Raw genomic sequence first — 207,167 nt, 5'->3', positions numbered from 1 at the left:
TGGCCGCCGGTGGTGGAGACGGCATCGATCGTCTCGGAGCGCAGTTCATCCGCCAGCTGCCTGAGCTGCTCCACCGAAAGGTTGCGCAGGTCATGGGGGCCCCGCACACGGTCAAGCTGCGGGTAGCGACCAAGGGTGGGAATCGCGGGTCTGGTCTGGTCCATGATGTTCGCGTCCATTTTCTGCGCAGGCCCTTGCCCCGCCTGCGGGGAGGAACCGGCCCGGGTTTCGGTTTGGCCGGTCGGCCCCGGGATCGGGACCGGATACCAGGCTGCTCCGGCGGTGATGAATGGCGGCTCATGGCACGAAAACCATGGCGACCGTAGCGTAATCGCGATGTGTTACTCCGGTTAAGCGTGTAAATACAGTCTCTAATTCCCTGACTGTTGTTAATCGGCCACACCGAAGCCAATAGCAATTGAATACAGGATGGTTTCTGTCCTATACCCTCCCGAAAGGCTTCATGTGTCGTACAAGTCCGCAACCTCGGCATGCTCTATGTGCACGGCTGGGCGATGTTGGGCTTGTTTTCTTGTAGGTGGATGTGACCATAGTCCAGCCTACCAGACTTGAAATATGAGACCGGCGGTTGGGCCGGTGCAGGAGCAGAGGTTTCATGGCCGTTCCTATTATGCAGGCAGTCCGCGTTGGCGCCTATGTTGTCAAGCAGCATGTCACGCGGCGCAAACGTTATCCGCTCGTGCTGATGCTCGAGCCGTTGTTCCGCTGTAACCTGGCCTGCGCCGGGTGCGGCAAGATCGACTATCCTGCGCAGATCCTCAATCAGCGCATGACCGTGCAGGAATGCCTTGATGCGGATACCGAGGCCGGCGCGCCCGTGATTGCCGTGGCGGGCGGCGAGCCGCTCCTGCATAAGGAAATGCCGGAAATCGTCCGCGGGCTGATCGGTCGCAAGAAATACGTCTACCTGTGCACGAACGCCCTTCTTCTGGAAAAGAAGATGGACGATTACGAACCGAACCCGTTCTTCTCGTGGGATGTGCATCTTGATGGCGATCCGGCCATGCATGACGCATCGGTCTGCCAGGACGGCGTGTACGAACGTGCCGTCGCCGCGATCAAGAAGGCAAAGGCGCGCGGGTTCCGCGTATCGATCAACTGCACCCTGTTTGACGGGGCCGACCCCAAGCGCGTCGCCGCCTTCTTTGACGAAGTGATGGCCATGGGCGTCGATGGCATCATGACCGCGCCGGGCTATGCCTACGAGCGCGCGCCGGATCAGGAACACTTCCTGAACCGCCAGAAGACGAAGCAGCTGTTCCGTGACATCTTCCGTCTGGGCAAGGGCAAGAAGTGGCGCTTTACGCAGTCGCCGCTGTTCCTGAACTTCCTGGCGGGCAACGAACAGTACCACTGCACCCCGTGGGGCAAGCCGCTGCGCAACGTGTTTGGCTGGCAGCGCCCGTGCTACCTGCTGGGTGAAGGCTATGCCAAGAGCTTTGAGGAGCTCATGAACGACACCGACTGGGCGGCTTACGGCACCGGCAACTATGAAAAATGCGCCGACTGTATGGTCCATTCGGGTTACGAGTCCACGGCGGTGATGGATGCGGTCCGCCGCCCCTGGCACATTGCCAAGGTGGCGCTGTTCGGGCCGGAGACGGAAAAGCCGATGGCCCCGGAAATCTCGCTGGCGCACCAGCGCCCGGCCGAATACGTGTTCACCCAGCATGTGGATGCGAAGATGGCGGAACTGGCGGCCCGCAAGAAGCCTGCGGCCCCCCCGCGCGTGAACCGGGTTTCGGCGCCGGCGGAAACGGCCGACGCTGCCGACTGACTGCGTTCAGGCCATCTCATATCGTGACGACTGGAAAGGCGGGGCATTTGTCCCGCCTTTTCTGTTATGGCCCCCCATGCGGGGCCTGTGCCCGCGCGGGCAATTATGCTGTAGGATGGCGGGATCATGGTTGTCTCACTGATTGTCATATTGTGCCTGGTCCTGCTCAACGGACTGTTTGCCATGGGCGAACTGGCGCTGATTTCCGCCCGGCGGGCACGGCTTGCCATTCTGGCCCGCAACGGCACCAAGGGGGCTGACCGCGCGCTGAGGCTTGCGGCCGACCCGCAGAGTTTCCTGCCCACCGTCCAGATCGGCATGACCCTTGTCTCGATTCTGGAAGGCACGTTTGGCGGCAACAGCATCGAGGCCGGGGTCAGTCACTGGCTGTCCCATGTACCGGCCCTGCGTTCCATTGCCGATGAACTGGCCATGTTCCTTGTGGTCAGCGCCATAACCGCCGTCATGCTGGTGCTGGGGGAACTGGTGCCCAAGCAGATTGCCCTGCAGCAGCCCGAACTGATCGCGGCGCGCCTGTCGCTGCTGCTGGAATGGATGGCGTGGGTTACCCGCCCGGTGGTGTGGCTGCTGGGCCGCTCATCCGAACTGGTGCTGCGGCTTGTGGGGATTGGCGGCTCGATTCGTCAGTCGGTCTCGGTAGAGGAACTGCGCGCCTATATTGCCGAAGGCGCGCAGGCGGGCGTGCTGGAGCAGGAGGAGCGCGACATGATCGAGCGCCTGCTGCGGCTGGCCGAACGCCCGGTACGCGCCATCATGACACCGCGCAACGAACTGTGCTGGGTCGAACGTCATGTCCCGCGTGCGCAACTGCTGCAGGTCCTGCGTTCGACCACCTATTCACGTATCGTGGTGTGTGAGGGGGGGGTGGATAATCCCGTTGGCATCATCCTGGCCAAGGACATGCTGGACCGCTTCCTGGATGGCAAGAGTCCCTCGGTCGAGATCGGGCTGCGTCATCCCATCTCGGTGCCCGATACGCTGTCCGCCTTCGACATGCTTGAGCGCATGCGGGCCTCGCCGCTGGGGCTGGCGCTGGTGCTGGATGAATACGGGTCGTTCGAGGGGATCGTGACCTCATCCGACCTGTTTGGCGCCATCGTGGGCGAACAGCATGAGCCGGGCAGCACGCCGCCCCAGCGGCTGGGGCACGACAACGTGCTGGTACTGGATGGCGCCATGCCCGCCGATGAGGTCAAGGACCGGCTCGGCCTGTCGGACCTGCCGGCGGAAGGCAGCTATCATACGCTGGCGGGACTGATACTGGCTCTGCTGCGCCGCGTGCCGGCCAGGGGGGACAAGGTTGTGTTCTCCGGCTGGCTGTTCGAAGTGCTGGAAATGGAAGGCCGCCGGGTCGTGCGCGTGCAGGCCAGCCGTCAGCTCCTGGCTGAAAACTGAAAACCAACTTAAGTAACGCATTGATAAAAAAGAAAAGTTTTTGGTGAGGCTTTTTCAAAAAGCTTCAGGAAATGCTGCCTTTCTGAAAGAAGGCGGCACCCACAAACTTTTTCCCATGCTGTGCGGGCTGTCCCAAAAAAAGGGGCGCATCCCGGCAAGGATGCGCCCCTTTTTCGTAGGTGTCCGGTGCCATGGCCCGGTCAGTGGAGGGTGTGGCCCCCATGCCCCGCCATGGCCACCTCGGCCCCGAAGCCGGGCCATTCATTGCGGGCCAGTGTCTCAAGCGAGGGGGCGGCAACGCCCAGCCGGTCGGCATAGATCCACAGATAGGTAAAGGCCCGGCGCACGTAGTCCCGCGTCTCGGCATTGGGCAGGCTTTCTATGTACAGCAGGGGGTCTTCATCTTCCGCCATGGTGGCGCTGCGGCGCGAGATGGCCGAAGGCCCGGCATTGTAGCTGGCCAGCATGCGGATCATGTCACCACCGGGCGGCACATGCGCGCCATCGGCCTGCGTGGAAAGCTGGGCCAGATACAGCACGTAGCGCTGCCCGATATCCAGATTGGTGGCCGGGTCATGCAGCGCAACCGGGCGGCGGGTGAAGTGTTCCTTGTCATGGATGACAAAGTCCGCCGTGACCGGCATTACCTGCATCAGGCCATGTGCGCCGGAGCCGGACACGGCATTGCTGTCGAAATTGGATTCCAGCCGGGTCAGGGCATAGACCAGTGCCGGGTCCATGCGGAAGCCATGCTCGGGCTGCAGCGGCGGCAGCGGGAAGCGGGCGGTGTGGGTATTGTGCTCGCTCTCGTTGGTGTCGATCAGCATGAGCATCTGGGCGGACAGCGCCTTCATGCCCATGGCATCCGCCACCATCTGGGTAGAGTGGCACAGTGCCGCGTCATTCTGGATGTCGGGCCACATGCGGCGCAGTGCGGCTTCCGCCCGGTCGCGCTCGCCTACCTGCAGCAGGGCGAAGGCACGCCGGCCGACAGGGGTGGCCGCCACGGCCTCAATGTCGATTTCACCCAGGACCGGGCTGCCGGCATGGATGTCCTGCCGTTCCGTGGCAAGCGTTACATCACGGCTCGCGGCAATGGTGTCGGGCGTATGGCCAGCCCTGCCGCCGGGCGTGCGCCGCAGGCCAAGGATCTGTGAGGCCAGCTGGCCATAGAAGGTGTGGGGTGCCGCCGCCGCCCGGTGCAGCCATGGCTGGTAGGCCGCCACATCGCCCATGGCCTGATGGGCGCGGGCGGCCCAGTAGGCGGCGCCCGCGCGGATGCTTCCCGGTGTCAGGCTGGCGCGGGAGGCGGCTTCGAACAGCGGTTCGGCTATGTCGGGACGGGCCTGCCGCCACGCGGCCAGTCCCGCCACGTAACCGGCAAGGCCCAGCCGCTGGCCGGATTTTTCAAATGCTTCGCGCGCCATGGACAGGGCCAGCCGGTTTTCGCCGCTGCTGAACATGCTCATGGCTATTTCGGCCTGCAGGTGGGCGGCATACAGGTCATTCATGCCCGGTGTCATGGCAATCAGGCGCAGGGCGCTGCGTGCCCCCTTCACCCCCTGTGCCGCGCGCTCGCGCACGGTGTGGTCAAGCAGGCTGTTGCGGGTAAAGACGCGCAGGGAGGGATCATCCTCCTCCGGCAGGCGGATATGCTGGGGCGGGTGTGCGCTGTCCAGCGCGTTGTTGGTGGGGGCCGGCGGCAGTGGCCCCCCCCTGTTGGGCATGGCGGACAGCAGCGCATAGATGGCCGGTGAATCCGCCAGTCCCGAAAAGGTACGCAGCCACAGCCGCAGCTGTCCCGCGCTGGGATGGTAGGCGGGGTTGAGGTAACGCGCGGCCAGGATGTCACCCAGCAGGGTATCGTCATGGATGGCGGCCGTCTCGCGGATGGCATCATCGAAGCGGCCATCGGCCTGCAGGCGGAACACCCGGCGGATATGGCTGACATCTTCCGGTGAGAGCGGCCGGGGCAGCCCGGCGTTACCGTGCGCGGGCAGGCGTGGAAGGGCGAGTGCCGTTTCCTCGTTATGGTCACCGGCGGGGGTTGGATCCTGATCCATCCTGCCGGCTTCCACTGTTTGGGCACGCAGCGGCGCGAACGCGGCTCCTGCCAGAAAAGCGGCGCCAGCCAGAAAGGCCGTCACCGCGTGATGGGGGGTATTGATTGTCCCTCGCATGGCGAAGCGGATTTAATCCCTGCGCAGACAGAAAGCAATAGCTAATGCGGATCGCGCAGGTAAATAAGTTTTCAGAACAGATACTGCAACTATTATGTACAGCTATGAAACGCCTGCCGGAACTGGAACGAATATCATCCTTTGCGCATGCTAATAGCCGGGAATGATTATGTTAATACCCTTTATGATTTTGCAGCCATGTTCCCAAGTGTTTCACGTATTGACAGCATGTCCCGCCATGTGTCGCGGCGCGCGGTTGCGCTGGCGCGCAACTGCTGGGGGTGACGCATGGCCAGCACCGGCACGCTGGGCGCGCTGGCCGTGGGGGGCAGGCCGTGTGCGGGCAGGGTCAGGCTGCGCCACCGGCCCCGCATGCGGGCCGCGGTAGCCCCCCCTTCCAGCAGGAGGGAGACCGGCAGGTTGCCCATCACGATGACATGCGCCGGACGGGCAAGGATGATGGCGCGCTGGATGAAGGGCAGGCAGATCCGGGTTTCGGCCTCGTAGGGGGGGCGCCCGCCGGGCGGGCGCCAGGGAATGACGGGCGCCCGCAGCAGGCTGTCCCACGCAATGCCGATACTGGCGAACATGGCCCCGACCAGTGCCCCGCTTTCCCCCGCGAAGGGGTGGCCACTGCGGTCCTCATCGGCATCGGGGGCTTCGCCTATCAGCATGAGCGGCGCGCCCTGCGGCCCTTCCACGCCAACGCTGTGGGTTGCCGTCTCCCGCAGCGGGCAGGCGCTGAAATCACGCATGGCCGCATGCAGTTCCGCCAGCGTGCCCGCGGCCTGCGCCGCCGCCTGGGCCGCGGCCACGGCCTGTTCCACCACCGGGGCGGCCGGACGTGGCGTGGCGGGACGCGCGGGGGGGGGCGCAGGGGGCGGGGGGTGGTTATTTCTGTGTCCATTCCCCCTGTCTGACTGTATGGGGGGGGACTGTGGCACGGGCGCGCGGTTGTGTATCGTGGCTGCCTGCGCCATCCAGTCATGTGGGTGGCTGTCCAGTGCCTCATCGGCACCCCATTCCACATACAGGCGCAACAGGGACAGGGAATCAGTCATCGGATGGATATACCCCGCACCGGCACAGGCAATGCAGGCGTGCGCCGTCCCGCCTTCATGCGCAGGGTTTGGCAGCGGACGCCGCACGCGGTAGATTCTGGCGTCATGCTCTTACCTCGTCTGTCACGCATGGTCGTGGCCTCCCTTGTTGTACCGCTCCTGGCCGGGATTCCCAACCGGGAAATGCGGGCGGCCACGCCCGATGACGCCATCGTCCATGCCGGGCAGCAGGATCTGGCCACCAACCTGCTGGTGGGCACCGTTGCCGCCAGCGAGGGGGATAACGCCGAAGCCGCGCGGGCGTTTGCCGCCGCCGCCCGCCTTGCACCGACGTTCCGCCTGTTCGGGGAACGGGCCTTCTTCTACAGCATCATGGCGGGCAGCCCCGAAGCGGCGGCGCTGGCCAGTGTCCAGCCCGGCGGGGTCATGCCCGACCTGGTCATGGGCAATGCCGCGGCACTGGCGGGCCGGTGGGACAGCGCGCTGGCCAATTACCAGAACGCGCCCGACGACCCGATCATGACCCTGGTGCGCCCGCTGCTGCGCGGCTGGGCGCTGCAGGGGGCGGGGCGGACGGATGAAGCGCTGGCCGCCCTGGAGCCGGTGCGTACGGATCGTACGCTGGGGGGGTACTACACCGTGCATGCCGCCCTGATTGCCCGGATGGGGGGCCAGCAGATGAAGGCGGATACGCTTTTCCGCCAGTCCATCGGCATGTCGGGGGGGGACCTGTTTACCGCGCTGGTGCTGGCGCACTGGCTTGTGGCGCAGGGGCATGAAGCGGATGCGCAGGCGCTGGTCAACCAGCGTATTGCCGCCATGCCGGTGCTGGAAGCGGCGCGTCCCGGCATCATGGCCATGATCAGGCGCCCGATCGTGACCCATGCGGCACAGGGGCTGGCGCAGGCCTATGGTCTGGTAGCCCTGCTGATTGACCAGCAGCTTTACGCCCATGATGGCGCGGATGATGACCGCCAGCCCGACATGGCGGCTGAAATCGGCACCCTGCGCGGTACCGAGCAGATGATGCTGCGCATGGCGCTGATGCTGGACCCGGCGGATTCGGAGGCGCGTCTCCTGCTGTCTTCCACGCTGCATAACCGCAAGCAGGACCGTCAGGCGCGTGCGGCGCTGGACGGCGCCCCGGCGGATGATCCGTTCCTGCCCGTCTACCGTACCGAACAGGCGGATCTGGATCTGGTGATGGGCCACAAGGAACAGGCGGCGCAGGAACTGCGCGACCTGCTGCATGACGCGCCCGCCGACCGGATGCTGTGGAGCAGCCTGGGTGATGCCCTGCTGGACCAGCAGAAATGGCCCGAGGCGCTGGATGCCTACCGGCACGCCACCGCCCTGACCCCGCACCGGCTGGAAGGTGACGACTGGCGGCTGCTGTTCGGGCAGGCCATCGCACAGGAGCGCCAGAACCACTGGCCGCAGGCGCGTGCCCTGATCCAGCAGGCGCTCCAGCTTGCCCCCAACGAGGCGGACCTGCTGAACTATCTTGGCTATTCCATGGTCGAGCATGGTGAGAATCCAGCCATGGCCGAAAACTACCTGCGCCGCGCGCTGGCGCTGGCCCCGTCCGATAACCAGATCCGCGACAGTGTGGGCTGGGTGCTCATGCGTCTGGGCCATGTGGCCGAAGGGCTGCCGCTGCTGGAACAGGCGGCCGAGCAGATGCCACAGGACCCGGCCATCAATTACCATCTTGGCGTTGCGTACTGGATGGCGGGCCGCCGGCTGGAGGCGGTGAATGAATGGCAGAACGCCATCCAGTTCCAGCCCGACCCCATGGACCGCCGCAAGATCATGGCGGCCCTGGCCTATGCCAGGGCATGGAAGGCCGGCCCGGCGGCTCCCGGCGTGGCGCTTCCGTCCGATCTCAGGCCGGTCATGGCCACTTCTTCCCATTCACAGTCAAACGGAACCCATCGCTGATGTCACCCCTGCACGAACTGGCCCATGCAAAGATCAACCTGTACCTGCATGTCACGGGCCGGCGGCCGGCGGATGGCTATCACCTGCTGGACAGTCTTGCCGTTTTCGCGGGAGCCGCGGACAGGCTGGAACTGACGGCGGGAAGCGGGCGGGGCGGCCGTGTGACGCTGGACATCAGGGGCCGGTTTGCCGCCGGGCTGGGGGGGGATGACCGTGCCGACAACCTGATCGTACGCGCGGGGGCCGTGCTGCGTGAACTGGTGGGGGCGGACGCCGCGCGCCACCTGCCCGATGTGGCGGTCGTGCTGCACAAGGAGCTGCCCGTGGCCTCGGGCATCGGGGGGGGCTCGGCCGATGCCGCCGCCGCCCTGCGGCTGCTGCTCAGGGTATGGAAGCTGGACGTGCCACGGGCGGCCCTTATGGCGCTGGCCACGCGGCTGGGCGCGGATGTGCCGGTCTGCCTGGACCAGCGTGCCGCCCGGATGGAAGGAATCGGGGAGGAACTGACCCCCGCACCCATCCTGCCACCGTGTGGCATGATGCTGGTCAATTGCGGGGAGAGTGTCTCCACCCCGCAGGTCTTCAGGACACGCGCGCCGGTCTTTACGCCGCGCGCGGTCCTGCCGCCGCAATGGCATGCGCTGGCGGACATGGTGCGTGACCTGTCGGCCCAGACCAACGACCTGCAGGACGCGGCCTGCGCCCTGTGCCCCGAAATCACTACCGTGCTGTCGGCCCTGCGTGCCGCGCCCGGCTGCCGCCTTGCACGGATGAGCGGGTCGGGTGCCACCTGCTTTGCCCTGTTTGACAGCCCGGCGGCGGCACGGGCGGCGCAGGATGCGGTCCAGCGTGCGGGATGGTGGGTCTGGGCGGGGGATCTGTGCCGCAATGGTGGCAACCCGGCCGTTGGCGCGGATTCGATACCGGCCTGACAAAGTGGCGTATCCAGGCCCGTCGGGCATGGCGCGCCATATTGCGGCCACATCGGTATCGGTTATCGGCACCCGGTGGCGGTACGGACCGCTGGCGCGGGCGCATCGCCGCCGGGCTGCCGTCGGCCCCCTGCCCATGGGCGGGGGGGGGATGCGCTCAGGCTACGTGTGCGATGCCTGTTTCCACCGTTCCGGCGGGCGCCATCCAGCGCCGCATCGTATAGGTGCAGTCAATGCGCAGCATCACATCCGTGGCGCATTCCGCCCACAGGCTGGGGGACAGCGTCAGGGTGCCCCGTGTCCAGCGCCAGTGCACGCCGTCATCCGCTTCCTCGGAATGGAAGCCGGGGGCAAGCGCGGCGTGATCAAGGTCAATCCGTGTTTCAGCATGCAGGCCGTCATGGACATACAGGCCGCTGACCGAAAGGCCCAGCGTGCGGTGATCATGACAGTCCGACCCGTTGGCGGGGACGAAGGTCTCTGAAACCAGGCAGGCGCTGCGCGCCGTGGCGGGAAAGCGGAACTGCACGCCACCCTCCACACGGGTGGCATCGATCCGCCGGCCGTCAACCACCAGATGCGGGTCCATGTCGTGCTCCGCCCATTTCCAGCCCATGGCCTGCGCCCGCGCGGTCAGGCGGCTGCGGATGGCGTCAATGACCGGGCCACCGTCAATGAAGGGGCGGGCATAGTCCGCAAGCGTTGCGGGCGTGCGTTCGGGGTCAACCCGCCCGAAGCCGATGGCAAAGGCGGCGCGATTGCCGACATCCATATAGCTTTCGCTGGGCAGGCCATTGGAAATCAGCAGGTCATGACTGTCCAGTTCGATATGGCGGTAACTGACCCTGTCGCACGGTACCTGTGTAATGGTTGTGCCATTGACCAGCTGGAAAGCGGGTACCAGCACTTCATCCATGACCGTGACGGCAATGCCATGACCGGGCGAGACCAGCAGGTCGCGTTCGGGCCGGCCGGGCGCGAAGGCGTGGGCCGCGATGCGCACGGGCCAGCTTTCATGGGTGCCGCTGGCGCGCGCGGCACAGTGGAGCAGGCTCTGCCCAACCCAGCGGACAGGCCGGACGGCGCCCGATGCGGTCACAACCCTGTCGCCCGCCATCAGCGTTTCCACCGGAACGTCACCTGCGGGTGTACGGATGAGGGTCCCGTCCACAAAGCAGGCGGTGGTGCCCCCGACAAAATTGCCCTGTGTTCCGTTCGCGCCCAGCGTTACGCTGTTATAGGAACCATCGGCATTGGGGGTAAGGGGTGTTGCGGACAGCAGGTAGCATGCGCCGGTTGAGCCGTCTGACAGCCACATGGCATCGGTGTTGGAAAAGCCGATCTGCTGGTAGATGCCCATATCGGTCATGGTACCGTTGATATCGGCAGTGACCTGCAGGCCGCCCTGGTTGTCAACGCTCTGGAAGGTATAGCTGCTGGGTGTTGGTCCTGTGCTGGTACTGGTGCCCTGTGAATCAGGTGTTACTGAAATGGTATTGTGATCTATTCCCTGTTCCGTGCTGGCAGAAACAAAATGGTTGCTTCCAGATACCGTATAGTTATTCAGGGTTGAATAGCTTGTCTCTATCTTGTTACCAGAAGAATCGCCGATGCTTGCATAGTCAGTCATTTATCCTGCCTTTAAATTGCAATTTATATCAAAACATTTCGATCGGTAACATATGTAACAATTCATCGCAATGCTGCTCGCAAAATGCGGGCATGCATTCTCCAGCGGCATGATCGATGCTGTTTTTTGGGGAAAAGTACCGGCCATAATCCGGTGGCCGGTTCCGGCCGCCGCGCCGATACTGTGTCGGCGGGCTGTCTTCCGCCCCCTGAAGCCGGGGGGCGGGATGCTGCCTGCTGGCAGGTAAAATGTCAGCTTATATAAGGGAAATCAGGAGACCGGGACCGGACGGGCGCGCGCCGCCCCATGACGGGGCGGGCCATGATGTGGGCAACCGGCAGGGCCGGTCCGGGCCTGTCGCCGCGGGGTTATCCCCGCCTGCGGCGCAGCGCCAGCAGGAGCACGCCCACGAACCCCATCAGCGTGGCAAGCTGGGCATGGCGTGTGGTCAGCAGCAGCGGCATGGCCTTGCGTGTGACCATGTCAAAGCGGCCGTGGGCGGCATAGGCACCGGGTACGGTTTCGTACAGGTCATCGGGTTCATTCCCCTCAACCGGCGTCTTTTCCATCTGCCGTGCATAGCCCCTGCCCGCCAGCCAGCTATCCGACAGGCCGGGCAGGAAGGTGGCCAGCATCCAGTTGCGTACGCCAGACAGGCCAACCCAGATGTCACCCTGCTGGCTGAAGGCGGCGCGGCAGATGGCTTCGGCCGCGATTTCAGGCTCGTAGACCGGCCCCGTCGGTTTCAGGCGCTTGCCGGTATGGTTGCGCGTCCATGAAAAGCGGGGGGTGTTGATGGCGGGCAGGTGCACCAGCGCGATATGGATCCGGTCGCCATCATGCAGGATTTCGGGGCGGATGCTTTCGGAAAAGGCCCGGACTGCCGCGCGGGCGCCATTTTCCACCGCCTGCAGTGGCGGCGGCCGCAGGCTGGCCAGCCGGTCCAGGTTGACAATCGTGCCATGGCCACGCCGGCGCATGCGGGTCAGGGCGGCCCGCGTGCCGTTGACCGTGCCAAGATAGGTGACATCCGTGGCGCGGCGGATCTCATCGGCTTCCAATGCTGCGACCTGTCCGGTCACGCTTGCCCCGGCACAGTTGACCCATAGCGTGATGGGGCCGAGTTTTTCCTCGATGTCCTCCGCCGCCTGGTCCATGGCGGCGGCGTCGGCCACGTCCACGCACACGATATGGGTGCGTACATTCAGCTCGCGCAGTTCCGCCGCCGCATCCCCCAGCCGGTCACGGTTGCGGCCGACAAGGGCGACATCGCACCCGGCGCGGGCAAGTGTGCGTGCGGTGGCGCGGCCGATCCCCGCGCCCGCTCCGGTAATGACGGCAACCTGCTGCGGCATGAACTGTGCTCTCCCACCCATTGGCATCCCGGCCCTGCCGGGCCATGGGGCGCGCGCAGGACAAACTTACGACAGGACCCGTCATATCACGCCCGGTCCCGCCCGAATACTGCCGCATGCCCCGCCTCCGGGCGCGGGAACCCTGTCAGATGTATCTGAGCGCCACGATCCCGACAATGATGGCCACGGCCACCATGCCCGCCACCAGGGGCAGCCTGCGTTCGATAAAGGCCTGGATTGGCGCGCCGAAGCGGCGCAGCAGCGCGGCCAGCAGGAAGAACCGCGCCCCGCGCGTAATGGCGCAGGCCATAAGGAACGGCATCAGCGGCAGATGCGCGGCCCCGCTGGCGATGGTGACGAATTTGAACGGGATGGGGGTCAGCCCCTTGATCAGGATGATCCAGATGCCCCATTCGCGAAAGCGGTCCTGCAATGTCAGCAATGTATGTTCGGCATGATAGAACCGCACTATGGGCATGGCGGCATATTCCAGCAGGAATGCGCCGATGCACCACCCCAGAACCGCCCCGCACACGCTGGCCAGTGTGCAGATGGCGGCAAGGCGGAACGCGCGCGCCCTGCATGTCAGCACCATGGGCACCAGCATGATGTCGGGCGGCAGGGGGAAGACGCTGGCTTCCGCAAAGGCGATGACCGCCAGCCAGATGACGGCATGCGGGCTGGCGGCCAGGCCAATGATGCGGGCGTACAGGCGATCAAGCATTATCGGGCAATGCCACTGTCACCTGCTGGCGGCAAGCGCTTATTGCGCGCCTGTTACCCGTGGCTCGCACAGCACGGGAAAGCTGACCGAGCGCGCGATGCAGCTGCGCATGGCCGCATCCTGATGCAGGTCGATCACCTGCTGGATGTCGTGCGCGGTGGAAAGGGCGGCGTGGGGCCGCAGGATGACCTGGGTGAAGGAGAAGGAACCATCCTCGAATTCCTCCAGAAGGGCCTCCGCATGGTCGGCATAGGAAAGGATGCCGATTCCCATCGCCGTGCACAGATGGATGAACCAGAGTTGATGGTCGGCGCACAGCGCGCCAAGCAGCAGTTTTTCGGGATTCCATTTCTGTGCGTCCCCGCGGAAGGCTGGCGCCGCCGAGCCGTCGATGACCGGCCTGCCGGGGCAGTGCAGTTCGTAGCTGCGTTGGGGGGCCTGCCGGGAAGCCTCGTCGTTGCCGCCGTTTCCGGTCCATAGAAGCGAGACCTGATAGCGGTGTGTTCTGTCCGGCATTGAGCGCTATATCCTGAATTGTCCGTACTGGAATCGGACCTTAGCAGACAAGTGTGACAGTCACACGTAGTCCATGCGGATGGCGGTTGCCTAGCCGGATATCGCCACCCAGTCCCCATATGATGTTGCGCGAGATCGACAGTCCCAGCCCCGTGCCCCCCGTTTCGCGGTTGCGGCTCTGTTCGGCGCGGACAAACGGGTCGAACATGCGCTCCAGGTCCTCGGTCGGCAGGCCGGGGCCTTCATCCTCGATCAGGATGGTGACCCTGTATTCATCCGCGTCATCGCCCGCGCCACGATGGGGGGGGAGCAGGATGATCCTGGCCCCCCCGGCATATTTGACCGCATTGCTCACCAGATTGCCCAATGCGCGCTTCAGCGCCACCGGCCGGGCGCGCACCAGCACGTCAGGCATTTCGGATGAGAACGTGACCTTGCCTTCCAGCGCGGGGCAGGTCTCGGTGGTTTCATCGGCAATGGTCTGCAGCAGGGCGGTCAGGTTGACCTGGCCCATCGGTTCACGCTGGGAGGCATCGCGGCCAAAGGCGAGTGTGGCCGCCACCATGGCTTCCAGTTCATCCAGGTCGCTGAGCATCCTGGCCCGCATCTCGTCATCCTCGACGAATTCCGCCCGCAGCTTCAGCCGCGTGATGGGCGTGCGCAGGTCATGGCCGATCGCGGTGAGCATGAGCGTGCGATCGGTCAGGTAGCGGCGGATGCGGTGCGCCATGGTGTTGAAGGCATGGGCGGCGCGGGCGACTTCACGCGGCCCGTCTTCGGGCATGGGCGGTGCGTTGACGTTGCGGCCCAGTTCCTCGGCAGCGGCGGCAAGGGTGCTGACGGGGGCGATCAGCCGGCGCACGCCCCACAGGATCAGGACCCCGCCCGCGTATGTCATGATCAGGAAGGCTATGGGAAAGGTGGGGGAACGGAACAGGCTGGGCCGGGGCAGGATGTAATGGATCGTGACCCAGCGCCGTTCATCGGGCAGCAGGAAGGCGACCGTGCGGTGCCGCCCCGTACCGGGTGAGACCATGACCTGCTCGGGCCGCAGCGACTGGGGCAGTGGCCCCATGCCGCCATCGCCCTCGCCGGGGCCGTCCGGTCCACCGGGCCTGCCCCCCCAGCGGAAGCCCCTGGGGCCGGGGCCGCCCTCTTCGCCAAAGTGGTGTCCCTCGGGGCCGAATCCGCCGCCCATGCCCCCGTTCGGGCGGCCATTCCAGTCATCGGGGCCGTGCATGTGGGGCTGGGGGTGGGGGGCAAGCGCCAGGCCATTGACCATGTCCGGTTCGGGGCCGGGGGTCAGGGTAATGCTGACCCCTTCGGGCAGATGCAGGGCCGCCAGTTCGCGTGCCCGGTCCTCGGGCGCGGTTTCAACAATGGCGCGGTAATAGGTGAAAACCTTGCTGCGGGCCTGTTCATGGATCATGCGCTGGTCAAAGTCGAAGCGGTCCATGGCATGGATGGTCAGCCCGACCACCTGTATCACGCCCAGCCCCCCCATGAGCAGCAGCGTGGTACGCGCCGCCAGGGACTGGGGCAGCAGGCGCCGCATCAGGCGCTGCCACCAGCCCGGTGGGGCCTCGGCTGCCTGCGGGGCGGGCGTGAACAGGAAGGAGGGCCGGGATTCGGAGGGCATGGCGCGCTCAGAGACGCTCGACTTCCGCCGCCAGTACATAGCCACCGCCACGTACGGTCTTGATCAGCTGGGCATTGCGCCCGTTATCTTCCAGCTTGCGGCGCAGGCGGCTTATCGCCACGTCGATCGCACGGTCGAAGGGGCCGGCCTGCCGTCCGCGCAGCAGGTCGAACAGCATGTCGCGCGTCATCACGCGGTTCGCACGTTCCAGAAGGGCCAGCAGCAGGTCGTATTCGCCGCCGGTCAGCGGGACCTCGACCCCGTCGGGGTTGAGCAGCCGCCGCCGCCCGGTATCGAGCATCCACCCCGCGAAGCGCAGCGTATGCAACACCGGCACGCTGCGCGGGTCGGGCGTGTCGCTGGCCCGGCGCAGCACGGCGCGGATGCGCGCCAGAAGTTCACGCGGGTTGAAGGGTTTGGGCACGTAATCATCCGCCCCCAGCTCCAGGCCGATGATCCGGTCCGTGTCATCGCCCATCGCGGTCAGCATCACGATGGGTACGTTGGCCTGCGTGCGCAGCCAGCGCGAGATGTCCAGCCCGCTCTCGCCGGGCAGCATGAGGTCAAGGATGACCAGCTGGTAATGCCCTTCCGACCAGCGGCGGCGGGCTTCGTGTCCGTCACGCGCCGTGGTGACCCGCAATTCGTTGCGTTCCAGGAACCGTGCCAGCAGGTCACGGATCTCACGGTCATCATCAATGATCAGGATATGCGGCAGTGGGTTCATTCCACCACTCTACACCACTGCACGGCGTGAAACAGCAGGTGTTTCACTCCGTTGCAATCCGGTCGCATCCGGCGTGTGGCGTCAGGCCAGCCAGCGGGGAACCGGCAGGTTCCGTTCCCGCAGGAAGGCGGGGTTGAACAGCTTGGACTGATAGCGCGCCCCGCCATCGCACAGGATGGTGACAATGCGGTGCCCCGGCCCCATGGCGCGGGCAACCCGGATGGCGGCGGCAATGTTGATGCCCGCCGACCCGCCAACGGACAGCCCTTCGTCAATCAGCAGGCTGTAGATCTGCTCCAGCGCCTCCGCATCGGGGATGCGCACGGCATCATCGAAATGCAGTCCCTCCAGGTTGCCGGTCACGCGGGACTGGCCGATGCCTTCGGTGATGGAGGACCCGCTGACCGACAGGTCGCCCGACTTGACCCAGCCATACAGGCCCGACCCTTCCGGATCGGCCAGCACGATGCGCGGGCGGGCGACACCGGCCCTGCGGGCTGCATCCTCCAGCCCCAGTGTCACGCCCGCCAGCGTCCCGCCCGTGCCGCATGAACAGGTGAAGGCATCGATTTTCCCGCCCGTCTGTTCCCAGATTTCGGGGGCGGTGGTGTGGCGGTGGCCTTCGCGGTTGGCGGTGTTGTCGAACTGGTTGGCCCATACGCCGCCCGTCTCTTCCGCCAGGCGGCGCGAGACATGCACGTAGTTGCCCGGATCACGGAACGGCTTTGCCGGCACCAGGCGCAGGTCCGCGCCGATCATGCGCAGGAAGTCGATCTTCTCCCGGCTCTGGGTCTCGGGCATGACGATGATGGAGCGGTAGCCGCGTGCATTGGCCACCAGTGTCAGGCCGATTCCGGTATTGCCCGCCGTGCCTTCCACGATCGTGCCGCCGGGCCTGAGCGTGCCCCGCCGCTCGGCGTCGTCGATGATGGCAAGCGCCGCGCGGTCCTTGACCGAGCCGCCGGGGTTCATGAATTCCGCCTTGCCGTAAATATCGCATCCCGTTGCTTCCGATGCCCGTCGCAGGCGGATCAGGGGCGTATGGCCGATCGCGGCCGGCATGTCCGGTGAGAGGGAGGAGGCGGGATTTGCACTTTCGGCCATAAGGCAGCACCTTCGCTGGTCTGGATCAGAAGTAGGCGGCATGGGGCCATGCCGGGTGTGTTGCATTCCCTACTATCAGGAATGCGCATTGCTTGGCATATCCCTAAACCGGTTTTCCCGATGAAAGGAACCAGTGATGATTGACGATATTTCGCCCACCGCCACATGGGAGGCCGTCAGCAGCCGCCCCAATGCCTGGCTGGTTGATGTGCGTACCCCCATGGAATGGGAACATATCGGCGTGCCCGACCTGTCGGGTGCGGGCAGGGCGCTGGTGCTGGACAGCTGGCAGCTGCCGCCGGCGGGCCAGGTCAACCCCGATTTCGTGAAGACGCTGGAGCAGGCGGGCATTGGCAAGACGGATGAGGTCTATTTCATCTGCCGTTCCGGCGCGCGCAGCATGGCCGCGGCACACGCGGCCTATGACGCGGGCTATCACAACGTCTTCAATGTGGCTGACGGGTTTGAAGGCCCGCCGGATGCCGCCGGTGGCCGGGGCAGGCTGGCGGGCTGGCAGGCATCCGGGCTGCCCTGCACGCGCGGCTGACGCCAGCGTGTGGGAATGCCCCGCGGGCGGCTAGCGGTCCGTCTGCGGTTCACTGTCCGCATCGTAGCGCACCTGGAGCACCGCGCACCACGGATAGCGGGAATCCAGGCTGTTGCCCCTGCGGTCGGACAGGCGCCCGTCCGGCCCCACCGGCACATGGGTCAGGGCCACCGCGTCATCTATGTTGCCGCCGATGATGCTGATTTCGTGGCCGAAAGGCGCATCATCATGCGGGCCGGCCACCACGAAGCCGCAATGGGCGGGAAAGCCCTGCGCCGTTGGCAGGTCACGGAAGCGCACGGCCTTGCTGGCCCCGCGCCCCACGCAGATCAGGTCGCCCAGCTTTGGCGCGTACCGGGCGGGATTGCGTGCCTTTACCCCCTTTTCCTTCCCGCTTGCCGCGGCATTGATGTAGGTGGCGTGGTTGGGGGAATAGGCAAAGCGGTCATTCGCCCCGGCCACCCGCATGACATAGGAAATGAACGCCGCCGACCATGCATAGCGGCCATCATGGACAAAATCGGTTATGTGGCCATCCGCGTCATGCTTGCCGTCCCACGAGGACTCGCTCTCCTGCGGGTCCTGACCGATCCACCAGTATTCCCCCACGCGCTGCCACAGGCCGGGCGTGCGCTCGGGCTTGGTTACGGGGGTGGTGGGCTCAAGGCGCAGTTCAGGGTCGTCATCATTGACCGGCTGGCCGAACAGCCGCCATTCGCGCAGCGCTATGGCCACGACATCCTGCCGGGTAAAGGGTTCGTAATTACGGGTGGCGAAATCCGGCACATGGGTGTTGACTGCCAGCGGCCCCGCCCCCGTGGCGTACTGCGCCACCGGGGTGGTGGCGCGGGATGCATGGTTGTCCGGCCCGTGGGCACAGGCGGCAAGGCAGGCCAGGGGAACGAGAAGGGCTATCTTGCGCAAAATCGGCACTCCATTGCAGGCGGCGTGTTCCCTCCATACGGCGCGTACCGGCCGTAAGGAAGGGGGCGGCGCCCGGTTCGGGCAGAAAAAACGCAACGCCTGCACGGGGTTCGTGTTGGAGGGCGGGGGTTGAGCCGCATGCAGGCCAGCAGCCAGGCCAGCGCGGGTGGTCATGCGCGCGGGGCGTGGCAGCATGTCCCCCGGCGTGGCCCGCACCATGCCCGCGTACCGGTTACGAAATTAAGGGGAGAAGTCATGACACAGCCATCCGTTACGGAAACCACCACCATCCGTGGCCTCCGGCATCCCGTCTCGCGTATCGCCCTTGGCACATGGGCCATTGGCGGGTGGATGTGGGGCGGGCCGGATGACCGGCAGGCCGTTGCCACCATTCATGAAGCGCTGGATCTTGGCATCACGCTGATCGATACGGCGCCCGTGTACGGTTTTGGCCATTCGGAGGAAATCGTGGGCCAGGCCGTGGCCGGCCGGCGCGACAGGGTGGCGATTGCCACCAAGGTCGGGCTGGACTGGAATGCGGACCACAAGCCTTTCCGCAATACGTCGGCGGCGCGCATCCGCCGGGAAATCGAGGATTCACTGCGCCGCCTGCGCACCGATTACATCGACCTGTATCAGGTGCACTGGCCCGATTCCGCCATCCCGATGGAGGAAACCGCCCGCACGCTGGAAGACCTGGTGCGTGAGGGCAAGGTGCTGGCGCTGGGGGTAAGCAACTTCACCATCGCGCAGATGGAGGCGTTCCGGGAATTCGCCCCCCTGTCCACCGTGCAGCCGCCCTACAACCTGTTCGAACGCGCGATGGAGCACGACATCCTGCCCTATGCCCGCCAGCACGACCTGGCCATCCTGGCCTACGGGCCGCTGTGCCGGGGGCTGCTGTCGGGCAAGATGACGGCGGAGACGAAATTCGGCCCCGATGACCTGCGCAGCGCCGACCCCAAATTCCAGCCGCCCCGCTTTGCGCATTACCTGCAGGCGGTGCGGGAACTGCAGGACTTCGCGCGCGAACGGCATGGCAAGTCGCTGCTGGCGCTGGCGATTCGCTGGGTGCTGGACCAGGGGCCGACCATTGCCCTGTGGGGTGCGCGCCGCCCGGACCAGATCGCGGCGGTGGCGGATGCCACCGGCTGGCAGCTCAGTGCGGAAGACCGGCGTGAGATCGATGCCATCCTGACCCGCTGCATCCCTGACCCCGTCGGGCCGGAATTCATGGCGCCACCGGGCCACTGAACGCATGGGCCGGAAAGGAACCGGCGCGGACGGTAAAAAACTTCGGGATGCCGCCTTTTTGAAAAAAGGTGGTGTTCCCCCGGTTCCTTGTGGGCGGACCGGCGCATGGGCGGCTTTCGCGGCAGGGGGCTACTGGTTCAGGCTGCCGCCCACAGTGCTGCTGTAACGGGTCTGCCAGGCGCCCAGTTCCACCATGCACTGGCTGAAGAACTGCACATGGCTGCCCCCGGCCGAGATCTGCGCGCTGCCCCCGTTGGCGCTGGTGATCGCGCCCATGGCGCCTTTTGTCTCGCATTTCTGCTCGGCTGCCACGTAGCGGGGGTCGTGTTCGTCCATCGTGGCCTCGTAATTGCGGACATGCCCGTAGGGTGAATTGGCATGGGGGCGGTGCTCGGGCACATTGAAATGGTGGGAGCGGGCCTGGGCGCCGGTGGCCGCGAGCATGGCCAGACCCAGCCCGGCCAGCAGGGTGCGGATGGGGGGCATGGGAATCCTCCTTCATGGTGCCCGGATACATGTGGCCCATGTTGGGGCCACCGCCCCTTTGTGTCAGCCTGTTACAGCTTCAGCCATGCATTCGGCGCGGGACTGGGTGGCGGGGCCGGGCGCGGGCTGTGGCGGACTGTCGGGACGGGGCAGGGCGCGCGCCTCGATCTGGAGTTCCTGCTCGATGAAGTCCAGTTCCTGGTTGATGGTCCATTCGGTCTCGTCATTGATGTGCTTCTGGACCACCCGCATGTGCAGCCGTTCGCGCATATGGCGGATGATACGGAAGCGCAGCGCCAGTTCCGTGCGTTTTTCGCGTATGGCGGCGGCGCGGATGCTGGCTTCTGCCGCGCGGGAATTGTCCAGCCTGTGCACCGTGTCCTGGTATTCGTGCAGCAGGCGGGCAACGGCTTCCTGCTTCAGGTCCAGCGTTTCCTCATTGCCGGGCCGGGCCTCCATTTCCTGATGCGCCAGGGCCGCCTGTTCGGCATGCAGCGCCTCTATGGCGGTCTGCGCCAGTTCGATGCGCATCATGTCCAGTTCATGCAGGGAGGGATCGTCCTCGCCCGTGCTCATGCCGTGCAGCAGGGGCGGAATGGCAAGGCTTGCCAGCAGCAGCGAGCTTATGATCACCCCCGTCGCCAGCGTGACCAGCAGGTCGCGCCCCGGAAACCCCGGCCCCGCCAGTGTCGCCACCGGCAGCGAGAGCACGGCCGCCAGCGTAATCGCCCCGCGCGTGCCCGCCACCGTCATGAGCAGGATGGTGCGCACGGAAGGGATGACCGTCTTGCGGTGGCGGAAACGGGCGAACAGCCGCCGCGCGGAAATCGAGACCCAGATCCACACGAAGCGGATCAGGCTCATCATGAACTGGATGCCCAGAATTGCCAGGATCAGGAACCATGGCGAAATCCCGCCCGCCCGCGCGATCGCCGCCCCCCCGCTGACCAGCTGCGGCAATTGCAGCCCCAGTAGCAGGAAAATCACGGCATTGAAGGTGAAGTTCACCATGTCCCACACGGTGGTGGCCTTGAGCCGGGTTTCGGTGCGGGCCTCGTGCATCACCCCGGTGAACTTCACGGTCATGCCGCCCGCCACGGCGGCCAGGATGCCCGAGCACTCCACCGCGTCCGCGATCAGGTAGATGCCGAAGGGCAGCATCATGGCCAGGATGATCTGGGTGGGCGGGTCGTCATAGCCGCGCGTCAGCAGCACATGCTCCGCCCGGCAGGCCGCCCACGCGCAGAGGATGCCGATCACGATGCCGCCCGCCGACATGAAGATGAAGCTGCCCAGCGCCTGCTGGAACGAGAACAGCCCCGTCATGGCCGCCGCTACCGCGAATTTGAAGCACACCAGCCCCGATGCGTCGTTCAGCAGCGCTTCGCCATGCAGGATGTGCACCACGCGCGCGGGGGCCCGCCCGCCCTCGATCATGCTGCCGACCGAGACCGCATCGGTGGGCGACATGACGGCAGCCAGCGCGAAGGCCGCGGGCAGCATGATGGGCGGGATCAGCCAGTGGATGAAATACCCGCATGCCAGCGTGGTAAAGACCACCAGCCCCAGCGCCATCATGATGATGACGTTGCGCAGTTCGCCAAACTCGCGCATCGGCATGCGGTAGGCATCGGCATAGAGCAGTGGCGGGATGAACAGCAGCAGGAACATGTCGGGGTCAAAGCCGATATCCAGCCCCGCCAGGGCCGCGATCGCCCCCACGCCGATCTGGATCAGCGGCAGCGGCACGGGAATGCGCCCAATGCGGGAGATCAGGCTGCTGATTCCCGTTACGGTCAGTAATGCAAGGGTGATGAAAACGGCATGCATCAGGAATGTGTCTTTTTGTATTTCTATTGATTTGGGGGAATACTTCATTTTCCAATCAAATAAAAATACAAAAAATGTTATTCCGAAGTCTCCGTTTTGTTATTTCCACCTGCCTGCCATGCGTGGGCTGAAGATTTCAGGCCCCTTCATTGACCCTGCCCTTCCCACTTCCCATTATTGAGGAAAGAGTGGCCACCGGGCCGTATTCATGGTGTTAAGGGCAGGGCGGGCATGGCAAGAGCGGGCCGGCCATTCCTGACGGAGGAACGATTTTCAAGTGAGCAAGGATCCATACGAAGTACTCGGCCTGAAGCGCACGGCCAGTCAGGATGAGATACGCAAGGCCTACCGCAAGCTGGCCAAGAAGTACCATCCCGACCTTAACCCGGGTGACAAGGTGGCGGAGGAGAATTTCAAGGCCGTGGGTGCCGCCAACGCCCTGCTGTCCGACGAGGCGCAGCGCGCCCGCTATGACCGGGGCGAGATCGACGCCAGCGGGCAGGAAAAGGGGTTCTATGGCGGCGGGCACGGTTACCGTGACCATGCCGAGGGGCCGCAGGGTTTCAATTACGGTGGCGGCCAGTTTTCGGAAGATGACCTGGGCGACATCTTCGGCACCATGTTCGGTCAGGGCGGCGGCGGCGCGGGTTTTGGCGGTGGCTTCCGCCGCCGGCCGCAGGGGCCGCAGAAGGGGGCCGACCGGCAGTACGCGCTGACCGTGAGCTTCCTTGAATCCGTCAATGGGGGCACCTCGCGCATCACGCTGCCCGGCGGCGCGCAGCTGGATGTAAAGATTCCGCCGGGTATCGAGAACGATCAGGTCATGCGCCTGCGTGGCAAGGGTGATCCCGGCCATCAGGGCGGCCCGGCGGGTGACGCGCTGATCACCATTACCGTGGCGCCGGACGAGACCTATACCCGCGAGGGCAATGACATCCGCATGTCGCTGCCGGTGGACCTGAAGACGGCGGTGCTGGGTGGCAGCATAACCATTCCCACGCCGGCCGGCTCGGTCAAGATGAATGTCCCGCCCCATTCCGACAGTGGCAGCGTGCTGCGCCTGCGCGGGCGCGGGGTCAAGGCCCATGGCAAGCATGAGGCGGGCAACCTGTATGTCAGGCTGGTGGTGACCATTGGCACCGTGGACCCGGCGCTTGAGGCCTTCCTGAAGGACTGGACCCCGGGCGCCACCACGGAGCAGGGGGGGAAGAAGGCATGATCACGCTCGAGACCCTGTGCATCCGCATCGGCAACGTGCCGGTGGAGGACGTGCAGGGCTGGATCGACAGTGAATGGCTTCGGCCCGAGGGCACGCGCGGACACTACCTGTTCCGCGAGATTGACGAGGCGCGGGCCCGGCTGATCCGTGAACTGCGCGAGGACATGGGCGTCAATGACGAAGGGATGCCCGTTGTCCTCTCGCTGCTGGACCAGCTTTACGCCGCCCGCCGCCAGATGCGCCGCCTGCGGGAGGCGATCAGCGTGCCGCGTGAGAACGAACTGCGCAGCCGGGTGCGCGCCCTGCTGGCCAGCATGCACGACTGAGCCGCCCGACGGGAAGGGGCATGGCGCGCATGACCGTACCATGCCCTTCATGCCGGCTGGCCGGCGCGTCGTGCGTGTTCAGTCCGCGCGGCTGAGGGGCAGGTCCAGCTTCTGGCCCGGCTTCTCGCCCTGCATCTGCAGGTCGGCGGCGTTGGGGGAAGTCAGGCGGAAGACGGTGCGCGGGCTGTCATTGACCGAGCGCAGCGATGTCCCGTCCTGTACCTTCAATTCGATGGTCCGCCCGGTCAGGCCGGTGATCTTGCCCAGTGAATCCGGCAGCTGCAGGTAAAGCCGGGCTGCGGGGCCAAGGGCCTTGTTGGCGGTAATGGTGACGGGCTTCAGGCCAAGCGCCGTCCATGCGCCGGTATAGGCGCCGGGGCCGTAGGGTGGCTTCGGGTCGCTTTCGGCACGGGCGGCGCTGCTGCCCGCGACAAGCCCGCCCAGGCTGATGGCGGCAAGCGCCATGTGGAATGGTTTCATATCCGGTCATCCTGAATTGTCGTGTGGTGGGCACAATGGCAGTCCCGTGCGCCCGAGGGCAAGCACCAGCCCTGCACGCCTGTCCTGATGGGGGTTGATTCCATATATTTTCAATATGGAAATACGCCTTAATATATATTGGACGTACGGACACCGCTGCCGCACCATCGGCCTGCAATCACAAATAAGCGGGTGAGACGGTGCGGCCAAGGCCATCGCCACCCGATGCAGGAGACTGAGGTCGTGAAGCTGAAATGCTACTCGGTAGGGGATGTCGACACCCGGTCCAGCGCTGCGGATTCGACTGGCGTGCGCCCACGCATGAACCGCCTGTACCAGACATCCACCATGGCCGCGCTGCTGGACGCGGTCTATGATGGCGAGACCACGCTTGATGAACTGCTGATGCACGGCAATTTCGGACTGGGCACGTTCAACGGCCTGGATGGCGAGATGATCGTCAATGACAGCGTGATCCACCAGTTCCGTGCCGACGGGCAGGCGGGCCGCGTGCCGGGCGATCTCAGGACCCCGTTCGCCTGCGTCACCTTCTTCAACCCGGAGAAGGAATACATGATCGACACCGCGCAGGACAAGGAAGGCTTCGAGGCGATTGTCGACCGTCTGGTCAACAATCCCAACCTGTTCGCCGCCGTGCGGTTTACCGGCATGTTCGAACGGGTCGAGACGCGTACCGTGTTCTGCCAGTGCAAGCCCTACCCCCCCATGCTGGAAGTGGTGGCCCGCCAGCCCACCATGCAGCTTGGCGCCGCCACCGGCACCATGCTGGGCTTCCGTACGCCGGGCTACATGCAGGGCGTGAACGTGGCGGGCTACCACCTGCACTTCCTGACCGAGGACGGGCGCCGTGGCGGCCATGTGACTGATTATGGCGTGCTGCGTGGCAGGCTGGAGGTCGGCGTGATCTCGGATGTGGAAATCCAGCTTCCGCGTACCGAGCAGTTCGCGCGTGCCAACCTGTCCCCCGAAAACATTCATGAGGCCATTCGCGTGGCCGAGGGCGGCTGAGGGTCTTCCCTTCCCGCCTGACCAACCGCCCGCCCGGCCACCGGCTGCGGCGCCAACCGTTCAGGACACCTGAAACATGACTGACAAGACCAAATCCGCCGCGCCGGAGTGCGGGGCGGACATGATCGTCCGCAACCTGGTGGCACACGGCACCACCCATGTGTTCGGTATTCCGGGCGCCAAGGTGGACCGCCTGTTCGACGCCCTGGTGGACAGCCCGATCGAGACGGTGGTGACCCGTCACGAGCAGAATGCCGCCTTCATTGCCGGTGGCATCGGCCGCCTGACCGGCAAGGCGGGTGTTGCCATTGCAACCTCCGGCCCCGGTGCGTCGAATTTCGTGACCGGGCTTGCCACCGCCAATTCCGAAGGGGACCCGGTGCTGGCCATTGGTGGCGCGGTCAAGCTGGCCGACCGGCTGAAGCTGACCCACCAGAGCATGGACACGGTTGCCCTGTTCCAGCCGATCACCAAATACAGCGCGGAAATCACGTCCCCCGCCGCCGTATCCGAAGCGATTGCCAACGCCCTGCGCTTTGCCGAAAGCGGCCGCCCCGGTGCCGCCTTTGTCAGCACGCCCATGGATATCCTGTCCATGCCGGCGGAAGGCAAGGTGCTGGCGGGCCGCCCCCAGCCCACACCAGGTGCCGCCCCCGTCGAGGCCGTGAACGAGGCGCTGGGCCTGATCCGCAAGGCGCAGCGTCCGGTCATCCTGCTGGGCCTGCTGGCCAGCCGCCCCGACGTGTCGGATGCAGTGCGTGCCCTGGTGGCCACCACCGGCGTGCCGGTCATTGGCACCTACCAGGCGGCCGGTGCCGTCTCGCAGGAACTGTCCGACCGCTTTGGCGGCCGCGTGGGCCTGTTCCGCAACCAGCCGGGCGACCAGCTGCTGCATGAGGCGGATCTGGTGATCTCGGTCGGCTACAACCCCATTGAATATGATCCGTGGCTGTGGAATGTCGATAATGGCCGCAAGATCATCCATGTCGATGTGGTGCCTGCCGAACTGGATACGCATTACGACCCGGCGGTGGAACTGATTGGCGATATCGCGGCATCCGTCCGCGCGCTTGCGGCCCAGGCCGGCAAGCTGCCGCGCGCGCCGCAGCTTGAGGAAATCCTGAGCCAGTACCACGCCACCCGCCTGTCCGCGCTGTCGGGCGCGCGCAGCACATCCAATACGGCGGTGCACCCGCTGCAGATCGTGCGCGAGCTGGAGCAGTTCGTCACCCCCGATGTCACGATGTGCCTGGACATGGGCACCTTCCACATCTGGCTGGCGCGTTACCTGCTGTCCTTCCGCGCGCGCCAGATGCTGATCAGCAACGGCCAGCAGACCATGGGCGTCGGCCTGCCGTGGGGCATTGCCGCAAGCCTGGTCAACCCGGCGCAGAAGGTCATCTCCATTTCCGGTGACGGCGGCTTCATGATGTCGTGCATGGAACTGGAAACGGCGGTGCGGCTGAAATGCAACCTCATCCACATGGTCTGGGTCGATCAGGCCTACAACATGGTCGAGATGCAGGAGAAGAAGAAATACGGCCGTGGTTCGGGTGTGGATTTCGGGCCGATCGACTTCGCCATGTTCGCCCGTTCCTGCGGTGCGCATGGCATTGCCGTCCATTCCGCCGACGGCGTGGCGGGCGCGCTGCGTGAAGCCATGGAGGTCGAGGGCCCGGTCGTGATCTCGGTGCCGGTCGACTACTCCCAGAATCACCTGCTCATGAAGCCGCTGGCCAGCCTTGGCGAGACCTCGGCGGCGGCGTAAACCAGCCCTGGCGTGATGAAAACGGCCCGCCATGCCCTGACCGGCTGGTGGGCCGTTCCGTTTGGACATGTGACATCGGCATTTTATGCGCACGTCGTCCGATGCGAAACATGCCAGATTACAACAGACCATTTCGGAAATAGGGCCATCTGGATGGTCGGGTTGTCCGTGAATGGAACCGATAAACAACAGAATGCTGAAAGCGGCACAGGACATGTCATCTACTGCGGGCGCACAACTGGTTACGGAACTCCGGCACATCGTGGGCAACCACCATGTGCTGACCGAGGACGGGGCGACCCTGCCCTATCGCCGTGGCTTCCGTTTTGGTGAGGGGCGTGCGCTGGCGGTGGTCATGCCCGGCTCGCTGGTGGAACAGTGGCGCGTACTGCAGGCCTGCGTGAAGGCGGGCGTGATCGTGATCATGCAGGCGGCCAATACCGGGCTGACCGGCGGTTCCACGCCTGATGGCGATACGTATGACCGCGATATCGTGATCGTGCACAGCATGCGCATGCGCACGATCCACCTGATCGGTGGCGGCAGGCAGGTTGTCTGCCTGCCCGGTGCGACCCTGGACCAGCTGGAGGGCATGCTGGCCCCCATCGGGCGGGAACCGCATTCGGTTATCGGCTCCTCATGCATCGGGGCGTCGGTGTTTGGCGGGGTCAGCAACAATTCGGGCGGCGCGCTGGTGCGCCGTGGTCCGGCCTATACCGACATGGCGCTGTTCGCACAGGTTTCGGACAGGGGCGAACTGCAACTGGTCAACCATCTGGGCATCGAGCTCGGTTCCGATCCCGAGGCGATCCTGAAGCAGGTGGAAGCCGGCAACTTCCCTGACGCCAGCATCAACTGGAATGCCGGTCGCGGGCATGATGATGATTATGCCACCCATGTGCGCGACGTGAATGCCGATACCCCGGCCCGCTACAATGCCGACCTGCGCCGCCTGCACGAAGGGGCCGGCTGCGCGGGCAAGCTCGGGCTGTTCGCGGTCCGCCTGGATACGTTCGAGGCGGAAAAGAACCCCGTCGTCTTCTATATCGGCACCAACAAGACCGATGTGCTGGAAGATGTGCGCCGCCATATCCTGTCATCCTTCAAGGAACTGCCGATCGCGGGTGAATACCTGCACCGTGATGCGTTCAACATCGCGGAGAAATACGGCAAGGACACGTTCGTCATCATCCGCATGATCGGCACCCGGCGCCTGCCCGCCCTGTTCGCCATGAAGAATGCGTTCGATCGTCTGGCGGACAGGATCGGCTTCCTGCCCAGGCATTTCAGTGACCGGTTCATGCAGTTCATGAGCCATTTCTTCCCCAGGCACCTGCCCGCACGCATGCGCGATTATCGTGACCGTTTCGAGCACCATCTCATGCTCAAGGTCAGCGCGTCGGGTGCACAGGAAGCGCGTGAGTTCCTGAAAAGCCACTTCGCGACGCATGAGGGGGATTTCTTCGAATGCACCCCCGATGAGGGATCGAAGGCCTTCCTGCACCGCTTTGCCGCCGCTGGCGCCGCCGTGCGCTACCGTAACGTGCACACCGACACGACCGAGAACATCGTGGCGCTGGACGTGGCCCTGCGCCGTAACGACCAGGACTGGTTCGAGGTGCTGCCGAAGGACATCGAGGACGAGATTATCGTCAAGCTGTATTACGGCCATTTCCTGTGCCATGTGATGCATCAGGATTATGTGGTCCGCAAAGGCTATGACTGCATGGCGCTGGAACACCGTATGCTGCCGGGGCTGGACAAACGTGGCGCGCGTTACCCGGCGGAGCATAATTTCGGTCATCTCTATGCCGCACCCGACGACGTGCTGGCCCATTACCGCCAGCTTGATCCGTGCAACTGTTTCAATCCGGGCATTGGGCAGGCCACCAAGCGCCGGAACTGGATTGCCGAAAGTGTAGGCTGACGCTGCCGGGTTTACCGGCAGGCCTCCTGTCCTTTCGGCATGACGGCCCGGATACGGGCCGTCCATGTGGTCCCCCCATGGGGGGAGGGCGCGCGGGCGCCACCACACAAGGGAAGGAAAGTCGAAATAATGACGTATACTGTTGGCCATTATCTTGGTGAACGCCTGGCACAGATCGGGCTGAAGGATCATTTCGCGGTCGCGGGCGATTACAACCTTGTCCTGCTGGACCAGCTTCTGGAAATCGAGGGCCTGCGGCAGGTCTACTGCTGCAACGAACTCAACTGCGGCTTCAGCGCCGAAGGCTATGCGCGCGCCAATGGGGCGGGTGCCGCCGTGGTGACGTTCAGCGTCGGCGCGCTGTCCGCGCTCAATGCCATTGGCGGTGCCTATGCGGAAAACCTGCCGGTCATCCTGATCTCGGGCGCGCCCAATTCCAACGACCACGGCAGCGGGCATATCCTGCACCACACCATTGGCACGCCGGATTACGGCTACCAGCTTGAAATTGCAAAACGCCTGACCTGTGCGGCGGTGTCCATCACGTCGGCAGACGACGCGCCGGTGCTGATCGACCACGCCATCCGCACGGCATTGCGGGAAAAGAAGCCCGCCTATATCGAGATTGCCTGCAATGTTTCCGCCCAGCCCTGCCCGCGTCCCGGCCCGGTTGGCGCGATCCTGGCCGATGCGCCGTCCGATGCCCAGACGCTGAAGCTGGCGGTGGACGAACTGGCCAGCTTCATTGGCGCGCGCAAGAAGCCGATGCTACTGCTGGGCAGCCGCCTGCGTGCCGCAGGGTGTGAGGACGCCGCCATCCGCCTGGCGGACGCGCTGGGCTGCGCCGTGGCTACCATGGCAGCGGCCAAGAGCTTCTTCCCCGAGGACCACCCGGCCTATATTGGCACCTACTGGGGCGATGTCAGCAGCCCCAAGGCGCAGCAGATATTCGACTGGTCGGACGGTGTGCTGTGCCTGACCCCGGTCTTCAATGATTATTCCACCGTTGGCTGGACCGCATGGCCCAAGGGGGACAACGTGGCCCTGCTGGACGGGCGGCATATTGCAGCCGGTGGCAAGGCTTTTGATGGCATCCACCTGCGCGACGTGATTGATGCGCTGATCGAACGGGTGAAGGGCCAGCCCAGAAAGGATGCGACGCTGGTCGAGTACCGCCGCATCAGCGCGCCGCACGCGCCCGCAGCCGTAGCCAGCCCGGATGCGCCACTGGTGCGGGCCGAGATGGCACGCCAGATCCAGAACCTGCTGACATCGAACACCACGGTCCTGGCCGAGACGGGGGATTCCTGGTTCAACGTCATGCAGATGAAGCTGCCACGGGGTGCCCGCGTGGAGCTGGAAATGCAGTGGGGCCATATCGGCTGGTCCGTACCCGCCACCTTTGGCTACGCCGTGGCCGAGCCGGAGCGCCGGATCGTGACCATGGTGGGCGACGGTTCGTTCCAGCTGACGGCGCAGGAAGTGGCCCAGATGGTGCGGCTCAAGCTGCCGGTGATCATCTTCCTGATCAACAACCGTGGCTACACCATTGAAGTGCAGATTCATGACGGGCCGTACAACAACGTCAAGAACTGGGATTATGCGGGGCTGATGAGCGTGTTCAACGCGGAAGACGGCCACGGCAAGGGGTTCCGGGCCACCACGGGCGCCGAAATGGAAAAGGCCATTGCCGCAGCCGTGGCGAATCGGGAAGGGCCGACCCTGATCGAATGCGTGATTGACCGTGATGACTGCACCAGCGACCTGATCTCGTGGGGGCGGCGCGTGGCAACGGCCAATGCCCGGCCGCCTGCCGCGCGCTAAGAGGCTGTTTGATAAATAATGAAAGTTTTCGGACGCCGCCTTTTTTGAAAAAGGCGGCATTCTCCGAAGCTTTTTGAAGAAAGCTTCACCAGAGGCTTTTTTATGAACAGTCCCTGAGACAGGGAATGCGGGGGTGCCGTCGGGCACCCCCGTGCTGTATGGAGCACGGAGTCAGGAAAAGGATGCGAACATGACCGACATGACCGGCCCGCGCGTGGGCTGTGGTGCCGCCATCATCGACCGTGAGGGACGGATCCTGCTGCTGCGCCGCCTACGGGCACCCGAAGCGGGCTGCTGGGGACTGCCCGGCGGCAAGGTTGAGCCGTACGAGACAACGGCCCATGCGACGGAGCGCGAAATTCAAGAAGAGCTTGGCGTCACCATACAGGCGCATGACCTGCTGTGTCTGGTGGAGCAGATGGACGCGATAGGCGGGCATCACTGGATTGCCCCGGTCTACCTGGTCACATCATGGCAGGGCGAGCCGACCCTGATGGAGCCGGAAAAGCATGAAGGCCCGCGATGGTATGCCTTTGATGAACTGCCCGACCAGCTGACAGTCCCGACCCGGCAGGCAATCGCGGCGCTACAGGCGCGTCAGACCGGAAAAGCAGCGGAATAATGTCAAAGTTTGATTTTTGTCGTGGCCGGTCCGGCTGGTTCCGGGCCAGATAGGCAGGTCAGGACGGCTCGGTCGGGGTGCTGAGGGTGCGGGCATAATCACGCAGCGCCCGGCGATGACGGGAATAGATCATCCGCGTGGTCTGGGACCGGGTCGGAATGTCGTCAGTCACCAGTGGCAGGCCAGCAGCCACAGCGGGTGACGTGGCGGGGCTGGCAATCGTCTCAACTGCAGGGGTCATTGCTGTTTTTCCGTTATGTGCCAAGGACAGGGTTCGCTCCGGTGACTCGGGTTGTTAACCGAACGACACATTACCTAAACTTCATACATGTCAGCATTGAGGCATAAAAGCCATAGCCTGTCCGTAAAACCGATTCTAATTATCACATTTAATTTACCTCATTAAACCGGATCCCTTCCGTGCCGTTACGCGCAAAAACTTTCCAAAAAGTAACCTGCGCGCATCAGGGCGGTGGAAAAATTAAAAAATTATCTAATGGACCGCGCCGCAAAGAGTGTGCGGGACGCGGTTTTTTATGAAAAAGGACTGCCCCTGAAAGGGTTTATCACTTTCTGGCAACAGGTTGTCTGCGGATGGGGGCCATACGCCCGCAACCGCTTCGTTCCGAATCGAAGCGGGCTGCCGGTCAGCCTACGTCGCGCAGCAGTTGCCCCCTGTCCCATGCGCGGCATAAGTCCAGCGTGCGTGCCAGCCAGTCCGGTCCCAGGCTGCTGACCTGGCGTGTATGCCGGTGGGTACCGGTCCATGCCAGAAGCTGGATGCGACGCTGGATGACAAGGGCAGGCAGGATGTTCAGCTCCGCGGCGCTGACCTGCGCACAGGTGGCGTAGCCCGCCAGCCAGTGGTCAACCCAGCGCGGCACCTGCGGATGGTCTTCATGAAAGCTCAGCGCCGCCGCCAGATCCTGCATGAACCAGCTCAGCCCGCAGTCATCAAAATCGATCAGGCGGGTATGCGACCCGCTGACCAGCAGGTTGGCCAGCCGCAAATCGGCATGGATCAGCCCGAAGCGGTGCGGCGGCGTGCCATAGGCCGCCAGTTCAGCATCAATGCGCTCCAGACAGTGCGTGATCAGGTCGCACGCGGCCGCGTTGACGCCGGGGGCGGCCTGCCACTGGCCCCATAAGGCACGGGGGCCGGTCATGGTGGCGGGTATCCATGCCTTGCGGGTAAAGCCCGCGGGGCGGACCCATGTCCGGCTCTGCGCGTGCAGGCGGGCCGTAATATGCCCCAGCCGGTTGAAGGCGACCGGGTCAATATCGGTTGTGGGTTCGGTGCCCTCCATCCATGCAAACAGCACGGCATGGCGGGGCTGGCCATCGGGGCCGGGCAGGGTGCGGATGCATGCGCCATCAAGGCCCGCCACCGGATGCGGCACTTCCAGCCCGGTTGCACGTAGTGCATCCAGCCATGCCAGTTCGCTGCTGATTTCGGCCCTGTCATGATATCCCGGCCGGTGCAGGCGCAGTGCATGGCGCGCACCATCCGGGGTATCGATACGGAAAATCACGTTTTCGGAAATTGAAAGCAGATGGCACCGCGCATCATGCAGCGGGTAGGCGGCCAGTGCCTGGCGGGCCAGATGGTGCAGGGAAGCGTGATCGGTCATGATCCGCCTCCCATATCGTGGAAGCCCGCCCGGATGAAGGGTGGATTACAGGATGCAGTTGAACTGCAGGCCCATGACCGCCGCATCATGGTAGGTGGTGGTGCCGCCGGGGCGGTTGATGTACTGGAAGTCCGGCTGGAAGCTCATGCCGCGTGCGGTATGGATGTTGTAGAACACTTCGTACACGTTCTCATGCGTCTGGATGCCCCACACCTTGCCCCACTGGTTGTTCAGGAAGGGGGTCCCGGCCAGTACCGAGGATTCCTGCTGCAGGATGGAAGCACGGCTCATTTCATAATAATGGAACATGGCACCCACCGTATCCAGCGGGCGGCCCCATTTCGCACCGGTTTCCACAATGCCGGCCCAGGTATGGTCCTTCATGGCCGAGACCTTGCCCGACGTATACATGTAGCCCGCCAGCAGGATCAGCCCGTTGGTCGGTCCCGCGCCATTGCGCATGATCATCTGGTCGGCCTGGAACCAGGCGGTGCTGACGCCGGACTGCTTGCGGAAGGGCTGGCCCGTCAGTACGGCGGAGTTGCCGTTGATGTCCGAATACAGGTCATTGTACTGGGAATTGTCGTAGCCGTAACCCGCCTTGTAATGACCGGCCAGATGGTTGCGGCCGAATTCGGGCAGCCAGCCGATTTCCACCGGGGTGGAGAACTTGCCAAGGCCGCTCTGTGCCCATGACCAGCCGGAAATGCCGCCGTTATAGGAATGGGGCGATACGGCAAACATGCTGGCCATGATGTAGGTATCGACCGTGGGCATGACGCGCATCACCACGCCCAGATTGCCCGAAGGCCAGTCACGCCCGCCCGGCACGTATTTCCCCGGTGCGGGGTTGCCGCAGATCGACACGTTCATGAAGTCACAGAACAGGGGGGAGGCGGCAAAGAAGCTGCCCACCGGAATCCACCCGGCACTGATGTCCAGCCGGTTATGGAACAGGGACTGCTCGGCATACATGTACACCAGATGCGCGACCACGTTACCACGGGCACCGTAGATTTGCTGCACGCCCGCAAGGGAATCGTGGATGTAATCCGTGCTGGCGTTCCGGCCATGACCGTTCACGATCATGGTATGGGTCCAGAAGTTCTTGGGAGCGCCCGCCAGCTTGTGCCAGTCGATGTCGATTTCCACGCCAACCTGACCCGCATCGGTCACGCCCTGCTTGGCACCACCGCGAAAATTGCCTGCCAGTTCTTCATGCACGTCGGCTTCGATATGCACGCCGTGTTTGAGCAGGAAGGGCTGCAGCCCGGCCCAGTCACCAAAAAAATGCTGGTTGCCGTAGGGTGCGCTGAAAAACGAACCGGGATCATTCACGCTGACATTACGGCGTGAATTGACATTCAGGCTGGGCTGCGCGCCGACAACCCCCTGTCCTTCGCCGGGAATGGCCTGGGCCGATGCGCTTTCGCACAGAGCGAAAAGTGCAAGAAAAAACAGGGGGAGCGATACAAAAAGGCGGGGGAATGGTCTGGTCATTCGCGTATCGATAGCATATTTCATGCTGATTATAAACCTTGGACGGAAATTTATATAAAAACTAATGTTTTGTAAAATAATGGTAAAGAGGTTTTTTTTGTTATATCAATAGATTTATGTAGAGTTCTACTATTCCTTGGCATAATTTTTTGTGCAATGCACAAATACATCAGAATTTCGTGTTTGTTCTCCTGTATTACTCATTCCGCGGGCATGCGCCACACCATGCCGCACCGGCCCGAAGGCAACCGTTGACGCCACGGCGCGGGAATGGTGAACATGGCGCCATGTCACGCCTTGATATGAAAAAGCCCTTCCTGCCCGTGCGCATTGCCGTGCTCACGGTGTCCGACACCCGCACGCCGGAAACGGACAGGTCCGGTGATATACTGGCCGCGCGCATAACGGCGGCAGGTCACATCGTGGCCGCCCGCGCCATCGTGCCCGATGACGTGCCGCGCCTTGTCGCCACCCTGTCGGGCTGGATTGCGGATAGCCAGGTGGATGTGGTCATTTCCACCGGTGGCACCGGGGTGACGGGACGGGACATCACGCCGGAAGCGTTCGGACAGGTGATCGAGAAGCGGATCGAGGGTTTTGGCGAACTGTTCCGCATGCTGTCGTACCAGAAGATCGGTACCTCCACCATCCAGTCCCGTGCCCTGGCGGGGGTGGCGGACGGGACCTACCTTTTTGCCCTGCCCGGCTCGACCGGCGCGGTGAAGGACGGGTGGGATGATATTCTGGTCTGGCAGCTCGACAGCCGCCATGTGCCCTGCAACTTTGTCGAACTCATGCCCCGCCTGCGCGAGCACCTTCCCCCCGCCGCACATGACTGACCAATAACGGTAAGGATATGGACAGATGAGCGCACCCCGGCTTCTGCTGCTGGCAGGCGATTATGTGGAAGATTACGAGATCATGGTGCCGTACCAGGCCCTGACCATGCTGGGCTACCGGGTGGACACGGTCTGCCCCGGCCGCGGAAAGGGCGAGCATGTCCTGACCGCCATCCATGATTTTGAGGGGGCGCAGACCTATAGCGAGAAACCGGGCCACCGTTTTGTGCTCAACGCGGATTTTGACACCATCAATTACGCCGATTACGCGGGCCTGATCCTTCCCGGTGGCCGGGCACCGGAATATCTGCGGCTTGATCCGCGCGTGATCGAACTGGTCCGCGCCTTTGCCCACCGCCCGCTGGCCGCGATCTGCCATGCCGGGCAACTGCTGGCCGCCGCCCGCGTCATTGAAGGGCGCCGGGTTTCGGCCTATCCCGCCTGTCGTCCGGATGTGGAACTGGCCGGGGGCGTCTATGCGGATATCGCACTTGATGCGGCTGTGACCGATGGCACGCTGGTCACCGCGCCCGCATGGCCCGCGCACCCGGCATGGCTGGCGCAGTTCATTGCCGTGCTGGGGGCCAGGATCGCGCTGTAAAAAGTCATTTCAAAACAACTGGCCTGATAAAGGAGATAAAAGTCCCTGGGTGCAGCCTTTTTTAAAAGGCTGCATTTTTAAAGCTTTTTGCAAAAATCTTTACCAGGAACCTGCTGCTGGCTGCCTGACGTCCGCTGGCCTGCCGCGTTCAGAGTCCGGTGCTGTTCATGGCCGGGCGGTTCAGGATTGACAGGAATTCCCGCCGCGTATCGGAATTGGTGCGGAATGTGCCCAGCATGCGGCTGGTCACCATGGACACACCGGGGCGGTGCACGCCGCGCGTGGTCATGCACTGGTGGGCGGCCTCGATCACCACGCCCACGCCATAGGGTTGCAGTTCTTCATTGATGGTATTGGCAATCTGTGCCGTCAGCCGTTCCTGGATCTGGAAGCGACGCGCATAGGCGTCCACCACGCGGGCCAGCTTGGAAATGCCCACAACCCGCCTGCGCGGCAGGTAGGCCACATGCGCCACGCCAATGATGGGCACCATGTGGTGTTCGCAGTGGCTTTCCAGGCGGATGTCGCGCAGCAGGACCATCTCGTCATAATCCGCCACTTCCGAGAAGGTACGGCGCAGCATCTCGGCCGGGTCTTCCGCATAGCCGCAGAAGAATTCGTCATAGGACTTGACCACGCGCGCGGGCGTATCAAGCAGGCCTTCCCGGCCGGGGTCTTCGCCAGCCCAGCGCAGCAGGGTCCGCACGGCGTCTTCGGCTTCCGCGCGGGTGGGGCGGGTATCAATGGGGGTCATGCTGTAGGTTCTTGTTGCAGGGGCCTGTCCGGTCGGGACAGGCCGCAGGAAGGAATCCGGGCCGGAACTAGTGCAGGATGGCCGGATGGTGCGGGCTGTCCAGACTGAAGACGGGGATGTCGACATCAAAATGCTGGCGGCTGGCCGGGCGGATCATGTGGTACATGCCGCCCATGAAGCCGGTCGGTGTTTCCAGTGCGGCACCCGACATGTATTCAAAACTGCCGCTGGCGTCGATCAGTGGCTGTTCGCCTACCACGCCATCCCCATCCACGCGGTCGATCCGGCCCTGCCCGTCCACGATGCGCCAGCTGCGGCGCAGGAGCTGGATCTGTTCGCTGCCGTGGTTCTCGATCCGGACGCGGTAGGCCCACACATAGCGGTGCTCATCGGGCTCGGACTGGTCATCCAGCCAGAAGGTCTGGACAACCACACGGACATCGTCCGTCACGGCCTCGAAACAGGGGACGTTATCCATCGCCTCGCCCGGCGGGGAGTCCGTCCCTTCCCCGGTGGGGGGAGGGAAAGGCCTGTTCTTGCTCATGGCAGGCGGTGCTCCTGTATTGGCCGGTTGGCCAGCGCCGCAAGGCCGCGCCGGAGGTCATCGATCAGGTCGTCGGCATCTTCCAGCCCGACCGAGAAACGGATCGCCCCGTCATTGATGCCAAGCCGCGCCCGGTCTTCGGGTGTGAGCTTCATGTGGGTGGTGGTGGCCGGATGCGTGACAAGGGAGCGCGCATCGCCAAGGTTGTTGGAAATCGAGATCAGCCGCAATGCGTTCATGAAGGCGAAGGCCCCCGCCTTGCCGCCCTCGACTTCAAAGGCAACCAGCGTGGAACCGGCCGACATCTGCTTTTTTGCTATCTCGTATTGCGGGTGGTCCTTGCGCCCCGGATAGAACACACGTTTGATGCCCGGTGCGTCGGCCAGGAAGTCCGCCACCTTCGCTGCGTTCTGCGTCATGGCGTTGACGCGCAGGGCCAGTGTTTCAAGGCTTTTCAGCATGACCCAGGCATTGAAGGGCGAGATGGAATTGCCGGTATTGCGGGCAAAGGGGCGCAGGACCTCGTCAATCCACCTGGCCGTACCCAGCACGGCGCCACCCAGCACGCGGCCCTGGCCATCAATATGCTTGGTGCAGGAATAGACCACCACATCCGCGCCCAGTTCCAGCGGCTTCTGGTACAGCGGCGTTGCAAAGACATTGTCCACCACCACGGTCGCACCCGCCTTGTGGGCCAGGTCGCAGATCATGCGGATGTCGAGTACATCCAGCATCGGGTTGGACGGGCTTTCCAGCAGGACGGCGCGCGTGGGCCTGTCCAGCGCTTCCTGCCATGCCGCCATGTCGCCCCCATCGACGAAGACCGTCTCCACCCCGTAGCGCGGCAGCAGTTCGGCCACGATCCAGTGGCATGAGCCGAACAGCGCGCGCGAAGCCACGACCCGGTCGCCCGCGCGCACCTGTGCCAGCAGCGCGCAGGAGACCGCGCCCATGCCGGTAGAGGTCAGGACACAGGATTCCGCCCCTTCCACATCACACAGGCGGCGCTCCAGGTTCGATACGGTGGGGTTGCCGAAACGGCTGTACTGGTAGTGCGACACATCGCCGGTAAAGGTGCCTTCCGCCTGCTCCGCGCTGTCGTACACAAAGCCGGAGGTCAGGAACATCGCCTCGCTGGTTTCGCCATACGGCGTGCGCTCAAGTCCCGCATTGATCAGGCGCGTGGCGGGGCGGAAGGATTTGGGATCGGGCTGGTCAGTCATGGCTGGTGGTCATTCCTGTGTACAGGGTGGACGGGACAAGGCAGGCGGTGGCCAGCGGCCGGTTCATGCCCGGCAGTCCGGTCCGCCCGGGGCGGTTCATGACCGTGGAAACCAGATGCCCGCGCCCTGACAGAGCGGTAGCGGTATCGGGCCTCTTTAGCGCGTATGTTTTACCTCGCCGCAAGCCGGCCATATCAAATCACGAGGGTCGGAAGGCGGATGCCCCCGGACATGCATGCTTATTGCGGATCAGGGCGGGGTGCGTCAACTGCCGCCCTGCTGGCGGGGGTGATTGCATAAGCCGCGCTTGTGCAGTATAGAGGGCGGGCATGCGGGTGTAGTTCAATGGTAGAACGGCAGCTTCCCAAGCTGCATACGAGGGTTCGATTCCCTTCACCCGCTCCACTTTCCCTGACAATATACCCGGTCTGGCAGGCGCATGCCCCGGCAGAATACGGGGCTGTTCCCACGTTGCGCCAGGCAGGCGGCAACCATATGGGTTTGCCAGTCACCGATGCCATCATGCCGGGGCAGGTGTGCTCAGGGCCGTTCTGGCGGCTGCGGCTGGGTGGTGGCCTGTGTGTCGGTATAGGTGGTGCCGTTCCATATCCAGCGGTCGGTGCTGTCGACCAGCAGGTCATGCATGCCGCCATGCACCTGGGGCGTAATGGTGACCGGCCCGCTTACGGAATCCAGCACCCGTGTCCAAGTGTGGCCATTACGCAGGTAGACCGAAGTGGAACACCCCGCCGAGCCACACAGGCTGGCGGACTGCAGCTGCACGAACAGCGCCATGCGCCGTGGGTCACTGGATACCGGCCCCGATCCGGTCAGCAGGACCGGGCGCTCCTGGCTACCTGCCGCGTCCGCCAGGTCGCGGGCCACCAGTGCGCGTGCCTGCCGGTCCAGTTCGGTGCCGGGATGCTGGGCCAGGATGACCGGCCCGGTCTGCGCGCCCGCCGGGATGGCCGTGATGGCAAGCAGGGCCGCCAGGATCAGGCCATGGACGCGGAAAGGGGAAGGGGGCATGACAGCTTGCTCCGGCAGGTTGCACATCTGCGCAACCAATGCCTGCCTGTCCCGATGGTTCCCCCGCCGGGATGGAAGCCCGGCCTAGCTGTGGCCGTGATGGCGCGGGCTGGTGGCTTCCGGCTGGGTGGGGTTGGGCCAGCTGGTCTCGATCCGGCTGGTCAGTTCATTGAGCAGGTTTTCCGTGACACTGGCGATATTGGCGTTATTGGCCGTATTGCCGTTCATGACGATGCTGGTGCGGTTGCGCAGGATGGCGGCGCGCGGGTCCTGCGGAATGATGGCCCAGTCCGCGTTCAGTGCCGACTGGCCATTGCGGCTGACATCAAGCCGGCTGATGTTGAGCTGCAGCCGCCAGGTGGGGCGGTCGGGCTGCGGCTGGTCGGTCACGAACAGATCCGGCCATTTCTGGGCCAGGCGCGCGGTGATCAGGTCCGTGGCCCCCACTGACAGGCGGCTGGCCCAGCGGCCCAGCCCGCTGCGTTCGATCTCATGCCCGTTGCGGACCATGATGTCCTGGCTGTCCAGGTAATCGGGCAGGCGGGTGCGTTCGACCTCGATCACCGGCGTGCTGTCGGTAATGGCCGTGGTGCCGGTGCCCTGCGCACCCACGGCCACGGCGGGCGCGCCCAGCGTGTAGAAGCGCACCGGCGCCGAGGAGCACGCCGAGAGCATGGCGGCACAGAGCAGCAGTCCGCCCGCCGCCCGCAGGGACGGATTCAGGCGGGAAGGGAAGGCGGGCTGGCGCGTTTTCATTGGTTGTGTCCCATCAGCAGAAGTTGCGGATTACTTTCGACTTCAGTGGCGAATCCGCGCAGCCCGTAGCCGGCTTCCATAACATCACGCATCGTAGCGTCCAGATTCAGCCTGTCACGCGATTGCGGGTCGGTCAGGGCGCGCAGGCTGGCCAGGGTTTCACGCGCCTGCGCCATGGTCTGGCGGGTATTGCCGATCAGGGCCTGCAGTTCCGCGCGGCGGGCCACGAATTCGCGGCTGTTGGCGCTGATCAGCTGGTCCAGGCGGTTGATGGTCACGCTGGCATGGTCCGTCACATCGGTAATGGCGGCGCGGATCTGGCTGGCCGCGGTATCGGCGTGGCCCGACGTGGTGCGGATGCTGGCGATCATGCCGGGCATGTCACGGTCCATGTCCGCCGCCAGCCGGCGTATGCTGGCCAGCGCGGTAATCAGGTCATTGTGGAGCTGCTGCACGGAAGTGGAGATCAGCGTTGCCTCCAGCTGCTGGAGCGCTGTCTGGCCCATGGGTATTTCGGGCATGTCCGTCAGATCGGGGTGCAGGCGTTGCGGTGTTTTGGGGTCCAGGTCCAGGTCCAGTTCGGTCTGGCCGGTTACCAGGCTGTGCAGCACCATATCCGCCCGCAGCCCGTTGGCCAGCAGCGTGGACAGGGGTGGCAGGTCGCCATGGCCGGGCGCATGGGCGGGATCGAACAGGATGTAGACCGGCATGTAGGTATGATGGTCGGCCGGGTCCACCCGTACCGTAATCCGCTCGACAGCGCCCACCGGCACGCCACGGAAATTGACGGGGGAGCCGATGTCCAGCCCGTTGGTCGGGCTTTCAAACACCACGACCGCCTCGGTGCTGCGCCCCGGTATGGGCAACCAGCCCGTCATGCCCAGCACGGCAAGCGCAATGGCCCCCACACCCAGTACGGCCGCGCCGATAAGCGTCTGCCTGTCGGCCATCGGGCTTACCCGTCTCCGTGGGGGCTGGAACTGTCCAGCTGTTCACGGTGCATGAAGGCATGGACCACGGGGTCGGTGCAGTGGTCGCGCAGCCATACGGGGGAACCGTGGGCGATGGCGGTCTTCTGCCCGGCATCAAGGAATATGCCGTCATCGGCAATATGGAACAGGCTGGACAGTTCGTGGCTGACGATGATGATCGTGGCCCCCAGCCCGTCGCGCAGGTTCAGGATCAGTTCATCCAGCCGGGCCGAGGTGATCGGGTCCAGCCCGGCCGAGGGTTCATCAAAGAACAGGATGTCAGGGTCCAGCGACATGGCGCGCGCCAGCCCCGCGCGCTTGCGCATGCCGCCGCTGAGTTCGGAGGGATACTGGTCAATGGCATGCAGCATGCCCACCAGCCCCAGCTTGAGTTCCACCATCTGGCGGATGACGGGTGGCTCCAGCCTGGTGAACATCTGCATGGGCAGGGCCACGTTCTCGCCCACGGTCATGGAACTCCACAGCGCCCCGCTCTGGAACAGCACGCCAAAGCGCCGGCCGATATGCACGCGGCTTGCGTCGTCACCCGCCCAGTAATTGTCCTGCCCCACCAGGTAGCGGCCCTGTGTGGGGCGCAGCAGGCCGATCATGCTCTTGAGCAGGGTGCTCTTGCCGCAGCCCGATCCCCCCATCACGGCGAAGATGCTGCCGCGCTTCACCTCAAAGGACACGTCGTGCTGGATCACCTTGGGGCCGAAGGCCAGTGTCACGCCGTTGACCGAAATCATGACCGGGCGGGTATCATCGGGGGCGGAGGGCATCTGGTTATGAAGGTCGTTCATGGCGGTCAGATCCCGATCACGTTGGCGATAACCGCAAAGACCGCGTCCAGCGCGATCACGCCCACAATGCCCACCACCACGGCCTTGGTCGCGGCAATGCCCACATCGGCGGCGCTGCGTCCCGCCTTCAGCCCGATCCGGCAGCTTGTCAGCCCCACGAACGTGCCGAACACCAGGCTCTTGATGAAGCCGAAGGTGAACTGGTCCAGCGGCAGGGCCTGGAGCGTTTCATGGAAATAGCCCAGCGGCGAGACATGCAGCATGATGAACGAGACGACAAAGCCCCCCAGCATGCCGATCAGGCAGCCGTACAGGTAGAGCAGCGGCATGGTGAAGCCCAGCGCCAGCACCGAAGGCAGGATCAGGTAGCTGGCGACGGGAATGCCAAAGACCTGAAGCGCGTCGATTTCCTCATTCGCCTGCATGGTGGAAATGCGCGCGGCATAGGCGCCACCCGTGCGGCCCGCCATGATGATGGCGGTCATGACGGCCGACATCTCACGCACCATGGCAATGGCCACAAGGCTTGCGACATAGATGTCGGCTGCGAATTTGTGCAGTTCCACCGAGCCGACAAAGGCCAGGATCGCGCCGACCAGAAAGTTCACCACGCCTACGATCAGCAGCGCCGCAGGCCCGGCGGCGGCAAGATCGGACATGAGATCGACGGTCCGCATCATCCCCCGCCCCACCAGGGCGGCAATGCCCCCGCGCGCGGCGGCGGCCCCCATTTCGCTTACGCAGCCGATCTCGTTGAGTGTATCGAGCGTGAACTGCCCCACCGCCGCCACCGGGGCGAAATGGTGCGGCGTGGGGGGGGCGGGTTCCGGCGGGATTTCGGGCAGCAGGTCAAGCAGCTTGTGCGCCGATTCCGGCAGGGTGTCGATGTGGACATCCACATGCGCCTCACGCGCGCTGCGCTTGAGTTCCCACAGGAAGCTGATCAGCGATGTATCCCACCGGCCAAGCCGCCCGGTATCGAATTCCAGCGCGGCCCCCCGTGGCACGTCCTTCAGGCCGGTTTCGGGAAAGGCGGGAATGCGTCCTTCCTGCGCGATCCAGTTACCCGACAGGGTAACAAGGGTCCGGTTCGCCTCGGGCTGCAGATGCCATTGTGGCGCACCATTGACGGACGTATTCACCAGCCTCTCCAACCTCAGTGCCGCAATCTGGCCGCCCGGTCGCGGGGTGGCCTGCACAAGACGATTCCGTACCCTGGCCCCATGCCTGCGGCGTGCCTGTACCGGGCGGGTATTTCACGGTGTCCTGTTTTCCATACCAGATGACCCGCCCCGCACAAGCCCCGCCGCTGGGGAGGCTCCGCGATGGCAGCGCATGGCTTTGGACCCGCCGGGCGGTTTTTACCCTGCCGGTGGCACGGGGCGGTACAGGATGTCCAGCGCCGGATCGGCCGGGGGGGGGCCATGCAGGGCGGCGGCGATGGCGGCGACCAGCCGGTGGGCGACGGGAATGCGGTAGTGCAGCGGGTCCCAGAAATTGTTCCGCTCCGTGGTCAGCGCGCTGTCATGGTTGAAGTCAAGGGCGATGGCATCGGGGGTACGGGCGGCCAGTGCCGCCACCCCCAGCCTGCAGGCCTGCAGGCGGGCCGCGGCAATGCTGCCCGTCATGCCGTGCAGGGTGGCGGAAGCGGGTGGGAACCACAGGATCTTCAGCGTGCCGGCGGGCAGGCGGGCCAGCATGGTGGCCAGAAGGCGCATGCTGGCGGGGGGCGTCTGCGCCATGCCCGGCGGGGCCTGTGTGTTGTCGGGCGGCGCCCAGTGCGCGAAGGCGGCCTGTACGCGGGCAGGGTCGTACGTGCCGTCCGGCGGAACGAAACTGGCATAGCCGTCGGTGCCGAAGCGCTGGGCCTTGTGCCCGGTCATCCACAGGAATTCGTTGGCGGCTTCCTGTAGCGCGTACAGGCTGGCCATGTGCAGGTAGCCCTGCCAGGCGGGGTGGCCGTACATCCATTCCGGCCAGGGGCGGTTGGGGGATGTCAGGCTGCCGGGGCGTTCATGGCACCATGCGGCATCCACCCCGATCATGACGGTGCGCGGAGCGGGATGGCTGCGCAGGAAGGCATCAAGCACGCGCCCCTGTTCCCACGGGCTTGCACTGTTCATGGCCATGCTGAGGAAATGCCCCCCCAGTGCCCGGTCCAGCAGGGCGGGCTGCATCAGCCTGCTGGTGGACGTGCCCAGCACCACGGAATCGAACCGCGGGTCCCGTGCCAGGGCGGGCATGGTGTAGCGGGCGTTTGACGTAACGGGTATGCGCGCAAGCGGGGGAGAAAACGGCAGGATGTTCCACGGGTCCACCGTCACGATGAACAGGTAGAGGCCGCATCCCGCCACCAGCATGGTGGCCAGGGCGCAGGCACAGAAATGCCGCCATGCCCCGGGCCGCCGCCCCGGCGGGACGGTGTCATTCATTGGTGGCGGAAGGTCACGACCAGTACGTCACGATAGGCTGGCCGCGTGGGGTCGAGCGACCGCACCGCCGTAACCCCGTGATAGACACGGTTGTCATTGACCACCGCCGTATCCAGCGGCTGGTCAAGCATGAAACCACCGACCATGGTGCGCTGCAGGTCATGGATCGTGGTCTCGCCGGACATCACGTTCTCGCGCCGGACCATGACCACCATCACCCAGTCCACGCCATCGCGGTGCAGCCCTTCGGGGGTGGGCTGGCCCGGCGTGCTGTCCAGCGCCTCGATACGGAACTGGTGGACTTCGGTATGCCATACGTCCGGGACATGGGCCGGATCGCTCATGTCGGTCACGATCCGGTGCATGAGCCGCAGGATGGCGCGTAGCGCCGGGTGTTCCCCCATCTCGGGTTCAACGGCGCGGAACCAGCGTTCGATCCCGCCATTGAGTTCATTGTAGTCCCGGCTCTGGTAATGGGGCTGGTGCTTCTTGCGCTGGATGCCCCGCGCGCTGATGGCGAAGGTGGCATGGCGGCGGCGGCGGTAGCGCCCGCCATCGGCCATGTAGCGGTCCAGCCCCAGCCGGTTCCAGCTGCCTGCAAAACTGGCCCAGTCGCGCAGGCCGTACTGCTCCAGCCGGGGCAGCATCTCCCCCCGTGGCACGAAGGCAAAGCCATCCCTGCGCAGGGAGGCTTCCAGCCGCCCCGGCAGCATCGGCGTCCCGTCAGTCATGGGTGGGGGCATCCCCCCCGGCCGGGGCATCCGCCTGTCCGTTGCCTGCCTTCGGGGCGGGAGCGGCCTCAGCGGGCTGCGCGGCGTGGGCCGCCATGATGGCACCGGGGTTTTCCTCCATGTTCATGCGCAGCGTGCCCGTCGGGCCATTGGCCAGCAGGTTGAGGGAGGTCGGGATCGGGAACTTCACCTGCTCGCGCACCATGCGCGCGCTCAGGCGGCTGTAATATTCACGGTAGACCTTCCATTTCGCACCTGCCGCCGTGCGGATGGAGCCAAGGAACTTGGCGCCGTTGCCATCGGCCTGCTCCACGCCCAGATAGGAGAAATCCGACTTGATCAGCGGGCCGAATACGGGGTCCCTGCGCATGGTCGAGAGTTCATCCTTCAGGATGGCCGCCACACGGTGCTGGTCTTCCGTCAGGTCCAGCATGAAGCTGACCACCACAAGATTGTAGTCGCGCGACGTATTGGCGATCGAGGTGACGGAGGAGAAGGGGATGATGTGCAGGTCCCCGTTGATCGCGCGCAGCCGCAGGGTACGGATGGACAGGTGCTCCACCGTGCCGGCAACGCTGCCCGCCGTGACCCAGTCACCCACCTGCATCGCGTTTTCCACCAGCATGAAGAAGCCGGTGATGAAGTCCTTCACCAGGCTTTGCGAACCGAAGGCGATGGCCGCACCCATGATGCCCGCACCGGTCAGCAGCGGGGCCACGTTGATGCCGATCTGCGACAGTGTCGTCACCGTGACGATGATGATGATGAAGGTCAGCAGCACCGTGCGGATGATCGGCAGCACCGTGCGCAGGCGGGTGGCGCGGGAGGCCTGTTCCGATGTCTCGAAGCGCGAGATCTGGTTCTGCAGGATGGCGTTGGCCACTTCCCACACCACGATCGCGATGGTGTAGGCGATCATGATCGTCAGCATCGCGCCCACGATCTTGGGGCCGAGCGAGCCATGCACGAAGAACCGGATCGCCGGCAGCCCCCAGGACTGGGCCAGCAGCACGATCGTGACGAATGTCAGCAGCACGGACAGTGTCCGGCGCGCGATCGGGTAATAGTAGTCCACCCGTCCCTGCAGGCCGGGATAGCGCTTTTCCGTGGCTTCGGGCACATGGAAAAGCCTGTTCTGCAGGCTGAACGCCAGCACCGACAGCAGGCGCGCGCCCAGGATGACCACGATGGTCAGGGACAGCGTGCGCAGGATCCACGCATAGCCGCCACGGATCTGGGTGGCCCAGACCAGCCACAGCGCCAGGTCGAAGAACATGGCCGGAATCCACCAGAACCGGACCATCTTGCCCACGAACATCCAGAACGGCTTCTGCTGCAACCGTGTTGAGGGCTGCAGCGCCGCGCCCACATGGTGGCGGATGCGCCAGATGAAGATCGCGATCAGGACGTGCTCGATCAGCACCACGGCACGGATGATGGCTTCCGTCCCGCGCGCGGGCATGGCGAACACGCCGCCCAGCGTGGACAGGCACACCACGATGGAGGGTGCCGCCACCAGGAAGTTCCACCACCGCGTGACCATGCGCGCCGTCGCATCCGATGCGCTGCACAGGCGGATGGTGGGGGAATGCGGCACGAACACCGTCTCGAGCAGCAGGTAGATCACACGGGCGATCACATAGGCATTGGTCAGCGTGATCGTGACCATCTCCGCCTGGTGGGTGGAGGTCAGCAGCACGGAACCGCCATAACCCAGCCCGAAGAACAGGGCCACCGGCAGCAGCTTGATCAGGAAATGCAGCAGCGAATAGGGAATGCGCGTGATGATGCGCAGTGTCTCGTGCTTGTGGCGGTCATCCTGCTGGCGGGCCTGTTCGGTCTGCTGTTCCGCCGCGGCATCGGCCGAGGAAGCAGGCGGCGGCGCGGGCTGGTCGTCTTCGTGTTCCTCATTGATGATGCGGCGGTTCAGCCGGGCCTCGGTCGCCACCGCGCGCGCGGTGACACCGGCCAGCGGCTTGCGCATGGCAATCGACAGCCCGCGCTCGGCCACAAGGGCAAGGATGAAGATCAGGCTGGCGCGTGTCAGCGCATCAAGCAGGATCTGGCGCGAATCGGTATTGGCCAGCATGGAGTGGACCCAGCGCCCCACAAAGGCCAGGTCCTTGAACAGCGCCATGAAGTTTTCGCCCTGCCGCAGCGCAAGGTCGCGCATATGGGTCAGTTCGTTCATGGTTTCACTGCTGATGCTGTCCGGTTCCAGTTCCACATCGGCGGTGGCGGCCGGTTTCTTGGCGGCAGTGGGCGCAGGGGCCGGTGCCGGGGCAATCTGCTGCGCGGGCAGGCCCCTGGCTATGGCATCGAGCGTGCGGGTGAATTCCTCACGCTTCTGCGGGTCGTTCAGGACGGACAGGACCTGCTGGGCCTGCTGGGCGGTGATGACCTGGCCCGAGGCCTGGGCGGGTGTCGCATCCGCCGCATGCGCGGGCGCGATCCAGGGCAGGAGCACAAGCATGAAGGCTGCCAGTATGCGTACGATGCCGGTCCGTCCACCCTGTGTGGGGACGGGTCGGGCGGTAGTCATGGAATGGGCCGACATGCCGATGTTCACCTCCTTTAAATGGCGCGATGCCCGGGTGGTGTGTCCGGGCTCCCCCCATGGCTGCGGCAAAACGCCCGCGCGCAGTCCTGCGGGGGGCTGTCCTGACGTGGCCGGGGAATATGCAATATCATGCAATATCAGGGTAAAAGATTACAAAAGACGGCAGGGTTGCATTCATCAAGGGCCTTTTTTGTCACGTCAGCCCCACTGGGGCGGCGGCTGGGGGGCCGGGGCGCGCGGCTGGCGGCGGATCACGCATGTGCCTGCCAGGATGTCGTGCAGGGCCTGCTTGCGCTGGGTCCACAGGACCATGAGGAAGCCGATGCCCAGAATGAACAGGGAAAGATATTTGCCAAAATACCGTCCCATGGCGCGGGCCACGGTAATGCGGTTGCCGTACAGGTCGGTCACCCGCATGCCGCACAGCAGCTTGCCCGGCGTGGCCTGCGCGCGGGATGCTTCGCACAGGATGTAATAGGCGGCGGGGATGAGCAGGGAAAGGATCTCGAACACGCCATTGCCATTCCAGTGCATGTGGGGCGTGGTGGAGGCGATGGTGTAATCGACGGGATGGATATAGGAGATGCGGTAATCCCCCCCGCTGCCCCCCGTCGATTGCGGATCAAAGATCGTGACCGAAAGGCTGGGCGGCACAAGCAGCAGCCCGAGCAGGGCCAGCACCCCCCACAGCACGATGGAATCGATCAGGTAGGCCACGACCCGCATCCAGAACCCGGCATAGGTCCAGATGGCCTGCGGGTTTGGCTCGGGTCGGAAAAACGGGTTCGTCATGCAGGGCGTTCCTGTCTGGCTGGCATGGATTCAACAGCACAGCAATGCCATTGCTCCAGCCGGAACGGAACAGCAAAAAACGCGGGGGCCGCCGGTGGCCCCGTGCCGACTAGCTGCGGTAGGCGCCGTTGATGTTGATATAGCCGTGCGTCAGGTCACAGCCCCAGGCCTGGGCGGTGCCGTTGGCCAGGCCGATATCGATCGCGATCTCGATTTCCCGGCCCCTCATGTGGGCGACAACGGGGGTTTCGTCATAATCGGGCACCACCGTGCCGTTCTGCGCGATGCAGGTGCCCCCGATGCTGACCGAAAGCGTGTCACGGTTGGCGGGTTCACCACATTTGCCCACCGCCATGACCACGCGGCCCCAGTTGGCGTCTTCCCCCGCAACGGCGGTCTTGACCAGCGGCGAATTGGCAACGGCCATGGCGATGTTGTGGGCGGACTGGTCGGATACGGCGCCGGTGACGGTAATGTGCATCATCTTGGTCACGCCCTCCCCGTCGCGGATGACCAGCAGCGCCAGCTCCAGCAGCAGGGAATCGAGGGCGGTGCGGAATTCCGCCAGTTCCGGCGCGTCCGCCCGCGTCACTTCGGCATTGCCCGCCTGGCCGGTTGCGAACAGCAGCAGCATGTCGGACGTGGAGGTGTCGGAATCCACCGTGATGCAGTTGAAGCTGCGCCTGACGCCATCATCCAGCAGCGCCTGGATCACGCTGGCGGGCAGCTTCGCGTCGGTTGCGACAAAGGCAAGCATGGTGGCCATGTCGGGTGCGATCATGCCGCTGCCCTTGGCAATGCCCTGGATGCGTACGGTGGTCGCCCCGATGCGCGCGACGCGGGTCGCGGCCTTGGGAAAGGTGTCCGTGGTCATGATGCCACGCGCGGCATCGGCCCACCCATGCTCGGACAGGGTGGCGTACAGCCCCGGCAGGGCCACCGAGATCTTTCTGTAGGGCAGGACCTCGCCAATCACGCCGGTGGAGGCGAGGAACACCTCGCTGGCCGCGCAGCCCACCAGGCGGGCGGCATCGGCCGCGTTGGCCTGCGTTGCCTCAAAGCCCGCGCGGCCGGTAAAGACATTGGCGTTGCCCGCATTGACCACCAGCGCGCGCGCCCGGCCATCGGCCATGGCGGCACGGCACCAGTCCACCGGCGCGCCGGGGCATTTGCTGCGGGTATAGACACCCGCCACCGTCGTGCCCGGCGCGAATTCCGCCATGACCAGGTCAGTGCGCCCCCTGTAGCGGATGCCGGCTTCGGTCGCGCCAAAGCGCACGCCCGCCAGCGGCGGCAGTTCGGGCAGGGGCCGGGAAAGGGGGGAGACGGGCAGGGCATTGGCCATGGTCGGTCACGATCCTGTGGTAAGGCGGCGGCAGGGCAGGCGGGGAAAACAATGCCGCCGGGCAACCCGTGGGGCTGACCCGGCGGCGGCCCGGATCAGTGGGCGGCACCCGGCTGGGTTTCGGGCAGCGGCTTGCCATCGGGGCCGAAGCGGACAACCTTGACCTGTGACAGGGCGTTGCTCACGGCCTTCTGCACGCCTTCCTGGATCAGCTTCTGGCGGATCTGGTCGCGCATGGCGTCAAGCGTGGGGGTGGGGGCGGTACGCTTGCCCAGCACCTGGATCACATGCCAGCCGTACTGGGTGTGTACCGGGGTCTGGCTGAAGCTGTTGGGCTGCATGGCCGATGCCGCATCCCAGAAGGTGGGCAGCATGTCACCCTTCTTGAACCAGCCCAGGTCGCCGCCATTCTGCTTGGCCGAACCGGGATCGGTGGACAGCTTGGTGGCCAGCTGGCCGAAATCGGCACCAGCCTTGAGCTGCCTGATGATGTCGTTGGCTTCCGCCTCGCTCTTGACCAGGATGTGGCGGGCGTGGACTTCCTCCGCGCCGGGCTTGTTGGCGTAATTCTGGTCGTAATAGGTCTTTACGGCCTCATCCGTCAGCGTGGGGGCCACCTGGGCGGACAGGTAGGCATTCTGCAGCGCGTTCTGCGCGGCCTGCTGCATCTGCTGCTGCACGTCGGGCTGCTTGTCCAGCCCGGCCTTGGCGGCGGCGATCTGGATGGCGCGCTGGTCAACCAGCTGGTTGAGCAGGATCGGCACGATGATGTTGTCGGGCAGCTTGCGCAGCTGCTCGGGCATGCTGGCCATGGCCTGGCGCACGTCATTGAGGCGGATGTCCTGCCCGTTCACGCTGGCCAGCACCGGATTCTGGTCCGCCGTGCCGGCAGCGGCCGGCTTGGCCGCCACAGGCGCGGGGCCAGCTGCGAGTGCGGGAGGAATAATGAAGGAGGAAGCAAGCAGGGCCATCGTTGCGACAGCCTTTGCCGGACTGATAGTCCGCATGTGCAAAAAACCCTAGTTATGAACGCGTTCGGCGGGCATCATGGCGAAGGGTGGCCCGGCCTGCAAGGCCCGGATGTCAGATGGCGGCTTCCCCCGCTTCTTTCGTGGCCCTGCTGTCCATCGGTTGACCCGTGGCGGCGTGGGTCCTATCTCATGGTTCCGCGCGAGAATTTTATCCGCCAAGCCTGCCTCCGCGCCCGCCGGTCCGTCGCGGGCGGGCGGGACTGTCATTCCGGGAAGGTCTTCATGTTCGCCAGTATTGCCCGCGCCCTGTTCGGAACCGCCAATGACCGGGCACTGAAATCCTATCAGCGGCGCGTACCCGCGATCAACGCGCTGGAGCCGCAGATCCAGGCGCTGGATGACGCCGCCCTTGCCGCCAGGACGCCCGAATTCCGTGCCCGCCTGGCAAAGGGCGAAACGCTGGATGCCCTGCTGCCCGAAGCCTTTGCCGTCTGCCGCGAGGCGGCAAGGCGCGTGCTGGGCATGCGCCATTTCGATGTGCAGCTGATTGGCGGCATGGTCCTGCATGATGGCAAGATTGCGGAAATGCGCACCGGTGAGGGCAAGACCCTTGTCGCCACGCTTGCCGTCTATCTCAGCGCGCTGGCGGGGCAGGGCGTGCATGTGGTGACCGTGAACGACTATCTGGCCAGCCGCGATGCCGAGCAGATGGGCAGGCTTTACGCCTTCCTTGGCCTGAGCGTGGGCGTGGTCGTGCCCAACATGCCCGAGGATGAGCGCCGCGCCGCCTACCGGGCCGATATAACCTACGGCACCAACAACGAATTCGGCTTCGACTACCTGCGCGACAACATGAAGTACCGCGTGGAGGACATGGTCCAGCGTCCCTTCCACCACGCCATTGTCGATGAAGTCGATTCGATCCTGATTGACGAGGCGCGCACCCCGCTCATCATCTCCGGCCCGGCCGAGGACAGTTCCAGCCTGTACCGCGCGGTGGACGAGGTGATGGTTGCACTGGTGGCGGACCCGGAAGCGTATGAAAAGGACGAAAAATTCCGCTCCGTCATCCTGACGGAAAAGGGTGCCGAGCAGGTGGAGGACCTGCTGCGCGGCGCGGGCGTGCTGCATGACGGCGGCCTGTACGACAGCCAGAACGTGGCGGTGATCCATCACGTCCAGCAGTCGCTGCGCGCCCATACGCTGTTCACGCGCGACGTGGACTACATCGTGCGCGGTGGCAAGGTGATCATCATCGACGAGTTCACCGGCCGCATGATGGAAGGCCGCCGCTATTCCGACGGCCTGCACCAGGCGCTGGAAGCCAAGGAACATGTCGAGGTCCAGCAGGAAAACCAGACCCTGGCCTCCATCACCTTCCAGAACTATTTCCGCATGTATCCCCGCCTGTCGGGCATGACCGGCACGGCCATGACCGAGGCGGACGAGTTCGCCGATATCTACAAGCTCGAAGTCATCGAGATCCCGACCAACCTGCCCGTCGCCCGCAAGGACGATGATGACGAGGTCTACCTGACCGCGCGCGAGAAATACGAGGCGGTGGCCGCCCTGATCAAGGAGATCAGCGCCACGTCCGGCCAGCCGGTTCTGGTGGGCACGACCTCGATCGAGAAGAGCGAGTACCTGTCCTCCCTGCTGCGCCGCAACGGCATCCAGCACAACGTGCTCAATGCCCGCTTCCATGAGCTGGAGGCCGAGATCGTGGCCCAGGCGGGCGCGCCGGGTGCCATCACGATCGCCACCAACATGGCCGGCCGCGGCACCGACATCAAGCTGGGTGGCAATGTGGACATGCTGATCCACCAGCGCCTGGCCGGGATCGAGGACCCTGAAGAGCGCGCCCGGCGCGAACAGGAACTGCGCGAGACGGTGGCCCGCGATCACGATATCGTGCGCAAGGCGGGTGGCCTGTACGTGATCGGCACCGAACGCCATGAAAGCCGCCGCATCGACAACCAGCTGCGCGGGCGTGCCGGGCGGCAGGGCGATCCGGGCAATTCGCGCTTCTTCATTTCGCTTGAGGACGACCTCATGCGTATCTTCGGCACCGACCGCATGGGCAACATGCTGCAGAAGCTGGGGCTGAAGGAAGGCGAGGCCATTGTCCACCCGTGGATCAACAAGGCCCTGGAGCGCGCGCAGAAGAAAGTCGAGGCCCGCAACTTCGACATGCGCAAGAACACGCTCAAATATGACGACGTGATGAATGACCAGCGCAAGGAGGTCTATGCCCAGCGCCGGGAATACATGGCGGCCGAGGACCTTTCGCCCATCATCACCGAAATGCGCGAGGACGTGATCCATGACATGGTCACCCGTCGCATCCCCGAGAAATCCTTTCCTGAGCAGTGGCTGAAGGATGAACTGGCGCAGGACGTGCAGACCACGCTCAACCTGAGCCTGCCCATTGCGGAATGGGCGAAGGAAGATGGCGTGGACGCAGGCGTCGTGACCGAACGGATCGAGCAGGCGGCCGCCCAGTCACAGGCCAGCCGGGCCGCCAATTTCGGCCCTTCCGTCATGCGTTATGTTGAAAAGCAGGTACTGCTCACCACCTTTGACGCGGTATGGAAGGAACACCTGCTGGCGCTGGACCAGCTGCGTCAGGGCATCGGCCTGCGCGCCTATGGCCAGAAGGACCCGCTGAACGAGTTCAAGCACGAGGCGTTCGAACTGTTCCACGCCATGCTCGATCACCTGCGGGTGCGTGTCACCTCCACCATGGCGCGGGTGGAAATGGCGCCGCCGCCCATCGACAACCCGTTTGCCGGTGTGGCCGAAATCCATTCCGACCCCGAGGTGCCGGGGCTGGAAAACGAGCCGGGCCCCGGTCTCATGCCCGATGCCACGGGCCGCCAGCCGGACCCGGCCATGGCGACCCCCATCGGCGGGGCCGCGATCATGCCCGATGATCCGTCAAGCTGGGGCGAGGTCTCGCGCAATGCGGTCTGTCCCTGCGGGTCGGGCAGGAAATACAAGCACTGCCACGGGCGGCTGGTCTGACCGGACCGCCCATGGCGGACAGGCAGGAACAAGAAACAAGACAGGATTCAGGGACGAACGATGGCGGGTCATTCCCAGTTCAAGAACATCATGCACCGCAAGGGCGCGCAGGACGCCAAGCGGGCCAAGCAGTTTGCCAAGGTCATTCGTGAAATTACCGTGGCCGCGCGCGAAGGCATGCCGGACCCGGCCATGAACCCGCGCCTGCGCGCGGCCATTTCGGCCGCGCGTGAAGTCAACATGCCCAAGGATACGGTCGAGCGCGCGATCAAGAAGGCATCGGGTGCCGGTGGCGGTGACGACTACATGGAAGTCCGGTACGAAGGCTACGGCCCCGCCGGCGTGGCCGTGATCGTGGAGGGGCTGACCGACAACCGCAACCGCACGGCATCCGACGTGCGTGCCGCGTTCTCCAAGCATGGCGGCTCGCTGGGGGAGACAAACTCGGTCTCCTTCATGTTCACCCGTCTGGGCGTGATCACCTATCCGCTGGATGCGGCGAGCGAGGACGACCTGATCGAGGCGGGGCTTGAGGCCGGGGCCGAGAATGTCGAGACCGTGGACGGCATGCACGAGGTGACCTGCCCGGTCGAATCGTTCTTTGCCGTGCGCGACGCGCTGGAAACCCGCTTTGGCGAACCCGCTTCGGCCAAGCTGGACTGGCGGCCGGGCAACACGGTGGAACTGGACGAGGACAAGGCGCGCAGCGTGTTCAAGCTGATCGACACGCTGGAGGACCATGACGACGTGCAGGCCGTGTACGCCAATTTCGACCTGCCGGACGACGTGGCCGAAAAGCTTTCGGCCTGAGCGGGCCTGTGGTCCGTATCCTGGGCATCGACCCCGGCCTGCGTTTTACCGGCTGGGGGGTGATCACGGCGCAGGGCAACCGGCTGACCCATGTGGCCGATGGGGTGATCGCCACCGACTCGGCACTGGGTGTGCCGGAGCGGCTGCGCCACCTGCATGATGCCCTGCTGGAACTGGCCCGCAGCTTTGCCCCCGATGAAGCGGCGGTGGAGGAAACCTACGTCAACCGCAACGGGTCTGCTACGCTGAAGCTGGGCTATGCCCGTGGCGTGGGGCTGCTGGTGCCGATGCTGCTGGATATTCCCGTGGCCGAATACGGGGCGAAAACGGTCAAGCGCGCGGTTGTGGGCACCGGGGCCGCAACCAAGGAACAGGTCAGCATGATGGTACGCCGTATCCTGCCCACTGCCCTGCTCAAACGCGCGGATGCGGCGGATGCGCTGGCCGTGGCGATCTGCCATGCCCATCACCGCACCAGTGCGGCCCAGATTGCCCGCGCCACGAGGATGGCATGATCGCGCAGCTGCGTGGCCTGCTGGCGCAGGTGGAGGCCGATCGCTGCGTGATTGACGTAGGCGGTGTCGGCTATCTGGTGCAGGCATCCAGCCGCACGCTGGCGGTGCTGCCCCAGCCGCCGGAACTGGCGCTGGTGCTGGTGGAGACCGTGGTGCGGGAGGACGCGATCCTGCTGTATGGCTTTGCCGAGGCCTCCGAACGCGCATGGTTCCGGCTGCTGACCACGGTGCAGGGGGTGGGGGCCAAGGTGGCGCTGGCCATCCTGTCGGTCCTGCCGCCGTCCGAACTCATGATGGCGATCGGATCAGGTGACAGGACCATGCTCACCCGCGCAGGCGGTGTGGGTGCCCGGCTGGCCCAGCGCATCGTGACCGAACTGCGCGACAAGTGCGAGGGCATGCCCACCGGCATGGTCGCCACCGGGGGCGGGGTGCCGGGTGTTACCATCACGCGGCCCACCGCGCACAGCGTTGCGGCGGATGCGGTCCTGGCGCTGTCCGGCCTTGGCTTCAGGCGTGGGGAGGCGCAGCCGGTGGTGGAACGGGTGATCGAACGGCATGAAGGCCAGGTGGACCTTGATATCGTGATCCGTGACGCGCTGAAGGAACTGGCCCGATGAGCGACCGGCCGGAGCGCGAGATCGACGCCCGCCGGGGCGAGGAAGATGGCGGCGAAGGCACGCTGCGCCCCCAGACGCTGGATGATTTTACCGGCCAGAAGGCCAGCCGTGAAAACCTTGCCATCTTCATCGCCGCCGCTCGCCAGCGCGGTGATGCGCTGGACCATGTGCTGCTGCACGGCCCGCCGGGACTGGGCAAGACCACGCTGGCCCAGATCGTGGCGCGTGAACTGGGTGTGGGGTTTCGCGCCACATCCGGCCCGGTCATCCAGCGCGCGGGGGATCTGGCGGCGATCCTGACCAACCTCCAGCCGCGCGACGTGCTGTTCATCGACGAGATCCACCGCCTGCATCCCGCCATCGAGGAAGTGCTCTATCCGGCGATGGAGGATTTCCAGCTTGACCTGATCATTGGCGAGGGACCGGCCGCGCGCTCCGTGCGGATCGACCTTGCCCCCTTCACGCTGGTGGCGGCCACCACGCGCGCCGGCCTGCTGGCCACCCCCCTGCGGGACCGTTTCGGCATCCCGCTGCGGCTGGTGTTCTACACGCCCGAGGAACTGTGCCAGATCGTGACACGGGGCGCGCGCAAGCTGGAATTCGACCTGACACCGGAAGGGGCGGAGGAAATTGCCCGCCGCTCCCGCGGGACGCCGCGTATCGCGGGCAGGCTCCTGCGCCGGGTACGTGACTTTGCCGCCGTGGCACGGGCCGGGCGGGGACCCGTGGACCGGGCGCTGGCCGATGCCGCCCTGTCGCGCCTGGAAGTTGATTCGATGGGGCTGGACGGCATGGACCGCCGTTACCTGCGCCGCATTGCCGAATATCATCATGGTGGCCCGGTGGGGGTGGAGACACTGGCCGCGGCCCTGGCCGAGGCCCGTGATACGCTGGAGGACGTGATCGAGCCTTACCTGATACAGGAAGGGCTTGTGCTGCGGACAAGCCGCGGGCGCATGCTGGGTGAGCGGGGCTGGCGGCATCTGGGCCTGCAGCCGCCCGCCCGCACGCCCGGACAGGGTGACCTGCTGGGGGATGGAATCGATGGTGGAACATAAGATCGACTTCCGTATCTACTACGAGGATACGGACGCGGGTGGCGTGGTCTATCACGCCCGCTACCTTGGCCTGGCGGAACGCGCCCGGACCGAGGCCATCCGCGCGCAGGGGCGTTCGGCGTCCGATCTGCTGGGTGAATACGGGCTGGCCTTCGTGGTCCGCCATGCCGCCATCGATTACCGCGCGCCGCTGCGGCTTGATGATGTGGTGCGCATCACGACTCGCCTGACCGAACTGGGGGCGGCAAGCTGCCGGCTGTGGCAGGACTTCCACCGCGTCGGGAACGAAGGGGGGCCGGGTTGCGGCACGCTTGATGTCCGTCTGGCCTGCGTGCGGGCGGCAGACGGGCGCGCTGCCCGATTTCCGCCGCCTTGGCGTGATCTGCTGCGCGCACTGGTCGCCTGAACACCATCAAGTCATGCATTGAGCATGGTCTTTTCGTGTCATGGGTTGACCGTGATGCAAGGCTGTGCGGAAAGCGGGTTGGCCGTGACTTGCTAAACGGGCAATCTTCGTGTTTGTGCGAACGGTCAAGGTGGGCAGGAGGCATATTTGGACCAAGCGGTTAGTGCGGCGAATCTGGGGGCTGCAGCAGGCGATCTGTCGATGTGGGCATTGTTCATGCACGCATCCATTGTCGTGAAGCTGGTAATGATCGGCCTGGTAAGCTGCAGTGTGATTGTCTGGGCAATCATTTTCGACAAATTCACGACCGTCCGCCGGGTCAACCGGCAGGCCAATGATTTCGAGGAACGGTTCTGGGCTGGCGGCAGCCTGGAGGATCTGTACGAATCCGATGGCGCGAAGCCCGTCCACCCCATGGCGGCGGTTTTCGGCGCGGCCATGGGGGAATGGCGGCGGTCGTCGCGCATATCCGGCATCGACCTGGTGCATGGCGGCGTGCAGGACCGCGTCAACCGCGCCATGGCCATCACCATAACGCGGGAGATGGACCGGCTGAACCGCTGGATCATCTTCCTGGCCACCATCGGGCCGGTGGCGCCGTTTATCGGCCTGTTCGGCACGGTGTGGGGCATCATGCATGCCTTTGGCTCGATCGCGGCCATGCACAACACCAACCTCTCGGTCGTGGCCCCCGGTATTTCGGAAGCGCTGTTCGCAACCGCCATTGGCCTGGTCACGGCCATTCCGGCCGTGATCGCCTATAACGTGATCAGCAACAGCATGAGCGTGTTCGAGGACCGGCTGGATGCCTTCGGTACCGAATTCGCCGCCATCCTGTCGCGTCAGTCCGAAGAGAGGGGGGCGTAAGCATGGGGGCAAGCCTGGGCGACCTGCGTGGGCGGCGGCGCAAGCGGCGGCCCATGGCGGATATCAACGTCACGCCGCTGGTTGACGTGATGCTGGTGCTGCTCATCATTTTCATGGTGACGGCACCGATGATGACAAGCGGCGTGAACGTGGACCTGCCCAAGACGGATGCGGCGCCGGTCAATACCGACACCAAGCCCATTACCGTCTCGATCCGGTCCAATGGCGACCTGTACCTGGGGGATGATCCCGTCTCCCAGGACCAGCTGGTGGACCAGCTGAAGGCCGCGTCCCAGAACGACCGTGAGCACCGTATTTTCGTGCGTGGTGATTCGCACATCGATTATGGCCGGGTGATGCAGATCATGGGCCAGATCACGGCGGGCGGATTCACGCATGTGGCCCTTCTTGCCCAGCAGCCGCCCGGCGGCGGCCACTGACCTGAACCGGATATCGGGAGCCGTCTGACCGTGGTGCCACCGCGTCGCTCTGAACGCATCCTCATGCGGCGTTCCGTCCTGGTTTCGGGCGGGCTGCATGTGGCCCTGCTGCTGACCGTTCTGCTCAGGCTGCCGGTGCCGGTTCCCCCCGAACCGCCACCGCCGCCCACGATCGAGATGGAATTCGCCGCCGATACCGGCACGTCCACCCCGCACAAGGGCGATAAACCGGCCCCCAAGCCCGCACCGGCCCCGGCACCGGTCAGGCAGGAAGCGCCCCCCGCGCCGACACCGCCCGAAAAGGCACCGAATGAGGAAGCGGCCCCCCCGCCGCCTCCGCCGCCGCCCATGCCGCCACCGCAGCAGGCGCCAAGGCCCGTGCCCGACGCACCGACCCCGCCGCGTGAGCAGCAGCCTTCGCCCGATGCGGTCAGGCTGCCGCCCACGCCAGCCAAGGCCGCGCCCGCGCAGGCGCATGCGCCCGTGCCCCCATCCGCCCAGCCGGACCCGACAGCGGCGCCAAAGGTGCAGGAACAGTCACGCACGACCCAGCCCAACGAGGCGAAGAAGCATGTGCCGGACACGCATTCCCTGCTGGCAACGCTTGATTCCTTCCGCGCGGACCAGAAGCAGACCCACCCGCCCAAGGCCCGCGCCAACCCGCTGCAGGGTGGCGCGCCCGATGGGGGGGGCACGCCGGATGGGGATATTACCAGTGCCCTGACCTCTACCGAGCAGAAGGCGATCGGCAGTGCCGTGCGCCGCTGTTATTCGGAGGATACGGCCGCGCGTAACTATGCCCAGTTCGTGGCGCATCTGGTCGTGACCGTGGATGAGACCGGCACGGCGCGGCTGGTGGAATTCGCACCGCAGACACAGGCCCAGATGGCATCGGACCCGTCATACCGCGCCCTGGCGGAACGCGCGCGTGATGCGGTGCTCAGCCCCACCTGTGCCAAGCTGCCGATTCCGCAGAACCTGCTGGGCCAGACCAGACAACTGAAATTCGTATTCCGTCCCTGACATGCAGCGGACGAAGGCGAGGAGAGGAAGATGACGTCAAGAAGCGTAAAGCCACTGATCCCCGATGAGGATGCAGCCCGGCTGGCAGCCGCATTCAGCCGGCGTGGTTTCATGGGCGCGGGTGTGGCGGGGGGGCTTATGGCCACGCCCCTGTTCACGGCGGGTGCGGCCCACGCGCAGGCCGCGGGGGAGGCCGAGATTACGGTGGACCAGGCCCGTACGGCGCCGATTCCCATTGTCCTGCCCTCGCTTGGCAGTGGGGTGGCCCAGCAGGTTACCGATGTGATTTCGGCCGATCTTGGCAATTGCGGGCTGTTCCGCCCCATCAGCGCCAGCATGCCGCAGGGCACGCCGGATTTTGCATCCTATAAATCCATGGGCGCGCGTGCCGCCGTGACTGGCAAGGTCGTGGAGCAGGGCAGCTCCCTGCGGGTGGAGTTCCGCCTGTGGGATGTGCTGGTGGGCAAGCAGATCCAGGGCACGGCCTATACCGCCGCAGCCCAGGACTGGCGTCGCATCGCGCATGTGATTGCTGATGTGATCTATAACCGCATGCTGGGCGAGCAGGGCTATTTCAACACCCGCATCGCCTATATCGCGCGTTCCGGCCCGCGTGCGCACCAGACCACGCGGCTGGCCATCATGGATCAGGATGGCGCCGACAGCCGTTACCTGACCAGCGGCCAGTGGCTGACCCTGACGCCGCGCTTCAATCCGGCCAATAGTGAGCTGGCGTTCATGTCATACGCCAACTACAGGCCGCGCGTTTACCTGTTCAACCTCAATACCGGGCAGCAGCGCCTGCTTGGTGACTTCTCCGGTATTTCATTCGCACCCCGCTTCGCGCCCGATGGCCGCTCCGTCATCCTGTCGGTCACGCGTGGCGGCGGGTCCGATATCTATCTGGTGGACCTTGCCAATATGTCGCGGCGGCAGCTGACCGCCTCTGGCGCGATTGACACCAGTCCCTCGTTCAGTCCCGACGGGTCACAGATCGTGTTCAACTCCGACCGCGGCGGTTCCCCGCAGCTTTATATCATGAGTGCATCGGGCGGGGATGCGAAGCGCATTTCCTATGGTCACGGCCAGTATGGTTCGCCCGTCTGGTCGCCGCGTGGCGATCTGATCGCGTTCTCGCGTATTGCCAATGGCAGTTTTTCACTTGGTGTAATGGCGCCTGATGGCACGGGGGAGCGGATTCTGACCCAGGGCTTTACCGTGGAAAGCCCGGCTTTCTGCCCCAATGGCCGTGTCCTGGCCTTCTGCCGGCAGAGCGCGGCGGGCAGTGGTGGTGCCGGATTTGCAACAGGTATCAGCACAATCGACATTACCGGCTTCCATGAACGCGCGCTTCCGGCGGGCAGCGCGTCCGACCCCACATGGTCGCCGCTAAATAAATAATAAATATCAATGTGTTGGACAAATAACGGATCGTGATCCCCGCCTTGGGCGGGTGGCCGGTATGTGTTTGTCCAACATTGACGAAGGCGCGGTTTCCCGTCTATGCTGATGCCGGTTTCCAGCGATCGCGAGTTTCTGTTTTACAGTTTGTTTGGCAGGGCGCAACGAGACTCGGGACCGTTCCATATTTAAATCCGGAAATTCAACAACTGGTTTCGAACAAAGAAACCGATCCAGGATCAAAAGTAATGAAACTGAAGCTTCTTGGTGCGGCCGGCATGGCCCTTTTCCTCGCTGCCTGTTCCGATCACGCGGACAAGAACGTGAACACGGGCGCAGCCACGCAGCAGGTCGGCCCGGCGCCGGGCAGCGAGGCTGATCTGGTCGCGACGGCGGGTGACCGCGTGCTGTTCGCGCTGAACCAGAGCACGCTGTCCAGCGATGCGAAGGCGGAACTCGACAAGCAGGCCGCATGGCTGGCCAAGTACCCGCAGGTGCATGTGCAGATTGCCGGTAACTGCGATGATCGCGGCACCGAAGAATACAACATCGCCCTGGGTGAGCGCCGCGCGAACGCCGCACACGACTATCTGGTGGCGAAGGGTGTCGATGCCTCGCGCATGACCACCATCTCCTACGGCAAGGACCGTCCGACCGCTGTTGGTGACGACGAGGCTTCCTGGGCCCAGAACCGTAACGCCATCACGGCGGTACAGTAACGCTCTGCTCCCGCTTTCTCTGGCGTGGCAGTATGGAACCGGCCGGGCGCTTATCGCTCGGCCGGTTTTGTTTCAGGCAGGCATGCATAGTTGTCAGAAGGGGTTTGGTTCATGCGATCTGTAATGTCAGGTTTCCTTTCAGTGGCTTCCCGTTCCCGGCTGTGGGGCAGGATGGGCATGCTGGCAGGGGGTATGGCGCTGCTGGCCGGTACGGGCGTGGCATGGGCCGGTGACAACGGCAACCTGACCTTGCAGCTTCTGGACCGGGTCAACACGCTGGAGCAGGAAACGCGCGACATGCGTGGCCAGATCGACCAGCTGACCAATCAGGTCCAGCAGCAGAACGCGGCCATGAGCAAGCAGATCGAGGACATGAATTTCGCCATGCAGCATGGCCATGGCGGCACGGGTGGGGCGGGACTTGCGGCACCCGTGGCAGCGGACACGGCCGCGCCCGTAGCGGCTGCCCCCGCGGCGAAGCGCAGCGCGGATGATCTGCTCAAGGCTGGCAATGACGCGCTGATGCAGCAGGATTATGCGGCCGCCCAGACCGATGCGCAGCAGGTGCTTTCCGGTCCCAGGTCACCCAGGCAGGTGGATGCGCAGTACCTGCTGGCCCAGTCGCTGGCGGGGCAGAAGCAGTACCGCCAGTCGGCCCTTGCCTATTACGATGCGTATAACCGTGCCCCCCACGGCGCGCGCGCGCCCAGCGCCCTGCTGGGGGTTGCGGCAACGCTGGTGGCGTTGAACGACAGGGCATCGGCCTGTCAGGCGCTGGACAAGCTGGCCAGTGAATTTCCCGAACCCGCGCCGCGCATCAAGTCGGCGGAACAGGTCTATCGCAAGCGCGCCAAGTGCAGCAGCTGAATGCCCGGCCAGCCGCATGGCCCGGCTGAACCGCTGGGGCTGAGGCAGTTCGCCCCGGTCATGGCGGCCCTTGGCCCCTGGCCGGGCCATGGCGTGCCGGTTGCGGTTGCGGTATCGGGCGGGGCGGACAGCATGGCGCTGGCGGTACTGGCCCGGCAGTGGCGGCCCGATGTGGTCGGGCTTGTGGTTGATCATGGCCTGCGCGCCGAATCCCGTCGGGAAGCGGAGCAGACCATAGGCCGCCTGTCCGCCCTTGGCCTGTCCGCGCGCCTGCTGGTGCTGGAGGGGCTGGAACGCGGCCCCCGCATGGCCGAGCGTGCGCGGCGGATGCGCTATGCGGCGCTGTCTTCTGCCTGTCGCGAAATCGGGGCGCTGGACCTGCTGGTGGCGCACCATGCGGGCGATCAGGCCGAAACGGTCATGATGCGCCAGCATGCCGCAAGCGGGGATGACGGGCTGGCTGGCATGGCGCTGGTAACCCCCATGCATGATGTCCGGCTTGTCCGGCCCCTGCTGTCCTTTGCCAAGCCTGCCCTGTACGCCACGGTGCGCGCGGCGGGTCTGGCATGGGTGGAGGACCCGTCCAATGCCGACCTGCGCACCGGGCGGGCCCGGGCGCGGCAGGCTCTGGCACAGGATGCGGGGCAGGATGCGGCACTGAAGGCGCAGGCCCTGCAGGCGGGACAGGCCCGCATGGAGCGTGACCGGGCGGATGCGTGCTGGCTGGCCAGCCATGCCCGCTTTCACCCTGGCGGCTGGGTGGTGCTGCCCGCGGGTCTTGCGCCGCCACGTATCCTGTCCGGCCTGGTCCGGGTGGTGGGCGGCCATGACTATCCCCCCGACCGCACGCGTATCAATTTACTGGCACAGGCCCCACAACCCGCGACGCTGGCAGGCGTTGCCATCATGCCATGGCGGGACGGGCAGTGGCTTGTCGCGCGTGAGGAAGCGGCCATGGCGCCACGGATGCCCGCGCGGACGGAATGCGTATGGGACCGGCGTTTCGTGCTGCGTGCGGGCAGCCTGCCGCCGGATTGCGCCATGGGGGCGGCCGGTGCCGTGGCATCATGGTGGCCTGCCGGGCGTGGCCGGCCGGTCTGGCCCGCGCGCGTGCTGCGCACGCTTCCCGCGCTGTGGCACGGGGGGCGGGTTGTGGCCGTGCCCCATATGGGCGTGTGCACGCAGGGTGGCATGGCGGATGCGGTTTTTGTGAACCATCCCCCCCAGCCGGTTCTGCCGGGCGCGCGGTTTGGGGGCGGGACGGGGAATGCTGTATAAAAGGTAATGGATTGGGGGTGTGAATATCCCTTGATCGTCCTATGTATGATAGAACGTAGTGAACGTGGCGTCTGCTCGTCCGCCTGATCCGGGGCGATGGTGGAGGGGCCAGCGGATGGAACAGTAGGCAAGATGAACAATTTTGGCCGTAACTTGGCCCTGTGGGTTATCATCATCGTCCTGTTGCTGCTGCTGTTTAACGTTTTCCAGCCGGGAAGCGTGCAGCATGCATCGCAGCAACTGGCATATTCCGATTTCATCGGGGACGTGAACAGCGGCCATGTGCGCTCCGTGGTGGTGCAGGAACATAATATTACCGGCACCCTGACCGATGGCACATCGTTCGATACCTATGCGCCGCAGGACCCGACCCTGATCCCCCGCCTGACGGAAAAGGGGGTTGAGGTCGCGGCCAAGCCGCTGGAGAACGATACCAATCCCTTCCTGCGCTACCTGATCAACTATGCGCCGCTGCTGCTGATGGTGGGGGCATGGATCTTCATCATGCGCCAGATGCAGTCCGGCGGTGGCCGTGCCATGGGCTTTGGCAAGTCGCGCGCCCGGATGCTGACCGAAAAGCAGGGGCGCGTTACGTTTGATGACGTGGCGGGCATTGATGAAGCCAAGGGTGAACTGCAGGAGATTGTAGACTTCCTGCGCGATCCGCAGAAATTCACCCGCCTGGGCGGCAAGATCCCCAAGGGCGTGCTGCTGGTCGGCCCCCCCGGCACCGGCAAGACGCTGCTGGCCCGTGCCATCGCGGGTGAGGCGAACGTGCCGTTCTTCACCATTTCCGGTTCCGACTTCGTGGAAATGTTTGTCGGTGTCGGTGCATCGCGTGTCCGTGACATGTTCGAGCAGGGCAAGAAGGCAGCCCCCTGCATCATCTTCATTGATGAAATCGACGCCGTTGGCCGCCATCGTGGCGCGGGCCTGGGCGGTGGCAATGACGAGCGCGAGCAGACGCTGAACCAGATGCTGGTCGAAATGGACGGGTTTGACAGCAATGAGGGCGTGATCCTGATTGCCGCGACCAACCGCCCCGACGTGCTGGACCCCGCCTTGCTGCGGCCCGGCCGCTTTGACCGGCAGGTGGTGGTGCCCAATCCCGATGTGGCGGGGCGCGAGAAGATCCTGCGCGTGCACATGCGCAAGGTGCCGCTGGCCTCTGACGTTGACCCCAAGGTCATTGCCCGTGGCACGCCCGGCTTCTCCGGTGCGGATCTGGCCAATCTTGTGAACGAAGCGGCCCTGATGGCTGCCCGTCTGGGCAAGCGCACCGTTGCCATGCTGGAGTTCGAGAATGCCAAGGACAAGGTGATGATGGGGGCCGAGCGCCGGTCCCTGGTCATGACCGAGGACGAGAAGAAGATGACCGCCTATCACGAGGGTGGCCATGCGCTGGTCGGTATCCTGACCCCCGGCTCCGACCCCGTGCACAAGGCGACCATCATACCGCGCGGCCGGGCGCTGGGCATGGTGATGAGCCTGCCGGAAAAGGACCGCTATTCTGAAAGCCGGTCGTGGTGCATCGGCAAGCTGACGCTGGCCATGGGCGGCCGCGCGGCCGAGGAAATCATCTTTGGTCCCGACAATGTCTCCACGGGTGCATCGGGTGATATCAAGATGGCGACCGACGTGGCGCGCCGCATGGTGACCGAATGGGGCATGAGTGAAAAGCTGGGCATGGTCGCCTATGGCGGCAACGGGCAGGAAGTCTTCCTGGGCCATAGTGTCACGCAGAACAAGAATGTGTCCGAGGAGACGGCGCGCGAGATCGACAACGAAGTGCGCAAGCTGATTGATGCCGCCTATGACCGCGCCCGCACCCTGCTGCTTGATCACATTGACCAGCTGCACATGCTGGGTTCCGCGCTGCTGGAATATGAAACCCTGACGGGTGAGGAAATCCGGCAGGTGCTGCGTGGCGAGAAGATCGAGCGCGTGGTGGTGGATGACCCGATGCCTGAAAACCGGCGTCCGTCCGTGCCGCCTTCGGCTCCCTCGGCTCCCGTCGCACCACTGCCCGCCTCCAAGGCTGATGATGGCGTGGGTGCGGCGCCAGCAGGCTAGTCCGTCGGGTCATGGGGTGGAAAACATGGCGGGGTGGCCAATGGCTATCCCGCCATGTCTGTCTGTACCACATCACGACCCGACCGGCAGGATGAAGGCATGGATGACCGGCTGATCGAACCCCTTGCGCTGCTGCATGGCCGTGCCGCGGCGCAGGCCGTGGCGGGACGGCAGGCGCGCTGGCTGGCGGGCGGCCCGCATGCCTACGCGCTGGCCCGGCTGCTGGGGGGCGAGGGTGCGGGGCGGATCGTGCCTGCCAGCGCCATTCCCTCCCCATGGGCGCAGGCTGCCCTGCGGGTCAGCCTGCCCGCGCCCGATGCGGGCCTGCCATCGGGGCCACAGGTCATGGGGATCATCAACGTGACCCCTGACAGCTTCAGTGATGGGGGCAGGCATTACCATGCGGGCCCGGCGCTTGAATCCATACAGGCCATGCATGCGGCCGGTTGCCGGATTGTTGATATCGGCGGCGAGAGCACCCGCCCCGGTGCGCCCGCCGTGGCGGCGGATGAGGAATGGCGGCGGATCGGCCCGGTCATCCAGGCGGTCAGGGCCAGTTCCGCGCTGTCGGGCCTGCTGCTGTCCATCGACACGCGGCAGGCGTCGGTCATGGACCGTGCGCTGGATGCCGGGGCCGATGTGATCAATGACGTTTCCGCCCTGACCCATGACCCGGCGGCCCGTGCGGTGGTGGCGCGGCATGGTTGTCCGGTCATGCTCATGCACATGCGTGGCACGCCCGCCACCATGGCGCACCATACGGCTTATGATGACGTGGCGGTGGATGTGCTGCGTGAACTTTCAGCCCGTGTGGAGGAGGCGGTGGCGGCAGGTATTGCGCGCACGCGGATCCTGATTGACCCCGGCATCGGGTTTGCCAAGACGGTGGCGGGCAACCTGGACCTGCTGGCGCGCCTGCCGCTTCTGGCCAACCTGGGGTGCCGGGTGGTGGTGGGCGTTTCACGCAAGCGGATGCTGGGCGAGATCTGCCACGAACCCGATGCGCTGCTGCGTGATCCGGCCACGGTGGCGGCCAGCCTGCCCGCCATGGTTTTTCCCGATCCCGTGCTGCGTGTGCATAATGTGGGCGCGATGATGCAGGCCATGCGGATCAGCCAGGGGCTGGATCGCCCCTGACAGGTAAGGTAGGTCGATGTACGACACGAACGCAGCTGGAGGCCCCCGGTAAATGGTAAAGACACGCAAGCTTTTCGGCACGGATGGAATTCGGGGTACCGCCAACCGTTTTCCCATGACGGTCGAAGTGGCGCAGAAGCTGGGCCAGGCTGCCGGGCTGCGGTTCATACAGGGCACGCACCGCCATAGCGTGCTGCTGGGCAAGGATACGCGCCTGTCGGGCTACATGATCGAATGCGCGCTGGTGTCGGGTTTCCTGTCGGCCGGCATGGATGTGACGCTGGTAGGCCCCATGCCCACCCCGGCCATCGCCATGCTCACCCGTTCGCTGCGGGCTGACCTGGGGGTCATGATCTCGGCCTCCCATAATCCGTATGGCGATAACGGCATCAAGCTGTTCGGGCCGGATGGCTTCAAGCTGTCGGACGAGACGGAAGCCGGCATCGAGGAAGACATGGGCATGGACCTGACCGACAGGCTGGCCGCCCCCGACCAGATCGGTCGTGCCTCGCGGCTCAATGACGCAGCGGGCCGGTATGTCGAGAATGCCAAGTCCTCCTTCCCGCGCGGGTTGCGGCTGGACGGCCTGCGCATCGTGATCGACTGCGCCAATGGCGCCGCCTATCGTGTTGCCCCCACCGCCCTGTGGGAACTGGGGGCGGAAGTCGTGCGCATCGGCTGCGACCCCGATGGCATCAACATCAATGAAGGCTGCGGCTCCACCCGGCCCGAGGCGCTGTGTGCCGCCGTGCTGCGCCATCGTGCCGATATCGGCATAGCACTGGACGGGGATGCGGACCGGGTGCTGATTTCCGATGAAAAGGGGCGGCTGATCGATGGCGACCAGATCCTGGCGCTGATCTCCACCTCCTGGGCGCGGCAGGGGCGGCTTTCGGGCCGGCATATCGTGGCGACCGTCATGTCCAACATGGGGCTGGAGCGCTATCTGCAGACACAGGGGCTGGAACTGGTGCGCACGGCGGTGGGGGACCGCTACGTGGTGGAGAAGATGCGCGAACTGGGCGCCAATATTGGCGGCGAACAGTCCGGGCACATGGTGCTGTCCGATTTCGCCACCACGGGGGACGGGCTGGTCGCGGCCCTGCAGGTACTGGCCGAGGTGGTGGAAACGGGCCGCCCCGCCAGTGCGGTGTGCCGCATGTTCCGGCCCTATCCGCAGATGCTGCGCAACATCCGCTTCGTAGGCAGGAGTCCGCTGAATGACCCGCAGGTGCACGAAGCCCGCAAGGCGGCTGAAAAGCGGCTGGGTGAACACGGGCGCCTGCTCCTGCGCGAGAGCGGGACCGAGCCCCTGGTGCGTGTCATGGTGGAAGCCGAGGATGAGGCGCTGGTGAAGGACGTGGTGGAGGACATGTGCGAATCCATCAATGCCGTGCAGATGGCGGGCTGAGGCCATGCGCGGGCGCATTCTGATCATGGCGGGAAGCGATAGTGGCGGTGGCGCCGGTATCCAGGCCGATATCAAGACCGTGACGGTACTGGGCGGCTTTGCCATGACCGCCATCACCGCCCTTACGGCACAGGATACGCTGGGGGTGCATGATGTCATGCCGGTCTCCCCTGAATTCATCGTGGCGCAGATGCGCTGCGTGATGGATGACCTGGGGGTGGATGCCTTCAAGAGCGGCATGCTGGACCGGCCGGAAGTGATCGGGGCGATTGCCGCCGTGCTGGTGACATCCGCCGACATACCCTACGTGCTGGACCCGGTCATGGTGGCAAAGGGTGGTGCGCCCCTGCTGCGTGACGATGCGCTGGCAAGCCTGCGCGAGCGGCTGGTACCGCTGGCCACGGTGCTGACCCCCAACCTGCCCGAAGCCGAGGCCCTGCTGGGCCGCCCCATTGCCGGGCGGGGGGAGATGGTGGACGCGGCGCACGACCTGCTGGCCCTTGGCCCGCGCGCCGTGCTGCTGAAGGGGGGGCACATGGAAGGGAATGAACTGGTCGATGTGCTGGTGGAGCAGGGCGGCCGGATGGAGGCGTTTACCGGGTCGCGCATTCCCACCCGCCATACCCATGGCACCGGCTGCACCCTTGCCAGCGCCATCGCCACCGGGCTGGGGCAGGGCATGGAACTGCGTGATGCGGTGGTGCGGGCGCGCGATTATGTCCGGCGGGCCATTGCTGCCGCTCCGGGTTATGGGGCGGGGGCTGGCCCGCTGAATCATGCGGCAGGATGTGAAAAAAGATATAATTAACTATTTATTAGCTGAATTTTGATTTTTTAATACGATAAACGAATAGAATGCCGCTAACATATCATCAACTTTAGGTTGTTCAAAATATGGCATACATCTATAGGTAGATGTAGAACAAATATCTACTGGATGGTCGATATGCGGATTTTGCTAGTTGAGCCCAATGCCCGGAAAGTCGAAGAGACCACGCGGCATATGGAGAAGGCTGGATTTACGGTCGATCATGTCGACACCGGCCACGATGCCCTGGGGATGTTAAAATCCTATAACTATGATCTGGCGGTCATGAACGTGGACCTGCCCGATGTGGACGGTTTTGAAGTGATCCGCATAAGCCGCGCCGCGCGGGTACCCACGCCGGTCATGGTCTTGGCAGAGGAAAAGAGCGCGACCGCAAAGGTCAGGGCATTTTCCACCGGCGCGGATGATTACGTGACCCGCCCCTACGAATCCATGGAACTGACGGCACGGATGCAGGCGGTCATCCGGCGCTCGAAGGGATATAGCGAGCCGACGCTGCGCGCGGGCCATCTGGAACTGTGCCTTGGCAGCCGGGAGGTCAGCGTGCACGGGCAGGGCGTGCACCTGACGGGCAAGGAATACATGATCCTGGAACTGCTTCTGCTCGCAAGGGCATGGTCCTGACCAAGGATGCCTTCCTCAACCACCTGTATGGCGGCATGGACGAGCCGGAGATGAAGATCATCGATGTCTTCATCTGCAAGCTGCGCAAGAAACTGCAGGGCGCCGGCGCGGGCCAGCTGATCGCCACCGTGTGGGGGCAGGGCTATGTGCTGCGTGATGAAGCCGGCGCCATGCCCACGCCACGCGACAGGATGATGGCGCAGGCCACGACGGCCTGAAAACGGCCAGGCCCCTGAACCACCCGGTCCGCCCACCCCGCAGCCTGCCTGCGTCCCCGATCCGCACAAAGAAAAATGGCAGGTTCCCATAACGGGAACCTGCCAAGGTTTTTAAGTGATGATTCGATATGCGATGCCCCTATCGCCCCTATGGTATGGCATTGGTGTTACCGTTCGAGACATGAGATAAATCAAACTCTGCGGGAATAATGCATATGTTTTTTCCGTCACATCTTTATTCCGCGCGTCGCATGGGACAGGATGCACGCATCAACCAGGATGGAAACAGGCAGCATGTCGATGGGAACAAAAAGGGCGCTGAGACATCTTTATGCAGGCGGCGCATTGCTGCTTGTCGCGTCCACCGGGCTTACAGCGTGCGAAAGCGTGCATGACCAGATTGCGGACAAGGAAAACAGCCTTGCCGCCGCCGGTTTTGTTGCCAGGCCCGCCAATAATCCCGAACGGCAGATAATGCTGCAGAAGCTGCCGCCCAACCGGTTCCTGCAGAAATCCTTCGGGGACCATATGCTCTACATCTATTCCGACCCCAAGGTCTGCAACTGCCTGTATGTTGGCAACCAGGCTGCCTATGGCCGTTACATGTCCTATGTGCAGGCGCAGAATCTGGCTGACCAGCAGCAGATGACGGCGGATATGTACCAAGATGCCTCATGGAACTGGGGCATGTGGGGCTGGGGTGGTGGCTGGGGCGGCCCGTGGGGCGGTGGCTGGTGGTAACAGCCGTCCGAAGCTGCTGCGTGTCACGGAACGGGTGAACGGTCAGCCCGGTTTCTGGCGGTGGTCGGCATAGACGATCATCTGCCATGCCTCCTTCGTGCCAAGCCGGTGCGGATGGGCATGGATGGGGGGCAGCAGGTGCCCTTCGGCTACCGCGATTTCCACCCCGCAGCCCACGCAGCGGTAAATGCCGGAATGGGGCGCGACGGTACGGGGGGGATGGATCTTGTCGAATTCAGGGTCGGTCCACAGGTCGATAAACTGTGCGGACTGGTAGAGCGCCATCCCTTTCTCCATAGTTCCCGTCGGTTGTCCGGACTGCCATGCATATGTCAGGCTCCATAAAATTACCTTTAACATACATGTTATGTTTCGCCATGCCGGACTGCCGTGCACTGGCTCCAACGGTTGTATACGCAGCCGGGCAGCGGGGCCATGGCTGAAAGGGACCGGCACCATTAAAGTAGCATGGCCCCGGCCCGTGCCGGGGCGTTGATTTACGGCAGGTCAGGGGAATGCAGGCTAAGCGCCTGATCGACCGTCTGGGTCACAATGGCGTTTATGCCACCGCGCGCGGCAATCCGCTGGAACGGGTCGGAATCATTATTGAATGTCGGGTCCAGCTGGCCATCGCGCACGGTGCCATAGACCTGGAAATACATGTCGGGACGGGCGGGGATCGTATCCATCGTCCACGTCCAGTCAACCGACAGTAGCGCGCTGGCCCCCATGCGGGCGCAGGGACGGGCGGGTGACAGTGTAGCGGCCCCCGTGGTCATAAGAGCGGCCTGCGGGCGGTGATAGGTACCATCCCCCCCGATGTCTTCCATCTGAAGGGTGCGCCGCCGGGTCTCTTCCGCAGCCGGGATGCCGCGCCATCCATCCCCGTCCGGATTGGCATGCGCGCGATCAAGCGGGTCATCGGCCGGGCCAAAGGCATGGCCGGCGTAATTGAATACCGTGCCAGCAGGGACCCGTACCGATGAGGGTTCGGGCAGGGCCTGCACGAAGCTGTTCTGGACCGGATGGCGCTCCAGGCACAGCTGGACCTCACCCGCGGCCCGCGCGGTATGGAGGGATAGTACCGCCGCCCCCCATCCCATCCCGATCCCCAGGGCGCAGGCGACGATGCGCGGATGGAGTCGGGCGGGGAGGGTCCTGCCGCCCCCCTGCCGGAGGGTGCGGCATGACGGACCCGTGCGGGGCATGGGCGGGAGCGCAGTCAATCCGAAGGATCAGTTGCCGGCGGCTTTCTTGCCCTTGCCGGCCCCCTGGGGCTGCTGGCCATCGGGGGTGCCGACCATGTCTTCCGATACGAAGCGGATGCTGTTCTGGGCTTCCTGCAGGGCATTGTCGGCCCCCTTGGTGTCCTTGCCCGCCAGCAGGTTGGTGGCGCGGTAGACATCGCTGGCGCTGGCGTCAAGCGGGGCAATGGCCAGCACGAAGTCAACATCCACGGCCGCGACCTGCAGGTTCTGCGCTGCCTGGGCGGGCTGGTTCTTGTTCAGGCTGGTATTGGCCGCGCTGACGGCGGTAGCCTTGGTCGAGCTGGGTTCTAGGTCCTCGGTCACGATATATTCGCCATCAACCGGCAGCCAGGCGACCGGCTTGGTGGATGGTGCTGCGGCGGGCGCGGGCGCACCCGTCGGGGCCTTCCTGGGCGGGGTCAGCTGGGCTTCCGCCTTCATGAACACCTTGTTGTCGCTCTTGGCGCGCTTCAGGGCGTTGTTGGCGTCGGTCAGCAGCTTGACGGCACCGGCGGTGTCGTTGTTGGCCAGTGCGGTACGCGCCATGGCGATATCGTCAAACGCGCGGCTGCCATCGGCCGACAGCTTGGCGAAGTCACGGTTGACCGCGCGGCCGGCGGATGGCGTGGCGTGGGCGGCGCCGACGGCCGTTCCAAGCATGAGCAGGGCGGCGGGCAGCAGGGCAATCTTCTTCATGGTTCACACTCCGGTCTCTTGTCCGTCCATCATTGCCTGCCGCCTCACGTAACAAAAGATGGCACAACGCAATGCGGCTGCCCTGTCATCGCATGTCAGGGCGGCATGGGAACATGGCGATAAAATGCGGTATGGTCATGCTTCGGGCATGGGGTAGTATGGGGCGCGCCACTCCGGTCCGGAGTGGCCCTGTTTATCAAGGAATGAACCATGTCTGACTGTACGACCAAGTGCCCCTCCAAGTCCCCCTGCCTGAAGGGTATCCTGGTTTTCGGCGCGATTGCCGGCGTTATCGCGTTTTTCCTCAAGAAAAAGAAGTGCAACGGCTGATCTGGCCTGAATGCCTGCCGGTCATGCCTTCCGTGGGCATGGCCGCGCATGGCCGCCGCCGGGATGCGGCATGACGCGCGCCTGCCGCCGCATCATCCATGTGGACATGGATGCGTTCTACGCCTCGGTCGAGCAGCGTGACAATCCGGCCCTGCGCGGGCGCCCGGTTGCCGTGGGCAGTGCCGGACGCCGTGGCGTCGTGGCCGCCGCCAGTTATGAAGCCCGGCGCTTCGGCGTCCGTTCGGCCATGCCATCGGTTACCGCGCTGCGCCAGTGTCCCGATCTGGTGTTCGTGCCGCCCCGGTTTGATGTGTACCGCGCGGTTTCGGCGCAGGTACAGGCCATATTTTCCCGTTTTACCAGCCTGATCCAGCCGCTCTCGCTGGATGAAGCCTATCTGGATGTCACGCAGCCACTGCTGCCCTGTCCATCGGCGACCGGCATCGCCACCATGATCCGCGAACAGATATACGCCGAGACCGGGCTGACCGCATCGGCAGGCGTGTCCTACAACAAGTTTCTGGCCAAGCTGGCATCGGACTATCGCAAGCCCGATGGCCAGTTTGTCATTACACCGGCCATGGGGGCGGATTTCGTGGCGGGCCTGCCGGTGGAAGCCTTTCATGGCATCGGCCCTGCCACCGCCGCGCGCATGAACGCGCTGGGCATCCGCACCGGGCTGGATCTGCGCGGCCAGCCGCTTTCGCGCCTGCTGCGGCATTTCGGCAAGGCGGCCGGTTTCTATCACGGCATCGCGCGCGGGATCGATGAACGCCCGGTGGAGGTCAACCGCCCCCGCCGGTCCGTTGGCGCGGAACAGACCTTCGATACCGATATCCATGACTGGGCGGCGGCACGGGTCAGCATCCGCGCGCTTGCGCACCGGGTCTGGAGCCGCTGCCAGGCCCGTGACCTGACTGGCGTGACCGTAACGGTCAAGGTCCGGTACAATGATTTCAGGCAGATCGTGCGGGGGCGCACCGGGCTGGATGCGGTGCGCGATGATGCCGATCTGGAGCAGCGTGCCTGTGGCCTGTTCATGCCGTGCTTTCCACCCGCGCGGGGCATAAGGCTCATGGGCATTACGGTATCGGGGCTGAGGCCAGCCGGTGGCACGCCTGCCCCGCAGCAGCTGGCTTTATTTGGCTGAAGGAATGGTAAAAGTTTCTGGGTGCCGCCTTTTTTCAAAAAGGCGGCGGTCTTTGCAGCTTTCTGAAAAAAGCTGCACTCAAAGACTTCTGCATGGTTTCCGGGTCAGAGCGGGGGCAGCGGCGTGGGCCGCAGCGTGGCCGGCAGGTAAAGCGGATGCTCGGGCCGGCCCGACCTGCTGCTCAGGCGCATGGCGCTGACGGTAATCCCGTGCTGCTGCAGCATGCGGACCACCTCCGGCCCACGCGGCAGCAGGCTTTTTATCTGGGGCGAGCCATAGGCCGCCACCACCAGGTCGGCCCTGCGCGCCATGGCCAGCAGGTTGCTGTCATTTTCGGGGCCGACCGGATCGGGCACCTCGGTCAGGCGCTTCTGGTCGGTGCAGCGATAGGCGAAGGTATTGCCCACAAGCAGCGTACCATAGCCCCATTCGCGGGCATAACGCTGGCACTTGGCTACGGTGCGGTCATCGCCCTCTTCCGTGGCGACGGACGGGTTCATCATGAGCCACATCACGGCGGGACGTGTGGCATCCCACGTCCGCGTCAGGGCATAGCGGTAGCATTTGCCGGGGCCGCCATAGATGGCGTGGCTGACAACATCACCGGCCAGCCGAAGCGGACGCGAGGACCCCACATGGTGGGTGGAAGGCGGCTTGGTATCCATGCCCGTATTCATACGCATGGCCGCGCGGAGGTCCACCCCGCGCGGCCATGTCCCGTGCCGGTTCGCGTCCCGCTCAGCGCGGCGTGCCGATCCTGTGGGGGGCGACCATCAGTTCGCGGCCCTTGAGCATGCCATCCCAGTACAGCACCGGCATCACCCATTCCTTGAGGAACCAGGCCAGATGGGTGGGCTTGCGGCCATCCAGCAGCCATGTCGGCAGGGTAGGCTCCAGCTTGCCACCATAGCCGAATTCGGCCAGCACGATCCTGCCACGTTCCACCGTAAGCGGGCAGGCGCCATAACCGTCATAATCGGCGGCCATGGGCTTGTGGTCCAGCGTGGCCAGCACGTTGACCGCAACCACCGGGGCCTGCACGCGCACGGCGGCGGCTGTCTTGGCATTGGACGTGCCCGCCACATCACCCAGCGCAAAGACGTTCTCGAATCTGGTGTGGCGCAGGGTGGCGGGGTCCACCGACACCCAGCCGCCCTCGCCCGCCAGGGGGCTGTTGCGGATCACTTCGGGCGCGCACTGGGGCGGGACGACATGCAGCATGTCGAATTCCGTCTCGGTGGTGGTCTTGCTCCCGTCCTCGGCCACGTTCTCGAACGTGGCGATACGGTTCTTGCCGTCCACCTTCTTCAGGTTGGACTTCAGGCACAGGTCAATGTGGTAGCGGTGGATGTATTCCATAAGCGGCGGCACGAATTCCTTCACCCCGAACAGCCCCGGTGTCGCGGTGTGGAAGGAGACGTTGATGTTGTCGGCAAGCCCGCGCCTGCGCCATGCGTCACAGGCCAGGTACATCGCCTTCTGCGGCGCGCCCGCGCATTTGATGGGCATGGGGGGCTGGGTGAACACCGCGTTGCCGCGCCCCAGTGTCTGCACCAGCTGCCACGTATAGGGGGCCAGGTCGTAGCGGTAGTTGGAGGTTACGCCATTGCGGCCCAGCGTCTCGCCCAAGCCCTCGATCCCGTCCCAGTTCAGGGTCAGCCCGGTGGCCACGACCAGCACGCTGTAGCGGATGGAGGACCCGCTGGACAGGTGCACCAGATTGGATTCGGGCTCGAACCCGGTGGCCGCCGCCTGCACCCAGTCGGCGCCTGCCGGGATCAGCCTTTTTTCCGACCGTCGCGTCTGGGACTGCTTGAACACCCCGCCACCGACCAGCGTCCAGCCCGGCTGGTAGAAATGGGACGCCGAGGGTTCGATGATGGCAACCGTAATGCCGCCCCGGCGCTTGAGGATGCTGGCGGCGGTGGACAGGCCCGCGGCCCCTCCACCCACCACCACGACATCATAGGTCAGCCCCCGTGCCGCACTGGACAGGCTGGGGGCGGAGGGCGCGGTGTCTGTCATGAATGGTCTCCATAAGCACAGTAGGAAATGAAAGCGGGACAGGGCACGGGGTCTGTCAGGAACCGCTGACCGGTATCTTGATGTAGCTTACACCATTGTCTTCCGGCTCGGGCAGATGGCCGCCCCGCATGTTGACCTGCACGGATGGCATGATCAGGTTGGGTAGCGACAGCGTGGCATCGCGCGTGGTGCGCATCGTGACGAATGTTTCTTCATCCACACCGTCATGAACGTGGACATTGTGGGCCCGTTCCGCGCCGATGGTGGTTTCCCACGCATAGGTATCGCGCCCCGGGGCCTTGTAATCGTGGCACAGGAAGACCCGCGTCTCGTCCGGCAGGGACAGCAGCCTGCGGATGGAGCGGTACAGCGTGCGTGCATTCCCGCCGGGAAAATCGGCCCGTGCCGTGCCGTAATCGGGCATGAACAGCGTATCGCCGATAAAGGCGGCATCCCCGATCACATAGGCCATGTCCGCCGGGGTGTGGCCGGGCACATGCAGGGCGATGGCGGGCAGGGTGCCAAGTGTGAAGGTCTCGCCATCATGGAACAGGTGGTCGAACTGCGAGCCGTCGCGCGCGAAGCGCGTTCCGGCATTGAACAGCCTGCCGAAGATGTCCTGCACGCGAAGGATGTCCGCCCCGATGGCCAGCCGCCCGCCCAGCCGTTCCTGCAGCCAGGGGGCGGCGGACAGATGGTCGGCGTGGACATGCGTTTCCAGCAGCCATTCCACCTTCAGCTTTCCGGCCGTGACGTAGTCCGCCACCTCCTGCGCCATGGCATGGTCGGTTTTGCCCGATGCGGGGTCGTAGTCCATCACGCTGTCCACCACCGCGCAGGCGCGTGTGGCCGGGTCCTGCACGACATGGGTGGCGGTAAAGGTCGGGGTGTCGAAAAACGTCCTGACAACAGGCACCCTGCCTGTTTCACGGCATGTGATGATCTGGCGCGTGGCGGCCTGGATGGCAGGGTCTGGCATGGAATATTTTCCATAGTTTGTGAATTACATAATAAATGTATGTTATGAGATGGGTTGCGTCAAGGCGCGGCAGATGCAAAAGGGCAGAGAATGAATACTGAGGGCAGCATATCCACGGACGCCGGTATGGTTGCGGCGCGTCCGTTGCGTATTGGCGACGTGGCGCCGGATTTCGTGGCCCGTACCACGAAGGGCGAAATGCGCCTGTCGGATTTCCGCGGGCGCTGGCTTCTGTTTTTCTCGCACCCGGCTGATTTCACGCCCGTCTGCACCAGCGAGTTCATGGCGCTGGCCAAGGCGGTCGATCGTTTTGAAAAGCTGGACTGCGCCCTGCTGGGCCTGTCGGTTGACAGTCTGTACGCCCATCTGGCGTGGCTGGAGACGATACAGGAGCGTTTTGGCGTCGAGATCCCGTTCCCGCTGGTGGAGGACCCTTCCATGGCGGTCTGCCGCGCCTATGGCATGCTGGACCAGACCGCGCAGAACAGCGCCACGGTCCGCGCCAGTTACGTGATTGACCCGGTGGGCGTGATCCGTGCGCTGGTATGGTATCCGATGTCGGTTGGCCGGTCGGTGGAGGAACTGCTCCGCCTGGTCGAGGCCCTGCGCCGCAGCGACGGCAATACCGTCATGACACCGGAAGGCTGGACACCGGGCTGCGACGTGGTCAGGCCCGTGCCCACCACGCAGGCCGCCATGCGCAAGGTGACCGGCCCATGCTGGTTCTATGACACGATGCCCGATACGGACCGTACGCGTTAGCGCCATGCCTGCCAGCGGGAGTACGCAGCATGCCCGACCCTAAGCCCGTCCCGGATGGGGGCCGTGGCATGCCCGGGCAGACCATGGTGGACGCGGACATGCAGTCCGCCGGGTTCCGTCAGGCCCGTCTGGCGCGCAAGACGGCGCTGGTCGAGGATTATGTCGAACTGATCGATGACCTGCTCAATGACGGGCAGGAGGCGCGTCAGGTCGATATTGCCGCGCGCCTTGGCGTATCGCAGCCCACGGTGGCCAAGATGCTGGTGCGGCTGGAGGCGGAAGGACTGGTCACGCGCCGTCGCTATCGTGGTATCTTCCTGACCGGTGCCGGGCATGACATGGCGCGCGAGAGCCGGGAGCGCCATCTGCTGGTCGAGCAGTTCCTGCGCGCGCTGGGCGTGAGCGAGGCCAGCGCGCGGGTCGATGCCGAGGGGATGGAGCATTATGTGGGCAAGGAGACGCTGGCGGCACTCCGTCGCGCGCTGGATGTGGGACTGGCCGCCTTCATGCGGGCGGCGGAATCCCGTCACGACTGACCCCGCCCGCCGGAAGGGGCGGGACACGCCCCCACCGAAAGGAACCCCATGACCCGACGCGCGGGCGCTGCCGACCTGCCCCTCCATACCGGGCGTGTGCCAGCGTGGCTGGGCCAGCGCATGGCCCGGCTGGGGGGTGTGATCGCGCAGGCGGTCATCCATCATTACGGGCGTGACGAATTCCTGCGCCGCCTGGCCCATCCGTTCTGGTTCCAGTCCTTTGGCGCGGTGATGGGCATGGACTGGCATTCATCAGGCATGACCACATCGGTGATCGGGGCACTCAAGCGCGGGCTGGCCCCGTTATCGGGCGAACTGGGGCTGTATGTGTGTGGCGGGCGGGGCCGCCATTCCCGCCGCACGCCTGATGAACTGCGGGTGGTGGGGGACAGGACCGGACTCGATGCTACACCGCTGGTGGCGACCAGCCGCATGGTGGCCAAGGTGGACAGTGCCGCCGTGCAGGACGGATTCGACCTGTACCTGCATGGCTTCGTGGTGGCGGCGGATGGCAGGTGGACGGTCATCCAGCAGGGCATGCATACGGGCCGGCGCATGGCGCGACGCTATCACTGGCTTTCCGAAGGGCTGGAGAGTTTTGTCGATGCCCCGCATGCGGCCATCGAGGGGCGCATGGCGCAGGACGCGATCGTGAACCTGACGGACCGGCGCGCGGCCCCGTCGCGCCGGGGGCAGCTGGACCTGCTGCATGCCATGGGGCCAGACGGGCTGACCCGCGAGGTCACGCGGATCGAGGGCCGGGTACCCCCCGCGCCCGCGCAGGGGAACCTGCCGCACCTGTTCCTGCCCGCCCATCATGACGTAAGGCCCGTGGATGTGAACATGCGCCGCCTGCATGGCGCGCTGGCGGCGGCGGCCGAGGCGGGACCACGCGATTTTGCCGACCTGCTGCGCGTGCCCGGCGTGGGGGCGCGGACCGTGCGCGCCCTGGCGCTGGTGGCCGAGGTGGTGCACGGCGCGCCCTGCCGCTTTTCCGACCCGGCGCGCTTCTCCCTTGCCCATGGTGGCAAGGACCGGCACCCCTATCCCGTGCCGGTGGCGGTGTATGACCGCACGCTGTCGGTCATGAAGGCGGCGGTCTCGGCCGCCCGGCTGGGGCGTGAGGAACGGCTGGATGCCATCCGCAGGCTGGACCGCGCCACAAGGCGGCTGGAGCGTGAGGCGACGGGACCGTCCTTTTCCGCCATCATGGCGGAAGAATACGACCGCTCGCATGAATATGGCGGCCGGTCGGTATTCGGCCATGAACCCCCGCCGCCGCGGCGGGTTTCAGAAGGGCAGGTGGACGGGGTCATGCGCCATGATGGCCAGCCACACGATCAGTAGCGATACGAAGGTGATGCGTCCCGCCAGGCGGGAGAGGGGTGCGTCCGTCATGCAGGCATGATACCGGGCGAAATGCGGCAGAACTGCGGACCTTACCGCCCGCCATGCACAGGGGCAGCACCATTACATGACCACACCCGTCAATAATCCGGCCGCCGCGACAGCGCCGCCAGACCCGGCCGCCACCCCGTTCCGGCCCGGGGCGGAGCATGCGGATCTGGCCATCCTGCAGCGCTACCGCCATCGCCCGCTGGCCTTCATCGGGCATTACGTGCGGCTGCATGCGCGCTGGCATGCCATCATCATCACCGCCATCGCCATTGCGGTTGCGTGCAATGTGGGCATGTCCGCCATCATCCGCCATCTGGTCAACGGCATGACGCAGGGCGGGCAGGACATGCGGGCGGTGTGGGTGTCCATCATCCTGTTCTGCCTGACCATCATGTGTGACAACGCGGCCTGGCGCGTGGCGGGGTGGATGGCGTCGGGCGTGTTCGTGCGCGTGGGCAGCGATGTGCGCCAGGATCTGTTCCGCTACCTGACCGGGCATGCCGCCACCTATTTTGCCGACCGGCTGTCCGGTGCGCTGGCCGCCCGTGTCTCGGCCGCCGCTTCCGCCGTGGTGGCGCTGGAAAACATGGCGGCGTGGAACCTGCTGCCCTCTGCCCTGAACATGGTGCTGGCCATTGCCACGCTTGGCACGGTCAGCCCGCTCATGGTGGTGGTGCTGGTGGCCATGACCGTGCTGCTGGGGCTTGGGATATACCGGCTGGCGGGGCGGGGGCAGGGGCTGCATCTGGCTTACGCGGCGGAAGCGGCGGAGGTGGATGGCGAGATGCTGGACGTCATGCAGAACCTGCCGCTGGTGCGCGCCTATGGCATGATCGGCGCCGAGCACGGGCGCATGCGCGCACGCATTGGTGATGAGACCGCGCTGCACACGCGCTCGCTGCGGTACATGGAAAAGCTGCGCATGATCCATTCCATCGTCACCGCCGTGATGACCACGGGGCTGCTGCTGTGGGCGGTGCTGCTGTGGCGATGGCACAGGGCCACCACGGGCGATGTGGTGATGGTGACCACGCTGGGCTTCCTGATCCTCAACTGCACGCGCGACCTTGCCTTTTCCATGGTGGAGGCGATGAAGCACGTCACCCGCCTGGCGGAAACGCTGGACCACCTGCTGGTGGCGCATGAGCGCAGCGGCGTGCCCGAGACGGTGCGCCTGCACCATACCAATTGCCAGGGGCATGTCAGGCTGCGCGACGTGACGTTCGCCTATCCCGGCGGCCGTCCCGTCCTGTCGCATTTTGATCTGGACATTCCGGCAGGCAGCCGGGTCGGGCTGGTGGGGGTATCGGGTTCGGGCAAGAGCACGGTGCTGGCCCTGCTGCAGCGCCAGCGTTTTGTGCAGGAAGGGGCGGTGGAGATTGATGGCGTCAACATCCTGGAACTGGATGAGGCCAGCCTGCGTGCCAGCATGGCGGTGGTGCCGCAGGATGTGTACCTGCTGCGCCGTTCGGTGCTGGAAAATATCCGCTATGGCTGTCCCGATGCGACGGATGCGGCCGTGCAGGCGGCGGCCGAGGCCGCGGGCTGTGCCGGTTTCATCGCCGCCATGCCTCGCGGGTTCGATACGGTGGTGGGGGAGCGGGGGGTCATGCTGTCCGGCGGCCAGCGCCAGCGCCTTGCCATTGCACGCGCCTTCCTGCGCAATGCGCCGATCCTGATACTGGATGAGGCGACAAGCGCGCTTGATGGGGAAAGCGAGCGCCATGTGCATGCCGCCCTTGAACTGCTGATGGTGGGGCGCACCGTCATCGCGGTGGCGCACCGGCTGTCCACCCTGCGCGGGTTCGACCGGATTGTGGTGATGGAGCATGGCCACATTGCCCAGCAGGGCAGCATGGCGGAACTGGAGCGCGTGCCCGGCCCCTACCGGGACCGGCTGCTGGCCGTGGGGCTGGCATAGACCCTGAAACCATAAAGAAGTTTCTGGTGAAGCTTTTTTCAGACAGCTTCAGGGACCGCCGCCTTTTTGGAAAAAGGCGGCCCCTAAAAACTTCTGTTTTTTATCAAATTTGTATTCAGGTGCTCAATGGGCAGCGGGCTGCGTGCCTGTCGTGGATGCGGGTGTATCGGGCTGGAGCACGGTGTGGCTGTCTGCCGCCCCTGGCGCGGGTGGCGGTGTGTCGACCATGCGGGCAATGGCGGTGCGGGTGCTGAGGATGCCATGCGTGGCCTGCCCCCGGTCGTTGGGCACGTCCTGCTGCGGGGTCAGGAACAGCATGTCCTGCGGGAAGGCCAGCAAGACGCGCCTGCGGCGCAGGAAGTTCATGGCCAGGATGCTGTAGCTTGTCTTTTCCACATTCACGTCCAGCGGCAGGTCCTGCCATGCGCCCAGTGTCACATGGTCAAAATGGTGCCGCCGCCCGTTGAGGATCCTTCCCGCATTGGTGCGGACATGCATGTCATCGTGCAGGACGGCGCTGGTCAGGCCCAGTGTCCTCGCGTCCCGTCGGGACAGGGAGGACATGTCCGCCCCCGGCTCGATTTCCATCCGCACCGCCTGCCCGCCCACCTTCATGACGATGCCGGTCATGCGCCCTGTCGAATCGGGCAGCAGGGGCACACCCATGCTGTCCGCCCCCAGCCAGTCACGCAGCGGCGGGCAGGCCGGGGTGCTGACGGGCATGAACAGGACCATCCGCCGGTCCTGAAAATCCAGCAGCACGTCGTAATTGCTCAGCACATCGTAGCCGATCACCCCCAGTACCGGCTGGGTGCCGATATGGGGCATGCTGGCCCCGATGACCAGCGCCGGCACGTCGCTGGCCAGGCCGTTGCTTATGCGCAGGCTGTGCAGCACGGTGGTATAGGTGGTGTCCATGCCGGCTATGGTGCGGATGCTGACGACGGACTGGATGGGAAATTCCTTTTCCGTTGTGGCATAGACGCCCACCTGGTCCTGGGTCACGCTCAGATACGCAAGGCCCGTGGTGTCATTGAACGTGGCCGGTACAAGGGGGCTGCCGCTGTTGGTCTGCAGCGGGGCCGTGATGACATGGCTCAGGCACGGCGCGGACAGGCCGTACAGCATGGCGGGTGGCGGCGGGGACTGTGGCGCGGGTGCGGCGGCGTGGCGGGCATGCGTGGCCGCATGGGCCAGCCCGGGGGGGCAGGTCCCGGCCAGCATGGCCAGCACGAACGCACGCAGGCGGCGGGCGGCGCCGTGGCCCGCCCATCGCTCAGTCGGGCTGGTCGGACAGGTATTCCGCCCTGAGGGCGTTTTCATCCTGTGGGGATTCGGTATGGTCAAAGCGGGTATAGTCAACGGTGATCCGCCCATCCGGCCCGGCGTTTATGATGTCAACGAAACGATGGTTATACAGCATCCGGTCAAATCCGTAAGCCGAACGTGCGAAAACGGTCTGCCCTGATGCCTCGTCCGTTCCGGTCAGGCTGACGATGATTTCCGCTTCCTGTGCCGACAGGTCGGCCTCCGTCAGGCCATGGAGCGGACTCCGCGCATCAATCACATGGGTGGGCGTGCAGGCGAAGCGCAGCACGGGCACATGGGACTGCTGCAGCAGCAGCGGGTCGAACTGGCGGACCACCCGCCCCGTGGGCATGCGGATCAGCCGGGCCAGCGCGAATTCCACATCAACCGACAGGATCGGGCTGCGCCTGCAGTTGGCAATGCGGATATCAAGGTGCATCTGTCCGTTTTCGGGCAGGATGAGCGCCTTGTCGCTGAACATGACCCGCGCGCGCGGGCGGGAGAACCGGGCAAAGATCAGGCCCGTGGCCAGGGCGTTGATCATCATGCCGCCCAGTACCTCCACCGTTGCGATCAGGTTGGCGGTGCGGCTGACCGGCACCATGCCGCCATAGCCGACGGTGGACAGTGTCTGCACGCTGAAGAAGAAGAAATCGGCAAAGCTGCCCGGATGCGCGCCGTTCACCCCGCCGCTGTCGGCCATGTAGAGCAGGGCAAAGACAAGGTTGACCGCCACATAGACCAGCAGCGAGCCCCAGAAGAACGTGCTCCACGGCGCGGTCAGGGCATGGTGGTAGAAATCCGACCAGATGCGGTCCACCTGCCCCACGCGGATGATCCTGTCATGGCCATGATCTTCCAGCCGGTGGGGGCGGGACGGGGTGGCATGCCCGTCGGCCTGCCCGCCGCCGGGGGGTGGGGTCGGCCCGGCGGTCTGTGCCATGGCGTATCCTGTATGCGCGTAAGGTGTGCCGGGTCAGTACCGGATGGCCTGACAATATTTGTAATATTACAGCGGATGTCCTCCCGCAACGTCACTTCCGTCTGGACAGGTGTGCAGCCGGTTCGCATATCCATGGAACCCCACCAGTCAGGAGATGCGACCCAATGGATGATCCCGTCATGACCGATCCCGACCCCATGCAGATGGAACGGCTGGCCCGCACGCTGGAGGGAAGTGGCCGCTACCGGGTCCTGCGCCCGCTCACGCCGCGGGTGCTGGCGCAGTATCCCGCTGGCGGCGATGCGCAGGGCGGCGGCACGCGGCTTGGCATGTTTCTGGATCTTGAGACCACGGGGCTGAGTGCCGCAAAGGACGAGATTATCGAATTCGGCATCGTACCCTTCGTCTATACGCTGGAGGGGAAAATTCTGGGCACGCTGGAACCGTTCAGCCGCCTGCGGGAACCATCCTGCCCCATTCCACCCCAGATCACCGCGCTGACCGGCATCACGCCCGACATGGTGGCCGGGCAGCGTGTCTCGGCGGATGAAGTGGCGGGGTTTGTCGCGCCCGCTTCGCTTATTATCGCTCATAATGCAAATTTTGACCGTAAATTCGCTGAAGCCTTCAGTCCCGTTTTCACCACCAAGCCGTGGGCCTGCTCCATGCGGGACGTGGACTGGGCGGCGGAAGGGTATGAAGGGCGCAAGCTGTCCTATCTTGGCATGCAGGCGGGGTTCTGGTTTGACGGGCACCGCGCGGTGGATGACTGCCAGGCGGGCATTGCCATCCTGGACCGGGTGCTGCCGGTGTCGGAGCGCCCGGCACTGGCGGCACTGCTGGACAATGCACGTCAGATCCGCTGCCGGATCTGGGCCGAGAACGCGCCCTATGAATACAAGGACACGCTGCGCCAGCGCGGCTATCGCTGGAATGACGGCACGGATGGCAACCCGCGCGCATGGTCCATCACCCTGGCCGAAGGCGCGGTGGAGGCGGAACTGGCCTATCTGTCAGCCGAGGTGTTCAGTCGCCCGGTGGACCTGCCGGTAACCCGCATCACCCCGTGGGACCGTTTTTCCACCCGCTGCTAAGGGGCTGTTTCAGCCAGTTAGTCCGTCATGGCGATCGCGCCGCGCTAGCGCATGAACTCGTCACCCAGATAGGCGGGTGGGCCGCCATCCAGCCCTTCGGCTTCAAACCCGTCATCATAGGGGCCGGAATAATAGCCCATGCCGTAATTATGCTCGTTCCAGTCATTGTTGGCGATCATCGGGCCATCCGGGCCTGACAGCTGTGGTCCCGTGGGGCCGGCACAGGCGGCAAGGGGGGCGGCCAGCAGCATGGCAAGCAGGGCAGCCGGGTGCAGGGCGGTCCGGGTCTTTTTTCCGGGCATGGACGTATCTCCTGTCATGGGGTGGCGGGGGCCTGCCCGGTCTGGAACTGGCCGGGCAGTGGCCCGGCCACCAGCCGCCCACGGTGCCAGACCTGCTGGAGGCGGTCGAGCGCGCGCGGATCGGCCAGCGGGTCCCCCTGCACCACCAGCAGGTCCGCCAGTTGTCCCGGTGCGATCGTGCCCCGGTCGGACAGTTTCATGAGCCGCGCTGCATCACCCGTTGCCAGGGTTATGGCCTGGAGCGGTGTCAGCCCGGCCATGATGGACAGGCGCAGTTCCCGATGTTCCGCAAAGCCGGGAATACGGGTGGGGGTGGCCCCGGAATCCGTGCCAAAGCCGATGGCGATGCCCGCGCGGTACAGGGCCAGCAGGTTGCGCATGTTCACCGCCAGCGCCTTGTGCGAGGCAACGGTAAGGGGGGCCGCCAGTATTTTCCGCCGCCATGCCGGGTCGGCAAACTGCTGGCGCAGCGCGGGTGACAGCCCGTAGGAGAGGAACGGGTCCTCCAGCCATTCAGGGTGTTCGGCAAAGATGTAATTGGCCTCGTCCAGGTCCAGTGTGGCGATGTAGCCGGTGCCCTGCTGGGTCATGGCGCTGATCAGGGTGGCATCAACCGGCCTGTCACGCACGCCATGCGCCAGGATGTCCACCCCCGCAGCCACCAGCGCCCGGGCATCGGACAGGTCATGGATATGGGCGGCCACCCGCCTGCCGCGCAGATGCGCCTGTTCAATGACGGCGCGGTAGATGGCGGGCTTCATCTTGGGCAGCGGATGCGCGCCGGGCACTCCGTTGCGGAAATCATCCACCCACAGCTTGATCAGGTCCGTGCCTTCATCGGCCATCCGGTCAACGGCGGCCCGTGCCTCATCCGGTGTGGTGGGGCGGAAGACCTGGTCGGCGCCCAGATGGAACATGTTCTGCGGTGGCACGCCATCGGGTGTGCCAATGCCCTGGTCCACGCCATACAGGTCGGCACCGGGGTTGAGCGCGGCATGCTGCTCGCGCCGCAGGTCATCAAACAGCGGCGAGCGGTTCAGGCCCAGGGCGGTGATGGTCAGGACGCCGTAATGCTCGTACTGCGCCAGCGCCGCCAGAATGTTGGCGCGGGTGTAATTCACCGCGCCATTCTGGATGCCGCTGACCTGTCCCACATGGCTGTGGTCGGAAATCAGCCCCGGCAGTACGGTCTGGCCATGCAGGGCAATGATGCGGGCATGGGCCGGGACGGGCAGGGCATGGCCGATGCGCGCGATATGTCCCTGCTGGATCAGGATGTCCGTATCGGGCTGCGCCGGACTGCCGGTCCCGTCAATGACGGTGGCGTGGCGCAGCAGGACCGGCCGGTCATCGGCCCGCGCGGGGGCCGCCCGCGCGGGTGTGATGGCATGGGCGGCCAGCAGGCCGGTCACAAGGGCGATCAGGACAGGGCGGCAGGGGGGCATGGCGGGGAACTCCATCCGGCTGGGACAGGCAGTGTTGAACGCACGCCCCGCCCGCGTCCAGTCACGTCTGTGCCGGTGGGACGGGAAGGCGTTATGCGGACAGGGCCTGCGCCCCGCCAGCGGTCAGGTCCGCCAGCGCATCGGCCACATCCCCGCTTTCAGGAAAGCAGACCAGCACGTCATCGCTTTCCGCCTTGGCCTTGCGCGCGGGGGTGATCACGCTGTCCCATTCCCCCGCCAGTGACGTGACGGTGCCGATCTCGGGCTCCACGAACTGCCATGACCCGCCATTGGCTGTTGATCCCATGACGGTCGTCAGCAGGAAGACGGCCGCCTGCGCCGGCCGTGGCGTGGGTACGCGCCGGAACTGGTAGATCGTGCCGGATTTTCCAAACAGCGTGAATGAAGTCCACGGTTCCATAAGCCTGTTACCTCCTTGGGTGGGGGCGCAGTATGCCACGGACTGCCTGCCAAAGGGGATGGGGGACAAGCGTTCACCTGCCATGCGGGCAGGGGCGGCGGGCAGCCTGACACCCGGTGTAAATATAAATCCGGGTTCATTTCCATGTTCAGTTAAATATGAGAGCGACTGGTCTATTATATTCAATATTTTAATGAATTTTTTAGGGTTCCGGTTTCAAAAAAAGACATAATTATTTTCAAGCTGTGGGGTTTTACAGGATGTGCCGCATGGCTGATCTGCCCCTGCTTCGTGAACTTGGCCGCCCGGATTCACCGCTGCTCGACCGGCTGGCGCGGGATTATGCGACCGCGCGGCCTTTCCCGTATCTGGTCATGGATGATCTTTTCCCGGCTGCCCTGCTCGAAGGGGCATTGCGGGAATTCGACCTGTCGGCGCTGAATGATGTGAACGTCTTTCGCAACCAGATGCAGACCCGGCGGTCTACCAGCATGACCACTGTCCTGCCTTCCGCCGTGCAGCGGTTTTTCGATATCGTGCATGCGGCCCCTTTCCTGCGGCTGCTTACCCGCCTGACCGGTATTACGGGACTGGTGCCCGATCCCTACCTGTATGGTGGCGGCATGCATGAAGTGGGGGGACAGGGGCATTTTCAGGTACATCTCGATTTCGGCCATCATCCCGTCACCCACCTGGAAAACCGGCTGGCGCTCATTACCTATCTCAATTCCGGCTGGCGGGGGGAAGATGGGGGTGCCCTGGAACTGTGGCATGACCGGCCCCGGCGACGGGGCGTGGAAATATGCCCGTCCTTCGCCCGCACGGTACTGATGGAACAGTCGGTCCGGGCATGGCATGGACACCCCACGGCGGTGCGGCCCGGCCGGGTACGCCGGTCGCTGATTGCCTATTTCTATACCGCGCCCCGCCCGCAGGCGCGGGACCGGCGCGGGGACACGCTCTATCTGGCCACGTACAGCCAGTCGGCTTCGCAGCGGCTGGAGGTGTACCTGCGTGGGCTGCTGCCCCCGCTGGTCATGGATGTGGCGCGTGCATGCCGGCGGCGGCGCATCCGGCATGCGCGGCGCGGGGATGGTGGCGGGTCCGTGTAATTCGCGCCCGTCCGGGGTCTGGTATGGCAACGCATCCCGGTATCCTGCGGTGTGGCCGACTGCACGTTCAGTACGGGGCATTTCCGGATATGGGGCAAGGGGATGTGGTACCGTTTCTGCCAATGCCGGTATGGCGGGCGTTCATGCCCGGGCCAGTTCGTGCCATATCCAGTGCAGTCCCTGTGCATCGGTCAGGGCGCGGTGGCGGACGCGCCTGCGCATCTGTTCACGCCGTTCGGTCTCTTTTACCCATTCCAGTGCCCTTTCCGCCTGCGCTGCATATGGCAGGGTCGCATCCAGCCGGGGCCTGAATGCCCTGGCATAGGCAACCTGCACGGGCAGAACGGGGGGCGTGTCCAGACCCGCGCTCTGGCATAATGCCCCCAGCCATGCGGTATCGAACGCAACGGCATCACTGACGACCTGCCGGCCCCGTGCGGCCCGTGCAAATCGGGCAGCCACGTCTCCCGCCGCCATGCCATCGCGTGACAGCAGGGCAGGGGTCAGGCCATGCAACCGCTGTGCCGCCACCGACCAGTCCGTCCAGTGCGGTTGTGGCCGGATCAGGTAACTTTCCGCATCGCCTTCTTCCGTAACCCATGCGATTTCTATGGGTGTACTGTCGGGGTGTAGTGAAGTCGCCTCGATATCAATAAACAGGAAGGGGAGCGCGGCAGCGGACGGCATCGTGGCTCATATACAGCTATGGGCAGTGCGGAATGCCTGCCGGATTACCGCATATAGGCCCATGCGCTCAGGTTCCGGTAGCCTGATGCCTGGAATATCCTTCCATCATGACCGCCCGTGAAGGCCGGCGGGCGCGTCGGGTCCCTCTCCCTGCATGCCCTCACCCCTCGACGATTGAACCCTGATCAGGCAGATTGTAACGTGCTGTCCTGTTATCGTGAAAGCCTGTTTCCATGCCTCGTGGCCGCCCCCGCAAGAACCCGGACGCTGCTCCGGCCCCCAAAAAAACAACACGGAGGAAGGCGAAGGCAACCGCCGCCAATCTCGGTTTTGAGCAGCAGATGTTCCTTGCCGCTGACAAGCTGCGCAAGAACCTTGAGCCCTCGGACTACAAGCATGTTACACTTGGGCTGATCTTCCTGCGCTATATCTCCACCGCCTTCGAGGCGCATCACGAAGCCCTTCTGCATGATGATCGGGAAGCGGCGGAAGATCCGGACGAATATCTGGCCGAGAACATTTTCTGGGTGCCGGAAGCCGCCCGCTGGTCGCATCTTCAGGCCAATGCCCGCTCGTCCGCCATCGGCACAATGATCGATGATGCCATGCTGGCAATCGAACAGGCCAATCCCGATCAGCTGAAAAATGTCCTGCCCAAGGATTATGGACGCCGCGAACTTGATAGCGTGATGCTGGGTGAACTGGTCGATCTCATTTCCGAAATCGGCATGGGCGGTAGCGAAGATCAGGCCCGTGATGTTCTGGGGCGTGTCTATGAATATTTCCTCGGCGGTTTTGCCGGCGCTGAAGGCAGGCGCGGGGGAGAGTTCTACACGCCGTCCAGCGTCGTACGCACGCTGGTTTCCATGCTCGAACCTTATAAGGGCCGCGTTTACGATCCCTGTTGCGGTTCTGGTGGCATGTTCGTGCAGTCCGAACAGTTCGTGGAAAGCCATGGCGGCAAGCTGGGTGATATCGCCATTTACGGGCAGGAGAGCAATTACACCACCTGGCGTCTGGCGAAAATGAACCTTGCCGTACGGGGTATTGGCGCGGATATTCGCTGGAACAACGAAGGCAGCTTCCTGCGTGATGCCCTGAAGGATCTGCGCTTCGATACCATCCTTGCCAATCCGCCATTCAACGTTTCGGAGTGGTGGAACGCCTCGCTGGAGGAGGACCCGCGATGGCAGTATGGCAAACCCTCCGCGGGCAATGCCAATTATGCATGGCTCCAGCATATTCTATGGCATCTGGCTCCCGATGGAATGGCAGGCGTGGTCCTGGCCAATGGTTCCATGTCGTCGGACCAGAATGGTGAAGGCGACATCCGCCGCCGCATGGTCGGGGCCGACGTTGTTGACTGCATGGTGGCACTGCCCGGCCAGCTTTTTTATTCGACACAGATCCGCGCCTGCCTGTGGTTCCTTGCCCGCAACAAGAATCCGAAAGGCTGGCGGGACCGGCGTGGGGAAATACTGTTCATCGATGCCCGCAAACTCGGCATCATGGTCGATCGCACCCGTCGTGAGCTGACGGATGCGGATGTTGCCCTTATTGCCGGTACCTATCATGCCTGGCGCGGCGAAAAGGGGGCCGGGCCTTATGGGGACATCCCGGGCTTCTGCAAATCCGTTACACTGGAAGATGTGGAACGCCACGGCTTTGTCCTGACACCAGGGCGTTATGTGGGTAAGAAAAAGACCGTAGAGGACAGCGTTCCATTTGCCGAACGTTTTGCGGTACTTGAAAAAACCCTGCAGGCGCAGTTCCGTCAGGGCGCGGAACTGAATGCGAAGATTACGGCTGCCCTGAAGCTGATTGTGCCGGAACGCGCGGCATGATGCCGCCCCTTACCCCGCAGGCGGGGATAACGGACCCTCTGGGGCCGGGCGCGACACGCCACCCATCCGGATTTTTACCGGGTATTGAACCATAAATCATGATTACAGGTAATTACTTTCAATGAAACTTATATTATATACAAGGCAAAAATCAATATGAAGCTTGCTGACGTTATTGACATCAGGCACGGATTTGCGTTCAGGGGTGAATTTTTTTCTGACTCGCCTACCGGGTTCATACTTGCAACACCGGGAAATTTCGCCATTGGCGGAGGGTTTAGATCAGGCAAGGCCAAATATTATAACGGTCCCGTGCCGGATGAATATTGTCTGTCAGAAGGCGATATTATTGTTACAATGACAGATCTGAGTAAAGACGCGGATACCCTCGGCTATTCAGCCTCGGTGCCGGCGTCCGCCAATACGTTCCTTCATAACCAGCGCATTGGGAAAATTGTTCCGAAGGGGAACATCAACCTTAGATTTATTTACTGGTTGATGCGGACATCTGCCTACAGAGATGAAATTCTGGCAAGTTATACAGGATCGACAGTAAAGCATACGTCACCTTCCCGCATTCTTTCTTTTCAGTTTGACTGCCCATCCCTCGAAGATCAGGGGCGTATTGCCTCGATACTCGATATTCTGGACAATAAAATCGATCTCAACTGTCGGACAAACGAAACCCTTGAAGCCATGGCACGGGCATTATTTCAAGACTGGTTTGTCGGGTTTGGTCCGACACGGGCGAAGATGGCCGGGCAGGCCGCCTATCTCGCTCCCGAAATCTGGAAGCTTTTTCCTGACCGGCTGGATGATGAGGAAAAGCCGGAGGGGTGGACGGTCGAACCAGTGGATAATGTGGCCTCGTTCCTGAATGGCCTCGCTCTCCAGAAATACCCGGCCGGGGAAGGCGCGTTCCTTCCCGCCATCAAAATCGCGCAACTGCGCTCTGAAAGTACCCATTCGGCGGATCGGGTTTCCGTCGGGATTCCTTGTGAATATGTTGTAGAGGAAGGAGACATCCTGTTTTCCTGGTCAGGCAGCCTGCTCTGTAAATTTTGGAATGGCGAAAGGGGCGCCTTGAATCAACATCTGTTCAAGGTCACATCAGGGCGGTTTCCAGACTGGTTTATTTTTGAATGGATCCAGCACTACATGCCGGATTTCCAGGCCATTGCCGAAAGCAAGGCAACAACAATGGGCCATATCCAGCGGCACCATCTGACGGAAAGCCTGGTTACCATACCTTCATCCTGTGTAATGAAGCAGGCTGATTTGATCATTGGCAGTCATATAAGAAAAATAAAAGAAAATCATAAGGAGTCCCGTAACCTTTCTGAACTTCGCGATCTCCTTCTTCCCAGACTGATGTCGGGTGAAATCCGTATCCGTGACGCCGGGAAGATGGTTGAAGACGCGCTATGAGTTTCCTGTCCGAAAACGAGATCGAGGACTGGGCGTGCGACATCCTGCGCGAATGCGGATACGCAATCACAACCGGGTCCGATATCTCCCCCGGTGGCGCCCATGCCGAGCGTGACTCGTTATCGGATGTCATTCTGAATAAAAGACTTCAGGCCGCCATTGATCGCCTGAATCCGCATCTGTCACAGGTCGCACGGGATGAGGCGCTGCGGGCGCTGAAGCGCGACGGCATGCCTGATGTCGTGGATGAAAACCGCCGCCTGCATGGTTATCTGGTCGATGGCGTGCCGGTGGACGTGGTGCGTGAGGACGGCACGCAGTCCGGGGACCGGGCGCGGTTGATCGATTTTGATCATCCAGAACGCAATGACTTCCTCGCCGTGCGCCAGTTCGTGGTGGAAAAGGACGAGGCCAGCCGACGGCCCGATATCGTGCTGTTCGTCAACGGATTGCCTGTAGGCATGATCGAACTGAAAAGCCCGAGTTCCGAACAGGCCACGCTGGACGCTGCCTGGAACCAGTTCCAGAGCTACCGTTCGTTCATGCCTTCCCTGTTCCGCTTTAACGAAGTGCTGGTGATCTCCGACGGCACCGAGGCACGGGTTGGCTCGCTTACGGCAGACCGTGAGCGTTTCATGCCCTGGCGCACGGTGGATGGCGAGGAACTGGTGGCCAAGAACCATCAGGAAATGGAAACAGTGCTACGCGGCGTGTTCACCCCGCGCTGGCTGCTGGCACTGATACGGGATTTCGTGCTGTTTACGGAAAAAGACGGCAGCCCCATCAAGATTCTGGCCGCCTATCATCAGTTCCATGCCTGCCGTAAGGCCGTGGCACAGACAGTCCGGGCGACGGCGCGGGGCGGCAACCGGAAAGCGGGTGTCATCTGGCATACGCAGGGATCGGGCAAAAGCCTGCTGATGACGTTCTATGCCGGGGTCATTGCCCGCCACCCGGCAATGGAAAACCCGACGATCGTTGTGCTGACTGACCGCAATGACCTGGATGACCAATTGTTTGCAACCTTTTCAGGGGCGCAGGCGCTCCTGCGCCAGACACCGGAACAGGCGGGCAGCCGGGATGAACTGCGAACGCTGCTCCGGCGGGCCTCCGGCGGTGTGATCTTCACCACGCTTCAGAAGTTCCAGCCCGAAGGCGAGGGGACAGGCGTGCCGCTGCTGACGGACCGCCGTAACGTCGTGGTCATGGCCGATGAGGCGCATCGCAGCCAGTACGGGCTGGAGGCGAAGTTCAATAGTCAGACGGGCAGGATCTCCTACGGCTTTGCAAAATACCTGCGCGATGCCCTGCCCAATGCGTCCTTCATCGGCTTTACCGGCACGCCGATCGAGACGGCGGACGTGAATACCCGTGCGATCTTTGGTGATTACATCGACATTTACGACATCGCGCAGGCAGTGGAAGATGGCGCGACGGTGCCCATCTATTACGAAAGCCGTCTGGTACGCGTCGAACTGGATGATGATGTCAGGGAGGGGCTTGACGACGAACTGGCGGAGATTGTCGAGGGGCTGCCGGAGAGTGAAGAGCAAAAGCTTAGCCGGAAATATTCGCGTCTCGAAGCGCTGGTCGGTGCGGAACAACGCCTGCGGCGGGTTGCCGGTGATCTGGTCCGGCATTTCGAAAACCGGCTTGAGGCCCTTGATGGCAAGGGCATGATCGTCGGCATGAGCCGCGCCATCTGCGTGGCACTTTATGACGAGATCATCCGTATCCGTCCGGACTGGCACAGCGATGATGACAACGCCGGCGCCATAAAGGTTGTGATGACCGGCTGTGCCGCCGATCCCGCGGGGTTCCAGCCGCATATCGGCAGGCGCGCCAGGGCCCGCCGCGACTTGCTGGCCAGGCGCATGAAGGACAATGCCGACCCGCTGAAACTGGTGATCGTGCGCGACATGTGGCTGACGGGCTTTGATGCGCCTGCCCTGCACACGATGTATGTGGACAAGCCCATGCGGGGGCATGGGCTGATGCAGGCCATTGCCCGCGTGAACCGTGTGTTCAGGGGCAAACCCGGTGGTCTGGTCGTGGATTACATTGGCCTGGCCCGGAACCTGAAAGCGGCTTTGGGTGAATACTCTGCCGGGGACCGGCAACAGGTCGGGATTGATGAAGCCGAGGCCGTTCGTGCCCTGCAGGAACGCTACGAGATTGTCCGGGCCATGTTCAGTCCGGAACAGGCCGGTGGTTTCGATTACCGTCCCGCCCTTGTCCCGGGTACCGCACCCGGGGTTAAACTGGCGATCATGGCCGGAGCACTGGACCGTATCCTGGGCCAGCAGCAGTACGAGACCGCGCAGGCGACGACTGACGAAGGGCGCAAGGCCGCGCAGAGGCGCTTTCCCGATGCGGTCAGGGCGCTTTCGGTCGCCTTTGCACTTGCATCCGCCAGTGATCAGGCTGCCGTGCTGCGTGATGAAGTCGGTTTTTTCGAGGCGGTCCGTGCGGTCCTGGTAAAGAGGAGCGGTGATGACGCGGACGGCAGAAGCCCGCAGGAGCGCGAACTGGCGATCAGGCAACTGGTCAGTCGGGCTGTAGTGTCCACGGACATTATCGATATCATGGAAGCCGCCGGCATCGGGCGTCCGGACATTTCCATCCTTTCGGATGCCTTCCTGCAGGAAGTGCGGGAGATGCCGCACCGTAACCTGGCGATCGAGGCCCTGCGCAAGCTGCTGGAAGATCAGATTCGCAGCCGCCGCCGTTCAAACCTGACGGAAGCGGAAACGTTTTCGATCCGCCTTGAGCAGGCGGTCAGCCGTTATCATGCCAATGCCCTGACCTCAGCCCAGATCCTGGACGAACTGATCCGTCTGGCCCATGAAATGGCGGCCGCACGGGTGCGTGGCGAGGAACTCGGCCTGACGCCGGAAGAAATGGCTTTCTATGATGCCCTTGCGCGCAATGAAAGCGCACGGATGGCGATGGGAGACCCTGGCCTGCGCGCGATTGCCACGGCTCTGGTCAGGACCATTCGGGCGAATGCCACGGTGGACTGGACCGTCATGGCGTCGGCACGCGCACGGATGCGCACGGCGGTCAGACGCCTGCTGCGGAAATATGGCTATCCGCCCGACATGCAGGGTGAGGCCGTGCAAAATATCCTGCATCAGGCCGAAGAGTTTGCACCGGTATGGGCGGACAGTGCGGGATAGGCGACATCGCCACGCGGACGTGGCGACATGCCTGCCTGTGCCTTCCGGGTCTGGGTTTTCCGCGCAGCCGTTCTTTCAACCAGACCGTCAGATGCCTTGCGGCGGTCTGCCCGTGATGGGATGGACCGTGTCTTCCGCGTGATTCATTCATGGGAAGCCCTGATATCACTGAGCCATCCGTGAGCGACGGAAACCCGTCTGGCGCAAGGCCGGGCATACTGGAAATCAGGAAAGTGCCTGTAATCAGCCAAGACCTGCAGGAAACTGCGGTAAAGTCGCTGGCGTTCCGTACGGGACTTTCTGGCAATCAATATACAACATGCTGATTTTTCAAGCAGAAAAACCACCATATCTAGGGTTTTCAACCATGTGACACACATATGTATCACACGGGCAGAATCATGGGTCAACAGTGAGTTTGTAGCAACTAGAGGGGAGAAACAGTGTTCCTCAGTTTTTTCTGCATGAAATAGCGCGGATAGACGGGTGCAGGGCCATCTATCTGCCCGAATATTTCAAATCCCATTTTCTGGTAGAAAGCCTTGGCCTGAAATTCATAGGTATCAAGCCATATATGGTGGCAGTTACGGCGTCGGGCTTCTTCTTCCGCAATGGTAATCAGTTGTTTGCCTGTTCCATGTCCCTGAAGTTTCGGGTCAAGGGCAAGCAGGATAATGTGGAAGCCACCCCAGCGTGACTGGGCAATCAACCCCCCCAATACAGTGCCGTCCTGTGTGGCGCGTACAACGATCGAGAAATCACGATTATCTATACTGCCAATCTTGTCACGCGCATCCTGGACCAGGATATCAAGAATGGCCTTATCCTGCCCGCCTGACAGGTTGGAGGAGATGGCGAGTTCAACAGCTAAACGCGACTGGCACATAATATGGCGCTCATTCATGGTGCGCGGGCATCATGACAACATAATATGACATGTGCAATCACTTTGCGGACGACCATATTTTATTTATTTCATTCATTGATATTTATATTATAAATCATAAAGTTAATATGATATTTATGTAAATATCTGTCTTTATGGTCAGGATTTAAAAATTAAATTCGTCAAAAAGGTATAATGACACCTTTTAAGATCATTTCTTTCATGACATGATCCTGATGCTGGCGCCCAGAAGGTCGGTGCGCTCTATACGGCATAGCTGCAAAGGCAGGTATATGATCAAGAGCATACAGGCAGATGTAACGTCTCGGGTGCCCAAGTATAATGCAGTAGACCGGGTGCTGATACCGTTTATCGTGGCGATCAGCTTTATGATGGAGCAGCTGGATACGACAATTGTCATTACAGCGCTGCCAAAAATGGCGGATAATTTTCACACCACAGCTGTTAGCCTGAATATTGCCGTTACGTCCTATCTGCTTAGTCTTGCCGTTTTCATGCCAATGAGCGGATGGGCGGCAGAGCGCTGGGGCAAGCGCGAGGTCTATATGGCGGCGCTGCTTGTTTTTACGGTCGGATCGATCCTGTGCGCCTGTAGTAACGGCCCCCTCAGCCTCAGCCTGATGCGTATGGTGCAGGGGTTCGGGGGCGCGCTGATGACACCTGTGGGCCGCCTTATCCTGCTCAGCTCCTTTGAGCGTAGTGAACTGGTCAAGACAATGACCTACATGTCCGTACCGGTCGTGATCGGACCGTTGATGGGGCCTGTGCTGGGTGGTTTTCTGGTGCAGTACACAAATTGGCGCTGGATCTTCCTGGTCAACGTGCCTATCGGGGTTGGCGGCATCCTGCTTACGTTGTGGCGTGTCCGTCCCGAGATGCGCAGGATGCCTGCACCGTTTGACTGGATCGGCTTCATCATCTGTGCCGCGGGCATGCTTCTGCTGCAGATTGGTACCGAACTGCTGGGGCGGCGCAGTAGCATGGCCTGGGGGGGGATGCTACTTGCAGGTGGTCTGGCAGTCACTTTTTTGTACAGCCGGCGGTCGATCGGGGCCCGTTTCCCTGCGCTGGACATGGGGTTGATGTCCATCCGCACATTCCGCATCGGTGTGCTGGCCGGTAGCCTGAGCCGTATGGGGTTCAGTAGTATTCCGTTTCTGCTTGCACTTCTTCTTCAGCTGCAATTCGGCTTTACACCATTCCGGACAGGCCTGCTGGTCTTTGCCGCAAGTTTTGGGGCCGTTATTGTCCGTCCTCTCTCAAGCTGGCTGCTGCGGCTTCTGGGGTTCAGGACGGTACTGGCCTTTAACAGCCTGGTCGGTGCCATGACGATCCTGCCTTTTACCTTGATGGATGGTATCGGGGCACAATGGAAGTTTGTGCTGGCTGTTATCATATTTGGTATATCGCGCGCCCTGCAGTTTACCAATCTTAATACCATTTCCTTTGTTGATATCCCGGCTGACCGGCTGAGCCGCAGCACGGGGCTCATTGGCATGGCCCAGCAGCTGTCAACCGGTCTGGGCGTTGCCCTGAGTGCGGCCATGCTCAACCTGATGGCCCGTGGCGCGCACCCGGACATGAGTGATTTCAGGACCGCCCTGTACGGCAGTGCCTCTCTGGTGCTGCTTGGTATGGCAGGCTTCCTGCAGCTCAGGCAGGAAGACGGGGCCCATACGAGTGGATGGCGTCCCCGTGGCAGGGTGCTGAGCAGGACCGTCGAAGGGAAAAAGTAAATCCATATTGTTGCTATATAGTAACAAAAAATCGGGTTTTTTATTGATAATATATGGCCGTGATGCACGCCATCCTGAACAGGAGATGAAAGACAGTGACACCTTCTTCATGCGATCTGCCGCTGGCACGCCAGAGCATCATGACACTGACCACCGGCCCGGTGGATGCGTACCCCGAAGTGCTGCGCGCCCTGTCGCGTACGGTACTTTATGATTACGATCCGGCATTCCAGCATTTTTACGAGAACGTGTGCCTCAAGCTGCAGAAAGCGCTGGAGACAAAGACGGTTCCCGTCATCCTGCAGGGCGAACCGGTGCTGGGCCTGCAGGCTGTTGCGGCCTCTTTCTTCAACAAGGCGGATATCGTTCTCAATTTGGTTTCGGGCGCATATGGTGACGGGTTCGGTGAATGGGTCCGCCCCCATTGTGGCGAACTGCTTGAACTGCGCACGCCGTTCAATGAAGTCATTGATGTCGAAAAAGTAAGGCAGATGCTTGCTAGCCGTCCTGACATATCGGTCGTGTCGATCTGTCATCACGATACCCCTTCGGGCACCATAAACCCGGTCGCCGCGATCGGGCAGGCCGTGCGCGAACATGGCGCCCTGTTTGTAGTGGATGCGGTTTCTTCCTTTGCGGGCATGGACATCATGCCAGAGCCCTGCTGTGTCGATATGTTCGTGACCGGACCCAATAAATGCATGGGCTGTCCCCCGGGCCTGACCATTCTGGGGGTGAGTGAACGGGCATGGAAAAAGATGCATGCCAACCCCACCGCCCCGCGTGATTCCGTACTCAGCATTCTGGACTGGGAGCACGCATGGAAGGCCGGTCAGCCTTTTCCATACACGCCGTCCGTCTCTGAAATCAACGCGCTGGACGCAGGTCTTGACCGTTATCTGGAAGAAGGGCCGCAGGCGGTATGGGCGCGTCACGACCTGACCGCACGGGCATGCCGCGCGGGGATCAAGGCGGCCGGTCTGGAAATCTGGGCGGCGCATGATTCCATTGCCTCTCCCACCACTACGGTCGTGCGCCTGCCGCAAACGGTAACGGATACCGATGTGCTGGAAGTGGCGCGCAGGCGGTACGGGGTCATTTTCTCCATCGGTCGGGGAGAGACGAAGGGCCGGGTCATCCGTATCGGTCACATGGGGCCAACGGCACAGCCCATCTATGCTGTGGCAGGTCTGGCCGCATTATGCGGGGCGCTGGGCGAACTTGGAGTGGATGTCGATGCAGGTGCCGCCTGTGCCGCCGCACTTTCCGTAATCAGGCAGTAAAAAACCCGATTGCATCATGACCTGACAGGAACATTCTCGATACGGAAGCGAAGAAGCCGCCATGAACAATAAAGAGACGACTTTCCTACTGGGGGGCGACCTTCCCGTGCGTAGGATGGGTTATGGTGCAATGCGCCTGTGCGGACCCGGCGTATGGGGGGAACCTGCGGATCGGGGCAATGCGGTAAAGGTGCTGCGGGAGGCTGTGGATCTGGGTGTCAATCATATTGATACCAGTGATTTCTACGGTCCGCATGTCGTAAACGAAATCATTCGCGAAGCCCTCTATCCCTACCCGGATGACCTGGTGATCGTAACCAAGGTGGGTGCACGGCGTGGGGCGGACAAGTCCTGGCCTTCCGCCCTTTCCGCTGCGGAACTGGAACAGGCTGTCCATGATAACCTGCGTCGGTTGAAGCTGGATTGCCTTGACCTGGTCAACCTGCGGATCGTGAATGATGCCGATCCGCACCGCCCAGGCGGCGTGCCCATCGAAGCCCCGCTTACCGCGCTCATGCGCCTGCGTGAGAAGGGGCTTATCAGGCATCTGGGCCTGAGCCACGTAACGCTGGATATGGTGGAACAGGCAATGGCGCTTACGCCAATTGCCTGTGTGCAGAACCATTATGGCATCCTGCACCGTGAGGATGATGCGCTGGTTGCCCTGTGTGCGCGGCATGACATGGGGTTTGTGCCGTTCTTCCCCCTGGGGGGCGGGATCCATCCCCATTCCTCCCGGGAGCTTGAGTCGTGTGCGGCAGAGATGGGCATCTCGGTCCACCAACTCAGCCTGGCCTGGCTACTCCAGTTTTCACGCTGCATCCTGCCCATTCCCGGCACGGCATCGCTTGGGCACCTGCGGGAGAACATGGATGCCGCGCGCATTACACTACCTGATGGGATCATGAACCGACTCAATAATCTGGTTCAGTCCTGATACGGCTTATTAAAAATAAAGACATGGTCAGGCTCATGTCCGTTTTCAGGCGGACATGAAGCAGCACCAAATAAAAATAATTATGTTTCGATAAAGAAACTTTGACAAAGTTATCATAACACCTTTAGTGTGATCGCATCATCCTGATAAGACATCGCCAAGTGATTTTGGCCTTGTGGGAGATTGACCATGACGGCGGCAAACTGGGCGGCAACAGATGGTATCGGCCACATCGAAACGCATGGTGCGGCCCCCATTCCTGAAAATGAACGCCACGGTCGCCCAAGCGAACTGGCACTGATCTTTTTTGGCAGCCAGATGAATTATGCTTCCCTGCTGGTCGGCGCCATGCCGATTGCCATGGGGCTGTCAGTTCTGGGCGCATTCTCGGCCATTCTGGTCGGGACCGTGCTGGGGGCCTGTGCCGTTGGTGGCATGGCCATGATGGGGCAGAAAACAGGCGCCAACTCCGTCATGACCAGCATGGCCTTTTTTGGGGCGCGCGGGCGCTATGTCGGGTCAGTCATCATACAGATGATCGATCTGGGTTATTTCGCCATGGGGTTATGGGTTGGCGCGCCCCAGTTCCTGAAAATACTCAATATTATGATGCATGTGCCTGAAACCCCGGGCTGGATGGTCTTTTCAATCCTGACATGTGGAATACTTGTTGTTGTCGTGGCCCTTCTTGGCCATGCGACAATCGTATTTTATGAAAAGCTCGTCTCCTTTTCAGGTATCGCGATCATCGCCCTGATTCTGGTCTGTGTGATCATGCATCCTACAGGTCATTTTGATCCCGCTGGTGTGCACAAGACAGCCAACCCGGCAGCATTGTGGGTTCTCTCGGCATCCTATTTCCTGGCCAATGCCATATCCTATGCACCGTTTGCAGGGGATTATACCCGGTACATGCCTGCCAGTACGCCATCGTTCAAACTGTTCATGTGGACGGCGTTTGGCATGATAGCGGGTTGTATGCTTGCCCTGTCATCAGGGATGGTGATCGGGTTGCGTGTGACCGATCCCTTTGACGTGACACAGCAGATGGTGGGCAGTCTTCCTTCCATCCTTATTCTGCCTGTCACCATTATTGCGGTTGCGGCCAATACATGTAACGGGGCAATGGTGGTCTATAATGGTGTCCTGAATCTCAATGCCATTCTTCATAAATGGCGCCGGGTCAATGTCGCGTATCTGTTCGGCACGCTTGGCATAGCCCTGGGATATGTCGGTCTGGTCATCATGAAGATGTCAGACAGTATCATGGCCTTGTGTTCCATCGTGACAATGCTTGTAACACCGTGGATTACCATAAACATTATTGGGTATTTCCATGCGCGCGGCTGGTTTGACGTGCCTGCCATCCGTTCACCCGGACCGGTCAGCGGCCGATCGTACTGGTATGTCAATGGTTACAATTTACCTGCGGTATTTGCATGGGCACTTGGAATACTGTTTGGCATACCTTTTTCGAATAACAGTATTTTTGTTGGTTACTTCTCAAAGTTCACAAATAATATTGACATTAGTTTTATAGTTTCGGCATTATCTGGTGGTATTATATATTTATTTTCAAGTATATTTATTAAAAGAAATTCCATAGTAAAAAATTACTGATAAAAACCAAACAAACGGAGCCAGTTTCTCATGAATGACATGAAATCTCCCAACCCGCCGGCACTGCGCACGGGTGAAGCCTTCAAGAAATCCCTGGATGACGGGCGCAAGGTATGGGTCAATGGCCGCCTGCTGGACAAGGTAACGGATGAGCCGGCCCTGAACGCCGGCATCGACCTGATGGCCAGCATGTTCGATGACCAGTTCCGCCCGGAAACACAGGAAGATACCACCTATTTCGATGTATCCGCCAACCGGCAGGCCAGCCGCGCGTGGCAGGTGCCCCGCACGAAAGAGGACCTGGCCGACCGTCGGCGGATGATCGAATATACCAGCCGCAAGACTGTTGGCACCTTTGGCCGTCCGCCCGATCTGGCGCCGACCATTGCTGTTGGCCTGCTGGCCTATCTGCCGATGTTCCGCGACAAGAAGTCCAGCTTTGACGTCTGCCAGCCCGACTTTGCTGAAAATATCGAACGCTTTGTCGAGTTGGGGCGCAATACCAACCTGACGGCAGCCGAAAGCCTAACTGGCCCGCAGAATGACCGGTCTTCGGGTTATGCTGCCGCGGTTTCCCTGTTGAAGGTGGTCAGTGTCGAGCGTGATGGCGTGCGTGTCAGTGGTGCGAAATCCGTTGGCTCCATCGCCGCGCAGTCCAACGAGATTTTCTTTACCAACCTCGCCTACGGTGGCACCCCGCCGGAAGCCTGCATCTGGGGTTCGGTGCCTGTCGCATCGGACGGGATCCGGATGGTCTCGCGTGAGATGCTGTCCAACCCCGGCGCCAATCCGTTCGATCACCCGATCACCTGCCATGGCGAGGAAGCCGATCAGCTGATCATGTTCGACAACGTGTTCGTGCCCAAGGATCGTATCTTCAACCTGGGCGATCCCACCCTGGTCAATTATTACGGGCCTGTCTGTAACTGGGCACACTGGCATGTCCTGACCCGCCTGGCGGTCAAGGCCGAGATTTTTGTCGGGTGTGGTCATCTGGTGCTCGATGTGCTGGGCACGGGCCATATTCCCGCCGTGCAGGGCATGCTGGGCGAACTGATTGAATATGCCCAGACGCTGCGGGCCTTCATTTACGCCGCAGAAGCGCGCGGCAAGCCGACCATAGGCGAAGTGATGGGCCCCGATGTGTGCCTGCTTACGGCGGGGCGGCTGTATTCCATCCAGAACTACCCCCGCATCATCCATGTGCTGCAGGAACTGTGCGGCCAGGGGCTTGTCATGCGCTTTGGTAAGGCGGCGTTTGACAATCCCGATATCGGCCACCGTCTGGCCGAACTGCTGCCCGGCCATGGCGTGAGCGGTGAAGTAAAGGAAATGCTCATGAACTTCATCTGGGATCTGACGTCCAGTTCCCTTGCCGGTCGTGTCGCCCTGTTTGAAAATGTCAATTCCAGCCCCGCACCCCGTCTGCGTGACCGCCTGTATCGCGAGTTCGACCGTGAAGGCCTGGCTGACATGGTCAAGAAAATGGTCGGAATGCCCTAAGGGCGGCAGCTGAAGGAAGGGGATGTGCAATGAGCCTGAACGCTGACGATTATGTACGCGCGGATGCCGTGCAGCTGGCGGAATGGGTCCGTCGCAAGGAAGTGTCGCCTGCCGAGATTGTGGAATGCGCCATTGCACGGATTGATGCACTCGATCCGGTCCTGAACACGGTTGCACATCGCCTTGACGACATGGCCCGGCAGACCGTGGCCCACGGTGTCCCGGCCGAGGGCATGCTGGTTGGGGTGCCGCTGCTGGTCAAGGATACCGGCGTTACCGTTGCCGGTGCGCCAATGACCAGTGGCAGTGCGCTGTTCCGCGGCAATATCTCGATTGCGGACAGTACGCTGATCACGCGTTATCGGGAGGCTGGTCTTGTCCTGCTGGGCAAGACCAATACCCCCGAACTGGGGCTGAGTTTTACAACCGAACCCCTGGCACAGGGGGCAACACACAACCCGTGGAATCCCGACTACAGTCCCGGCGGGTCAAGCGGTGGTGCCGCCGCGGCCGTCGCGGCGGGTATCGTACCCATTGCCCATGCATCCGACGGGGCGGGTTCCATCCGGCTGCCCTCGGCGCATTGCGGTGTATTCGGCTTCAAGCCCAGCCGCATGCGCGTACCGATGGGCCCAGTCATTGGCGAGGCCCTGGCCGGCATGTCCGCCCCGCACTGCATTACCCGTTCCGTGCGTGACAGTGCGGCCATGCTCGATGCCTGCGCCTGGCCCGAACCGGGTGATCCTTATGCCGTGAAGGCGTCTGAGCGGCCTTACATGCAGGAAGTGGCCCGTGACCCCAGACGGCTGCGCATAGGCGTCAGCACCCGCTCCCCGCTGGGCGGGGCGGTCCATGCCGACTGTCGCGATGCGGTTGCGCGCGCTGCGGCCCTGTGCGCGGAACTCGGGCATGAGGTGGAAGAAGCCGAAATGGCGTATGACGCCGTGGCGGTAAAGGACGCTTGGCGGGTTATTGTGGGTATAGCCGCACTGACAGGTGTCCAGGCACAGGAAAAGAAAATCGGGCTCAGGGACCGTTTTTCAATGCTGGAGCCGGTTAATGCCGCATGGATGCGCTGGGCCAGCGGCCTTTCGGCAGTCGATTACGCCCTTGCACTGAACACGATACGCGCGGCCGGGCGGAGTTGTGGCCGCAGTTTCGAGATGTATGACGTCTTCCTCACGCCCGCTGCCGCAACGCCCCCGCCACGGCTGGGGGAACTGGCATGCCATGATGAGGATGCCGAAGCCTTCTATGACCGTTTCTGCGCACATGGGCCGTTTACCGCCGTGCATAATGCAACGGGCTGCCCGGGGATGAGCATTCCCATGGGGCTGCAGGGGCAGGGTTTGCCGGTTGGCGTACATTTCGGGGCTGCTCTGGGCAATGATGGAGTTTTGATGGCGCTGGCGGGCCAGATCGAGCGGGCCGCGCCATGGCATTATACCTGTATCGGGTGGAAGGGCGTGTCATGAAGGAACGGCTTCTTGCATTGCGTCAGATGGTCCGGCAGGTACAGGCTGGCACAGGCATGGTGGCGGCCCTGGCTGAAGCCCTGATCGAGGCCATCGACCTGACCGAGCCCACCCTTGGCGCATGGCACTGCTTTGATCCTGAATACCTGCGCCTTCAGGCCCGGCAACTCGATGCACGGCCGCATAAGGGCAGGCTGCACGGCCTGCCGGTGGGCATAAAGGATGTGATCGATACGCATGACCTGCCCACAGGGTATGGCTCTCGGCATTACGAAGGCACCCGACCCGCATCGGATGCCGGTTGCGTGGCGATGCTGCGCGCGGAAGGGGCGCTGATTGTAGGCAAGACGGTATCGACCGAATTCGCCTTTGTGGCGCCCGGCAAGACCCGGAACCCTTATGACCCGGCGCATACGCCCGGTGGTTCCTCCAGCGGGTCGGCTGCGGCGGTGGGGGCCGGGGTGGTGCCGGTGGCCCTTGGCACCCAGACATCGGGTTCCACAATCCGCCCTGCCGCCTTCTGTGGTATTGTTGGCTATAAGCCCAGCTATGGCCTGATCGACCGCACGGGCATCAAGGTCCTGTGCGAGACGCTGGACACGGTCGGCCTGCTGGGGTGGCGTGTGGCGGATGTTGCCCTTGTCGCGTCCGTTCTGGCCCAGCGCCCGCTGGAAGCCCAGGCGGGAACGGCAGCGCAAAAGTTCCGTCTTGGTGTGTTCCGTCCCGTGTTCTGGCATGAGGCGACACCTGCGGCACTTGCGGTTTTCGAGCGTGCGCTGGACCGGTTCCGTGCGGCCGGGCATGAGATTGTGGAACTGCCCGACCCCGGTGACTTTGGCGCGCTTATGGCAGCCCATACCGCAATCATGTCGTGGGAAGTGCCCCGGGCCCTGGCGTATGAGCGGTTGGGAGATGGCGCAGGGCTGCAACCGCGCACTTATGAAAATATCCAGATTTCTCCTGTCACGACAGCGCAGGTTTATGATGCCGCGCAGGCTGTGGCCTGCCGCGAACGCGCTTTGTGGAAAGAGGCCATGACGGGCCTGGATGCGGTGCTGACGCTACCCGCGCCGGGGGAAGCCCCGCTGGGGCTGTCCAGCACCGGGAACCCGGTTTTCAATCGGGGCTGGACCCAGCTTGGCCTGCCATGCGTCTCCCTGCCCGCGGGGCATGGTGCGGGGGGTATGCCGCTGGGCGTGCAATGTGTTGGCGCCATGGGTGCGGATGCATCACTGCTGGCGGTAGCGACGGCGCTGGAGACAGTTCTGGGTGCTGAATGACTGAACCTGATGCTGCTGCACTGACATAAGGGAATTCATGAAATGGCGACCGATATCGAACTCCTTGAACTGTTCAGGGAAGAACTGAAGCTTTGCAAGGTATCGACGGGACAGGTACTGATCGTGCTGAGCGAAGGGACGACGCGCGCTGATTACGCCCGCGCGTTCCTGGGTGCTGCGACCCTTCTGGGGGCGGAAGCGTTTCAGATCAATCTGCCCCCGCGCACGAAAATGGGTATTGCGGGCGAGGTGGGGCGCACGCCGCTGGCAGGCAACCGCCCAGCGATCGAAGCGCTGAAAGCGGCCGACATTGTCATTGATCTGGTGGGCCTGCTGTTCTCGCACGAGCAGAACGAGATCACCGCCAGCGGCACGCGCATGCTGTTTGTACACGAACCTTTTGACGTGCTGAAAAAGATGTTCCCCACACAGCAGTTGCGCCAGCGTGTGGAATATGGCGAGGCGTTGCTGGGACGGGCCAGGACCCTGCGCGTGACATCGCCCCATGGTACGGATGTCCGTTATGAAATGGGGCAGTATCCCGTCATGACGGAATATGGCTTTACGGATACGCCGGGGCGCTGGGACCATTTTCCCTCGGGGTTCCTGCTCTCGCAGGGGAATGACGGTGCCGTAAATGGCAAGGTTGTCCTGGCACCGGGCGATATTGTCGTGGCCCTGCGCCGTTACGTGGCCAGTCCCATAACCCTGACCATTGAGCGGGGGATGGTGACCCATATTGCAGGCGATGGCCTGGATGCCGAACTGTTCCGTGGGTATATTGAAAGCTACAACGACCCCCGGGCCTATGCGGTATCACATATTGGCTGGGGGCTTAACCATCTTGCGCGCTGGACCCACCTGTCCACAACGCGGCAGGGCGATAGCGAAATCGGTGTGAATGGCCTTGCCTATTACGGCAATGTCCTGTTCTCGCTCGGGCCCAATACGGAACTGGGTGGCACGAATGATACCGCCTGCCACATGGATATCCCGATGCGGGGATGCAGTCTTTATCTTGATGACACGCTGATTGTTGAAAACGGCGTTGTCGTTGATCCGGCCATGCAGCCGGCGTGACGGGAAGAGGATCGCATGGAACTTTCCAATGATACAGCACGCCAGATGTTCACGCGCCTGCGCGAACAGACGGCCCATATGCGTTACGGTTTTGGCAGGCGGCCGATGCTGGTCAATGTTGACCTACAGAATGCCTATACCCAGGTCGGCAAATACGTAACCGCGTATGAGACGGACCCCCGGCAGACGGAGTATGTCAACACCCTAGCCGCACTGGCCCGCGCAAAGGGGCTGCCGGTGTACTGGACCTATGTCGCCTTTCGCGATGATGGCCTGGATTGCGGTGTTTTCGGTACACGTGACGACACGCCTGATTCCCTGCAGAACATCAAGCGCGGCTCGGACCGTGCAGCACTTGATGCGCGCCTGAAGATCATGCCGGGTGACCATGTGGTCAACAAGCTCATGCCATCCGCATTCCACGAAACCAACCTGCAGTCGCTCATGACGTTCCTCAAATGCGACACCCTGATCGTGACCGGTGGTTCCACGTCGGGCTGCGTGCGGGCCACGGTGGTCGATGGCCTGTCCCGTGGCTACCGGGTGATCGTGCCGGAGGAATGTGTGGCCGACCTGCATGAAAGCCCGCATTTCGCCAATTTGTATGACATGCATAAAAAATATGCGGATGTCCTGCCTGTCCAGAAAGTTAAGGAGTATTATGAGAAGTTGAGCGACACATAATCCCAACGTACGATGGCAGGACATGACAGCACAGACACCAAAGGTGCCTAACCGGGTCAAGCAACCTTTATATCAGGAAGTATTTCAGGCCCTGAGAGATGAGATCCTGGGTGGGCGCTACGATAAACAGGGAGCACTCCCGAGTGAACTCCTGCTTGAAAAGCGCTTCAAGGTCTCGCGGATTACAATCCGCCGGGCCTGTGACGAGCTGGAAAAGGCGGCCCTGATCGAACGGAGCAAGGGCCGTAGCGCCCGCGTGCTGGCGCGCCTGCCACCCATTGTGGCGGACGTGGAAGACGAGATCGAGACGCTCCATTCGATCGGTGCGAATATGCGCCCCGAAGTGCTGCATTTTGCATGGGTTTCGGCAGGCGAGGTACTGGCGGACCTGCTGGAAGTAAACCCGGAGGAAAAGGTACTGTGGAGCACCCGCCTGCGGCGGCGGCGCAATGACCCGATCAACCACACATCCGTTCATATCGCACCTGATTTTGCCGTGGGTATCAACGAGGAGTTGCTGGGACAGAAGCAGTTGATCGATATATGGCGCGCCCAGGGGCATGTTGTGGCCAGCGCGGACCAGATCATGAGTGCGGCACCGTGCAACAAGGCCATAGCGCGGCATCTGGACATTGCCATCGGTGCCCCGGTGTTCTGCATACGGCGCCTTATGCGCAATGCCGAAGGTCGCCCGATGGGCCTGCTTGTTGCATCACTGCGCTGGGACCGCTTCAGCTACCGTATGTCGCTCAAGCGGGTAGGGAATGAAATGCAACTGGCTGCAAACACCAGGCGCAGCCTGTTCGATATGGAAGACACGACATGGGAACTGTGAACATGTCGCTTTACCCAACACATAAACAAGGGAAATAACGGCAATGGAAATGAAAGCCATGCGCGATGCATTCATCAGCGCCATGGGGCACGCAGCCCATTCCGTATCTGTCGTGGTTACGGATGGCGATGCAGGCAGGATGGGGGTGACGGTCAGTGCCGTTTCCTCAGTTTCGGCTGATCCGCCAATGATCCTGGCCTGCATCAATCGCAAAAGCCCGGCCGTGGCGGCGATCTGTGCAAATGGCAGCATGACCATCAACATGCTTGCGGCAACACAGCATGATATTTCCGATGTGTTTTCAGGGCGTTCTCAAAAATTCCGCCCATATGATTTTGCCTGTGCGCAGTGGATACGGGGCAGGGAACACGGCAGCCTGTTCCTGAATGGTGCATCCACATCCTTTCATGCCGTTGTGGAAACAAAGGTAGAGGCCGGGACGCACATGGTCATTATCGGCCGTGTTATGGAAGTAAACATGGGCGGACATGATGTTCTTGTGCACTGCCGGCGCAATTATGGACAGTTTTCGCTTATTCCGGCCTGATGGCGGAGAAAATGATCCCAGGTTTTGCAGTGTCTGTTCCAACACAGTAAAAACCTTAAGTGACTGAATAATATTCGGAATACTTCCTCGTAAAAATTGGTTCCGCCAGTGTGGCGGGAATTATAGTAATAAATTTGCAACACATGCGTTGCCTCCCGTCCTGACAGGGACAATTAACTTGATATGACACCTATGGTGTGGTGTATAAGAATATAGTTTCGTTATCGAAATGCATGAGCATTCTTCATGGAATAATTCGTGTATAAACGAATGCTATGAGCAGGTTATTACATGTATTTTTCTATCTGTATCAATACCTATGAGAGTTCCCTGGCACGGATGAATTGGGGAACGTGTTATGACAATTGGTGGTTCAGTTGATTGAAATCACGAACGAAATCTTACAGTAGTCAATTCTGTCACAACGTTTTGCAGCGTTAATTTATAACAGTAAAATATTTTTATTATGAAGTAATGAGGCGTTCTTAAATATATAATGTTTTGTGAGGCAAGAAATGCGAATCCAGATTCCCCCTTTCCGCAAGAATGATCCTCGCCTTCTTTTGCTGCTGTGGTCCACTACGGCTCTGTTCGTAACTGAAACATGCGCCCATGCGGCCGTGCCAGTAGAAAAAAGCCCCGTAGCCAGCCAGAAAAAGCAGGGCAGCCCACACGATGTAAAGCACCCGGCACCTGTGGGGCAGAAAGATACGCCCCTTATGGCCACGCAGAAAGAAACCATCAATGTAAAGATGGATCGTGATGCGCGTAACGGGGGGGGTGGAATGATGCGTCTGGAAACCGCCTCCCATGCCGTACAGAGTGTTGGCAAAGAATATATCGCAGCCCAGAGTCCGCAGAGCTCGGTGGTCGATCTTGTCAGAAACCTGCCCAGCATGAATGTCGCGACGGAAAACACATCGGGTGTGACCGGTTCAGCGACCGGTTCGGCTGAAATCCGTGGTCTGACCGATAGTGACATGACCATCATGGTCAATGGTGGGCCTGTTGCCGGCTTTGGCTACGTAAACGAAGCCATTGATTCCGAGGATATGGAGGCCGTCAATGTAACGCCAGGCAGTTCCAGCATTGATCTTCCCGTAACATCATCTGCTGCGGGTGTCATGAATGTGGTAACGCATACGCCATCGCACAAATTCGGTGGCATGGTGGATTTCTCTTACGGCAGCAACAATCTCTCCCGTGAGTTCATCCGCCTTGAATCGGGTGACATACTGAATAGTGGCGTAAGGTCCTATATTTCCTTTTCCAATACACATGCGCGTTCATGGATGGGAGCAGGCATCAACGAACGGAAGAATGTTGATATCGGGATCCAGAAGGACTTTGATAACGGATCCAACATCAAACTGTTCGCCTCCTATGATCGGACGGACGCGATGATGTCCAACTATCCGACAGCGGATGAATTCTACGAATATAAACATACCGGCAACGGATATGGCCGTTCGGCCTCGTTTGATCCGTCCAATAATGATTATTGGCGTAACAATACGACCCACTGGAATGAGTTCACCATGTCGGCGCCCATGCATTTTGTGGCAACCCGGCGTATCAGCTTTGATTTCAAGCCTTACCTGAACGCGGCCACAGGGTCGACTTCTGATGGGGCCGGGACGGCAGATTATACTGGAGAATACTTTGCAGGTAATGGCGCATCGGTCAGTGGTGGGCAGCCACTAACGTATTTTTTCAACCAGAATAATATGCTCCAGATTGGTGCAGTTGCCAGTGTTACGGCCAAACTGAGTCGCCACAATCATCTGACTTTTGGATACTGGTATGAACACAATGACCAGACATACTCCATGCCGCTGTCCGTTACGGATGGGAACGGTGCTTCACCCAGTGTAAGTGATAAATCGGCGCAACTGTTCTATGCCAGCGGCCAGCCCGTCAGTTACGGGATGCTGCATTCAGGATACGAACTGAACGCCCTGTTTATTGAGGATACCGAAAAGTATTTCCGTGACCGGCTTATTGTCAGTGCGGGCCTGAAATACGCCATGATCGATTACTGGGCAAAAAACACATACTATGATGAAACCGGGAAGAGCTATTTCAACCTGGGTCGCAATTCAAATGTGCCGATGCCGCATTTTTCGGTCAGTTACAGGTTTAACCCGCATCATCAGATATACATCAATGCTGAAGGCGATTTCCGCCAGCCCGCACCACAGAGCCTGTATGTTGCCAGTAACGTAAACCAGCTTCCCAAGAACCAGTATTCGATCAAGGAAGAACTGGGTTACCGGTATAACGACAAGCATATCATTGTTGACCTCTCCTTCTTCAATTACAACATCACGGACCGCCTGCTGAATGTGTATGAAGGGGCAGGACAGACAGCCACCATCAATGGTGGTAACCAGACATCCCGCGGCTTTGACCTGATGGTGGGGGCACGCCCCATTCACGGTTTCAGCCCTTATGCATCCATTGAATACCTGAATGCGACCATGGATTCCAATATCCCGCTGGATGGATCGTATATGCCCACCAAGGGACATAATGCGGTCATGGCCCCGCATGTGCTGGCAAACTTTGGCCTGACATATACTTACAAGGGGTTCTTCTCCAATTTCGGTCTTCACTATGCCAGTTCGCAGTCCACTTCACTGGCAGGGGACGAAAGAATGCCAGGCTATGTTTCCGATACACTGGCGCTGGGCTATCATTTCCATTCATACAGCTTCATGCAGACGCCCACGTTCCGGCTCAACTTTACCAACCTGACCGGATCTATTGTCAGGACCGGAACGACGGGTGTGACAACCAATGCAAATTCCGTTCGCCTCATGAATGGCATGATGTCAGATCCTGATTACAACTCCCCCAATACCTATATCGTTGAACCGCGTTTTTCCATGACGGGTTCGATCTCCACTTCTTTTTAAAACAACACAGGGGGGGGCTATGTCAGCCCTCCTGATACCATGAAGGCCAGTGCGGTGGCATCTGGCACGGCCGGTACTCCCTTCTGCATGCAACGTAGCCTGATGGCACGGTATTCCAGCCAGACCTGACACATCGCCGTTCAGATCGGCAGGTCGCGGTTGGCGGCAATTGTTTCCATTGCAATACAGGACGTTACCGTATCCAGATCCACCCGGCTTATGAGCGTACGATATATCCGGTCGAACGTTTCCATGTCCTGTGTCAGGATCTTGAGCATATAATCGTAATCACCGGCAATGCGGTAAAAATCTATTACATTGGGAATGTCATTGACCGCCTTGTGAAACCGTTCCAGCCATTCATGCGAATGGCTGCGTGTGCGGATCATGACAAAAACCGTAAGCCCCAGACCCAATTTTGCCGGATCAAGCCGCAGGGTGTGCGTACCCGCAAGTCCTGCTGCTCGCAGGGCATTAAGCCGCCGCCAGCAGGCATTTTGTGACAGACCGACACGCGCGGCCAGGTCGCGCTGTGACAGGCCGGCATCCTTTTGCAGGGTGCGTAGGATGGCACGATCAAAAGAATCAGGTTTCTTGTTCATGCCAGATCATATGACAACATGATCTTTGATTTATAGTATTAAATAGGGAAAAATATTGCCCATAATCCAATTAAAATCCTTCTGTAACACGCTTTTTTGGGGATAGGCCATGCAGATGGATGAGACGTTTTTTGCGGATTTTATGGCAGGCCTACGGCTCGGTGGTCATGACAGCCTCAGCAATGGCCTGATCGGGGAGGGCGCACCCTTGCCTGGCCCATTTGGTATAAAGCCCCTTGTTTATGCCGATTATGTTGCCTCAGGCCGGGCGCTGAAGCAGGTCGAGGATTTCGTGCTGGCGCGTGTGCTGCCCTATTATGCCAATTCCCATACCGAGGCTTCTTTCTGCGGCAGTTACATGACCCGCATACGCCAGGCCGCGCGTGCACATATTGCCCGGCTGTGCGGTGCGGGAGAGGGGTTCTCCACTGTGTTTTGCGGTGCAGGTGCAACAGCGGGGCTTAACCGACTGGTCCATCTGCTGGGGGTACCCGAAGCGACGGCAGCCAGCAGGCGGCCCGTAGTGTTCATCGGTCCGTATGAACATCATTCCAACATCCTGCCGTGGCGCGAAAGCGGGGCAGAGGTCATCACCATTGGCGAGGCTTCATGTGGTGGCCCGGACCTGGAGCAACTCGACAGGGCGCTGGCCGAAGCCGATCCCGCGCGCCTGCGACTTGGCGCCTTCTCGGCCGCATCCAACGTAACAGGCATTATTACGGATGTGGATGCGGTAACGAAAGTTCTCAAATCCCATGGCGCGCTGGCCGTGTGGGATTACGCGGGCGGCGGCCCGTATCTGCCCATCAACATGCGGGCGGGCACGTTGTACGAGAAGGACGCGGTTGTTATCTCGGCGCATAAATTCGTGGGCGGGCCGGCAGCATCAGGGATCATGATTATCCGTAATGCGGCGGTCGCACGCACGCGACCGGTCCTTACCGGGGGTGGCACGGTGCGGTTTGTCTCACCCTGGGGGCATGATTATACCGCCAGCCTTGAAAGCCGGGAAGAAGCGGGCACGCCTGATGTTATTGGCGATATTCGTGCGGCGCTGGCCTTTCTTGTCAAGGATGCCATGGGGGAGCACTGGCTTGATGCGCGCCACAACGGCCTGCGCACCCGGGCGGAGCAGGTCTGGCGGCAGAACCCGCATATCGAAATTGTGGGTAATGCACGGGCACAGCACTATCTGCCCATCTTCTCCTTCCGCGTGCATACGGACAGGGCAGGCAATGTGGTGCACCAGCAACTGTTTACCCGCATGTTATCCGATCTGTATGGAATTCAGGCCCGTGGCGGGTGTGCCTGTGCCGGCCCCTATGCCCACAGCCTGCTTGCCATCAGCAAGGCACAGTCCGATGCGCTGCGTCAGGCTGTCCTGAACGGTAATGAAATCAGAAAACCGGGCTGGACGCGCCTGAATTTCTGTGCGTTGATGAATGATGACAAGGCAGATTTTATCATCCGCTCAGTCGATGAACTTGCCCGGAATCCGACAGCCCCGATGCAGGCGTATATGTGTGATACCGGAACCGCCCGGTTCCGGGTTGAACGGGCATCTTTGGATCTGAATAGCCTCTAGATTTCTGGACGCCCAGGCTCCTAGGCTCAGGACCCATTGATTTGATTGCGGAAATCTGGTTCAGGCTCTGTGAGGAGACTGGAGATGAGCGACCTGTTCTGGCTGACGGACGAACAAATGGAGCGGCTGCGGCCCTTTTTCCCAATCGGACTTTGACGATCATGATATGAATGCCGCTACCGTCATCCGTGAAGGCCTGTCAGTGGCGATGACGCAAGTGGCGCAGGCCATACAGAGGCAGGAATGCAAGAAGCATCGGGAATGGGAACGGCATCCCGATGTCCAGGCGTATGGGGCTTTCAGGGCTGATCTTTGCCTGCTTCAAGACAGCTTCCGTGACGTTCCCGATAGCCGCCTTATGGAGATGGCGCTGAAAGACCCATCCGCCGCTATACGGGAAATGAAGCGGCAAGGCGTCACTGGGGCATAAAAATCGGATTACGGGGAACGAATATCTACCAGTCCAGCCCCGCGAACGTCGCCTAAACGGTCAAGGAAACCAAAGAACGGGATTTCGGACATTGAAATATGAAAGCCATGCAAGCACAGCTTTCATATCCGTTTTCAGCGGGTCTGTTTTGCGGCTCGATCAGCCAGATCGGAAAGGTCTCAGGCTGGTAATACCGATCCAATGATTTCAGGTCGCGGTGGCCCGTGATCCGCTTGAGGTCCATCGGGTTGGGAAACAGTTTTGCGAGGCGGGATGTCGCTTCATGGCGGAGGTCATGGAACGTCAGGTCATGAACTCCGAATTTTTTTATCTGTCGTCCGAACCGAAGGGAAAATGAGTCTTCTGATCCTACGTCAAATACATGCGCCCCAGGATCAGGAACGGATGACCGCATCGCCAGCTTTTCCAGCAGGATCGATTTTGCACCGGGCATGAGGGGACGGGTTTCCGGTCCCTGTATCTTGGCGGTTCGCATGTTCTTCGTTTACAGCAGGCTGAGCAGGTTGCGCTTCATGTCAACATCATGCCAGCGCAAAGCCATGGCCTCTCCCCGACGTGTGCCCTGTTCGATTGCAAAGCGCACAATCAGGACATCATCGGGATATTCCGTCTTGGACATGGCTTTCAGGATCAGGTCATATTCTTTCCCGATCAGGCGGCGATTGCGTTTTTTATCTGCGCCTTCCGGACGTTTGATGACCGTGCCTTTCGCAAAGCCCGTCTCAATCATCCGGTCACGAAATCCACGTACGTCAGCAGGTTTCCATTTGCCCGCCATGCAGGATGCCACAGGATCGTCAAGCAGGGCAGGAATATGACCGATGCGGTCATTCTCCCTGTGGGCATGCACTCATCCCGATAGCGCTCGATCAACTGACGGATCGGGATGCGGTCGATGGCGCAGGTATCACGAAACGGGCCCAGATTGATCTCGACCCGTTTTTCATTAAGCCAGCGTCGAGCCAAAGCGGCTGAGGCGAATGTTTTGCGGATACGTTTGCCGTCCACCATCTTCCGGGCTTGGTACTGGCTGGGGCTATGATACCAGACACCTTTTGGCAGCGCTCTGCCCGTAGTGGGGTCGATATTCGTCTTTTGTGATTCGCTCATGAGAATCCCTGATATCACTGAGCCATCCCTGAGTGACGGAAACCCGTTTGGCTCAGGATTGGCTCAAAGTCCAACTAATTGGAAATCAGGAAAGTGCCTGTAATCAGCCAAGACCCGCAGTAAACTGCGGTAAAGTAGCTGGCGTCCCGTACGGGATTCGAACCCGTGTTGCCGCCGTGAAAGGGCGGTGTCCTAGGCCTCTAGACGAACGGGACTAAAGGCGTGAGCGGTAAGTATCCCGACGGGCGGGGGCGGTCAAGCCCCTGTTGCAGAAATATTGAAATTATTGGGCGATCGCTACGTCACGGATGAAGAAAGTGGCGGATGTCCGCCCTTTCCAGCTTTCCGCGCGCAGCCAGCCCGCCAGGTGCAGGGGCGGCCCATCGCGGTCTTCCAGCACGGTGGCCAGCGGGCTTTCATTGGCACGGAACACCAGTGCCTTCAGCCTTGGGCCACGACCTTCCCCCTCCAGTGTCAGGCGCAGGGTATTGCCCTCGCTGCCAATGCGCTCGGCATAGGCCACGCGCACGCGGGGCAGGGCGATCAGGGGTTCGTCATTGCCGGTGCCAAAGGGGGCCAGGCGATCCATGTCGGCTGCCAGTTCCACAGTGGCGGCGGCGACATTCACCACCGCGTCAATGGTCAGGTCCACCGCATCCGGCAGGTCCGCGGCGGTGGCCAGATGGTGGTTGAGGAATTCCTGCAGCGCGGGCACGCCCGCGGCCGGCAGGCCAAAGCCCGCCGCCATGGCGTGCCCCCCGCCGGTGGACAGCAGCCCCGCCTGCCGCGCGGCAATGATGGCGCCCCCAAGGTCCTGCCCCGGGACCGAACGGGCGGAACCCTTGACGCTGCCATCTTCCATTTCCGCGCCGACCAGTACGGGACGGTTGAATTTTTCCTTGATGCGCCCGGCCACGATTCCGACCACGCCGGGGTGCCAGTCCCGTCCGCTCAGCACCAGTACGGCATTGCCCTGCGCGCGCTGGGCGGCGGCCAGTTCCATTGCACGGTCCAGAATGCCGGATTCAACACTCTGGCGGTTATGATTGACGGAATTGAGACGTTCGGCCAGCACGCGGGCTTCCGCCGGGTCGGTGCACAGCAGCAGGCGCAGCCCCAGCCCGGAATCCGCAATGCGTCCGCCCGCATTGATACGCGGTCCCACCGCGAAGCCACAGGTAAAGGCGGAAAGCGGGTCGCGCGCGCCCGCGACTTCCAGCAGTGCCGCCAGCCCCACGCGCTTTCGCCTGCCCATGATTCTCAGCCCCTGTGTCACAAAGGCCCGGTTCAGCCCGCGCAGCGGCATCACGTCGCACACGGTGGCCAGCGCCACCAGGTCCATGCAGGCCCACAGATCGGGCATGGGCCGGGTGTCGAACCAGCCCGCCGCACGCAGGGCGCGGCGGGTTGCGACAATGGTCATGAACGTCACCGCCGCCGCACACAGCCCGTGCAGGCGGGACGGGCAGTCTGGCCGGTTGGGATTGACGGTTGCCACCACCTCTGGCAGCGTGCCCTGCACCTGATGATGGTCAAGAATGATGATGTCACTGCGCTGGCCGGCATGCTCCAGCACGTCCACCGCCGCCGTGCCGCAGTCCAGGCATACGATCAGGCTGGCGCCCTTGTCCTGCATGGCGGCAATGGCGGGGGTATTGGGGCCGTAGCCTTCCGTCATGCGGTCGGGAATATGGGTCAGGACCGTGCAGCCCTGCTCCTGCAGGAAGGTTGCCAGAAGGGCCGTGGAGCAGGCGCCATCCACGTCATAATCGCCAAACAGCCCCACGGTCTCGCCACTGCTGACGGCCCTGGCCAGACGGTCGGCGGCCGCATCCATGTCCACCAGGGTGGAGGGATTGGGCATGAGGTCGTTGAGGGTGGGGGTAAGATAGGTACCGACCTGTTCGGGTGCGATCCCGCGCAGGGCCAGCATGCGGCCTACGATTTCGGGCAGGTTGGCCTGCTGGGCAATGGCCATGCCCATGCGGTCGGTATGGCTGGCCTGCCCGCCCGCGCGCCAGTGCCACTGGCGGCCGGTGACACTGCATGTCACGCCCAGTACGACCGGCGCCTGTCCGTCCTCCCCGGACAGTGTGGCGCTAGGGAAGGACAGCAGGTCAGCGGACATGGAATGGATCCCTTTATATGGTCACCGGATGGGGGCTGCCTGAAAGGAGCGCCGTTCTGGTGATGCTTTTTTTCCGGACGTTCCGGGGCATGCCGCCTTCTGGCAGGCGGGGCGGCCGCCGGAAGCCTTTATTGTCCCAGGCAGCGCACAGGACGGGGCGGCAGGACCGCCCGCGGCCCGTCATTCACCCCGCGTCAATGCGGATCAGGGCCGGTTCGTCCAGCACCGCTTCCAGTTCGGCAATGTGGTGCAGGGCATGCTGCATGGCGGCTTCGTTGGTTTTGTGCGTCAGCAGCACCAGTGGCACGGCCTGCGTTCCATCGGGCCGGATTTCGTGCGCATCGGCATGCTGGAGCATGCTGCGCAGCGAGACGCCATTGTCACGCAGCACCGCCGTGATATCGGCAATCACCCCCGGGCGGTCACACACGTTCAGCCGCAGGTAGTATTCGCCCGTGAATTCCCTGGCGGGCAGGGCGACCGCCTGCGTCAGGCTGTCGGCATCGCAGCCCCATACCGGAATGGCGGAGCCTCGGGCAATGTCGATCAGGTCGGCACAGACGGCGGTGGCCGTCGGTCCTTCACCTGCCCCCCGGCCTTCCAGCATCAGCCGGCCGACGAAGGCACCTTCCGCCACCACGGCGTTGAACACGCCATTGACCTGTGCCAGCGAGGCATCCTGTGGCACCAGGCAGGGGTGCACGCGGGCCTCGATCCCGTTTTCATGCTGGCGGGCAATGCCCAGCAGCTTGATGCGGTAGCCCATCTTGCGCGCGAACTGCAGGTCGAGCGCACCGATCCGGCGGATGCCCTCGATATAGAGCGAGGCGAACACCACCGGCCGCCCGAAGGCCAGCCCCGCCAGGATGGCCAGCTTGTGGGCGGTGTCGACGCCGTCCACGTCGGTCGAGGGATCGGCCTCGGCATAGCCCAGCTTCTGCGCATCGGCGAGGATCTCGGCAAAGTCACGCCCGGTCTCGTGCATGACGCTGAGGATATAGTTGCAGGTGCCGTTCAGGATGCCGCCGATCTTGAGAATCCGGTCAGCGGCCAGCCCCTCGCGCACGGTCTTGATGGCGGGGATGCCACCGGCCACCGCCGCTTCGAACATGAGCGGCACGCCCGCCTGTTGTGCCGTGCAGGCCAGTTCCGCGCCGTGAATGGCAATCAGCGCCTTGTTGGCGGTCACGACCGGCCTGTGGTTTTCCAGCGCGCGGCTGACGGTCAGCCGTGCCGGACCTTCCGCCCCCCCGATCAGTTCGGCCACAACGTCCACATCGGGATGGGTGGCCAGGTCCTCGGGGGTGTCGCACCACGCCACGCCGGACAGGTCGATTCCGCGGTCACGCGTGCGGTCACGCGCGCTGACGGCGGTGACAACCAGCTCACGGCCCGCGCGGGCGCGGATCAGGCCCGCGTTCTCACGCAGCAGCCTGACAACGCCGGCGCCAACCGTGCCAAGCCCCGCAATACCGATACGCAGGGGCGGGGGGGCGGACGTGGAGGGGGAAGATGTCATTTCTTTTCCGTCAACCGATTGGGCAGTCATGAATGGGCGGGCTGTTCATCAGGCAGGGGGGCCGCCTGCTGCGTGGTGGGGGCGATACCGCCATGTTCGGCCATGAAATGGCGGATGGAGCGCGTGGCCTGACGCAGGCGCTGGGTGTTTTCCACCAGCCCGATCCGCACGAAGCCCTCGCCATGCTCGCCAAAGCCAAGGCCGGGGGCCACGGCAACCCCGGCCTTTTCCAGCAGCAGCTTGGAAAAACCGACACTGCCCAGTTCACGGAACCGCTGCGGGATCGGCGCCCACGCGAACATGGACCCGTCGGGTGATGGCACGTCCCACCCCGCCGCATGCAGGCCCTGGATCAGCACGTCGCGGCGCTTGCGGTAGATGTCGCGAATCTCGGCAACACAGTCCTGCGGACCGCTGAGTGCCGCGACGGCTGCGACCTGGATGGGGGTGAACGCGCCATAGTCCAGATAGGACTTGATGCGCGTCAGGGCCGCGATCAGCTTCGGGTTGCCCGCGGCAAACCCCATGCGCCAGCCTGCCATGGAATAGGTCTTGGACAGCGATGTGAACTCCACCGCGATGTCCTTCGCCCCCGGTACCGCCAGGATGGAGGGCGGCACGTTGTCGCTAAAATAGATTTCGGCATATGCCAGGTCCGACAGGATCCAGATTTCGTGCCTGCGGGCAAAGGCCACCAGCTTGCGGTAGAAATCGATGTCCGCCAGATACGCGGTGGGGTTGGAGGGGAAGTTGACGATCAGCGCCGTGGGCTTGGGCACGGAATGGCGCACCGCGCGTTCCAGCGCCTCCAGCATCTCGTCATCGGGCGTTGCCGGAATGGAGCGCACGGACGCACCGGCGATGATGAAGCCGAACTGGTGGATGGGATAGGACGGGTTGGGCACCAGAATGGTATCACCGGGGCTGGTGATGGCGGACGCAAGGTTGGCCAGCCCTTCCTTGGAACCAAGGGTGGCGATCACTTCCGTCTCGGGGTCAAGCTTCACGTTGAAGCGGCGTTCGTAATACCCCGCCAGTGCCCGCCGCAGGCCGGGAATGCCACGGCTTACGGAATAGCGGTGCGCGCGCGGGTCGGCCACCGTTTCCACCAGCTTCTGCACGATATGCGGCGGGGTGGGGGTGTCGGGATTGCCCATGCCCAGATCGATAATATCCTCCCCCCGCGCTCGGGCCTGGGCCTTGGCCTTGTTGACTTCGGCGAAGACATAGGGCGGCAGGCGGCGGATACGATGGAATTCTTCGGTCATGGGACGCTCTGTTGAGGGCACGCGGCGGCGTGCCGGGTTGGAGATGAATAAGGCCCGGGCTGCCTGCTGGGGCAGCCATGGCACCACTCTAGCGCACGATGGCCAGTCTTGCACCATTGCCAAAGGCATGGGCGCGCACCGTAATGCGACTGGCTGGTACCCCGCGCGCCAGCAGCAGGCGTGTCAGCGTGCGTGCGCGCAGGATGGCAAGGTTCAGCGCCGCCGTCTGCCCTTCCGCTGTGGCGGTGGCGGCATTGCCGTAGCCGTTCACGATCACGAACCTGTTGCCCCGCTGCCTGACGGTGGCGTCCACCACGTCTTCCTCACCCGGTTCGATCTGGTCCGATCCGGGCAGGAAATGGACCGGATCACCGTCATCGGGACTGGCAAGGTGGTAAGTGGGCAGGTCCATCCCGTCGCGCTGCGCGTTGTCGGGCAGGCTGATCCCGCCCACGCCGGGCAGGGCGGGGGGGGCCGCTGCAATGGCGGGCAGGTTGGCGGGTATTGCCTCGGGGTGATCGGGCACCGTGGTGGTGACGTCCGGCATGAGCAGCTGCCCGTTGCCATCACGCGCGGGCGCGGGCTGGGTGGACATGCCGCGCGCGCCCTTCGGGGTGGCCGGTCCATGGCCGGTGGCGCCTCCGGCTGCCGCGGGCGGACTGTCGGCCGCCTGAAGCGAGGCGGACTGGCTGCCCGCCACCGGATGGCCGGGAACGGGCGGGATGTCGGCGGCCGTGGGCATGGTGCCCATGATCGCGTCCTGGCGCTGGTTGAGTTCGCGCTGGGCCTCAAGGTCGGCGGTAATGTCCTCGCGCAGGTCGGGTGAGGGCAGTTCCGGCGGCCTGGTCGGTCCCAGGCCGATCTTTGGATAGGGCTGGTGCGTGCCCGGCGGCGGGGGGCGCTGCTGGCTGATCACGCCGCCCTGATAGTGATGGTACCAGTCGGACAGGCTGTCGACCGTGTCCTGATGGTGCGCGCAGCCCCCCATGCCCGTGGCCAGCAGGGCAAGGAATGCGGCCCGTACGGGGGCGACGCACCCGGCTGGCGGAAAAAAAAATCTGCCGGGACTTGGCGATGCTGCCCGCTTTCCCAATCTCTAGCTCCCGTGGCCTGTTTCGGCCTGTACACGACACAATGCGGACAAACTAGCCTGCAATGCCGATCTTAGCGAGAGGGGTTGCGCCCCGCATCCCCTCCCGGTCGCCCTTTGCGGCCCGGGGGACTTGGCACCGGGCGCAAGGCGGCGCAGGATAGGGGCATGACCAGGACAGTCCCGGAGAATAGGGAGAACCCGATGAACGGCATGCAGCCGAAAGACCGCATCCGCATGGATGATGAAGACCCGAGAGATCCCGATATTCCCGAACCCCAGGGCCCGGAAACCGAGGAACCCGACAAGAACCGCACCCTTTCCTCGCCTATTGGCGAACTGGAAAGTCGTCTGTTCGACCAGCGCAAGGTTCTGGTGTTCGGCCCGATCAACGACAAGATCGCGCGCGATGTGACCGGCCGCCTGCTGGCGCTGGCCGGCGCGTCGGACAAGCCGATCGATGTGTACGTCAACTCCCCCGGTGGCCATGTGGAGAGTGGGGACACCATTCACGACATGATCCGCTTTGTCGATTCGGTGGCCCCCATCAACATGATCGGCACGGGATGGGTGGCTTCCGCCGGCGCCCTGATCTTTGCCGCGGGCAATAAGGAGCGGCGCTTCTGCCTGCCCAATACGCGTTTCCTGCTGCACCAGCCCATGGGCGGCGTGCGCGGACCGGCCACCGATATCGACATCGAGGCGCGCGAGATCGTCAAGATGCGGGCGCGGCTCAACCACCTGTTCGCGCGTGAAACCGGGCAGCCGTACGAAAAGGTGTGCAAGGATACCGACCGCAATTACTGGATGTCCGCGCCGGAAGCGATTGAATATGGGCTGGTCACGCGCGTGATCGACAAGATCTCCGACCTGCATTGATCCAGAACAAGGCGGATCCTCCCGGCCGCCCATAATGGTGGCTGTGCGTGCTGCAGGGGGTGCCATGGCATCCCCTGCGGGTTTTCGATAACAGTTCCGCACCGGTTGGTGCTTCTATATAAATGGGAACCGCCGACAGGGATGTCAGGCCGGAGGGATCGGTACCGCCGCAGGGGGCGTATCCACCCGCCGCCGTTCCGAGCAGCGAGCCGACATGACGAAATCACTTTCCGACATCTATACCACCCTGCCCGAAGCCCGTGATCCGGGCACGGCTACCGCCGATGCGGTGGCCAAGGCCGATTTCAACGCCCGCCACTGGTCCAGCCCGGTACCGGGGCCGCTAAAGCCGGGATCGGCCGAGCACAAGAAGGCGGTGGCGGATATGTTCCGCGATACCTTCAACCCGTACAAGCCGTCGGTCATCGAATGGCCGAAGCTAGACCCGGAAACGCTCAGGCGCGTGACCTCCCTGCCCATATGGGACATCGCGGTCCAGACCGAAGGCAAGGCCCGCCTGCGCATGGCCGCCTACGCCCGGCTGATCGACGACCCGGACATGAAGGATGCCCTGTCACGCAATGCGTGGGAGGAAAACCGCCACAAGGAAGTCCTGTCCAAGATGGTGGCGGCCTATGACATTCCGCTGGCGTCGGAGCCGCCCTATATCGAGCCGCGTGATGTGGAATGGGCCTACATGGTGACCGGGTTTTCGGAATGCGTGGACAGTTTCTTCGCGTTCGGCCTGTTTGCCATTGCCCAGAAATCCGCCTTCTTCCCCCCCGCGCTGATCGATACGTTCGAGCCGGTGATGCAGGAGGAATGCCGCCATATCCTGCTGTTCGCCAACTGGCTGGCCTGGCACCGCGCGACCATGCCGCTGTGGAAGCGCCCGTGGTTCGAGGCGCGCGTGATCGGCGTATGGTTCTTCCTGCTGTACGAGCGCCTGGGCATGGTCACCACCTTTGATGCCGAGGGCAACAGGCACGAGCAGGACAACAACTTCACCGTCAACGGAACCAAGGATGTGGCTGACATCGATGTGCCGCTGCGCGACATGATCGATATCTGCCTGATCGAGAACGAGCGTCGTTTCTCGGGCTATGATCCGCGCCTGCTGCGGCCGAAGCTGGCGCCCAACCTTGCGCGTTTCATCCGGCTGTTCCTCAAGCGCACGCCCAATTCGGCCAGCCTTGAAAGCCAGCCCGGAGCGGCCTGAACCCCGTGCCTCCGCGCCCCGGCCATGTTCATGACATGGCCGGGGCGGGAAAGTCCTCAGCCCAGCGTCGGGCTGGCGTTGCCCGCGCCAAAATCAAGCTGCCCCAGATAGGCAACCCGCGTTGCGGGTACGATATCACCAATCCGGCCGCCATCGATGCGGGCATAGGCATAGACCTTGCTTTCCTCCTCATCGGAGGAGCCGATGGCCAGGCCCGCGAATTCCCTGCCCGCCCCATCGCGCAGCTGCCATACGTCGCCGCGCACCACCGCATCGTATTTGTAGCGGAAGCCGGGCAGGATCCTTGTCAGCAGCAGCGGCATGATTTCGGTCACATCCAGCGCCGTGCGCACGAATTCGGTGCAGGCTTCATCGGGCACGAAATACCCCTTCGTCTTTGCCGCCATCATGATCAGGCCGGGTGTTGTCCCGATGGGAGAGACAAGGCGGCTGCGGATCACGATCTTCTGGTCATCGCGCGAGATTTCCGATGCGATCATGACCGTGCCGACCGGAGCGGCCAGCAGGTCCGGCACAACGGTCATCTGGCTGAGGGGAAGGGTGGCGAGAGTGGTCATCTTTCATTCTCCATCAGGGTACGGGCCCGTGGCGGGATGGCCCGACTGTGCGCCCCGTTACGTTTCATGACAACCACACCCTGGCCCATGTGTTTCATGCTGCATGGCACACGCGCGTAACATGCGTGGCAGAACTGTCCCGCACCCCGTGCGGGCGCGGTAATGTTGATATGTCGGGGCAGGTGTTCCCATGTAGAGATCAGATGCCATGCGACGTGAACCATGGCACGTAACGGGAGAGAAATCAGATGTCGGCTTACATCAGGAAGGGATTGGTGGCGCTGGCCGTCGGGGCCATGCTGGCGGGCAGTGCCGGGGGCGCGCAGGCGCGTGGCCAGTCATCGGGCAGCAGTGCCGCCGGCAGCTACGTGCCGGGGCAGGCGGAAGGGGAGCGCGCATCGGCCGGGGTTTCGCAGTACAGCGCGCCTGAAACGGGGGGCGGCGGCGATGTGCCGCAGTTTGGCAGCGGGGAAAACGGGGAAGCCGACCAGATGACCGGCGCGATGATGATGCCCGGCTCCGCATCCGGCAGCCGCGCGCCTGGCATGACGGATGGCAGCTATAGCAACATGAATATCGGGGGGGAGGACAGCGCCCTCCTGCCCGGCGTCAACTGAACATGCGAACGCGGGCGGCCGGGCCGTTCGGGCTGCCCGCAGCCTCCGGCCATTTGGATGACGGGTGACCGCAATGACCGTTTCTTCCTTCCGTTCGCCAGCGCCGCCCGTGCGCTACAGCTGGGAAACCCGCTGGCTGCACTGGCTGACGGCCGTGCTGGTGGTGGAACAGTTCACCGTCGGGCAGGTGGCATGGCATCTGCTTGACCGCGGCCTGCCGCTGCGTGCGTTCCTTGTGGTGACCCATACCTCGCTGGGGGTGCTGCTGGCGGCCGTGTTCGTGACCCGCATCGCGTGGGGCATGACCGGGGGACGGGCCATCCGCTTTCCCGTTGTAACGTTTCAGGAACGCATTGCACGCAGCGTGCACCGGCTGCTCTATCTGCTGCTGGGGGGGGAAATCGTGTTTGGATACATGGCGCGCTGGTCAACCGGCCGGCCCGTGATTGCCTTTGGTATACCGATCAGTTCACCTTTTCCGGTACTGATACGCGGAACACATTCCTTTTTTTCATGGTTACATCACTGGAATGCGTGGTTACTGCTTGTTGTTGCAGCTTTTCACGCAGGCGCGGGTCTGTACCATCTATTTGTTTATCGTGACCGGGTTTTCCAGCGCATGCTGCCCTGAATAAGACGATCCTGCCGGGGTTTGGCATAAATTCCTATCGGTAGGTAATTACACATTCTACAAAAATGAAAACCCAGTATTTATATAGGAAAATAAACCTATTATATGGGTTTTAAATAGGATTATCCTATTAATTAAATGCTTGACCGCTATGCATTGGTTTTGGGAATTTGAAACATTTTTCCATATGGGGCCAAACAATATTTTTTTGTTGCATATCATGCGAATGTTTACTAATATCAGGTTAATCTCAGCAAATATAAAAATAAATAACTGAATAACCTGTTTTGATGCCCCTGTTGTAGGCGGTTGATGCCAGATGATTTTCCGCATTCCCCCATGCGGCATCGGATGTTACCCTGAATTTTCTGATGTTCTGGTGGTATTGATCGTTCAAAAATGGAAGCCATGAGCAATCATATCTATGAACTGAAGGTATATAATCCCTTCCTGCTTGCTGGTGCGTTTATTGTCTGTCTCGCGGGCGCGTGGATTACCATGCGCCTGGTGACCCGTGTGTCGGAAACACGCGGCAGGCAGCGTATCGGCTGGTATTTCCTCGCGGCCATGGCGGGCGCCAGTTTTGTCTGGTGCACGCATTTTGCCGCCATGCTGGCCTATAACTGCAGTGCCGGGGTCCACCTTGACCCGACCGAGACGGTGCTGTCGCTGCTGGCCATGTTCGTGGCCGTTCCGTTTGCCATCATGGCGGCGGCGCGGCTGTACGGGCGTGGCGGATGCCTGCTGGGCGGCATGATCTTCGGGATCGGCGTTGCCTGCATGCATTATATCGGCATGGCGGCCTATCATGTGGATGCCCCGGTCACATGGAACCTGCCGCTGGTCGGCCTGTCGGTCGTGATCGGCATCGGCCTGTCGTCGGTGGCGTTCATGCTGGCGCTGCGGCCGGCCAGCCTGCGCCGTGAGGTCGGGATGACGCTGGCCATGGTCGGCGCCGTGGCGGGGCTGCATTTTACCGGCATGGCCGCCATGCATATCGTCATGCAGCAGCACATGGACATGGCCGGCGATAACGGTCAGTTCCAGGCCATTGGCTTCGCTGTCATCGGCGGCTCCATGCTGACGATCATCGCCGGAATCGCCTGTTATGTGATTGATGGCAGCCTGCGGCAGGATTCCTATCAGGAACTGCACCGCATGGCGATGTCGGACGCGCTGACCGGCCTGCCCAACCGCATCAGCTTCAATGAGCGGCTGGAGCAGGAAGTGGCAACGGCCGACAGGACCGGCGCACAGTTCGCGCTGATCGGCATCGACCTGAACAAGTTCAAGGAAATCAACGACACGCGCGGACATGCGGCGGGTGATATTGTCCTGACCACGCTGGCCGAACGGTTCAGTGCCCTGCTGGGCGCGGGGGAGTTCGTGGCCCGCCTGGGGGGGGATGAGTTCATCGCCATCCACCGCACGTCCGACCGGGCCGAACTGCATGGCTTTGTCGAGCGCATCCAGCATGCGCTCAACCAGCCCATTCCCATTGATGACTATCTGGTCACCAGCGGGGGCAGCATCGGGGTCGCGGTGTATCCGGTCGATGCGAAAGACAGCGAAACCCTGATCTCACGCGCGGATCTGGCCATGTACCGCGCCAAGACCGACCTGCACGAGACCATATGGTATTACGAAAGCTCGCTGGACCAGAATCTCTGCGCGCGTCGCGCTCTGGGCGATGACCTGAAGAAAGCCATGGTGGACGGGCAGCTTTCGCTGTCCTTCCAGGTGCAGACCGTGGTCGCCACCGGGGCGGTATCGGGCTACGAGGCCCTGCTGCGCTGGGATCATCCCGTCCGTGGCGCCATTCCGCCGGTCGAGATTCTGGAACTTGCCGATGAGAACGGCCTGATCATCCAGCTTGGTGAATGGGTACTCGATCAGGCGTGCCATGCCGCGGTGGAGTGGGACGAGAATGTGCGCGTTGCGGTCAACATGTCCGTAACCCAGTTCCTTCAGCCTGCATTCGATACGATCGTGGCTGCTGTCCTGGCCCGCAGCGGGCTGTCAGCGCACCGTCTGGTCATCGAGATCAGTGAGGCCACGGTGCAGCGCGACCGCCGCCGCGCCCTTGCCATGGCGCGCAAGGTGCATGCAATGGGCGTGTGCCTGGCACTGGATGCCTTTGGCGGCCCGCATTCGGTCCTGTCGATGCTGTACGATTTCCCCTTTGACAAGATCAAGATCGACCGTTCCCTCATGCAGAAGGTGGATACCGATCCCGCCATGGCGGAACTGGTCCGTTCGGTCATGGTGGCGGGGCATGCGCTGCATATCTCGGTTCTGGCGCAGGGAATTGAGACGGCGGCCCAGCTTGCCGTGGTGTCGGCCAAGGGATGTGATGAAAGCCAGGGCTACCTGATCGGTCATCCGGGCCAGATGACGCCGACCGCCCCGGGCACCCGTCCTGATGACGCGCATGGCATGCGCCAGGCTTTTGCCGCCCGTCCGCTGCGTGCCGCGGCCTTTCCCCTTTCCTATCCTGAAATCTGAGATTTCCGGCATTTCCCATGAAACAGTACGAGCATGTAATGAACCCACACCAGGCACCCCTGACGACTGAAGAAAAACCGGCAGGCCGTGAACTTGACATGACCGCTGATGTCAGCCTGCAGCTTCTTGAGCAGGCAACCGACGGCGTGGTCATCATCAACGAGCGTAACGAGATCGTTTTCTTCAATCCGGCTGCGGAAAAACTGTGGGGCTTTACCGAAAGCGAAGTGCTGGGGCGCAATGTCAGCTGCCTTGTGCCCTCCGTCTATCGGGGTGATCATGACAGCTACATCTACAAGAACCGCAAGACCGGCGTGAACCGTATTGTCGGTACTTCCCGCGAGGTCACGTTCGAGAACAAGGCCGGTGACTACATTTCGGGCGAGATGTCGATCTCGACAGCGCTGCTTGGCCCGGAAAAGAAGCGCTACTACATGGCCTTCATGAAAGGCGTGACCGAGGAGAGCCACCGCCGCAAGCTGCTGGACCTGCAGAACACGGTGTTCCAGGCCATCTCCAACGACATGCAGGTGGAGGACGTGGCCGACCTGGTCTGCCGTGAGGTGGAAAGCTTCGTACCCAATACCGTATCCGCCATCATCCTGCTGGATGAAAACAACCGCCTGAGCATCCTGTCAGGTCCCGGCCTGCCGCGCCGGTATGCGGCGGCGCTTGAGAACATGTCGCTGACCGAGGGTGACCTTGCCGCCCTGGGCAATGACCTGTCGGAAGCCAACAGCATCGTATGGGACAGCTACCGTTCGCTTGGTATCTCGCTGGGGCTGCACAACTGCTGGGCTTCGGCCATCAAGTCGCGCAACGGGCGGATTTCGGGCATCTTCGCGCTGTATTCGCGCAATCAGTACAAGCTGAGTGACTGGCCGCAGAAGATTGTCAGTGGCTGCGTGCCCTTCTGTAGCGTGGTGATCGAGAATTACGAGGCCCAGCAGCATATCTCGCAGCTGGCCAATCATGACTCCCTGACCGGCTTCCTCAACCGTACGGCGATCCACAAGGTCATCAAGTCGATGATCGACCGCCCCGGTGACAACAGGTTCGCGGTCTTCATGATCGATATCGACCGCTTCCGCGACATCAATGACACGCTTGGCCACATGAATGGCGATGCCTTCCTGCGCGCCATTGCCGAGCGGCTCAAGATGATGTCGCGCAGCAACTACATCCTCAGCCGTTCGGGCGGGGACGAGTTCGTCATCGTCATGCCCGACAGTGACGAGGAACGCGCCACGGCCTTTGCCGAAAGCCTGATCAAGGCCATGCAGGAACCCATCGAGATTGCGGGCAACCTGCTGGTTGTGTCCCTTGGCATCGGTATCAGCCTGTTCCCCGAAAACGGGCCGGACGGGGAATCGCTGCTGGGCCATGCCGAAATCGCCATGCGCCGGTGCAAGAAGGAGGCCCGTGGCGGTTACTGCGTGTCCAGCACGGCGGATAACCGCGCGGCGCAGGACCGGCTGCTGCTGGGGTCCGCGCTGCGCGAATCGCTGGCCAAGGGCATGCTCAACCTGCATTACCAGCCGCAGGTCGATATCAAGACCGGCCGCCTGTATGGCGTGGAGGCCCTGTCGCGGTGGAAGCATCCCACGCTGGGCAACATCTACCCCTCACGCTTCATTGCCGTGGCGGAGGATACCGGGCAGATCGAGACGATCGGCACCTGGTCGCTGGAGGAAGCGACGCGCCAGATCATCGACTGGGAGCGCAAGGGCCTGTATGTCCCCACCGTCTCGGTCAACCTGTCGGCCGCGCATTTCCGCAATCGCGGGCTGCCCGCGCTGATCGAGCGGATCCTGAAGGAGCGCACCCTTAACCCCGAGCGCCTGACGGTGGAGATTACCGAAAGCGTGATGATGGATGAGAACGAGGATACGATGGAAGGGCTTGCCGCCATCCGTAACCTTGGTGTCGGCCTGTCGATGGATGATTTCGGCACGGGCTATTCCAGCCTGTCGCGCCTGACGCGCCTGCCGCTGACCGAAATCAAGATCGACCGCAGCTTCATCATGAACCTTGAGCATGATCCCAACGCGCAGGCCGTGACCACGGCGGTGATCGGCATTGGCAACCGCCTGGGCATGACGGTTGTGACCGAGGGTGTCGAGACCGAGGCCCAGCTCAAGCTGCTGCAGGGCCTGAACTGCGATGTGGTGCAGGGCTATCTGTTCGCCCGTCCCATGGCGCCAGCCGACATGCTTGCGTGGTCACAGGATGCTGGCCGCAGGCTGGAAGCCAGCATAAGCGAAGCCAATGCGCGCCAGAGCGGACAGCCTGCCTGAATTCTGTCATGATCGACTGGCTGTCTCTATAATCCCGGTACCTGGTTGGAAACAGGTGTTCATCATTTTGGATTACTATGAAACCCAAGAATTCCATTTCTCTACCCGCCGCCGACACCATTCCTGACATCAGTTTCGAACTGCTCAGTCAGGCAAAGGATGGCATGGTCATCATTGATGACCACAACATGATCCTGTACGCCAATCCGGCAGCCGAAACGCTATGGGGTTATGAGCCGGGTACACTGGTGGGCAGGCCCGTGAGTGAACTGCTGGCGGCATCGATAGAGAACGGGCACCTGCCCTTCAATATGGAGGCGCCGACGGTCGTGCCGGAGCCGGTCGCAGGCGAAGTCACGTTTGAAAACCGCAGCGGGGACTACATTTCCGCCGAGGTCAGCCTGAGTGCCGCCAAGGTCGGTGCATCGGGCCGGAATTACCGGCTGATGATGGTGCGCGGCATTACGGGCGCGGGCCATCGCAGCCGGGTGATGGAACTGCAGAACACGGTTTTCCGCTCGCTTTCCAGCGAGATCCAGATCCAGGACGTGGCGGACATGGTCTGCCGCGAAGTGGAGGTACTGGTTCCCAACACCGTGGCCGTGCTGATCCTGCTGGATGAGCAGAACCGCCTGCGCATCCTGTCCGGCCCCGGCATGCCACGCCGCTTTGCCGCGGCGCTGGAGGAGATGCGCCTGACCGAAGCGGACATCGCGGCGCTGGCCAATGACCTGGGGGAAGCCACCACCATCGTGTGGGACAGCTACCGCTCCGTTGGCATCTCGCTGGGGCTGCACCATTGCTGGGCATCGGCCATCCGCACGCGCAATGACCGCATCACGGGCATCTTCGCGCTGTATTCGCGCTCCGAGCGCAGCCGGGGGGAATGGCCCGCGCAGATCGTGAACAGCTGCGTGCCCTTCTGTGGTGTGCTGATCGAACAGCACGAGGCACGCCAGCACATCTCGCAGCTGTCCAATTTCGATCCGCTGACCGGCTTCCTCAACCGCACGGCAGTGCACAAGGTGATCCGGTCCATGATCGGCCAGCCGGGGGATAACCACTTCGCGCTGTACATGATCGATATCGACCGTTTCCGTGATATCAATGACGCGCTTGGCCACATCAATGGTGACGGGTTCCTCAAGTCGGTTTCGGAGCGGCTGAAGGGCATCTCGCGCAGCAATTACGTGCTGAGCCGGTCTGGACCGAATGAATTCCTGATCATCGTGCCCAATACCCGCAAGGAAGATGCGGTCAAGTTCGCCACGATGCTGCATGACAGCGTCAAGCAGCCGATCGAGATTGGCGGCAACATGATCGTGCCCACGCTGGGCATCGGCATCAGTGTCTTCCCCGAAAACGGGCCTGACGGGGAATCCCTGCTCAGCTATGCCGAGCAGGCCATGCGCCATGCCAAGCGCGCGGGCCTGGGCATGACCCACCTTGCCCGTTCGGAAGATAACAAGGCGGCGCAGGACCGGCTGCTGCTGGGTTCCGCCCTGCGTGAATCACTGGCCAAGGGGCTGCTCAACCTGCAGTACCAGCCACAGATCGACGTGCGCAACAATACGCTGTATGGCGTGGAAGCGCTTTCGCGGTGGAACCATCCCACACTGGGCAACATCTATCCCTCACGCTTCATTGCCGTGGCGGAAGAGACCGGCCAGATCGAGGCGATCGGCACCTGGTCGCTTGAACGCGCGGTGCACCAGATCCTGGAATGGGATGCCCATGGCGTGCATGTGCCCACCGTGGCGGTCAACCTGTCCGCGGGGCATTTCCGCAACCGGAACCTGCCCGGCTTCATCGCCCGCCTGCTGAGCGAGAGCCGGCTGGAGCCGAAGCGTCTGACGGTGGAGATTACCGAAAGCGTCATGATGACGGAAAACGAGGATACGAACATGGTCCTGCAGGCCATCCGTAACCTTGGCGTTGCCCTGTCCATGGATGATTTCGGCACGGGTTATTCATCCCTGTCGCGCCTGACCCGGCTGCCGCTGACCGAAATCAAGATCGACCGCAGCTTCATCATGAACCTTGAGCATGATGCCAATGCCCAGGCGGTGACCACCGCCGTGATTGGCATTGGTGGCCGCCTGGGCATGACGGTGGTGACGGAAGGGGTGGAAACCATCCGCCAGCTTGACCTGCTGCGCCAGCTTGGCTGTGACGTGGTGCAGGGCTATCTGTTTGCCCGGCCCATGACGCCGGACAAGCTGGAGGAGTGGATTCGTGACAACAGGCTGGCAGCCGTGCTGAAGGAAGCACAGGACGCTTCGGTCGCCATTCCTTCGGGCGAGTAATCCCCCTCAGCCTGCGGATGCTGCCCTCACACCCCGGTTCGCAAGGACCGGGGTGTTTTCGTGGGTGCGTTCCCATGCGCGCGGGAATGGTTTGCACGCTGGCGGGCGCATGCCATACACCGGATGACGGACGCGTGGGGCCGTGCGGCACATCTGCCCCGGCGCGCCATCTGCCGCCCGTGCGCCCGCCCGTGGCCGGTCGCGGGGCCATGACCACAGGATATGCCCATGACCTTACCCGTTTTTGATCTCTGTCTTGAAAATGGCAGCGTTGTCCTGCCCGATGCCACGGTCGTGACCAGTGTGTACGTGCGTGACGGACGGATTGCCCGTATTGGCGGGCAGGGAGATGCGGGGCGTGTGATCGACTGTACCGGGCTGACCATCCTGCCTGGCGTGATCGACACGCAGGTCCATTTTCGTGAACCCGGCCTGACCGGGGCGGAAGACCTGGCAACGGGCAGCATGGCCGCCGTGATGGGCGGTGTGACCGCCGTGTTCGAGATGCCCAACACAAAACCCGCCACGGACTGCCCCGAAGCCGTGCTGGACAAGCTGGAACGCGCGCGCGGGCGCATGTGGTGCGACCATGCCTTTTATGTCGGGGCCACTACGGATAATGCCGATCGCTGCGGGGAACTGGAAAGGCTGCCGGGTACGGCGGGGATCAAGATCTTCATGGGGTCTTCCACCGGCAGCCTGCTGGTATCCGATGATGCGGTGCTGGAGCGCGTGCTGCGCTCCGGCCACCGCCGTGTGGCCATCCATGCCGAGGACGAGGGCCGTTTGCATGCACGCCTGTCCGAACGCAGGGCGGGTGATCCCGCCTCCCACCCCGTATGGCGGGATGAGGAAACGGCCCTGCGCGCCACGAAGCGTATTGTCAGTCTGGCCCGGCGCACGGGGCGGCGTATCCATGTGCTGCATGTCACCACTCCGGCCGAACTGGAATTCCTGTCTGGTCACAAGGATATCGCCAGTTGCGAGGTCACGCCGCAGCATCTGACGCTGGCGGGGGAGGAAGCCTATGCCGAACTGGGCACGCTGGCGCAGATGAACCCCCCCATCCGTGGCCGCGCATGGCGCGACGGGCTGTGGTACTGGATGGGGCAGGGCGTGCCCGACATCATCGGCTCCGACCATGCGCCCCATGCGCTGGAAGCCAAGCAGCGCAGCTATCCCGACAGTCCGTCCGGCATGCCGGGCGTTCAGACGCTGCTGCCGCTTATGCTGGACCATGTGGCCCATGGGCGGCTGTCGCTGCGCCGGGTGGTGGACATGACATCGGCTGGCCCGCAGCGCCTGTTCGGGCTGGTGCGCAAGGGACGGATCGCGGTGGGATATGATGCCGATTTCTCGGTGGTCGACCTTGCCGCGCGCTGGACGGTGCAGCAGGACTGGCTGGCGTCCAAATGCGGGTGGTCACCCTTTGTGGGGCGTGAACTGCATGGTCGCCCGGTTGGTACCATCATCCGGGGCCATGTCGCCATGTGGGAAAACCAGCTTGCCCCCACCGCGCAGGGTGCCCCCCTGCTGTTTGAAGCCACGGACCGTCCGCTGGCACCCTGAGCGGCATGGCCTGCCGATAAGAAGCGACAGGGGTTTCCGGGCGTCGCCTTTTTTATAAAGGCGACGTTCCTGAAGCTTTTTGAAAAAAGCTTCACCAAACACTTCTTTCTGTCTGGTGGAAGAGACGTGGGGCCGCCCTGCCTGCCAGATGGCATGCGGAAGGGTGTGGGGACCGGCTGTCCTGCTAACAGGAAGCTGTGTTTTTTTCAGGGAATTAAATGGTGCCCAAGGGCGGGATCGAACCACCGACACTGCGATTTTCAGTCGCATGCTCTACCAACTGAGCTACTTGGGCACCGGGCCGTTGTCCGGCTGGGTCAGGGCAACCGGGGCCGTCCTGACGTTGGACAAGCGTTTAACCTACCTCATCATCGGGATCAACCCGTCTTGTGTATTTTTCATCCTCCGCAGGGGGAAACTCGCTTGAGGGCACCCGGTACTGGCCCGAAAACCAGCGGCCAAGGTCCACATCCGCACAGCGGCGCGAGCAGAACGGCCGGTAGCGTGCCTGGGCAGGCTGGCCGCAGATGGGGCAGGGGGGCAGGGCAGGGGGTTCAGTCATGGTCAGTTCTCCAGCCATGGGCAGGCAGGATCGGGTCGGCAACCGGCTGGAGCACGCGGCCCGTCAGGCGTAAGAAATCCGCCATCCAGCCCGGATGGTCCTGCACCAGCCGCAGTGTCGCCTGCCCGCAGGCCAGCAGCACGGGCCGCCCGTTGGGGGGCATGCCACGATAGACCTGCATCTGCACACGCAGCGCGCGCAGCAGCCGCCCTTCGTGGGAGTGGAACAGTTCATGCAGCGGCGGGTGCACGCGCGGGCGGACGATTTCCGCAAGTCCCAGCGCCGTAAAGCCCAGGAAGCGTGGGCGCAGCGGGTCATCCTTCAGCACGGTTTCCACCGTTTCCGCCAGGGCACGACGCTTGCGGATGGCAAGCCCCGCCACATCCACGATGATCGCACCGGACAGGTTGCGCAGGCGGAGCTGGTGCAGCAGGTCGGGCAATGCGTCGCGGTTGGCGGCAAACTGCGCGGTCTGCTTGGGGCGTCGGTCCATACTGGCGCCCCCCCCGTCCATGTCGATGGCAGTCAGGGCGGGCGTGGGGGTGATGCTGGCCGTCATGCCGCCCGGCAGTTGCACGACCGGGTCTTCCAGCGCATCCACCTGGGCGCGCAGATCGGCGTCGAATGCGGCGCTGACGCGCAGGAGCCGGGGATGAAGGTCCGCAGGCAGCGCGGTGGCAAGGGCCGCGTCATCAATGGCGACGGGCGCATCGGGGCAAGACCGTGCCAGCCGCTCCAGAGGGGTGGGGCCACGGCGCAGCAGGCCAGGTTCGGACCCGCCGGGCAGGTCGGGGGGCAGGTTGCGCGCACCCAGCCGCACACCCTTGCCGCCCTGTGCGCTGCGGGTCACGCGAACCAGGACCACCTGCCCCTGCGTAAGGGGGCCAAGCCCTTCCGAATCGGGCAGGAACCCGGCCTGTTCCAGACCCGGCAGGGCAATGAAGGTGCCCCCCAGGGCAGGCACATGGGCACTGACGCGCGCACGGTAAAGGTCGCCCACGCCATCGGCCATGTCTGGCCGCCACAGCGCGAAATCGCGCAGCCTGCCATTATCGGTTACGGCAATGCGGATCTCTCCGGGGCTGCTGCTGGCGCAGATGCGCATGCTCACCGCACCCAGCGCCCTTTCTGCCCGCGCAGCATCTGCGCGGTCTCGAACAGGGGCAGTCCCACAATGCCGGTATAGCTGCCTGACAGGAACCGCACGAACGCCGCCGCATGGCCCTGTATGGCATAGCCACCAGCCTTGCCCTGCCAGTCACCGGCTTCGATCAGCGCGTCAATCTGCAACGGGGTCAGGCGTGAGAAGGCAACCGTGCTGGCAACCAGCCTGCTGCCCGCGCGCCCGTCCTTCCACGCGGCGGTGGGGCGCAGGGCCACGGCGGTAAAGACGGTATGGCGCCGCCCCGACAGCAGGTTCAGGCACGCGCGCGCCGTCTGCGCGTCCTCGGCCTTGGGCAGGATACGCCGGCCAAGGGCCACGACGGTATCCGCCGCCATGACCAGTGCGGGGCCATCCAGTCGACCGGCCACAAGATCCGCCTTTTCCATGGCCAGGCGCTGGGCATGGGGGCGGGGCAGTTCATCGCGCCGGGGGGTTTCATCAAGATCGGCAGGGCATACCCGGTCGGGCACGACCCCGATCTGCCGCAGGAGCTCAAGCCTGCGCGGCGAAGCCGAGGCCAGGACAAGCTGCGCACCCGCATCCGCCCCGGCAGGGGCGGTGTTTTCGGTCATGACCGGCAAGGGCGGCTTACTTGAAGCGGAATGTGATGCGACCCTTCGTCAGGTCATAGGGCGTCATTTCCACGTTCACGCGGTCGCCTGCCAGCACGCGGATACGGTTCTTGCGCATCTTGCCACTGGTATGCGCCAGAATGGTATGCTCATTATCCAGTGTGACGCGGAACATGGCATTGGGCAGCAGTTCGGTAACTGTGCCGCTGAATTCGATCATGTCTTCTTTCGACATCGTGTCCTTCAATCATCAAGGTTTGCCGTCCTGCCGCAGAAATTGCGTGCGGTACGGTTGGTTTATGTGGGGATACGCGCGGCCCGGGTCAAGCTCCGTTCTGCGCGCGCTTCAGGCTGTCAAGCCGGACCGATACGCTTAACGCATGGGCATCAAGCCCTTCCGCCTCGGCCAGGCTTACGGCGGCGGGGCCGATTTCACGCAGCGACTCGGCCTGGGCGCAAATGAACGTGGTGCGCTTGATAAAGTCGAATACCGACAGCCCGGACGAGAAACGCGCCGTGCGGCTGGTCGGCAGTACATGGTTCGGGCCGCCGACATAATCGCCAATGGCTTCGGGGCAGTACCGTCCGATGAAGATGGCACCCGCATGCCGCACCCGTTCGAAGACCGGCTCCGGCGCATCCACCATCAGTTCCAGATGTTCCGGCGCGATCTCGTTTACAAGATCCGCCGCTTCATCAAGACTGCGCACGGTGATGATCGCGCCGTGGGCATCCCAGCTGGCGCGCGCAATTTCGGCGCGCGGCAGGGTTTCCAGTTCGGTGGCAACGGCATGCGCCACCTTTTCCGCCAGACCCGCATCCGGCGTGATCAGGATGGACTGGGCCATGGGGTCATGTTCCGCCTGCGCCAGCAGGTCGAGCGCTATGGCGCGCGGGTCGTTGTTGGCATCGGCCAGCACGACGACTTCCGACGGGCCGGCAATGCTGTCGATTCCCACCTTGCCAAACACCTGCCGCTTGGCTTCGGCCACATAGGCATTGCCCGGCCCCACCACGCGGTCAACCGCGGCAATGGTGGCCGTGCCATAGGCCATGGCGCCCACGGCCTGCGCACCGCCCACGCGGTAGATCTCGGTCACACCCGCGCGGCGGGCGGCGGCCAGCACCAGCGGGTTGAGCACGCCATCGGGCGTTGGCACGCACATGGCTATGCGCCCGACACCGGCCACATGGGCGGGAATGGCATTCATCAGCACGGACGAGGGATAGGCCGCCTTGCCACCGGGCACGTACAGGCCAACCGAATCCAGTGCCGTCCAGCGCATGCCCAAGGTCACCCCTGCGCCGTCCACGTAACGCAGGTCGGCGGGCATCTGGGCGCGATGGAAGGATTCGATGCGGGTGGCCGCCACTTCAAGGGCTGCCAGCAGGTCGGCCGGGACTTCGGCACAGGCGGCATCCACCTCGGCTGCGGTAATGCGCAGGGTGGCGGGGGTGACACTGGTGCGGTCGAAGCGGTTGGTGAATTCGCACAGGGCTTCGTCGCCACGCGCGCGCACGGCGGCCAGGATCTCGGTGACCGGGCCGTCAACGCGTGCGGTATCGCTGTCCCGGTCGGCCAGCAGCGCGGTGAGCCGGGCGCGGAAATCGGGCTGCTGGGTATCGAGGCGCTTCATGCCTGCTGGTCCTTGGCTTGCGCTGTGCCGGAGGCCAGCGCCGTACGAAAACGGTTGATGATGGCGGTAATGCGCTCGGGCTGGGTCTTGAGCGCCGTGCGGTTCACGATCAGGCGGCTGGTGATGTGGGCGATGGTCTGGGTTTCCTCCAGCCCGTTGGCGCGCAGGGTGGAACCCGTGTCCACCAGGTCCACGATCAGATGTGAAAGGTCGAGCACGGGGGCCAGTTCCATCGCGCCATGCAGGTGGACGATGCTGGCGTTGATGCCGCGTGCGGCGAAATGCCGCCGGGTCAGGGAGGGATACTTGGTCGCCACACGCACCTGCGAGAGGCGCTTCGGATTGTCCTCATGCCCCGTGCGGTCCCTGGGCCGGGCAATGGAAATGCGGCACCCGCCAATGCCCAGGTCCAGCGGGGCATAGATTTCGGGGTAGTCGAACTCCATCAGCACATCCGCGCCGCAGATGCCGATCTGCGCGCCGCCAAAGGCTACGAAGGTCGCCACGTCAAACGAGCGCACGCGCACCACGTCTATGCCGGGGTCGTTGGTCCCAAAGCGCAGCAGGCGGCTTTTCTCGTCATTGAAATCCGGTCCGGGCACGATGCCCGCCCTATGCAGAAGCGGCGCCGCGGCCTTGAGGATACGGCCCTTGGGCAGGGCGAGTACCAGCGGGCTATCCGTTTCCGGGACGGCGTTCTGGGCCGGTGACAGGACGGTCAATGTATTCTCCGACATGAAGGCAGGTACCGCTGCCGCACAGGGCACCCCTTTGGTGACATGCGCGCATACCACATCCGGCCTTCATGCAGGAAGGGCAGTTTTCTCGGGGCAGCGGCCCGTCAGCCCGAAACGCGTTCGATATGCGCGCCACACTGCGCCAGCTTGCGCTCCACGGCCTCATAGCCGCGGTCAAGGTGGTAGACGCGGCTCAGGATCGTCTCGCCATGGGCGGCAAGCCCCGCGATGATGAGCGAGAACGACGCCCGCAGGTCCGTCGCCATGACCGGCGCGCCGGAAAGTGAATGCACGCCCCGGATAATGGCGGAAGACCCGTGCACGTTGATGCGCGCGCCCATGCGGTTGAGTTCGGGCACATGCATGAAGCGGTTTTCGAAAATGGTCTCCGTCACCATCGAGGCCCCTTCGGCCACCGACAGCAGCGCCATGAACTGGGCCTGCATGTCGGTCGGGAAGCCGGGATACGGCTCGGTCATGATATCAACCCCGCGCAGCGCGCCGGTGCGCTGCACGCGCACGGCGCCCTCTTCCTGCACCATTTCCACGCCCGCTTCCTCCAGCGCGCGCACCACGGCGCCAAGATGCTCGATCTGGCCGCCCACCAGCCGCAGTTCGCCGCCGGTAATGGCGGCGGCACAGGCATAGGTGCCGCATTCGATCCGGTCGGGCATGACGCGGTAACGGGCGCCATGCAGCCCTTCCACGCCGTCAATCACCAGCTTGCCGGTGCCGATGCCGGTAATGCGCGCGCCCATGGCGTTGAGGCAGCCGACCAGATCCCCGATTTCCGGTTCCCGCGCGGCATTGACGATCTCGGTGCGCCCGCGGGCCAGGGTTGCGGCCATGAGCAAGTTTTCCGTCGCCCCCACCGAGGCGAATGGCAGGATGACGCGCTCGCCCTTCAGCCCGTTCGGGGCTTCGGCATGGATGTAGCCGTTTTCCAGCGTGATCCTGGCCCCCAGTGTTTCCAGTGCCTTGAGGTGCAGGTCCACCGGGCGGGTGCCGATCGCGCAGCCGCCGGGCAGGGACACGCGGGCTTCCCCGCAGCGGGCCAGAAGCGGGCCGAGCACCAGGATCGAGGCCCGCATCTTGGAGACGATGTTGTAAGGCGCCTCGGTATTGGTAATGGCACCGCCCACCGACAGCGTGCCGCCATCCCCGCTGACATCCTCCACATCCAGGCCGTGCTGCTCCAGCAGCCTGCGCATGGTGCGGATGTCGGCAATGCGGGGCACGTTGTCCAGCACCAGCCGCTCGGGCGTCAGCAGTCCCGCCACCAGCAGCTTCAGGGCCGAATTCTTGGCCCCGCCAATAACGATGTCCCCACGCAGCGGGTGGCCGCCGTGAATGATGAAACGGTCCATGATGTGCGCCTCCTGCCCCTTACATGCGTGGCGGGGCGACGCCAACCTGCCCCATGTATTTGCCCTTGCGGTCGGCGTAGCTGACTTCACAGGGGGATGCCCCCTGGAAGAACAGGAACTGGCAGATCCCCTCATTGGCATAGATGCGCGCGGGCAGGGGGGTCGTGTTGCTGATCTCGATCGTGACCTGGCCTTCCCATTCCGGCTCCAGCGGGGTCACGTTCACGATGATGCCGCACCGCGCATAGGTGGATTTGCCCAGGCAGACCACCAGCGTGTCACGCGGTATGCGGAAATATTCGACCGTGTGGGCCAGCACGAAGCTGTGCGGCGGGATGGTGCAGCAGTCGCCATGGCGGGTGACGAAGCTGTTTTCGGCAAAGTTTTTCGGGTCGACCACCGCGTTGTCCACGTCGGTGAAAATCTTGAATTCGTTGGCGACCCGCGCGTCATAGCCATAGGAGGACAGGCCGAACGAGATCACGCCCTCGCGGCTCTGCTTTTCCACGAAGGGTTCGATCATGCCGTGCTGCGTGGCCATGCGGCGAATCCACGAATCAGGCATTATTGGCATGGTATCCCTTCCCTGGGCATGAGTGGCGCGGGCACAGGTGCCGCTGGCCGATCCCTAACGAAGTGACCGCCCGACCGCAACCGCCAATCACGCTTCGTTGCGGGATATGTCGTGGCCTGCGGGGGGTGTGGCCTCGTCCGCCGGGGTGGCGCGGGCGCGACTTTGCTGCTTGCGGCGGCGCAGGTTGGCGCGCAGGGCCTCGGCCTCGCGCTGCTGGCGCGCGCGGCGGGCTTCCTCGGCCCGGTCGGTGGGGCGGGGGGTGTCTGGCCGTTCGGTCATGATCGTGTTCTGTCAGGCTGGGGCCCGCCCGCCCCGGCTGCGGGGCGGGCGGCGGGGGGCGATCAGGCCGTGGCCGGCTGTGTGGCGGGCGTTGCGGGTGCCGTGTCCGGCCGCGTGGTGCCATGCGGGATGCCGCAGCGCGCCAGCAGTTCGCGCAGGCCCACCACCACGGGGAAGATCTCGACATTGCGGTCGTGGCCGACCTCGTTCCAGGCGGCCTGTTCCAGTTCCACGATTTCCTTGTCTTCCAGGAAGATGCGGTTGGTGAACCAGCCCAGCGCGGGCCAGATCAGGTCGATCAGCAGCGGGGTCTGCGGACGCAGGATGGACAGCAGGCCAAAGGACTGGGTGACGCGCTGCTCCTTGTCCACCGGCACGTAGGCGGTCCACAGGTCCATGATCAGGTCACCGTCCTTGTCGGTTATGCGCAGGGTCTGGTACGGGTATTCCGTGCGGATGGTCACAACTTCCTCCACGGGCTGCTCCCTGCCCTGCAGGTCCTTGTGCTTGCCAAAGATCAGGCGTTCGGCCAGCGGCTGCTGGCCCGCGCAGCGCATGAAGCTGTAACGCGCCTCGATAAAGTTCTCGCCCCGGTCCTGCCCCAGGAAGCGCGCCTTGATCTGCCCCATCTGGCGGCGGTGCAGGAACTGGTGGTTCATGTCCATCAGGTTCTCGTGCATGAACGTGTAATGGCAGTTCACGCGCGGGCTGAAATGCTTGGTCTTGTATCTGGGGTTGTCCGTCTGGGCCAGCTTGGGAAAGGGGACGGTATCGGCCTTTTCCGGGTTGCCGGGAAAGACGAAGATCAGCCCGCCCGCTTCCCGCACGGGGAAGGTGCGCACGCCATTGGGCAGCTTGCCCTTGCCCAGATAGGGCACGTCGATGCAGCGGCCCGAGCGGCCAAAGGCCCAGCCATGGTAGCAGCAGCGCACGGTCTGGCCGTTCACGGTGCCCTTGCTCAGCGGGACCTGCCGGTGGGGGCAGCGGTCATATAATGCGAACACGCTGCCTTCCTCGGGGCGGACCAGCACGATGGGCGTGCCCGCGTAGCTGACCGCCAGCGTCTTGTCTTTCCTGAGATCGGCCGACCACGCCACGGGGTACCAGAAGTCCGGGTCGCAATCGACCCGGCGCAGGTCGGGCTGCGTGGCCCTGGATGCGGTGTCTGCCTGGACTGGAGAAATCTGGTTCATGTGGTGCGGTCCCGAAGTGTTCGCGTTGCAACGGCGGGCCACGGGCCATGCCCGTCCGCCAGAGGATGGAATGCGCAATGGGTGAAGAATTTCAGTCGTGTTGTCGACTGTAAAACCACAGGCTGCATAAGGCTCATGCTTAATGCAGGAAGCTCATCCGGGGTTTCCGGGCAGCTTATGAGGCAGATCAAGGCAGGCCCCGTCCGGACGTGGCAGGCTGGCGGCCTGCCCGCCTGCTACCCGGCTTCGGGCAGGGCTTCATCCTCCAACGGGGCATCCGCCATCATGCTGTAGTAGAACGTATCCGCAAGGCGGGTATGCAGCAGTTCATCATAAACCGCGAGTGTTGCGTACTGCATGGCCTGGGTGGAGTAATGCGTGCGCACGTTCTCACGCGCATGCCAGGCCAGCGCCTCGCGTTCCGCATTGTCCAGACCGGCTACATGACGGATGCACGCGGCCAGCGCCCTTGCATCATCGGGGGGGAAGGAAAAGCCGGTTATCCCGTTTTCCACCGTTTCCAGCGCCGCGCCATGGGCGGATACGATAACGGGGCGCCCCATGGCCTGTGCCTCCACCACCACGCGCCCGAAGGGCTCGGGCCGGCGGGAGGGGACGACAACCATGTCCGCCAGCATCATGGCCGCCGGCATGTCCGCGCAGTGCCCGGCAAAGCGCAGATGGGCCGCAATGCCCCCCTGCCGGGCCTGCGCCACAAGCTGCCGGCCTTCCCTGCTGTTCGTCTCACCCACGAAAATGCACACCCAGTCCCCGCTGAACCCGCCTGTCCGCTCCAGATGGGCCAGTGCCTCGATCAGCAGGGCATGCCCTTTCCACGCGGTCACGCGCGCGGGCAGCATGATGACGGTGGCGCCATCGGGGATGTCCCACAGCCCCAGCAGTTTCTGGACCCGGTTGCCCCGCACCCCGCCGGGGTCGAAGCGCACCATGTCCGCGCCGCGCGGGATCAGGCGCAGGCGGTCGCCGCCCACCTTGTATTCATCACGCAGGCGGGTGGCGATGTAGCGGCTTATGGCAATGACCCGCGCGCCGGATGCCAGTACGCTGTTATAGCGTTTCTTGCCCGGCAGGTTGGCGTCATGCACCCCGTGCCATGTGGTGACCATGGGCACGCCCAGCCGCCTGCACGCGAAATGCGCGGCCCATGCGGGCGCGCGGGAGCGGGCATGGACAAGATGGACACCATACTGCTGCATGACCTGCCGCAGCCTGCCGGCGTTGCGCATGACGGAAATGGGGTTCTTGGCCCCCAGTTCCATTTCCACCGGAATGGCGCCGATATATTTCAGGCGCGGGACCAGGCGGCCGCCCGCGCTGGCCACGATGGCGGTGCCACCAGCCTGGACAATGGCCTGCGCCATTTCCAGCGTGCCATGTTCTATCCCGCCGGATTCGAGCGCTGGCAGCGCCTGCAGTATGACAGGTCGGTCAGAAACGGTTTGCATCACGTTCCTTCATATCACGACCGTAGCGAAACTGCACGGGTCGGCAGCAAATCGGGGCTTTGCCCTTGACGTGTGCCGCGCCTGGGCCGACGAATGCGGTGATGAGAGTTTCCGCGTGCCTGCCCGTTTCCCTTTTTTCCATGCGGGCACAAGCCCGTGCCCGGCACGGCGTGGCCCGTCGGCCGGCCGCGCGGCCGGGCGGGGGCATGGCGGTGGGACCGGCCGTGCTGGGGGTGGCCCTGCTGCTGGCCGTGGCGCTGGCCTGCCGGTGCGCGTGGGCCACGGCCGATGGCCCGGCGGCCCCGGTGGAAGCGCCACCTGTGGTGCCCCCCCAAGCCGCGCCGGCCACCGCGCCCGAGGACTGGAGCTTCTCCCGCTGTACCGCCACCCTGGCCGATGACCCGGATGGCGCGCGTGATTATGCCGAGGACTGGCGCGCCCATGGTGGCGGGCTGGAAGCCGGGCAATGCGCGGCCCTGGCGCAGATGGAAGTGGGCGATGTGGCCACCGCCGCCGCCGCGCTTGACCGTCTGGCCCGTACACCCGGCTGGCCTGCCGGTATGGCGCCGGGTGCCCGTGTTCCGGTGGAGGATACACCGCAGTCCCTGCGCCGCCGTGCCACGGTGGCGGAGGAGGCGGCCCGGGCCTGGCAGGCCGATGACAGCCCGAAACAGGCGATGGACAGCGCAACCTACGGGCTGACGCTGGCGCCGGGGGATACCGCGCTGCGTCTGGTCTATGCGCGGGTGGCGGTGGAACTGGGCCAGCCCCGGCAGGCCATCGACATGCTGACCCCGCTGCCCGCCACCCCCGCCGCGCGGGACGAGGCACTGGTGGCGCGCGCGGGCGCATGGCGCCAGCTGGGGCGGATTGACCAGGGCATGGCCGACATCGATGCCGCCCTGAAGGACATGCCCCATAACGGCCCCGCCCTGCTGGAGCGCGGCATCCTGCACCAGCGCGAGGGGCAGATGGAAGCCGCCCGCGCCGACTGGCAGGAAGTGGTGGCGCTGGCCCCGGATTCGGATGAAGCGGATCTGGCGCGCCAGGACCTGTCCCTGCTGGAAACCGACCCCGAGGCACCCTGACCCCATGGCCCGCATCCTGGTAATCCGGCTGGGCGCGCTGGGGGATTTTGTCCAGTCCTTTGCCCCCTTCGCCACCATCCGCGCCCATCATGCCCATGATGTGGTGGGCCTGCTGACCCAGGAAGCCCTTGCCGGACTGGGGCGGCAGGCGCCGTGGTTCGACCATGTGCTGGTGGACCGCAGGCCGCCATGGCACGACCTGCGCGCGGTGCTGGCGCTGCGCCGCGTGCTGCGCTCGTATGATTTCATCTATGACCTGCAGACATCGGGCCGCAGCACGCGCTACCTGCGCCTTTCGGGCCTGACGGCATGGTCGGGAATCGGGCGTGGCGGTCAGGCGGTGCATGACAACCCCCAGCGCCGTTTCATGCATACCCGCGCCCGCCAGCGTGACCAGTTGCGTCGTGCGGGACTCGAGTCCCTCTGTGTGCCCGACCTGTCATGGCTGGCCGCCGGTGGTCCCGTGCTGCCCGCTCCCTATGGCGTGCTGGTGCCCGGTGCCGCCGCCCACCGCCCCGCCAAGCGCTGGCCGGTGGCACGGTACGCGGCGCTGGCGGTGCGCATGGCCGAAGGCGGCCTGCTGCCGGTCGTGGTGGGGGGAAAGGGGGAAGGCGTGCTGGCCGCCACCATACGGGCGGCCTGCCCCACGGCGGTGGACCTGACCGGCCGCACCACGCTGCCCGAACTGGGCGGCGTGCTGGCGCGGGCACGCTGCGCGGTGGGCAACGATACCGGGCCGATGCACATGGCCGCTGCCCTGGGCGTGCCCTGCACGGTGCTGTTTTCAGCCGACAGCAACCCCGCCCTGACCGCCCCGGTGGGGCAGCATGCGGGGCAGGTAAAGGTGATTTATGTGCGCGATCTGGCCACCGTGCGCGTGGACAGGGTTGCGGCAACGCTCGGCTGACGCCATTACAGCGGAATATCTTCATACCGGAGCAATGAAACCATGCCTGCCATAACCCTGCCTGACGGATCCGTTCGCCGCTTTGACGGGGCAGTGACGGGCACTACCGTGGCACAGTCCATTGGCGCGGGGCTTGCCCGTGCCGCCCTTGCCATGGAAGTGGACGGCAAGCTCATGGATATCGGCCGCGCGGTCGATCATGACGCCCATGTCCGTTTCATCACGCGCAAGGACCCCGAAGCGCTGGAAATGATCCGCCACGACGCCGCCCATGTGCTGGCCGAGGCGGTGCAGTCGCTTTTTCCCGGAACGCAGGTCACCATCGGCCCGTCGATCGAGAACGGGTTCTATTACGATTTCTATCGCAACGAGCCGTTCAGCCCGGAAGATTTTGCCGCGATTGAAAAGCGCATGGCCGAGATCGTGGCCGCGAACGAACCCTTCGTGCGTGAGGCATGGCCGCGTGAAAAGGCCATCGAATTCTTCGAGGACAGGGGCGAGCGCTTCAAGGCCGAACTGATCCGTGACCTGCCGGAAGACGAGGAAATCTCGATCTACCGCCAGGGCGAATGGCTGGACCTGTGCCGTGGCCCGCATCTGCGCGGCACGGCGGATGTAGGCACCGCCTTCAAGCTGATGAAGGTGGCGGGGGCCTACTGGCGCGGTGACCACCGCAACCCAATGCTGACCCGCATCTATGGCACCGCATGGCGCGACCGCAAGGAGCTGGAGGCGCATCTGCACCAGCTTGAGGAAGCCGAACGCCGCGACCACCGCCGCATTGGCCGCGAGATGGACCTGTTCCACATTCAGGAAGAAGCCGTGGGCCAGATCTTCTGGCACCCCAAGGGCTGGCGGCTGTATTCGGTGCTGCAGGACTATATGCGCCGCGCGCAGGACCGAAACGGCTACCAGGAGGTGCGTACGCCGCAGCTGGTTGACCGTGCCCTGTGGGAAGCCTCCGGCCACTGGGACAAATACCGCGAGCACATGTTCATCGCTACCGTCGAGGACGAGGACAAGACCCTTGCCCTCAAGCCGATGAACTGCCCGTGCCATGTGCAGATCTTCCGCCACGGCCTGCGCTCGTATCGTGAACTGCCGTTGCGCATGGCGGAATTCGGCGCATGCCACCGCTATGAGCCGTCCGGCGCGCTGCACGGCATCATGCGTGTGCGGGGCTTTACGCAGGATGACGCGCATATCTTCTGCACCGAGGAGCAGATCGCCGATGAAACCGCCCGTTTCGTGCGCATGCTGGCCGATGTGTACCAGGATCTTGGGTTTGAGCATTTCCGCGTGAAATTCGCGGATCGCCCCGAGCAGCGCGCCGGTGACGATGCCACATGGGACCGTGCCGAAAACGCGCTGAAGGTGGCCTGTGACATGGCGGGTGTGACCTATGAGCACAATCCGGGCGAGGGCGCGTTCTATGGCCCCAAGCTGGAATTCGTGCTGCGTGACGCGATCGGCCGTGACTGGCAGTGCGGCACGCTGCAGGTGGACTACGTGCTGCCCGAACGCCTTGATGCATCTTATGTGGGTGAAGACAGCGCGCGCCACCGGCCCGTCATGCTGCACCGGGCGATTCTCGGCTCGTTCGAGCGCTTCCTTGGCATCCTGATCGAGCAGCATGCCGGTCGATTCCCGCTCTGGCTGGCGCCGGTGCAGGTGGTTGTTGCCTCAATCGTGACCGATGCGGCGGATTATGCGCAGCAGGTGGCCGACCGCCTGCGGGCTGCGGGTCTGGTGGTCGAGGCCGACCTGCGGAACGAAAAGATCAACGCCAAGATCCGTGAGCACAGCCTGGCCCGCGTGCCGGTCATTCTGGTCGTAGGCCGCAAGGAAGCGGAGGAAAACACCGTGGCCATGCGCCGCCTGGGTGGCAAGGCGCAGGAGGTCCTGCCGCTGGATGAAGCGGTATCGGCCCTTGCATATGAAGCCCTGCCACCCGATATCCGTCGCACGCGGCAGTGATATCCAGCCTCGCGTGCCGTGACTGCATGGCAGTTTTCACGGCGGCGGGACAAGACAGTACTTGATCTGGGGCGCGTCTTTGCGTCACATATCTTTCCATAATGTAAGGTCATTCCCGACCCGAGCGCGTATGCGGCCTTGCCCGTGTCGCGCGCGGCAGGGGGAATGGCCCTGCCTGCCGTCCGAACGCAACAGTTACAGGAGCTGACCATAGCCAGACCCCCGATGCCCACTCCGCCAAATCGAGAGGGCCCCCGTGTCAATGAAGAGATCCGCGTACCGCAGGTCCGTCTGATCGACGAAGAAGGCGAGATGCTTGGCATCATGTCCACACGTGATGCGCTGGCGCGCGCTTATTCCGTAGGACTTGACCTGCTGGAAATCAGCCCGAATGCCGAACCGCCCGTGGCCAAGGTTCTCGATTACGGGAAGTTCAAATACGAACAGCAGAAGAAGCGTAACGAAGCGCGCAAGAAACAGAAAGTCATTGAAATCAAGGAAGTCAAGGTTCGCCCGAACATTGATGAAAATGACTATCAGGTGAAGATGCGCGCCATGAAAAGCTTCATTGGCGAGGGCGACAAGGTAAAGGTGACCCTGCGCTTCCGGGGCCGTGAAATGGCGCATCAGGATCTGGGCGTAAAGGTGCTGGAGCGCATCCGTACCGAAATGGACGAACTGGCCAAGGTCGAGCACATGCCCAAGCTTGAAAACCGCCAGATGATCATGGTGCTTGCACCGCGCTGAGGTGCCGCCGCCATGATCCGGTAACACAAAGGCCCGGTGGGATGTCCCACCGGGCCTTTTCTGTCTGTTCCGTTCCACGCCATGGGGCGGCCCCATGCGGGTCAAAATGGATGAAAGTCTTTTGGATGCCGCCTTTTTTCAGACAGGCGGCGTTTTCTGAAGCGTTCTGAAAGAAGCTTTACCAGAAATTTCTGTGCCTCATTCGCCGGGCTGTTGCAAAACCAGGGTTGCGTGCGCGGTCGCCGTTACGTCCTGCATGGAAGCCGGTGCTTCGGGGGGCGTGATTTCGGCGCTGGCCGCGCGGGCCATCATCATCATGGGAATCGGGCGGGGGAAGTTCTGGTCATCCAGCGTGACGGAGCGGATGGAGGCGACCTTCAGCTTCAGCGTGCTGGCCGCCGCTTCCGCGCGCTGCTGCATGTCCTGCAGGGCAAGGGTCTCGGCCCTGCGGGTCAGTTCCGTCCGGCGTGCTGTGGAAAGTGACCAGTCCAGCCGGGTCAGCACCAGATTGTCGCCCTGCAGCTGCCCGATCAGGGGCAGGAGTCCCTTGCCGTCATGCGCCGTCAGGCGGATTGTCTGGCGTGCGATCCATTGCGGCCTGCGGTTCTGGCGGGGGTCGCCGTCGTCATGATGCACAACATAGGATTCGGCATTCACGCCCATGCCTTCTACCGGTGTGGCAAGGGCAATCGCCTTGCCCACCTGCGTGTTGACCTGCGCCTGCGCCGCGGCAGCCGTATCGGCGTGCGATTCGGCGTAAAAGACGGCGGTCAGTTCATCCGGCTGTGCCTGCACCGTGCCGGTGGCGGACAGATCAAGCGTGGTGGCGGCGGTAGCGGCGGCGGGTGAGAAGAGCGGCCGCTGTGCCCGGGCGGCCACCGGGTGCAGCCCGGTTGCCATGAGCAGGGGAAGAAGGGCGATCCGTCCCCTGCGGGTGCGGCTCCAAAGCTGGATAATGCTCATGAATGCGTGGTCTCTTTCAGTTCCACCAGGGCACGGCGCAGCCGGACAATACCGGAGCGGATCCGTCCTTCCCGGCACATGTCAGCTCCCTGCATGCGCAGGCTGTCCACATCCTGTGGCAGGGCGGGGCCATAGGCATCGATGATGTTGAGCAGGCGGTTGCAGTAGGCCTTGGTATCGCTGGTTATGATGACAGGCTTGTCCGCGCCATCGCGTGCGGTCACCACGCGTACCATGCCGCTGTCCTGTGCTGCCGGCACGGGTGTCGCGCCACACAGGCAGAAACTCATCACGACGACGGCGGGCGTCATGGCGGGGTGCAGGTTCATGCTGTCACTTTACGCTACTGTTCGTGTCATGCTGATGGGAGAAAGGTGACGTTTGAGTCATGCCTGATATGTTCTGTGGAGATGGACACTCCTGTCCATCGTCCGACAGGGCGCAGGCGGCAATGGGCAGCGCCAGCGAAACCGTAAGCCCGGGATTGTGGGCCGACAGCTGCATCTGGCCCCCGTGCAGCTGCACGATGGCGCGCACCATGGATAGCCCCAGCCCGGCGCCCGGCGTGTTGCGTGCCTTTTCCGCGCGGAAGAAGCGTTCCGTCGCCCGTGCCATGTCGGCCGCGCTCATGCCGATTCCCTCATCACTGACCGACAGGTCCAGCATGCCTTCGCCCGTAGGCCCGGTAACACGACCCGGCGCCAGCTCCCGCATCCGGGCGCGCAGGTGCACCGTCCCGCCGGAGGGGGAGAACTTGATGGCGTTGTCCAGCATGTTGGCCACCGCCTGCTGGATCAGCGAGCGGTCACCATAGAAGGGCAGCGCGGCGGGCAGGTCCAGGCGCAGGGTAATGGCATGGTCCTCCGCCACGGCTTCGTACAGATCGGCCACATCCAGCAGCACCGGCACCATGTCGAACGCCATGAAGGCGGAACGGCGGGAGCCGGCCTCGATCTGAGCAATGCGCAGCAGGGCCTCGAACACGGCGGTCACATTGTCCAGGTTGCCGACCGCGCGGTCGATCGCGCCACGCAGTTCCTCTGGCGTGGTGGCGTGCAGGGCCGCGTCCTCCAGCTGGGTACGCGCGCGCGCGATGGGGGTGCGCAGGTCATGGGCAATGGCGTTGGAAACCTGCCGCACGCCGTCCATCAGGCGCACGATTCGGTCCAGCATTTCGTTGATGGCCTCGGCCACCTGATCCATCTCGTCCCCATTGCCCACCAGCGGCATGCGGCGGCTCAGGTCGCCATGGGCAATGGCCGATGTGGTGCGTGCCACCGTCTTGACCATGCGGCGGAAGATGCGGTGCACCAGCACCGCCCCGCTTACGGCCAGCAGGGTGACCATGACCCATGCCCATAGCAGCGAATCGGTCAGCAGGTGACGCAGGATGCCGCGTGCCCGCACGTCGCGCCCCACCAGCAGGCGATAGCCGCTATCCAGCTGCCCCGCCGTATGGGTCTGGGCCGTGCCGGGCAGGTTGTAGGCGTGCAGTTCCGCCATGCTGCGCAGGCCCGCACGGGTGTCGGGCAGGGAATACCAGCGGTCGGTGTACTGTACCTTGCCCGGCCAGGCCGAGACGTTGCCGGTCAGGTAATTCCCCTGCGGGTCGATGACGAGGTAGATCGCATCATCATCAAGGTTCTGCTCCAGCCGGTCCTCGATGGTCAGGGCCAGCGTTGGCAGGCCGCCGATGACCCAGCGTTCGGCCAGGGCGCGGGCATCGGCGTTGATTGCCGTCTCGACCTGACGTTCCAGAAACCCGATCGTGCCCCACCACAGGAAGGACATGAACAGGATGGACGACAGCGCGAACATAAGCCCGTAGGCCAGCGCGAAGCGCAGGCTGGCCGACCGCCAGGCCCGCCAGCGCGAACGCCGGGGCGGCGGAGCGGGCGGAAAGGCCGGCTGCGCTGTCACGCGTCGTGGCCGTGGGGCTTATTCCGCACGCAGCATGTACCCCGCGTTGCGGATGGTATGGATGAGCGGCGTGCCGAAGGGCTTGTCCACCTTCTGGCGCAGGCGCGAGACATGCACGTCGATCACATTTGTCTGCGGGTCGAAATGGTAGTCCCACACGCCTTCCAGCAGCATGGTGCGGGTCACTACCTGGCCTGCGTGGCGGGTCAGGTATTCCAGCAGGCGGAATTCACGCGGCTGCAGGTCGATCTTCTGCCCCGCGCGGCGCACGGTGCGCGAGAGCAGGTCGATCTCCAGATCCGCCAGTTCCAGCTTGGTCTGGGGGGCGGCCTCGGTCCGGCCACGGCGGCCAAGGGCTTCCACGCGCGCCAGCAGTTCGCTGAAGGCGAAGGGCTTGGTCACGTAGTCGTCCCCCCCCGCCTTCAGTCCCTGCACGCGGTCATCCACATCCGCCAGCGCCGAAAGCAGCAGCACGGGGGTGGTGTTGTTCTGCGCGCGGATGGTTTCCAGCAGGCGTACGCCGTCAATGCCGCCGGGCAGCATGCGGTCCAGTATGATCAGGTCGAACTTCTCGCTCACGGCCATGAACAGGCCGTCCTTGCCATTATCGGTCAGTTCGACCAGGTGCCCGGCTTCCTTCAGGCCCTTGGCCACGAAGTTGCGGACGGTGGGGTCATCTTCAACAACAAGAATATGCACGTTGCCTCACGTCGTTTGGGGCGGGGTCGTTCAGTCGTCCATGTCTTCGTCGGGGCGGTGGCCGACGCAGGCATCCAGGCTCATCGGGTCATGGCGGCGGCGGATATGCAGTGCCACGGTCGAACCCGGCCGCTTTGCCGCGATCGAGCGGATCAGCATGCGGGATGTGTCGATCGGTTCATCATTCACGGCGGTAATGACATCACCAATATGCAGGTGCGCCTTCATGGCCGGGCCATTGCGGTCGATTCCCACGATCTGTACCCCGTTGCGTCCCGGCCCGTCCGCCAGTGTAACACCCAGCCAGCCCCGGTCGATATGGCCATTCTGACGCAGTTCTTCCACGATTGGTGCCACGATTTCGGACGGCAGGCCAAACCCTATTCCCACCGAACCGCCCGTGGGCGAGACGATGGCCGTGTTCACCGCGACCACCTGCCCGCCCAGGTTGAACGACGGGCCGCCCGAATTGCCGGGGTTGATGGGCGCATCGATCTGGAAAAAATCATCGAACGGGCTGGTGCCGATATCGCGTCCGCGCGCGGATACGATGCCCGCGGTGACCGATGATCCAAGCCCGAACGGGTTGCCCGCCGCCATGATCCAGTCCCCGATGTTGACCAGCCGGCTGTCCCCCCACGGCACGAAGGGCATGGGGTGGGGGGCGTGGATCTGGATCACGGCAATATCCGTCAGGTCGTCGCTGCCCACCAGATGGGCCGGGAATTCCGTGCCATCGGCCAGCGAGACGGTAATCTGGTCCGCCCCCCCCACCACATGCGCGTTGGTCACGATCACCCCGCTGGGGTCGATCAGGAAGCCCGAGCCCGCTCCCAGCATTTCCTCGCCATGCGCGCGCATGCGTTCACGGAATTTATGCTCGAACGGCGTGCCCTTCACGCTGGGGGGCAGGGGCTGGCGGGCATTGGCGGCCACCTTGGTATCCTGCGCCTGTGATACCGCGATGTTCACCACCGCCGGTCCCACCTGCCGTACCAGCGGGGCGAAGGTAAGCGGGCCGGACGCCACCACGGGTGCCACGGGCGGGGCAAACAGCGAGGGATTGGGCGGCACGGCGGATGCGGCCGCCGTGTCCTGCGCCAGCGCCCCGTTCACCTGCCCGGCCACGCCCAGCAGCAGCATGGGTAACAGGCGGCGGGCAGGGTGGGCCATGACGATGCGTGTCATGTATGGCGGTATGGAGGTGCGTTCATGATAAGTCATGTTATCTGAAAAAAACGGCAATGCCATGTCTGCATGTCAACATGGACACGAATGCATGCTGTTTTATGACCGGCGCGGTGGCCGTGGCGGGGGCGGGCTGGCCGTCGCAGGGTTTTCCGGCCAGTCGTGGCGGGGGTAGCGGCCGCGCATGTCGCGGCGCATGTCCGCCCAGGACCCGGCCCAGAACCCGGCCAGGTCGGCGGTGATCGCCTGCGGGCGCCCTGCGGGGGAAAGCAGGGCGATGCGCAGGTCCACCGTACCACCGGCAAGGCGGGGGGTGTCCGTCATGCCATAGAAGGTCTGCGCACGGGCGGCCGCTACCGGCACGGGCTGGAGGTAGTCGATGCCCGCCCGGCCACCGGGCAGGTCCAGATGGGTGGGCAGCATGTGGTCCAGCCATTTCAGGCTGGCATGGTCCATGGTGGCGCGCAGCATGGCCAGCAGGTCCATCTCCGCCAGGGCCGGAAGCCGGTTCACGCCTGCAAGCCACGGTGCAAGCCATGTCCCGACCGTGGCCGCCAGCGCGGTGTCGGACAGGTCGGGCAGGTCCGGGCGTTCCAGCCGGGTGCGGGCCAGTTCCACGCGCGCCTGCAACTGGTGGCAGGCATCGCTCCATGTCAGGCTGGCCGCAAGGTTCTGGGCCGCCTGCTGGCACAAAAGCGCGCAGACCTCATCGGCGCTGGCGGTGACCGTGCGGTCGCGCAGCACCAGGGTACCCAGCCGTAGCCGGCGCCGGGCCAGCACGCTGCCGGTGGTGGGATCGAGCGTGGTTTCCACCTGTTCGCGCGCGCGGGCCAGCAGGGCGGGGGGCAGGCTGTCACGGTCCAGCGGGGCGGCAAGGCAGATCTCGGCGGCCTTGCGCACATGCATGCCGGCCACGGCCAGCAGGGGGGAGCGGGCCAGTTCATCGGTTTTTGAAAGCCGTGCGCTGCCGCCACCCGCCAGGCGGAATGACCCGACATCGCCGCGTGACTGGGCCACCCGGTCGGGGAAGGCCGCGGCAATCAGGGCGGCGGGATCGCCACTGGCCGCAATGTCACGCGCCCCCCCCAGCCGCCTGCGGTACTGCCGGGCGGCATGGCGGATGCGCGAAAGTGCCGCGCGATCGGCATCCGGGTGGTCGCCACCGGCCAGCAGGTCCAGGCGCAGGCGGATATCGGCAGGCGCTGCGGGTGGCGCGCCCCGGCTGCCACCGGCGGGGCGGCGGGGGCGCAGCGGGTCGCGTTCTTCCAGCAGGGCCGCGATGTCACAGGCCAGCGCGCGCTCCGGGGCGGTGCGGGCGGCCAGCATCATGGCGGCAAGGCGCGGATGGGCGCCCAGGGCGGCCATGCGTGTGCCCTCAGGCGTAATGCGGGCATCATCATCCAGCGCGCCAAGGGCCTGGAGCAGGCTGCGCCCGGCCTCGAACGCGCCATTGGGCGGCGGGTCGGGGAAGGGAAGGTCGGCGGGGTCCGTGCCCATCGCTTCCTGCCAGGCGGCCGTATCCAGCCGCAGGCCGGTCAGTTCGGCCTCCATCATTTCGGGCTGGTCATGGGGCGGCATGGCGCGGGTGGTCATTTCCGTCCACAGGCGGATGGCCGTGCCCGGCGCCACACGCCCCGCACGGCCCGCGCGCTGGCTGGCCGCCGCGCGGGAGATGCGTATCGTGTCGAGCCGCGTCAGCCCCGTGCCCACATCCAGCCGGGGCACGCGGCGGAAGCCGCCATCGACCACAATGCGCACGCCGGGTACGGTCAGCGATGTCTCGGCTATGGAGGTGGACAGGATCACCCGCCTGCGACCGCCGGGGTGGGGGGTCAGGGCCAGATCCTGCTCGGCGGGGGGCAATTCGCCATAAAGCGGCAGCACATCGGCATCGATTCCGGCCAGCAGGGCGCGGGTGCGCTGGATCTCGCCCACGCCGGGCAGGAAGGCCAGCACGTCACCTTCTTCCTGGGCAATGGCTGTGCGGATGGCGGCAGCCATGGCCTCGGGCAGGTCACGACGGTGGACAAGGTCGCGGGTGGCGTGGCGGATCGCCACGGGGAACATCCGGCCTTCGCTTTCCACCAGTTCGGCGTCCATGCGGCGCGACAGGGCCGCGCCGTCCATGGTGGCGGACATGGCCAGCAGCTTCAGTTCGGGCCGCAGGCTGCGCTGCAGGTCAAGGCAGAAGGCAAGGGCTGCATCCGCATCGACCGAACGCTCGTGGATTTCATCGAATATGACGCACGCCACGCTCTCCAGCATGGGATCGGACAGCAGGCGGCGCACCAGCAGGCCCTCGGTTATCACCTCGATGCGCGTGCGCTCCGATGTCGCGCCATCCAGCCGGGTGCGGTAGCCCACCAGCCCGCCCAGCGGTTCGCCCAGCAGTTCCGCCATGCGCTGGGCGGCCGCGCGTGTGGCCAGCCTGCGGGGTTCGAGCATGATGATCCGCCCGTCGCCGCGCCATGGGGCAGCCAGCAGGGCCAGCGGCACCAGCGTGGTCTTGCCGGCGCCGGGCGGAGCGACCAGAACGGCATTGGACGTCCGTTCCAGCGCGGTGCGCAATGCGGGCAGGGCGGCGGCGACGGGCAGCGCGCCGCCTGCGTCCGCCATCAGGTCATCAAGTCGGTTTTGCAAGGTCGGATCGAAAGCCATATCCTGATCTTATGGCGTCGGGCATGGTGGCGGGGCAATCCTCGGCGTGATGCGTGGATGTGTTTTTCCCCTTTATCGTATGTGGTGGAGTCATGGTGGTGCCCTTCAGGTGGCTTGTATCGATCCTGTGCATGGTGCTGCTTGCCGCACCCGCCGCGCGCGCCGCGCAGAGCGCGGCGGTGAGCAGTGAGCGCGCGCGCGTGACCCTGGTCACGGATGATGACGCTTACATGCCCGGCCGCGCCCTGCATGTGGGCCTGCAGATGCATCTTGCCCCCGGCTGGCACACCTACTGGCTCAACCCCGGCGATGCGGGGGAGGCCACCACGCTGACTGTCACCGCGCGCGGCGGTGCGGACGGGCAGGCCAGCGCCATTGAATGGCCGGTGCCGCGCGTGCTGCATGACGGGCCGCTGACATCCTATGCCTATACCGGGGATGTGCTGCTGCCGGTCACACTTGTGCCGGTGGCGGGGCAGGGGGATGGCCCGGTCACGCTCAGCGCCGTGGCGGACTGGCTGGTCTGTGCCGATGTGTGCGTGCCCGAGCATGGCACCTTCACCCTTGTCCTGCCGCGTGGGGGACCGCAGCCCTCGGCGCAGGTGGCGGATTTCGCACGCGCCGGTGCGCAGCGCCCCGTGGCCTCGCCCTTTGCCGCCCGGCTGTCACCTGCCGGTATCCTGCAGCTTGCGGGGCGTGGCCTGTCACCGGATGCGGTGACGGCGGCATGGTTCATGCCCGACGTGTCCGGCGCGATTGATCAGGATGTGACGCAGCCGCTGGTGGTGGGGGATGGCACTGTTCAGCTTACGCTCCGCCCCGGGCCTGAATTCCATGGCGGCGCCGGCCTGTCCGGCATTGTGGTGCTGCGTGACGGCACGGGGCGCGAGCGTGGCCTTGCGGTCCGGCCGGTGGTGGGAACCGTCCAGCCGCTTGCACCACCTGTGGCCACTGTCCATGCAGCCCATATCGGGGTGCTGGTACTCATGGCCTTTGTGGGGGGGATGATCCTCAACCTCATGCCCTGTGTCTTCCCCGTGCTGGCCATGAAGATACTGTCGCTTGAGCGCATGGCACGGGGGGAACGGCGGGCCGCCCTTGGCGGGGCGGCTGCGTATGCGGCCGGGGTCGTGGGGTCGTTCGTGGTGCTGGGGGGGGCGATTGCGGCACTGCGCGTGGCGGGCCAGCAGGCGGGCTGGGGGTTCCAGTTCCAGTCCGTCGGGTTTGTCATCGTGATCTGCCTGCTGTTGTTTGCGGTCGCACTCAACCTGCTGGGGGTCTTTGCCATCGGGCTGCGGCTTATGGGGGTGGGCACTGTCCTGCCCGCGCATGCGGGGGATTTCCTGACGGGGGTGCTGGCGGTGGTGCTGGCATCACCATGCACCGCGCCATTCATGGGGGCGGCGGTGGCGGGGGCGCTTGCGGCCTCCCCCCTTGCGGGGCTGCTGGTTTTCGTGGCGCTGGGGCTGGGGCTTGCCGCGCCCTACCTGCTGCTGGCCGCCATGCCGGGGCTGCTGGGCTGGCTGCCCCGGCCGGGACGGTGGATGGAAACCGTGCGCAACCTGCTGGCGCTGCCCGTTCTGGCCACCTGCGTCTGGCTGGGCTGGGTGGCCTGGCTGGAGGGCGGGCAGGACGCGCTGTACCTGCTGGGGGCGGGTCTGGTGCTGGTGGCCCTTGGCTGCTGGTGCCTGCGCCGCGCCACGGCCATGGACCTGCGGGGCGCGATGGAGGGGCGCGCCGGGCTGTACCGTGCCGTGGCCATCCTCAGCCTGCTGGTCGCCTTTGTGGGGGGGGCGGTGGTGCCGCCCGCCAGCGTGCATGACCACGGGGCGGAGCGGGTGGTGGACGGCAGTTCGGCCTTCTCCCCAACCCGGCTTGCGGAACTGCGCGGGCAGGGGCGGCCGGTATTCGTGGACATGACGGCGGCATGGTGCATCTCATGCCTGGTCAATGAGCGCGTGGCCCTGTCCACCCATGCGGTACAGGCCGCGTTTGCCAGACAGGGCATTGTTTACATGAAGGGTGACTGGACGCAGCGCAATGCGGATATTACCGCCTTCCTGCATGCCCATGGCCGCGATGGCGTGCCGTTCTATGTGTATTATCCCGCCCGGGGGGCAGAAGTGGTGCTGCCGGAAATCCTCTCCCCCGGGCTTGTCCTGCGTGTGATCGGGGCGGGCGGGAACTGACCGGGCAGGGAACGGGCGTTCCCTGCTGCCGGGGCCAGTAACCAGCGGCCAGTAATCAGTTGGTGCTGCTGCCGGGCAGTGTCAGGTTGCCCGGCGGGGGAGAACGCAGCTGCGTCCTGGGCTTCGTGGCCGTGGTGCCGCCCGTGTCATCGGAAGGGTAGCCGGTCGGGAATATGGCGTCCGGCCCCTGATCGGCGATTTTCGGCCTGGGGGCCGGTGTGGCGGCGGGTGTTGCGGACTCGGGCTGTTCGGCTGTGGGGCCGCCGCCTATGGTCATGGTGCCGGCGCCGGTTGCGGGCGTGGTGTCGGTGGTGGTGGTGTCGCTGCCGTCAAGCGGCTGGGCGGCCACGCTGCCCGGTGCCTGCGGGGTGACCAGCCAGTTGCCCAGGTTGGTACGGATCTGGTTTTCCAGCTCCTGGTTCATGTCCTGCAGCATCATGTTGGTCAGGGCATTGAGGTTCTGCGGTGTATCGCTGTTGCCGTGTTTTTTCTTCGGATCGTAGGAGCGCGTGACCTGCGCCACCGCATAGCCGGTGCGCCTGCCATCGGCCGAGCTTACGTCCAGATGCACATTGAGCTGCCCGTCCAGTATGCCCCCCGGTTCATGCAGGATGGAGGCGCGATCGATGGTGAACACGCCCGTCCCCCCGCTGCCGGCCGCCAGCAGCCGGTCATGGGCCAGCTGTTTGAGCAGTTCGTCCGGCGGGCTGGGCGCGCGGCCCGACAGGTCGCCCGGCACCAGCCCGGGCTGGCCCCGGTCCACGACGGAGAGGGAGGCGATATTCAGGTTCAGGGGCGGGGTATCGCCGTATTGTGGCCCCTCGAACGTGGTGGGCTCATCGGTATGGTGGCGGCTGTAGGCATGGTCGCATGTGGCGGCCAGCGCCAGGAACGGCAGGCTGGCCGCCAGCATCACGCGCAGGCTGTGGCGCGATGGCAGGATGCGGAACGGCGAACGGTTCGGTCGCATGAAATATATCCCGGTAACGGCTGGCGCCCATGGCGCGCTGGGTAGATCTGGGGATGATCGTGCCATGTTCCATGCCGGGCGAACAGGGGCAGGGTGGGTTCAGGCCGCCCTGCCGCCAATCTCGTCACGCTGGAAATGGAAGCTGTGGTTGCAGAACGAGCAGTTCATGGTGATCGTGCCATCCTGCGCCATGTGGTCCAGGTCATCCAGCGGGAAAGTTTCCAGAATGCCCGACAGCCGCGCGCGCGAGCACCGGCAGCCAAATGCCAGCGCACGCGGCTGGCCCGCCATCAGCCCTTCGGCATGGAACAGGCGGTACAGCAGGTCGGCGGAGGAAAGGGTGTCATCCAGCACCTCGCGCGCCGTCAGCGTGGTGGCAAGGGTGACGGCGGTCTCCCATGCATCATCGCCTTCCTCGGGTGTCAGCGTGGCGGTGGTGCCCCCGTCGGTTGCGATCTTTTCCATCACCAGCGCGCCCGCGCGCCAGCCCGCTTCCGTTTTCGCGCAGAACAGCTTGACCCAGCAGGCATGCTGCTCGCTGGTGGCAAAGTAATGGGCCGCCATCTCGGACAGGCTCTCGCCATTCATCTCGACAATGCCCTGATGGATGTCGGTATCCGGCCCCTGGTCCACGCTGAAGGCGATGTAGCCCTTGCCCAATAGCTGGCTGGCGGTGGGATTGGGGCTGGTTTTCAGCAGTTCGGCCACCTGTGCGTCATCCGATCGGGCATGGAAGCGCAGCGCGCCCGAATCGGTGCAGTCCGCCAGCAGCAGCCCCACCGGGCCATCGCCCTTGGCCTGAAGGGAGAAGGAACCCTGGAATTTCAGTGAGGAGGCAAGGGCGGCCACCAGCGCCAGCGCTTCCCCCGCCAGTTGCAGCACCGCATCAGGATTGTCGTGGCGGGTCAGCAGGGTATCGGTCAGCACGCCGGGGCGCACCAGCCTGCCGCGCACGGGGCGCTGGTCCAGATAGAACGGCACGATCCCCTGCGGCACGACCAGATCGGGCGTGTCCGGCCGGCTGGCATCAAGGAAGGCGGGGGCGGGTGGCGTGGTGGTCATGGCATGAATCCGTGGCATCGGCCCATCCTGTATGGATGGATGGGCCGGATCATCAGATGTTGGCGGTGATGTCGGCCTCCAGCGCGGCAAGGCGCTGGTCAAGGTCGCGCAGGGCGGCGGTAGCCAGCAGGCCGTCCGCCTCCAGTGCGGTCAGGGCGCGCTGGCGGCAGCGGTCATGCTCCATGTCCAGGTCCTGCGTGCGGCCCGCGCCGGCCAGGCAGTCCAGATAGGCATCCCGGATCTGGTCGATGCGGGTATCGTGCGTGGGCAGGGTGGCAAAGATGTCGCGCACGCTCTTTTCCGCCCAGCCCGGCACTTCCGGCACGTCCTCGGTGCCGGTGGGCAGGGCTGGCTGGTCGGCGGGTCCGGTCATGTCGTGGGTTCCTTTCCGTATTGCTGCCAGTCCTCGCCACACAGCGCCCAGACAAGAATGCCCTTTTGCGCGTGCAGGCGGTTTTCGGCCTCGTCGAACACAACGGATTGCGGCCCTTCGAACACGTCTTCCGTCACTTCCTCCCCGATATGGGCAGGCAGGCAGTGCAGGAAAAGGGCATCGGCGGCGGCATGTGCCATTAAGGCGGCATTGACCCGGTATGGCTCGAACGCGCTCACGCGCTGCGCGGACTCCGTGTCGGACATGCTGACCCATGTATCGGTAATGACCGCATGGGCACCCTTTACCGCCGCCACGGGGTCGGTCGTGACCGTGATGTCCGCCCCCTGCGCGCGCGCCCAGGCTACGGCGGCGGCACTGGGGGCATGGGCCGCGGGTGTGGCCAGCCGCAGGTGGAAGCCGAACAGCGCCGCCGCTTCAATAAAGGAGGTGGCGACATTGTTGCCATCACCCACCCAGGCCAGCGTACGGCCTGCTATCGGGCCGCGATGCTCCTCGAACGTCATGATGTCGGCCAGGATCTGTACCGGATGCGAATCCGGCGTCAGGCCGTTGATCACCGGCACGCTGCTCCAGCGCGCAAGCTGGCGCAGGTTTTCGGTCTTGCCGGTCCGCAGCACGATGGCATCGACAAAGCGCGACAGCACGCGCGCGGTATCGGCAATGCTTTCGCCCCGGCCCAGCTGCATGTCGGAGGGGGCGAGCAGGATCACGTTGCCGCCAAGCTGCTGCATGCCCACTTCAAACGAAACCCGCGTGCGGGTGGAGGGCTTGGACAGCATGAGCCCCAGCGCGCGGCCGCGCAGCGGCAGTGCGGGATGCAGCGGGCGTGTCCGGCCATGCTGCATGCGCTTGATGCCGGCCGCCACGTCCAGAATGGCGCGCAGCGTGGCGCGGTCCAGTTCCTTGAGGTCAAGGAAATGGCGCGGCGTGACATGGGCCGGGGTCTGGAGCGCGTTCATGCCACGGTCTCCGCCTGTGCGGCCATGTGGGCGCGCACGCGCCTTGCCGCGCCCTCCAGCATGGTCAGGGCCTGGCTGCAGTCGGCCTGTGTTACCGTAAGCGGCGGGAGCAGGCGCAGCACGTTGTCGCCCGCCGTGACACTCAGCATGCCTTCATGCATGGCGGCGTCCTGCACCAGCGCCACATCGGCCTTGCACTTCAGCCCCAGCAGCAGGCCAAGCCCGCGCCGCCCCGCGAATATGTCGGGATAGGTGGCGCTGAGCCTGTCAAAGCCCTCGTCCAGCTGTGCGGCGCGTGCCCGCACCCCTTCAAGGAAGCCGGGGGCCAGCACGATGTCCAGCACCGCATTGGCCGCGGCGCATGCCAGCGGGCCACCGCCAAAGGTCGTGCCGTGGCTGCCCGGTGTCATGTGTTTCGCAATGGTCTCGGTCGTGAGTACCGCGCCCATGGGGAAGCCACCGGCAATGCCTTTGGCGGTGGACAGGATATCGGGCGTGATCTCCGACCATTCATAGGCGAACAGGCGGCCGGTACGGCCCATGCCGCACTGTACCTCGTCCACGCCCAGGAACAGCCCGTATTCGTCACACGCCGCCCGCAGCTCGCGCATGAAGCGGAAATCGGCGACGTGGATGCCGCTCTCTCCCTGAACCGGTTCGATTAGGATGCCGGCGGTCTCCGCGCTGATGACGTCACGCACCGCGTTCATGTTGTTGAGCGGTACATGGTCGAACCCTTCCACCCGGGGGCCGAAGCCATCAAGGTATTTGGGGTTGCCCGTAGCCGACAGCGTGGCCAGCGTACGCCCGTGGAAGGCCCCATTGAAGCAGATGATGCGCGTGCGCCCGGGATGGCCCGACTTGGCCTGCGCGCGGCGGATCATCTTGATCAGCCCCTCATTGGCCTCGGCGCCGGAATTGCAGAAGAAGGCACTGTCGGCGAAGCTGTTGGCCACCAGGCGCTCGGCCAGGCGTTCGGCCTGCGGCACGCGGTACAGGTTGGACACATGCATGACGCGCTGCGCCTGCTGCGCTATGGCCGCCACCAGGTGCGGGTTGTTGTGCCCGACCGAGGATGTGGCGATCCCCGAGCCGAAATCCAGGAATCGTCGCCCGTCCACCGTGTACAGCCAGGCACCTTCGCCGCGCTCGAAAGCGAGGTCGGCACGATTGTAGTTCGGCATCAGGGCGGAAATCATGGAATGGCCTTGTGATTTCGGTTCAAAGAAAAAAGCAGGACGCTTCAGAAACGAAAACGGCCCACCACTGCAAAGGGGCAGGCACATCTCTTTTCCGGTTTTTCCCGGTCCCGGCGGGGATGCGTTCCATTACGCATCCGGCATCCGCGGCATGAGCCGGAAAGAAGTAAGGATATGGCCCGCCTGCGGGAAATGCAACCTTAACCCTCCGTCTGGTGCCCTGACGGGGCGGCGGCGTCCATCGCCCGTGCCGGTATGTGTACGGAAGTATGGGCGCGCGCGGGTGGTTGTGGCACAGTGGGGGCATCATGGTGGCCCGTCCTTCCCGCTCCGCTCCCCGCCCGCTGCCGCCCGCGCCGGATGCCGCCGTGCTGCGTGCCGTGGCGCTGGCCTATCTGGCGCGTTTTTCCGCCACCCGGGCGGGGGTGGAGCGGATGCTGGGCCGCCATATCGACCGCTGGGTGCGCCGGGCGACCGGCACCGGCATGGAGGCGGGGGACGCTACCCGCGCCGTAGCCCCCGCGCGCGCCGCCGTTGCGCGCATCCTGACCGATATGGAAGGGCTGGGGGCGGTTGATGATGCCCGTTTTTCCGAATTCCGTGCCCGTTCCCTTGCCCGTGCCGGGCGCTCGCGCCGCATGGTGGCGGCGCATCTGAGTGCAAGGGGCGTGGATGAGGCCATAGTGGGCAGTGCCGTGGAAGAAGCCCTTGGCCCGCGTGATGGCGAGGGGCAGGAAACCGAACTGGCCGCCGCCCTGGTGTTCGTGCGCAAGCGGCGCGCCGGTCCCTTCCTCCGTCCCGACGCGGATGAGACGGAAGCCCACACACGCTACCGCCGTGCGCTTGATGCCATGGCGCGCGCGGGTTTTGCCCATGGGACCGCCCGGCGTGCGCTGGACATGGACCGTGACGAGGCGGAGGACAGGATCATACGCATGAGGTCGGCATGAAGGTGACGGGAGGGATGGGACCGTGGGGGGACTGACTGGGTGGCGGCCCGGCTCCGGGCGCAGGGTGGTGCCAGCGTGGGCGGCCGCGGCAATTGAACGCGTGGCATGGTGGCGGCTGGGGGCGGGCGGCGCGCTGCTGTCGCTTGCGGCCTGTGCGGGTGGCAGCGGGCAGGGCTGGCATGGTGCGCTGCAGTGCGCGCCCTATGCACGGCAGGTCACGCATATGCAGATGCAGGGGGATGCGGCATCATGGTGGGGGCAGGCACAGGGGCGCTACCCGCGCGCGCATGCGCCAAAACCCGGTGCGGTGCTGGTGTTCCGCGCCACCGGCCGCCTGCCCGATGGGCACGTATCGGTCGTGCGCGCGGTGCGCGGCCCGCGTGAGGTGCTGGTGGACCAGGCCAACTGGGTACCCGGTCGCATTGGCAGGGCGGAGCCGGTGGTGGACGTATCGGGCCGCAATGACTGGTCACGGGTCAGGGTATGGTGGTCCCCCATTCACGATATGGGCAAAACCGTCTATCCTGCTTACGGATTCATCCTGCCCGCGGGCTGATGGCGTGGGCGGGAGTGCTTGCATATCCTGCCCGCGCGCCTCACATAGGCGGGGACGGGAAGGCTGCCGTCATGTTGTATGGCAGGCGGACAACACGGTATTGGCGCGTCATGGACGCGCATGGGGGATGCGATGGGTAGCTTGAGCTGGGGACATTGGCTGATCGTGCTGGCGGTGGTGCTGGTGCTGTTTGGCGGCGGCGGCAAGATCAGTTCGCTCATGGGCGACATGGCGCGCGGGATCAAGTCGTTCAAGAAGAACATGGCAGACGACACGCCCGAGACATCGGGGCCGTCAGGCCACATCCAGGGACCTGCCAGGGAAAAGGACGCGTCCTTTACCGAAGCCCCGCAGCCGTCCACCAACAACGTGAAATGACAGGGACCGCGCGCGGGCGGATCGCGTAATGGACAAGGCAGCATTCCCCGCGGGCGCGTATTGCGATGCGGTGGCCCGCATCATCGCGGCAGGCCAGCGGATGGACCGTTTTGGCTGGGTACCCGCAACGGCGGGCAACATCAGCATCCGCTTGCCCGATGGCAGCATCGCCATCACGCGCTCGGGCGGGCACAAGGGCCTGCTGGGGCCGCAGGGGGTGATCCGCGTCGACGCGGCGGGCACGCCGTTCCTGCCCGCCGACCGGCCCAGCGCGGAAACGCTGCTGCACTGCCAGGTCTATGCCCGTGACCCGGCGGCGGGCGCGGTGCTGCATGGCCATTCCGTCGCCTCCACCGTGCTGTCCATGGCGGGTGGCGATGCACTGGTGCTGGAAGGCTACGAGGTGCAGAAGGTCTTTGCCGGACAGGACACCCATGCCGCCCGCGTGCACGTACCGATATTCGACAATGACCAGGATATCGCCCGTCTCTCCCACGTCGTGGCCCCGCATCTGGACGCGATGCGCGCGGGCTACATCATCCGTGGACATGGGGTGTATGTGTGGGGGGCGGACATGGATGTTGCGCTGGCGCGGCTGGAAGGGCTTGAATTCCTGCTGGCCTGCGAACTGGAAAAGAGGAAGATCCGATGAGCCGCCTGCGCGTCTATGCCGATGACAATCCCGGAACCCCCATTGTCCAGCTGGGTGATCCCGCGCGTATCGCCATGGAGCTTTCGGTCATCGGCGTGCGCTTCGAGCGCTGGGATGCGCCCGTCGTCCCGCCCCGTGACGCGGCGGAGGCGGAGGTGCTGGAAGCCTATCGCCCCTATCTGGACCAGCTGATGGGCGAGACGGGTGCCGGTTCGGCGGATGTGCTGCGCGTGGGGCCACAGACCCAGGGCTGGGCGCAGGCGCGTGGCAAGTACCTGTCCGAACATACCCATAGCGAGGACGAGGTCCGTTTTTTCGTGCACGGGCAGGGGGATTTCATCCTGCATGTGAACGGGCGCGTCTATGACGTGCGCTGCACGGCGGGCGACCTGATTTCGGTGCCAGCGGGCATACCGCACTGGTTTGATGGCGGCGAGACCCCGGATTTCGTGACGCTGCGCATCTTCACCAACCCCGATGGCTGGATCGCGCAGTACACCGGCAGCGATATTGCCGTCCGGTTCCCGGCCGAAGCCTGAACCGCACCCCAAGGGAGATTGAGAACGTGACCCAGACCACGCAGCCGCCAGTGCGCGCGGTGCTGCTGGATATCGAGGGAACGACCCTGCCGGTCTCCTTCGTCCATGACATCCTGTTCCCCTATGCCCGCAAGGCCCTGCCCCAGCTGCTGCGCACACGCGCCGATGACCCGGAGGTCAGTGCCCAGCTTGCGGAAATCGCCCGCCTTGCCCCCGGCACGCCCCCCCTGCGCCAGCTTGAGGCCTGGATGGACGCGGATGCCAAGGTCGCGCCACTCAAGGCGCTGCAGGGCATGGTCTGGGCGCAGGGTTATGCCGATGGCGTGCTGAAGGCCACCCTCTTCCCCGATGTGGTGCCGGCCCTGCGCTGCTGGGCGGCAGCGGGGGTGGCGCTTGCGGTCTATTCCTCGGGTTCGGTCGCGGCACAGAAACTGATTTACGGCCACACCACCGAAGGGGATCTGAGCAGCGTGTTCGTGGGCTTTTACGACCTGCAGATGGGGGGCAAGCGGGAGGCGGATAGCTACCGCCGTATCGTGCAGGACGCGCAGTGGACACCCGCCGATGTGCTGTTCCTGTCCGATGTGGTGGCCGAGCTTGATGCGGCGGCACAGGCGGGGTTGCAGACCTGCCAGATCGTGCGCCCCGCCGATGGCACGCAGCCCGGTACCACCCACCCGGTCGCGGCAACCCTGACCGAGGTCGCCCGGCGCTTCGGCCTGCCCCATGCGGAGGCGGCATGAAGGCGCGGCTGCATACCGACTGGCGCGCCATTCCTGACAGCGCCCGCGGCACGGTGGCGGCGCTGGGCAATTTTGACGGGGTGCACCTTGGCCATGCCCATCTGGTCCACGCCCTGCAGGCTGCCCGCCCCGGGCGTGACCTGGCGGTTGTAACCTTCGAACCCCATCCGCGTGAACTGTTCCGCCCGCAGGACCCGCCCTTTCGCCTGACGCTGGAGCAGGAGCGCTTCGCGGCCCTGGCGGCGCTGGGCGTGCAGCATGTGTTCCAGATCCGCTTCGATCACGAATTCAGCGCCATGAGTGCCGAGGATTTCGTGACCCGCGTCCTGCATGAAAGCCTTGGCCTGAAGCATGTGGCCTGCGGGCTTGATTTCGCGTTCGGGCACCGCAGGCGGGGCAATGTGGATTTCCTGGCCGAGCGGACCCGCGCGCTGGACATGGGGCTTACGGTGGTCCCCCCCCTGTCCGACGGGCTAGGGCCGTATTCCTCCACCCGTATCCGCAGGCTGCTGCAGGATGGCTACCCCGAGCGGGCGGCCGAGGAACTGGGCCGCCCGTGGTCGATTCGCGGCGTGGTGCAGCATGGGGACAAGCGCGGCCGCCTGCTGGGCTTTCCCACCGCCAACATTCCCCTGGGCCGCCATCTGGAACCCGCGCGCGGCGTGTATGCCGTAAGCGTGCGTCTGGCCGATGGCACGGTGCATCCGGGCGTTGCCAATATCGGGCGCAGGCCGACCATCAATGACGGGCAGGAAAGCCGGCTGGAGGTGCATCTGCTTGGCTTTGCGGGTGACCTGTATGGCCAGTCCCTGTCGGTGGCGCTGCACACGCTCCTGCGCGCCGAACGCCGGTTTGACGGGCTGGATGCGCTCAAGGCCCAGATCGCGCGGGATTCGGAACAGGCCGCAGCCTACCTGTCCAGCCGCCTGCCCGGGGCCGGTGCCTCCAGAACTTGACCATAACGGGGCGTGATCCCCATAAGGTTGCCTTGCGCGCGGGGCCTCTGGTCCGGCATGCGCTCCCCCTTGCCAGAAGAACAGAACAGGCCATGTCCGAGTCAAAACCACAGGATCTCTACCGGGAGACGGTCTTCCTGCCGACCACCTCCTTTCCCATGCGCGGCAACCTGCCCAGGCGGGAGCCGGAGATTCTGGCGGGATGGGAGAGCGAGAAGCTGGACGCGCGCCTGCTGGACCAGGCGCGCGGGCGTGACGTGTTCATGCTGCATGACGGCCCACCCTACGCCAACGGCCACCTGCATATCGGACACGCGCTGAACAAGATCCTCAAGGACGTGATCAACCGCAGCCACCGCATGGCGGGCTACGGCATCCATTACGTGCCCGGCTGGGACTGCCACGGCCTGCCGATCGAATGGAAGATCGAGGAAGCATACCGCAAGCGCGGGCAGGACAAGGACAGCGTGCCCGTGCTGCAGTTCCGCGCCGAATGCCGGGCCTATGCCCAGAAATGGCTGGACACGCAGGCGGCCGAGTTCCGCAGGCTGGGCGTGCAGGCGCAGTGGGCTGACCGCTATGCCACGATGGACTTTTCCTCCGAGGCGGCGATCGCGGGTGAGATCGGCAAGTTCCTGCTCAACGGCCTGCTGTATCGCGGCCTGCGCCCGGTGATGTGGAGCCCGGTTGAAAAAACCGCGCTGGCCGAGGCCGAGATCGAATACCGCGAGCATGAATCCACCGCCATTCACGTCGCCTTTCCCTTCGTAAGCGATCCCACGCCCGCCCACGCGCTGGACGATGTGGCGGCCGTGATCTGGACCACCACGCCGTGGACCATTCCCGCCAACCGCGCCATCGCCTACGGGCCGGACATCACCTATGCCGTGGTGCGGGTGGATGGCGTGGGCGATAACGCGACGCTGGAACCCGAAGCCCGCGTGCTGGTGGCCGAGGACCTGATCGCCCCCTTCTGCGAGGCCGCGGGCATCACCGCCCACCATGTGCTCTACACCCTGCCCGGCAGTGCGCTGGAAGGGGCCGTCTGTGCCCATCCGCTGCGCGGGCAGGGCTATGATTTCGACGTGCCGCTGCTGCCCGGCGCCCATGTCACGACCGAAGCCGGCACCGGCCTGGTCCACACCGCCCCGGCGCATGGCGAGGACGACTTTGTCCTTGGCCGCGCCCACGGGCTGGAAATCACCGAACTGGTGCTGGATGACGGACGCTATGCCGACTGGGTGCCGCTGTTTGGCGGTGGGCATGTGTTCAAGGCGGCCGAGCCGGTCTGCCAGGCGCTGCTTGAAGCCATGCAGCGCGCTGTTGCGGCAGGCACGGCGCCGTGTGGCCTGGTGGCGCGGGCCACACTGGTCCATTCCTACCCGCATTCATGGCGCTCGCGCGCGCCCATCATCTATCGCGCGACACCGCAGTGGTTCATCCGCATGGATGGCGAGGGCCAACTGCGCAAGCGGGCGCTTGAAGCGCTGGATGACGTGACTTTCGTGCCAGCCCAGGCGCGCAACCGCCTGACCTCCATGGTGGCGGGCCGGCCTGACTGGTGCATCAGCCGCCAGCGCGCATGGGGCGTGCCGATTGCCGTGTTTGTGGAAAAGCGCACCGGCGAGGTCCTGCGCGACGCCGCTGTGATGGCACGCATTGTCGAAGCCTTCCGTGTGGAAGGGGCTGATGCCTGGTACAGTTCCCCCGCCTCGCGTTTCCTTGGCGAAGGGCGTAACGCCGATGATTACGAACAGGTGTTCGATATCGTCGATGTATGGTTCGAGAGCGGTTCGACCCATGCCTTCGTGCTGGGCCATGGCGACATGAAATTCCCCGCCGACCTGTATCTGGAAGGCTCCGACCAGCATCGTGGCTGGTTCCAGTCCTCGCTGCTGGAAAGTGTCGGCACGCGCGGTGTCGCCCCCTACAGGGCACTGGTCACCAACGGCTTCGTGCTGGACGAGCAGGGCCGCAAGATGTCCAAGTCCCTTGGCAACGTCATTGCGCCGCAGGACGTGAATGACACGCTGGGGGCCGATATCCTGCGCCTGTGGGTCATGAACTCGGACACCAACGATGACCTGCGCATCGGCAAGGAGATCCTCAAGCAGCAGGGCGAACTCTATCGCCGCCTGCGCAACACGCTGCGCTGGCTGCTGGGCGCGCTGGAGGGCTTTACCGAAGCCGAGCGCGTGCCTTACGCCGAACTGCCGGAACTGGAGCGCTGGGTGCTGCACCGGCTGGGTGAACTGGGCGGGCTTGTGGCGCGCGCGGTGGAAACGCATGAATGGGTGGGCGTCTATCCCGCGCTGCACGGATTCTGTGCGGCCGACCTGTCGGCTTTCTATTTTGACGTGCGCAAGGACACCATCTACTGCGATGGCCCTGCAAGCCTGAAGCGCCGGGCGGCCCGCACGGTGCTGGACCATCTGCACCGCTGCCTGTGTACGTGGCTTGCCCCCGTGCTGGTCTTTACGGCCGAGGAAGCGTGGCTGGCCCGTCCCGGCAATACCGAGAGCGTGCACCTGCAGGCCTTCCCCGACCTGCCCGCGCAGTGGAATGACCCGGAACTGGGCGAACGCTGGGCCATGCTGCGCGCCGTGCGGCGTGTGATCACCACCGAGATCGAGACCGCGCGGCGTGACGGGCTGGTCAAGTCCTCGCTGCAGGCGGCACTCGAACTGCCACTGTCCGAGGCTGAGGCCGCACGGTTTGCCGGTATTGACTGGGCGGAACTGACCATCGTGTCCCAGGCGGAGGTCAATGTCATCGCCGGTGCGGGGTCGATCTACCTGGGCGAGGACGAGGCACAGGAAGGCACGCCCCATGGCATTCCCTCCATAAGCGTCGCTTCGGGGCATAAATGCGCGCGCTGCTGGAAGGTGCTGGAGGAAGTGGGCCACGATGGCGCCCATCCCGAACTGTGCCTGCGCTGTGTGGATGTGGTGCAGGGCAGGGCATAGCGGCGATGAACAACCGCGTTGCCGGTCTGGCCTGCCTGCTGGGGGCGCTTGTGGCCGACCAGGCCAGCAAGTACTGGATCCTTTATGTCTATGACCTGCCGGCGCGCGAAAGCGTCCCCCTGCTGCCCGGGCTGAACCTGACCATGGTGTGGAACCATGCCATCACCTTTGGCATGCTGGGGGGCGCGGGGGCGGCCGGGCGCATCATCTTTTCCATTGCGGCCCTGCTGATTGTCACGGGGCTTGGCGTCTGGCTTGCGCGCACGCCCCGGCGGTGGGTGGCCGTGGCGCTGGGCCTGATCATGGGGGGGGCCATTGGCAACGTGACCGACCGGCTGCGCTTTGGCGCGGTGGTCGATTTCATCCACGCGCATGCCTATGGCCATTCATGGCCGGTGTTCAACATTGCCGATGCCCTGATAGATTGCGGCGTGGCCATCCTGATTATCGACAACATGCGTAATCGCGATGCAAACTAGGGCGGGGATGGCGCGCGCATGCTTGCCGAACCGTTTCACTCACGGTAATAGGCGAGATATGGCGATTCCTGCTTTCAGACCCCTTTCCTGTGCATTGCTTGTCTCTGGTGGCTTCATGCTGTCGGGCTGCACGGGCGCTGATGTTTCGCGTGCCTTCGGGCTGGAGCGGACCCTGCCGGATGAATACACGGTCACCACCCGTGCCCCGCTGTCCATGCCGCCTTCGGATGAACTGGGCGCGCCCAACAGCAATGCCGTGCAGCGTGCCGAGGATACGAACCCGCGCATGCAGGCGCTGGAAACCCTTTCCCCCAATGTGGCGCTTCAGGGGGCTGATGGCCCCGGCAGTCCCGGCCAGACCGCGCTGGTTGGGGCAGCGCAGGAAGCATCCAACGAACCCGACCGGGGTGAGATGGGCCGTGCCGACACCACGTTTGTGGACAAGCTGATGTTCTGGCATGGCGGTGGCGCGGGCAATCTTGTCAATGGCAAGGCGGAGAACGCCCGCCTGCGTGAGGATTCGGCGCTGGGCCGCAACCTGACCAAGGGGGCCACGCCCACCGTAAGCGGCCCCGCCAAATAGGCAGGGGGCCGGCCCACCCCCGGGGGAAGGGCATGATGGCTGCAATCCGGTTCCTGTCATGAATACCCAGTCTGGCCATAACCCGCCGGTCATCCGTCGCCTGTCCGAGCAGGTGGTCAACCGCATTGCCGCGGGCGAGGTGATCGAGCGCCCGGCGGCGGCCCTGAAGGAACTGGTGGAAAACGCCGTCGATTCCGGTGCGCGGCGTATTCACATACGGCTGGACCGGGGCGGGATCGACCGGATTGATGTCAGCGATGACGGCTGTGGCATGTCGCCCGATGACCTGCTTCTGGCCGTCGAGCGGCACTGTACCTCCAAGCTGCGTGACGAGACGCTGGTGTATATTTCCACCCTTGGCTTTCGTGGCGAGGCCCTGCCTTCCATCGGGGCCGCGGCGCGGCTGAGTGTCATGTCCCGCCAGGCGGGTGCCGACTCGGCATGGTCCATCCGGGTGGAAGGCGGCGTGGTCAGCACGCCGGAACCCTGCGCGGGCGCGCCCGGCACCCGCGTGCTGGTGGAGGACCTGTTCTTTGCCACACCCGCGCGCCGCAAATTCCTCAAAAGCCCCCGTGTCGAGTCGGGTCATGCGGAAAACGTGGTCCGCAGGCTGGCCCTGTCCGCCCCGCATATTGCCTTCAGGCTGGAATTCGATGACCGCCTGATCCTTGACCTGCCAGCACAGGACAGGGCGGCGCGGGTCGCGGCCATTCTGGAGTCGGGCGATGCCGATGGCCTGCTGGCGGTGGAAGGGCAGCGGGGCGACCTGAAGCTGAGCGGCTATATCTGCGCGCCATCCGTCCACCGTGCCACGGCCAACGGGCAGATGCTGCTGGTCAACGGGCGCCCGGTGGTGGACCCGGTGCTGCGCACGGCGGTGCGGGTGGCCTATCGCAACGTGATGGAACATGGGCGGCATGCGGTGGTCGCCCTTTCGCTTGAAATCCCGCCCGAGCAGGTGGATGTGAACGTGCACCCGGCCAAGACGGAACTGCGTTATGCGGATTCGGCTGCTGTACGGGCACTGGTCATTGGCGCGCTGGGGCGTGCGCTGGGCACGGGTGCCGGGGTCGCGGGCGTGCGGCCCGACCTGATTCAGTCACGCGGATCTTCGCCCGCGCGCATCTGGTACCCGTCCGAGCGCAACGCGGATGCGGCGGACCTGTCCACCCGGCTGGCCCGGCCGCTGGCTCCCGCCCGCCCCGATTCGGGCCTGCCATCCGGATTTGCCGAGTCGTCCCTGCCGCTGGCCGGCCTGCCCGCCGCGCGCCAGACAGCCCCCGACCCCCTGCATGACCAGGCGGCGACCACCGCCGCCATGGCGCACCCGCTGGGCGCGGCGGTGGCGCAGGTGCTGGGCACCTATATCGTGTCCCAGACGGCGGATGGCGCGCTGGTGCTGGTGGACCAGCACGCCGCCCATGAGCGCCTGACGCATGAGATCCTGCGTGAGCAGTATATGGGCGGCGAGATCCGCGCCCAGCGCCTGCTCCTGCCTGAAGTGGTGGACCTGCCCGCGCGGCAGGTGGATGTCCTGCTGTCCTTTGGCGCGGCGCTGGCCCGGCTGGGGGTCGAGATCGAACCCTTTGGCGGCACGGCCGTTCTGGTCCGTGCCATGCCCGCCCTGCTGGGCAAGGAGAACCCGGGGGGCATGCTGCGTGACCTGGCGGAGGAACTGGAGGCCGATGACCTGGCCAGCCCCGCGCAGGCCGACGCGCTGGATGCGCGCATGGACGCGGTCATCGCGCGCATGGCCTGTCACGGCAGTGTCAGGGCCGGCCGCAGGCTGACACACGAGGAAATGAACGCCCTGCTGCGCGACATGGAACGCACCCCCCGCGCGGGCACCTGCTCGCATGGCCGTCCCACCTGGCTGAAGCTGGAAAAGGCCGATATTGAGCGGATGTTCGGCCGCCGCTGACCCGTGACGCACGGTCCCCGTCAGGATTCGCATGGTCCGTGGTGCCGGGAAGTGGGGCCTGTCCTCTGCATAATGTGAGCGCGGCCTTACTGGATTCCCATGGCTGAACGCTCCTAGGCTCACGCATTCCCCATGGATGATGTGAGACCGAATGTGCATCCGATCCTGCTCTCGCTAGTTACCTACCTGCCCCTTGCCGGGGTTGTGGCCATATTGCTGACCCGTGGCACGCCCCAGACGGTGGAGACCGCAGCGCGCTGGGTGGCGCTGTGGACCAGTGGCATCGTGTTCGCGCTGGCCGTGGTCATGTGGGTGGAATTCGACCCCACGCGCCCCGGCATCCAGTTCGCGCAGCAGGTAGGCTGGGCCAGCGGGGCCGGTATCTCCTACCATGCCGGGGTGGACGGTATCAGCCTCATGTTCGTGCTGCTGTCCGCCTTCCTTACCCCGCTGTCCATCATCGGGGGCTGGCGGCAGATCACCGGGCGCGTGCGCGATTACATGATTGCCATGCTTTTGCTGGAAACCACGCTGATCGGCCTGTTCTCGGCGCTCGACATGGTGCTGTTCTACGTTTTCTATGAAGCGACGCTGCTGCCCGCCAGCCTTATGGTGGGGGTATGGGGCGGCCCGAAGCGGGTATGGGCTTCATTGCAGTTCTTCCTGTTCACTTTTGGTGGCTCGCTGTTCATGCTGCTTGCCCTGCTGGCGATGTGGAACGTGACCGGCACGACCGATATCATGGCGCTGCAGCATCATGGCTTCAGCCATGCCATGCAGTGCTGGCTGCTGGCGGGCTTCATCCTGGCTTTTGGCGTCAAGCTGCCGCTGTTCCCGCTGCATGCCTGGCTGCCCGATGCCTATACCGAGGCCCCCACGACGGCTTCCGTCATGCTGTCGGGCGTGCTGTCCAAGGCGGGTGCCTACGGGCTGCTGCGTTTCGGGGTGCTCATGTTCCCCGATGCCGCGCGGCTGTTCGCCCCTGTGGTGCTGACGCTGGGTGTGATCGCGGTGATCTATGCCGCCATCATCGCCCTGGCACAGACGGACATGAAGCGGGTGATCGCGTATTCCTCGTTCTCGCACATGGGTGTGATCGCCATTGGCCTGTTCACGATGACGCCGGAGGGGATTGATGGCGCGATTTTCCAGATGCTGTCGCATGGCATCGTGATCGCGGCGCTGTTCTTCTGTGTCTCCGCCGTGTCATGGCGGGCGGAAACGCGCGAGATCAGCGCGTTCTCCGGTGTGGCGCACAGGATGCCGGTGCTGGCCACGCTGGCCATGCTGTTCGTCATGGCCAATATCGGCCTGCCGGGCACGGGCGCGTTCGTGGGTGAGTTCCTGGTCATGGTCGGCGCGCTGCATGTCTCGTTCTGGCTGGCCTTCCTGGGGGGCACGAGCATGATCCTGGGGGCGGTGTACATGCTGGTGCTGTACCGCCGGGTGCTGTTCGGCGCTGACCGGGGTGGCGTTGTTGCCCTGCTGCGGGACCTGACGGGGCAGGAACTGGCCGTTCTGGTGCCGCTGGCCATCGTGACCGTGTGGATGGGGGTGCATCCCAACTCGTTCCTGCGGGTGTTTGACCCGGCCGTGACCGGCCTGCTGCACCCGGTCACAGCAGTTGCCACGGTGGACCCGCAGCATGTCCTGCATGTGGCGGATGCAGGCTGATAAAAGGACAGGCGTTTTTTTGAGTGCCGCCTTTTTCCCAAAAGGCGGCATGCTCTGAAGCTTTTTGAAAAAAACTTCTTACATTCGCGTGTGATGAAAAAGACCCGGTCCCCTGTATCAGGGGAGCCGGGCCTTTTTGGTTTTGGCTGTTTCAGACGTCGAGGTTATCGACCTGACGGGCATGGTCCTGAATGAAGCGGAAGCGTAGTTCCGCCTTGCGGCCCATCAGGTGTTCCACACGCTCCAGCGTCAGTGCCCTGTCCTCGGGCGGGGTGATGACCTTGAGCAGGGTGCGGTGCCTGGGGTCCATGGTGGTCTGTTTCAGGTCGCCCGGCGGCATTTCCCCCAGTCCCTTGAAACGCGAGACCTCGACCTTGCTGTTGGGCTTGAAGTCCTTCTTCAGCTTCCGCTCACGGTCGGCATCATCCATGGCGTAGATGCTCCTGCCGCCCTGTGTCAGGCGGTACAGTGGCGGCTGGGCCAGATACAGATGGCCGCCGCGGATCAGGCCGGGCAGTTCACGGTAGAAGAACGTCATGAGCAGGGAGGCGATATGCGCGCCGTCCACGTCCGCGTCCGTCATGATGATGATGCGGCCATAGCGCAGCTTGGTCGCGTCAAAGCGCTCGCCCATGCCGCAGCCCAGTGCTTCCACCAGGTCGCGCAGTTCCTGGTTGCCACGCAGCTTCTCGGTCGAGGCACTGGCCACGTTCAGGATCTTGCCGCGCAGCGGCAGCACGGCCTGCGTCTCACGGTTGCGGGCCTGCTTTGCCGATCCACCGGCCGAATCCCCTTCCACCAGGAAAATCTCGGTCTCCGCCGCGTTCTCGCGCGTGCAGTCGGTCAGCTTGCCCGGCAGCCGCAGGCGGCGGGTCGCACTCTTGCGCGGGGTTTCCTTCTGTTCCTTGCGGCGCAGGCGTTCCTCGGCGCGTTCCACCACAAAGGCCAGCAGGTTGTCCGCCTGCGGCGGGTTGGCCGCCAGCCAGTGGTCAAAACGGTCACGGAGTGCTGTCTCGACCAGCTTGCTGGCTTCGCTGCTGGTCAGCTTTTCCTTGGTCTGGCCCTGGAACTGCGGGTCACGGATAAAGACCGACAGCTTGGCGGCGATGCAGCCCATGATGTCATCGGCATTGATACTGGCCGCGCGCTTGTTGGCACGCTGCTCACCCCAGTTGCGCAGGCCCTTGAGCAGGGCATTACGGAATCCCGTCTCATGCGTGCCGCCATTGGGGGTGGGAATGGTATTGCAGTAGGAGGCAAGGGCCGCCGTGCCCTGCTCCAGAAAGGCGATGGCCCATTCCATGCGCCCGGTATCGCTTCCGTCGGGGGCGGTTGGCAGGTCGGCGTCACCGGCCCACAGATCGGTCAGCAGGGCGGCCTTGTCCCCCAGTTCATCACGCAGGCTGTCCGCCAGCCCGCCGGGGAAGTGCAGGACCGCTTCCGCCGGGATGTCATCGCCCTTGATCAGCGACGGATCGCATGACCAGCGGATGGTAACACCCCGGAACAGGAACGCCTTGGACCGGCACAGCCGGTACAGCCGTGCGGGCGAGAAGTGCAGCCGCCCGAAAATCTCGGGGTCGGGCGTAAACCGGATCTGGGTGCCCCGGCGGTTGTTGACCGGACCGATCTTTTCAACACCGCTCAGCGGATGGCCGCGTTCATAGACCTGCCGCCACAGTTCCCGGTCACGCGCGATCTCGACTTCCATGCGTGAGGCCAGTGCATTGACTACCGACGACCCCACGCCATGCAGCCCGCCCGACGTGGCATAGGCCTTGCCCGAGAATTTGCCGCCCGCGTGCAGCGTGGTCAGGATCACTTCCAGCGCCGAACGGTCGGGAAAACGCGGATGCGGATCAACCGGAATGCCGCGCCCGTTGTCGCGTATGGTCAGGCAGTCACCAGCTTCCAGCGACACATCGATGGTGGTGGCGTGGCCGGCGACGGCCTCGTCCATGGCGTTGTCAAGGATTTCGGAAGCGAGGTGATGGTACGCCGTCTCATCCGTGCCGCCGATATACATGCCGGGGCGGCGACGGACGGGTTCTAGCCCTTCCAGTACCTCGATGGCGCTGGCGTCATAGGTATCGGGACCGTTTTTCGCGTTGTCTGCGGGCATGGCGGGGGGGGAAACCTTGCGTCGAGTCGGTTTGCCGGGGCTGGCGGGCGCGGAAAAAAGATCGTCGTTCATGAGGCGTTCTTTGTTCTGTCAGATCACGTCCTGTCAAGCCATAAGGCCCCGCACGCCCGCGGACTATGCGCGCTGTTGCCGGTATGAAAAAGGCCGGACACGGGTCCGGCCATATTTTTCTTCATGTCGGCAGGGGCCGGTATGTCAGCTCCGTACCGTGCGGCGGCCGGTGGCATGGCCCGTGCTGCGCGCGCGGGTGGCGGCGGCCGGGCGGTTGGGGGCCGTGCAGGTCAGGTAGGACGCGGGCTGGAGGATATCCTTCGCCTGCGCGTAGTTGGACAGGTCGGCCGCCGTTTCCAGTTCCCCCACCTCATCAAACATGGACAGGCGCTGCTGGCAGAACGCGGTGCCGGACTTCAGCCCGCGCTCGGACTGCACGTTGGCCAGCTGGGTAATGTAGTCATCATGCTGGCGCTGGGCGTTGCGGCCATACGTGCTGCTGAAATAGCCGTTGAGGACATGTTCCTCGCTGGTCAGCTTGCTGCGGAATTTCATCACGAAATTATTGTACTTGTCCTGCGCGCCGCACGAGAGTGCGGTGACCATCAGCTCGCTTTTCAGGCCCTGCACGTCAAACGCCTCATGCGCGGGGGAGGGGGAGCAGGGGCCGGCGGCCCGTGCCTGCCCGCCAGTGACCAGCCCCGCCAGGGCAAGTGCAGCAGCGCCAGCGCGCCAGATCGACATCGACATCAGGACAGGTTCTCCAGACTGTTGGGGCAGTTGCAAACGGGGAGGCATGAACCCCGCGAATTCCGGTAGGAATGAAATCTGGATCAGGTCTATAGCGCAAACCTGTCCTTGCCAAAAGGGAGGGATATAACTTCACGTTCAAAAAGATGCGCCGCAACCGTGCAGTGGGATGACAGCATGCCGGCAGCCAGCTATGCCATACGGACGGGGCTTTGCCGCCTGTGTAAAATGACCGGCGGGTCTTTCCCGGCGGGGTGCGTTGTTCTACAGCGTATGCCAAAGCGGTTTGCCGCTGTGCCGATCAGACCCGTTACGGGGTGGCGCGGGTGCAACCGTCCTTATAACGGGTGATGTATCAAATACAGCGGAGCTGACGAGTGCGACTGCGACTGTCTGCAATCATGATGACGACGGGCATTCTGCTCGCCGGATGTGACAACAAACCGGGCGTGAACCTTGGCGGTATTGGTGGAACCCCCAATCCCTACAACTACATGAAGCCTTCGGGGCAGTGCCAGGTCGGTACGCCTGCGGCCGCGGGCAAGGACACCAGGGCTGCCACCATGCAGGTCCGCAGCGATGACGGGTACTGCGCGATCGAGACGCGGGTCTCGGCCGGTCATCCCTATGCCTCGTTCGGCGTGTCGCCCGCCCCCGAGCATGGCAAGGTCTTCATCTATAATTACAACGATCACACTTACGTGACGTACACCCCCAACACCGCCTATTCCGGGGAAGACAAATTCCGGGTCGTACTGATCCCCGGTGGCAGCCAGCCGCGTGAATACATGGATGTGGCCGCAACCGTCACGGCACCGGCCGTAAGCGGCGCGCAGTAAGCCCTGCCGCCCCCGTACGGGTGGGCAGGGTGGCCCGCCCGTTATGCTGGCCGGGGCCGTGCCGTCAGATCGAGAAGGTAATGGGTTCGGGCAGGGGGCGCCGCATGCCGGCATGTTCCGCGCGGCGCACCAGGTCATCCAGGCTGATCTTGTGGCATTCCGCGTCAATCATGCTGTCAAACTGCTGCCAGCACGGTTCCACCACCTTGCTGAACAGGTCGCCCACAGGCCCGTCATCCCTGTTGTCTTCCGCCGTGATGACGGACAGGATATCCGCCAGCAGGATATCGCGCCGCGGGCGGCCCAGCCGGTAGCCACCGCGCGGGCCACGCACGCTTTCCAGCAGGCCGGAGCGTGACAGGGTCTGTAGCAGCGGTTCGATGCCACGGCGCGCCAGGCCCGCGCGTTCGGCTATGTCGGCAGCGCTTATGGTGCCGTTCCGCCCTGCGTGAAAGGCAACATCAAGCATGATCAGTATGGCGATCATGGTCCTGTCACGCCGGAGCAGCATATCGTTCAGCCTCGCTGTATGATGGATGTGGAAAACAGTCTGCCCCAGTTAGCAGCAATTGACTGATTGATCCACGCTTCTGTTGGGGAGGATGGTGGATTATGTCAGTCTGTACGTGTGAATTAAGCCATCTGCATGGAACGGAGTGATACCGCATGACCAAGACCGCCCCCCAGGACCGCACTTACGGTTTTGCCGCACCGCGCGGCAGGGTGTACGATTCCATTGTCGAGACCGTGGGGGGAACGCCGCTGGTGGCGCTGCCGCATCTGACCCGTGAGGACGGGTTGCAGAGTCGCATTCTGATGAAGCTGGAGTTTTTCAATCCGCTCGCCTCGGTCAAGGACCGGATTGGCGCCGCCATGATCGAGGATGCGGAAAGCCGGGGCGAGATCCAGCCCGGCAGGACCACGCTGGTGGAGCCAACATCTGGCAATACGGGCATCTCGCTGGCTTTTGTCGCCGCCGCGCGCGGCTACCGGCTGATCGTGACTATGCCCGAAGGGGCCTCCATCGAACGGCGCAAGATGCTGCGCCTGCTGGATGCCCAGCTGGAACTGACCCCCTCGCGCCTTGGCATGGCAGGCGCGATCGCCCGGGCGGAAGAAATCCTGAAGAAAACCCCCAATGCCTGGATGCCGCGCCAGTTCGATAACCCGGCCAACCCTGACGTGCATGCCGCCACCACGGCGGAGGAGATCTGGGTCGATACGGCGGGAGAGGTCGATATTGTCGTGGCGGGACTGGGTACGGGGGGCACGGCCAGTGGCATCGCGCATGGCCTGAAGGCACGCAAGCCAGGTGTGCAGGTCTATGGCGTGGAGCCGATGGAGAGTGCCATCCTCAATGGGGATGAGCCGGGTCCGCACGGCATCCAGGGGATCGGGCCGGGCTTTTGCCCCCGCACGCTGGATCTGGCGGCGCTGGACGGGGTGCTGCCGGTATCGGAGCGCGAGGCGATCGCGGCCGCCCGCCGGTGCGCGCGGCTGGATGGCGTGCCGGTGGGCATTTCCTCCGGTGCGGCGCTGCATGCGGCCGTACAGCTTGCCGAGCGGCCGGAAAACAGGGGCAAGACCATTGTCACCATCGCCCCGTCCTTTGCCGAGCGTTATCTCTCGACATCCCTGTTCACCGGGCTGGTCTGAAAAGAGAATTTCAAAACAACTGACTGATGAAAAGGGTTTTTGGGTCCGCCTTTTTTCAAAAAGGCGGCGCCCTTTGAAGCTTTTTGAAAAAAGCCTCGCCAAAAACTTTTCCTTGAATTGACAGGGTGTTTTGTGGGCGGCCCTTTGAACCGCGCACGGGCACCATGGCCATGAAAAAAGCGGCTGCCCAACGGGGCGCCGCTTTTTTTCATGGCCGCTGCTGGCGGGTAATCAGTGCAGGATGATCTCCACCCGGCGGTTCTGGGCTTCGCGCGTATTGGCCCCGGTCTGGACCAGCGGGTTGGCGTCCCCATAGCCATGGATGTCGATGGCGGGGCCGGGCACGCCATCACGTACCAGTTCCGCCTTGATCACCTGCGCACGCTTGAGCGAGAGCGCCTGATTGTAATGTTCCCCCTGCGGGCCGGGCCGGGCTGCCGAGTTGTCGGTATAGCCGTTGACCTCGATGCGGGTGGTCTGCGTGTTGGTCGAAGCCTGTGCGGCAACGGCCACGATGGCGCGTGCCCGGTCGGTCAGGTCGCTGCGGTCCCAGTCGAAGAATACGAGATAGGTGCGGTTTTCCGCAGGTGCCGGGGCGGCAACGGTGGCAGGCGGCGGCGGGGGGGGCGGCGCCGGATTGAACTCGTAGCGCAGGCCAAGCATCAGAGAGTGGTTGAAATCGGTCCGGCTGTCACGATTGCCATTGCGGAAGCCATAATCGCTGTTCATGGCGGTCAGCGCCGTGCTGCTGCCCGATACGATGGAATGGTGCGACTGCGGGCCAAGCATGGTCCAGAACCGGTATTCCGCCGTGGCCGACAGGCCGACGGCAAACGGCATGGGGAAAGACAGGCCGAAAATGCCCTGATAGGCGAAGTTGCCGTATGTGCCCCCCACATGCTGGCTGTAGCTCTGGCCATTCACGTTGCCGGTCATGGTGGTGTTCATGTTCTGCCAGCCATAGCCGATACCCGCGCCGAAATACGGGAACAGCCAGCTTTTGCCGATATCCATGTCGAACAGGGCATTGGCCATGATGCCCGATTCCTGCTGCCTGCCATCGGCATGGGCGTGGTAGGCGGCGTTGCCCCCCACCGTCTTCAGGTCGTTGTTGCGGTAGAGTCCTTCCACCTCGACCCGGAAGCCATTGCCCAGGCCCCAGCCGATGCTGCCGATGCCGGTGGCGCCGGTCTTGAATTCATCCCGTGCGGAGGAGTGGCGTATGACCTGCCCCTGGTTGAAACTCGCGCCGCCTTCACCGCTGATATAAAGCCCCTGAACAGGCTGGGCGAATACCGGAGCGGAGACCAGCACGGAGCCCAGGGTAACCGCGGCAGTCAATAAAGACCCTGCAAGCAATCCGTACCGCAGTTTCATACTCTTCTTCTCCCTTCGACGGGCCTCTTCCGGCATGTCGGCCCGGTCGGGTGCACGTGCCATATTCCTTGGAATGATCAGCATCAGCATTCTTTTGCTGAAAGAAACCAGCCCTGACAATCCATTGTGGCCACCTTTATCCGCCGCGTGGGGCGGGCTGGCCAACTGTCACGTCCGGGTGTGTGCGAGATGCCACACCGTGTAACGGACCGGGTTCCTGCCTTCATCCCTGTGGAATCACGTCTTTCATATCAGCCTTGCTTCAAACGGTGGCACCAGATCCGGTGCGTCGAATTCAAGAACCCACAGATCCGGGTCCCGTTCCATCTGCCTTGTAACATAGGCATCCACACTGGCCTGATCCACAGCCGCCTCTCCTGTAGCGCGGAACCATGCCCGCCGTCCATCGGGCGTGCGTGTCTGTGCGAGCACACACATGTGTCCCCCCCGCCCCAGCAACACGATCACGACACCGCCCGCGTCCGCGTCCCCCCGGTGCAGGATCATGCCCGGATTTCCGGTTTGTCCAGCCTGGCGCAGCATTGCCTTGACCCATATGCCGGTTTTCAGGCGTGCGTCTTCCATTGTGGGAACCCTCTCCGGTAATGCAGAAAAACAGAGGGAGGCATGCAGGAATAGCAATGTTTCTCCCGTTGTTACAACTCATCCCCCGTTGGGTGGGCTGCTTTCTTCTTCGGGGATGGTGGCCAGGGCGGCGCGGTATTCAACCGGGTTGTCCAGAAGCGAATAGGCCGCATCCAGATCGCCATCCGTGCCGATGGCGGCGGGACAGGCCTTGCGTATGGTCAGGATGCGCGACAGGTCGGCGGGGTAGCGGATCTGCCGTGCGGCGGCAATCCAGTCCCTGCTGTCCGCCGTGCCTTCGGCCAGGTCCTGCAGCTGGTGGTCAAGGGCTGCTTCACCCAGACTTGTGCAGACCTGTGGCATGACGCCCAGTCCCTGCAGCGGCCAGCCCAGCGGCGCCAGCACCCGACTCCATGTGACAAACAGCTCCGCCCCGTTGGGAAGCTGGCCTATGGTCTGCACCAGCCCCTTGCCCAGCGTGGCGCTGCCCATCACCACGCCGCGCTTCTGGTCGGCCAGGGCGGCGGCCAGGATCTCGGCGGCGCTGGCGGTCCGGCCATCGACCAGCACGATGATGGGCAGCCCGTTGGTCATGTCGCCACCCTGCACGGCCCAGACATGGTTGGCCTGCGGGTCACGCCCCTGCGTGATCGCGGCCACGCCATGGTCCAGCATCAGGGCCGATGTGGTGACCGCCTGCTGCAGCACGCCACCCCGGTTGCCACGCAGGTCGATGACCAGCCCCGACAGGCCGGGCACGTTCATGGCCTCATCCAGATACTGGCTCATCTCCTCGGCCGTGTTGGCGGAGAAGGCGGTGATGTGCAGCACCACATGCTTGCCGCTGGTATAGGCGAACACCGTCTCGGGCGGGGTGGAGGCACGGTGCAGGGTAACGGTCGTCTGCCGCCCCCTTGCTTCCACCGTTATGCGCACAAGGCTGCCCACCGGGCCATTGAGCCAGGCGTTCACGGTATCAAGGCTGCGGGACTCGGTGGAGCGGCCATTGATGGCCCGTACGATCTGCCCCGCCGCCAGTGTGGTCGGCCATGCGGGACCATTGGCGTTGACCGCCGTGATCATGATCGCATGGTGGTCCACCCCCAGTGTCAGTCCCGCCGTGGCCTCGCCGCCGGTGCGGGTGCTGCGGTCCGACACGGCGGCCTGCGGCGGGATGTAGCGCGAATAGGGGTCGAGATGGTTGAACAGCTCATCAAAGAAACCCTGCAGCACCCCGTCGGCGCCGGTGCTGCGCATGGCGGCGGAATGGTGCCAGGCCACGTCCAGTATGCGGGTGATGGCGGCGCTCCAGCCCGGAACGTCGTCGGCGGCGGGTACGGGCAGGGCGAGTACCGTCTTCTGTGTCGCGGTCAGTTGCAGGAAGCCGTGCTGTTCCTCGATGCTCAGCGAGGGGTCAAGCGCGCTCAGCCCGTTCAGCCCCCACAGCGCGAAGTCATGGATCTCGTGGTTTTCCAGCGTGCGTGGCTGCAGGAAGGCCAGGCTTGCCTGCATGACGGAGGAAATGACCGCAGGGTCCATCCCCGCCCCGTCGGTCGTGTCCACGCTGTCCGCCTGCAGGGGGGGCTGTGGTGTGGGGCTGCGGGGGGCGGCGGGCACGTCATCGGCGCAGGCCGCCGTGGTCAGGCGTGCGATGACCAGCAGCAGGATGAACGTGTCCCGCGGGATGTGGCCCAGTGTCGAGATCCGGCGCCGCCATGTGGCCGCCCCCTCGCCGCCCATGCCGATGGGGCGCAGGATGATGACCGGAAACCGGCGGCGCTTCATGCCCGCCGCCCCTGCAGGCGGGGCGTGTCGGGAAGGGCCAGCAGGACTGTTCCCCGGATGGCGCATGCTTCTTCTATCCGTACGCGCAGGGCCTGACCGGGGCGGAATGCCATGGTCTTGTCGCGTGACAGCAATGTCTGCGTTTTTTCGTCATGATGCCACTGATCTTGTGGCAGGGCAGACATGGGCAGAAGGGCGGATGTGCCCGTGGCGTCCAGCACCGTGAAAATGCCGAATCGCGACAGGCTGGAGATATGCGCCTCCATCACCGTGCCCACGCGCGCCTGCAGCCATGTGGCGGCGTAACGTTCCAGCGTCTCGCGCTCGGCCTGGGCGGCCCGGCGTTCGGTGCGGGTTATGGCCTCACCGGTTTCCTCCAGCTGCTCATGCGTGGGGGCGGGGCCGGGTTCCAGCCCGATGGCCACCAGCAGGGCGCGGTGGGTCAGCAGGTCGGCATAGCGGCGGATGGGGCTGGTGAAATGGCTGTAGGCGGGTAGCGACAGGCCGAAATGCCCGACCGGGTCGGGGCTGTATTCCGCCTGGTTCTGGGCGCGCAGGATCAGTTCGTTCACCAGTGCGGCCTGATCGGTGCCCCGGACCTGCTGCAGGACATGGTCCAGATCGGATGCGCGCAGGCTGCCTACGGGCGGAAGCTTCAGGCCCAGCGTATCGAGCGTGCGGCGCAGGCTTTCCAGCCGCTCGGGTGTGGGGGGGGCGTGGATGCGGTACAGGCAGGGCAGGTGACGCCCCTCCAGGCAGCGGGCGGCGGCGACATTGGCCGCGATCATGAACTCTTCCACCACCCGGTGGCTGTCCAGGCGGATGCGCGGCGCGATGGCGGTAATCCGGCCATGGTCATCCAGCCGCACCAGCCGTTCGGGCAGCTCAAGGTCCAGCGTGCCGCGCCGCGCGCGGGCATGCGTCAGGCAGCGCCATGCGCCGAACAGGCTGTCCAGCAGCCCTGCGGGCAGGGACTGGATGCCCGGATCGGGGGTGCCGTCACGCGCGGCCTGTACCTGCTCATAGGTCAGGCGGGCGGCGCTGCGCATGATGCCGCGCCCGAAGCGGGCATGGGCCACGCTGCCATCGGCGGCCACGTCCATGGTCACGAACAGGCAGCCCCTGTCCTCATCCGGGCGGAGCGAGCACCAGCCGTTCGACAGGTCCTCGGGCAGCATGGGAATGACCCGGTCGGGAAAATAGACCGAATTGCCGCGCAGGCGCGCCTCATTGTCCAGCGCGCTGCCGGGGCGGACGTACCACGCCACATCCGCGATGGCTACGGTAATGCGGAAACCTGTTCCGTCCGGCTCGGCATGGATGGCATCGTCAAAATCGCGGGCATCCGCGCCATCTATGGTGACAAGCGGCATGTCGCGCAGGTCGGTGCGCCCGGCAGGGGCCACGGCACGGGCGGCTTTTGCCTGTGCCAGCGCCTCGGCTGGAAAGACATGCGGAATGCCGAGCATGGCGACCGCCACCATGCTGATGGTCCGCGCGTCCCCCTGTGGCCCAAGGCGTTCGATGATCCGCGCGGGATGCAGCCCCGGCCCGGACTGGGGCAGGGGGGTGGCAATGACGATCTCGTTGTCCGGCGCGCCCCCGTCCTCGCCATGCGGGATGATCCATTGCGCCTTGGCCCTGCGGTCGGCAGGTGTCAGGCGGCCGGCGGGGCGGAAACGGGCGGGCGCGCTGGCCGCCGGGTCGTCTGCCGCCAGGGCGTGGAACAGGCCCACGACCTGCGCCGGCGCGTCGGTCAGGCGGCGCAGCGTGCGGCCTTCATATCTGCCGGGGCCAGTGCGGCGCAGGCGCGCAACCACGCGTTCGCCCGGTGCGAGGGCGGTGCGGCCACGCAGTTCGGGGTGCATGAACACGATGGGGGGGGCACCTTCACCATCCCACTGCACGGGCCGGGCAATGGGGTCGCCATCCGCATCGGTGCCCGTGACCTGCACCACCATGGATTCGGGCAGCCGGTCCGACACGCGGAAGCGCCGCGCACCGGCAGGCGCCAGCGTGCCATCCAGCGCCATCTCGCGCAGCATCTGCCGCAGGCCCTGCCGGTGTTCCGGCCCAAGGCCGAATTCCCGGCTGATCTCGCGCTTGCCGATGCGTCCTGTCGCATTCTCGATAAACGCGCGGAGCTGTTCACGATCGGGCAGGCCACCCGTACGGGCGTGCGGCGTGCCCGTGGGCAGGCGGTCCGGCATCTCGGAAGTTGCTGGACGCTGCCTTTTCATGGTCAGTCGGTCTCGCTCTCGGTCTTGGCCGGGGTGGCCTTCTTGCGTGTCGTGGTCTTGCGCGTGGTGGTCTTGGCCGCGGTCTTGCTGGCAACCTTGCGGGGGGTGGCCTTTTTCTTGGGCGCGGCCTCCGCCCCCTCGGCATCCCCGGTCGCGTCCGCCGTCCTGGCCTTTGTTTTACGGGCGGCGGGCTTGCGGGTGGTCGTGGCCTTCTTGCCCTTGGCCTTGAGCGGCTTGCCCTTCTCGGCCAGCAGCGTCAGGGCTTCGTCCATGGTCACATCCGCCATGTCCTGCCCGCGCGGCACGGTAGCCACGATGGACCCATGCTGCACATAGGGGCCAAAGCGGCCCTTGCGCACCATGACCGGCTCGCCATCCTTGGGGTGGGGACCGATGGTGCGGATGGAGGCCAGCTTCTTGGCCAGCGCATCCACCGCGCGGTTCAGCCCCACGGTCAGGACATCGTCATCCTTGTCCAGCGAGCCATAGACCGCGCCCATCTTCACATACGGCCCGAAGCGGCCGAGTCCCGCCTCGATCGGCTCACCCAGTTCGGGGTGGATGCCCACGATGCGCGGCAGCGACAGCAGGCCCACCGCCTGTTCCAGCGTGATCTTGTCCCCATCCAGCCCGCGCGGGATGGTGGCGCGTTTCGGCTTGGCCTTCTTGTCCTCGGGGTCGGGTTCACCCTGCTGCACGTACAGCCCCCACGGGCCACGGCGCACGGTCACTTCCTCGCCCGTGGGGGCGGTGCCCAGCACGCGCATGCCGTCCTTCAGGGTGGCGGCATCCTCGCCTTCCCTGGGGTCCACCACCAGCTTGCGGGTGAACTGGCAGGTCGGGTAGTTGGAGCAGCCGATGAACGCGCCGTAACGCCCCAGCTTCAGCCCCAGCCGCCCGGTGCCGCAGGCGGTGCACACGCGCGGGTCCTGCCCGTCCTCACGCTCGGGGAAGAAGTAGGGGGCCAGATCCGCGTCCAGTGCGGTGATGACGTCGGATATCTTGAGATCCTTGGTCTGGTCCACCGCGTGCGAGAAATCGGACCAGAAGGCGGACATGACATCGCGCCAGTTGGCGCGGCCGCCCGATATGTCATCAAGCTGTTCCTCCAGCCCCGCCGTGAACTGGGTATCGACATAGCGCTCGAAGAAGGAGGTGAGGAAGGCCGTGACCAGCCGCCCCCGGTCCTCGGGCACGAAGCGCCGGTTTTCCAGCTGCACGTAATTGCGGTCACGCAGCACGGTCAGGATGGAGGCGTAGGTGGAGGGACGGCCAATGCCGATCTCTTCCATCTTCTTGACCAGCGACGCTTCGGAATAGCGCGGCGGCGGCTGGGTGAAGTGCTGGTCCGCCGTGACCTCACCACGGCCAATGGCGTCGCGCTCGCTCATGGGTGGCAGCATGCGGTCCTGGTCATCGTCACCCTTGGCGGGCGAATCGTCACGGCCTTCGCTGTACAGGCGCAGGAAGCCGTCGAAGGCAATGATGGAACCGGTGGCGCGCAGCGTCACACGCTGCTGGCGGTCGGTAATGTCCACCGCCACCTGATCCAGCTCGGCGGACTGCATCTGGCTGGCGACCGAGCGCTTCCAGATCAGGTCATACAGCTTCTTCTGCTCGGGCGAGAGATAGCGCGCCATGTCGGCCGGCGTGCGGCGCACGTCGGTCGGGCGGATGGCTTCATGCGCTTCCTGCGCGTTCTTGGCCTTGGTGGAATAGATGCGCGCCTTCTCCGGCACGTATTCAGGCCCGAAGCTGTGGCCGATATGGCCACGGATGGCACCAATGGCCTCGCCCGCCATCTGCACGCCATCGGTTCGCATATAGGTGATCAGGCCGACCGTCTCGCCACCGATATCGATGTCTTCATACAGCTGCTGGGCCGTGCGCATGGCCACCTGCGCCCCCATGCCCAGCTTGCGAGAGGCTTCCTGCTGCATGGTGGATGTGGTGAAGGGCGGCGGCGGGTTGCGGCGGACCTTGCGGCGCTCGACCTTTTCAACGCTGTAATCGCCTGCTTCCACCGCCGCCTTCGCGGCCATGGCGCGGGCTTCATCCCCCAGGTCGAACTGTTCGAGCTTGTGCCCGTCAAGATGGGTCAGCCGCGCCGAGAAGGCCGCGCCCCCGGGCGTGGTCATGCGCGCGATGATCGACCAGTATTCACGCGGCCTGAACACCTCGATCTCGGCTTCGCGCTCGCAGATCAGCCGCAGGGCCACGGACTGCACGCGCCCCGCACTGCGCGATCCGGGCAGCTTGCGCCACAGCACGGGTGAAAGCGTGAAGCCCACCAGATAATCCAGCGCGCGGCGGGCCAGATAGGCCTCGATCAGCGGAAAATCGAGTTCACGCGGGTGGGCCATCGCGGTCTTGATGGCGCTCTTGGTAATTTCGTTGAACGTGACGCGCTGCACGTCGATGCCCTTGAGGAGGTTCTTTTCCTCCAGCATCGAGCGCACATGCCACGAGATGGCTTCCCCCTCACGGTCGGGGTCAGTGGCAAGGTAGAGATGCTTGGCCCCGCGCAGCGCCTTGGCAATGGCCGCGATCTGGCGGCTGCCGCGCTCGTCGGCTTCCCATTTCATGGCAAAGCCTTCGTCGGGCAGCACGCTGCCATCCTTGGGCGGCAGGTCGCGTACGTGCCCGAACGAGGCAAGAACCGTGTAGTTGTCACCCAGATACTTATTGATCGTTTTCGCCTTGGCTGGCGATTCGACCACCACGACGTCAGTCATTCTGTCTCCGGATCACGATTCTCAAACCTTGCTCGTTTCCTGCGCTCAGGCGGGGGGTGGACGCCGCACGACCATGTCCCCCGCAAGGAACTCGACCGTGCCCGCAATTTCCATTTCCGACAGGGCGGTCAGGACTGCTGCTGTCGAGAACTGGCAGCGCCGTACGAGATCGTCAACAGGCGATGGTGTGAAAGATAGAAAACCTTCTATCATTTCATGCAGGTCTCCCTCCCCCTGGACGGGCGGGCAGGGGCCGGGCGCGGGGACTGCCCGCAGCACCGTTCCCGCCCGTTCCCGCTGCGGAACGGCAGGGTTGCGGACAGGGGGGAAACGGCCGGGAAAGAGGCCGGTTTCCTCCGTCGTTTCAGGGAGTTCGCGCAGGATGTCGCGTTCATTTTCCGTCAGTACCGCGCCCTGCCGCAGCAGGTCGTTGCTGCCGTGGCTGCGCGGGTCCAGCGGGGAGCCGGGCACGGCGAAAATGGTCCGGTCATAGTCCAGCGCCATGCGCGCGGTAATCAGGCTGCCCGAACGCAGTGCTGCCTCGATCACCACGCAGCCCAGCCCCAGGCCGGCGATCAGCCGGTTGCGGCGCGGGAAATGCCGGGCCTGCGGCACGGTGCCCAGCGGTGCCTCGGTCACGACGGCCCCGGTGCCGGCGATCCGGGCCTGAAGGTCCGCGTGTTCGGGCGGATAGGGGCAGTCCAGCCCACCCGCGATGGCCGCCACCGTCCGGCCCGCCGTCATGGCGCCGCGATGGGCCGCGGCATCGATCCCGCGCGCCAGCCCCGATACGGTGTCAACGCCCTGTGCCGCCAGCAGTGCGGACAGGCTTTCCGCCATGCGGATTCCGCCGGCCGATGCGTTGCGTCCCCCCACGATTCCCACCATCCGGGCCGAGAGCAGGGCCGGATCGCCCAGTACGGCCAGCACGGGTGGCGCATCATGCAGGGCCGCCAGTAGCGGTGGATAGCCCGGCTGGCCATGCACCACGAACTGCCCGCCCATGGCGTGCAGGCGGTCGATTTCACGCAGGGCGTCATCACGGGTGCCGGGCTGGCCCATGTTGCGGCCGGGGCTTGCGCCGCGTTCCAGCAGGGCAAGGGCCGCCTGTACGCTGCCATGCGTGCGCACAAGGCGGTGGTAGCTGACCGGGCCGATGCCGTCCGTCCGGGCCAGCCGCAGGCAGGCCAGCAGCGTTGCGGCATCGGGCGCGGTCATGCGCTTTTCTGGCCGATCCTGGGTTCGGTGCCCCGGAGGATGCGGGTGATGTTGGCATGATGGCGGCACAGGATCATCACCGCGATCAGGCAGCCCGCCAGATAGGCGGGCGAAGAGAAGTCAACCCGCCCCGGCCGGATCATGAGCAGCGGCAGTGCCGCAAAGGCCACGATGGCCCCCGCCGATGAAATGCGCGTGACCCTGGCAAAGATCAGCCACAGCGCGCAGCAGCACAGCCCCACGCCGGGCATGAGCGCCAGCACGCAGCCCAGGCCCGTGGCCACACCCTTGCCGCCCCTGAATTTGAGCCATACCGGAAAGCAGTGCCCCGCCACGGCAAAGATCGCGGCCAGCGATTCGGCGGCCAGGGTGTGGAACGGGCACAGCACGAAGGCGCAGAACACGGCAAACGCGCCCTTGGTGCCATCCAGCGCCAGCGTGCCCGCCGCCAGTCCCTTGCGCCCGGTGCGCAGCACATTGGTGGCCCCGATATTGCCCGAGCCGATCTTGCGGATGTCCCCCCCGCCCGAAAGCGCGGTCAGCACCAGCCCGAAGGGGATGCTGCCAATCAGGTAGGACAGGAACGCCACCCCGGCCATAAGCGGCAGGTCATAGGTCGGTATGCCGTATATCATGCGGCCTGTGCCCCGAACACGCGGCGGCCCTTCTTCCATGTGCCCATCACGCGGCCTTCCAGCGCACGGCCGTCAAACGGGGTGTTCTGCGCCTTGCCCGGCAGGTCGCCCGCGCGCACGATCCAGCCGGTATCGGGGTTGAACAGGCACAGATCGGCCGGTGCCCCGACCGCCAGCGTGCCCGCGCTGCTGCCCAGCACGCTGGCCGGGCGGTGGGTAAGCAGCGCGATGGCAGCCCCCATGTCCAGATTGCCCGCATGCACCTGCGCCAGCGTTACCGCCAGCAGGGTGCACAGCCCGGTGCCGCCCGCCGCCGCCACGGCAAAGGGCTGGCGCTTGTCATCGGCATCGCAGGGCATGTGGTCCGACGCGATGGCGTCGATCGTACCATCGGCCAGCCCCGCGCAGACGGCCCGGCGGTCCGCTTCCGCGCGCAGGGGTGGGGAGAGCTTGGCATAGGTGCGGAAATCACCGATCACGGTCTCGTTCAGGTCGAAATAGGGCGGTGCCGTATCGCATGTCACCCGCAGGCCGTCGGCCTTGGCGCGCCGGATCAGGTCCAGCCCCTCGGCGGTGGAGACATGGCCGAAATGCAGCCGCCCCCCCGTCATGCGCGCAAGACGCAGGTCACGCGCGATCAGGATGGCTTCGGCCGCCGCCGGAATGCCCGGCAGGCCCAGACGGGTGGCCAGTTCGCCATCGGTCGCGCATCCCCCCCGCGCCAGCGAGGGGTCCTCGGGGTGCTGGACGATCAGCGCGCCGAAGCCCCTGGCATAGGTCAGCATCTGGCGCATGGTGCGGCTGTCGGCAATGGCATGGGGACCATCGGTAAAGGCAATGGCGCCCGCTTCGGCCAGCAGGCCGATTTCCGCCATTTCCGTGCCCGCGCACCCACGGGTCAGGGCACCATAGGGCAGGATGTCGATCAGGCCCGTTTCCTCGCCACGCGCGCGCAGCAGGCGGGCCAGGGCGGGGTTGTCTATGGTGGGGCTGGTATTGGGCAGCACGGCAATGGTGGTGATGCCACCGGCCACGGCAGCCTTTGCCGCGGACAGCACCGTCTCGCGGTATTCAAAGCCGGGCTCGCCAATCGTGACCCGCATGTCCACCAGGCCGGGGCACAGCACAAGCTGGCCGCCGCCATCAATCACTTCCGCCCCTTCGGGTGCGCCTTCGGCCTGTGGCAGGTCGGTGCCGGCAATCACCCCGCCCTGCACCAGCAGGCGGCCGGGGCGGTCCAGGCCACTGGCGGGGTCGATCAGGCGGCTGTTTTCAAACAGGACCGGCTTCATGCGCCTTCTCCCCCGCGTGCAAGGGTATCCAGCACGGCCATGCGCACGGCCACCCCCATTTCCACCTGTTCACGGATTACGCTCTGGTCGGAATCGGCAACGCGGCTGTCAATTTCCACGCCCCGGTTCATCGGGCCGGGATGCATGACCAGCGCATGCGGCTTCGCCAGCGCAAGGCGCCTGCTGTCCAGTCCGTAGAAGCGGAAATACTCGCGCGCGCTGGGCACCTGCGTGCCCTTCATGCGTTCACGCTGCACGCGCAGCATCATGACCACATCCACCCCGCGCAGCCCGTCTTCCATGGTGTGGTGAATGCTGACCCCCAGCGCCCCGATGGCGCCGGGCACCAGTGTCGGCGGCCCCACCACGCGCACCTGGCAGCCCATGGCGGTCAGCAGGTGGATGTTGGAGCGCGCCACGCGGCTGTGGCTCACATCGCCGCATATGGCCACCGTCAGCCCCTCGAACGTGCCGAAGTGGCGGCGGATGGTCAGGGCGTCCAGCAGGGCCTGGGTCGGGTGTTCATGCGTGCCGTCGCCCGCGTTGACCACGCTGGCCTGCACCTTCTGCGCCAGCAGGGCGGGGGCGCCGGACTGCGCATGGCGCACGACCAGCAGGTCGGTATGCATGGCGTTGAGCGTTGCCGCCGTATCGAGCAGCGTCTCACCCTTGTTGACCGAGGAACTGGCGACACTCATGTTCACCACGTCCGCCCCCAGCCGCTTGCCCGCCAGTTCGAACGAGGTGCGGGTGCGCGTGCTGTCCTCGAAGAACAGGTTGATCAGCGTGCGCCCGCGCAGCAGGTCGCGCGGTGTCTTGCGGGAGCGGTTGAGCAGGGCATAGTGCTCCGCAAGGTCCAGCAGCGGCGTGATGCGGCTTGGGTGCATGCCCTGCACCCCCAGCAGGTGCCGTGCCGGGGTATTCACGAACACGTTGCTGCCATGGCCGCGCTCATTCATGGGCGGCAACCGCGTTGATGCGGGCCAGTACCGCGTCGCGGCCAAGGGCGACCAGCGTGTCGTCTATGCCGGGCGACATGGTGCTGCCGGTTACCGCCGCGCGCAGCGGCTGGGCAACCTTGCCAAGCTTCATCTCATGCGTCTCGGCAAACTGGCGCAGGGTGGCGTCTATGCCTTCCTTCGTAAACGGCCCGGTCGCCTTCAGCGCTTCGGCCAGCCTGCCCAGCATCACCCGGTTTTCCGGCGTGAGCTGCTTTTCGGCCTTCGGGTCGAAGGCGAGTGGCAGGGAACGGCCAAGGAAGGCGGCGTTATCCGCCAGTTCCACCAGCGTCTTGGCGCGTTCCTTCAGGCCGGGCATCAGCGCCAGCACCTTTGCGCGCGTGGTATCCGATGTATCCACGCCGTCCATTTTCGCAAGGCGTTCCATCACGTCATTGGTCAGGCGCGTGTCATCGGCCTGGCGCAGCCACACACCGTTGATGTGCAGCAGCTTGGCGTAATCCATGCGCGAGGGGGAACGGCCCACGCCATCAAGGTCGAACAGCCTGATCTGCTCCTCGCGCGACAGGATCTCGGCATCGCCATGGCCCCAGCCCAACCGCAGCAGGTAGTTGTTCAGCGCTTCGGGCAGGTAGCCCATGTCACGGAATTCAACGACCGACTGCGCCCCGTGCCGCTTGGACAGCTTGGCGCCATCCGGCCCGTGGATCAGCGGCAGGTGGGCGAAATGCGGCAGGTCCCAGCCCATGGCGCGGTAGATCATGGCCTGGCGGAAGGTGTTGGTCAGGTGGTCATCACCACGGATGACGTGGGTGATGTCCATGTCATGGTCATCCACCACGACCGCAAGCTGGTAGACCGGCGTGCCGTCGGCGCGCAGGATGATCATGTCATCCAGTTCCGCATTGGCCACGCGCACGTCGCCCTGCACCAGGTCATGGATGGTGGTCTCACCCTCACGCGGGGCCTTGATGCGGATGGTGTAGGGGGTGTTGGGCGGCGCTTCGGCGGGGTCGCGGTCGCGCCACATGCCGTTGTAGCGGGGGGGACGGCCCTCGGCCATCGCCTTCTCGCGCATTTCCTTCAGTTCATCGGCCGTGCAGTAGCAGCGATAGGCCAGTCCCTTTTCCAGCAGTTCGTGCGCCACCTCGGTATGGCGGGCCTGCCGGGTGGACTGGAAGACCGGCTTCTCATCGGGTTCGATGCCCATCCAGGCCAGACCGTCAAACAGCACGTCGACCGCTTTCTGGGTCGACCGCTCACGGTCTGTATCCTCGATGCGGAGCAGGAACTGCCCGCCATGGTGGCGGGCATAGAGGAAATTGAAAAGGGCGGCACGGGCGTTGCCGATATGCAGCAGGCCGGTGGGGCTGGGTGCGAAACGCGTACGGACTGTCATGAGCCGGCTCCTTAGCATGTTTTCGCCCTGCTGACAGGGGGCTGTCTGGCGTGCGGGCCATCTCGGCCGGTAGGATGGGCATTATGGCCACGCGCGGGGCGCATGCCCGGCACCGGCCCGCATGAATTATTACGGAGGTCCCTCCCTCGCGCCAGCATATCCCCCTTCTCCACGCAGCATTCCTGCGCATGGGCCAGACGGTGGCGGCATGGCTGTGGGGGCAGCATGCCCGCTTCATCGTCTGGCTGCCCGTGCTGCTGGCCGCCGGTATCGCCCTGTATTTCGCCCTGCCGTGGGAGCCGGGTGGCACATGGGCCTTCGGCATGGGCATGCTTGTGGTGGCGTCCGTCACGGGCAGGCTGCTGTGGGGGGCGCGCCTGCCCGTGCGCATGGGGTGTGGCGTGGTGGGGGCGTGTGCTGCGGGGCTGCTGGTGGCATGGGGGCAGGCGCATCGCATGCCACCCTTTCCCGATCTGCCCCGCCGGGCCGTGCATCTGTCCGGGCGCGTGACGGGGGTGGACGGGCAGACGCTGCGTGACGGGACGCGGGTGTCGCGCGTGGGGCTGGCCGATGTGCGGTTTCTGGACGGCATCAATATCGGCATGCGGCCCCTGCGCCGCCAGATCATGCTGCGCCTGCGGCCCGATGACCCGGCCGTGCCCGTTGCGGGGGATACGCTTTCAGCCCGGGTCCTGCTTGCGCCACCCGCCTTTCCGGCCATGCCGGGCGGGTATGATGCCCAGCGGCGTGCGTGGTTTGGCGGGCTGGCGGGTTATGGCCGCGCGCTGGAGCGCGTGACATCCGCGCATCCGCGCGGCCCGTCGGGCATGGCGGCGTGGTTTCGCACCCTGCGGCAGGGGCTGGCGCAGCGAATCCGCACGGCGCTGCCCGGCCCGCGCGGCACGATTGCCGCGACCGTGCTGACAGGGGAGGATGGGGTGATTGACGCGGAGACACGCGAAGCCTTCGCCGATGCGGGGCTGGCCCATCTGCTGGCGGTGGCGGGGCTGCATCTTGCCATCGTGATGGGGCTGGTCATGGCGGTGGTGCGCATGGGGCTGGCGCTGTCCGAGCACGCGGCGCTGTTCTGGCCGTGCCGACAGATTGCCGGCGTGGCCGCGCTGCTGGCGGGTGGCGGGTATGTGGTACTGACGGGCGCGCACCTGCCCGCACAGCGCAGCCTGATCATGGCGGGGCTGGCGGTTGTGGCGCTGCTTGCGGGCAGGCGGCCGCTGTCCATCCGCGCGCTGGCGGTGGCGGCGGCCGTGCTGATGGTGCTGGCCCCCGAAGAGGTGGCTGAACTGCCACTTCAGATGTCGATGGCCGCGGTCATGGCGCTGGTTGCCGGATTCGATGCCCTGCGCCCCGTCCTGTCCGCGTGGGGGCATGACGTGATGTGGATGCGGCGGGTGGGCGCGCGCATGGGCCGCCCCCTGCTGGCCAGCGTGCTGGCGGGCAGCGCGTGCCTGCCGGTGGGCATGGCGCATTTCGGCACGGTGCAGCCATGGTTCGTGCTGGCCAACCTGCTGGCCGTGCCGCTCATGTCGGTCTGGATCATGCCGTGGGGGCTGGTCTCGCTGCTGCTCATGCCGCTGGGGGCGGAAAAGCTGGCGCTGGCGCCCATGGGCTGGGGCATTGGCGTGGTGGCGTGGCTTGCGCATCTGGTGGCGGGACTGCCGGTGGCGCGCGTCAGTGTGCCCGCCATGGGCGGTGGCGGGCTGGTGCTGTTCTTTGCCGGGCTGTGCTGGCTGTGCCTGTGGGTGGGGCGGGCCAGGCTGCTGGGTGCGCTGCCGGTTGTGCTGGCCGTGCTGTCACCATGGGTGGGCAGGATGCCGGTCGTGCTGGTGGCACCCGATGCGCGCATGGTCGGGGTGGTGACGGGGGGGCAGGTACTGACCGGGCCGGGCACGCATCCCGATCCCTTCGTACTGCGGGAATGGCAGCGGGTGACCGGTCTGCGCGCGGGGCTGCTGCCCGTGGAGGGCCGGCAGGGCAGGGTGGCGTGCCGGAACGGGATATGCCGTGTTGCGGGGCAGGGGGGCGATATCGTGCTGCTGCTGGCCGCACGCATGCCCGATGCGGCGCTGTGCCTCGGGGCACGGGTGGTGGTGAACCTGCACGGGCAGGCGGGCTGTCCCGGCGTGGGGCGGGTCGGGCGCTTCGACCTGTGGCGCGAAGGGGCCTATGCCCTCTATTTCCGTGGCGGAGACGGGCTGGAGATGCGTACCGACCGCGCCACCCGTGGCGCGCGGCCATGGGTCATGCGGCCCGGTGGGTCGGGCATGCCCGACCTGCCACTGGCGCAGGCGGAATAGCACTCAGTCTGCGGGGGCTCCGGCGCGGATGTCGGCTTTCAGGCGGTACTGGCAGGGATCGAAGGCGGGGCAGCGCCAGCATTCGGGCCTGCGGGCCTTGCAGACATAGCGCCCGTGCAGGATCAGCCAGTGATGGGCGGGGCGCAGCATGTCGGCGGGAATGCGGCGGACAAGCTGGTCCTCCACCGCGCGCACGCTGGCCCCCGGCGCCAGCCCCGTGCGGTTGCCGATGCGGAAGATGTGGGTGTCGACCGCCATGGTGCTGTCGCCAAAGGCCACGTTCATCACCACATTCGCCGTCTTGCGCCCGACACCGGGCAGGGATTCCAGGGCCGCGCGGTCATAGGGTACCCTGCCATCAAAACGCTCCAGCAACTGGCGTGACAGGGATACGACATTGTGCGCCTTGGTCCGCCACAGTCCGATGGTGCGGATATGCTCGCCCACCTTTTCCTCCCCCAGTTCCACCATGGCCTTCGGGGTGGGGGCATCACGGAACAGCCCCACCGTCGCCCTGTTGACCGAGGCATCGGTCGCCTGCGCGGACAGCACCACGGCCACAAGCAGGGTGTAGTCATCGACAAAGTCGAGTTCGCTCCGCGCATCGGGGTTGGCGGCGGCAAGCTGGGTGATGAAGGTGCGGACTTCCGCCAGTGTCATGGCGCGGCGGGCGGGTTTTGCGGGGCGTTCGGGGGTTTTCATCGGCTACCTTGTGCGGGTGGATCGCGGGGTATTGTGCGGCGTTGGGGTGATGCATGTAAATGACCGCGAAAGGTCATCGGCCTTGCATGCGGGGCGGGCGGCGGCTAGTCGTTCCAGCCCCCGCCCGCGCTTCCACCTGTTGTGGCGGGCTGCGTGGCTTTCCTGCATCATGGCGCGTTGGCAATGGCATCCTTCTTTTCCCGCCCGGCATCGGGGCGACATGAATTTTCCGCCGTGCTGGGGTTTGTCTGGCGGCGCTGGCGTGCCCAGCCCGCCTTCCTGGCCTGGACACTGGCCGGGATTGCCATGGCCACGGTGGCGGATGTGATGATGCCGCTGCTGGCGGGCTGGCTGGTGGATGATGTCTCCCACCCCGCCACGACCGCCACCGCGCACCGTGCCCTGTGGGATGTGACCGGGCTGACGGTGCTGGGCATGGGGGGAATCCTGGCCCGGCGCACGGCCTATGTCGCCATTTCCCACCTGACATCGCGCGTCATGACCGGCATCGTGACCGGGGCATTTGCCCGTGTGCAGCGTTTTTCCAGCGAATGGCACGCCAGCAACTTCGCCGGTTCCACCGTGCGGCGGATCACGCGCGGCATGGGGGCGGTGGATACGCTGGGGGATACCGTGCTGCTGATGCTGGTGCCGGAGGTGATCGTGCTGTGCGCCACCACCGGGGTGCTGGCGTTCCACTGGGCGCTGATGGGGCTGGTGCTGGCCGTGGGGGCGGTGGCGCTGGTCTGGCTGTCGGTGGTGCTGACGCTGCGTTACGTGGCGCCGTCCGCCCGGCTGGCCAATCTGTGGGATACCCGCATGGGGGCCACCCTGTCGGACGCGGTGACGTGCAACGCCGTGGTCAAGGCCAGCGGGGCGGAAGCGCGCGAGGATGCGCGGCTGGCATGGGTGGCGGGACGGTGGCGCCAGCGCACGGTACGGTCATGGCTGCGCGGCACCAACAGCGCCAACCTGCAGAATTTCGCAGCCCTGCTCATGCGCATGATGCTGATAGCGGGCGTGGCCCTGCTGTGGCTGAAGGGCCGCGCGGGACCGGGCGATGTGGCCTATGTGCTGACGATGATGTTCGTGATCCAGGGCTACCTGCGTGATATCGGCCAGCAGATCTCGGTCGTGCAGCGTTCGGTCAACGAGATGGAGGAACTGGTCAGCCTGTTCCGTATGCAGCCCACCGTGGCCGACCGGCCCGGGGCAGGCGCGCTGCGCGTGACACGGGGCCACATCCGCTTCGCGCATGTATGTTTTGGCTACGAACACCAGCACGGGCGCGTGCTGTTTGATGACCTGAACCTGGATATCGCACCCGGCAGCAGGGTGGCCCTTGTCGGCCCCTCGGGTTCGGGCAAGACCACGCTCACCCGCCTGCTGCAGCGGCTGTATGATGTGCAGGCGGGATGTATCACCATTGATGACACCGACATCACAACGGTCACGCAGGCCAGCCTGCGCGGGCAGATTGCCATCGTGCCGCAGGAGCCGCTGCTGTTCCACCGCTCGCTGGCGGAAAACATTGCCTATGCCCGCCCTGACGCCACACCTGCGGAAATCGCGCACGCCGCACGCCAGGCCAATGCGGCGGACTTCATAGACCGCCTGCCGCGTGGCTATGCCACCATGGTGGGGGAGCGCGGGGTCAAGCTGTCCGGTGGGGAGCGGCAGCGCATCGCCATTGCGCGGGCATTCCTGAGCCACGCGCGCATCGTGATCATGGACGAGGCGACATCCAGCCTCGATTCCCGTTCCGAAATGCTGGTGCAGGAGGCCATGGAGCGGCTGATGGCGGGGCGGACCGTGCTGGTCATCGCCCACCGGCTTTCCACCGTCATGGGGCTGGACCGCATCATCGTGTTCCGCCATGGCCGGGTGTGCGAGGACGGCCCCCATGCAGCACTCATGGCGCGCGAAGGGGGGCTGTATCGCGGGCTGTTTGAACTCCAGTCCCTGTAAAAAGAGTTTTTGGTCAAGCTTTTTGCAAAAAGCTTGATAAAAAAATGTCGCCTTTTTGAAAAAAGGCGGCACCCAAAAACTTTATATTTCTTTCAGTGAAGTTGGATAGTTCAACCCGGCAGCATGGCGCCAAGGGCACGGCCGCCAAACAGGTGCACATGGAAATGCGGCACTTCCTGCCCGCCTTCGGCCCCGGTGTTGGAGACAAGCCGGTAACCGGGCGCCTCCAGCCCCAGGTCACGCGCAACCGTGCCCACGGCGCGGATGAAGCCCGTAATTTCCGCCTCACTTGCCTTCGCGCTGAAATCGGCAAAGGAGACATAGGCCCCCTTCGGGATCACCAGCACATGCACCGGCGCCTTGGGGGCGATGTCATGGAAGGCGAGGGCGTATTCATCCTCGTACACTTTCCTGCACGGCAGTTCACCGCGCAGGATACGGGCGAAGATGTTCTGCGGGTCATATGGACCAATGCCGCTTACGGCCATGAGGGTCTCCTGTCGGCTAATAGGGGTTCAGGCCAGCGGGTCGCGCGGGCGGGATGCTTTTTCGGCAACCCCGCTGGTGCCTTCGCGTCGCAGCAGTTCGGCCCAGACTTCGGCGGGTTTCACGCCCGCGTCCACCCACATCACGATCAGGTGGTACAGCACGTCGGCACTTTCACTGACCAGTTCGTCACGATTGCCCGCGACGGCCTCGATCAGGCATTCAACCGCTTCCTCACCGAATTTCTGCGCGATCTTGCGCCGACCGCGGGCCAGCAGGCGGGCGGAATGGCTGATGGCGGGGTCGGTGCCGCGCCGTGATTCCACAACCTCGAACAGCCGGTCCAGCACATCGGGGGTGGCGGGCCCAACGGCTTCGGGCTTCGGGGGGGCGGCGGACTTGGCCGGGGCGTTCTTGCGGGATTTTTCTGTCTTGGCCATGACGATGCTCCGATAGGCTGGAATAAGGGGATCAGTCCGTCTGCCGGACGGGCAGGCCGGCCGATGCCAGCGCCTGCTTGACCTGTGGAATGGTGAACTGGCCGAAATGGAACACGCTTGCGGCCAGCAGGCCGGTCGCCCCCGCCCGCGCGCCTTCGACAAAATGCGCCAGTTCGCCCACCCCGCCCGAGGCCACGATGGGAATGCGCACCGCCGCATTGGCCGCGCGCAGCAGGTCAAGGTCAAATCCCTTGCCCGTGCCGTCGCGGTCCATGCTGGTCAGCAGGATCTCGCCCGCACCCCGTTCGGCCACTTCCCGGCACCAGTCCACCACATTGCGCCCGGTGGGGGTGCGGCCGCCATGGGTATAGACTTCCCACCCGCCATGGCCGTCGCTGCGGGCATCAATGGCCACGACCACGCACTGGCTGCCGAATTTCTGTGCGGCCTCGCTGACCAGTTCGGGACGCGAGACGGCGGCGGAGTTCATGGCGCATTTATCGGCCCCCGCCAGCAGCAGGCGGCGCATGTCATCGGTGGCGCGCACGCCGCCGCCCACCGTAAGCGGCAGGAAGATGCGTTCCGCCGTGCGGCTGACCACATCCAGTATGGTGTCACGGTTCTCGTTGCTGGCGGTGATGTCGAGGAAGGTCAGCTCATCCGCCCCCGCCGCGTCATATACGGCCGCCTGTTCCACCGGGTCACCCGCATCGCGCAGCGAGACGAAGTTCACACCCTTGACCACCCGGCCATTCTTTACATCCAGGCAGGGAATGACGCGCAGCTTCAGCATCAGCTTAAGGCCCGCAGGGCATCGCCCAGGTTGATGCGTCCGTCATACAGCGCGCGGCCCACGATCACGCCCTCGATGCCCGGTGCCTGTGCCGTCGCCGCCCGCAGGGCTTCCAGATGGCCAAGATTGCCCACGCCACCGCTGGCAATGACCGGGATGGACAGGGCATTGGCCATGTCCGATGTCTGCTCGATATCGATGCCGGTCAGCATGCCGTCGCGGCTGATCTCGGTAAAGATGACGGCGGCCACACCGGCATCCTGCATGCGCAGGCCCAGTTCCACGGCCTTCATCTCCGATGTCTCGGCCCAGCCTTCGGTTGCGACCTGGCCGCTGCGGGCATCGATACCCGCCACGATCCGGCCGGGGAACAGGCGGCAGGCTTCACGCACCAGTTCGGGGTTCTTGACCGCGATGGACCCCAGGATGACCCGGCTGATCCCGGCATTGAGCCATTTGCCGATGCTTTCCAGATCCCGCAGCCCACCGCCCAGCTGCACGGGTACAGAGGCATTGGCGATGATCGCCTCGATCGCCTCGGTATTGGCGGAGCGGCCGGCGAAGGCGCCGTTCAGGTCCACGACATGCAGCCATGAACATCCGGCATCGATCCATGCCCGCGCCTGTGCGCCGGGGTCATCGGAATAGACGGTGGCATTGTCCATCTCGCCCCGGCGCAGGCGCACGCAGCTGCCGTCCTTGAGGTCGATGGCGGGATAGAGTGTCAGGCTGTGTCCGGTCACGGGGGCATGTCCTGCTGCAGGGATGGGGGTTGCGGCATCCTGCGGGTGGGCGGGGACGATCCGCTCGTCCGCCTGCAGGCGCTTGGTAAAGAACAGGCCGCGCACGGTACGGCCGTCCATGCGGGCATAGCTGGGGTGGGTGCCCCAGTGGTGGAACCCGCTGCTGCGGAACAGCCGCACGGCTTCCGCCTGGGTTTCACGCACATCAAGGTTGATGATCTGGTAGCCCATGCTGCGCGCGCAGCTTTCGACTTCGGTCAGCAGCAGCCGGCCCAGCCCCATGCCACGGGCATAGGGGGCGATGTAGAAGTGCATGAGGGTTGCACTCATCGCCTGCGCCTCGTTATTGCGCGGCGGGCGGACAAGCTGGGCGGAGCCGACGATCATGTCGTCAAGGCGGGCCACGAACATCTGGCGTTCGGGCACCAGCAGCACGCCACGGAAGTAGCGCTCCAGCGTCTCACGCGGGGGCGGGGCCAGCCAGCCAAAGCCGCCGCCTTCCAGGATGGCGGCATTGGTCGCGTCACACAGGGCATGCAGGTCGTCTTCATGCATGTCCTGCAGGCGTTCGGCCTGAAGGGTGCCGGCAGGGGCGGCGGTCCGTGTCATGACGGGCCGCCCGGCATGGGGGTCCAGCGCAGGAAGTTGGACAGGATGCGCAGGCCCACCTTCTGGCTTTTTTCCACATGGAACTGCGTGCCCGCGCGGTTGCCGCGCGCCACGATGGCGGGCACCGTGCCACCGTAATCGGTCGTGGCCACCATGTCCGCCGGGTCATAGCCCCGCAGGGCAAAGGAATGGACGAAATAGCCGTGGGCATCCGCTTCCAGCCCGTCGGTCAGCGGATGGGCGCCCGGGGTGAAGGCCAGTTCGTTCCAGCCCATCTGGGGCAGGCGCAGGTTCGGGGCGTCCATCAGCGCGATCTCGCCCGCGATCCAGCCAAAACCGGGGGTCACGCCATGTTCACGCCCGCGCTCGGCCATAAGCTGCATGCCCACGCAGATGCCAAGGAAGGGCGTGCCGGCATCGGTTGCCGCCACGATTGCATCACGCAGGCCGGGCCGGGCCGCAAGCCCCGCGGCACAGTCGGCAAAGGCACCCTGTCCGGGCAGGACGATGCGGTCGGCATCACGCACCGCCTGCGGGTCCGCCGTTATGGTGACGGTGGCGGCAAGGCCGCAATCCTGCGCCGCGCGGGTCAGGGCGCGGGCGGCGGAGGCCAGGTTGCCGCCATTATAGTCGATCACCACAATGGATTGCGTAAGGGAAGGCGCGGGCATGGGATGCCTCATGATACGGAAGGAAGGGAACGGGCGCGGTTCTGCTCCATCCAGCGCAGCAGGGCGGCCTGCGGCCCTGTGGCGTAAACGCCGCGTGCGGGCCGGTAGCCGCGCAGCCGCAGTTCCCATTGCCGCAGTTCCGCGGCATTCAGCGCAAGGAACAGATGGCCCCCGGCCAGCAGCGGCAGGGCCAGGGTAAGCGGCAGGAACTGGCGCAGCAGGATAAACCCGCCGCCCGCCACGAACCCGCTGATGATACAGCCCCGCAGCACAAGCCCCAGCCACCCGGCCACCAGCACCAGCCACGACAGGCGGCACGCCACCATGACCGGACGGGCATCAGGGCCGTCCGCCTGATCGGGGGGCAGCAGGGCGCTGTAGAAGGTCACAGGCTGCCCTTGGTGGACGGGATGATGCCCCCCGCGCGCGGGTCGGGCTCGCTGGCGGTGCGCAGGGCGCGGGCCAGTGCCTTGAAGCCGGCTTCGGCTATGTGGTGGCAGTTATGGCCCGCGCGCTGGATCACATGCAGGGTGACAAGGGCGCTCATGGCAAAGGCACGGAAGAATTCCTCGAACAGTTCCGTATCCATTTCCCCGATCTTGTCACGCCCGAAGGTGACCGACCATGCCAGGAAGGGGCGGCCTGAAATATCGACCACGGCTTCACACAGCGCCTCGTCCAGCGGTACGGTGGCGCTGCCGTAGCGGCGGATGCCCCGCTTGTCGCCAATGGCCTGCGCGAAGGCCTTGCCCAGGGCGATGCCGGTATCTTCCACCGTGTGGTGGTAGTCGATATGCAGGTCGCCCTTTGCCGTGACCTCCAGGTCGCACATGCTGTGGCGGCCAAGGGCGGTCAGCATATGGTCGAAAAAACCGATGCCGGTATCGATGCGGGTCTGGCCCGTGCCATCAAGGTTGATGGTGACGGTAATGTCGGTCTCGCTGGTGGCGCGGTGGACCGTGGCTGTGCGCGGGGTATTCATGTCCCCCCTTCTACAGAAGCCGGAAGCCGGAATCCATACCGATCCCGCGTGCCGGTTCCGCGCAGGGCAGGGGGGATATTGGCAGGGCGGGGCATCTGCTGCATGGTGGCGCGTCATGGCGGCCGCCGTGCAGGCGCCGACTGCCAGCGGGCTGCCGCCACAACCGTATCAAGGGCACGACCACATGCCATCGCTCGATCTTCTCCTGTCGCGCTTTTCAACCGATGCGCTGGCCGAACCCGCGCCGCAGGGCGCCGTGCTGGACACCATCCTGTCCACCGCCATGCGCGCGCCTGATCATGGCAGGCTGCGGCCGTGGCGTTATGTCATCGTGCAGGGTGACGCCAGGCCCGCGCTGGCCGGGCGTATCGTCGCCAGTATGAAGCGGCTTGACCCGGACGTGGCCCCCGCCAAGATCGAAAAGCGCCAGACCCGTTTTTCCACCATGCCCATGATCATCGTGCTGGGCATGCACCTGCGCCCCGGGGACAAGATTCCCCTGATCGAGCAGGAACTGGCCGTGGGGGCAGCGGCCATGAACATCCTCAACGCCCTGCATGCCACGGGTTTTGGTGGGGTATGGGTCAGCGGTGATGTGGCCTACGATCCGGAACTTGCCGCCGAACTGGGCTTTCCCGCACCGCATGGGCTTGCGGGGTTCCTGTTTGTCGGCACGCCCCGGCCCGGTGCCCGCGGCCCCACGCGCCGGGCCGTGGATGACTATGTAGCCGAATGGACGGGCACGCCCGTGCGGTTTGGCGCGGATGACGCATAACCCGTTGCAGACCATGATGCGGACAGGAGCAGTCAGGCCATGACATATCATGATGTGACCATAATGGGCGGCGGCCCGACCGGCCTTGCCGCCGCCCTGTCGCTGGAGGCCCTGGGCCTGAGCGTTGCCGTTCTGGAACGTGCGGGCGCGCCCGCCTGGGCAGAGCCGGCCTTTGACGGGCGCGAAATCGCGCTGACGCATCATTCGGTTTCCGTGCTCAAGGCGCTGGGGGCGTGGGAGCATATTCCACAGGTGGCCATTTCCCCCCTGCGGCAGGCACGGGTTGAAACCGGCCGTCGCAATCATCCCCTTACGTTTGATACACAGGGGCGCGGTGTTGATGCACTGGGCTATCTGGTTTCCAACCACTGTATTCGGCGTGGCCTGTATCTTGCCGCCAGCAACCGCCCCAATATCCGCCTGCTGGGTGGCACCGTCACCCGCCATATCCGGCGGATAGGCGAGGACATGACGGTGGTGCATACCGGTGGTGAGATCCGGTCCCGCCTTGCCATAGGGGCGGATGGGCGGTTTTCCCAGTTGCGGCGGATGCAGCGTATTGGCGCGGTGATGCACGATTTCAGGCGGTCCATGCTGGTCTGCCGCATGGCGCATGACCTGCCGCATCACCATGTGGCGACGCAGTGGTTTGATGAAGGGCAGACCGTGGCGCTGCTGCCTGTCAATGGCGGTGCATCTTCCGTTGTCCTGACATTGCCACCCGACCAGATCGAGCGCCTGCGCACGCTGGACCGGGATGCCTTCAATGCCGAAATCATGGAACGGGTCGGTAATCGGCTGGGCAATATGCGGCTGGTCAGCACCCGGCACAGTTATCCGCTCCGGGCCGTTTACGCCCATCGTTTCGTGGCGCCGGGCTTCGCCTTGCTGGGGGATGCGGCCGTGGGCATGCATCCCATCACGGCCCATGGGTTCAATCTGGGGCTGAAAGGGCAGGAGTCACTGGCGCAGGAAGTGGCAGCCGGTCTGGCGCGCGGTGAGCAGCCCGGCAGCCTGGCCACGCTAAGGCGTTTTGAGCGGCGGCATCGGCTGGCCACGGCCCCCCTGTTTGCCGCCACCAACGGAATCGCCACGGTCTATACCCGTGACGAGCCAGCCTTCAGGGTCCTGCGCCAGGCCGGGCTGCGCGTGGCCGATGCACTGGCGCCATTCAAATCCATGGTGACGGAGATGCTGATGGACCGAGAGGGGCAGCATAGGCCGGGATAATGGTGCGATCCTGGCCCGGTGCGCGTGCCGATTCTGTTGTGCTGGCGTGCGTATCCTTGTGTAAGTGATTCTGTTTGTTGGCGGTTTTCCGGTCTTTTTGATTTTTTCCCGAGATATTTTTCCTTTTAGGTGCATTTTCTGATTGACGGTTTTGGGGGTGGGACCTATATCCGCACTCACCGGCGGCGCTGAGGGAAACTTCTTGAGGT

183 protein-coding genes, 3 tRNA genes, 1 pseudogene and 1 riboswitch are annotated in these 207,167 nt (G+C 64.2%); of the genes and pseudogenes, 89 read left to right on the top strand and 98 right to left on the bottom strand.

Annotated elements, in window-relative coordinates; all coding sequences use genetic code 11:
- Positions 1-164 (bottom strand): 1-deoxy-D-xylulose-5-phosphate synthase N-terminal domain-containing protein (locus CFR78_RS08025; RefSeq protein ID WP_146221271.1); only part of this gene is annotated, 164 nt, incomplete at its 3' end.
- A gap of 452 nt (positions 165-616) precedes the next feature.
- Between CFR78_RS08025 and hpnH the strand changes: the two genes are divergently transcribed.
- Both hpnH and CFR78_RS08015 read left to right on the top strand, forming a co-directional pair.
- Complete coding sequence (gene hpnH / locus CFR78_RS08020; protein WP_034933662.1) at positions 617-1,798, top strand: adenosyl-hopene transferase HpnH; 1,182 nt, start codon at positions 617-619, stop codon at positions 1,796-1,798.
- A gap of 126 nt (positions 1,799-1,924) precedes the next feature.
- Complete coding sequence (locus tag CFR78_RS08015) at positions 1,925-3,214, top strand: hemolysin family protein (protein WP_034933660.1); 1,290 nt, start codon at positions 1,925-1,927, stop codon at positions 3,212-3,214.
- A gap of 200 nt (positions 3,215-3,414) precedes the next feature.
- Here the strand turns inward: CFR78_RS08015 and CFR78_RS08010 are convergent, their stop codons facing one another.
- Together CFR78_RS08010 and CFR78_RS08005 are read right to left on the bottom strand one after the other, a co-directional pair.
- Positions 3,415-5,394 carry a transglycosylase SLT domain-containing protein gene (locus CFR78_RS08010; RefSeq protein ID WP_034933657.1) on the bottom strand — a complete coding sequence of 660 codons (1,980 nt, stop codon included), beginning with the start codon at positions 5,392-5,394 and terminating at the stop codon, positions 3,415-3,417.
- A gap of 182 nt (positions 5,395-5,576) precedes the next feature.
- A complete protein-coding gene (locus CFR78_RS08005; protein WP_223846541.1) occupies positions 5,577-6,455 on the bottom strand; it encodes a uracil-DNA glycosylase in 879 nt (292 codons plus the stop codon).
- A 129-nt stretch (positions 6,456-6,584) separates the two neighbouring features.
- On the opposite strand from CFR78_RS08005, the gene CFR78_RS08000 reads away from it, so the two are divergent.
- Both CFR78_RS08000 and CFR78_RS07995 read left to right on the top strand, forming a co-directional pair.
- The gene (locus tag CFR78_RS08000; protein WP_034933652.1) at positions 6,585-8,396 is read left to right on the top strand and encodes a tetratricopeptide repeat protein; all 1,812 of its coding nucleotides are present in this window, start codon (positions 6,585-6,587) and stop codon (positions 8,394-8,396) included.
- Positions 8,396-9,328 (top strand): 4-(cytidine 5'-diphospho)-2-C-methyl-D-erythritol kinase, encoded by a 933-nt coding sequence (locus CFR78_RS07995; protein WP_034933649.1) that lies wholly within the window; start codon positions 8,396-8,398, stop codon positions 9,326-9,328. Before CFR78_RS08000 ends, CFR78_RS07995 begins: the two co-directional genes overlap by 1 nt.
- A gap of 157 nt (positions 9,329-9,485) precedes the next feature.
- On the opposite strand, the gene CFR78_RS07990 is transcribed toward CFR78_RS07995, so the two are convergent.
- The 7 genes from CFR78_RS07990 to CFR78_RS07960 form a co-directional block, all read right to left on the bottom strand.
- Positions 9,486-10,958 carry a Hint domain-containing protein gene (locus tag CFR78_RS07990; RefSeq protein ID WP_051672184.1) on the bottom strand — a complete coding sequence of 491 codons (1,473 nt, stop codon included), beginning with the start codon at positions 10,956-10,958 and terminating at the stop codon, positions 9,486-9,488.
- A gap of 368 nt (positions 10,959-11,326) precedes the next feature.
- Positions 11,327-12,313, bottom strand: a complete 987-nt coding sequence (locus CFR78_RS07985; protein WP_034933646.1) for an SDR family oxidoreductase — start codon at positions 12,311-12,313, stop codon at positions 11,327-11,329.
- Between the two features lie 145 nt (positions 12,314-12,458).
- Positions 12,459-13,037, bottom strand: a complete 579-nt coding sequence (locus CFR78_RS07980; protein ID WP_034933643.1) for a YqaA family protein — start codon at positions 13,035-13,037, stop codon at positions 12,459-12,461.
- A gap of 39 nt (positions 13,038-13,076) precedes the next feature.
- Complete coding sequence (locus tag CFR78_RS07975) at positions 13,077-13,553, bottom strand: OsmC family protein (RefSeq protein WP_034933641.1); 477 nt, start codon at positions 13,551-13,553, stop codon at positions 13,077-13,079.
- 40 nt (positions 13,554-13,593) lie between these two features.
- Positions 13,594-15,192, bottom strand: coding sequence for an ATP-binding protein (locus CFR78_RS07970; protein WP_110581068.1), 1,599 nt, complete (start codon positions 15,190-15,192; stop codon positions 13,594-13,596).
- Positions 15,193-15,199: 7 nt separating this feature from the next.
- Positions 15,200-15,919 carry a response regulator gene (locus CFR78_RS07965; protein WP_007397691.1) on the bottom strand — a complete coding sequence of 240 codons (720 nt, stop codon included), beginning with the start codon at positions 15,917-15,919 and terminating at the stop codon, positions 15,200-15,202.
- An 81-nt stretch (positions 15,920-16,000) separates the two neighbouring features.
- Positions 16,001-17,023 (bottom strand): cysteine synthase A, encoded by a 1,023-nt coding sequence (locus CFR78_RS07960; protein WP_034933632.1) that lies wholly within the window; start codon positions 17,021-17,023, stop codon positions 16,001-16,003.
- A gap of 136 nt (positions 17,024-17,159) precedes the next feature.
- Here CFR78_RS07960 and CFR78_RS07955 point away from each other — a divergent pair, with 136 nt between their 5' ends.
- Entirely contained in the window at positions 17,160-17,570 is a 411-nt protein-coding gene (locus CFR78_RS07955; RefSeq protein WP_034933630.1) for a rhodanese-like domain-containing protein, read from the top strand.
- Between the two features lie 30 nt (positions 17,571-17,600).
- Here the strand turns inward: CFR78_RS07955 and CFR78_RS07950 are convergent, their stop codons facing one another.
- On the bottom strand, positions 17,601-18,494 hold the full coding sequence (locus CFR78_RS07950) for a DUF2272 domain-containing protein (RefSeq protein WP_084149835.1): 894 nt from the start codon (positions 18,492-18,494) through the stop codon (positions 17,601-17,603).
- Between the two features lie 255 nt (positions 18,495-18,749).
- On the opposite strand from CFR78_RS07950, the gene CFR78_RS07945 reads away from it, so the two are divergent.
- Complete coding sequence (locus CFR78_RS07945) at positions 18,750-19,748, top strand: aldo/keto reductase (RefSeq protein ID WP_007397695.1); 999 nt, start codon at positions 18,750-18,752, stop codon at positions 19,746-19,748.
- A gap of 129 nt (positions 19,749-19,877) precedes the next feature.
- On the opposite strand, the gene CFR78_RS07940 is transcribed toward CFR78_RS07945, so the two are convergent.
- Both CFR78_RS07940 and CFR78_RS07935 read right to left on the bottom strand, forming a co-directional pair.
- Entirely contained in the window at positions 19,878-20,234 is a 357-nt protein-coding gene (locus CFR78_RS07940; protein WP_007397696.1) for a hypothetical protein, read from the bottom strand.
- Between the two features lie 63 nt (positions 20,235-20,297).
- Complete coding sequence (locus CFR78_RS07935) at positions 20,298-22,064, bottom strand: Na+/H+ antiporter (protein WP_034933626.1); 1,767 nt, start codon at positions 22,062-22,064, stop codon at positions 20,298-20,300.
- A 277-nt stretch (positions 22,065-22,341) separates the two neighbouring features.
- On the opposite strand from CFR78_RS07935, the gene CFR78_RS07925 reads away from it, so the two are divergent.
- Positions 22,342-23,283: a DnaJ C-terminal domain-containing protein gene (locus tag CFR78_RS07925; RefSeq protein WP_007397699.1), complete on the top strand. Its 942-nt coding sequence runs from the start codon at positions 22,342-22,344 to the stop codon at positions 23,281-23,283.
- Positions 23,280-23,609, top strand: a complete 330-nt coding sequence (locus CFR78_RS07920; protein ID WP_007397700.1) for a chaperone modulator CbpM — start codon at positions 23,280-23,282, stop codon at positions 23,607-23,609. Before CFR78_RS07925 ends, CFR78_RS07920 begins: the two co-directional genes overlap by 4 nt.
- 78 nt (positions 23,610-23,687) lie before the next feature.
- On the opposite strand, the gene CFR78_RS07915 is transcribed toward CFR78_RS07920, so the two are convergent.
- Entirely contained in the window at positions 23,688-24,089 is a 402-nt protein-coding gene (locus CFR78_RS07915) for a hypothetical protein (RefSeq protein WP_007397701.1), read from the bottom strand.
- 225 nt (positions 24,090-24,314) lie between these two features.
- Here CFR78_RS07915 and budA point away from each other — a divergent pair, with 225 nt between their 5' ends.
- From budA to CFR78_RS07890, 5 genes are all read left to right on the top strand, one after another.
- Positions 24,315-25,118 carry an acetolactate decarboxylase gene (gene budA, locus CFR78_RS07910; RefSeq protein ID WP_007397703.1) on the top strand — a complete coding sequence of 268 codons (804 nt, stop codon included), beginning with the start codon at positions 24,315-24,317 and terminating at the stop codon, positions 25,116-25,118.
- A gap of 76 nt (positions 25,119-25,194) precedes the next feature.
- Entirely contained in the window at positions 25,195-26,886 is a 1,692-nt protein-coding gene (alsS, locus tag CFR78_RS07905) for an acetolactate synthase AlsS (RefSeq protein WP_034933619.1), read from the top strand.
- Positions 26,887-27,079: 193 nt separating this feature from the next.
- On the top strand, positions 27,080-28,813 hold the full coding sequence (gene dld, locus CFR78_RS07900; RefSeq protein ID WP_034933616.1) for a D-lactate dehydrogenase: 1,734 nt from the start codon (positions 27,080-27,082) through the stop codon (positions 28,811-28,813).
- 129 nt (positions 28,814-28,942) lie between these two features.
- Complete coding sequence (locus CFR78_RS07895) at positions 28,943-30,637, top strand: alpha-keto acid decarboxylase family protein (RefSeq protein ID WP_007397706.1); 1,695 nt, start codon at positions 28,943-28,945, stop codon at positions 30,635-30,637.
- Positions 30,638-30,827: 190 nt separating this feature from the next.
- Positions 30,828-31,259: an NUDIX domain-containing protein gene (locus CFR78_RS07890; protein WP_034933613.1), complete on the top strand. Its 432-nt coding sequence runs from the start codon at positions 30,828-30,830 to the stop codon at positions 31,257-31,259.
- Between the two features lie 58 nt (positions 31,260-31,317).
- Here the strand turns inward: CFR78_RS07890 and CFR78_RS07885 are convergent, their stop codons facing one another.
- The 3 genes from CFR78_RS07885 to CFR78_RS07875 form a co-directional block, all read right to left on the bottom strand.
- On the bottom strand, positions 31,318-31,500 hold the full coding sequence (locus tag CFR78_RS07885; RefSeq protein ID WP_034933611.1) for a hypothetical protein: 183 nt from the start codon (positions 31,498-31,500) through the stop codon (positions 31,318-31,320).
- Positions 31,501-31,906: 406 nt separating this feature from the next.
- Positions 31,907-32,890 carry a phosphotransferase enzyme family protein gene (locus tag CFR78_RS07880; protein WP_034933609.1) on the bottom strand — a complete coding sequence of 328 codons (984 nt, stop codon included), beginning with the start codon at positions 32,888-32,890 and terminating at the stop codon, positions 31,907-31,909.
- Positions 32,891-32,935: 45 nt separating this feature from the next.
- Positions 32,936-34,414: a carbohydrate porin gene (locus CFR78_RS07875; RefSeq protein ID WP_007397710.1), complete on the bottom strand. Its 1,479-nt coding sequence runs from the start codon at positions 34,412-34,414 to the stop codon at positions 32,936-32,938.
- Between the two features lie 263 nt (positions 34,415-34,677).
- Between CFR78_RS07875 and moaB the strand changes: the two genes are divergently transcribed.
- Positions 34,678-35,229 carry a molybdenum cofactor biosynthesis protein B gene (gene moaB / locus CFR78_RS07870; RefSeq protein ID WP_007397712.1) on the top strand — a complete coding sequence of 184 codons (552 nt, stop codon included), beginning with the start codon at positions 34,678-34,680 and terminating at the stop codon, positions 35,227-35,229.
- A gap of 25 nt (positions 35,230-35,254) precedes the next feature.
- Entirely contained in the window at positions 35,255-35,830 is a 576-nt protein-coding gene (locus CFR78_RS07865) for a DJ-1/PfpI family protein (protein ID WP_007397713.1), read from the top strand.
- A 148-nt stretch (positions 35,831-35,978) separates the two neighbouring features.
- Here the strand turns inward: CFR78_RS07865 and folE are convergent, their stop codons facing one another.
- The 3 genes from folE to metZ form a co-directional block, all read right to left on the bottom strand.
- Positions 35,979-36,584 (bottom strand): GTP cyclohydrolase I FolE, encoded by a 606-nt coding sequence (gene folE / locus CFR78_RS07860; protein ID WP_007397714.1) that lies wholly within the window; start codon positions 36,582-36,584, stop codon positions 35,979-35,981.
- Between the two features lie 67 nt (positions 36,585-36,651).
- Positions 36,652-37,062 (bottom strand): Co2+/Mg2+ efflux protein ApaG, encoded by a 411-nt coding sequence (gene apaG, locus CFR78_RS07855; protein WP_007397715.1) that lies wholly within the window; start codon positions 37,060-37,062, stop codon positions 36,652-36,654.
- A gap of 62 nt (positions 37,063-37,124) precedes the next feature.
- Positions 37,125-38,351: an O-succinylhomoserine sulfhydrylase gene (gene metZ / locus CFR78_RS07850; protein ID WP_007397716.1), complete on the bottom strand. Its 1,227-nt coding sequence runs from the start codon at positions 38,349-38,351 to the stop codon at positions 37,125-37,127.
- A 135-nt stretch (positions 38,352-38,486) separates the two neighbouring features.
- Positions 38,487-38,567: riboswitch (SAM riboswitch) on the bottom strand.
- Between the two features lie 115 nt (positions 38,568-38,682).
- On the opposite strand from metZ, the gene CFR78_RS07845 reads away from it, so the two are divergent.
- Positions 38,683-38,756: transfer RNA gene (locus CFR78_RS07845), tRNA-Gly, on the top strand.
- 135 nt (positions 38,757-38,891) lie between these two features.
- On the opposite strand, the gene CFR78_RS07840 is transcribed toward CFR78_RS07845, so the two are convergent.
- The 11 genes from CFR78_RS07840 to CFR78_RS07790 form a co-directional block, all read right to left on the bottom strand.
- The gene (locus CFR78_RS07840) at positions 38,892-39,380 is read right to left on the bottom strand and encodes a hypothetical protein (protein ID WP_240471502.1); all 489 of its coding nucleotides are present in this window, start codon (positions 39,378-39,380) and stop codon (positions 38,892-38,894) included.
- 84 nt (positions 39,381-39,464) lie between these two features.
- The gene (locus CFR78_RS07835; RefSeq protein ID WP_034933606.1) at positions 39,465-40,136 is read right to left on the bottom strand and encodes a PqiC family protein; all 672 of its coding nucleotides are present in this window, start codon (positions 40,134-40,136) and stop codon (positions 39,465-39,467) included.
- Positions 40,133-41,086, bottom strand: coding sequence for an MlaD family protein (locus CFR78_RS07830; RefSeq protein WP_034933604.1), 954 nt, complete (start codon positions 41,084-41,086; stop codon positions 40,133-40,135). The genes CFR78_RS07835 and CFR78_RS07830 overlap by 4 nt, the downstream gene beginning before the upstream one ends.
- Positions 41,087-41,091: 5 nt before the next feature.
- A complete protein-coding gene (locus CFR78_RS07825; RefSeq protein WP_007397721.1) occupies positions 41,092-41,910 on the bottom strand; it encodes an ABC transporter ATP-binding protein in 819 nt (272 codons plus the stop codon).
- A 5-nt stretch (positions 41,911-41,915) separates the two neighbouring features.
- Complete coding sequence (locus tag CFR78_RS07820) at positions 41,916-43,052, bottom strand: ABC transporter permease (protein WP_172459731.1); 1,137 nt, start codon at positions 43,050-43,052, stop codon at positions 41,916-41,918.
- 219 nt (positions 43,053-43,271) lie between these two features.
- On the bottom strand, positions 43,272-44,342 hold the full coding sequence (locus tag CFR78_RS07815; protein WP_034933601.1) for a hypothetical protein: 1,071 nt from the start codon (positions 44,340-44,342) through the stop codon (positions 43,272-43,274).
- Positions 44,339-45,073 carry a 2OG-Fe dioxygenase family protein gene (locus tag CFR78_RS07810; RefSeq protein ID WP_034933774.1) on the bottom strand — a complete coding sequence of 245 codons (735 nt, stop codon included), beginning with the start codon at positions 45,071-45,073 and terminating at the stop codon, positions 44,339-44,341. The genes CFR78_RS07815 and CFR78_RS07810 overlap by 4 nt, the downstream gene beginning before the upstream one ends.
- A complete protein-coding gene (locus tag CFR78_RS07805) occupies positions 45,066-47,630 on the bottom strand; it encodes a mechanosensitive ion channel domain-containing protein (RefSeq protein ID WP_181417508.1) in 2,565 nt (854 codons plus the stop codon). The genes CFR78_RS07810 and CFR78_RS07805 overlap by 8 nt, the downstream gene beginning before the upstream one ends.
- Positions 47,631-47,831: 201 nt before the next feature.
- Entirely contained in the window at positions 47,832-48,425 is a 594-nt protein-coding gene (locus CFR78_RS07800; RefSeq protein ID WP_007397727.1) for an RDD family protein, read from the bottom strand.
- Positions 48,426-48,534: 109 nt separating this feature from the next.
- Positions 48,535-49,770, bottom strand: a complete 1,236-nt coding sequence (argJ, locus tag CFR78_RS07795; RefSeq protein WP_007397728.1) for a bifunctional glutamate N-acetyltransferase/amino-acid acetyltransferase ArgJ — start codon at positions 49,768-49,770, stop codon at positions 48,535-48,537.
- Positions 49,771-49,865: 95 nt separating this feature from the next.
- Positions 49,866-50,741, bottom strand: a complete 876-nt coding sequence (locus tag CFR78_RS07790) for a peptidylprolyl isomerase (protein WP_084149827.1) — start codon at positions 50,739-50,741, stop codon at positions 49,866-49,868.
- A gap of 282 nt (positions 50,742-51,023) precedes the next feature.
- Here CFR78_RS07790 and secA point away from each other — a divergent pair, with 282 nt between their 5' ends.
- From secA to CFR78_RS07695, 19 genes and pseudogenes are all read left to right on the top strand, one after another.
- Positions 51,024-53,765, top strand: a complete 2,742-nt coding sequence (gene secA, locus CFR78_RS07785) for a preprotein translocase subunit SecA (RefSeq protein WP_110581072.1) — start codon at positions 51,024-51,026, stop codon at positions 53,763-53,765.
- Between the two features lie 60 nt (positions 53,766-53,825).
- Entirely contained in the window at positions 53,826-54,575 is a 750-nt protein-coding gene (locus CFR78_RS07780) for a YebC/PmpR family DNA-binding transcriptional regulator (protein ID WP_007397732.1), read from the top strand.
- A gap of 8 nt (positions 54,576-54,583) precedes the next feature.
- Positions 54,584-55,090, top strand: a complete 507-nt coding sequence (ruvC, locus tag CFR78_RS07775) for a crossover junction endodeoxyribonuclease RuvC (RefSeq protein WP_034933598.1) — start codon at positions 54,584-54,586, stop codon at positions 55,088-55,090.
- Positions 55,087-55,710, top strand: a complete 624-nt coding sequence (gene ruvA / locus CFR78_RS07770) for a Holliday junction branch migration protein RuvA (RefSeq protein ID WP_034933596.1) — start codon at positions 55,087-55,089, stop codon at positions 55,708-55,710. The genes ruvC and ruvA overlap by 4 nt, the downstream gene beginning before the upstream one ends.
- The gene (ruvB, locus tag CFR78_RS07765; protein ID WP_007397735.1) at positions 55,707-56,768 is read left to right on the top strand and encodes a Holliday junction branch migration DNA helicase RuvB; all 1,062 of its coding nucleotides are present in this window, start codon (positions 55,707-55,709) and stop codon (positions 56,766-56,768) included. Before ruvA ends, ruvB begins: the two co-directional genes overlap by 4 nt.
- A complete protein-coding gene (locus CFR78_RS07760) occupies positions 56,755-57,174 on the top strand; it encodes a YbgC/FadM family acyl-CoA thioesterase (RefSeq protein WP_034933593.1) in 420 nt (139 codons plus the stop codon). The genes ruvB and CFR78_RS07760 overlap by 14 nt, the downstream gene beginning before the upstream one ends.
- Positions 57,175-57,375: 201 nt before the next feature.
- Positions 57,376-58,041: a protein TolQ gene (gene tolQ / locus CFR78_RS07755; RefSeq protein WP_084149825.1), complete on the top strand. Its 666-nt coding sequence runs from the start codon at positions 57,376-57,378 to the stop codon at positions 58,039-58,041.
- Between the two features lie 2 nt (positions 58,042-58,043).
- Positions 58,044-58,481: a protein TolR gene (gene tolR, locus CFR78_RS07750; RefSeq protein WP_034933589.1), complete on the top strand. Its 438-nt coding sequence runs from the start codon at positions 58,044-58,046 to the stop codon at positions 58,479-58,481.
- Positions 58,482-58,511: 30 nt separating this feature from the next.
- Complete coding sequence (locus tag CFR78_RS07745) at positions 58,512-59,504, top strand: hypothetical protein (RefSeq protein WP_007397739.1); 993 nt, start codon at positions 58,512-58,514, stop codon at positions 59,502-59,504.
- Positions 59,505-59,534: 30 nt separating this feature from the next.
- Entirely contained in the window at positions 59,535-60,905 is a 1,371-nt protein-coding gene (gene tolB / locus CFR78_RS07740) for a Tol-Pal system beta propeller repeat protein TolB (RefSeq protein WP_034933586.1), read from the top strand.
- 248 nt (positions 60,906-61,153) lie between these two features.
- On the top strand, positions 61,154-61,624 hold the full coding sequence (pal, locus tag CFR78_RS07735; protein WP_034933583.1) for a peptidoglycan-associated lipoprotein Pal: 471 nt from the start codon (positions 61,154-61,156) through the stop codon (positions 61,622-61,624).
- Positions 61,625-61,735: 111 nt separating this feature from the next.
- A complete protein-coding gene (locus CFR78_RS07730) occupies positions 61,736-62,491 on the top strand; it encodes a tol-pal system YbgF family protein (RefSeq protein WP_034933581.1) in 756 nt (251 codons plus the stop codon).
- A complete protein-coding gene (tilS, locus tag CFR78_RS07725; protein WP_034933578.1) occupies positions 62,492-63,769 on the top strand; it encodes a tRNA lysidine(34) synthetase TilS in 1,278 nt (425 codons plus the stop codon).
- Between the two features lie 132 nt (positions 63,770-63,901).
- Positions 63,902-65,842, top strand: coding sequence for an ATP-dependent zinc metalloprotease FtsH (ftsH, locus tag CFR78_RS07720; protein ID WP_034933766.1), 1,941 nt, complete (start codon positions 63,902-63,904; stop codon positions 65,840-65,842).
- Between the two features lie 99 nt (positions 65,843-65,941).
- Positions 65,942-66,979: a dihydropteroate synthase gene (gene folP / locus CFR78_RS07715; protein WP_034933576.1), complete on the top strand. Its 1,038-nt coding sequence runs from the start codon at positions 65,942-65,944 to the stop codon at positions 66,977-66,979.
- Between the two features lie 52 nt (positions 66,980-67,031).
- Positions 67,032-68,390 (top strand): phosphoglucosamine mutase, encoded by a 1,359-nt coding sequence (glmM, locus tag CFR78_RS07710; RefSeq protein ID WP_034933574.1) that lies wholly within the window; start codon positions 67,032-67,034, stop codon positions 68,388-68,390.
- A 4-nt stretch (positions 68,391-68,394) separates the two neighbouring features.
- Positions 68,395-69,198 carry a bifunctional hydroxymethylpyrimidine kinase/phosphomethylpyrimidine kinase gene (thiD, locus tag CFR78_RS07705; protein ID WP_007397749.1) on the top strand — a complete coding sequence of 268 codons (804 nt, stop codon included), beginning with the start codon at positions 68,395-68,397 and terminating at the stop codon, positions 69,196-69,198.
- A gap of 138 nt (positions 69,199-69,336) precedes the next feature.
- Positions 69,337-70,061 (top strand): annotated as a pseudogene (locus tag CFR78_RS07700) (response regulator transcription factor).
- Between the two features lie 294 nt (positions 70,062-70,355).
- Entirely contained in the window at positions 70,356-70,802 is a 447-nt protein-coding gene (locus CFR78_RS07695; protein ID WP_264996887.1) for a hypothetical protein, read from the top strand.
- Between the two features lie 42 nt (positions 70,803-70,844).
- Here CFR78_RS07695 and CFR78_RS07690 read toward each other — a convergent pair whose 3' ends face one another.
- The 3 genes from CFR78_RS07690 to CFR78_RS07680 all read right to left on the bottom strand — a co-directional run bounded on the left by CFR78_RS07690 (position 70,845) and on the right by CFR78_RS07680 (position 72,745).
- Positions 70,845-71,087, bottom strand: a complete 243-nt coding sequence (locus CFR78_RS07690; protein WP_007397753.1) for a hypothetical protein — start codon at positions 71,085-71,087, stop codon at positions 70,845-70,847.
- A gap of 212 nt (positions 71,088-71,299) precedes the next feature.
- Positions 71,300-71,905, bottom strand: coding sequence for a hypothetical protein (locus CFR78_RS07685; protein ID WP_034933761.1), 606 nt, complete (start codon positions 71,903-71,905; stop codon positions 71,300-71,302).
- A gap of 132 nt (positions 71,906-72,037) precedes the next feature.
- On the bottom strand, positions 72,038-72,745 hold the full coding sequence (locus tag CFR78_RS07680; protein WP_007397755.1) for a YfdX family protein: 708 nt from the start codon (positions 72,743-72,745) through the stop codon (positions 72,038-72,040).
- A 400-nt stretch (positions 72,746-73,145) separates the two neighbouring features.
- Here CFR78_RS07680 and dinB point away from each other — a divergent pair, with 400 nt between their 5' ends.
- Complete coding sequence (gene dinB / locus CFR78_RS07675; protein WP_110581071.1) at positions 73,146-74,225, top strand: DNA polymerase IV; 1,080 nt, start codon at positions 73,146-73,148, stop codon at positions 74,223-74,225.
- Between the two features lie 104 nt (positions 74,226-74,329).
- Here dinB and CFR78_RS07670 read toward each other — a convergent pair whose 3' ends face one another.
- From CFR78_RS07670 to CFR78_RS07660, 3 genes are read right to left on the bottom strand one after another with little or no spacing between them, the layout of a single operon-like run.
- Positions 74,330-74,908: a DUF1643 domain-containing protein gene (locus CFR78_RS07670; RefSeq protein WP_172459729.1), complete on the bottom strand. Its 579-nt coding sequence runs from the start codon at positions 74,906-74,908 to the stop codon at positions 74,330-74,332.
- Between the two features lie 55 nt (positions 74,909-74,963).
- The gene (locus CFR78_RS07665; RefSeq protein ID WP_034929450.1) at positions 74,964-76,250 is read right to left on the bottom strand and encodes an NAD(P)/FAD-dependent oxidoreductase; all 1,287 of its coding nucleotides are present in this window, start codon (positions 76,248-76,250) and stop codon (positions 74,964-74,966) included.
- A gap of 55 nt (positions 76,251-76,305) precedes the next feature.
- The gene (locus CFR78_RS07660) at positions 76,306-77,229 is read right to left on the bottom strand and encodes an MBL fold metallo-hydrolase (protein ID WP_034929447.1); all 924 of its coding nucleotides are present in this window, start codon (positions 77,227-77,229) and stop codon (positions 76,306-76,308) included.
- A gap of 90 nt (positions 77,230-77,319) precedes the next feature.
- On the opposite strand from CFR78_RS07660, the gene CFR78_RS07655 reads away from it, so the two are divergent.
- The 4 genes from CFR78_RS07655 (at position 77,320) to CFR78_RS07640 (ending at position 81,846) form a co-directional block, all read left to right on the top strand.
- Positions 77,320-77,991, top strand: a complete 672-nt coding sequence (locus CFR78_RS07655; RefSeq protein WP_007397763.1) for a peroxiredoxin — start codon at positions 77,320-77,322, stop codon at positions 77,989-77,991.
- Between the two features lie 83 nt (positions 77,992-78,074).
- Positions 78,075-78,527, top strand: coding sequence for a manganese-binding transcriptional regulator MntR (gene mntR / locus CFR78_RS07650; RefSeq protein WP_084149637.1), 453 nt, complete (start codon positions 78,075-78,077; stop codon positions 78,525-78,527).
- 48 nt (positions 78,528-78,575) lie between these two features.
- A complete protein-coding gene (locus CFR78_RS07645; RefSeq protein WP_034929444.1) occupies positions 78,576-79,874 on the top strand; it encodes a DUF763 domain-containing protein in 1,299 nt (432 codons plus the stop codon).
- Positions 79,875-80,001: 127 nt separating this feature from the next.
- Positions 80,002-81,846 (top strand): ABC transporter ATP-binding protein, encoded by a 1,845-nt coding sequence (locus CFR78_RS07640; protein WP_181417507.1) that lies wholly within the window; start codon positions 80,002-80,004, stop codon positions 81,844-81,846.
- A 123-nt stretch (positions 81,847-81,969) separates the two neighbouring features.
- Here CFR78_RS07640 and CFR78_RS07635 read toward each other — a convergent pair whose 3' ends face one another.
- Both CFR78_RS07635 and CFR78_RS07630 read right to left on the bottom strand, forming a co-directional pair.
- On the bottom strand, positions 81,970-83,169 hold the full coding sequence (locus CFR78_RS07635) for a retroviral-like aspartic protease family protein (protein WP_240471356.1): 1,200 nt from the start codon (positions 83,167-83,169) through the stop codon (positions 81,970-81,972).
- A complete protein-coding gene (locus CFR78_RS07630) occupies positions 83,123-84,097 on the bottom strand; it encodes an ion channel (protein ID WP_034929442.1) in 975 nt (324 codons plus the stop codon). Before CFR78_RS07630 ends, CFR78_RS07635 begins: the two co-directional genes overlap by 47 nt.
- Positions 84,098-84,261: 164 nt before the next feature.
- Here CFR78_RS07630 and CFR78_RS07625 point away from each other — a divergent pair, with 164 nt between their 5' ends.
- Positions 84,262-85,191 carry a 3'-5' exonuclease gene (locus CFR78_RS07625; RefSeq protein ID WP_084149636.1) on the top strand — a complete coding sequence of 310 codons (930 nt, stop codon included), beginning with the start codon at positions 84,262-84,264 and terminating at the stop codon, positions 85,189-85,191.
- A gap of 44 nt (positions 85,192-85,235) precedes the next feature.
- Here the strand turns inward: CFR78_RS07625 and CFR78_RS07620 are convergent, their stop codons facing one another.
- From CFR78_RS07620 to CFR78_RS07610, 3 genes are all read right to left on the bottom strand, one after another.
- Positions 85,236-85,493: a hypothetical protein gene (locus tag CFR78_RS07620; protein WP_034929440.1), complete on the bottom strand. Its 258-nt coding sequence runs from the start codon at positions 85,491-85,493 to the stop codon at positions 85,236-85,238.
- Positions 85,494-85,507: 14 nt separating this feature from the next.
- Positions 85,508-86,938, bottom strand: a complete 1,431-nt coding sequence (locus CFR78_RS07615) for an amidohydrolase family protein (protein WP_034929463.1) — start codon at positions 86,936-86,938, stop codon at positions 85,508-85,510.
- 91 nt (positions 86,939-87,029) lie between these two features.
- On the bottom strand, positions 87,030-87,359 hold the full coding sequence (locus CFR78_RS07610) for a hypothetical protein (protein WP_034929438.1): 330 nt from the start codon (positions 87,357-87,359) through the stop codon (positions 87,030-87,032).
- A gap of 269 nt (positions 87,360-87,628) precedes the next feature.
- Here CFR78_RS07610 and CFR78_RS07605 point away from each other — a divergent pair, with 269 nt between their 5' ends.
- Positions 87,629-88,471, top strand: coding sequence for a 2OG-Fe(II) oxygenase (locus CFR78_RS07605; RefSeq protein ID WP_034929436.1), 843 nt, complete (start codon positions 87,629-87,631; stop codon positions 88,469-88,471).
- Positions 88,472-88,612: 141 nt separating this feature from the next.
- On the opposite strand, the gene CFR78_RS07600 is transcribed toward CFR78_RS07605, so the two are convergent.
- On the bottom strand, positions 88,613-89,158 hold the full coding sequence (locus tag CFR78_RS07600) for a 3'-5' exonuclease (protein ID WP_051672042.1): 546 nt from the start codon (positions 89,156-89,158) through the stop codon (positions 88,613-88,615).
- A gap of 233 nt (positions 89,159-89,391) precedes the next feature.
- On the opposite strand from CFR78_RS07600, the gene CFR78_RS07595 reads away from it, so the two are divergent.
- From CFR78_RS07595 to CFR78_RS07585, 3 genes are all read left to right on the top strand, one after another.
- Entirely contained in the window at positions 89,392-91,002 is a 1,611-nt protein-coding gene (locus CFR78_RS07595; RefSeq protein WP_034929432.1) for a type I restriction-modification system subunit M, read from the top strand.
- Between the two features lie 156 nt (positions 91,003-91,158).
- Positions 91,159-92,430, top strand: coding sequence for a restriction endonuclease subunit S (locus CFR78_RS07590; protein WP_110581067.1), 1,272 nt, complete (start codon positions 91,159-91,161; stop codon positions 92,428-92,430).
- Positions 92,427-95,609, top strand: a complete 3,183-nt coding sequence (locus CFR78_RS07585; protein WP_034930988.1) for a type I restriction endonuclease subunit R — start codon at positions 92,427-92,429, stop codon at positions 95,607-95,609. Before CFR78_RS07590 ends, CFR78_RS07585 begins: the two co-directional genes overlap by 4 nt.
- Before the next feature lie 427 nt (positions 95,610-96,036).
- Here the strand turns inward: CFR78_RS07585 and CFR78_RS07580 are convergent, their stop codons facing one another.
- A complete protein-coding gene (locus CFR78_RS07580; RefSeq protein ID WP_034930985.1) occupies positions 96,037-96,513 on the bottom strand; it encodes a GNAT family N-acetyltransferase in 477 nt (158 codons plus the stop codon).
- Positions 96,514-96,788: 275 nt separating this feature from the next.
- On the opposite strand from CFR78_RS07580, the gene CFR78_RS07575 reads away from it, so the two are divergent.
- The 12 genes from CFR78_RS07575 to CFR78_RS07515 all read left to right on the top strand — a co-directional run bounded on the left by CFR78_RS07575 (position 96,789) and on the right by CFR78_RS07515 (position 112,414).
- Positions 96,789-98,252, top strand: a complete 1,464-nt coding sequence (locus CFR78_RS07575; RefSeq protein WP_181417505.1) for an MFS transporter — start codon at positions 96,789-96,791, stop codon at positions 98,250-98,252.
- A gap of 95 nt (positions 98,253-98,347) precedes the next feature.
- Positions 98,348-99,535: a pyridoxamine--pyruvate transaminase gene (gene ppaT, locus CFR78_RS07570; protein ID WP_258366019.1), complete on the top strand. Its 1,188-nt coding sequence runs from the start codon at positions 98,348-98,350 to the stop codon at positions 99,533-99,535.
- 61 nt (positions 99,536-99,596) lie between these two features.
- On the top strand, positions 99,597-100,472 hold the full coding sequence (locus CFR78_RS07565) for an oxidoreductase (protein ID WP_110581065.1): 876 nt from the start codon (positions 99,597-99,599) through the stop codon (positions 100,470-100,472).
- A gap of 189 nt (positions 100,473-100,661) precedes the next feature.
- The gene (locus tag CFR78_RS07560) at positions 100,662-102,092 is read left to right on the top strand and encodes a purine-cytosine permease family protein (RefSeq protein WP_110581064.1); all 1,431 of its coding nucleotides are present in this window, start codon (positions 100,662-100,664) and stop codon (positions 102,090-102,092) included.
- Between the two features lie 30 nt (positions 102,093-102,122).
- Positions 102,123-103,595 carry a 4-hydroxyphenylacetate 3-hydroxylase N-terminal domain-containing protein gene (locus CFR78_RS07555; RefSeq protein ID WP_007397789.1) on the top strand — a complete coding sequence of 491 codons (1,473 nt, stop codon included), beginning with the start codon at positions 102,123-102,125 and terminating at the stop codon, positions 103,593-103,595.
- Between the two features lie 29 nt (positions 103,596-103,624).
- The gene (locus tag CFR78_RS07550) at positions 103,625-105,070 is read left to right on the top strand and encodes an amidase (protein WP_007397790.1); all 1,446 of its coding nucleotides are present in this window, start codon (positions 103,625-103,627) and stop codon (positions 105,068-105,070) included.
- Positions 105,067-106,350 carry an amidase gene (locus tag CFR78_RS07545; protein WP_034926750.1) on the top strand — a complete coding sequence of 428 codons (1,284 nt, stop codon included), beginning with the start codon at positions 105,067-105,069 and terminating at the stop codon, positions 106,348-106,350. Before CFR78_RS07550 ends, CFR78_RS07545 begins: the two co-directional genes overlap by 4 nt.
- 42 nt (positions 106,351-106,392) lie before the next feature.
- Positions 106,393-107,430 carry a M29 family metallopeptidase gene (locus CFR78_RS07540; RefSeq protein WP_007397792.1) on the top strand — a complete coding sequence of 346 codons (1,038 nt, stop codon included), beginning with the start codon at positions 106,393-106,395 and terminating at the stop codon, positions 107,428-107,430.
- A gap of 15 nt (positions 107,431-107,445) precedes the next feature.
- The gene (locus tag CFR78_RS07535; RefSeq protein WP_007397793.1) at positions 107,446-108,114 is read left to right on the top strand and encodes an isochorismatase family protein; all 669 of its coding nucleotides are present in this window, start codon (positions 107,446-107,448) and stop codon (positions 108,112-108,114) included.
- A 22-nt stretch (positions 108,115-108,136) separates the two neighbouring features.
- Positions 108,137-108,949, top strand: a complete 813-nt coding sequence (locus tag CFR78_RS07530; protein WP_007397794.1) for a GntR family transcriptional regulator — start codon at positions 108,137-108,139, stop codon at positions 108,947-108,949.
- A 43-nt stretch (positions 108,950-108,992) separates the two neighbouring features.
- Positions 108,993-109,496: a flavin reductase family protein gene (locus tag CFR78_RS07525; protein WP_034926746.1), complete on the top strand. Its 504-nt coding sequence runs from the start codon at positions 108,993-108,995 to the stop codon at positions 109,494-109,496.
- Between the two features lie 515 nt (positions 109,497-110,011).
- The gene (locus CFR78_RS07515) at positions 110,012-112,414 is read left to right on the top strand and encodes a TonB-dependent receptor (protein WP_223846530.1); all 2,403 of its coding nucleotides are present in this window, start codon (positions 110,012-110,014) and stop codon (positions 112,412-112,414) included.
- 140 nt (positions 112,415-112,554) lie between these two features.
- Here CFR78_RS07515 and CFR78_RS07510 read toward each other — a convergent pair whose 3' ends face one another.
- A complete protein-coding gene (locus CFR78_RS07510) occupies positions 112,555-113,016 on the bottom strand; it encodes an Lrp/AsnC family transcriptional regulator (protein ID WP_007397799.1) in 462 nt (153 codons plus the stop codon).
- 115 nt (positions 113,017-113,131) lie between these two features.
- On the opposite strand from CFR78_RS07510, the gene CFR78_RS07505 reads away from it, so the two are divergent.
- Positions 113,132-114,601 (top strand): aminotransferase class V-fold PLP-dependent enzyme, encoded by a 1,470-nt coding sequence (locus CFR78_RS07505; protein ID WP_181417503.1) that lies wholly within the window; start codon positions 113,132-113,134, stop codon positions 114,599-114,601.
- Positions 114,602-115,083: 482 nt separating this feature from the next.
- Here CFR78_RS07505 and CFR78_RS16595 read toward each other — a convergent pair whose 3' ends face one another.
- From CFR78_RS16595 to CFR78_RS07470, 8 genes are all read right to left on the bottom strand, one after another.
- Positions 115,084-115,485, bottom strand: coding sequence for a tyrosine-type recombinase/integrase (locus CFR78_RS16595; RefSeq protein ID WP_240471338.1), 402 nt, complete (start codon positions 115,483-115,485; stop codon positions 115,084-115,086).
- 51 nt (positions 115,486-115,536) lie between these two features.
- Positions 115,537-115,782, bottom strand: a complete 246-nt coding sequence (locus CFR78_RS16590) for a site-specific integrase (protein ID WP_258366016.1) — start codon at positions 115,780-115,782, stop codon at positions 115,537-115,539.
- Positions 115,779-116,162, bottom strand: coding sequence for a hypothetical protein (locus tag CFR78_RS16585; RefSeq protein WP_240471336.1), 384 nt, complete (start codon positions 116,160-116,162; stop codon positions 115,779-115,781). The genes CFR78_RS16590 and CFR78_RS16585 overlap by 4 nt, the downstream gene beginning before the upstream one ends.
- Positions 116,163-116,301: 139 nt before the next feature.
- Positions 116,302-116,377: transfer RNA gene (locus CFR78_RS07490), tRNA-Glu, on the bottom strand.
- Between the two features lie 68 nt (positions 116,378-116,445).
- Positions 116,446-118,290, bottom strand: a complete 1,845-nt coding sequence (gene recJ, locus CFR78_RS07485; protein WP_110581063.1) for a single-stranded-DNA-specific exonuclease RecJ — start codon at positions 118,288-118,290, stop codon at positions 116,446-116,448.
- A gap of 184 nt (positions 118,291-118,474) precedes the next feature.
- On the bottom strand, positions 118,475-119,809 hold the full coding sequence (locus tag CFR78_RS07480; protein WP_034928479.1) for a homoserine dehydrogenase: 1,335 nt from the start codon (positions 119,807-119,809) through the stop codon (positions 118,475-118,477).
- Positions 119,810-119,835: 26 nt separating this feature from the next.
- Positions 119,836-121,077 (bottom strand): LL-diaminopimelate aminotransferase, encoded by a 1,242-nt coding sequence (locus tag CFR78_RS07475; RefSeq protein ID WP_007397808.1) that lies wholly within the window; start codon positions 121,075-121,077, stop codon positions 119,836-119,838.
- 88 nt (positions 121,078-121,165) lie between these two features.
- Entirely contained in the window at positions 121,166-122,065 is a 900-nt protein-coding gene (locus tag CFR78_RS07470) for an OmpA family protein (RefSeq protein ID WP_240471335.1), read from the bottom strand.
- Positions 122,066-122,371: 306 nt separating this feature from the next.
- On the opposite strand from CFR78_RS07470, the gene CFR78_RS07465 reads away from it, so the two are divergent.
- Positions 122,372-123,046, top strand: coding sequence for an ATP-dependent Clp protease proteolytic subunit (locus tag CFR78_RS07465; RefSeq protein ID WP_007397811.1), 675 nt, complete (start codon positions 122,372-122,374; stop codon positions 123,044-123,046).
- A gap of 214 nt (positions 123,047-123,260) precedes the next feature.
- Complete coding sequence (locus CFR78_RS07460) at positions 123,261-124,265, top strand: ferritin-like domain-containing protein (RefSeq protein WP_007397812.1); 1,005 nt, start codon at positions 123,261-123,263, stop codon at positions 124,263-124,265.
- A gap of 56 nt (positions 124,266-124,321) precedes the next feature.
- On the opposite strand, the gene CFR78_RS07455 is transcribed toward CFR78_RS07460, so the two are convergent.
- Positions 124,322-124,843 (bottom strand): hypothetical protein, encoded by a 522-nt coding sequence (locus tag CFR78_RS07455; protein WP_034928475.1) that lies wholly within the window; start codon positions 124,841-124,843, stop codon positions 124,322-124,324.
- 248 nt (positions 124,844-125,091) lie between these two features.
- On the opposite strand from CFR78_RS07455, the gene CFR78_RS07450 reads away from it, so the two are divergent.
- The 6 genes from CFR78_RS07450 to CFR78_RS07425 all read left to right on the top strand — a co-directional run bounded on the left by CFR78_RS07450 (position 125,092) and on the right by CFR78_RS07425 (position 134,768).
- Complete coding sequence (locus CFR78_RS07450; RefSeq protein WP_034928473.1) at positions 125,092-125,460, top strand: hypothetical protein; 369 nt, start codon at positions 125,092-125,094, stop codon at positions 125,458-125,460.
- A gap of 73 nt (positions 125,461-125,533) precedes the next feature.
- Positions 125,534-126,091, top strand: a complete 558-nt coding sequence (locus CFR78_RS07445; RefSeq protein WP_034928470.1) for a cytochrome b — start codon at positions 125,534-125,536, stop codon at positions 126,089-126,091.
- Positions 126,092-126,499: 408 nt separating this feature from the next.
- The gene (locus tag CFR78_RS07440) at positions 126,500-128,596 is read left to right on the top strand and encodes a putative bifunctional diguanylate cyclase/phosphodiesterase (protein WP_225063322.1); all 2,097 of its coding nucleotides are present in this window, start codon (positions 126,500-126,502) and stop codon (positions 128,594-128,596) included.
- Between the two features lie 38 nt (positions 128,597-128,634).
- Positions 128,635-130,893, top strand: a complete 2,259-nt coding sequence (locus CFR78_RS07435; RefSeq protein ID WP_051672026.1) for an EAL domain-containing protein — start codon at positions 128,635-128,637, stop codon at positions 130,891-130,893.
- A gap of 77 nt (positions 130,894-130,970) precedes the next feature.
- Positions 130,971-133,199 (top strand): sensor domain-containing protein, encoded by a 2,229-nt coding sequence (locus CFR78_RS07430; protein ID WP_110581061.1) that lies wholly within the window; start codon positions 130,971-130,973, stop codon positions 133,197-133,199.
- 228 nt (positions 133,200-133,427) lie between these two features.
- Positions 133,428-134,768 (top strand): dihydroorotase, encoded by a 1,341-nt coding sequence (locus CFR78_RS07425; protein ID WP_034928645.1) that lies wholly within the window; start codon positions 133,428-133,430, stop codon positions 134,766-134,768.
- Positions 134,769-134,987: 219 nt separating this feature from the next.
- Here CFR78_RS07425 and CFR78_RS07420 read toward each other — a convergent pair.
- The 12 genes from CFR78_RS07420 to CFR78_RS07365 all read right to left on the bottom strand — a co-directional run bounded on the left by CFR78_RS07420 (position 134,988) and on the right by CFR78_RS07365 (position 144,320).
- A tRNA-Phe gene (locus CFR78_RS07420) sits at positions 134,988-135,063 on the bottom strand.
- Positions 135,064-135,123: 60 nt separating this feature from the next.
- On the bottom strand, positions 135,124-135,330 hold the full coding sequence (locus CFR78_RS07415; protein ID WP_083824493.1) for a DNA gyrase inhibitor YacG: 207 nt from the start codon (positions 135,328-135,330) through the stop codon (positions 135,124-135,126).
- Positions 135,323-136,435 carry a ribonuclease E/G gene (locus CFR78_RS07410; protein WP_034928522.1) on the bottom strand — a complete coding sequence of 371 codons (1,113 nt, stop codon included), beginning with the start codon at positions 136,433-136,435 and terminating at the stop codon, positions 135,323-135,325. Before CFR78_RS07410 ends, CFR78_RS07415 begins: the two co-directional genes overlap by 8 nt.
- 2 nt (positions 136,436-136,437) lie before the next feature.
- On the bottom strand, positions 136,438-137,067 hold the full coding sequence (locus CFR78_RS07405) for a Maf family protein (RefSeq protein WP_034928524.1): 630 nt from the start codon (positions 137,065-137,067) through the stop codon (positions 136,438-136,440).
- Between the two features lie 16 nt (positions 137,068-137,083).
- Positions 137,084-137,302, bottom strand: a complete 219-nt coding sequence (gene infA / locus CFR78_RS07400) for a translation initiation factor IF-1 (protein ID WP_010508114.1) — start codon at positions 137,300-137,302, stop codon at positions 137,084-137,086.
- 88 nt (positions 137,303-137,390) lie between these two features.
- The gene (gene hisD / locus CFR78_RS07395; protein WP_034928527.1) at positions 137,391-138,704 is read right to left on the bottom strand and encodes a histidinol dehydrogenase; all 1,314 of its coding nucleotides are present in this window, start codon (positions 138,702-138,704) and stop codon (positions 137,391-137,393) included.
- Positions 138,701-139,441 carry an ATP phosphoribosyltransferase gene (hisG, locus tag CFR78_RS07390; RefSeq protein WP_223846528.1) on the bottom strand — a complete coding sequence of 247 codons (741 nt, stop codon included), beginning with the start codon at positions 139,439-139,441 and terminating at the stop codon, positions 138,701-138,703. The genes hisD and hisG overlap by 4 nt, the downstream gene beginning before the upstream one ends.
- Before the next feature lie 104 nt (positions 139,442-139,545).
- On the bottom strand, positions 139,546-140,808 hold the full coding sequence (murA, locus tag CFR78_RS07385; protein ID WP_007399877.1) for a UDP-N-acetylglucosamine 1-carboxyvinyltransferase: 1,263 nt from the start codon (positions 140,806-140,808) through the stop codon (positions 139,546-139,548).
- Positions 140,809-140,827: 19 nt separating this feature from the next.
- Entirely contained in the window at positions 140,828-141,382 is a 555-nt protein-coding gene (gene dcd, locus CFR78_RS07380) for a dCTP deaminase (protein WP_034928531.1), read from the bottom strand.
- A gap of 87 nt (positions 141,383-141,469) precedes the next feature.
- Positions 141,470-141,661, bottom strand: coding sequence for a hypothetical protein (locus CFR78_RS07375; protein WP_034928534.1), 192 nt, complete (start codon positions 141,659-141,661; stop codon positions 141,470-141,472).
- A 62-nt stretch (positions 141,662-141,723) separates the two neighbouring features.
- A complete protein-coding gene (locus CFR78_RS07370; RefSeq protein WP_034928537.1) occupies positions 141,724-142,854 on the bottom strand; it encodes an aromatic ring-hydroxylating oxygenase subunit alpha in 1,131 nt (376 codons plus the stop codon).
- A gap of 236 nt (positions 142,855-143,090) precedes the next feature.
- Positions 143,091-144,320: a glycosyltransferase family 4 protein gene (locus CFR78_RS07365; protein WP_034928540.1), complete on the bottom strand. Its 1,230-nt coding sequence runs from the start codon at positions 144,318-144,320 to the stop codon at positions 143,091-143,093.
- 101 nt (positions 144,321-144,421) lie between these two features.
- On the opposite strand from CFR78_RS07365, the gene CFR78_RS07360 reads away from it, so the two are divergent.
- The 4 genes from CFR78_RS07360 (at position 144,422) to infC (ending at position 149,039) form a co-directional block, all read left to right on the top strand.
- Complete coding sequence (locus tag CFR78_RS07360) at positions 144,422-145,408, top strand: tetratricopeptide repeat protein (protein WP_225063361.1); 987 nt, start codon at positions 144,422-144,424, stop codon at positions 145,406-145,408.
- Between the two features lie 4 nt (positions 145,409-145,412).
- Complete coding sequence (locus CFR78_RS07355; protein ID WP_034928542.1) at positions 145,413-146,315, top strand: glycosyltransferase family 9 protein; 903 nt, start codon at positions 145,413-145,415, stop codon at positions 146,313-146,315.
- 42 nt (positions 146,316-146,357) lie between these two features.
- Positions 146,358-148,292: a threonine--tRNA ligase gene (gene thrS / locus CFR78_RS07350; protein ID WP_034928544.1), complete on the top strand. Its 1,935-nt coding sequence runs from the start codon at positions 146,358-146,360 to the stop codon at positions 148,290-148,292.
- Between the two features lie 225 nt (positions 148,293-148,517).
- Positions 148,518-149,039, top strand: coding sequence for a translation initiation factor IF-3 (infC, locus tag CFR78_RS07345; protein ID WP_034928547.1), 522 nt, complete (start codon positions 148,518-148,520; stop codon positions 149,037-149,039).
- A 198-nt stretch (positions 149,040-149,237) separates the two neighbouring features.
- Here infC and CFR78_RS07340 read toward each other — a convergent pair whose 3' ends face one another.
- The 6 genes from CFR78_RS07340 to hrpB all read right to left on the bottom strand — a co-directional run bounded on the left by CFR78_RS07340 (position 149,238) and on the right by hrpB (position 156,467).
- Entirely contained in the window at positions 149,238-150,002 is a 765-nt protein-coding gene (locus tag CFR78_RS07340) for an SIMPL domain-containing protein (protein ID WP_034928549.1), read from the bottom strand.
- Positions 149,999-150,331, bottom strand: coding sequence for a hypothetical protein (locus CFR78_RS07335; protein ID WP_034928552.1), 333 nt, complete (start codon positions 150,329-150,331; stop codon positions 149,999-150,001). The genes CFR78_RS07340 and CFR78_RS07335 overlap by 4 nt, the downstream gene beginning before the upstream one ends.
- Before the next feature lie 4 nt (positions 150,332-150,335).
- Positions 150,336-151,820, bottom strand: coding sequence for a sensor histidine kinase (locus CFR78_RS07330; protein ID WP_306417768.1), 1,485 nt, complete (start codon positions 151,818-151,820; stop codon positions 150,336-150,338).
- A 120-nt stretch (positions 151,821-151,940) separates the two neighbouring features.
- Complete coding sequence (locus CFR78_RS07325) at positions 151,941-152,621, bottom strand: response regulator (RefSeq protein ID WP_007399892.1); 681 nt, start codon at positions 152,619-152,621, stop codon at positions 151,941-151,943.
- Between the two features lie 30 nt (positions 152,622-152,651).
- Complete coding sequence (locus CFR78_RS07320; protein ID WP_034928558.1) at positions 152,652-153,872, bottom strand: S1C family serine protease; 1,221 nt, start codon at positions 153,870-153,872, stop codon at positions 152,652-152,654.
- Between the two features lie 36 nt (positions 153,873-153,908).
- Complete coding sequence (gene hrpB, locus CFR78_RS07315) at positions 153,909-156,467, bottom strand: ATP-dependent helicase HrpB (RefSeq protein ID WP_371440415.1); 2,559 nt, start codon at positions 156,465-156,467, stop codon at positions 153,909-153,911.
- Positions 156,468-156,559: 92 nt separating this feature from the next.
- On the opposite strand from hrpB, the gene CFR78_RS07310 reads away from it, so the two are divergent.
- On the top strand, positions 156,560-158,656 hold the full coding sequence (locus CFR78_RS07310) for a protein-disulfide reductase DsbD family protein (protein WP_034928654.1): 2,097 nt from the start codon (positions 156,560-156,562) through the stop codon (positions 158,654-158,656).
- 55 nt (positions 158,657-158,711) lie between these two features.
- Here CFR78_RS07310 and CFR78_RS07305 read toward each other — a convergent pair whose 3' ends face one another.
- The 5 genes from CFR78_RS07305 to CFR78_RS07285 form a co-directional block, all read right to left on the bottom strand.
- On the bottom strand, positions 158,712-159,626 hold the full coding sequence (locus CFR78_RS07305) for a hypothetical protein (RefSeq protein WP_034928560.1): 915 nt from the start codon (positions 159,624-159,626) through the stop codon (positions 158,712-158,714).
- A gap of 99 nt (positions 159,627-159,725) precedes the next feature.
- Positions 159,726-160,706, bottom strand: coding sequence for an Hsp33 family molecular chaperone HslO (gene hslO, locus CFR78_RS07300; RefSeq protein ID WP_051672027.1), 981 nt, complete (start codon positions 160,704-160,706; stop codon positions 159,726-159,728).
- Between the two features lie 34 nt (positions 160,707-160,740).
- Positions 160,741-161,061 carry a hypothetical protein gene (locus CFR78_RS07295; RefSeq protein ID WP_007399901.1) on the bottom strand — a complete coding sequence of 107 codons (321 nt, stop codon included), beginning with the start codon at positions 161,059-161,061 and terminating at the stop codon, positions 160,741-160,743.
- Entirely contained in the window at positions 161,058-162,044 is a 987-nt protein-coding gene (gene argF, locus CFR78_RS07290) for an ornithine carbamoyltransferase (RefSeq protein WP_007399902.1), read from the bottom strand. The genes CFR78_RS07295 and argF overlap by 4 nt, the downstream gene beginning before the upstream one ends.
- Positions 162,041-163,243, bottom strand: coding sequence for an aspartate aminotransferase family protein (locus CFR78_RS07285; protein ID WP_034928561.1), 1,203 nt, complete (start codon positions 163,241-163,243; stop codon positions 162,041-162,043). The genes argF and CFR78_RS07285 overlap by 4 nt, the downstream gene beginning before the upstream one ends.
- A gap of 308 nt (positions 163,244-163,551) precedes the next feature.
- Here CFR78_RS07285 and CFR78_RS07280 point away from each other — a divergent pair, with 308 nt between their 5' ends.
- The 12 genes from CFR78_RS07280 to CFR78_RS07225 all read left to right on the top strand — a co-directional run bounded on the left by CFR78_RS07280 (position 163,552) and on the right by CFR78_RS07225 (position 175,640).
- On the top strand, positions 163,552-164,193 hold the full coding sequence (locus CFR78_RS07280) for a regulatory protein RecX (RefSeq protein ID WP_034928659.1): 642 nt from the start codon (positions 163,552-163,554) through the stop codon (positions 164,191-164,193).
- Between the two features lie 100 nt (positions 164,194-164,293).
- Entirely contained in the window at positions 164,294-164,749 is a 456-nt protein-coding gene (locus CFR78_RS07275; protein ID WP_371440417.1) for a CHAP domain-containing protein, read from the top strand.
- A gap of 132 nt (positions 164,750-164,881) precedes the next feature.
- Positions 164,882-165,127: a twin-arginine translocase TatA/TatE family subunit gene (locus CFR78_RS07270; protein ID WP_034928663.1), complete on the top strand. Its 246-nt coding sequence runs from the start codon at positions 164,882-164,884 to the stop codon at positions 165,125-165,127.
- 28 nt (positions 165,128-165,155) lie between these two features.
- Complete coding sequence (locus tag CFR78_RS07265) at positions 165,156-165,779, top strand: methylthioribulose 1-phosphate dehydratase (protein ID WP_034928562.1); 624 nt, start codon at positions 165,156-165,158, stop codon at positions 165,777-165,779.
- Positions 165,776-166,318, top strand: coding sequence for a 1,2-dihydroxy-3-keto-5-methylthiopentene dioxygenase (locus CFR78_RS07260; RefSeq protein WP_034928564.1), 543 nt, complete (start codon positions 165,776-165,778; stop codon positions 166,316-166,318). The genes CFR78_RS07265 and CFR78_RS07260 overlap by 4 nt, the downstream gene beginning before the upstream one ends.
- Before the next feature lie 26 nt (positions 166,319-166,344).
- Positions 166,345-167,061 carry an acireductone synthase gene (mtnC, locus tag CFR78_RS07255; RefSeq protein ID WP_034928568.1) on the top strand — a complete coding sequence of 239 codons (717 nt, stop codon included), beginning with the start codon at positions 166,345-166,347 and terminating at the stop codon, positions 167,059-167,061.
- Positions 167,058-168,017 (top strand): bifunctional riboflavin kinase/FAD synthetase, encoded by a 960-nt coding sequence (locus CFR78_RS07250; protein WP_007399910.1) that lies wholly within the window; start codon positions 167,058-167,060, stop codon positions 168,015-168,017. Before mtnC ends, CFR78_RS07250 begins: the two co-directional genes overlap by 4 nt.
- Positions 168,018-168,109: 92 nt before the next feature.
- A complete protein-coding gene (ileS, locus tag CFR78_RS07245) occupies positions 168,110-170,983 on the top strand; it encodes an isoleucine--tRNA ligase (RefSeq protein WP_034928570.1) in 2,874 nt (957 codons plus the stop codon).
- A 5-nt stretch (positions 170,984-170,988) separates the two neighbouring features.
- Complete coding sequence (gene lspA, locus CFR78_RS07240) at positions 170,989-171,462, top strand: signal peptidase II (RefSeq protein ID WP_034928571.1); 474 nt, start codon at positions 170,989-170,991, stop codon at positions 171,460-171,462.
- A 94-nt stretch (positions 171,463-171,556) separates the two neighbouring features.
- A complete protein-coding gene (locus CFR78_RS07235) occupies positions 171,557-172,045 on the top strand; it encodes a DUF3035 domain-containing protein (protein WP_007399913.1) in 489 nt (162 codons plus the stop codon).
- A 58-nt stretch (positions 172,046-172,103) separates the two neighbouring features.
- A complete protein-coding gene (gene mutL, locus CFR78_RS07230) occupies positions 172,104-173,966 on the top strand; it encodes a DNA mismatch repair endonuclease MutL (RefSeq protein ID WP_034928572.1) in 1,863 nt (620 codons plus the stop codon).
- A 132-nt stretch (positions 173,967-174,098) separates the two neighbouring features.
- A complete protein-coding gene (locus CFR78_RS07225; RefSeq protein ID WP_034928574.1) occupies positions 174,099-175,640 on the top strand; it encodes an NADH-quinone oxidoreductase subunit M in 1,542 nt (513 codons plus the stop codon).
- Between the two features lie 151 nt (positions 175,641-175,791).
- Here CFR78_RS07225 and parE read toward each other — a convergent pair whose 3' ends face one another.
- A complete protein-coding gene (gene parE, locus CFR78_RS07220) occupies positions 175,792-177,834 on the bottom strand; it encodes a DNA topoisomerase IV subunit B (RefSeq protein ID WP_007399916.1) in 2,043 nt (680 codons plus the stop codon).
- A 144-nt stretch (positions 177,835-177,978) separates the two neighbouring features.
- A complete protein-coding gene (locus tag CFR78_RS07215) occupies positions 177,979-178,524 on the bottom strand; it encodes a hypothetical protein (protein ID WP_083824494.1) in 546 nt (181 codons plus the stop codon).
- Between the two features lie 401 nt (positions 178,525-178,925).
- On the opposite strand from CFR78_RS07215, the gene CFR78_RS07210 reads away from it, so the two are divergent.
- A complete protein-coding gene (locus CFR78_RS07210; RefSeq protein WP_034928579.1) occupies positions 178,926-179,363 on the top strand; it encodes a hypothetical protein in 438 nt (145 codons plus the stop codon).
- Between the two features lie 64 nt (positions 179,364-179,427).
- Here CFR78_RS07210 and CFR78_RS07205 read toward each other — a convergent pair whose 3' ends face one another.
- A complete protein-coding gene (locus tag CFR78_RS07205; RefSeq protein WP_007399920.1) occupies positions 179,428-179,874 on the bottom strand; it encodes an RrF2 family transcriptional regulator in 447 nt (148 codons plus the stop codon).
- Positions 179,875-180,029: 155 nt separating this feature from the next.
- Between CFR78_RS07205 and cysK the strand changes: the two genes are divergently transcribed.
- The gene (gene cysK, locus CFR78_RS07200; RefSeq protein ID WP_034928582.1) at positions 180,030-181,019 is read left to right on the top strand and encodes a cysteine synthase A; all 990 of its coding nucleotides are present in this window, start codon (positions 180,030-180,032) and stop codon (positions 181,017-181,019) included.
- 231 nt (positions 181,020-181,250) lie between these two features.
- Here the strand turns inward: cysK and CFR78_RS07195 are convergent, their stop codons facing one another.
- From CFR78_RS07195 to gltX, 10 genes are all read right to left on the bottom strand, one after another.
- Positions 181,251-182,396, bottom strand: a complete 1,146-nt coding sequence (locus CFR78_RS07195) for an OmpA family protein (RefSeq protein WP_034928664.1) — start codon at positions 182,394-182,396, stop codon at positions 181,251-181,253.
- A gap of 246 nt (positions 182,397-182,642) precedes the next feature.
- A complete protein-coding gene (locus tag CFR78_RS07190) occupies positions 182,643-182,981 on the bottom strand; it encodes a DUF1491 family protein (RefSeq protein ID WP_034928585.1) in 339 nt (112 codons plus the stop codon).
- Positions 182,982-183,059: 78 nt separating this feature from the next.
- Positions 183,060-184,766 (bottom strand): S41 family peptidase, encoded by a 1,707-nt coding sequence (locus tag CFR78_RS07185; protein ID WP_007399924.1) that lies wholly within the window; start codon positions 184,764-184,766, stop codon positions 183,060-183,062.
- Positions 184,763-186,976 (bottom strand): ribonuclease R family protein, encoded by a 2,214-nt coding sequence (locus tag CFR78_RS07180; RefSeq protein ID WP_034928587.1) that lies wholly within the window; start codon positions 186,974-186,976, stop codon positions 184,763-184,765. The genes CFR78_RS07185 and CFR78_RS07180 overlap by 4 nt, the downstream gene beginning before the upstream one ends.
- 32 nt (positions 186,977-187,008) lie before the next feature.
- Positions 187,009-189,741, bottom strand: a complete 2,733-nt coding sequence (topA, locus tag CFR78_RS07175; protein ID WP_110581060.1) for a type I DNA topoisomerase — start codon at positions 189,739-189,741, stop codon at positions 187,009-187,011.
- A gap of 45 nt (positions 189,742-189,786) precedes the next feature.
- Complete coding sequence (dprA, locus tag CFR78_RS07170; RefSeq protein WP_034928592.1) at positions 189,787-190,959, bottom strand: DNA-processing protein DprA; 1,173 nt, start codon at positions 190,957-190,959, stop codon at positions 189,787-189,789.
- On the bottom strand, positions 190,956-191,594 hold the full coding sequence (plsY, locus tag CFR78_RS07165; RefSeq protein WP_007399929.1) for a glycerol-3-phosphate 1-O-acyltransferase PlsY: 639 nt from the start codon (positions 191,592-191,594) through the stop codon (positions 190,956-190,958). Before plsY ends, dprA begins: the two co-directional genes overlap by 4 nt.
- Positions 191,591-192,886, bottom strand: a complete 1,296-nt coding sequence (locus CFR78_RS07160; protein WP_034928595.1) for a dihydroorotase — start codon at positions 192,884-192,886, stop codon at positions 191,591-191,593. The genes plsY and CFR78_RS07160 overlap by 4 nt, the downstream gene beginning before the upstream one ends.
- A complete protein-coding gene (locus CFR78_RS07155; RefSeq protein ID WP_110581059.1) occupies positions 192,883-193,845 on the bottom strand; it encodes an aspartate carbamoyltransferase catalytic subunit in 963 nt (320 codons plus the stop codon). The genes CFR78_RS07160 and CFR78_RS07155 overlap by 4 nt, the downstream gene beginning before the upstream one ends.
- The gene (gene gltX, locus CFR78_RS07150; protein WP_034928600.1) at positions 193,838-195,244 is read right to left on the bottom strand and encodes a glutamate--tRNA ligase; all 1,407 of its coding nucleotides are present in this window, start codon (positions 195,242-195,244) and stop codon (positions 193,838-193,840) included. Before gltX ends, CFR78_RS07155 begins: the two co-directional genes overlap by 8 nt.
- Before the next feature lie 188 nt (positions 195,245-195,432).
- On the opposite strand from gltX, the gene CFR78_RS07145 reads away from it, so the two are divergent.
- Complete coding sequence (locus tag CFR78_RS07145) at positions 195,433-197,559, top strand: ComEC/Rec2 family competence protein (protein WP_110581058.1); 2,127 nt, start codon at positions 195,433-195,435, stop codon at positions 197,557-197,559.
- 3 nt (positions 197,560-197,562) lie between these two features.
- On the opposite strand, the gene nth is transcribed toward CFR78_RS07145, so the two are convergent.
- A complete protein-coding gene (nth, locus tag CFR78_RS07140) occupies positions 197,563-198,261 on the bottom strand; it encodes an endonuclease III (protein WP_034928607.1) in 699 nt (232 codons plus the stop codon).
- Positions 198,262-198,444: 183 nt separating this feature from the next.
- On the opposite strand from nth, the gene CFR78_RS07135 reads away from it, so the two are divergent.
- Positions 198,445-200,229: an ABC transporter ATP-binding protein gene (locus CFR78_RS07135; RefSeq protein WP_034928610.1), complete on the top strand. Its 1,785-nt coding sequence runs from the start codon at positions 198,445-198,447 to the stop codon at positions 200,227-200,229.
- Positions 200,230-200,339: 110 nt separating this feature from the next.
- On the opposite strand, the gene CFR78_RS07130 is transcribed toward CFR78_RS07135, so the two are convergent.
- Genes CFR78_RS07130 through hisB form a run of 7 tightly spaced genes read right to left on the bottom strand, consistent with a single transcriptional unit; the run spans position 200,340 to position 204,953 of the window.
- Complete coding sequence (locus tag CFR78_RS07130) at positions 200,340-200,717, bottom strand: histidine triad nucleotide-binding protein (protein WP_034928612.1); 378 nt, start codon at positions 200,715-200,717, stop codon at positions 200,340-200,342.
- A gap of 27 nt (positions 200,718-200,744) precedes the next feature.
- Positions 200,745-201,155, bottom strand: coding sequence for a phosphoribosyl-ATP diphosphatase (locus CFR78_RS07125; RefSeq protein ID WP_007399937.1), 411 nt, complete (start codon positions 201,153-201,155; stop codon positions 200,745-200,747).
- A gap of 31 nt (positions 201,156-201,186) precedes the next feature.
- Entirely contained in the window at positions 201,187-201,948 is a 762-nt protein-coding gene (gene hisF, locus CFR78_RS07120) for an imidazole glycerol phosphate synthase subunit HisF (RefSeq protein ID WP_034928617.1), read from the bottom strand.
- Positions 201,948-203,300: a 1-(5-phosphoribosyl)-5-[(5-phosphoribosylamino)methylideneamino]imidazole-4-carboxamide isomerase gene (hisA, locus tag CFR78_RS07115; protein ID WP_034928620.1), complete on the bottom strand. Its 1,353-nt coding sequence runs from the start codon at positions 203,298-203,300 to the stop codon at positions 201,948-201,950. Before hisA ends, hisF begins: the two co-directional genes overlap by 1 nt.
- The gene (gene hisH / locus CFR78_RS07110; protein ID WP_007399940.1) at positions 203,297-203,971 is read right to left on the bottom strand and encodes an imidazole glycerol phosphate synthase subunit HisH; all 675 of its coding nucleotides are present in this window, start codon (positions 203,969-203,971) and stop codon (positions 203,297-203,299) included. The genes hisA and hisH overlap by 4 nt, the downstream gene beginning before the upstream one ends.
- An 8-nt stretch (positions 203,972-203,979) precedes the next feature.
- Complete coding sequence (locus CFR78_RS07105) at positions 203,980-204,360, bottom strand: hypothetical protein (protein ID WP_034928623.1); 381 nt, start codon at positions 204,358-204,360, stop codon at positions 203,980-203,982.
- The gene (hisB, locus tag CFR78_RS07100) at positions 204,357-204,953 is read right to left on the bottom strand and encodes an imidazoleglycerol-phosphate dehydratase HisB (RefSeq protein WP_007399942.1); all 597 of its coding nucleotides are present in this window, start codon (positions 204,951-204,953) and stop codon (positions 204,357-204,359) included. The genes CFR78_RS07105 and hisB overlap by 4 nt, the downstream gene beginning before the upstream one ends.
- 184 nt (positions 204,954-205,137) lie before the next feature.
- Here hisB and CFR78_RS07095 point away from each other — a divergent pair, with 184 nt between their 5' ends.
- Together CFR78_RS07095 and ubiM are read left to right on the top strand one after the other, a co-directional pair.
- A complete protein-coding gene (locus CFR78_RS07095; RefSeq protein ID WP_034928666.1) occupies positions 205,138-205,728 on the top strand; it encodes a nitroreductase family protein in 591 nt (196 codons plus the stop codon).
- A 39-nt stretch (positions 205,729-205,767) separates the two neighbouring features.
- Complete coding sequence (ubiM, locus tag CFR78_RS07090; RefSeq protein ID WP_034928626.1) at positions 205,768-206,958, top strand: 5-demethoxyubiquinol-8 5-hydroxylase UbiM; 1,191 nt, start codon at positions 205,768-205,770, stop codon at positions 206,956-206,958.
- Positions 206,959-207,167 lie beyond the last annotated feature (209 nt).

The organism is Komagataeibacter rhaeticus (assembly GCF_003207855.1).
GTDB classification, from domain to species: Bacteria; Pseudomonadota; Alphaproteobacteria; order Acetobacterales; family Acetobacteraceae; genus Komagataeibacter; species Komagataeibacter rhaeticus.
This window is presented reverse-complemented; position numbering and strand designations above follow the sequence as displayed.

What these genes read in the sequence shown, in the direction of transcription:
- CFR78_RS07885 (WP_034933611.1), bottom strand. Translation starts at nt 31,500, where the DNA reads ATGACCCCTGCAGTTGAGACGATTGCCAGCCCCGCCACGTCACCCGCT.
- CFR78_RS07865 (WP_007397713.1), top strand. Translation starts at nt 35,255, where the DNA reads ATGAGCGCACCCCGGCTTCTGCTGCTGGCAGGCGATTATGTGGAAGAT.
- CFR78_RS07450 (WP_034928473.1), top strand. Translation starts at nt 125,092, where the DNA reads ATGTCGGCTTACATCAGGAAGGGATTGGTGGCGCTGGCCGTCGGGGCC.
- dprA (WP_034928592.1), bottom strand. Translation starts at nt 190,959, where the DNA reads ATGACCGCGCCCGATGCCGCAACGCTGCTGGCCTGCCTGCGGCTGGCC.
- CFR78_RS07265 (WP_034928562.1), top strand. Translation starts at nt 165,156, where the DNA reads ATGGACAAGGCAGCATTCCCCGCGGGCGCGTATTGCGATGCGGTGGCC.
- ubiM (WP_034928626.1), top strand. Translation starts at nt 205,768, where the DNA reads ATGACATATCATGATGTGACCATAATGGGCGGCGGCCCGACCGGCCTT.
- CFR78_RS07840 (WP_240471502.1), bottom strand. Translation starts at nt 39,380, where the DNA reads ATGCCCCCTTCCCCTTTCCGCGTCCATGGCCTGATCCTGGCGGCCCTG.
- CFR78_RS08000 (WP_034933652.1), top strand. Translation starts at nt 6,585, where the DNA reads ATGGTCGTGGCCTCCCTTGTTGTACCGCTCCTGGCCGGGATTCCCAAC.
- glmM (WP_034933574.1), top strand. Translation starts at nt 67,032, where the DNA reads ATGGTAAAGACACGCAAGCTTTTCGGCACGGATGGAATTCGGGGTACC.
- alsS (WP_034933619.1), top strand. Translation starts at nt 25,195, where the DNA reads ATGACTGACAAGACCAAATCCGCCGCGCCGGAGTGCGGGGCGGACATG.
- dcd (WP_034928531.1), bottom strand. Translation starts at nt 141,382, where the DNA reads ATGCCAATAATGCCTGATTCGTGGATTCGCCGCATGGCCACGCAGCAC.
- CFR78_RS07890 (WP_034933613.1), top strand. Translation starts at nt 30,828, where the DNA reads ATGACCGACATGACCGGCCCGCGCGTGGGCTGTGGTGCCGCCATCATC.
- CFR78_RS07465 (WP_007397811.1), top strand. Translation starts at nt 122,372, where the DNA reads ATGAACGGCATGCAGCCGAAAGACCGCATCCGCATGGATGATGAAGAC.
- tilS (WP_034933578.1), top strand. Translation starts at nt 62,492, where the DNA reads ATGCCCGGCCAGCCGCATGGCCCGGCTGAACCGCTGGGGCTGAGGCAG.
- CFR78_RS07620 (WP_034929440.1), bottom strand. Translation starts at nt 85,493, where the DNA reads ATGCCCGGAAAAAAGACCCGGACCGCCCTGCACCCGGCTGCCCTGCTT.
- CFR78_RS07560 (WP_110581064.1), top strand. Translation starts at nt 100,662, where the DNA reads ATGACGGCGGCAAACTGGGCGGCAACAGATGGTATCGGCCACATCGAA.
- CFR78_RS07600 (WP_051672042.1), bottom strand. Translation starts at nt 89,158, where the DNA reads ATGCCGTCCGCTGCCGCGCTCCCCTTCCTGTTTATTGATATCGAGGCG.
- CFR78_RS07460 (WP_007397812.1), top strand. Translation starts at nt 123,261, where the DNA reads ATGACGAAATCACTTTCCGACATCTATACCACCCTGCCCGAAGCCCGT.
- CFR78_RS07550 (WP_007397790.1), top strand. Translation starts at nt 103,625, where the DNA reads ATGAGCCTGAACGCTGACGATTATGTACGCGCGGATGCCGTGCAGCTG.
- CFR78_RS07125 (WP_007399937.1), bottom strand. Translation starts at nt 201,155, where the DNA reads ATGGCCAAGACAGAAAAATCCCGCAAGAACGCCCCGGCCAAGTCCGCC.
- lspA (WP_034928571.1), top strand. Translation starts at nt 170,989, where the DNA reads ATGAACAACCGCGTTGCCGGTCTGGCCTGCCTGCTGGGGGCGCTTGTG.
- CFR78_RS07470 (WP_240471335.1), bottom strand. Translation starts at nt 122,065, where the DNA reads ATGGGGGGCTGCGCGCACCATCAGGACACGGTCGACAGCCTGTCCGAC.
- dld (WP_034933616.1), top strand. Translation starts at nt 27,080, where the DNA reads ATGCTGAAAGCGGCACAGGACATGTCATCTACTGCGGGCGCACAACTG.
- tolR (WP_034933589.1), top strand. Translation starts at nt 58,044, where the DNA reads ATGGGGGCAAGCCTGGGCGACCTGCGTGGGCGGCGGCGCAAGCGGCGG.
- CFR78_RS07365 (WP_034928540.1), bottom strand. Translation starts at nt 144,320, where the DNA reads ATGCAAACCGTTTCTGACCGACCTGTCATACTGCAGGCGCTGCCAGCG.
- CFR78_RS07655 (WP_007397763.1), top strand. Translation starts at nt 77,320, where the DNA reads ATGAATACTGAGGGCAGCATATCCACGGACGCCGGTATGGTTGCGGCG.
- CFR78_RS07285 (WP_034928561.1), bottom strand. Translation starts at nt 163,243, where the DNA reads ATGATTTCCGCCCTGATGCCGAACTACAATCGTGCCGACCTCGCTTTC.
- CFR78_RS07615 (WP_034929463.1), bottom strand. Translation starts at nt 86,938, where the DNA reads ATGCCCCCCTGCCGCCCTGTCCTGATCGCCCTTGTGACCGGCCTGCTG.
- CFR78_RS07990 (WP_051672184.1), bottom strand. Translation starts at nt 10,958, where the DNA reads ATGACTGACTATGCAAGCATCGGCGATTCTTCTGGTAACAAGATAGAG.
- topA (WP_110581060.1), bottom strand. Translation starts at nt 189,741, where the DNA reads ATGACTGACGTCGTGGTGGTCGAATCGCCAGCCAAGGCGAAAACGATC.
- metZ (WP_007397716.1), bottom strand. Translation starts at nt 38,351, where the DNA reads ATGACTGACCAGCCCGATCCCAAATCCTTCCGCCCCGCCACGCGCCTG.
- plsY (WP_007399929.1), bottom strand. Translation starts at nt 191,594, where the DNA reads ATGATATACGGCATACCGACCTATGACCTGCCGCTTATGGCCGGGGTG.
- CFR78_RS07665 (WP_034929450.1), bottom strand. Translation starts at nt 76,250, where the DNA reads ATGACAGACACCGCGCCCTCCGCCCCCAGCCTGTCCAGTGCGGCACGG.
- recJ (WP_110581063.1), bottom strand. Translation starts at nt 118,290, where the DNA reads ATGTCCGCTGACCTGCTGTCCTTCCCTAGCGCCACACTGTCCGGGGAG.
- CFR78_RS07135 (WP_034928610.1), top strand. Translation starts at nt 198,445, where the DNA reads ATGGCATCCTTCTTTTCCCGCCCGGCATCGGGGCGACATGAATTTTCC.
- hisB (WP_007399942.1), bottom strand. Translation starts at nt 204,953, where the DNA reads ATGAATACCCCGCGCACAGCCACGGTCCACCGCGCCACCAGCGAGACC.
- CFR78_RS07515 (WP_223846530.1), top strand. Translation starts at nt 110,012, where the DNA reads ATGCGAATCCAGATTCCCCCTTTCCGCAAGAATGATCCTCGCCTTCTT.
- CFR78_RS07185 (WP_007399924.1), bottom strand. Translation starts at nt 184,766, where the DNA reads ATGAAGCGCCGCCGGTTTCCGGTCATCATCCTGCGCCCCATCGGCATG.
- CFR78_RS07685 (WP_034933761.1), bottom strand. Translation starts at nt 71,905, where the DNA reads ATGGGATGGGGGGCGGCGGTACTATCCCTCCATACCGCGCGGGCCGCG.
- CFR78_RS16590 (WP_258366016.1), bottom strand. Translation starts at nt 115,782, where the DNA reads ATGATTGAGACGGGCTTTGCGAAAGGCACGGTCATCAAACGTCCGGAA.
- CFR78_RS07610 (WP_034929438.1), bottom strand. Translation starts at nt 87,359, where the DNA reads ATGGAACCGTGGACTTCATTCACGCTGTTTGGAAAATCCGGCACGATC.
- CFR78_RS07585 (WP_034930988.1), top strand. Translation starts at nt 92,427, where the DNA reads ATGAGTTTCCTGTCCGAAAACGAGATCGAGGACTGGGCGTGCGACATC.
- hisF (WP_034928617.1), bottom strand. Translation starts at nt 201,948, where the DNA reads ATGCTGAAGCTGCGCGTCATTCCCTGCCTGGATGTAAAGAATGGCCGG.
- CFR78_RS07645 (WP_034929444.1), top strand. Translation starts at nt 78,576, where the DNA reads ATGACCCGACGCGCGGGCGCTGCCGACCTGCCCCTCCATACCGGGCGT.
- CFR78_RS07155 (WP_110581059.1), bottom strand. Translation starts at nt 193,845, where the DNA reads ATGAATGAGCGCGGCCATGGCAGCAACGTGTTCGTGAATACCCCGGCA.
- CFR78_RS07415 (WP_083824493.1), bottom strand. Translation starts at nt 135,330, where the DNA reads ATGACTGAACCCCCTGCCCTGCCCCCCTGCCCCATCTGCGGCCAGCCT.
- CFR78_RS07355 (WP_034928542.1), top strand. Translation starts at nt 145,413, where the DNA reads ATGGCCCGCATCCTGGTAATCCGGCTGGGCGCGCTGGGGGATTTTGTC.
- CFR78_RS07375 (WP_034928534.1), bottom strand. Translation starts at nt 141,661, where the DNA reads ATGACCGAACGGCCAGACACCCCCCGCCCCACCGACCGGGCCGAGGAA.
- CFR78_RS07475 (WP_007397808.1), bottom strand. Translation starts at nt 121,077, where the DNA reads ATGACCGAAGAATTCCATCGTATCCGCCGCCTGCCGCCCTATGTCTTC.
- CFR78_RS07525 (WP_034926746.1), top strand. Translation starts at nt 108,993, where the DNA reads ATGGAAATGAAAGCCATGCGCGATGCATTCATCAGCGCCATGGGGCAC.
- CFR78_RS07640 (WP_181417507.1), top strand. Translation starts at nt 80,002, where the DNA reads ATGACCACACCCGTCAATAATCCGGCCGCCGCGACAGCGCCGCCAGAC.
- CFR78_RS07995 (WP_034933649.1), top strand. Translation starts at nt 8,396, where the DNA reads ATGTCACCCCTGCACGAACTGGCCCATGCAAAGATCAACCTGTACCTG.
- CFR78_RS07480 (WP_034928479.1), bottom strand. Translation starts at nt 119,809, where the DNA reads ATGACATCTTCCCCCTCCACGTCCGCCCCCCCGCCCCTGCGTATCGGT.
- CFR78_RS07800 (WP_007397727.1), bottom strand. Translation starts at nt 48,425, where the DNA reads ATGACGAACCCGTTTTTCCGACCCGAGCCAAACCCGCAGGCCATCTGG.
- CFR78_RS07425 (WP_034928645.1), top strand. Translation starts at nt 133,428, where the DNA reads ATGACCTTACCCGTTTTTGATCTCTGTCTTGAAAATGGCAGCGTTGTC.
- CFR78_RS08010 (WP_034933657.1), bottom strand. Translation starts at nt 5,394, where the DNA reads ATGCGAGGGACAATCAATACCCCCCATCACGCGGTGACGGCCTTTCTG.
- folE (WP_007397714.1), bottom strand. Translation starts at nt 36,584, where the DNA reads ATGACCCCCATTGATACCCGCCCCACCCGCGCGGAAGCCGAAGACGCC.
- gltX (WP_034928600.1), bottom strand. Translation starts at nt 195,244, where the DNA reads ATGACAGTCCGTACGCGTTTCGCACCCAGCCCCACCGGCCTGCTGCAT.
- tolB (WP_034933586.1), top strand. Translation starts at nt 59,535, where the DNA reads ATGACGTCAAGAAGCGTAAAGCCACTGATCCCCGATGAGGATGCAGCC.
- CFR78_RS16595 (WP_240471338.1), bottom strand. Translation starts at nt 115,485, where the DNA reads ATGCCCGGTGCAAAATCGATCCTGCTGGAAAAGCTGGCGATGCGGTCA.
- CFR78_RS07730 (WP_034933581.1), top strand. Translation starts at nt 61,736, where the DNA reads ATGCGATCTGTAATGTCAGGTTTCCTTTCAGTGGCTTCCCGTTCCCGG.
- CFR78_RS07815 (WP_034933601.1), bottom strand. Translation starts at nt 44,342, where the DNA reads ATGAATGACACCGTCCCGCCGGGGCGGCGGCCCGGGGCATGGCGGCAT.
- CFR78_RS08005 (WP_223846541.1), bottom strand. Translation starts at nt 6,455, where the DNA reads ATGACTGATTCCCTGTCCCTGTTGCGCCTGTATGTGGAATGGGGTGCC.
- CFR78_RS07790 (WP_084149827.1), bottom strand. Translation starts at nt 50,741, where the DNA reads ATGGCCCTGCTTGCTTCCTCCTTCATTATTCCTCCCGCACTCGCAGCT.
- infA (WP_010508114.1), bottom strand. Translation starts at nt 137,302, where the DNA reads ATGTCGAAAGAAGACATGATCGAATTCAGCGGCACAGTTACCGAACTG.
- hisA (WP_034928620.1), bottom strand. Translation starts at nt 203,300, where the DNA reads ATGACACGGACCGCCGCCCCTGCCGGCACCCTTCAGGCCGAACGCCTG.
- CFR78_RS07875 (WP_007397710.1), bottom strand. Translation starts at nt 34,414, where the DNA reads ATGAAATATGCTATCGATACGCGAATGACCAGACCATTCCCCCGCCTT.
- CFR78_RS07205 (WP_007399920.1), bottom strand. Translation starts at nt 179,874, where the DNA reads ATGCTGCTCCGGCGTGACAGGACCATGATCGCCATACTGATCATGCTT.
- CFR78_RS07130 (WP_034928612.1), bottom strand. Translation starts at nt 200,717, where the DNA reads ATGGCCGTAAGCGGCATTGGTCCATATGACCCGCAGAACATCTTCGCC.
- CFR78_RS07780 (WP_007397732.1), top strand. Translation starts at nt 53,826, where the DNA reads ATGGCGGGTCATTCCCAGTTCAAGAACATCATGCACCGCAAGGGCGCG.
- CFR78_RS07760 (WP_034933593.1), top strand. Translation starts at nt 56,755, where the DNA reads ATGGTGGAACATAAGATCGACTTCCGTATCTACTACGAGGATACGGAC.
- CFR78_RS07215 (WP_083824494.1), bottom strand. Translation starts at nt 178,524, where the DNA reads ATGTCGATGTCGATCTGGCGCGCTGGCGCTGCTGCACTTGCCCTGGCG.
- CFR78_RS07605 (WP_034929436.1), top strand. Translation starts at nt 87,629, where the DNA reads ATGGCTGATCTGCCCCTGCTTCGTGAACTTGGCCGCCCGGATTCACCG.
- dinB (WP_110581071.1), top strand. Translation starts at nt 73,146, where the DNA reads ATGACGCGCGCCTGCCGCCGCATCATCCATGTGGACATGGATGCGTTC.
- CFR78_RS07660 (WP_034929447.1), bottom strand. Translation starts at nt 77,229, where the DNA reads ATGCCAGACCCTGCCATCCAGGCCGCCACGCGCCAGATCATCACATGC.
- CFR78_RS07895 (WP_007397706.1), top strand. Translation starts at nt 28,943, where the DNA reads ATGACGTATACTGTTGGCCATTATCTTGGTGAACGCCTGGCACAGATC.
- CFR78_RS07445 (WP_034928470.1), top strand. Translation starts at nt 125,534, where the DNA reads ATGACCGTTTCTTCCTTCCGTTCGCCAGCGCCGCCCGTGCGCTACAGC.
- CFR78_RS07210 (WP_034928579.1), top strand. Translation starts at nt 178,926, where the DNA reads ATGATGACGACGGGCATTCTGCTCGCCGGATGTGACAACAAACCGGGC.
- CFR78_RS07670 (WP_172459729.1), bottom strand. Translation starts at nt 74,908, where the DNA reads ATGCGTATGAATACGGGCATGGATACCAAGCCGCCTTCCACCCACCAT.
- CFR78_RS07595 (WP_034929432.1), top strand. Translation starts at nt 89,392, where the DNA reads ATGCCTCGTGGCCGCCCCCGCAAGAACCCGGACGCTGCTCCGGCCCCC.
- hisD (WP_034928527.1), bottom strand. Translation starts at nt 138,704, where the DNA reads ATGAAGCGCCTCGATACCCAGCAGCCCGATTTCCGCGCCCGGCTCACC.
- argF (WP_007399902.1), bottom strand. Translation starts at nt 162,044, where the DNA reads ATGAACGCGCTCCAGACCCCGGCCCATGTCACGCCGCGCCATTTCCTT.
- hisH (WP_007399940.1), bottom strand. Translation starts at nt 203,971, where the DNA reads ATGCCCGCGCCTTCCCTTACGCAATCCATTGTGGTGATCGACTATAAT.
- pal (WP_034933583.1), top strand. Translation starts at nt 61,154, where the DNA reads ATGAAACTGAAGCTTCTTGGTGCGGCCGGCATGGCCCTTTTCCTCGCT.
- CFR78_RS07590 (WP_110581067.1), top strand. Translation starts at nt 91,159, where the DNA reads ATGAAGCTTGCTGACGTTATTGACATCAGGCACGGATTTGCGTTCAGG.
- folP (WP_034933576.1), top strand. Translation starts at nt 65,942, where the DNA reads ATGGATGACCGGCTGATCGAACCCCTTGCGCTGCTGCATGGCCGTGCC.
- ftsH (WP_034933766.1), top strand. Translation starts at nt 63,902, where the DNA reads ATGAACAATTTTGGCCGTAACTTGGCCCTGTGGGTTATCATCATCGTC.
- ileS (WP_034928570.1), top strand. Translation starts at nt 168,110, where the DNA reads ATGTCCGAGTCAAAACCACAGGATCTCTACCGGGAGACGGTCTTCCTG.
- mntR (WP_084149637.1), top strand. Translation starts at nt 78,075, where the DNA reads ATGGTGGACGCGGACATGCAGTCCGCCGGGTTCCGTCAGGCCCGTCTG.
- CFR78_RS07505 (WP_181417503.1), top strand. Translation starts at nt 113,132, where the DNA reads ATGGATGAGACGTTTTTTGCGGATTTTATGGCAGGCCTACGGCTCGGT.
- CFR78_RS07630 (WP_034929442.1), bottom strand. Translation starts at nt 84,097, where the DNA reads ATGGCACAGACCGCCGGGCCGACCCCACCCCCCGGCGGCGGGCAGGCC.
- CFR78_RS07575 (WP_181417505.1), top strand. Translation starts at nt 96,789, where the DNA reads ATGATCAAGAGCATACAGGCAGATGTAACGTCTCGGGTGCCCAAGTAT.
- CFR78_RS07270 (WP_034928663.1), top strand. Translation starts at nt 164,882, where the DNA reads ATGGGTAGCTTGAGCTGGGGACATTGGCTGATCGTGCTGGCGGTGGTG.
- nth (WP_034928607.1), bottom strand. Translation starts at nt 198,261, where the DNA reads ATGAAAACCCCCGAACGCCCCGCAAAACCCGCCCGCCGCGCCATGACA.
- CFR78_RS07530 (WP_007397794.1), top strand. Translation starts at nt 108,137, where the DNA reads ATGACAGCACAGACACCAAAGGTGCCTAACCGGGTCAAGCAACCTTTA.
- CFR78_RS07825 (WP_007397721.1), bottom strand. Translation starts at nt 41,910, where the DNA reads ATGAACGACCTTCATAACCAGATGCCCTCCGCCCCCGATGATACCCGC.
- argJ (WP_007397728.1), bottom strand. Translation starts at nt 49,770, where the DNA reads ATGGCCAATGCCCTGCCCGTCTCCCCCCTTTCCCGGCCCCTGCCCGAA.
- CFR78_RS07190 (WP_034928585.1), bottom strand. Translation starts at nt 182,981, where the DNA reads ATGGAAGACGCACGCCTGAAAACCGGCATATGGGTCAAGGCAATGCTG.
- CFR78_RS07970 (WP_110581068.1), bottom strand. Translation starts at nt 15,192, where the DNA reads ATGCCCTCCGAATCCCGGCCCTCCTTCCTGTTCACGCCCGCCCCGCAG.
- CFR78_RS07830 (WP_034933604.1), bottom strand. Translation starts at nt 41,086, where the DNA reads ATGGCCGACAGGCAGACGCTTATCGGCGCGGCCGTACTGGGTGTGGGG.
- CFR78_RS07580 (WP_034930985.1), bottom strand. Translation starts at nt 96,513, where the DNA reads ATGAATGAGCGCCATATTATGTGCCAGTCGCGTTTAGCTGTTGAACTC.
- CFR78_RS07975 (WP_034933641.1), bottom strand. Translation starts at nt 13,553, where the DNA reads ATGCCGGACAGAACACACCGCTATCAGGTCTCGCTTCTATGGACCGGA.
- murA (WP_007399877.1), bottom strand. Translation starts at nt 140,808, where the DNA reads ATGGACCGTTTCATCATTCACGGCGGCCACCCGCTGCGTGGGGACATC.
- mutL (WP_034928572.1), top strand. Translation starts at nt 172,104, where the DNA reads ATGAATACCCAGTCTGGCCATAACCCGCCGGTCATCCGTCGCCTGTCC.
- CFR78_RS07945 (WP_007397695.1), top strand. Translation starts at nt 18,750, where the DNA reads ATGACACAGCCATCCGTTACGGAAACCACCACCATCCGTGGCCTCCGG.
- CFR78_RS07160 (WP_034928595.1), bottom strand. Translation starts at nt 192,886, where the DNA reads ATGAAGCCGGTCCTGTTTGAAAACAGCCGCCTGATCGACCCCGCCAGT.
- hisG (WP_223846528.1), bottom strand. Translation starts at nt 139,441, where the DNA reads ATGTCGGAGAATACATTGACCGTCCTGTCACCGGCCCAGAACGCCGTC.
- CFR78_RS07360 (WP_225063361.1), top strand. Translation starts at nt 144,422, where the DNA reads ATGAGAGTTTCCGCGTGCCTGCCCGTTTCCCTTTTTTCCATGCGGGCA.
- parE (WP_007399916.1), bottom strand. Translation starts at nt 177,834, where the DNA reads ATGAACGACGATCTTTTTTCCGCGCCCGCCAGCCCCGGCAAACCGACT.
- ruvB (WP_007397735.1), top strand. Translation starts at nt 55,707, where the DNA reads ATGAGCGACCGGCCGGAGCGCGAGATCGACGCCCGCCGGGGCGAGGAA.
- CFR78_RS07955 (WP_034933630.1), top strand. Translation starts at nt 17,160, where the DNA reads ATGATTGACGATATTTCGCCCACCGCCACATGGGAGGCCGTCAGCAGC.
- apaG (WP_007397715.1), bottom strand. Translation starts at nt 37,062, where the DNA reads ATGGATAACGTCCCCTGTTTCGAGGCCGTGACGGACGATGTCCGTGTG.
- thiD (WP_007397749.1), top strand. Translation starts at nt 68,395, where the DNA reads ATGCGCGGGCGCATTCTGATCATGGCGGGAAGCGATAGTGGCGGTGGC.
- ruvA (WP_034933596.1), top strand. Translation starts at nt 55,087, where the DNA reads ATGATCGCGCAGCTGCGTGGCCTGCTGGCGCAGGTGGAGGCCGATCGC.
- CFR78_RS07405 (WP_034928524.1), bottom strand. Translation starts at nt 137,067, where the DNA reads ATGACCGAAAACACCGCCCCTGCCGGGGCGGATGCGGGTGCGCAGCTT.
- CFR78_RS07810 (WP_034933774.1), bottom strand. Translation starts at nt 45,073, where the DNA reads ATGACTGACGGGACGCCGATGCTGCCGGGGCGGCTGGAAGCCTCCCTG.
- CFR78_RS07540 (WP_007397792.1), top strand. Translation starts at nt 106,393, where the DNA reads ATGGCGACCGATATCGAACTCCTTGAACTGTTCAGGGAAGAACTGAAG.
- hrpB (WP_371440415.1), bottom strand. Translation starts at nt 156,467, where the DNA reads ATGGCTTTCGATCCGACCTTGCAAAACCGACTTGATGACCTGATGGCG.
- CFR78_RS07430 (WP_110581061.1), top strand. Translation starts at nt 130,971, where the DNA reads ATGAAACCCAAGAATTCCATTTCTCTACCCGCCGCCGACACCATTCCT.
- CFR78_RS07565 (WP_110581065.1), top strand. Translation starts at nt 99,597, where the DNA reads ATGAACAATAAAGAGACGACTTTCCTACTGGGGGGCGACCTTCCCGTG.
- CFR78_RS07280 (WP_034928659.1), top strand. Translation starts at nt 163,552, where the DNA reads ATGGTGGCCCGTCCTTCCCGCTCCGCTCCCCGCCCGCTGCCGCCCGCG.
- CFR78_RS07555 (WP_007397789.1), top strand. Translation starts at nt 102,123, where the DNA reads ATGAATGACATGAAATCTCCCAACCCGCCGGCACTGCGCACGGGTGAA.
- CFR78_RS07435 (WP_051672026.1), top strand. Translation starts at nt 128,635, where the DNA reads ATGAACCCACACCAGGCACCCCTGACGACTGAAGAAAAACCGGCAGGC.
- CFR78_RS07690 (WP_007397753.1), bottom strand. Translation starts at nt 71,087, where the DNA reads ATGGCGCTCTACCAGTCCGCACAGTTTATCGACCTGTGGACCGACCCT.
- CFR78_RS07680 (WP_007397755.1), bottom strand. Translation starts at nt 72,745, where the DNA reads ATGAAGAAGATTGCCCTGCTGCCCGCCGCCCTGCTCATGCTTGGAACG.
- CFR78_RS07320 (WP_034928558.1), bottom strand. Translation starts at nt 153,872, where the DNA reads ATGGCATTGCCGTTTTTTTCAGATAACATGACTTATCATGAACGCACC.
- CFR78_RS07305 (WP_034928560.1), bottom strand. Translation starts at nt 159,626, where the DNA reads ATGCGACCGAACCGTTCGCCGTTCCGCATCCTGCCATCGCGCCACAGC.
- budA (WP_007397703.1), top strand. Translation starts at nt 24,315, where the DNA reads ATGCAGGAGACTGAGGTCGTGAAGCTGAAATGCTACTCGGTAGGGGAT.
- thrS (WP_034928544.1), top strand. Translation starts at nt 146,358, where the DNA reads ATGCCTGCCATAACCCTGCCTGACGGATCCGTTCGCCGCTTTGACGGG.
- CFR78_RS07330 (WP_306417768.1), bottom strand. Translation starts at nt 151,820, where the DNA reads ATGTTCGCGCTGTCGTCCATCCTGTTCATGTCCTTCCTGTGGTGGGGC.
- CFR78_RS07095 (WP_034928666.1), top strand. Translation starts at nt 205,138, where the DNA reads ATGCCATCGCTCGATCTTCTCCTGTCGCGCTTTTCAACCGATGCGCTG.
- CFR78_RS07370 (WP_034928537.1), bottom strand. Translation starts at nt 142,854, where the DNA reads ATGAACCAGATTTCTCCAGTCCAGGCAGACACCGCATCCAGGGCCACG.
- CFR78_RS07545 (WP_034926750.1), top strand. Translation starts at nt 105,067, where the DNA reads ATGAAGGAACGGCTTCTTGCATTGCGTCAGATGGTCCGGCAGGTACAG.
- hslO (WP_051672027.1), bottom strand. Translation starts at nt 160,706, where the DNA reads ATGCCACGGATTCATGCCATGACCACCACGCCACCCGCCCCCGCCTTC.
- CFR78_RS07310 (WP_034928654.1), top strand. Translation starts at nt 156,560, where the DNA reads ATGGTGGTGCCCTTCAGGTGGCTTGTATCGATCCTGTGCATGGTGCTG.
- CFR78_RS07695 (WP_264996887.1), top strand. Translation starts at nt 70,356, where the DNA reads ATGTCGATGGGAACAAAAAGGGCGCTGAGACATCTTTATGCAGGCGGC.
- secA (WP_110581072.1), top strand. Translation starts at nt 51,024, where the DNA reads ATGTTCGCCAGTATTGCCCGCGCCCTGTTCGGAACCGCCAATGACCGG.
- CFR78_RS07635 (WP_240471356.1), bottom strand. Translation starts at nt 83,169, where the DNA reads ATGAAAACGCCCTCAGGGCGGAATACCTGTCCGACCAGCCCGACTGAG.
- CFR78_RS07805 (WP_181417508.1), bottom strand. Translation starts at nt 47,630, where the DNA reads ATGTCGGCCCATTCCATGACTACCGCCCGACCCGTCCCCACACAGGGT.
- CFR78_RS07935 (WP_034933626.1), bottom strand. Translation starts at nt 22,064, where the DNA reads ATGCATGCCGTTTTCATCACCCTTGCATTACTGACCGTAACGGGAATC.
- CFR78_RS07410 (WP_034928522.1), bottom strand. Translation starts at nt 136,435, where the DNA reads ATGCGCATCTGCGCCAGCAGCAGCCCCGGAGAGATCCGCATTGCCGTA.
- CFR78_RS07455 (WP_034928475.1), bottom strand. Translation starts at nt 124,843, where the DNA reads ATGACCACTCTCGCCACCCTTCCCCTCAGCCAGATGACCGTTGTGCCG.
- moaB (WP_007397712.1), top strand. Translation starts at nt 34,678, where the DNA reads ATGTCACGCCTTGATATGAAAAAGCCCTTCCTGCCCGTGCGCATTGCC.
- CFR78_RS07535 (WP_007397793.1), top strand. Translation starts at nt 107,446, where the DNA reads ATGGAACTTTCCAATGATACAGCACGCCAGATGTTCACGCGCCTGCGC.
- CFR78_RS07340 (WP_034928549.1), bottom strand. Translation starts at nt 150,002, where the DNA reads ATGAGCATTATCCAGCTTTGGAGCCGCACCCGCAGGGGACGGATCGCC.
- CFR78_RS07250 (WP_007399910.1), top strand. Translation starts at nt 167,058, where the DNA reads ATGAAGGCGCGGCTGCATACCGACTGGCGCGCCATTCCTGACAGCGCC.
- CFR78_RS07625 (WP_084149636.1), top strand. Translation starts at nt 84,262, where the DNA reads ATGGATGATCCCGTCATGACCGATCCCGACCCCATGCAGATGGAACGG.
- CFR78_RS07180 (WP_034928587.1), bottom strand. Translation starts at nt 186,976, where the DNA reads ATGCCGGACCGCCTGCCCACGGGCACGCCGCACGCCCGTACGGGTGGC.
- CFR78_RS08015 (WP_034933660.1), top strand. Translation starts at nt 1,925, where the DNA reads ATGGTTGTCTCACTGATTGTCATATTGTGCCTGGTCCTGCTCAACGGA.
- cysK (WP_034928582.1), top strand. Translation starts at nt 180,030, where the DNA reads ATGACCAAGACCGCCCCCCAGGACCGCACTTACGGTTTTGCCGCACCG.
- CFR78_RS07985 (WP_034933646.1), bottom strand. Translation starts at nt 12,313, where the DNA reads ATGCCGCAGCAGGTTGCCGTCATTACCGGAGCGGGCGCGGGGATCGGC.
- CFR78_RS07225 (WP_034928574.1), top strand. Translation starts at nt 174,099, where the DNA reads ATGGATGATGTGAGACCGAATGTGCATCCGATCCTGCTCTCGCTAGTT.
- CFR78_RS07980 (WP_034933643.1), bottom strand. Translation starts at nt 13,037, where the DNA reads ATGCTTGATCGCCTGTACGCCCGCATCATTGGCCTGGCCGCCAGCCCG.
- CFR78_RS07940 (WP_007397696.1), bottom strand. Translation starts at nt 20,234, where the DNA reads ATGCCCCCCATCCGCACCCTGCTGGCCGGGCTGGGTCTGGCCATGCTC.
- hpnH (WP_034933662.1), top strand. Translation starts at nt 617, where the DNA reads ATGGCCGTTCCTATTATGCAGGCAGTCCGCGTTGGCGCCTATGTTGTC.
- CFR78_RS07260 (WP_034928564.1), top strand. Translation starts at nt 165,776, where the DNA reads ATGAGCCGCCTGCGCGTCTATGCCGATGACAATCCCGGAACCCCCATT.
- CFR78_RS07880 (WP_034933609.1), bottom strand. Translation starts at nt 32,890, where the DNA reads ATGACCGATCACGCTTCCCTGCACCATCTGGCCCGCCAGGCACTGGCC.
- CFR78_RS16585 (WP_240471336.1), bottom strand. Translation starts at nt 116,162, where the DNA reads ATGAGCGAATCACAAAAGACGAATATCGACCCCACTACGGGCAGAGCG.
- CFR78_RS07920 (WP_007397700.1), top strand. Translation starts at nt 23,280, where the DNA reads ATGATCACGCTCGAGACCCTGTGCATCCGCATCGGCAACGTGCCGGTG.
- CFR78_RS07835 (WP_034933606.1), bottom strand. Translation starts at nt 40,136, where the DNA reads ATGAAAACGCGCCAGCCCGCCTTCCCTTCCCGCCTGAATCCGTCCCTG.
- CFR78_RS07915 (WP_007397701.1), bottom strand. Translation starts at nt 24,089, where the DNA reads ATGAAACCATTCCACATGGCGCTTGCCGCCATCAGCCTGGGCGGGCTT.
- infC (WP_034928547.1), top strand. Translation starts at nt 148,518, where the DNA reads ATGCCCACTCCGCCAAATCGAGAGGGCCCCCGTGTCAATGAAGAGATC.
- CFR78_RS07960 (WP_034933632.1), bottom strand. Translation starts at nt 17,023, where the DNA reads ATGGCCGAAAGTGCAAATCCCGCCTCCTCCCTCTCACCGGACATGCCG.
- CFR78_RS07440 (WP_225063322.1), top strand. Translation starts at nt 126,500, where the DNA reads ATGAGCAATCATATCTATGAACTGAAGGTATATAATCCCTTCCTGCTT.
- CFR78_RS07145 (WP_110581058.1), top strand. Translation starts at nt 195,433, where the DNA reads ATGGGCCAGACGGTGGCGGCATGGCTGTGGGGGCAGCATGCCCGCTTC.
- CFR78_RS07510 (WP_007397799.1), bottom strand. Translation starts at nt 113,016, where the DNA reads ATGAACAAGAAACCTGATTCTTTTGATCGTGCCATCCTACGCACCCTG.
- CFR78_RS07335 (WP_034928552.1), bottom strand. Translation starts at nt 150,331, where the DNA reads ATGAACCTGCACCCCGCCATGACGCCCGCCGTCGTCGTGATGAGTTTC.
- CFR78_RS07295 (WP_007399901.1), bottom strand. Translation starts at nt 161,061, where the DNA reads ATGACCGGACCCGCCGACCAGCCAGCCCTGCCCACCGGCACCGAGGAC.
- CFR78_RS07195 (WP_034928664.1), bottom strand. Translation starts at nt 182,396, where the DNA reads ATGAAACTGCGGTACGGATTGCTTGCAGGGTCTTTATTGACTGCCGCG.
- CFR78_RS07965 (WP_007397691.1), bottom strand. Translation starts at nt 15,919, where the DNA reads ATGAACCCACTGCCGCATATCCTGATCATTGATGATGACCGTGAGATC.
- tolQ (WP_084149825.1), top strand. Translation starts at nt 57,376, where the DNA reads ATGTGGGCATTGTTCATGCACGCATCCATTGTCGTGAAGCTGGTAATG.